This window comes from Deltaproteobacteria bacterium (assembly GCA_016709225.1).
GTDB lineage: Bacteria > Myxococcota_A > Polyangia > Nannocystales > Nannocystaceae > Xiheibacterium > Xiheibacterium phototrophicum.
This window is the reverse complement of record JADJEE010000002.1, coordinates 1,496,737-1,727,422: the sequence shown is the minus strand read 5'-3', so window position 1 is coordinate 1,727,422 and position 230,686 is coordinate 1,496,737. Positions and strand designations below refer to the sequence as shown.

Sequence of the window (230,686 nt, the reverse complement as noted above, 5' to 3'; positions counted from 1 at the left end):
ATGACAACTCCCGGCAGATCTTCATACTCGTCGAAGTCGAGGGCCATACCGTCGCGGAAGCGGCGAGCGCGGTGGGGGTAAACGCCAATACAGCGTACGCTCGAATGCGCGCCATGCGAGCGCAGTTCGCCCGGCAACTCGAAGTGCGTACCGATCTCGAGGGAGGCTCGCCGTGACTGATTCATCCAACGGCTCCCGTGCGCAGCAGGTGCTCGCAGCCTTCCGCCGCGAGATCGACCTCGAGCCGGCGGTGTCTTCGCGTGTGCTCGCTCGCGTACTCGACACCGACCCACGAGCGAAAGTCGATGCGCATGCGCAAGTTCCGGCCGGCCGGTGGTTGGGCTTGGCGGCGGCGCTGGTATTGGTTGCCGGGGGGACTGCGGTCGTGGCACGCAGGGTGGCGACGCACGAGGCAAATCAGCCGTCGCGCGCTCTCTCCGTGGATCGAGCACGCAGCGGCGCCTCACATGCCGCAGCTTCGACGAACGGATCGAAGCGCGGCTCCGATGCGGCGACATTACCGACTGCGTTTTCACCAACGGCGACGTACGCCGTGCCGACGGCCTCCCCCGAAGGGGATTCGTCGCCGCGTCGCGAGCAGAGCGCGCGACCTCGAAACCACGCGTTGGGAGCGGCTGCGCCCGACGCGAGCGATCCTGTCGCGAGCCAAAACCTGGATCACCGCACGCCGCGCGGAGCCGAGGCCGAGCAGCTTGCGCGTGCGTGGTCACTGCTCTCCAGTGGCCAGCCGCAAGGGGCGTTGGCGGCGATTCCTTCGGACCTCGCTGACGGTGACATTCTCGCCGAAGAATGGGCAGCGCTCCGCGTGCTGGCGACCTGTGCGGACGGCGATCGGCAACAGGCGAGGGCGCTAGCAGTCGTATTCCTGCGGCAGTTCTCCGATTCGCCCCTGGGGGCGCGCGTGAGTGCGTCCTGTCGCTGATACAGTTTCTCCCCTCGGCGGAATACATCGGTTCGATGATCGACAATCGCATTCGCTACACACTGTTCGTCATGGGCGCGACGCTCGCGCTCTCCGGCTGCGATCCAGCGCTCGACGTGGGCGACGAGCCCGCAGCGACGACGACGTCGTCGACGGGTGTGTCGGGTTCGAGTTCGGGCGGTGACGTCGCCTCGGAGTCCGGATCTCCTGATGTCGGCGGGACGACCTCGGGCTCCGGCTCCCCCGATCCCAGCGGGACCAGCGCGGTCACTGGCGCGGGGACTGGGGAGACCAGCGCCGGCGAAGGCAGTACCACGGCCGATATCCCCATGCCCACCGGGGAGCCCGCGTGTTGTGTGCACACCGGTGAGGTGAGCGACGTGACGGGGCCCCCCGGATGTGCTGCGGATCCTGCCCTCGAGGCGTGCGTGTGTGCGGCGGATCCCAACTGTTGTGCGTCCGGCTGGAACGACAGCTGCATCGAGCTCGGCGAAATCCAGTGCGGTGGATCGTGCTTCAACGATGCCGGCTGCGGCTGCAGCCCGCTCGATCCGGCAAGCTGTGAGGCCGGGGCCGTGTGTGTGCAATCGACGACGCCGTTTCTCGTTTGTGCCATCGCAGGCGAGCCCGTGGCCGCGCCGGGCGAGGGCTGCGACTCGAACTACGCCTGCGAGTTCGGCTCGATGTGCGCGCCGGTCACGGCGGTGCCGGGCTGCGACCCCGGGCCCTTGGGGCAGAGCTGTTGCACCTCGCACTGCGAAGTCGACGGGCCCGACACCTGTCTGCCCGGGCAAGTCTGCCTGCCGATGTTCCCCGACTACCCCGGATGTGCGGGTGACAATCTCGGGGTCTGCACCACGCCGGGCCATGAGTTCTGGGATCAGATCGAGCTGTGATCGCAACATCGTCCTCCTCGATCGCGAGGATGGCCGGCCGTCGAGCGCTGCGTTCGCCCTCGCGGCCCTCGGTCGAGCTGCGCTCCCGACGGTCGTCCCTCGCGAGCCCGACGTCCTCGCGCCCCAGCAGCTCGATGGCCGCTTCGCCGCTGCCGGGAAGCGCGGCCGACGGATGTGAGCGAGCGCGCGTGGTGGCCTGCGTCCTTCGGCGATCGAGTCCGTCTTGGGGGACGGAGCGAATGAACCCCATGGACGAACGAAGTGAAGACGAGGTGCGTGCGGCGGTGCGTGAACGCTACGGATCGGTGGCGCGGGCCACCGCCAGCCCCAGCTGCGCGCCCGGCTGTTGCGGACCCGCGCCCGAGCTCAGCCTCGCGCTCGGCTACTCCGCGGACGACCTCGCGGCCGTGCCCGAGGGCGCCAACATGGGCCTCGGCTGCGGCAACCCCCAGGCGATCGCGGCGCTGCGGCCCGGCGAGGTCGTGCTCGATCTCGGTGCCGGTGGAGGCTTCGATTGCTTCCTCGCCGCCCGCCAGGTGGGACCACAGGGCCGGGTGATCGGCGTCGACATGACGCCCGACATGGTCAGCAAGGCCCGCGCCAACGCGGCCAAGCTCGGCACGGTGAACGTCGACTTCCGCCTGGGGGAGATCGAGCACCTGCCGGTGGCGGACGCCAGCGTCGACGTGATTCTCTCGAACTGCGTGATCAACCTGAGCCCCGACAAGCCGGCGGTGTTCCGCGAGGCGTTCCGCGTGCTCGCGCCCGGCGGACGCCTTGCGATCTCCGACGTGGTGAAGCTGCGGTCGCTGCCGCCGGCGCTGGCCCACGATCTCGACGCGCTGACCGGATGCGTGGCCGGAGCGGCCGACGTCGAGCAGACCCGCGCGTGGCTCGAGGCCGCGGGGTTCACCGCGATCGCCGTCGACGTCGATCCGGCCAGCCGAGCGTACATCCGCGAGTGGCTGCCGGGCAGCGGCGTGGAGGACTACGTCGCGTCGGCACGGATCACCGCCGAGCGTCCGGGTCCGAGCCGCAGCTGCTGTGGGCCGACGTGCTGCCCGCCGGAGAGCAAGGCGTGATCGAAGGACGCGTGGGTTGGCGTGAGCTGGCTGAGCAGCTGCGCCCGTTCGTCGCCCGCCGGCTCGACGCGTCCGCCGACGTCGACGACGTGCTGCAGGAGGTGTTCCTCCGCCTGCAGCGCGGCGCCGACGGGCTGCGCGACGACCAGCGGTTCGGGCCGTGGGTGTATCGGATCACCCGCAACGCCATCGTCGATCACCAGCGCGCGAGGGCGCGGCATCCGGTCGTCGACGCGGCGGTCGCCGACGATGCGCCACTCGATTCGGACGACGACGACGATGCGGCCGAGCAGGGGCTGGCGAGCTGCATCGCGCCGTTCGTGGCGATGCTGCCGTCGCCCTACCGCGAGGCGCTCACGCTCACCGAGCTCGAGGGCCTGACCCAGCGCGAGGCGGCCGAGATGCTCGGGATCTCGCTGTCGGGCATGAAGTCGCGGGTGCAGCGGGGCCGCGCGCAGCTGCGACGCGCGCTCGAGGTTTGCTGCGACATCGACGTCGACGTCCGCGGCCGCGTGATCGGCTACACCCCGCGGCCCGATGGCACCCTGCCCGGCGGCGCGCAGACCCGACAGTTCCTGCCGCGCGATCGCCTCGACGGGCGCTGCTCGGGCGCCGCGCCGGCTCGGCTCGCGCCGACGCGCGCGTGCTGGCGGGCCGAGGACGTCGCCGATCCGCGCACGTGGACGTACGAGCTCGATGCCGAGGCGCGTGCGGCCCTCGGTGACCTGGTCGCGTCGGTCGCCGATCGACCGCTCGCGGCGATCGATCGCGCGACGTTGCCGACCGACGGCCCGCTGGTCCACGCGACCCGGCCGTGGCGCGCCGCGCTGCGCGACGGCCTCGGGTTCGTCCGCGTCCGCGGCCTCGACGTCGACGCGATGACCGAGGACGAACTCGTGCGCGCCTACCTGCTGCTCGGGCTGCACCTGGGCACGCCAGTGCCGCAGAACCTCCACGGCGAGCTGCTCACCCACGTGCGCGATACTGGGGCCGATCCGCGGCTTGCGAGCACGCGGCTGTACACCACCCGGGCCGAGCAGGACTTCCACACCGACGGCGCCGACATCATCGGCCTGCTGTGTCGCCGGTCGGCGCACAGCGGCGGCACCAGTCAGCTCGCCAGCTCGGCGGCGATCGTCGCCGAACTCCAGCGCACCCGTCCCCAGCTCTACGCGGCGCTGTTCACCGAGTTCCCCTGGCGCTACGAAGAGTCCGGCATCGCGCCGATCGTGCTGAGCCGACCGATCTGCTCGACGCCCTCGGTGGGCGAGGACGGTGCGCGCGTCAACACGTTCTTCATCCCGTGGTACATCCGCGGTGCACAGGCGCTGCCCGACGCACCGCGGCTCACGGCGGACCAGCTCGCGGCGATCGAAGCGATCGAGCAGCTCGCCCACGACCCGCGCTTCCACGTCGACATGACACTGGTGCCGGGCGATCTGCAGTGGGTGAAGAACGCCGCGATCCTGCACCGCCGCACCGCCTACGAGGACCACGACGCGCCCGATCGCAAGCGCCACCTGTTGCGTCTGTGGCTGAGCGCGCCCGATTTCGACGACGGCGACACCCGGCTGCGCGCCGGCATCACGGCGGAGAACGTCCGATGAGCACCGCGCTGTGGATCCTGCTGGTGCTTGCGCCGCTCGGGGCGATCGACGTGGTCTACTACCACCTGTACCGGTTCGCGCTGTACGCCCGGCCGGCCAGCGTCGCCGAGCAGATCACCCATCTCGTGCGGCAGGCGTGCTTCCTCGCGGTGGTGGCCCTGCTGGCCATGGGGACGCCGGGGCCGATTGCCCGGGTCGCGCTCGTGGTCCTGCTGGCCGTCGATCTCGTCGATTCGGCGGTCGACGTGCTGCTCGAGCCGCGCTCACGCGCTGCGCTCGGCGGGCTGCCGCCGTTCGAGTACTTCCTGCACTTCGTCGGCACGTTCGGCTCGGGGCTGGCGAGCGCGGCGTATCTGCTCGAGTACGGGAAGCCGTTCGCGGCGGCGCCGGTGTGGATGGTCGCGCCCACACTGATCCTCGGCGCGGCGCTGCTCGGACTCGAGTCGGCGTTGTTCGTGCGCGCGCGGCTCGGCTGCTGCGCGTCCGAGTGCCGCGGGCTGGCGTAGCGTCAGTGGCCGAGTGCGAGCACGCGGCGGTGGAACGCGAGCGCAGGCAAGCGGTGAAGCTCTCCCGTCGATGCGATCGGGTTTGTCATCGGGAGGCGTCCTCGCGCACGAGCGCGGCATCGATTGCCGGCGACAGACAGAAGCGCAGCACGCCACCTTCGCCGGTGCGCACGCGACGATAGGGCGCGAGCGATTCGGGGCAGCGGTCGAGGCGCGCGAACGCCAGCATCAAGACATCGGACGCCGCGGCGTCGGCCGGGAGATCGCCGGCTTCGATCGCGCGCCGCACTGCGGCGGCCTGGAGCGCGCGATGGCGACGCGGCAGTTCGGTGGGGCCGAAACCGGTGAGCAGCCGACGCCCGAGCTCGAGCGAGAATAGGTTCTTGAACCAGAGGTTGCCGTACAGGCTCGCGATCGGATCGCGGGACCACAGCGCGCCGATGCGGTGGTAGTAGACGCCGAACGGCTTGCTCGAGCTGCCGAGCACCACGGCCACGGCGGGCACGTCGAGATCGAGGTCGAGCGGGCGATCGACGCAGCCGACGTAGGTGAGATCGACGACGACGCGCAGCTCGGGCAGTGACTCGCTGACCCACCGCAACAGCGCACCGAGGCCGCTCCACACGTTGCCGTCGACGGCCGACGGCGCGGACACGAAGAAGACATCACCGTCGACGACGCTGGCGCGCAGGCTGTCGCGCAGCGCGTCGTCGCCGTGTGGGTGAACGACGGTCGCCATGCCGACGGCCGCCGCGACATGGGCGTAGCCCTCGTACTCGCCGTCGAGCACGTGGATCTTCGGCGCGTGCACAGGTCGCATCGCGCCGAGCTGTCCCGTCGCGAGCGCGGCCATCACCGCGAAGATGCCCTCGCTCGCGCCCGCGGTGGGAACCACGTGGCCTGGCCCGCTCGGCATGCGCACGCCACCGGTCGTCACGAACGATTGCCAAGCGGCGAGGAAGGGCTCGTGCATCGCGTCCTGCCCGCGCTCGTAGTTGCGCTCGTACATCGCGTGCGGGCGCTCGGCCCACAGCGCGTCGACGACGGCGCGCGTCTCCGGCAGGTAGAGGCTGTAGACCGTCTTGGTGACGAGCACGGGGGGCATCGTAGCGCACATGCCGACGCGACCCTGCGACTTGCGCGAACTCGATCGGGCCCGGTCGGACGATCGAGCGGCTCGTCGACCAGCTTCAGTGCCACGCGAGCGATGGGAGCATCGCGAGGAACCCGAGCGCGCTGACGACGACGACGCCCATGAATCCGCCGAACAGTGCGCCCGCTTCGGAGGTCGCCACCAGCACGCCGCGCGCCGAGCTCGGCGGCGATGGGCAGCTCCTGCCGCGCACCGCCGCGCGCGTCGAGGCGCCACGCTGCTGTTGCACCCGCGGGTCGGCGGATGACGAGGGTTGGCCTGCGCCTCGGACGTCCGCGCGTGCCGCTGGTCGGCGATACTTGTCGCGGGGGGCGACAAAAGTGTCGCGGCGCTTCGCGCCGAGCCGACGAGAATCGCTTGATCGAGACAGTGGCACGCGCATTGCTCCTGGCCGCGCCATGGTTGGACATCGGTGGGTTGGTTGGTGCGTGGTGTTGGCGGTCGGTTGTGGCAGCAAGCCGCCGGGCGGCGCTGACAGTGGTGAGAGCAGCGGCGAGCCCGAGACGGGCTCGAGCGAGGGCTCGAGCGAGAGCGGCACGACGGGCCCGCAAGCCGCGTGCGAGGTCGTCGAGGTGCCCGATGCCGCGCTTGCGGCCGCACTGCGCATCGAGCTCGAGCTCGACGCGGATGCGCCGATCCCCGGCGATCTTTTGGCCGCGAAAGACCTGCTGTTCATGCCCGGGGCCGGCATTGCCGATCTGAGCGGGCTCGAGTGCGCGACCGGGCTCGAGCAGCTGTTCGTGTCCGACAACCAGATCGTCGACATCTCTGTGCTCGCCGGTCTGCCCGCGCTGCAGAACGTCGCGCTCGACGGCAATCTCATCGCGGACATCTCGCCGTTTGCGGGGCATGCCCAGCTGCACACGCTCGGGGTCTCGCGCAATCAGATCGCATCGACGGCCGCGCTGAGCGACCTGCCACAGCTCGCGAATCTCGACCTCTCCGACAACCCGCTGACCGTCGTCGAAGGTCTCGACGATGTGCCCGCGCTGGTCTCGTTCCGCTTCCAGCGCACCGGCGTCACCGAGCTCGGCTTCCTCGCGAAACTGGCTAGCGTCGACAACGTGTGGGGCGACGGTGCAGCCGTCACGTCGCTGGCCACGCTGCCCGACCTTCCCGCGCTCACGCATCTCTCGCTCTCCGACAATGCGATTGCCGACGCGACGACGGCCGCGAGCCTGCCGTTGCTCGAGTACCTCGATCTCGCCGGTAATCAACTCGCCGATGTCGAAGGGCTCGCGCAGGCCGAGCTGCCGGCGCTGACCGGGCTCTCGCTCGATCGCAACCCGCTGGTCGGTCTCGACAGCGTCGCTGCGATCGCGACGCTCGAGCGCCTCTCGATCAACGATGTCGGTGTCGTCGATCTCGCGCCGCTCGCCGCATTCGAGCCGGCGCTCGGGTGGCTGGCGGCGCGCGGCAACGGCATCGTCGACATCGCGCCCGTCGCGGACGTGCACGCGCTCGATCTCGCCGACAACGCGATCGTCGACATCTCGGCGCTCGCCGGTGCGACGGATGTGCAGGCGCTCGACCTGTCGAACAATGCGATCACAGACTTCGCGGCCCTGCTCGACGTGGCATTCGCGTCCTGCGCGATCGTCACGCTCACGGGTAACCCCGGCGACCCCGCGACGGTGACCTCGTCCATGTGCACCGATGCGGTGGTCGTCACCGGCGTGTGCATGCCCGAGGCATGCGACCCGTGTCCTGGTGACGACGACTGCGGCTAGCACGTTGCTCGGGTCACGGCGCGCAGCGATCGATCCTTCAGGGCGATGCCCGCGGATGCCCGCGGGCGATCGCGCGCGAGTCGAGCAGCATCGGGCGATAGCGGGTCGTCGTCCACCTTCAGTGCCACGCGAGCGATGGGAGCATCGCGAGGAACCCGAGCGCGCTGACGACGACGACGGCCATGAATCCGACCAGTGCCGGCACCATCGGTGCGCCGCGTCGTTTGGCCACCACAGCCACGCTGCCGACCGCGCCGATGACCACGAGCGGTAGCAGCGAAAACAGCACGGCGCGCGCGGGCGCCTCGTCACGCTGTCCGCCGACGAGCGCGATCGTGCCGTCGTCGTCGACACGCATGCGGAAGCCGTAGCGGCCTCCGGGCACCGGCGGCAGCTCGCTCCACCCGGTGCCGTCGAATCGGGCGATGCGTTCGCCGTATCCGCCGAACAGTGCGCCCGCTTCGGAGGTCGCCACCAGCATGCCGCGCGCCGAGCCGGGCGGCGGTGGCAGCTCCTGCCAAGCGCCGCCGCGCGCGTCGAGGCGCCACGCCGCCGTTGTACCTGCGCGCTGGCCGATGACGAGAACCTCACCACTCGACAGGCGCGCCATCGTGTCGATCGACACGCAGTCGCTCGGCAACGTCGGTGCCGGCCGGTGCTCGGGCTCGATCGAGATCTGGCACGGCGCCGCATCGAACGGCACCCCGAGCGCCTGGTGCTCCGTCAGCGGCAGCCACAGCCGCATCGGCCGTCGAGGATCGCGGGGATCGGCGAGGCCGCGCGGCTCGGGGAACACGGCCTCGCGCTCGACGGGCACCCACGATGTTGCACCCGGGTGCAGCCCTTCGTCGGCGAGGTCGCGCTCGACCGTGGTCATCAGCAGGGGTCGCAGCAGGCTGAACCCCAGGGCGCCGACGACGAGCACGCCGGCCGCCACGCCGCAGAGCACCGCAACCAAGGCTCGCACGCGAGTGTTCGACCGTGGCGAGCGGGGTTCGATCACTGTGGGGCCATTGTAGGTCGGACCGCATGCGTCGACGCGCTGCTCGATCCCGCCCAGTCAGTCCCGCGCGCAGGCGACCCTGGCCGGCCAGTGCCGCGAGGGTGCCGACACCACACGAGTCGGGCGAGGGCTGGTAGACGCGATACATGCTTCGTGCGCGACCGTTCCACCTCGGCCTCTTGCTCGCGATCGCTTGTGCGCCGAAGACCACGATCCCGATCGGCACCCACCCCCACCCGGCCAGCTCGCCCGCCGCCGCGTCGCGCACGCTGCTCGTGCTGCTCCCCGGCCGCGGTGATCTCGGCGAGGACTATGCCCGCCACGCCTTCGTCGCGCGCGCCCACGCCGAAGCCGGCGTCGACGTCATCACCGTCGACGCGCACTTCGGCTACTACGCCGATCGCACGCTCCGCGAGCGCCTCCACGAAGACGTGCTCGCGCCCTCGCGTGGCCGCTACGAGCACATCTGGTTGCTCGGCATCTCCATGGGCGGCATCGGTGCGCTGCTCACCGCCGAGAAGTACCCCGACGACGTCGATGGCCTCCTCCTCATCGCGCCCTACCTCGGGCGTCGCCGCACCATCGAGGCGGTCATGCGCGCCGGTGGCCTTGCGAAATGGCAGCCGCCGGCCGATCTCGCGTGGGACGAGCGGCTGTGGGCCTGGATGAAGTCCACCGACACACCCATCTACCTCGCGTACGGCACCGAGGACTTCGGTGCACGGGCCCACGTGGTGCTCGCCGCCGCGCTGCCGAAGGACCGCGTGCTCACGGCCCCCGGTGAGCACGCCTGGACCACATGGACGCCGCTGTTCGATCGACTGCTCGACGAGGTCGACGAGCTCACGCCGCCCGAATGACGGGTCGTCGGGGCCGGCGAGGTAACGGCGGCGTAACGGCGCGAGGGGATGTGCGCCCGCGCCAGATCGAATCGCCGGGCGCTGCGTCCACGCGCACGATGGTTCGCCCCCGACGAAATTCTCGCGCCGTGCACCTCATCGCCCTTGGCCTCGTGGCGGCCACGACCGCGGTCTTCAGCCACCGCGACCGCACGCCCGAAGACCCGGAGCTCGTGAGCCTCGTCGCGACCGCGGATCGCGAGGCCGTCGTCGCCGGCCACGCCACGACCACGGTGGTGCGACTCGAGGTCGCCGCGGCGACGCGGACCGATGATGGCGAGCTCGGCGTCAACCTCGGACTCCTGCTCGACACGTCGGGATCGATGGCCGGGGAGCCGATCGAGCAGGCTCGCGCGGCGGTGCACGCCTTGGTGGACGAGCTGCGGCCGCAGGATCGCCTGACCGTCGTCACCTTCGATTCGCGCGCGCAGCTCGTCCAGGCCTCCGCGACGATCGACGACGTCGATCTTCGGTCGCTGCACGCACGCATCGACGAGATCCGGGCGGAGGGCACCACCGACCTCGCGGCGGGCCTGGGCACACTGCTGGCCCAGCTGAACGCGAGTCCGACCGTCGGCGACCTCGACCGCATCGTGATCGTCGGGGATGGCGTGCCCAATGACGCTCGCCCGATCGCGGGGCAGGTCGAGGCTGCGCGGCAGGCCGGCTATGCGATCACGACCCTCGGCGTGGGCCTCGACTACGACGAGGTGCTGCTCGGCGAGATGGCGCGGAACTCCGGCGGTCGATTCCACCACTTGGAGTGCGGCGCGGATCTGGCCGGCAGCTTCGCCGCCGAATTGTTCGGCGCCCAGCGCCAGATCGCAGCCAACGTGTCACTGCAGCTGTCGACCGGGCCCGGCGTGACGATCGAGCGGGTCGTCGGCCACGGCGCGACGATGAGCGGCGTGCACCAGCACGCCGTGGTGCTCGGCGAACTCGCCGAGGGCGAGTCGCAGGAGCTGTTCGTCGAGCTCGCGGTCGACGCGGCCGAGCACGGCACCACGCTGGAGCTGCTCGACGCGGTGGTTACCTACGACGACCGCGTCGGCGGTGCCGGCCGGCTCGAGCGCCGCGCGTTCTCGTCGATGCCGGTCAGCGCGGACCTCGCTGTACTCGCGCTCCGCGATGCGGACGTCGAGCGTGGCGTGGTGGCGGCCCGCGCCGCCGCGGCGACGATCGATGCGATCGCGATGGCGCAGCGCGGGGACCTCGACGGTGCAGATTCTCTGCTGCATGCGAACGAGCAGGAGCTGAGTCGAAGCGTGGCGGGCAAGGGTGGCGAGGACATGCACGAGGGCGCGCTCGTCCGGCAGCGCGACGAGCTGATTCGGCTGCGCGGCGAGGTCCGTAACGTTGCCGCGCCCAAGGCCGCGTCGCCCGAGCCGAGCGCCGGATACCGCCGCGTCGCCAAGGAGGCGAACGCAACGGCGGTGGAGTTGCTGCAGGCGCACCGATGAGCCCGTGCTCGACCGCCCCTTCGGGCCGACCCATCGCTCGACGCGTGCGATGTGCTCGATCAGCTACACTGCGGGGGCCGAAGGAGCCGCGCGACGATGCCTTGGATCATGGTCGACATCGAGGCCGATGGCCCGATCCCCGGCGACTACTCGATGATCGTCATGGGTGCCGTCGTGGTCGAGCCCGGGCTCGGTCGCAGCTTCCGCGGTGAGCTGCGGCCGATCTCGGAGCGATGGATCCCCGAGGCGTTGGCGGTCTCGGGCTTCAGCAGGGCGCAGACCCTCGGGTTCGACGACGCCGCCGCCACGATGCAGGCGTTCGTGGCGTGGTTGTCGGGCCTGGGCGGCGACGCGCCGCGTTTCGTGTCGGACAACAACGGCTTCGACTGGCAATTCGTGAACTGGTACCTGCACCACTTCGTGGGTCGCAACCCGTTCGGCCACAGCTCGACGAATCTCGGCTCGCTGTACAAGGGCCTCGTGAAGGACATGCGGCAGAACTTCAAGCACCTGCGTCGCACCGCGCACACCCATGATCCGGTCGACGACGCGCGCGGCAACGCCGAGGCGATGCTGGCGCTTTCGGGCATGGGCCTGCGGATTCGCTTCTGATCGATCGCGTGCGACCCAGCTCGCCGCGCCGCGCGAGGATGTGAGCAAACGCGAGCGAGGCCGCTGCCACACTTCGGCCCGCGGCGGCATCCCACCTGCGCAGCCCGATGACGCGCACCCCAACACCGCTCGACCCGACGCTGGCGTTCGCGGCCGAGCTCCCGTTCCTGCGGGGGCTCGCGCGACGCTTGGCGCACGGCTCGGCCGATGCCGAGCCCGACGACCTCGTGCACGACGCCTGGCTCGACGTGATGCACGCCGAGCCGGAGGTCCGCAGCCACTGGCGGGGATTCCTGGCCAAGGTGCTGCGTCATCGCGCGGCGATGAATGCCCGCGCGGCGACCCGACGGGAGCGAAGGGAGCAGCTGGCCGCGTCGACCGCGAGCGCGCCGCAGGTCTCGATCGAGTCGGCGGTCCACCTCTCGGGGGTCCTGCGCGCGCTCGCCGATGCGCTCGACGAGCTCGGGCCCGACGATCGGGCACTGCTCGAGGGTCGCTTCGTCGAGGGGCTGGCGATCGACGTGCTGGCCGAGCGCCACGCTTCGACCGCGGTCGCGGTGCGCAGTCGCGTGCATCGCATCCTCGCGCGGCTGCGTGCGGCGCTCGACGAGCGCCACGGCGGACGCGAGCGCTGGGCGTTGGCGTTGATGCCCGCGGTCGGGCTGACGAGGCCGGCGTTGCCGGCGATGGGGGTGACGACGATGGTGAGCGCAAAGGTGATGACCGCAGGTGCGGTGGCGGTGGCGGCGATCTCGACCGCATGGTGGCTGCAAGCCCGCACGCCGACGGCGGCCGCGGTGGCGTCGGTTCCGATCACCGCGAGTGCACCCGTCGCACCACTGCCGCCGTCGGCGACCCCGTCGGTGTCGTCGCCGTCATCGCCGAAGCACGACGCGCAGCGCAGCACGTGGTCCCGCAAACGCGACGAGATCCATGCCCGACGCCTCGCCCGTGCCGCCGCTGCGCCGACCGTCGAAGCGCCTGCGCCCACGCCCGAGCCCGATACCGCGGTGCCGGTCGAGGCCGTGAGCGCCGGTGACGTTCCGGCGCCGTTGCGGCCGCTGTTCGGCTCGCTGGTCGAGCAGCTGCAAGAGGCCTTCAAGGACTGCGTCGAGCTGCTGCCGGCGGGCGCCAAGGGCCGCATCTCGATGAAGGCCGCGGTCATCAGCGACCCCGACGTCGGCGCGGTCGTCGAGAACGTCGATGTCGTCGAGGACTCGGTCGGCGCCAAGGTCATGCAGGAGTGCGTGCGCGAGTCGATCTATGCCTTCGACCTCGCCAACCCCGCCGAGTCGTTGACCCGCACGTTCGACTTCACCGTCGATCTCGACGAGCGCACCATGAGCGCTGGCACGGACGTCACACTCGAGCAGCTCGAGCAGATGATCGCCGACGACCCGAAGCTGCTCGAGGAGCACCCCGAGATCGCCGAGGCGCTCGCGCAAGCTCGCGCGCAGGAGGCCGCTGCGGCCGCCACCGGCGCGCCGCCGCCCACGTAGGCCGCCGGCGCACGCGCGGCGGGCGTTCATCCCCGCGCCGTTGACCGGCCGCCCGTGGCCATCGCAGCATGCGGCCATGCGCTTGGTCCCTGCACTCGTGGTCGCGCTCACCCTCGGAGGTTGCACCGGTCGGCTCGTCGGAGACGATGCGCCCGCGGTCGGTGGCGAGGGTGGTGCCGACGGCAGCGATGACGGGCAGGGCGACGGCGCCGAGGCCAGCGACGGTGCCGATGACAGCGAGGGCCTCGACAGCAGCGGCGCGGCGCCGGTGGTCGTGCACCACGTGACGTTGCAAGATGGCTTCGAGGTGCCCGCGACGGGGGTCGATCTCGCGACCGGAGAGGTCATCGAGCTGTCGCCGAGCACCAGCCAGGGGCGCGAGCACGGGAGCTTCGATCTCGGCGTGGTGATCGCGTACGAGCTCTCGCTCGGCTCGCTGCGTGGCGAGGACGATGCGCCGACCATGCTGTGCCAGCGAGGCGCCTTCGACAGCGTCACTGATGTGCCCGCCGACGAGGAAGGCTGCGAGTGGACCCAGCGGATCTACTTCGGCGGCAACACCGGCGACGAAGCGTTCCTCGACGCGTTGATCGGCACCGCGATCCTCGCCCGCGACGAACAGGACGGTGCGCGCTACCGCCTGTGGATCGTCGACGGCAGCGTGGATGGCAACACCTTCACGCTCAGCTTCGACCTCGCCGGCTTCGAGTGACATGGGCGCTCGCTCGAGCGACGAGTCCTGCGGTCAGGGCCGAGCTAGTGCAGTTGCCGCATCGCCGTAGGTCGTGGGACGGACATGCGCGGCTCGCCGGGGATCCGCGAGGGAAACTCGCTCGGGCGGGGGGAGGGCAGGGGCACGGGTGGGGACGGGCACGGCAACGGCATGGCCGTGGACGTCGCGATGCGGTCGGTCGAACGGTGAAGCGCGGTGACGACCGCGTTGACGCTGGCCAGGCCGAGAGGCACGCTGACGGTGTCTTGGTGAGCGCACGGCGAAGAAGCGGAACGAGGCCGCGCCTGCGTGTTGCGGCTGCCGGGCTGGCTGCGCTGATCGACCTCGCAGGGTGCCGCGAACGTCTGGGGACGAGCGGGCCTGGGACGCGCGCGAGCGCGGAGCAGGAGCGGAGCGAACCCGCGGGCTCGGTGACCCGCGACGCCGGGATGACGGTTCCACCACTCGAGCGCGACCGGTTCGGGCCCCTACCATGCGGCCCCGATGCCGAAGCATGCACGCCCGCGCAGCGAGCGATCATCGAAGGATTCGCGCGCGCGGCCGTGGCCGACGATTGTGATGCCGACGATCGCTCGATCCTGAGCGCTTGGCTCGAGGACCTGCCGATCGACCCACGTTCGAGCTGCAAGACCGCGTCGACGGCAGGTGGCTCCGTGGTTCGCCTCGAGCTCGCCGGCAGCATGCTGGGCTACGTCCAGGACATCGTCGCGCGCCGGTCGACGGTGCCATTCACGGAGCGCGAACTCCGACAACTACGGGGCGAGTGCAGTGGCGATGGCGTTCCCGTCGACACCTCGTGCTCTCGCACCGACGAACGCCTGCGCGTGCATGCCGTGCCCCCCGAATTGGTCGATTCGGTCGTGGTCGTGGTCGTCGAGCTCGAGTTTCTGGGCGGTGCGGCGGGCGTGGCCGTTCCACCGCGGTGACGCCCCTACGCCTGCATGTCGACCTGGATCGGCGCGATCATCGACGGAGCCCCGCCCGCGGAGCTGAGGGCTGCCGCTGCGCGCCATCGGATCGTGCTCGACGTCGAGGACCAGCCCCGGCTACTGGTGCAGGCGGAGGTTCGACTCGGCGCCCTGGGCCTGCCGCCGTTCGCCAAGGCCATCTCGGAGGAGCTCGGGTGCACCGTCCTCGCGTTCGCCGTGCAGACCGCCGCCAGCGTCGAGGAGATCGAGCAGTGGGAGTCGGGAAGGCTGGTGCGCAAGCTGCAGTACGCCGCGGATCAGGGCGGCTGGATCACGCGAGAAGGGGAACCTCAGCCCTGGGAGTCGACGTACTTCTTCGCGGACGAGGAGGGCACCGAGGAAGGCAAGTCCTGGCCCGGCAACCTCGGCGACGAGATCACCGACGAGGACCTCGCGCGCTACGACCGTGCCCGCGCCGCGAGAGATGCATCGGGCATCATGGACCTGCTCTCGGGCGGCTCGGCGGGGTCCATCGATCGGCTCTGTCGCGACTTCGGCGTGGACCCACGACGACCGGGCGGGATCTATCGGCCGCCGACGAACTGGAAGCCCCGCATCGTCATCGCTGCCATCGTGCTCGCCTTGGTCGGCGCGTTCATCCTGGGGGTCGTGATCAAGCCGTAGGCGAGACGCCAGCGGCCACGACTCGACGGCAGGACGCCCGCCCCGACGGCGCATCGCAGCGATGTCCGTGAGAGCCTCGCGGAGTCACGTCGCTACTGCGCTTCGGCGACCGGCACCAAGATCACCGCCGACATCGGCGCGACCGTGACGTCGAGGCTGCCGTCGCTGGCGACCACGAAGCGTTCGCCGTCCTTGGCCAACACGTCGACCAGCTCGGTGCCCGCGGGTGCGGCGACCGTCATCGCGCGATCGGGCGTGCGGGTGGTGCTCGCCTGGCCGTGGTGGCTGTTGAACACGACCACCGCGTAGGATCCACCGCCGTCGCCGCCCAGCCGCTCGAACGCAAAGATGCCGGCATCGGGCTCGTCGCCCACGGCGGTGGTCGACCACAGCACCTGCATGCCACCGCGACGCAGCGACTTGTAGCGCCCGCGGAGCTGCGCCAGACGTTGCACCCACGTGAACGTCGGGTTGGTGATGTCGAAGCCGGTGTCCCACAGACGCTCGCGGTTGGCGGGGTCATTGCCGCCGTCGAAGCCTTGCTCGGTGCCGTAGTACACGCATGGGATCCCCGGCGCCGTGAAGGTGAACGCGATCGCGTTGTGCAGCAGCGCCTGCGCGACCTCGGGGTCCTGGTCGCGGACGTTGTAGAGGAAGCGCGGGACGTCGTGGTTGTCGAGGAAGTTGATCGGCATGTCCCGCGGCGCGACGCCGATGCCGTCCTCGTTCGGCGTGTCGCCCCAGTTGGTCTGTCGCGCGGTCCACAGCGCCTCGATGCGATCGGTCGACTGCGCCTGCTGGAACACGTCGCGGATGGCCTGGAAGTGCTGCGAGAAGTAGAACACGCTGTCGAGCTGGTCGCCGCGCAACGGCACGCCATCGGGCACGCACGCGGCCTCGGCCGCGAGCTGGTCCTCGTCGCTGGGGTCGGGTGCCGCCGGCTTGCCGAGGAAGCCGGCGAGGTCGGCCGGCCCGAGCACGTCGTGGCGCGTGAAGCTGCCCAGCAGGTCGTCGCGCCCGTCGAAGACCTCGCCGAACATGAGGAAGTCGTGCTTTCCCTTTGCGGCCAGTCGCGCGCGCAGGCGCTGGGTGAAGAAACGCCAGAACTCGTACTCGACGTGCTTGACCGTGTCGATGCGGAAGCCGTCGATGTCGGTCTGCTCGACCCAGGTCGCGAACACGTCGACCATCATCTGCTTCACGTCGCAGCGGCTGGTGTCGATGTCCTTCAGGCCGCCGGGGAAGTCGCCGTGCAGCAGCTGGTCGGGGTCGTCGAAGTCGAAGGTGCGACCCTTGCGGTTGTAGGCCGCGGGATCCTGCAGCAGCACCGGTGAGGGCGGCAGGTGCCCAGTCGCGGGGTCGTACTGGAAGACGATCGGCGCTGGTCCGGCCTCACCCAGCGAGGTGAACGCCTGCACGCCGCGCGGGTCGAAGTCGGGGTCGTACTCCGTGTAGTGCCGCGTGGGGTTGTTGCCCGAGCCGTTGCCCTGGAAGTTGATGTCGGGCACGCCGTTCAGGTTGAGGTCGTAATAGAAGGCCTGGCCGACGTGGTTGGTGACGATGTCGACCACGATCTTCATGTCGCGCGCGTGGGCGTCGTCGACCAATGCGCGTAGCTCGGTGATGTCGCCGAAGTGCGGGTTCAGGGCTGCGAGGTCCTGCGCCCAGTAGCCGTGGTAGCCGTCGACGTTCGCGTCGGTCTCGACGTTGCGGATGATCGGCGAGATCCACAGCGTCGTGACGCCGAGCTGCTCGAGGTAGTCGAGGTTGTCCCGCAGGCCGCGCCAGTCGCCGCCCTGGTAGCGCGCGAGGTCGTCGAAGCGGACCCCGTAGTCGTTGCTGACGTCGCCGTTGGCGAAACGATCGACCAGCACCTGATAGATGATCTCGTCGCGCCAGTCGTCGACGTGGCTGGCCAGCGTGATCGGCTGCTCGACGTCGCCGAAGTCCATGCAACCGGTCGAGGCGGCCGCGAGCGCGAAGAGGAGGGCGTGGCGCGTCATGGCTAGTCCCGGAAGTAGCTGGTCGAGCCGAACCACCACTCGGCGCCGAGCCCGATGAAGTGGTCGACCTTGCGGATCGCGTAGATGTCGTCGGCGGGGTAGAGCCGGCGCGCGCCGGCGTCGCGCAGCGTCAGCAGATAGATCACGCGGATGTGCGGGCGAGCATAGTTGCCGCGCCCGGCCGGCGTGAGGAACGGGACCAGGCCGATGCGTCCCATCTGGCCCAGCTGCGGCGCGAGGCCGCCGCCGGGCTTGGGCACCAGCACGCCGCGACGCTGGGCTTGGTACGAACCCTCGAGCGACAGGCCGGCGATCTTGCCGAACCACACCGTCGGGCGTGCGAGCACGATGCCCTCGTCGACGTCGTCGACGTCGAGGCCCGGGCTCGCGTTGCGGAACGATCGGAAGTACGAGCCCAGCAACACGCCGAACGGGCCGACCTCGTAGTTGCCCGACAGCGCGATCACCATCTCTCGCGCGCCCTTGCTGGTGCGCGCGGGTGACAGTCGCGAGGGCGCGTTCAGCTCGCCGTAGGCCGCGAGCCCGCCGGCGTAGCGGAACACCAGGTTCAGGTGGGTGCTGCGCTGGCCGGTGAAGAGGCCCAGCTGCGCGCCCACGAGGTAGCCGATGTCGTCGGGCAGGCTCTCGTACTGCTGGGTCTCGCGCTCGCGCTGGGCCTTGGGCGTGTAGTGGACCTCGCCGTAGACCACGGGCTTGATGCCGCCGCCGTGCGTGCCGACGCCGAAGATGTGGCTGAGCTTGATGCTCGAGATCGACTTCTGCCGGTCGGCGATGCGGACGTTCTGCGCACCGACCTGGCCGAGCGGGCGCGGGCGCGACACGTCCTGACCAAAGAACGCGTTGTCGGGCTGGTTCACGCCGGTGTGCAGCTTGAGCACGAGGTTGGGGATGAACTCGTAGCTGAGCCCGCCGCCCAGTGTGTTGAGATTGTCGAGCGGCCAGAAGTTGAGCACGTAGATGTCGTCGCCGCGGTACATCCGCGAGCCCGCCCACACCTTGAGGTGCTTCAGGCCCAGGCCCGACTCCTCGATATAGAGGTTGCGCATCGCGAGCTTGGCCGCGAACACCCCGTTGTAGTGGAACATCGGGTTGGCGACCGCCGCGGTCGCGACGATGCGCGTGTAGCTGTCGGTCTGCTCCCAGTAGTCCTCGCGACGCAGCTCGAGCTCGGCGTAGTTCGACTCGTCGAGGCGCGAACCGAACGCGACGATGTCGCCGTCGCGACCCGCCCGCCCGCGGTGATCGCCGCCCGCGATGACTCGACCGTACGAGCCGAAGTGGAAGCCCTCGGCGTAGTCGGGCGTGCGGTTGTCCTTCGAGTCGCCCGCGCTCGCGCCATGATCGTCCTTGGGCGACGCCGGTAGGGCGGCGGACTTCGTGTCGGTGGATCGGGGTGCGGGCTCGATCGGCTTCGTCGCGCGCTTGGCCTCGGCCTCGCGCAGCGCGGCGAGCTCGCGCTCGAGCGCTTCGACCCTTCGCTCGAGCTCGGCGTCGTGCCCATCGGCGTCGCCTGAATCTGCGCGCGGCGGGTCGACCGGCCCGGACGGCTCGGAGGTTTCCGGCTCCGCAGCACCCGGTTCGGCGGCTCGGGCGTGACTCACCTGGGAGGCGAGGGCAGCCGCGGCCGCGAGCGGTCGGGCGAGCCTCAGGAGCCGGGATGATCGGGGAAGGCGACGCACGGGTTTGTCGTGCGCACTCTACCCGAAAAGCCCGGACGGCCGATGGGGGCCCGCGATCGGCCGCTGCAACGCGGTTGGCGGCCTGCCAACCGCGCCGGAGCCGACGGGTGACGGCAACACGGTTGGCGAGTCGTCCGCGTCGCGGTGCGGGCGGAGGTTCGGGAACCCGTCGTAGTGGCATGGCGTGTGAACCGACGGAAGCGAGACGCGCGAAGGACCAACGTCGCGTCTCGAGGGGGAAGCACAGATGAAGTCGTTGCACCGCATCGGTGCAGCCGCGGGCCTTTGCTTGGGCGCCTGCGTCGCTGCATGTCTCGATCATCCACTCAAGCCCGTGAACTACGACACCGAGGGCGTCGGATCCGGCGAAACCGCGATCACCGTCGTGCGTGATGTCGACATCCTGTTCGTCATCGACAACTCGGGGTCGATGGCGGAGGAGCAAGCCACGCTCGCGCGGAACTTCGAGCGCTTCGTCGCTGCCCTCGAGGAAACCGAGGTCGACGCCAACTACCGCATCGGTATCACCACCACCGACGCTGGCCACGGCGTGTACTGTGGCACCACCGGCCCCGAGAAGGGTCGACTGCAGGCCAGCAGCTGCCTCGATCGCAGGGCGGAGTTCGTGTTTCCCGACGAGGCCGGCACCATCGACAGCTTCGATGACGCGTGCGGAGCGATCTGCCGCTTCCCGGGCCTCGCGACGCTACCGACCGCGACCCTGAACGATCCCGCGGCCAGCTCGCGCCCGTGGATCGAGCGCATCGCGGGTGTCACCAACCTCCCCGAGGGGGTCTCGCCGAGTGACGCGTTCGAGTGCTTCGGTCCGCAGGGCATCGCCGGCTGCGGCTTCGAGGCACCGCTCGAGGCCATGCGGCAGTCACTGACGCGGACGTTCGCCGAGTCCGAACCCGGCTACGGCTTCGTACGCCCCGGTGCGATCCTCTCGGTGGTGTTCGTGACCGACGAGGAGGACTGCTCGGCGCGACAGGACGATGCGTTCGACACCGTGTGGCGCCCCGACGGCAACCACGTGTTCTGGAGCGAGCAGAACGCCGACGCCACCGCGCCGACCTCGGAGGTGTGCTGGTTCGCGGGCGTCGAGTGCAGCGGTGGCCCCGGGCAGTACGACGACTGCCAGCCGGCGAACTTCGGCGTCGATGGTGCGCCAGCCGATCCCGACCACGGCGTGCTCTACGACGTGCAGCAGTACGTCGAATTCCTGCAGGACCTCGAGGACGACAAGCGCCGCATCAACCCGACCGCCCAGGTGCTGGTGGCGGTGCTCGGTGGGGTGCCCTCCGGCTACGACGAGGGCATGGCCGAGATCACCTACGCCGACGCGGGGGCCGCCGACGCGGACTTCCAGCGCAAGCATGGCATCGGGCCCGGCTGCTCCAGCGCGGCCGGTCGAGCGGTGCCGCCGGTGCGGCTGCGGGCATTCGCCGATGCGTTCGCGCTCAGCGGCGACGTCCGCGATCGAAACCTCTACTCGGTGTGTGCCGATGACTACGCGCCGGCGCTGCAGCAGATCGCCGACGCGATCACGCAGCAGATCGCGCCCGCGTGCATGCCCGTCTGCGTGGCGGATACCGACATCACCACCGCCGAGCTCGATCCGCAGTGCACGATGACGGAGCTGTGGCGCGACCTCGACGCGGTCGAGCACGAGGACGACGTCCCGCCCTGCGGCGGGAGCTCGGGGGCACCCGAGTTCCCCGCGGGCGCCGCGGTTTGCTACCGCCTGAAGACCGATCGCAACGCAGGGGACGACGACGAGACGGCGGACGATCTCGATCCGGACTGCATCGCGCAGGGCTACAACGTCGAGTTCGAGGTGTTGCGCACCGGTGAGGGCGAGCGACCCGCGGGCTCGTCGATCCAAGCCAACTGCATCGTGTCGCAGCTGCCCGAGCGTGACTGCCCCAGCCCGGACGGCGTCGGCTCGGACTCCAACTAGTACCTCGACACAGCGATAGTGATGGGTCAGAACGCCGTCATGGCCGCGACTCCGCAAGGCGCCGTGCCGCCGGAATACCGGGCGTATTTCAAGGTGCGGCAACGCAGCGAGGCGCGGTCAGGGCGGTGTTATGGCCCGTCACTATCGCTGTGTCGAGGTACTAGCCAACCGAGCGGCCGCCGGGCTCGGCGCGGCTGCGGCCCTGCAGGTCGTCGGGCGCCGCGAACGGCGGCGGTTGATCGCGCAGTCCGTAGTCGACGTAGGCCCGCCACATCCGCTCGCCCGATCGCACCGCCCACGCGCGCGTGCGGCGGTGATGGCCGATGCGGTCCCATGCCGCGCACAGCGGCCGTGCGAGCCGCAGCAGGTGACGGGTCGGCGTCGGTGGGATCTGCAGCGCCGCGACCAGCTCGGGCGCGAGCACGAGGTGCGCACCGCCGACCAACGCGCTCCGCAGCGCCACGCCCAGCAATCGCTCGGGCACCGAGGCCGCGTCGTGGACGGGCGCGTGCAGCAGCGCGTGGGTGAGCGCCCGCGAGTCGTCGTCGGGGGGCGGTCGGTGGGCGCGGATCGATGCGGTCGTCCGGCGCGCGTGATCGAGGTCGATCGGCAGGACGGTGTCGTCGATGCCGAGCACGTGACCGACGTAGCGGAACAGCCGGTAGTAGCGCTCGGCCTCGAGGGGCTCGACGGCCACACCGAGGCGCTCGAGCCCCTCGAGCATGAACACCGTGAACATCATCAGCGTGCCGACCGTGTCGTGCATGTTCGCGGGCTCGCCCCACGCGCTCGACCAGCGCCCGGACGCCCGCAGCAGGTTGCGCACGCGGCCGTGGACGAGGCGCACGCGCACGCACGCGCGCCAGCCGGCGCCGTGGCCGGCTCGCATGCCGCCCGGTGCACAGACCAACAGCAGGAAGCGCGCGGTCTCCTGCAGACGACGGTAGGCCCGACGCTCGAGCTGGCCCGTCATCGCCAGCGGCTTGTTGCCGCGGGGATCGGCGTAGCCCTCGAGCAGCGAGCCCGATGCCAAGGCGACCAGCGCCAGCGGCCCGGTGCGGTGCAGCAGCTCGCCGCCGCGCCGCAGCGTGTCGTCGTCGAGCCAAGCGGGCGCGGGGTCGATCGAGGCCAGCATCTGCGCCAGCGGCGAGCCGGGCTCGGGCGCGTGCTCGAGCACGGCGAATGCCCTCGGTTGCTGCGCGGCCGCGTCGGCCAGCGGATCGCCGCGTTCGCGCGCTGCCTCGAGCAGCGCGAACGCGTGGGTGGGGAGCAGCGCGGTCACGCGTCGGTAGGATCGCGCAGCCGTGCGGCGGGCGCCAGCGGGCGCAACGGGGGCGCAGCGCTCGACGTGTTCGCGTGCCGCTTGCTAGTCTGCTGCGCACCCCGACGTGCCCGACTCGCCAGAATCCTGGATCGCACGACTGCGGTGCCCGCGTTGCGGTGGCGGCATCGCCGACGCCGAGACGCTGCGCTGCGACACCTGCGGCATCGGTCATCCGCGCGTGGGTGGCATCCCGGTCATGCTGCCCGACGCGCGCGCACGGCTCGATGAGTGGCGCTTCGCGCTGGCCGAGTTCCGCGCCACCATGAACGACACCCGCGCGCGCATCGTGGTCGACCTCGCGACCAAGCCCGTGCAGGACGCGAGCCGCCCGCGGCTCGAACGGCTCGCCGGCGCGCTCGAACGCCACCGCGACCTGGTGACCGGTCTGTTCGAGGCCGCAGGCATCACGCCGGCCAAACGCAGCACGCCCGCACCCGCGGCGGTGCCGGGCGAGGGCTCGGTGACCTCGTACTTCCACCAGGTCCACCGCGACTGGGGCTGGGACGCCGATGGCTCGCAGGAGAACCAACGGGCGGCGGAGGTGCTGACCAGCATGGTCGACGCGCCGCTCGGTCGCACGCTCGTCATCGGTGCGGGCGCGGGCCGGCTCGCGCGTGATCTCCACGCCGGCGCCGACGGCCGCGACACCTTCGCGATCGACATCAACCCGCTGCCGCTGCTCGTGGCTGCGCGCGTGCTGACGGGCGAGCGGGTGCGCCTGCTCGAGCTACCGATCGCGCCGCCGGATCTGGCCCATGTCTGCGTCGAGCGCGAGCTGGCGGCGCCGGGTCCGACCCCGCCTGGCTTCGTGCTGCTCTTCGCTGACGCCTTTGCGCCGCCGTTTGCCGATGGCAGCTTCGACACCGTGGTGACGCCGTGGTTCATCGACGAGGTGCCGCGCGACATGACGACGTTCCTGCCGACCATCCACCGCCTGCTGGCGCCCGACGGGCGATGGATCAACCACGGCCCGCTGATCTACCACCCCAACCACACGGAGCTGCCCGCACGCTACCCCAACGACGAGGTACTCGCGTTGACGGTGGCGGCCGGCTTCGAGGTGGTGCGCCAGCGCTGCGATCGCATGGTCTACATGCAGTCACCGGCGTGCACACGCGGGCGGGTCGAGACCGTGTTCACCACGCTCGCGCGCCGTGGTCCGCTGCCGGTGTCGACCGCCGCGGCGGAGCTCGCCACACCCGATTGGCAGCGCGACACCACGCGGCCTGTGCCGCGCTTCGATGGCCTCGACGCCTACGTGCCGCCTCACCCGTTCTTCGCCGCCGTGATCGCGCTGGTCGACGGCCAACGCAGCGTCGAAGCCATCGCGCACCAGCTGGTCAGCACGCGCGGCCTGCCCGCGCACGCGGCTGCGCCGGGGGTGCTGGCGTGTCTGCGCGAGGTCTGGTCGGCGACCCTGCGTCGCGCGCCGGCCTGACTCGAGGCCCGCCCGAAGCGACCGCGTCAGCAGCGTCGCAGCGCGGTGAAGAGCTTCGCGCCGGCGACCGCGAGCGCGTCGACGCTCGGGAGACCGGCGAACCCACGCGGCCCGAACATCGCCGGCAGGTGAGACGCGGCCGCGGGATCGATGGCGAGCGCAAAGGTCTGCAGGCCCAGGCGCTGACCCTCGCGCAGCGCCTGACGCACGTCGCCGATCCCGTGGCGACCCTCGTAGTGGTCGGTGTCGGTTGGTTTCGCATCGGTCACCAGCACGATCATCCGACGCGGCGCGCGAGCCCGCAGCAAGACCTCGAAGCCGTGCCGCAGCGCCGGGCCGATGCGGGTGTAGCCGGCCGGCCGCAGCCCCGCCAGGCGCGCGAGCCCGGTGGCGGCGTCTTCGTCGAACCCTTCGAGTGCGATGAAGCGACAGTCCTCGTGGGTGTAGCTGCAGAAGCCGGCCATCGCGACCTCGGTCACGTGGTGCTCGAGCACGAGTCGGAGCAAGGTCACGCCGTCGCGCGCCGTGTCGAGCACGCGTCGGTTGGCGACCCATGCGTCGGTCGACAGGCTCGCATCGATCAACATCAACACCGCCACGTCGTGGCCGCGTCGTCGCCGTCGTGCGTAGAGCCGCTCGCCACCATCATGACCTGCGCGGAGACCGGCGAGGCGGTCGACGGTGGCGTCGATGTCGACCTCGGGACCGTCGGGCTGCCGGAAGGACCACCTGAGCGCGGTCTCGACCCGCCGCAACTCGTCCCGAAGGCGCCACAGCGCGCGCCGATGCTGGTGCTGCACGCGGCTGCGCAGGGTCGCGCCGGCCAAGGCGTCGCCCACCGGCTGCTCGATGTGCACGCGGCAGTGGTGAGCGAGATAGCGGCCGCGCGCCGCGTCCCACTCGTCGTAGCAGATGCCGGTAGTCGCGGCATCGCCCGGGGTCGCGCCCGCGAGCAGGGTGAGATCTGCGCGGTAGATCGACGAGGTCCGCTCGTTCGAGAGCACCACCTCGTCGAGCTCGAGCTCGTCGAGCGCGTCACCGTGTTCGTCGAGCTCATCGGAGCCATCGGCGTGCTTGTTGCCGCCGCTGTGCTCCTCCGCGGTGTGGACCTTCTCGAACGAGTGCGTCAGTGGGTTCTCGGGCGCGACTGGCTCGTCGAGCTTGCGCCGCCGCTGGACCGTGCGCGGCCGCGAGGTATGCTGCGTGGTCACGGCCGATGGTGGTGACGAGGCGTCCGTGACGGGGTTCCCGTGCAGCGCGACCTCGCTGGCGGCGGCGATGCGGCCCCACCACGGCACGCCCGCGAGCGCGTCGATCGCATCACTGCCGAGGACGTCGACGTCGAGCGCTTCGTCGCCATCGTCGGCCAGGCACGCACGTCGCACGGACTCGACATCGAGGTTGCGCTGGCCCGAGAGCTCGGCGAGCGTGCGGCCCAGTCGATGCTGGATGACGGCCTCGAGCAGCGCCGATGTGCCGGTCATGCTGGTCAGTGCGGGGCGCGTGGCCAGCAGTGCGGGCGCGAGCTCGCCGCGCTGCGCTGCCCACCCCGGCAGCTCGTCGGCGAGCGCGCGCTCGAGCGCCAAGGCGCTCACATACCAGGCGCGGCGGCCCTCGAGCAGGGGTTGCGCCGCGAGGTCGCGACGCACGGCTGCCGCCGCGAAGGTCGTGGTCAGCACGGTGAGGCGATCGTTCTCGGCGCGCGTCGGCAGCAGCCCCTGCCGCCGCGGCAGCCACAGCCGCTCGCGTGCGATCACCAGTGGGCCCTCGTGGAAGCACAGCTCGATTTCTCGCAACGCGACCGCATTCGCGAGGATCCGCAGGCGGGGGCCGAGCGCCACGACGTCGGTCGCCCGGCCTTCGTCTGCGACGCTCCGGCTCGCCCCGCGGGTCCGTCCGGTGAGTCGTCGCCAGCGCCGTGCGAAGAACTGGTAGATGGTCTCGTCGAGTGGCACGACCGCTCCCCGCAGCATCAGGTCGTCACAGCGACAATTGGACGAGCTCTCGGAGCGCCGCAGCGGTCTCGTCGTCGTCGGTGAGGGGCCCCACGATGCCAGCCTCCCCGGCGGTGCGCGGCGGCAACCCGGCGATGACCAAGCGCGCGGTCATCACCAGCAAGCGGGTCGAAACCGTCTCGCGCAGTGCGAGCTCGTCCAGGGCTCGAATCTTGCGCGCCAGCGCCACCAGCCGCCGTGCGAGCGCGGCATCGCAGGGCGCTTCGTTGGCGACGATCTCCTGTTCGACCGTCGCGGGCGGATAATCGAGGCCGATCGTCACGAATCGCTGTCGCGTCGAGGGCTTGAGATCCTTGGCACCTTGGCGGTAACCCGGGTTGAAGCTCACGACCAGCCGGAACTCGGGCGGCGCGACCAGGTGCTCGTCGTGGCGGTCGAGGAAGAGCTCCCGTCGATGGTCGGCGAGCGGATGCAGCACCACGATCACGTCTTCGCGCGCTTCGGCAATCTCATCGAGATAGAGCACAGCTCCGCTGCGCACCGCGCGGGTCACGGGGCCATCCTGCCAGACCGTATCGCCGCCCTGGACCAGCCAGCGCCCCAGCAAGTCCGCTGCGCCGGTGTCGTCGTTGCAGGCGACCGTGACGAGCGGCCGGTCGAGTTCGTGTGCCATCGCCTCCACGAGTCGCGACTTGCCGCAGCCGGTGGGGCCCTTGAGCAGGACCGGGAGCGATGCAGCCGCGGCCGCACGAAAGCAGCTCAGCTCATCGCCGACTTCGCGGTACCAACATCCGTGCGCGGGCGAACTCGACGGAGGGGGCCGGAGCTCACTCGCCATACCCGTCCTCGCCCTCCTGCTGCGACTGCAGCGTCCGTCCAACCGGCCACCCCGAGCGAATGAAAACCCACAGGTAAGCGAGAATTCCGGCGGTGAAGAGGGATGCCGCGAGAATCAAGCCCCAGAAGTGGACCTCGATCTCCTTCTGCACGGTGATGAAGTCCATGCCGACGCGGCGTTCGAGGACGACTTGGGTGACGCCGGCGACGGCGAATGCCAGCGTCATTGCAATCATGCCGATGTTGCTGGTCCAGAATGCGAACGTCGAGGCCGGTGACGCGTGCAGATGGCGCCCGGTGAGCAGTGGTACCGCGTATGTGGTCATGGCTAGCACCAGCATCGCGTAGGCACCCCAGAATGCCATGTGTCCGTGCATGGCCGTCACCAGTGTGCCGTGCGTGTACATGTTGACCTGCGGCAGCGTATGGGCAAAGCCGAGGAACCCCCCGCCGACAAATGACATCACGGCGCACCCCACCGTCCAGGCCAGCGCGACGCGATTCGGATGGTTACGGCCGCCGCGCTTGGCCATGCTGATGGCATAGATTGCCATGCCCAGGAATGCCACCGGCTCCAGCGCCGAAAACAATCCGCCGATGAGGAGCCAGTAGCGTGGCGTCCCAATGTAGTAATAGTGGTGACCAGTGCCGAGGATGCCCGAGAGGAACGTGAAGCCGACGATGATGTAGAGCCACTTCTCGACGACCTCGCGGTCGACCCCTGTGAGCTTGATCAGCAGGAATGCCATGATCGCGCCCATGATCAGCTCCCAGACCCCTTCCACCCACAGGTGGACCACCCACCAGCGCCAATAGGAATCGATGGTCTGGTTGTCGGTCGGTAGCATGCCGGGCAAGTACAGCAGTGCGGCCATGAGCAGCCCGAAGAACAAGACCATCGACGTCGTGGTCATGCGCTTGCCCTTCCACACCGTCATGCCGATGTTGGCGATGAAGGCGAGCACGTCGATCACGACGAGGTAGTCCAGCGGTCGGGGGATTTCGAGGAATTTTCGCCCCTCCCACCAGCCGAAGTGGAAGCCAATGATCGCGGTCACCCCGACCACGACCAGGCCCACGAGCTGCAGCTTGGCCAGCCACGGCCAATAGATCTCGCGGTCAGCCTCGTCGGGAATGATGAAGTACGCGGCGCCCATGAACCCGCACAACAGCCACATCACCAGGAGATTGGTGTGGGTCGCGCGCGCAACATGGAAGGGGATGACCTCGTGCAGGGCATCGTGGCCAGCGTGGGCAAAGCCCATGATGAAGCCGTAGACGAGCTGGAGGGTGAATAGAAGCATGCAGGTGGCGAAGAACCACCACGCGACTCTCTGAGATTCGAAACGCATGGCGACTAGTCCTTCTGTTGGCTGAGGAATGCGACCATCTCGTCGATCTGAGGGTCGGTGAGGGGGAGCTTGGGCATGCGTGAGTCGGCCTTCACGGCGAGCGGGTTCTCGAGCCACTTCCTCAGATACGCGGCGTCGCGGCGAGCGCCGACGCCATCGAGTGCAGGACCGATTTGGCCGCCCTGTCCGCCCATCGCGTGACAGGCCACGCACATCGAGTTGAACAGCTGCGGTCTATTGCCGGCTGCGATCCCTCCCGCGGTGGCGATGGGCATGAGATTGGGTTCCGCGGGGAATCCGTTGAGGTCTACGGTTCCTGCCCACCGCAGGAACGCAAGCAGCGCGTCCTGGTCTTCGAGCGAGAAGTCATACCGTTGCATGCGACGCTCGCCGGGATACATCGATGCGGGGTCGACGAGCATTGCGCGGATGAAGTACTCGCCGCGGCGCTCGTACACCTTCGTGAGCTCCGGCGCATAGTAGGCACCCTCGCCGAACAGGGTATGGCAGCCCATGCAATTGCTGGACTCCCACAGGGCCTTGCCACGCGCGACCGCGGGCGTGATCTCTTCGGCGTGCGTGCGTTCGGGTAGCTGCCCGAAGGTGTCGATCGTGAGACCGACGAATGCGATGGCGCACGCGGCGGTCCCGAGCAGGAAGAACCCACGTGCTTGCGACTTGCTGAGCATGACGTCCCCGGTGCGCGCCGGAATGGCTGCGCGTTCTCTGCTTTAACGCGATGCCCGCCAGCGTTGCAATGAGGGACGCCCTTGCGGGCTCGTCCCGACTGATCCAGATCAGGACTGGGCGGCCGCTTGGCCGAGTAGCCACTCGCGATCGCGGATCACGAAACCGTCGGCTTCGGTGCGCAGCCAACCGCCGCGTTCCCAGCGTGTGAGCACGCGGATCACCGTTTCGCTGCGAACTCCGACCAGTCGGCCGAGCACGGTTCGCGAGAGGGCCACGGGGATGCGCAACTCTCCATGCGCGAAGACGTCGCCGAAACGATCGACGAGGTGCAAGAACAGCGTTGCCAACCGCTGCGGCACCTCTCCGGCCGTGAGCACGTCGATCTTTGCCAGTAGCATCTGCGTGGCCTGGATCAGGGCTTCCCGGGCGGCGTCGGCGAGCTGCGGCTCCTGCTGCAGCTCGACGCGAAACTGCGCCGCGTCGACGTGCAGCAACTCCACGCGATCGCTGATCGCGACGGCGTCAGCGGGATAGCGGTGGGAGCCCATCACCGCGACCAGCCCGACGCACTCGTGAGGGCCGAACAGTCCGAGCGTGGCCGCCGGGCCTGCGGCGGCGGGCTTGATGATCTGCACGAGTCCGCGCCGAATGCAGGTCAGCTCCGCGGCCGCCGTTCCGGCCTGCCACAGCAGCTCGCCCTCGAGATGCTGGGTCTCGCGGGCGAGTCGGGACAGGCGGTCGCAGGCGGCCGGCGAGGCATGCCGGAGCAGGCCGGTCGCGAGGAGCACGGAGGGCGAGACGCTCACGGGCATCTCGCATATCAGGTTGCGACCCGTCGGTCGACGGCACCTGCGGCCGCGGCCGCGCTACGCGAGCACGGCCGTCAGCGGCGTGTTCGACTGCGGTGCACCGCCGCCGATCGAGCTCGCCTCGGGGTCGAAGGCCTGCAGACACGTGAGCAGCACGTCGCTGGTGTTGCCGGCGGCGTTGGGGTTGGGATGGCTGCCGTTCCACGGCGTCGCCTGATAGTGGATGCCGGGGTACGCGAGGTAGTTGCGGCCGTGACCGGCGAGGATGATCGGCTGGCGATTGATCGAGTGGGTGTTCCCCGTCGAACAGTCGGTGCTGGCGTAGACGATCGTCGAGTCGAGGAGGTTGTCGCCGTTGACCTCCTCGGTGTTGCGCAGCACCTGGAGCGTCTGCGCCAGGCGCTCCATGATGTACACGATGCCGTTGCGATAGTTGATGTCCTCCGGGCCGTTGTGGCTGGCGGAGTGGTGCATGTTGGTGGCGTTGATCTCATCGAAGATCGTCGACGACACGAACTTCTTGAAGAGGAACGACGCAACACGGGTGACGTCACAGGCGAACGCGTAGGCGATGAGCTGGGCGTGGGCTTCGACCACCGAGGTGATCTGCTCCTCGCCGCCGACGTCGGCGTTGGTCTCGGTCGGAGCACCGGGCAGCACGCACGACGGCGGCATCGCGTTGATCTTGGTCTGCAGCTCGTTGACGCTGGTCAGGTGTGCGTCGAGTCGCTGCTTGTCGACGGTGCCGAGCCGCATCTTGAGGCGGGCGACGTCTTCCTTCACGGCGTCGAGCACGTAGGTGCGCTCGCTGTGGTCGTCGACCTCGGGCATGAAGTTGCCGAACAGGTAGTTGAACACCTCGACCGGATTGGCCTGGGGGATCTGCGGCGTCAGGTTGCCGGGGCTGCCGCGGTGCGAGATGGCCGTGACCGTGGTGCCGCCGTCGCCGTCGGTGCTCTCGCGCTTGGAGACGCGCACCTGCACCGAGCGCACCGGGGTCTGGTCGCCGATGGCGTCGGCGATGACCTGGTCGATGGTCGGACCGCCCGCGTCGGTGCTCAGACCGCCCTGGTAGACGAAGGAGTAGCCGTTGAACACGGTCATGCCCTCGTGGTGGGTGATCTGATCGGCGCAGTGATTCTGCAGGCCCGTGCAGAGGTTGATGTAGTCCTTGACCGGCTCGAGCGGGGCCATCTGCTCCGACAGCGACCAGGTCGCGCCGGTCTGCGTGGGCTCGAAGCGCTCGATGTTCACGCCATCGGCCCAGTAGTACATGAGGAACCGCAGCGGCAACGCGCCGCCACCGGCGAGCGCGGTGCCGCTCTCGTTGAGCATCGCCTCGAGCAGCGGCAGACCCACGGCCACGGAGGCACCGCCGGCCATGCCACGAAGCATCATTCGTCGACTGAGCGAAAACCTGTTCATGGGGGCTCCTACTTGGGCTCGTCGACCAGCTGGAAGAGGGGGGAGGTGGGGAACTCCACCAACAGGGTCTGCACGCTGTAGCCCGCGTCGGCGAAGGTCTGATCGAGCGCCGCGATGGCATCGGCCTCGCCGTCGGTCTCGCGATGGCCGAGCTCGCCGCGGATGAGGTTCTTGACGAAGCACGAGGACGTGCGGGGATCGGCTGCGAGGATGTCCGCGAGCTCCTGCGCGTTGTTCCAGTTGCCGAGGTCTTCGATCTCGCCCTGCGCACTGAGTGCGCGGCCATTGGGCTCGGTCGTGCGGTAGGCCCCGATCGCGTCGTAGAACTCGAAGGCGAAGCCGAGCGGGTCGGTGCGACCGTGGCAGCCGTTGCAGGAGTCCTCGGTCATGTGCATGAGCAGCTGCTCGCGCACGGTCGAGTCTGCCGGCAGCGGCGGCAGCGTCGGGTTCACGCCCGGCGGGGGCGGCGGGATGTCCTCGCACAGCACCGATTGTTGGATGAAGCGGCCGCGCTTGGTCGGCGAGGTCCGCAGCGAGCTGGCCTGGTGCGTCAGGAAGCTCGCCTGCGAGAGGTAGCCGGCGCGCTGCTGCGAGGCGGGCCAGTTCACGCGGGCGTAGATCTCACCCTGGCCCGGCGGCGTGATGCCGTACAGCCCCGCGAGCCGGTCGTTGACGAAGGTGTAATCGGCGGTGAAGAGCTCGCGATAGTCGCCGTCCTGCTCCCACACGATGTCGTGCACGAGCAGCTGGCTCTCCTGCCGCATCGCCCGCGCGAGGTCGCCGTCGAACAGCGGGTAGAGGTCGGCGTTCTTGGAGTCGTCGGGCAGGTTGCGCAGGCGCAGGTACTCGTCGAAGAAGCCACCGAGTGCGTCGCGAGCCCGCGCCGACGCGACCATCGTGGCGGCCTCGTTGCGGATCGCCTCCTCGCCATCGAGCTGACCGCCGCCGGCGCGATCGAGCAGACCCTTGTCGGGCCCGCGGCCCAGCAGGAAGATCGACATGCGGCTCGCGAGCTCGTAGGGGTTCAGCTTGCGGAAGCCACTGTCGGGGTCGGGCTCGCCGACCTCGACCAGGTAGAGGAAGCTGGGCATCTGCAGGATCGCCGCGAGCTGATACTTGAGGCCGGCCTCGAAGTCGCCCTCGCCCCAGTCCATGCCGTGCTCGGCGACCGCGACGAGCAGGTCGATTTCGGCCTGCTCGAGTGGGCGCCGATAGGCGAGGCGACCGAAGGCGGTGGCAACGTCGACGTAGCAGTTGGCGTCGGCGCTGCTGACCACGCACGGTGCGACCGCACCGAGGGTCTCCGGGTGCGCGACGGCTGCGTCCGCGACCGCCCGGGCGGAGGTCTCGTAGCCCTCGACGGCGACGCTGTCGAGCGCGACCAACGACGCGCCCACGGCGTCGAAGCCCTCCTGCGAGATGTCGGCCGGCGGCACCGCAGCGGCGGCCGCCTCGGGCCCGAGCAGCAGCTCGATGGTCGCGACGTACTCGCGGCCGACCAGGCGACGCAGACCGCCGGGCGCGGGCTCGATCATCGTCTCGCCGGTGTCACCGCCGGTGGTCGGACCGTCGGTCGAGTCGGCGGTGCCATCGGTGGCGTCGGCGGTGGTGCCATCGGTGCTGCCGGTGTCGTTGCCGGTGCCGTCACCGGAGGCATGCGCGTCGTCGCGGTGGCACCCGGCGAGCTGCAGCGATGCCGCGGCGGCGAGCCCGACCAACAGGGGCGGCACGCGCCGTGGTGAGGACGATCGTAGAGGTCTGCGGGTCACGGGAACGACTCCGGGCAGGGGCGAGGCAGCGAACGCGATGCGCGTCGCGGGGGGACGACGTGCGCGCATCGATGGCAAGTTAGGGGAGCATCCTTCGTTTGCGGGGCGAAGGGAAGCAAAACGAAGTGCTGGTCACGGGTGTGCGAGCAACCACCGAAGTCGTTACCGCCGAAGCGGCGATGGTTTCAGCGCTCGTGTACGGCGCGCGTGAGCTGTCGCCAGAACGCGATCGCGCAGCGCCATTCATGGAAGCGCCGTGTCGCATGCGTCGCCCGAGCCGTGCGCGTGCGGCGTGCGCCACCTTGGTGGACCGTGATCGCGTCGACCATGGGACGGCGAGCGCGCAGAGCGATCCGCCGCCCCAGAGAGGCCCGTCTGCGGCCGCGTGAAACCCCCCTTGACGTTCAATCTACTCACGGGTAGATAAGAGCGATGCGCGTGGCCGGGTACTTCCTCGTGTTCGCGATTCCGTTGCTCGTGATCGCAGGCGCTCGCGCGGGCGCCTGGTACAGCGGCGCTGCGATCCTCTTCGTGTTCGGCGTGGTGCCGCTGCTCGACGCGTGGGTCGGTCGAGATGCGCGCAACCCCGAGGCGTCGCCGAGTGCGTCGCGCTGGCACTTCGACGTGCCGCTGGTGACGTGGGTCATCGTGCAGCTGTTGGTCGAGGTGTGGCTCGTGGCACGCACGAGCCACGCGATCTCGATCGCGTCACGGCTCGACGTCTCGAGCGTGCTGGCGATCGTCTCGCTGGGCCTCATGACCGGCGGCATCGGCATCACCATCGCGCACGAGCTCATGCATCGGCCGCAGCGATGGGCGCGGGCGTTGGCGGAGCTGCTGATGAGCTCGGTCGCCTACGCCCACTTCTGCGTCGAGCACGTGCACGGTCATCACCGCAACGTCGCGACCCCGGAGGATCCCGCGAGCTCTCGGCTCGGCGAGAGCCTGTGGGCGTTCCTGCCGCGCACGGTCGTCGGCGGCTTCGCGAGCGCGTGGGGCATCGAGGCCGAGCGCATGCGTCGTGCAGGCCGTCCGGCGCTGCACCCGAGCAACCGAATGCTGCGCTACGCGGCGGTACAGGCCGTCGTGATCGGGCTGCTCGCAGCCACGCTCGGGGCGGTCGGCGTGGCGGTCTACCTGGCTCAGGCCGCGGTCGCGATCGCGATGCTCGAGATCGTGAACTACGTCGAGCACTACGGCCTGGTACGCGCGCGCGGTGCCGAGGGGCGTTACGAGCGGGTGGCACCGCGCCACTCGTGGAACGCCAACCACCGCGTCAGCAACTGGCTGCTGTTCAACCTCCAGCGCCACTCCGATCACCACTACCTCGCGAGTCGACCCTATGACGCGCTGCGCCACCACGACGACGTGCCGCAGCTCCCCGCGGGCTACGCCACGATGGTGCTGCTCGCGCTCGTGCCGCCGCTGTGGCGACGCGTGATGGACCCGCGCGTGGCCGCGGCGCGGGCCGAGTTCTTCGCGCCGCCGGCGGCTGCGGCCTCCAGGTCGTAGCCGATCCGCACCGCCGCCCGGATCGGTGGCGGTGCTCGTCGACGACGCGTGGGGCTGGCTACCATGGGCGGTGCCCCGCATGCCGACGATCGCACAGCGCCCCGTGCGGGCCGCCGTCTTCGGTGTCGCGGCGCTGCTGTCGTCGTGGGGCTGTGGCGAGTCGACGCCCGCGGACGCGCGCGCGGGCACGTGCGAGGCGGTGATCTGGGCGCGGCCGCGACGTGCGGGCACCGAGGTGTCGGTGCAGGGCGAGTGGGACGGGTGGAACTCGACGATCGCGCTGCAGCGCCACGGGGAGCCGCCGTGGCAGTACGTGCGCCTGCGTCTGCCGCCGGGCGAGTACGGCTACCTGCTTGTGGAGGCCGGCACCGCCCACGTCGATCCCCTGGTCGGGCTCGGCGGCTTCCGCAGCGGTGACGAGCTCGAGGTGTCGTGGCTGGTGGTCGACGACTGCGAGCAGCCGCGCGTGCGCCCGCGACGGGACGACGACGGTCGCTGGCGTGCGGAGCTGTCGGCCGCGCAGGGCGGCGCGCCGATCGAACGCCTCGAGCTACGCATCGACGGCACCGTGCGTGACGAGCTCGCCGTCGTCGAGGCCGAGCCGACCATCCCGCTGCCGCCGCTCGATCGTGGTCGCCACACGCTCGAGCTGGTGGCGATCGATGCCGATGGCGCGCGCGGACCCGCGGCGCCGGCGGTCCACTGGCAGGACCCGGTCGCCGCGCAGCTCGACGACGCCATCATCTACCAGGTGCTGATCGATCGCTTTCGTGGCGACGACGGTGCCGCGCTGGCGCCCCCGGTCGACCCTGGTGCGCGCGCAGGCGGCACGCTCGACGGCGTACGGGCGATGATCGAGCAGGGCTACTTCGAGCGCTTCGGTGTCAGCACGCTGTGGCTGTCACCCGTGGTGGTGAATCCCGTCGACGCCCGCGTCGGCCGCGACGATGATCATCTCTACACCGGCTACCACGGCTACTGGCCGGTCGACACCCGCACGGTCGAACCACGCATCGGCGGCGAGGCGGCGCTGACCGCCGTGGTCGAGCTCGCCCACGAGCATGGGCTGCGCGTGCTGCTCGACCTGGTGCCCAACCACTATGACGAGACCAACCCGCGCGTCGCGGCGCACGAAGCCGAGGGTTGGTTCAACACGCGGGAGCCGCCGTGCATCTGCGGCGCCCCGGACTGCCCGTGGTCGAGCGACATCGAGACCTGCTGGTTCACGCCGTATCTGCCCGACGTGCGGCTGCAACAGCGCGACGCGCTCGCGTTCGCGATCGACGACGCGCGGCAGTGGGTCGACCGGTTCGGGGTCGACGGCTTTCGTGTCGACGCGGTGCCGATGATGCCGCGGGCGGCGACCCGTCGCATCTACGACGGCGTGCGGCGTGCGGTCGGCCCGCGCGAAGGCACCAGCTTCGTCGGCGAGGTCTTCACCGGCGCGGGCGCGGGAGGCATCGCGGCGCTGCGCTATCACCTCGGGCCCGACGGCCTCGACAGCGCGTTCGACTTCCCGACCATGTGGGCGCTGCGCGACGTGCTGCGGGGCGACGCTGGCTTCGAGCAGTTGGTCACGACCATGGCAGCTCAGGATGAGGCGTTGATCGGATCGGGCAGTGTGCTCGCGCGCATGCTCGGCAACCACGACACAACGCGCTTCGTGACCGCGCTCGCGGGCGACGAGGACGCCGATGCTTGGACCGCGCCAGCGCCCGAGGTGCTCGCGCCCGAGGTGCTCGCGCGGGTGCGACTCGGCTTCGTGCTGCTGTTCACGCTGCCGGGCATGCCGGTGCTCTACTACGGCGACGAGCTCGCGTTGGCCGGCGCCGCCGATCCCGACAACCGCCGCGTCATGCCCGACGACGCCGACGTCGCGCCCGAGCCGATGGCGCTGCGCGAGGTCGTCGCGGCACTGGGGCGATTGCGACGCTGCGCGATCACACTGCGCCGTGGGGGCTGGCGCTCGCTCGGCGCCACCGCCGACCAGCTCGCCTTCGTCCGCGAGTTGGCGGGCCAGGACGACGTCCTCGTGGTGGTCTCCCGCGCCGATGCGGCCAGCGCCCTGTCGGTGCCCGCGGCGGTCGAGCCCGGGTGGTATAAGGACGCGATGTCGGGCGAGCGCTTCGAGGTCGGCGCGGGCGGTGTGACGCTCGAGCTGCCACCGTTCGGTGCCCGCGTGTTGCTGCCGGAGAGCCATGCCTGTCTCTGATCGATTGCGCCGCTTCATCGTCCCCGCTGCGATCTCGACCGCTTCGCTCGCCGCGGGCGCGTGCGGCAAGGACGAGCTGCAGTCGGCGACCACGCTCGAGCCGCCGGACACCGACGGTTTCGATCCCACCGACGGGGTCGGCTCGGCCGGCAGCTACAGCTCGAGCGTGGGCTCGGCCAGCGGCGCCGATTCGGGCGACGAGACAACCGGTGGGCCGACCGAGTGCGACGACGCCAACAAGCGCTGCGCCCACGAGTTCGCGCTCGCCGACGCCGGCTACGGCACCGTGGTGGTGCACGGCGATTTCGCGAGCGATGGCTGGGAGGTCGGGGTCGCCATGTCCAAGGCCGGCGACACGTGGCGCGCGAGCGTGCCGCTGCCGTTCGAGACCGAGGTCCAGTACAAGTTCCGCGTCGACGACACCGACTGGGTGCCCGATCCCGAGAACCCCAGCACGGTGCCCGACGGCAACGGCGGCGAGAACTCGGTGCTGCAGCCGCAGACCTGCGAGGACTACACCTGCGAGCCCGACGTCATCGGCACCTTCGACTGGCGCGACTCGATCATCTACTTCGTGTTCGTCGATCGCTTCGAGAACGGCGACCCCAGCAATGACGGCGGCGTCGGCGTGCCGATGGCGGCGGACTGGCAAGGCGGCGACTGGGCCGGGGTCACGGCGCGCATCGAGGCCGGCTACTTCGAGGATCTCGGCGTCAACACGCTGTGGCTCAGCGTCCCGCTCGACAACACGAACGCCACCGGGCTCGGCTCCGATGGCCACCAGTACTCCGCCTACCACGGCTACTGGCCGGCCGACGTCGACCAGACCGAGGAGCACTTCGGCACCCTCGCCGAGCTGCAGCAGCTGGTCGACACCGCCCACACCCACGGGCTCAAGGTGCTGTTCGACTATGCGATGAACCACGTCCACGTCAGCTCGCCGGTCTACACCGATCACCCCGATTGGTTCTGGCCCAACGACAACGGCGCAGGCGGCGACTGCGTGTGCGGCTCGGGCTGCAGCTGGGACGGTGACCAGGCCCGCCGCTGCTGGTTCACGTCGTACCTGCCCGACTACGACTTCACCAACGCGGCTGCGCGCCAGTTCTCGGTCGACAACGCGCTACAGTGGATCGCCGACACCGGCGTCGACGGCTACCGGCTCGATGCGGTCAAGCACATCGAGGACGCGTGGCTGCTCGACCTGCGCGCGCGTGTGACCGACGAGGTCGAGCCCGAGACCGCCGAGCACTTCTACATGGTCGGCGAGACCTTCACCGGCGAGCAGGCGACCATTGCCCACTACGTCGGCGCCGACATGCTCGACGGGCAGTTCGACTTCCCGCTGCGCATGCAGCTGGCCTACAACGTGCTGATGCGCGGCGGATCGATGTCCGATCTGGCCTCGTTCATGGACGCGAACGACGACTACTACGGCGCGGCGATCATGAGTACGTTCATCGGCAATCACGACATCCCGCGGGCGATCCACCTCGCGCAGGACACCCCCGTCTGGGACAACCAGTGGGCGGACGGCAAGGATCGCGCGTGGTCGAACCAACCCGGGCTGCCGGCTGGGACCGCGGCCTTCGAGCGGCTCGCGAACGCCTTCGCGATCCTCCTGACCACCAAGGGCGCGCCGCTCATCTACTACGGGGACGAGTACGGCATGGCCGGCGGTGGCGACCCCGACAACCGCCGCCCGATGCAGTGGCAGGGCTATGGCGCCGGGCAGATGCTCCTGCACGACCGCGTGCAGCGGCTGCTGACGATCCGTGCGGAGCACGAGGCCACGCGTCGGGGCACGCGCGAGACGATCTCGGCCGACGCCGACACGTTCGCCTATCGGGTCGCGCACGGCGGGGACGAGCTGTGGGTGCTGGTGAACCGGGGCGACGCGAGCCATGCGATCGGCGGCGTCCCGAGCGAAAACTTGGTGGACTTGCTCACGGACGAGGCCGTCATGGGTCCGTCGGTGGATGTCCCGGCCCGTAGCACCCGGGTGCTTGCGCGGCCCTAACCCCGCCGTGGGGAACAATACCCCGCGTCGCGTCCGGGATTTCCCGGTAGTGTCCGCCGTCGCTCGGCGCGGTCTCGTCCGCGCGCGTCGACAACGGAGCAATCGCCATGGGCTTGATGCAAGAGTTCAAAGAGTTCGCCGTAAAGGGCAACGTGGTCGACATGGCCGTCGGTGTCATCATCGGCGGTGCCTTCGGCAAGATCGTCGCATCGGCGGTCGAGGACGTCGTGATGCCGCCGCTGGGGCTCTTGCTCGGCGGCGTGGACTTCAGCGATCTCGCGGTCCAGCTGAAGGCCGCGGTCGGTGACAAGCCGGCGGTGATGCTGCGGTGGGGCAAGTTCGTGCAGATGTGCATCGACTTCACCATCATGGCGTTCGCGGTGTTCATGATGGTCCGCGCCATGAACCGCCTGAAGAAGCCAGTCGCCGCGCCGCCGCCGGCCGGTCCCACCAAGGACCAAGAGCTGCTGATGGAGATCCGCGATCTACTGAAGAAGCCGTGAGGCCCGCGCACTCCGGCGCGTTGCCGTCGCGCACGGGCAGCGCGCCGGCTGGCGCGCGTGGGAGAAAGTTGCGTCGCGCTGTAATCGGCCGCGCCGCCGGGTGACCCACCGCCCACGTGGAGCGGCTCGACATGCGCATCGGCGCGGGCCTGCGCGCGGTGACGGCCGGCGCGGGCGTGCGCGCGCTCGCGCCATGGCTCGCCGCGACCGCGTTGCTCGGCGCCGCCACGACCGCGCAGGCCGGCAACTTCCCACCGGTGGCCAAGGCCGCCGCGACCCCGTACGAGGCGTTGTTGGGCGAGGTGGTGCTGTTCGACAGCGCCGGGACCTTCGATCCCGACGACGGCCCGCAGCCGCTCACGTTGGACTGGGACCTCGGCGACGGCACCGTCGCCAGCGGGCCGCAGACCAGCCACGCCTACGACACGCTGGGGCTGCACACGGCGGTGCTGACCGCCAGTGACGGCGTCTCCACCACGCTGGCGTTCATCGACGTGGTGGTCGTGTTGCCGCCGACTGCGACCGCGCCGCGTCACTCGGCCGCGCTGGTGCTGTCCCCCGACCAGACCGAGCTCGCGGTCGCCAACACCGACAGCGACTCGGTGTCGATCGTATCGGTCGATCGCCGCAGTGTCGTCGAGCTCGAGGTCGGCGACGCGCCGCTGTCGCTCGCGTACGCCGACGACGGCAGCGCGCTCGTGGTCGCGTGCGGTGGCGATCGGGGGTTGTGGCACGTGGACCCTGTGGCCGGTACCGCCGCCCGGAGTACCGAGCTGCCGTCGACGCCCGGCGAGCTGGTCGCGCTCGCCGACGGTCGTGTGCTCGTGACCCTGCCCAGCCTCGCCGCGGTCGCCATCGTCGACGATGGCGAGGTGTCGTTGATCGCGACCGCAGCGTCGCCACGCGCGATCGCAGTCGATGCGGGCGGCACGACCGCGTGGGTCACCCACTTCCTGACCACCGGCGACCACGGTCTCGTGAGCCGCGTCGATCTACAGACGGGGGAGCTCGTCGGCGAGATCACCCTCGCCGAGGATCTCGGCCCCGACACCACCGCGTCGGGGCGCGGCTTCCCGAACCTGCTCGGGACCGCGGTGCTGACCCCCGCCGGCGATGCGCTGTGGGTCGGTGGCCTCAAGTCCAACACCGGCCGCGGCGCGTTCGTCGACGGCAACGACCTCACGCCGCACAACCGGGTGCGCGGGGCCATGTTCGCGATCGATGCCGTCGGCGGTGAGCTCGAACTCACCACGCGCCGGCTCGACACCAACGACGCCGACAGCGTGGCCGCGATCGCGTTCTCGCCCCGCGGCCGCTATGCCTACCTGCTGCATCGCGGCGCCGGCATGCTGTCGGTCTACGACCTGCCCAAGGCCGCGCTGGTCGACGCCAGCGACGGCAGCGTCGCGTCGTTCGAGACCCGCATCGATCTCGGTCACGTGCCCGACGCGATCGCCATCACCGACGATGGCACGCGCGCGTGGGTGCGCAACGAGCTGACGCGCGACGTGATGGAGCTCGACCTCACCGAGCCCACGGCGGCCGCCGTGGTCGCGACGATCGCGGTGACCGACGAGCCACTCTCGCCGCAGCTGTTGCTCGGCAAGCAGATGTTCAACCGCTCGCGCGGTCCCGAGCACTCCGAGCAGAATTACATCGCGTGCGCGTCATGCCACCCGAGTGGCGGTCACGACGGGCGCACCTGGGATTTCACGCAGACCGGCGAGGGACTGCGCAACACCATCGACCTGCGTGGTCACGCCGGCATGGGTCACGGTCCGGTGCACTGGAGCGCCAACTTCGACGAGATCCAGGATTTCGAGAACGACATCGTCGACGGCTTCGGCGGCAGCGGCCTGGCCCACGACGGCATGCCGCCGTTCGCCCCGCTCGAGGGCCCGCCCAACGCCGGGCGCAGCGCCGAGCTCGACGCGCTGGCCGCCTACGTGACCTCGCTCGACGCAGCGCCGGGCTCGCCGTGGCGCACCGAGCTCGGCGGCCTCGATGCGGCGGCCCAGCGCGGCAAAGCGCTCTTCTACGACGAGGTGATCGCGTGCGCGAGCTGTCACGCGCCGCCGCGCTTCACCGACAGCACGCTGGCGGCCGACGCGTTCGTGCTCCACGACGTCGGCACGCTCCTGCCGTCGTCGGGCGGCCGACTCGGTGGGCCGCTGGTGGGGCTCGACACCCCGAGCGTGCTGGGGGTGTGGGCTACGCCGCCGTACCTGCACGACGGTCGCGCGGCCGATCTGCTCGAGGTCCTGACGCTGCACAACCCCGATGATCAGCACGGTCACACCTCGCAGCTGAGCGACGCCGAGCTCGATGACCTGATCGCGTTCCTGCTCGCGCTCGACGGCAGCGCCGACGAGCTCCCACCCGACGACGGTGGCGACGACTCGAGCGGCGGCGACGACGGCAGAGGTTCGAGCTCCGGCGAGGACGCCGACGGCGGTGGGGACACCACCGGCACCACCGAAGGCGAAGACGCCACCACCACCGCAGGCGCCACCGCCGAGGCCGACCACGGCGGCTGTGCCTGCCGCACGCGCGCCGGCTCCTCGCCCGCGTTCGCGCTCATGACCATCACCGCGCTGGCGCTGCGTCGCCGTCGCAAGGAAGCCACGCCATGAACCGCCACGCCCTTCGTCGCCGCCTGCTCACGACCTGTGCCCTGTGGGGCGCTGCGCCTGCCGTCGCCGCCGCGGCGCCGTGGCCGGGCCTCGAGGATCGCAGCGACGACCTCGCGACCGACAGCTTCGCATTCACCGGGACCCACCCGGACATGATCAACTCCAACGAGAACTACTACGACGGCGACATCGCCGACTTCGATCTCGATGGCTGGCCTGATCGCGCGCTCGGTGCTCGCTACGGCCTGTTACTCAACACCGGCGAGGGCCTGATGACGGCGCTACCGGGGTACACCGGGTTCTTGCTGCGCGGTATGCCGGGCGCGTCCGGCTGGGGCGAAGACGGCTTCCAGTGGGCCGACCTCGACAACGATCTCGATCCCGACTGCATCTCGGGTGGCAACGGCGAGCCGCTGGTGCTGCAGAGCAACCGCGGCGGGCGCTTCTCGACCACGTGGCAGATCTCGCGCAGCGCGCTCAACATCGTCAACACCGACGTCGAGGGCGACGGTGACGTCGACCTCGCGATCGCCCACGCGTTCTGCTCCAACGCGTCGTGCGGCGGCCCGGTGCAGTTCAGCCTGCTCGTCAACGACGGCAGCGGGACCATGAGCCAGGAGGCGGCGATGCGCGGCTTCCCCTTCGGCAACACCGACTTCATCGTGGGCGTCGCGTCGGCCGACGTCGACGGCGACGGCGACTACGACCTCATGATCCAGCACGGCACCGACCAGGGGGCCGAGGGGGCCAGCGGTGGCACGCAGCTGGCGCGCAACGACGGCACCGGTCACTACACCCTCGAGGATGTGCCGCTGCCGACGACGTGCTCGGGCTTCGGCAGCGCGATGACGTTGGGCGACATCGATGGCGATCTCGATCTCGATCTCGTGCTGGGTCGCTGTGGCGCGTCGTTCGCCGGCGGTGACGCGCTCGTGCGGCACGGTGTCGCCGTGAACGACGGCAGCGGCAACTTCACCAACGAGTCGGACGCGCGCTTCGATGGCGCCGACTGGGGCGGTGCGGCACTGACGGCCGGCAACGCGACGCTGGGCGACATCGACTACGACGGTGATCTCGACTTCATCGCGCTCGAGACCGCCAACATGGGCGGCATGCACCACCTGCAGCTGTACCTCAACGACGGTAGCGGCAGCTTCACGTATTCGAGCGCGCACTCGCAGCTGTTCCTCTCGGGCGGCGCAGCGCTCGGCGCCGACGTCGAGTTCGCCGATCTCGATCGCGACGGCGCAATCGACGTTTGGGTTGGCATTGGTGGCGACCGGGTGCACGAGTTCTTCAATCTGCACGCAGCCGACGACGGCCTGCCCGCCGACAGCCCGCGGGGGCTCACCGTCGCCGACGCAGTCAGCGATGCCGTCACGCTGATTTGGGACCTGCCCCAGCACGCAATCACGAGCGGTCACTACCGCGTGTACCGCTCGTCCTCGCCCGGCCTCGACACCCGCGACCGCGAGCTGGTCGCGGTCATCGGTGAGCACCACGGCGACGAGGGGCTCTCGGTGCCGATCACCACCTCGAGCGGCGCGGCCGTGCTCGGCCATGCGGACGCCAGCATCGTCGGCGGACAGCTGCAGTTCATCGATCGCGGCGTCTTGGCCGGCGAGATCTACCAGTACGCCGTGGGCTTCACCGGCACCGCGAACACCGAGGCGCCGCTCTCGCCCGAGGTCACCGCGGTGGTGCCCGCGGTGATGGGTGCCGATACCGAGCCGCCGCGCATCGCGGTCATCTCACCGACCGAGCAGGACTGGTATCCGCATCCTCGCGTGGTCGTGCAGCTCGCCGACGGTGGCAGCGGGGTCGATCCCGACTCGGTTCGCGTGCGCTTCGACCAGCCGCTGGGCGACCCCGGCAATGGTGGTCGCGCGGCGGGGGCGGATCTCAGCGATCTCGCGTACCGTCTCGACAACGGCGTGCTCGTGGCCGCGTTCGACGAGACGCTCGCGCTGCCCGATGCCGCGTTCGTGACGATGTCGGTGACCGCCGCGGACATGGATGGCAACGAGGTCACCGTGCAGCAGCAGTTCCTCGCCACCAACGGCGGGGGCCAGGCTCCGACCGCCGTGCTGGGTAGCTCGGCGACCGCCGGTGCGGCGCCGTTCCCGGTCGAATTCGACGCGACCGGCAGCGACGACGGCGACGGCAAGCTGGTGCGATACGAGTGGTACTTCGGCGATGGCACCACCGCGCTCGGGCGCAAGGCCACGCACGAGTACCTCGCTGGCGGCAGCTACACCGCGACCTTGCTCGTGCGGGACAACGACGGTCGCATCGCGATCGCGACCACGCAGGTCGAAGTCGAAGGTGAGCCACCGCCGTGCACGACGGGTGACGAGCAGGCCTGCTACTCCGGTCCCGCCGGCACCGAAGGCGTCGCGATGTGCGTCGGTGGGACCCAGCAGTGCGGCCCGGCCGGCTGGGGCGAGTGTGTCGGCGAGGTCACGCCGCAGACCGAGGTCTGCGACGACGGCATCGACAACGATTGCGACGGTGACGGCGACGGTCTCGACACCGACTGTGGCGGCGCCGGTGATGGCAGCGGCGGCGATGCCAGCGGCGGTGGCTCGGCCGAGGGTGGCGATGCCGGCGGCACCGACGGTGCGACCGGCGGCGCCGATGGCAGCGGCTCCGACGGTGCCGGTGCCACCGGTGACGGCGACGCGGCCGGCTGCGGCTGCCAGCAGTCCGAGCCCGCCACCCGCCCGTGGTGGTTGCTCGCGCTTGCGGCTGCGTGGCCGCGTCGGCGTCGGCGCGCGGCCTGATCCGCGACGCTCACATGCGCCGTCAGTCGACGTGACGGCGCGAGAACATCGCGAGCGCGGTGGTGTAGCCGTGCATGAACGTCCGTCCGCGGTGGTGCCCGAGCGGGCCGATCTCGCCGTTGCCGAAGAACCCGCCGATCGGGAGCTCGCCGAAGGTGTCGCGGATGGCCTCGAGGTCGAAGTCGGGGCGGCCGTAGAGACCTTGGCCGCGACCGAGGCAGCTGAACATGAGCGCGCCGTTGGGCCGCACGCCCTCGCCGCGCGCGGCGGTCAGCTGCCGCGCGAGGTCGTTGGCCGAGGTCTCGGCGTCGCGGACGTGGAACTGCACCACCATGCCGCGAAGCAGCGCCGACGTCACGGCGAGGCCGCCGGTGCGGGCGTCGAGACCCACGATGTTGCGCACGAGGAAATCGCCGGTGCGGTAGCGCTCGTGTCCGGCCTCCATCACCACGCCGAGGAACAGCGCGCTGCGCATGCGCTGGCGGTCCGGCGGCGAGCTGCGCTCGTACAGCTCCTGCAGCACCTTCGCCGATACCCGTCCATCGAGCTCGTAGGCCATGCCGGCCTCGGCGCGGGTGACGAACATCGGCTCCCCGATCGGCCGACAACCCTGCGCCAGCAGGGTGTCGACGCGCAGGTTGCCGCCCATCGCCAGCGCGATCATCCCGCTTCGGTGGCACAGCCCGTCGGCGAACAAGGCCACCTCACCGGCGTTCTGTCCGCCCGATGCGACGCCGCCGACGATGGCGGACGTCGGCAGCGCGAGGTCGAGCTGGCGCAGCAGCGGCGCCGGTTCGCAGCTGAACGGATCGAGCATCGTGATGAGCGCCTCGACGTCGTCGGGGCCCATGCCGAGGCGTGCATGCCAGTCGTCGCGCGCACCGTCGCGGTCGCCGAGCTCCTCCGGGCTGCAGTGCACCGCTCGCAGCTGCACGCCGGGGAGGATGGCCGCGACCAACGACAGCGCCGGCTTGCGCTCGACCTCGCGCTCGCCACCGATCACGCCGCCGCCGGAGCAACCGAACACGACCGGCGCACCGCAGGCGTCGGCGATCGTCTCGGCCAACACGTCGAAGTGCTCACGGTGGTGGGGCGACGCGAACGCGAACACGACGTCGGGTGCGACCACACCGAGCTTGCGCCGGACGCCGGTGGCCGCCTCCGCCAACGCATCGACGAAGCTCGGCGCGATCGAGACCTCAGAGCACCACTGCATCGCGTTCTCGCGGGCAGTATGGCGCCAAGGCCCCCGCAGGTCGAGCCACGCCCGCGCCCGGCGTGGTCAAGTGGGCCACGTCGCGGTTACCCACATGGTCGCAGTCGCCCTGGTCGACCACGAACGCGCTGCCCGCCTGCAGCTCGGCCAGGCGCCAGTCGCCGCCCTCCATCTCGACCGCGACGATGGCCGTATGATGTGCCCACGTTTCGCTCCGTGCGCTCGCCGATGGACGATCTCGATTCCGCCGATCCCACGCTGATGGGCACCCAGAGCATGGGCACGACGCCCGGTGCCGCGGCGGCGGAGCCCGTGCCCGGGCGCGGCGCGGTGATCGGACGCTACCTCGTGCTCGACCCGCTGGGCCGAGGTGCCAACGGGACCGTGCTCGGGGCCTACGACGCAGACCTCGATCGCCGCGTCGCGCTCAAGCTGCTGGCGAAGCCACTCGACGCCGACGAGACCCGCCGTCAGCTGCTGCTCACCGAGGCGCAGGCGATGGCGAAGATCCACCATCGCAACGTCGCCGCGGTCTACGACGTGGGTGTTTGGCACGACCGTCTCTACGTCGCGATGGAGTACGTCGCCGGCCCGACGCTCGCGCGATGGCTGTCGCTGCGGCCGCGCACGCCGGCGGAGATCCTCGCGATCCATCTCGACGCCGCCGCCGGCCTCGAGGCCGCGCACGAAGCCGGTGTGGTCCATCGCGACTTCAAGCCCGCGAATGTCCTGGTGGCGCCGGGCGAGCGGGCCGTCGTGGTCGACTTCGGGCTCGCGATGCCGCAGCCGGGGGCCGACGCGCGGGCCGACGACACCGCCGGCTTCGCGGTGGCGGGAACGCCGGCCTACATGGCGCCCGAGCAGTTCGCGGGCGCCGTGATCGACGGTCGCAGCGATCAGTTCGCCTTCTGTGTCAGCTTGTTCGAGGCGCTGGCCGGGGCGCGGCCGTTCGCAGGCAACTCGCTGGCGATGTTGGCCGCCAACGTCTCGCGCGCGGTGGTCGATCCGACCGCTGCCGCGCGCTTGCCCCCGCGGCTACGGCCCGTGATCCTGCGAGGGCTCGCGCGGGAGCCCGAGCGGCGCTACCCGTCGATGATGGCGTTGGTGCAGGCGCTGCGGGCCGCCGGCCGATCGACGTGGACGCGCCGGGTGTGGGTCGCCGCCGGGCTGGGGCTCGCGGCCGCGGGCATCTGGGGCGCGACGCGATCGCCCGCGCCGGGTGTCGCGTGCGAGGCGGGCGAGGCCATCGTCGCCGGGTTCTGGGGTGACGATGCACGTGCGGCGGTCCGCGTGGTGGCACCGGGCGCGTCGAGCTCGTGGCTGTCGTCGCGTCGAGCGACGTTGACCCGGGCGGTGGATGCCTACCTCGGTGCGTGGGCGCTCGCCCACGACGAGGCCTGCGCCGCGATGACGACCGACGAGCCCGCGCGCGCGCGCGCGCGCGGACTGTGCCTCGACAACCGGCTCGCCGCCGGTCGAGGCATGGCCGAGTTCGTGGCCTCGCGGGAGATCGCGTCGACCACCGTCGACAACCTCGTGGTCGCGCTGCCCAGCGTCGAAGAGTGTCGGCAGCAGGACCTGCGTCGCTGGACCTTCGCCCCCACCGATCCAGAGCTCGCCGCTGGGGTCGTGGAGCTGCGGGCGCGGCTCGACGCGATCGAACTCGATCGCGTCGCCGCCGGCCGAGCCGCCGATCTCGGCCCCTACGACGCGCTCCGCGAAGAAGCGCGGGCACTGGGCTTCCGCCCGCTGGTGGCCGAGGTCGCGCTCGGCCACGCCAATGCGCTGCGCTCGTTCGATCGCTGGGCCGAGGCCCAGGACGAGCTCGACGATGTGATCTCGCTCGCGATCGAGTACGACGACCTCGGGCTCGCGGCGACCGCGGTCTCGCGCCGCCTGCTGTTCCTGCAGGATCTCGCGGCGCCGCGCCGCGACGAGGCCGCGCGGTGGTTCCGCCTGGCGGCCGCCATGCACGCGCGCAGCGGCGCGGCGGTGAGCGAACGCGCCGTGCTCGCGAACAACTACTGCGTGGTGCTGCGACAGGCGGGCGCGGCCGCCGAGGCACTGGAGCAGTGCCTCGCCGCCGAGGCACTCTACGCCGAAGCCGACGCCGAAGCCGACGCCGGTCGCGGCTACCGACGCGAAATCCTCGCCGCGCGACTGAACCGGGCCGGCTGCTACATCGAGCTCGGACGCTACGCCGAGGCCGAGGCGCTCTCGCAGGAGATGGTCGCCGCGTACGACCTCGAGTTCGGACGCGCCCATCCCCGGTCCATCGTGGCGGTGACCCACCTCGCGGCGGTCTCCTTGCAGAGCGGTCGGCGTCACGAGGCGATCGCGCGGCTGGACGACGCCATCGCGCGATACGGCGAGGCCGGCATGCTGCGCCGCGCAACCGCGGGTGATCAGCTGCTGAACCTCGCGGTCGTGAAGGCCTCGGTCGGCGATCTCGTGGGCGCGCGCGCGACCTACGAGCAAACCATCGAGATCGAAGGCATCGCGCCGTGGATGCGCATCGGCGCCCAGGCGGCGATCGCCGTCAACACCGGCGACGACGCGGCCGCGCTCGCGGCCTCGAACACAGCGCTGATGGAGCTGGAGTCGGACGCACCCCTTGCGAGCAGCATCCACATGCAGCGTGTGGCGCTGCTGCTCGCGCGCGGCGACGATGCCGAAGCGCAGCGTGAGCTCGACAGCTTCTGTCGCACCGTCGAGCCCAGCGCCTACGCGACGTTCTGTCGAGCCCAGGCGGTGATGGTCGCGGCCTTCCGGCGCGACGCGGTGGCGACCGCGACGTGGCTGGCGTGGTTGGATTCGCGACTCGACGCCGACGACGAGGAGCGCGTCATGCGAGCGATGGCCCACGCGGCGGTGCTGGGCTGCGTCGAGCCGTCGTTGCGGGTGGCGCTGGAGCTGCGACGGCCGCAGCTGGTCGCGGAGTCCCATCCGCTGCATCCCACGGTGCGGATGCTCGATCGCACGCTGAGGGTCCTGTCCCCCACGTCCGGGTACTGCGACGTCGGGCCGCCGACGAAATGACCGTCCTGCTCACGCTCGCGGCGCAAAGGTCGGCCCCGCCATCGCAGGCAAGAGCGCAGTGGCGTCGATGCCGTCGCGATCGCGGCTTGTGGTCGGTCCGCGCTGCGCCGTATGGTGGTGCCATGGGCCGAGCATCACGGTTGCGCGTCGGGTTCTTCTGCCTGGCCACGGGTTGCTACCAAGGCATCGACACCGGTGCGATCGACACCGATGGCAGCACTGGCGGCAGCGGCGATGCAGGCGATGCCACCGCAGCCAGCGGTTCCAACTCGTCGACCGGCGCCTCGAGCTCCGCCGGCACCACCGCGGGTAGCACGGCGGGCACCACCGCATCGTCGACGAGCGCGGCCGATACCACGGGCGCGAGTGCGTCCGAGTCCGCGACCGATGCGAGCGCGGGCTCCGAGTCGACCGGTGGCGACGCCGCGTCGCAGGTGTGCGAGCGCTGGTCGGCCGATCGCGCGGACATGTCCGAGGGGGCGTGGAGCGGCAGCGTCGGCGCGTGCACACCCGGTGACATCGCCGACCAGGGCCGCGTCAACGCGCTGCGCGTGCTCAACCTCTACCGCTGGCTCGCCGGTCTCCCGGCCATCACGCTGGACGAGAACCGCAATCAGCTGGGCCAGGCGTGCGCGTTGATGATGGATGCCAACGACGACCTCTCACACACGCCGCCGACGAGCTGGACCTGCTATTCCGGCGACGGTGCGATGGCGGCGGGCAACAGCAACATCGCCACCACGCCCGCGGTCGCGAGCATCGATCTCTACATGGTCGATCCCGGCAACCCCGACACGTTGGGGCATCGTCGCTGGATCCTCTCGAACAGCATCGGCCCCACCGGCATCGGCTCGACCGACGGCTACTCGTGCCTGTGGACGCTCGGCGGCAGCGGCAACGCCGGCGCAGCGTGGACCGCCTATCCCTCGCCGGGGCCGTATCCGTTCGAGGCCTCGACGCTGGGGTGGACCTCGCTCGACGAGACCGGATGGTCGATCCAGAGCGACAGCATCGAGCTCGGCGGCGCGCAGGTGACCATCACGCAGGACGGCGAGGACCGGCCGGTCACGGTGCACGCGCTCGGCTCGGGCTATGGCAGCAGCTCGGCGATCTCGATGATCCCGATCGGCTGGCAGCTGACCGCCGGGGCGAGCTACCACGTCAGCGTCGCCAACGTCGGCACGCCGATCGAGTACGACGTCGACGTGGTCGACTGCGGTTGACGAGCCTCGAGGCCCCACGCGCGGACGCCCCCGTCGTCGACCTCGCGGCCACGACGGGGCGCCGGTTCGCGGGCCGGGGCCGCGGGCTCACATCTTGAGGGTGGCGATCTGCGTGAACGCGTCGGTCAGGGCGCGCTGCGCATCGTTGATGGCGACGCCAACGCCGATGCGGCCGTCGTCGAGCACCTTGCCGGTCTTGCCGCGCAGCTCGGCGAGGTCCTTCTTGGCCTCCGCCAGCGAGTTCTTGGCGTCGGCGAGGGCCTTGTTCAGCTTCTCGTCGGTGGCCTTGCTGGCCTTGGCGGTGGCGGTTGCGAGGTCCGCGTCGAGGCGGGCGAGCGCAGCGTCGGCTCGGGTCGCAAACGCGGGCTCGCCCTCGTTCTCGACGATGTCGAAGCGCTCGTAGCGGGCGTCGTTGAGCTCCTTCGCGGCGGCCTTGTCGGCGTCGCCGATCTCCTTGCCGGCCTCCTTCACCTCGTCGGCGATCTTCCCCTGTGCGTCCGCGACCTTCTCGCCGTACTTCTCTTGCGCCTTCGCGAGGTCTTGCTTGGCGTCGGCGATGTCCTTGTTGGCGCTCTTGGTCGCATCGGCGATCTCTTTGCCGGCTTCCTTGCGCTCGTCGACCTGCTTCTCGCCGGCGTTCTGGCAGCCGACGGCGAGGGCGAGGATGGAGGCGGTGATGATGGTCTTGCCGTTGATCATGGTTCGATCCTTTTCTTCGCGAGCGCACTGCAACGGCGCATCGGTGGCCACAAGGTGGCACGCAGTGCTCGACCTGCAAGCGGCTCGCCTCGACGACGATGACGGTCGCGCGCGTGGCGTAGATCGCTCGTGGCGTGCCGTCACGACGAGCCTGTGCGCACGTTGGCGGCGTGGATGGAAGCGTCGTGAAGGCGATGACGCGGTGTCGGCATGACGATCGTCGGGCCGCGGGCGCAGCGCTTGCACGGCTCGCCGATCGAGAGGCGAATCATCCATGAATCTGTCCGCGAATCTCACGGCCAAGCTCCTTCCCACTGGCTTGTTGCTGTCCGGCGCCTGCGCGCTGGCCCTGCTCACGCCGTCCACCGCCCATGCCGGCCTGGACGCGTGCGGCAACATCGATGTCTCCGCCGAGGCCCACTGCGAGCTGGTGACCGGCGGTGGCTGCGTCGCCATGTGCGAGCCCGTGATGCTCGAGGCTGCATGCGCCGGCCAGCTCTACGCGCAGTGCGAGGGCCAGTGCAACGCCGAGATCTCCGCTGATTGCCGCGTGGGCTGCGAGGCCGATTGCAGCGGCCAGTGCGAGGTCGACCCGGGCTCGTTCGACTGTCGGGCCAGCTGCGAGGCCGACTGCGAGGGGGAGTGCAGCGGCCGCTGCTCGACCGGCGACTCGGAGTGCGCGGCCTCGTGTCGTGGCACCTGCGCGGCCTCGTGTGACGCCCACTGCGAGGGCACTCCGCCGTCGGCGACGTGCGAGGGCAAGTGCGAGGCCAGCTGCGAGGGCCGCTGCGAGGCCGAGGCCAACCTCGACTGCCAGATCGAGTGCCAGGCCGGCGGCTTCGTCGACTGCGAGGCCGAGCTGAAGGGCGGCTGCGAGGTCGCGTGCAGCAAGCCCGAGGGCGCGCTGTTCTGCGACGGAAGCTACGTCGACTACGGCAACAACCTCGAGGAGTGCGTCGCTGCGTTGGAGGCGGCGTACGACATCGACGTCGAAGGCTACGCCGAGGGCATGTGCAGCAACGGCGTCTGCACCGGAGAGGCCGGTGGCACCGTGTCGTGTGCGGTCGAGCCCGACGGGCACGCCCGTACCGCGGGCTGGCTCGCGTTCAGTGGCTTGCTGCTGTTCGGCGCGGTCCGCCGTCGTCGTCGCAGCTAGAAGTTCTCGCGTGCTGCTCCGATGCGCCCGCGCGACCGTTCGGTCGCGCGGGCGTCGTAGCGAATGTCAGGCGAACGCGGTCATACCCACCGGGCTGCTCTCGACCGCGGCGCGGAGCTTGCCGAGGGCCCGGTTCTGCAGCTGGCGGATGCGCTCACGCGAGAGGTGGTGGCGCTGTCCGAGCGTCTGCAGCGTCAGCGCCTCGCCCTCGTCGAGCCCGAGTCGAGACTCGACGATCTCGCGTTCCAGCGGCTCGAGCGATGCGAACGCCTCCTGCGCCACGGCGAGGTTGCGGCGGGCGTCGATCGCGAGCTCTGCGTCCTGGTTGGGCAGATAGGTCAGCTCGAGGCTCGGCGTGCTGCGCTCGTCACCGTCGGGGAGCTCGAGCGGCACCACGCGTGCGTCCATGGCTTCGCGCGCGTCGACGATCTTCTCGATGGTGACGCCGGCGGCGGCGGCCACCTCGGCGAGGGTCGGCTCGCGACCGAGCTCGGTGCGCAGCGCTCGCTCGGTGCGACCGGCCTTGCTGAAGATCGCGTGGAGGTGGGCCGGGATGCGCACGCTGCGGCCGCGATTGATGAGCGCTCGGGTGATCGCGAAGCGGATCCACGACGCCGCGTAGGTGGAAAAGCGGAAGCCGCGCTCGGGATCGAAGCGATTGATCGCCATCAGCAGGCCGAGGTTCCCCTCCTGCACGCGGTCGGCGAGCGCCATGCGGGCGTTGGCATTGCGCGCCGCGAGCCGCACGACCAGGCGGAGGTTGCGGCATGCGAAGCGGTTGCGGGCGCTTCGCATCGCGGTGCCGGTGCGGCGGACCTGCTCGCGCGCAGGTCCGGGGGCGGCGGTGCACTCCACGACCGCCTGCAGGCGATCGGCGACCGCGGTATCGAGGTCGAGACCATCGAGGGTCTCGACCATCGCGGCCGGCAGCGCGCCCGGATATCGCGCGAAGGCAGCCCGCAGGCTGGTGACGACCTGCGTCGGGGCGAGCGCGTCAGCCTCCTCGGTCGCGAGGAAGGCTTGGACCACCGCGGCAGCCTCGGGCTCGCACACCAACGCGTGCCAGCGGGCGCGTCGCAGCGCCACGAGCTCGCACAGCATTGCGTGCTCCTGCTCCGGCGTCAGGCGCTCATAGGCACCCGCGGCGTCGAGGTAGATGTCCATGCTCGAGCGGACGTCGCTGGGGCGGCGGGTCGATCGCGAGGCGTTCGTCGTCGCGGAGGTGGTCGACATGCCGCGCCTCGGCTGCAAGCACGGGGCCGCATCCAAAGAGCGTTGGAATCACACACCCGCCGAACTCGGCGCGACGCGAACGCTCAGATGCGCAGGCGCACGGCGTGTCGCAGGCGCTCACCCATGGCGCTCCACACCGAGAACCAGGATCGACGGCGCCGGCGCATCGACCCGAAGCGGTGGGTCGACACGCCGGCGCGTGCTCGAGTTGGTGGCGTGGATACGGCCGACTCACATCCTCGCGCCGGCCACCAGTGCCTGGCGGGCCGCGGTCAGCTGGTGCTGGGCACGGTTGATCGCAATGCCGACGCCCAGGCGCCCGTCGTCGAGGATGGCGGCATCGCCGTAGCGAACCTCATCGAGGTCCTTGCGGGCCTCCGCCAGCGACGTGGTCGCCTTGCTCAGCTGCGTGCGCGCGTCGGTCGACGACGAGCCCACGGCCTGCGCGTTCAGACCCCCGAGGTCGGCCTCCAGCGCGACGATGCGTTGCTCGGCGCGGCTGCAGAATGCCGCCAGGCTCTCGCCCTCGTCGCGCTCGAACGGCGCGAACGCGACCGCGCCGGCGATCGCCGCGGCGGCGTCGTGGTCGGCTTCGGCGAGCTTCTCGGCCTGCTTGCTGACCGACGCAGCGAGCTCCTCGTGGGCATCGACGACGGTGGCGTCGTGGCGATCGATGGCGGCCGCGATCTCCTTGGGGCCCTTGGCTTCGCGCAGCTCGGCGGCGAGCTTGCGGTTGGCCTGATCGAGCTCCGCCTGGGTCTTGGAGGTCGCGTCGCGCAGCTCCTGCTCGGCGTCGCGATGGGCCTCGACCTGATCCTGCGCCGGTGTCGAGCACGCGCCGAGCGCGGCGAGCAGGGGCGCAAGCACGGCGAAACGATGGGGTGGGGTGATCATGGTGAGGCTCCGTGGGGTGGGGGTCCGAACGACGAGAGACCGATGACGGGATCTACGCGGCAGCCGCGGGCGCCGACGCACCCACGACCTCGAGCTCGTTCTCGCAGTGGCGCACGCCCTCGAGCGACCACGCCAGGTCTTCGATGAGCAGCCGCTGCAGCACGTCCGCCACGGACCCCGCGAGCAACACGCAGCCGCCGCCGACATCGACCAGCACCAGCTTGGGATCGACGCCATGCTCCTCGAGCCGCTCGAACATCTGCTCGCGCAGCTGCTCGTCCTGGGCGAGGAGGCGCTCGAGTTCGTCGAGCTCCGTCGGCATCAGCAGGTCACTGAGGTTGACGAGTGCGTCGTTCACGGCGGAGCAGGAGAGCAACCGCCGTGCCGATCACCCGAGCTCGCGTCTTCATGGGTGTGGCTGCGCCCGGGGCTGTGACGCGACCGCACGGTCGTGCGCCCCGATCCCGCGCGGACACCACCCTCGGGGCCGCACGTGCGATCAGGCGCCGATCTCCGCCAACATCGCCTTGGTGGTCGAGACCACGAACGCGGCATCGTCGTCACCCAGCTCGCCGCGCTCCTGCGCCGCGAAGGCCGAGCTCATCGCCGGCATCAGCACTGCGTCCATCGTGTAGAGGTCGCCACGCTCTGCGCGGATCTCCACCACGATTGCACGCGCGGCCTCGGGCTCGTGGGAGAGCAGGCGCTGGTAGTAGCGCACCGCCGGCGTGAGCGCCGGAGTGTCACCCAGCAAGATGCCCAGGAACTCGAGACGGGGGAGGTGACGACCCAAAACCACGATGCAGGCGGTCAGCGGCGTCGCGATCGCGAGCCCGAGGGGCCCCCAGATCCAGGTCCAGAACGCCACCGAGACCAGCAGCGCCAGCGACGACACGCCGACGCGTTGACCGATCACGACCGGCTCGACGAAGTACGCGAAGACGATGTCGAGCCCGAGGAACACCGCGACGGTGCCCAGCGTCGTGACCCAACCCGGTGAGGTCGCGAACGCGAGCAGGGCGGGCAGCGCGAGCGCGACCATCGAGCCGACGTACGGCACGAAGCGCAGCACGAAGGTCAGCGTGCCCCACAGCGGTGCGTAGGGCACTCCCAGCGCCCACATGCCCAGCGCCACCAGCGAGCCCACCAGTGCATTGATCAGCGTCTGCGCGAGCAGGTAGCGGCTGACACCGACGAACACCTCGTCGATCAGGCGGGTGGTGAGCGCGACGCGGCGCGGTCCCATCAGCCGGATCACGCGGTCGCGGACGTCCTCGCGCTTCGCCAGCATGAAGCTCACCAACACCAGCACCAGCAACGAGCTCGCGACCGGGGCGAGCAACGGCTGGATGACCTCGCGCATGCGCGACAGGCTCGACATGCGGTCGGGCACCACCCGCACCGGCGGCGCGGTCTCGACCTCGGCAACGCTGTCGTCGAGCTCGGCACTCACGCTCGCGACCGTCTGCTCGATCTTGTCGAGCGTGCCGCCTTCGTGATGACGAAGGTGCTCGATCTTGTCGTGGATCGAGCTGGCGTAGCTCGCCGACTCCGCCGCGAGGTCGCCCAGCTGTCGCGCCAGCACCCACGCGAAGCCGCCCACCAGCCCGATCGACGCCGCCATGGTCAGCGCAACCGCAAGCCCACGGGGGAACCGCACCCGCTCGAAGCCCCGCACCACCGGGGCTAGCAGGAACGCGAGCACCATGCCGAACGCCAGGGGCATCAACACCTCGCGCGCGAAGTACAGCGTCGCCACCAGCAGCACGCCAGTGCCGAACCTCGCCATGTTCGCGACCTGCGGCGAGGAGCTGAGTCGCGGGGCTGGTGGTGGTGGGGCCATCCGCGACCAGGCTGCGTCACCAACGCTCGGCGTCAATTGCCACGTGCGCCGCGTCGACGCGACTTGCGAGCGCGCACACCCCGTGCATACCGGGCTCATCACCATGTCCACCGCACGCACACTGCCGCTCTGCCTCCTCGCTGGCGCGACCCTCGTCATGGCCACCGCTGCTGCCTGTCAGCGGCAGGCCACACACACGCCTTCGGCGATGAGCGAGTCCGCAGCGGAGGCTCGTGCGACCACGGTCGATGTCGACCTCTCGTCGGCGGGCATCGCCGCGACCATCCGCGGCCCCGAGCAAGCCCGCGCCAAGGCGAAAGACGACTTCGTCGAGGTCGAGGCCGGCGATGACTTCCACATGGAGATCCACCGCGGCGCGCCGGACATGCTCGAGCGCAAGGCCGAGATCGTGCGCCGTTGGGGCCCCCGATTCCGCGGGTTCGTGCGCGACGACACCGATACCGTCATCTACGAGACCGGTCGCGACGGGAGCCCGCGGTTCCACTTCCTGACCCGCGGCCGCGTCGAAGGTCTCGACTACTTCTGCAACACCGCCGATGACGGCGTGGGTTCGTTGGTCGCGATCGACGTGATGATGAACGACTGTCACTCGATCACCGCGCACCCCCACGCGACCCTGGCGAGCACCGCGACCCCGTGAGGCAGGGCGTCACGGGTGGGCGCCTGCGCGCGGGGGGCATCGGCACGCGCCAGCACGACGCGCCGCCGTCGCGGTGATTCGGGCGGGTGATTCAGGTGGGTGATTCGGATTGGTACGGCGGTTGCTCCTCCTGGGCCTCGCGTCCATGAGCACCACCACCACGCTGCGCGAGATCACCACGATGGCACCACGAATGACGCTGCAACCGAGCTCCGGTGAACCACGCGCCCTCGCAGCGGTGGACGACCGCAGCGCGGCGCTCGTCGCCACCGCCACTGCCACCGATCAGCTGCGTTCGCTCGTGAGTGACGGCGCAGACATCGTCTCGAGCGAGATCCAGCTGGCGCTCCTCGACATGCGCGCGGGGCTGCTACGGCGCGTGCGCGAGGGCGTTGGCCTCGGCATCTCCGGCGTCATCGGGGCGACCGGCGCGGGGCTGCTGGTCGCCGCTGCGGTGGGTGGGCTCGCCGAGCTGCTCCCGATCTGGGCGGCGCTCGCCATCGTGGGTGCCACGCTGGTGCTGACCGCCGTGATCGTCATGTCCGTGCTCGGCCGCCGCAGCTCCTCCACCGACGCGGCGCAGGCAGCGAAGTGAGTCCCACCATGTCCGAACGCGTGCCCAACACCCTCGCCACACTCGAGTCCCCCCGTCGCTGCGCCCGACGAGTCGCCCGCGCGCGCGCGCGCGCGGCTGAAGGCGCGCATCCGAGAGCGCCGGGCCCATATCCGCCACACGCTGAGCAACCTCGAGGATCGCATCGAGCGTCGGCTCGAAGTCGCCGCCGAGATTCCCCGCAAGGTCGCGCACGCTGGCCGCGTCGGCGCGACTGCAGTCGCGGTGGGCACCACCGTGCTCGCCCTGGCGTTCTTCGTGCGCGCGATGGTGAAGCGCTTCGTGGCGGTGGGCACCGGCAACCGATCTCGATCGGGTTGGTAGCGCCCGGCGGGCTGCGGCGCACGTGCGCTGCGACGCACGGCCGGTGTGAGGCCTCCGAACTTCAAGCACTCGACGACGGCGCTTCGCTTGCACGAGCAGACTCTCACCATGACCATGAAGTCGCATCTCTCGCTTGCCCTCGTCTCCACTGGCTTCGCGACGATCACGGCCGCCGGCTGCCAGCACCGCGCCCAAGCCCATGCCAGCGGGGAGCCCGACCGGGCCCACGCCGAGGCGCGCGTCGACGCCCAGGCCGGGAAAGACGACCACGCGAGCGCCCGCGCCGGCGTCAGCACCGACTATCGCGTCGACCAGCTCGCGCGCACCGGCGTGCAGATCAGCCGCGACATCGCGACCCAGTGTGCGGTCGACGGCGCCGAGACCTTCTTCGCCTTCGACTCGGCGCAGGTCAATGATCGCAGCCACGCGGTGCTCGACCAGGTCGCGCGCTGCGTGACCGACGGGCCGCTGGCCGGCCGCGAGCTCGTGCTCGTCGGCTTCACCGACCCGCGCGGGACCGATGCGTACAACAAGGAGCTGGGCCGGACCCGCGCCGAGTCGATTGCACAGTGCCTGCGTGAGCACGGCGTCGCGCCGACCCAGATCGAGATCAACTCGATGGGCGAGAAGCAGGCCTCCGAGGACGCCTCGGACTGGCCGCTCGATCGTCGCGTCGAGATCAACCTGGATCCCAAGACCACGGCGTCGCGCTGAGCCGCGCCGCTCCCAGCAACCACAACCCACAAGAAGGAACATCCCATGTCCTGGCTCATGCTCGTCATCGTTCTACTCCTCGCGCTCGCCGTCGTACCCGCGTGGCCCTACAGCCGCAGCTGGGGCTACGGGCCCAGTGGTGCGCTCGGCCTCGTGCTCGCGGTGCTGTTGGTGCTGCTCCTGATGGGACGCATCTAGAGTCGTGGAGGGCCGTACGTCGTGATGCTACGTCGCCTCGCCGAGTGGATCGTTCGCCACGCAAAGTGGCTGGTCATCGTGACCCTCGTGCTCGGCGCGGTGGCGGGCATCTACGGCGCTGGCGTCGTGAAAGCACTCTCACCCGGCGGCTTCGAGGTCGCCGGCGGCGAGTCGCAACGCGTCACGCAAGTGGTCGAGGATCGCTTCGGCCAGGGCGGGGCCGACGTCATCGCGCTGATCGATGATCCAGTAGGCGACGTGGCAACCTCGGACGCGACCCGCGAAGCCTTGGCCGCGATGGTGGCGAGGGTGATCGCGATGCCGAGCGTCGCGAGCGTCGAGAGCCCGCTGGGTCCCCATGGCGACAGCCTCGTCTCTGCCGACCGGCGCACCGGCATGGTCGTGGTCTCGCTCCGGGGCGATGCCGCGGAAAAGGAGGCCGCCTTCCCCGAGGTCGCGGCGGCGCTGCGCGGCGAGGACACCGGTGCGCTCGTGCGCATCGGTGGCCCGATCGCGGTCGCAGAGGTGGGGCAGCAGACCGCCGAGCACGACCTGCGTCGCGCCGAGCTGGTCGCGTTCCCGTTGGTTGCGTTGCTGCTGTTGTTCTTCTTCGGTGGTCGCGTCGCAGCCGTGCTGCCGCTGGTGGTCGGCGGGCTCGCGATCGCGTTCGCGACCGCCTCGCTGCGGGCGCTGGCGCAGGTGGGCGACATCTCGGTGTTCGCGCTGAACATCGTCACATTGCTCGGACTCGGACTCGCGATCGACTACTCGCTGTTCGTGGTGCAGCGCTTTCGCGAGGAGCTGGCGTTCGCAGAGGTCGGCGAGGCGGTCGTGCGGACCATCGCGAGCGCAGGCAAGACCATGCTGTTCTCCGGCGTGGCGGTGGCCGTGAGCCTGCTGGCGCTGTTGGTGTTCCCGATCGCGTTGCTGCACAGCATCGCCATCGCCGGCGCCTTGATCGTCGTGCTCACGGTGCTCGCGGCGCTGGTGTTCTTGCCGGCGCTGTTGGTGTTGCTGGGCCGACGCATCGAGTGGCCGCGCCGGCGCGACGCATCCGCCGTGGCCGCGCCCCAAGGGCGACGATGGGCCGCGGTTGCCAACTGGGTGATGCGACGCCCGGGCGTGATGGCGCTGGGAACCGCGGCGTTGCTGGTGGTGGTGGGCTGGCCGGCGCTGCGGCTGCACACCGAGATCTCCGACGCTCGGATCTTCCCGCGAGAGTTCGAGGTGCGGCAGGTGCAGGAGCGCATCGAGGCCGCCGACGGCTTCGCGGCCGCGGGCACGGTGCAGTACATGCTCGTGCTCGAGGGCGAGCAGCCGATGTGGCAGGCCGAGGCGCTGGATCGCCTCTGGCGCACCCACGAAGCCCTCGCCGCGGTACCGCAGGTGCGGCGCGTCGACGATTTCGTGGGCGGTCTGGGGCAGGACTCGCGCGAGCGCTTCGTGGCGGCCGCGACCGGGCTCGCGCAGGCGCCGGAGCTGCCGGCCGCGCTCGCCGGTGTCATCGATGGCAACGCGACCCTGGTGCGCGTGACTGCGGCAGCGCCGGGCAACGAGCACGAGCGCGCGACGCAGGTCGCCGCGCTGCGCGAGGCCGCCGCGCCGGCGTTCGCGGTGTCGATCGGTGGCATGCCGAAGGTGGCGCAGGAGGTCGACGAGGCCCTGCGTGCGGGGGCCGTGCCCGCGGCCGCGATCGTCGTGTCGGTGACCCTGGTGGTGCTGACGCTGGCGTTCGGCGCGATCGTGGTCGCAGTCAAGGCTGTGATCATGAACGTGCTGTCGCTGATGGCGAGCTTCGGCGCGTTGGTGTGGATATTCCAGGACGGTCGGCTGCAGGGTCTGCTGGGTTATCACGCGACCGGCAGCATCGATCCGCTGATCCTCCTGGTGATGTTCGCCATCGTGTTCGGCCTGTCGATGGACTACGAGCTGTTCCTGCTGAGCCGCATCCGCGAGGACTACGGCGAGTCCGGCGACGCCAAGCAGAGCGTGGCGCGCGGCCTGGCCGCGACCGGGCGCCTCATCACGATGGCTGGCGCGATGCTCATCGTCGTGCTGCTCGGCTTCGGCACCGCCAACATCCTGTTCGTGAAGGAGCTCGGCATCGGCATGGCGATCGCCGTGGCGATCGACGCCACCATCGTTCGTGGCTTGCTGGTGCCCTCGACCATGCGCCTGCTCGGCCGCTGGAACTGGTGGAGTGCGGCGTGGTTCGACCGCTGGTGGAAGCGCTGGGACATCGGCGTGCGCGAGCTGCCGGCGGGTACCGAGGCGCGCCACGAGCCCGCGCGCTGACGGGGGGGCACCGGGCCCGGCGGATGCGAGCGCGGCAGCTCCGAATTCGTCGTCGCTGCACGGCCTGCCTTCGCTGCGGGGCTTGCCTTCGCTGCGGGTCGCCTGCGCAGCTCAGAAGCGCAGCTCGAACACGACGCGGGTCAACGTCACGCGTGCGCGCAGATCGAGACCGCGGCGTGCGCCGCGACGTGCGCCCACGCGGATGCCGGATGACATGCCCGCGACCGTGGTCCCGACGAAGTGCTGCGCCGGCGAGATCGAGCGATCGAGCCACAGCTGGGACGACGACGCGCGGGCCTGATCTCGTCGCCAGTCACCGTCCAGGACCGGCGAGGGTGTGGCCTGATCCTGCGGAGACGACACGGGAAACGTCGTCAGCAGTGCGAACAGGGCCTGCAGCGTGGGTTCCACGTCGCACGAAGCGGTGCACACGGCACGCCATGACGAGCGCGAGCGCGGGCTCGGCCCGATGGTTGCAGTGGTGGTTGGCATGCGCTCCGCGACTGCCAATCTCGCCGCCAATGGTGCTCCGGCGCTCCCCCACGAGGCGGAGTTCGCGATCGATCTCGACGACATGGATGACGGCGCGCAGGAGCTCGAGCCCGGCGCGATGGTGCCGAACACTCGCCTGCGGGTGCTCGAGCGATTGGGCGATGGCGGCGGCGGCGTGGTGTTCCGCGGTGAGCACGTCGACCTGCTGCGCCCGGTGGCGATCAAGGTCATGCGCGGCGTCGCGATGGCCCGTACCAACGCCCGCGCATCGTTCCTGGCCGAAGCCCGCACCACCAGCCGCATCGAGTCGCCATGGGTGGTCAAGGTGGTGGACTTCGGCGAGCTGCCGTCGGGCGGGGTCTGGTACGCGATGGAGCTGCTCGGCGGCGCTCCGCTCGATCGGCTCATCGACACCGACGAGCCGCTGCCGCTGGCGCGCGTGATCGGGCTGCTGCGCATGGCCTGCAAGGGCCTCGCGGCCGTGCATGCATCCGGCGTCGTGCACCGCGACGTCAAGCCGCAGAACATGATCGTCGTCCAGCGTGACGGTCGGGATCACCTCTCGCTGGTGGATCTCGGCATCGCCCACCCGTCCGGAAGCAAGCCGGCACTGGTGACGGGAACGCCCGAGTACATGGCGCGCGAGCAGATCCTCCGCGAGGTCCTCGACCCACGCACCGATGTCTACGCGCTCGGTTGCTGCGCCTACGAGCTGCTCACGCGCCGCTCGCTGCTCGGAGCGTGCACGGTGCAGCGGGCCCTGCTCGCGCACACCGAGGGCGTCGTGCCGGAGTTCCGCGACGACGACGGCGTGCCGCCGGCGCTCGTCGAGCTGGTGAAGCGATGCCTCGCGGTCGAGCCCGAGCAACGCTTCGCCGATACCATCGAGCTCGAGGCCGCGCTGTGCGAGGCCCAGATCGCCGCGCGCATCGCCGGCGTGCGCGACGACCTGCCGCTGCCGGCGGTCGATGATCTCCGCCGTCGACGGATCGCCGACGGCTTCGCAGCGCTCGAGCGCGGTCGCACCCCTTCGCGCTCGCGCTGGGCGTGGCTGGGTTCCGGTGCGCTGGCCGTGGCGGTTGCGCTCGCAGTGGGGCTCCCCGCCGATCAAGCCGCGGGCAGCTACCCGGTCGAGGTGGTGCCCGCCCGCGACGTGCCCGCGCGCGTCGTCGCCGACGTCGTCGCGCCCAGCCCCACCGCGCAGGCCGACGGCGCGCGCTGGCCGGTGTCGAGCGATGGCATGCGCGACCGCGAGCTGCCCGAGGAGCCGAGCTACGTCGCACGTGAAGCCGTGATGCTCTCGCCGCTGGGTCCGGCCGCCGCACCGCCCACGCCGGCCGCCGTCAAGTCCGGTGACGCGCGGCACCAGGCCAGCGTGGGACGTCGAGCGCTGCGTCGTGGCAACACCGACGAGGCCGAGCGATCGTTCCACCGCGCGCTGGCGATCGACGCCCGCGCGAGCGCGGCGATGGCTGGCCTGGCGGACGTGTACGCCGAGCGTGGGATGCGGCTCAAGGCGCTGCGCTACGCACGGATGGCCGCCGATGCCGATCCTGGGTCGCCGACCCACCTGGTGCGGGTCGGCGACGCGCTGGCCTCGCTCGGTCGCCGGGGCGCGGCCCGCCGTGAGTACGAGCGGGCGATGGCCATGGGCTCGACCACGGCGCGTGGTCGCGTCGCCAAGCTCGATCGCGGGGAGCGGCCATGAATCGGGCGCATGCGCACGGTGTGTCGCGAGCGCTCGTGACGTCTGCGCTCGACCTCCGCGGTGGTGCGCTCGACGGCGCGGGATTGCAGCGTCATACCGATCCGGCCGAGGCTGGATCGCCCGTTGCAGTCGCTGCGGGCATGTCCGCGACCGCCGTCCTCCAGCCCACCCACCGCGCGAACCCGATGGGTATCGACGCCGCGTTGGGCGAGCGGATCGCGGCCGCGTTGCTGGCCCGGGACGCACTCGAAGACGCCATCTTGCTCGGTGCCTACCGCGTCGACCGCCGCATCGCCGGCACCGACCGCCTCGATCGCTTCGATGGCACCACGCTCGCCGACGGCCGGCCGGTGACCATCGAGGTCGTGCGCAGCGAGGCCATGAACGACGAGCGCTTCGTCCAACGCTTCCTGCGCTCTGCCCAGGGGCAGTGCGAGCTGCGTCACCGCCACATCGTGCGAGCGCTCGCCAGCGGACTCACGGCCGACGGGCGCCCCGTGCTCGTACGTGAGTCGCTGTCGAGCGAGCCGCTGGTGCAGCTGCTCGCCCGCAACGGCTGGCTGTCGTGGAAGCGCGTCCGGACCATCGCACTGCAGCTGTGTAGCGCGCTGACGACCGCGCGTGGCCACGGCTGGACCGCGCACGACCTCTCGATCGCCGGCTGCGTCCGCGTCCGCAGCGATCGCGCCGTCGACGATGTGCGCATCGATGGTCTCGTCAGCCTCGACGAGCTCGATGCCGGCGAGGCCGACGAGCGCAACGACGTGTTCGCGCTGGGGCGCCTGGTGGCGGCGCTGGTGCAGCCGTCGCGGCTGGGCGGAGCGTTGCTGCCCCCCGAGGCCGAAGTCCCCGCCGAGCTCGCCGAGGTCGTCGCGACCGCAACCGCGCCGCTGCCGAGCTCGCGCTACGCGAACCTCACGCAGCTCGGCCGCGCACTCTCGGCGGTGGGCCGCAGCGCGCCGCGGGCACGTGAGCGCGCCGGCGTTGCTCCGCTCGCCGGCACCATCCACGTCGACGAGGCCGCGTCGACGACGGCCGAGCCGGCCATCGTCGACACCCAGCACCACGCGATCGCGATGCCCCGTCGGCGCGCGCGATGGTTGGTGCCAGTCGCCATGCTCCTCGGCGTCGCCGCGGTGGGTAGCGCCTACGCCCGCGATCCCGCGTGGATCGGCAACGGCGCCCAGATGGCGCGATCGCTGTTCCGCGAGGCGTCGTCGCCGGGCGCTGCCGACGAGGTCATCCCGATGGCCTCGATCGTCAGCCCGAGCCTCGAGCCCGCCGCAGTCCCGAGCTCGAGCACGCGCAGCGCACCACCACCACCACCACCACCTCCTCCTCCGGCACCGCCCCAGGTGCTGCCCGCCGATCGCGAGCCTGCGACCGCGGCCGGGCACGTCGAGGCGGGGCGCGCCAGCACGACACCGACGCGGCGGCGAGCGACGCGGGTCCATCGGTCCCGACCCACCCCGCCGTCATCCGCTGCTGCCACGCCGGCCGCCGTGAACCCCGAGCTCATGCCCGAGCCGATGCCGCCCGTCACCGACGCACCCAATGTCGAGCCGCCCGAGTCTGGCCCCGAATCTGGCCCCGAATCTGGCCCCGAGTCTGGCCCCGAGTCTGGACAAGCCGCGCTCGCCACCCACGCGCCCACGCAACTGTCGACGGCCTCGACCGAGCTCCCCGACGTGCGCTGACCGCTGTCGCGCCACGTGCGTGTGTAGCTAGCCCCGTTGCTCCCTCCGCCCCAGCGAATCCGCCCACCATGTCGAACGCACCCCAGCTCGCCGCGCGCGAACCAAAGCCAGACGCCCGCGGAGTTTTCCCCCGCGGGCGCCGGCTCGATCCGTCGCACGACACGCTGCCGTGCGTTCACCTCACCTCGAGGTCACTCGGGGCTCTCGGCCTTCGCCTCGGCCTCGGCGTTCTCACCCGAGACGGAGGCCGCCGCGGCACCCTGATCGTCCGCAGCGTGGGCGGCCGCGGAATCGTCCTCGGAGACCGCTCCGGCCATGGCGTCATCGCCTTCGGCGGTGGCCTCGGCTTCGCCGGGGTGCGCGGTGGCGGTGGTCTGGTCCTTGTTGCAGGCGCTGAGGGTCAGCGCAGTGACAGCGGTCGCGATGATGAGCTTGTACATGCTTCGAGGTCTCCTCGTAGCCACGGGATGCACCACCCGGCGGCGGCCGCAACTCGCAAACCGCGTCGTCGCGTCGATCGCAAACCGTCGACGGCCGCCTGCGATCGCGACTTCGGTGGCGCCGCGGCACTTGCCGCGGCTGCGCGCGATCGCAGGCTGGACCCGCTCTCTTCCACCAACCAACAACCGTCGACCCCGTCATGGGGACGACAGGAGCAACAACCATGAAGTCGATGAACCTCACCCGTGATGACGTCCTGGCCACGATTGGCCTCCAGACCCGCCGCAGCGCGTCGGACTACATCTTCCCCGCGCTGGGCCTGTTCGGGCTCGGCTTGCTGACCGGCGGCGGGCTGGGCCTACTGTTCGCGCCCAAGCGCGGCGACGAGACCCGCGAGCTGGTCGGCAGCTCGGTGCGTGGCGCCAGCAAGAAGCTCATGAGCAAGCTGCGTCGTCGCGCCCAGGACGCGGTGCACGCCACCGAGGATGCGCTCGAAGAGGCGGTCGATGCCGTCGACGCCGCCGCGGTCGATCGCACCGTTCGCAGCCCCTTCTCGGCCAACGCGTGAAGCCGATGAAGGACGCCACCAACCCCGTGATCATCGAGCGCGAGGTCGAGGCATTTGCCGCGGCGTGGCGTGAGCGATTGGAGGACGCCAGCCTGCGTACGCGCGAGCTGGTGGTCCGCCACCCGCTCGCGGCGGTCGGCTCGGCACTCGGGCTCGGCTTCCTGCTCGCTCGACTCTTCCGTCGCTAGCCGCAACTCGTCCAAGGAATGTGAATCCCATGCCGCGTGCCGAATCCCGCGAATCTCCCCGATCCACGCCCGAACCCGAGGCTGAACTCGGTGCCGAGGCCGACGTGGAAATCGTCGACGACGACGATGTGCCTTCCATGGGCGACATCGCGGCCGCCGCGATCACCCGTGTCGAGCACGAGGCACGCAAGCATCCCCTGCGCACGGTCGGCATCGCGATCGGCGTGGGTGCCGTGCTCGGCGGCGGCCTGCCGCGCTTCGCGACCCGCATGGGCGTCGTGCTGGGGGCGCGCGTGTTGTTCGATGCATTCCTCCGCCGCGGGCTGGCCGAGCTCGCGACGCTGGGCGACGACGACGGCACGTCGTCGCGCGACGCTGGGCCCCGCCGTCGCGCGAATGGCCAATTCAAGGGCACTCGTACACGGGCACGACAGCCCGATTGATGCCGGGCGACCGGCCCGCGCACGCAAGCACCCTCGGGCCGCCGGCGGCCCGTCGCGATACCAACGAGGAGGCAACGTGACCGATACCCAGCTCCACGGCATTCACCCCGAGCCCTGGCCCAAAGATCCCGGCGAGGCGCTGCCGGACGTGTCGCTGCCCAAGCAGTGGCCGAACGACGAGCCGCCGGCGCCGGAGCCGGAGCCCGAGCCGGAGCCTGACCATGCTTCGGCGAGGACCTCCGTACCCGCCGTGACGACGGCATGAGCAGCGTCTCCATCCCTGCGATGGAATCGTCGCCTCCGTTCGACCCGCCGAAGGTCGAGCGGGCGGCGATATTGATCGTGGACGACGACGCGAGGAACATCCTCGCGCTGGAGGCGATGCTCGCCGACCTCGGGCTCGAGATCGTCTCGGCAGTCGCAGTCGATGATGCGTTGCGACAGCTGCTGCTCCACGACTTCGCGTTGATCCTGCTCGACATCCAGATGCCCGGCATGAATGGCGTCGAGCTGGCGAGGATCATCCGCTCGCGCGAGCGGACGCGGCGGGTGCCGATCATGTTCCTCACCGCGTTCGACCACGGCGACGAGTACGTCGCGAAGGGCTACGCGGTCGGAGCGGTGGACTTTCTCTTCAAGCCGCCGGTGCCCGAGATCCTGCGCTCCAAGGTCATGGGCTTGGTCGAGCTCTATCGCAAGACCAAGGAGATCGAGCTGCAGGCGGCGCAGCTGCGGGCCGCAGAGCGAGAGGCGCACGAGCGGCGCCTCGCCGAGTTCCGCGCGAGCATGGAGGCCGCGACGCTTCGCTCCGAGATGGCGGCGAGCCGCCGGATGAACGAGCGCCTGCAGCTGCTGGCCGACGTCGCGACCGAGCTGCTGAGCTGCGTCGACCCCATCGACGCGGTTCATGGGCTCGCCCCGAAGTTCAACGAGCACCTCGGCTTCGACGTGTTCGCCGCCTACCAGCAGCTGGGTGCCGCGGGCGAGCTGCGACGTATCGGTAGCGCCGGTGGCGACGAGACCGTGCCCGCGGTGATCGAGATCGACGACGCCCACCCGTCGGTGCGGCATGTGATCGACGATCGGGCGCGTTGGATCACCGAAGATGCCACCGGCGAGGAGGGCACGCCGCCGTGGCTGGTGGCGACCGGCGTCCGTTCGGCGGTGGTGCTGCCGGTGGTCGCCCGCGGGCGCGCGGTCGGTCTGGTGGCGTGCGGTCGCCGGAGCCCCGGGGCGATCGCGCCGGAGGACATCTCGGCGGTGCAGGTCGTCTGCGAGCAGATCGCGATGGCGCTCGATCGCGATCACCTGATGCGTTCGCTTCGCGAACACGCCGATGCCCTCAGCGACGCCCATCGCCGCAAGGACGAGTTCCTCGCGATGCTCGCGCACGAGCTACGCAATCCGCTGGCGCCGATGTGCTACGCGCTCGACATGTTGCAGCAGCGCGAGAGCGACGACGAGACCGAGCGCCTGCAGGCGGTCATGGGACGGCAGCTCTCGCATCTGAACCGCATGGTCGACGACCTGCTCGACGTGTCCCGCATCACCAGCGGCAAGATCGAGCTCGTGCTCGGCCCGGTGTCGCTCAACGAGATCCTCCGCTCCGCGCTGGAGACCAGCCGGCCGCTCATCGAGCGCAATCGCCATCGGGTCGAGCTGGCGCCGTTCGAACCCGACGTGACGCTGGTCGCCGATGCCACGCGGCTCACCCAGGTGGTCGCCAATCTCGTCAACAACGCCGCGCGCTACACCGACCCCGGCGGTGAGATCCGCGTGCTCACCGAGAGTGGCGCCGGCCAGGTCCGCATCCGCGTCGAAGACAACGGACGTGGCATCCCCAGCGAGGTGTTGCCGCGGGTCTTCGATCTGTTCGTGCAGGCGGCGCGCACGAGTGACCGATCCCAAGGCGGGCTGGGACTCGGGCTCACGCTGGTGCGGCGTCTGATCGAAATGCACGGCGGCACGGTGTCGGCGGTCAGCCCCGGCCCCGACCTCGGCAGCACGTTCGTGGTGACGCTTCCGCTCGGGGACGAGCAGCCGGCGCTCCCGGCGACGGTGCAGGCGTCGCCCGCACGCGCGATCGATCACGGCCGCGGCCTCGCAGTGCTGGTCGTCGAGGACAACGAGGACAGCCGCGAGATGCTGCAGCTGCTGCTCGAGGCCCGTGGCCACCGCGTGGTGGTTGCCGCCGACGGCCATGCCGGACTCGCAGAGATCCTGACCGCGCGCCACGACGTGGCGTTGCTCGACATCGGTCTGCCCGGTCTCGATGGCTACGAGGTCGCGCAGCGAGTGCGGTCCCAGTGCCCCAACATCACCACCAGACTCATCGCGATCACCGGCTACGGCCAAGGTGAGGATCGCGAACGCGCGCTGACGGCCGGCTTCGACGAGCACCTCGTCAAGCCCGTCAGCGTCACCGACCTCGAACGCGTGCTCCAACCGCCCTCGTGAGGGCCCTCGGTTCGGTCCTGCCATGCTCAATTCGGCTGACTCGCTCGACTCCAAGCAACTGCTCTCCGTCCTGACCGCGCTGCGCAACGGTGACTTCCGCGCGCGGATGCCGTTGTCGGATGGCGGCGGCGTCAACGGCAAGATCAACGATGTCGTGAACGGAATCGCCGAGCAGCTCGGCGACCTGCTCGGCGAGCTGCAGCGGATCAATCGCGTGGTCGCGCAGGAGGGGAAGATCGAGCAGCGCGCTCGGCCACTGGGCAAGGGGGGCTGGGCCGAGGCCATCGAGACGGTGAACGAGATGGTCGGCGACATCGTGCAGCCGAGCGCCGAGGTCGCGCGCGTGATCGGGGCCGTCGCACGCGGTGACCTCTCGCAGACCATGGCGCTCGACCTCGACGGACGCCCGCTCAAGGGCGCATTCCTGCGCAAGGCCAAGGTGATCAACACCATGGTCGCCCAGCTCGACACCTTCGCGGTCGAGGTCATGCGCGTCGCCCGTGAGGTCGGCATCGAGGGCAAGCTGGGCGGTCAAGCCGGCGTGAAGGGCCTGAACGGCACCTGGAAGGACCTCACCGCCAACGTCAACCTGATGGCGTCGAACCTCACCAGTCAGGTGCGCAGCATCGCCGAGGTCACGACCGCGGTCGCGAAGGGCGACCTCTCGAAGAAGATCACCGTCGACGTCAAGGGCGAGATCCTCGAGCTGCGCGACACCATCAACACGATGGTCGATCAGCTGAGCTCGTTTGCAGCCGAGGTGACACGAGTTGCACGGGAGGTCGGCACCGAGGGCAAACTGGGTGGCCAGGCGCAGGTGCGTGGCGTCTCGGGCACCTGGAAGGACCTCACCGACAACGTCAACCTGATGGCCTCGAACCTCACCGGCCAGGTGCGCAACATCGCCGAGGTCACGACCGCAGTCGCCAACGGTGACCTCTCGAAGCAGATCACCGTCGACGTGCGCGGTGAGATCCTCGAGCTGAAGAACACCATCAACACCATGGTCGGGCAGCTCGGCGCGTTCGCGTCGGAGGTCACTCGCGTCGCGCGCGAGGTCGGCACCGACGGCAAGCTCGGCGGTCAAGCCGAGGTGCTGGGGGTCTCGGGCACCTGGAAGGACCTCACCGAGAGCGTCAATCGCATGGCCTCGAACCTCACGGGGCAGGTGCGCAACATCGCCGAGGTCACGACCGCGGTCGCGACCGGCGACCTCTCGAAGAAGATCACGGTCGACGTGCGCGGCGAGATCCTCGAGCTGAAGAACACCATCAACACGATGGTCGATCAGCTGGGGTCGTTCGCGTCCGAGGTCACCCGCGTCGCGCGCGAGGTCGGCACCGAGGGCAAGCTCGGCGGGCAGGCGGTGGTGCGCGGCATCTCGGGCACGTGGAAGGACCTGACCGACAGCGTGAACGGCATGGCGTCGAACCTCACGGGTCAGGTTCGCAACATCGCCGAGGTCACGACCGCGGTCGCCAATGGCGACCTCGGCAAGAAGATCACGGTCGACGTCAAGGGTGAGATCCTCGAGCTGAAGAACACCATCAACACGATGGTCGATCAGCTCGGCGCGTTCGCGGCCGAGGTCACGCGAGTCGCCCGCGAGGTCGGCACCGAGGGCAAGCTGGGCGGCCAGGCCGACGTGAAGGGCGTCGCCGGCACCTGGAAGGACCTCACCGACAGCGTGAACGGCATGGCGTCGAACCTGACGGGTCAGGTCCGCAACATCGCCGCCGTCACGACCGCGGTCGCCAACGGCGATCTCTCGAAGAAGATCACCGTCGACGTGAAGGGTGAGCTGCTCGAGCTCAAGAACACCGTCAACACGATGGTCGATCAGCTCGGTGCGTTCGCGGCCGAGGTGACACGCGTCGCGCGCGAGGTCGGTACCGACGGCAACCTCGGTGGCCAGGCGATGGTCGAGGGCGTGTCGGGCACGTGGAAGGACCTGACGGACAACGTCAACCTGCTCGCCGCGAACCTGACCACACAGGTCCGCGCCATCGCCGAGGTCGCAACCGCGGTCGCCGAGGGCGACCTGACGCGATCGATCGCCGTCGAGGCGCGCGGAGAGGTCGAGGCGCTCAAGGCCAACATCAACCAGATGATCGCCAAGCTGCGCGACACCACGCAGAAGAACACCGAGCAGGACTGGCTCAAGACCAACCTCACACGCTTCACGCGAATGCTGCAGGGGCATCGCGAGCTCTCGGCGGTCGCAGAGCTGATCCTGCGCGAGCTCGCACCGCTGGTGAACTTCCAGCACGCCGCGTTCTACGTGCTCGACGAACACGAGGAGCAACACGAGCTGCGCTTGATTGCGAGCTGGGCGTTCCGCGAGCGCAAGCAGCTGGCGAACCGCTTCCGCCCCGGGGAGGGGCTGCTGGGCCAGTGTGTGCTCGAGAAGCAGCGCATCCTGCTGACCGAGGTTCCGCGCGACTACGTGAAGATCGGCTCCGGGTTGGGCGAGACCGACGCACTGACCGTGGTCGTGATCCCGGTGCTGTTCGAAGGCAACGTCAAGGCCGTGATCGAGCTGGCGTCGCTGTATCGCTTCAGCGAGATCCACGTCGCGTTCCTCGATCAGCTCACCGAGTCGATCGGCATCGTGCTCAACACCATCGCCGCGACCATGCGCACGGAGGACCTGCTCGAGCAGTCGCAGTCGCTCGCCCGCGAACTCGGGGTCCAGCAGGCCGAGCTGACTGCGACCAACCGTCGCCTCGAGGAGCAGGCGCGAACCCTGCAGGCCTCGGAGGAGCGCCTCAAGTTCCAACAGGAGGAGCTGCAGCAGACCAACGAGGAACTCGAGGAGCGATCGGAACTGCTGCAGATGCAGAACGCGGAGGTCGAGCGGAAGAACCGGGAGATCGAGCTCGCGAAGATGACGCTGGAGGAGCGCGCGCAGCAGCTGGCGCTGTCGTCGAAGTACAAGTCCGAGTTCCTCGCCAACATGTCCCACGAGCTGCGCACACCGCTCAACAGCCTTTTGTTGCTGGCGCGCATGCTGGGCGACAACCCCGAAGGCAACCTCACCGCGAAGCAGGTCGAGTTCTCGCGGACCATCCACGCCGCCGGCGTCGACCTATTGTCGTTGATCAACGACATCCTGGATCTCTCGAAGATCGAGTCGGGGGCGATGCAGCTGGAGGTCGAACCCGTGCAGCTCGATCAGGTCGAGGGCTTCTGCAGCCGTACGTTCGGGCCGCTGGCACAGGCCAAGGCGCTCGGGTTCGAGGTCGTGCGAACTGCAGATGCCCCCCGGGGCATCAGCACCGACGTGCGTCGCCTGCAGCAGGTGCTGAAGAACCTGCTCTCCAACGCAGTCAAGTTCACCGAGCGCGGATCGGTCACCCTCACCATCGCACGCGACGAGCGGCCCGATGTGCCCGCCGAAGGCGTCGCGTTCATCGTCGAGGACACCGGCATCGGCATCCCCTCCGACAAGCACGCGCTCATCTTCGAGGCGTTCCAGCAGGCCGACGGCACCACCAGTCGCCGCTTTGGCGGCACCGGTCTCGGGCTGTCGATCAGCCGCGAGATCGCCACGATGCTCGGCGGCTCGATCGTGGTCCGCAGCACCGTCGGCCGTGGCAGCGTGTTCACGCTGTACCTGCCGCGCGAGTTCGCCGGCTCGCCCAACGCCCGCCGCAGGCGCACCACCGGCGCGTCGCTGCCGGCGATCGAGCCCATCGACGCCGAGGAGCAACCCGCGAACGACAGCGCCGGTACCAGCCTGCCCGACGACCGCAACGATCTGATGGTCGGTGACCGCACGCTGCTCATCGTCGAGGACGACGCCGAGTTCGCGAAGCTCCTGCTCGACATGGCGCGCGAGCGCGGCTTCAAGGGTGTGGTTGCCTCGAGCGGCGAGGATGCTCTGTCGCTCGCGCGCAGCCTGCGACCCGACGGGATCACGCTCGACATCGGCTTGCCGGGGATGGACGGCTGGGCGGTGCTCGATCGTCTGAAGCACGAGCCGGCGACGCGCCATATCCCGGTGCACCTCATCAGCGGACGCGACGAGGGGGGACCGCGGGCACTCGCGCAGGGCGCGATCGCATTCCTGACCAAGCCGCTGGAGGCCGACTCGCTACGCGAGACGCTGACCTCGCTGCACACCTTCCTCGACCGGAAGCAGCGCCGCATGCTGCTCGTCGAGGACGACGAGCTGCAGCGTCAGGCGATCCGCGAGGCGATCGGCAACGGCGACGTCACGATCGTCGAGTGCGGTACCGGCGATGGCGCGCTTGATCACCTGCGCGAGGGCGGCTTCGACTGCATGGTGGTGGACCTGGGCCTGCCGGACATGACCGGCTTCCAGCTGCTCGAGACCATCACCGCTGATCCATCGATCCCGCGACCGCCCATCGTGGTCTACACCGCGCGCGATCTGACGGCCGACGAGGACTCGCGGCTTTCGCGGATGGCGGACTCCATCATCGTGAAGAGCACGCGGTCGCTCGATCACCTGCTCGACGAGACGGCGCTGTTCCTCCATCGCGTGGAGAGCCAGCTGCCGGCGGCACGGCAGCGTTCCGTGAAGCAGGTGCACGACGGCAGCTTCTCGGGGAAGCACGTGCTGCTCGTCGACGACGACATGCGCAACATCTTTGCGCTCACCAGCGTGCTCGAGCAGGAGGGCCTACGGGTCTCGTTCGCCGAGAATGGTCGTCAGGCGCTCGACAAGCTGGCCGAGCTCCCCGATGTCGACCTGGTGCTGCTCGACGTGATGATGCCGGAGATGGACGGGTTCGAGACCATGGGGCGGATCCGGGAGCAGCGGCAGTGGCAGCGGCTGCCGATCATCGCGCTGACGGCCAAGGCCATGAAGGGCGACCGCGACCGCTGCATTGCCGCGGGCGCGTCCGACTACATCACGAAGCCGGTCGACGTCGATCAACTGCTGACGCTGATGCGCCTGTGGCTGTACCGAGAGTCATGAGCCGTGTGTGCTGCGCCCACGTCCGACTTCGACATCGAGCTCTCGCTGCTGCTCGACGAGCTGCTCGCGCGCTATGGGTTCGACTTCCGCGACTACGCCCGCTCGTCCCTGCGCCGCCGGGCCATGAACGCGATGCGTGCCGAACGGCTCGAGACGCTCGGCGAGCTGCGGGACCTCATCGTTCGCGACGAGGCAGCGGTGGAGCGTCTACTGCTCGCGCTCACGGTGAACGTCACCTCGATGTTCCGTGACCCCGAGGTGTATCGCGGCATCGGCGAGTCCCTGGTACCGACGCTGCGCGCCTACCCGTTCACGCGCATCTGGCATGCGGGCTGCTCGTCGGGCGAGGAGGTCTACTCGATGGCCATCCTGCTGCACGAGGCCGGCCTCTACGACCGCTGTCGCATCTACGCGACCGACCTCAACGAGGCGGTGCTCCGACGCGCGCGCGAGGCGGTCTACCCCCTCGACGAGGTCATGGCGCGCAGCGAGGACTACCAGCTGGCCGGCGGCACGGCGAAGCTGTCGGACTACCACACCAGCAGCTACGGCTACGCGATCATGCACCGGTGGCTGCGCAAGAACATCGTCTTCGCGCACCACAACCTGGTGACCGACGGCAGCTTCAACGAGTTCCACGTGATCTTCTGCCGCAATGTCATGATCTACTTCAACCGCCGGCTGCAGGACCGCGTGCATCGCCTGCTGTTCGACAGCCTGCGGCGGTTCGGTACGTTGATCGTTGGGTTGAAGGAATCGCTCGTGTACACGCCGCATGAACACGAGTACGAGGCGATCGACGCGCGGCTCAAGCTGTTTCGGAGGCGCTCATGACCGGTGTCGTCGCGATTGGATGTTCTCTCGGCGGGTTCCGTGCGCTCGGTAGGCTCCTCGGAGCGCTTCCCAGCAGCTTCACGACCCCCATCGCAGTGGTTCAACATCGCGCCTCCCACGGTACCGAGGAGTACTGCGCCGCGCTGCAGCGCAGCTGCACGCTGCGGGTGTGCGAGGCCGAGGACAAGCAGCCGCTGACACCGGGCACCGTCCACGTCGCGCCGGCGGGCTACCACATGTTGCTCGACGAAGGGGCCATCGCGCTGTCGGTCGATCAGCCGGTCAACTTCGCACGACCCTCGATCGACGTGTTGTTCGAGAGTGCCGCCGACGCGTTCGGCCCCGGCGCCGTGGCCGTGGTGCTCTCGGGTGCGAGCGCCGACGGCACGCGCGGAGCACGGGCGGTGCTCGCCAAGGGCGGCCGAGTGGTCGTGCAGGATCCCAGCGATGCCGAGTGCCGCGTGATGCCGGCGACCATGCTGGCCGACTCGCCGGCTGCCGCTGTGATGCCGCTCGACGGCATCGCTGGCTGGCTCGAGCGCAACGCTCAGGCAGCCGCCGCGAGCGGCTGAACGAGCTCGGCGTCGGGCTCCGGCGTGATCTCGCCGTGCTGCGCACGGACCCACTCGCGCGTGAAGCGAGCGCCGAACAGCATCACGTGCGACACGAGATTGATCCACAGCAACAACACCAAGACCCCACCCGCGGCGCCGCCGGGTGAGGCCGCGGCTGCCGACGAGAAGTAGCTCCCCATCGCCCATGCGCCGATGGTGGTGATGACCGCTGCCAGCAGCGCCCCGCGCCACACGTCGCGGAACCGCAGCTCGACGTCGGGCAACACGCGGTAGACCGGTAGCAGCATCAAGGTGATCGCGAGGATGGACGCGCTCACACGCACCACGCGCGAGCTCCATGCGCCATGGGGCAGGTTCTGCGCGGCAGCGAGCACGACGCTGATCACCGACTCGGCGACCATCGAGGCGAACAGCAGCGCGCCGACGGCCATGACCAGCAGGAACGACAAGGCCCGCTTGCGCAGGAGGCGGCGCAGCCAGATCCGCCAGCCACCCTCCTTGGTCGGTCGCACGCCCCACACCGCATTGAGGGCGTCCTGCACGCGCGCGAAGATGCGGGTCGACCCCCACACCGTCACGATCACGCCGAACGCGACCCGCCACCAGCGGTCCTCGTCCTGCACCGCGTGCTGCACGATCTGATCGATCGCCCCGGCCGCCTGCGGGCCGATGGCGGTGCTGAGGTCGGCGAACAGGCGCAGGCGCGTGGCGTCGGACCCGAACACGGTGCCGACGACGGCGATCGCCAGCACCAACAGCGGCGCGATCGAGAGCACGGTGAAGAACGCCAGCGACGCCGCGAGCATGTCGCTGGTGCCGGCGACATGGCCGCGAATTGCCGCGGCGAAGGGGCGAAACCAGCGGCGCAGGGTGGCATTGCGACGGATCGAGGTGATGGGGTTGCGCATGCTCATTCGCTCCTGTGCGCGGTCGTGGGACGGTGGGCCGTGGGGCGTGGCTGGGGCTCCTCGGCGATGGCGCGGCGGCGCGTGGTGGCGGGCGGACGCGGCTTGCCGAAGCGCCGTCGCCACCACACCTCCACCGCACCCTTGGCGGCGTCGCCGATGAAGGTCTCGAGGCTCCACGACGGCGACTTGATCGAGTACTCCAGGTGAATCTCGGCGTGGTTCTCGTTGATGGGCGCGTTGTGGTGGTAGCGGGTCTCGAGATACACGCGCTTCGAGACCCGCTTTCCGACCGCGACGATCGGCTGATCGATGCTGTCGCCGAAGGCCAGGCCGACGCGATCGATGCCCAGACGGTCCTGCAGCGCGCGTTGCAGCACCGGGTTCTCGAACGCCGCCAGCAGCGAGGCGGCCTTGGCCTCGACGCTCCCGCCTTCACCGTCGGCTTGCTCGCCGCTCTTGCCGGTGACCAGCAGCGCGAACACGGCCGACTCGGGCAGCGGCGGATCGGAGCTGAGGCGCAGCACCGGCCGACTCACGCGGCCGTGCACGTCTGCGGTCACGGTGCCCTCGTCGGTCTGCGTGATCGCCGTGAGCTGGATGTACGGATCGAGCTCGCCGCGCTCGGGCATCGTGATGCGAGCCGAGTCGATCACGAAGTCGTGGCCGAGCAGGTTGACGCGCCCGCGATCGGCCACGAACGCCCCCTGTGCGCGGACCTCCTCGTCGGCGCCGCGGGTCAGCTCGATGCCACCGCGCCAGGTCATGTTGGCCTGCGGGCCGCGCACGAACACCGGGTCGGCGAGTCGCACGCGCAGGTGCAGGTCGCTCGGCACCATCGGCTCCTGGGCGTCGGCGCGGTTCTCACGGGTCGTGCGGCCGGCCACGCGGTCGACGAAGGTCACGTGCGAGGACTCCGGGATCGCGTCGGGTGCGGTCGCCGAGGCGGTGAAGACGTCCAGCGTGGTCTTGCGCGCCACGACGTCGACCTCGGTGCGTTCGCCGGTGGCGTCGAGCGTCGCGTCGGCCCGCGTGGTCAGCTTCATCAGCGGCAGCCCGGGCCGCACGATGGGTTGGCCGTCGAGCGCAAGCGACAGCTTGGCGGTGGTGTTGCCCCGCTGCAGGTGCAGCTGACCCTTCGCACTGGCGCGCCCGGCCGCACTGCGTGCCCTTGCCCGGTCCAGCACGATGTCGGCGCCGTCGAACGAGCTCGCGATCTCGATGCTGTCGAAGCGCTGGCGCAGCGGGATGATCGTGATCGCACCGCCGCGCAGGGCCGCGCTTCCGGCCAGCGCGGGCACACCGAGGGTGCCGTCCGCACGCGCGTGCAGGTCGAGACGGCCATCGGGTCGCGACAGCGACGAGGGCATCAACGAGCCCAGCGCCGCGATCGGGAAGTGCGTGGCATCGAGTGACGCGACGATGGGGATCGCGGCGACATCGGGGGCCTCGCCGGCGATCCAGCGGTCGATCGGCACCTGCACCCGTGCGGCGGCGGTGAGCGCCTTGTCCTCGAACGGCCCGATCACGAGCTCCAGCTCCTGCTCGGCGCCTGTGGCCGCGAAGTGGGCAGCCACCGGGGTGTCGGGGGCGCCGCCGCGATCGAGGTCGGCGCGCAGGCGCCCGTTTGCGCGGAAGTCCGCGGGGGTGCCGTGCAGGTCGAGCCCGAGGTTGGCGGTGAAGCCGATGCCGGCCGGCAGCGCGACGAAGGCGGCGAGCAGCTCGTCGTCGACCGCGACGGCGTCGACGCGGAGATCGTGGCGCTCGTTGCGTTGCCATTGCGCAGCACCGGCGACGAGATCGACGGTGAGCGGTACGTCGGCATCGACTTGCACGCGCTCGCGGCCTCGTTGCTGCCGGAGGCGTGCGACGAGCTGCGCGTCGGCGTGGCGGACGTCGATATCGACGCGGCCGAGGTCGTGTCGAGCCCACACCAAGCCGCTCGTGTGCAGACCCGCCTGGAGCTGTGGCACGCGCGGCGTGCCGTCGACGCTCAGCTCGCCGTCGATCCGACCCGCAACACCGGTGATGCCGGCCAGGCCCGCGAGCGCGGCGACGTCGGCCTGTCGCAGCTCGAGCGACGCAGCCAGGGGCTGGGTCGGCAGCCACGCGACGGAGCCATCGTGGGGATCGATGCGCAGCGGCAGGTCGACGTCGAGCTCGAGGAGGCGCGCGGCGGCGCCGCTGGCCTGCAGGGCGGCCGTCATCCGATCGGCGTCGAGCGTCGCGTCGAGCGTCGCGCTCGCGATGCGGTGCCCGCGGTGCTCGAGCCCCCGCACGAGCAGACCAGTGCGTAGCTCGGGCGCGCCGTCGTGGAGGCGCACGGTCGCCGAGCCATCGACGCCACCGCGCAGCTGAAGGCCGGGGGCGATGGTCTCCAGGCCAGCGAGCTCGAGGTGGTCGAGCACGACGTCGACGGCTGCGTCCGCGTCGGCATCGAACACGACCCAGGGTGCGGCGCCGGTGATGCGCAGCGGCACGCTCGCGCCAACGTGGAGCGCCTCGAGCCACGGCGCCGCGATCTCGACGCGGCCATCGACGCGACCGTCGCGGTGCTCGACGTGGGTGACGATGCTCCTCAGCTCGAGTTGGTCGTAGCGGAGCGCGCGTCCGTCGGCGTCGAGCACGATACGCGGCGCCGCAGCGGTGCCGTCCACGTGCAACGTCAGGTCGAGCTCGCCGCCGAGCGGTCGCTTCGCCCATCGCTGCGCCCGCGCCAGCGTCAGGTCGCGGGTCACCAGCGTGAGCGACAGCGGCTGGTCGGCCCGTAGGCTTGGTCGCGGCGAGTTGCCGACCGCCGCGCTGGCCCGCAGCTCGAGCTGCTCGCCGCCGCCGGGCTGCCACATCACGTGGGCCTGCGCGCGGCCGTGTGCGAGCGAGGCCTCGATCCCGACGCGGCCCAGAGGTTCGTCGTCGACGGCGAGGGAGCCCGCGTCGGCGATGAGCGCGAGCCCGGGGCGCGCGAGCGAGCCCTCGAGCCACGCGCGGGCCTCGAGACGGCCGCGCAGCGCAACCGGCAGGCGCAGGGGCTCGAGCGCCGCGAGATCGACCTGCTCGATGGCCAAGCTGGCGCGACTGTGCTCGCCGAGCGTGCCCTCGAAGGCGACGACCCCGCGCGCGACCGCCACGCGCGTCGGCGCAATCGCGACCCCACCGGTGGACAGCCGCACGTGTGTGGGCGCGAGCAGGGCCAAGTTCAGCCGCTGTAGACGCGCGACCAGCTGCTGGACCGCGATGATCGTCCGCTCGGGGCTCGTGCGATCGATGACCGCCGCCGCGCTCGCACGGTCGCGGCCCGCCACCGCCTGCGCGCGCACCCGCAGGCGTGCGAGCGAGCCGGTGGCATCGGCGTCGAGGCGATCGATTCGCTGCGATCCGACCCGCGCGCGCACAGCGGACACCGACGCGTTCCCGTGTGGCGTCTCGTCGATCGTCACACTGGCGCGGGCGTGGGCACGGCCGACGCGCAGCGACGCCACCGCGAGGTCTTCGAGGGTGGCGTCGAGCTGACACGGCAACGCGTCGCGGGCCCCGCTGCACGCCAGGTGGGCGCGGGCGCTGCCATCGATCGCGGGCAGCTCCAGCCAGTGCGACAGCGCGGCCAGCACGCGACGCGCCGCCGGCACATCGACCCGTGCGTCGACGCGGGTGTGCAAGCCAACGCTCGCGAGCTCGGCGTGGACCGAGGCGTCGGCGACGAAGGCGTCCGCCTCGAGCGAGTTGCGATCGCGCTCCGGATCGGCATCCAGCTCGACACTGGCACCCGCCGCGGCGCCGCAGTCGATGCAGCGTGCCACCGCGCGCGCGTGCCAACCCTGGGGGTCGTGATGCGCGGCGGCGGCGAGCAAGAGTGACAGCCCGTCGGCGTCCGGCCCGGCGTAGGCGGGGGGCAGCCGTGCGCCGGCGTGTCCGACCGCGGCGAGCTGCAGCTCGGGTTGCAGCGCGCCGCCGACGAGCAGCCGGGCCGCGACGCGATCGTCCTGGGCGAGATCGATGGCGGCCCAGGTCTGCGTGAGCGTGCCGCCCGCGGTCACGCGCAGCGGCAACGGCTGCAGCAACGGCGGTGCGGCCTCGATGCCCAGCTGCAACGCCAGCGCGATGGGGTCGATCACCGTCGCCAGTGCGGCGTCGCCGGCCTCGCGGTCGAGGTCGACCGCGAGGCGTGCGTGCTCGACGAAGCCGCGGTCGGTCAGGGCACCGAAGTCGTCGAGCTGCACCCGCGGATCGGACCACGTGACGCGCCCGTGCGCGTTGGCAACGGTCAGCCGCGCGACGTCGACGACGCCAGAGAGTGCATCGATGCGCAGCAGCGCCTCACGGCCCTGCGAGCGGAGGTACGCGTGCACGACCGCGCCGTGCAGGAGCGGCGCGACATCACCGGTCTCGGCGTGCTGCCACAGCGTGAACCCGTCGACACCGACGGGGCCGTCGAAGCCGATGGGTAGATCGGGCCCCACCAGCCCCGGCGTCGGCGGGGGCGGCTCCTCGCGCGGCGGTGCGAGGTCGAGGAACTCGGCCTGTCCGCCGCCGACGTGCAGCTCGACCGCAGTTGCGTCGAAGTGATCGAAGGCCACCACGCGGCCCACGAGCGCGCCGAGCCGGAGCCGCGTCTCGACGTGGCCGATGGCGACGAGCGGATGCTCGGCAGCGTCGCGCAGGACCAGGCCGTCGAGCGTGAGCGTGCCGCCGATGGTGCCGCCGACACGCTGCAGCTCGACGCTGCCGGGGATCGCGGCGTCGTAGCGCTCGAGCGCGAAGTGCAGGGCGGTGCGCGTGCCCCACGGTGTCCACAGCACCACCGACACCGCCGCGACGATGACCACCACCAGCGCCGCCGTGGTCCATGCCAGCGTGCGCAGCAGCACCCGCAGCACGCGGCGCAAACCCCCTCGGCGTGCCCGTGCCATCAGAACGCCTCACCCAGCCCGAAGTGCACGGCGCCGATCGGCTGATCGCGGCCGTAGCCGGTGGTGTTGAGTCGGAAGCCGGCGTCCAACCGGAACACGCCGATCTTGCTGTGGTAGCGCAGGCCCGGCCCCATCGTGTAGTTCCACTGCGACGGCGTGAAGCGGGTCACGGCCGCCCGCACGTCGCCCATGTCGCCGAAGCCGACCAGCCACAGGTCTCGCCACAGTCGCACGCGGACCTCCGCGCTGGCGTTGACCATGCTCTGTCCACCGATCGGGATCACGCGACAGCTGCCGCTGCGACACGAGTCGATGCGCGGAGAGATCGTGCGGTAGCCGAACCCGCGCACGGTGTTCGAGCCGCCGAGGTAGTACGCGAGGTCGAACGGCGCCCCGGGCTCGTCGCCGAAGGGGAGGATCATCCCGACCTCGGCACGGCCGGCGAACTGCAGGCGGTTGCGCAGCGGTGTCCAGTAGGCGCGTAGCTCCGGTGTCACGCGGTTGTAGTCGTAGTTGCCGCCGAAGATGCCGCCAGCGAGGCCCCAGGTGGCGCCGACGACCACGCCGTGCTGTGGATCGAGCAGCCGATCGGTCAGGTGGGCGGTCGCCCGCAGCTCGATGAAGCTGAGGATGTACGGGTCGCGGAAGTCGAGCCCGAGGATGGAGCCGCGGGTGTCGAGCCCCGGGTCGACGTCGAAGAAGTCGACGAAGCGGAAGTTGTGGCTGAGGTCGAGCTCGAAGAATCGCGTGAAGAAGCGCGACACGCCGACCCGAGTCTTGGGCGCATAGAACTGGTAGCCGTTCTGGATCCCGAGCTCGATCGACGGCGATGCCGTCCACACCAGCTTGCGCTCGAGGAAGCCCTTGCGTCGGATCGTCGGGGCCAGCTCCGCGACCGGCCCATGTTGCTGCGGGTCCCACAGCGCCGGCAGCTCGGCGTAGCCCACCTGCAGCCGCAGATCGAAGCGTGCGAGCTTGCGATCGATGTTGGTGTGGCTGTACTTCATGACGCCGTACTGCTGCCAGCGGGTTGGATCGAAGCCGAGTCCCACGCCCAGCCGCACGGACTGCGGCGCGCTCTCGCTGACGTCGATGGTCAGGCCGACGGTGCCGTTCACTGGCGTCTCGTCGGGCACCACCGTGACGGTCGAGAAGACGTCGAGGCCGTAGACCGCTTGCTCGAGCTGGTCGAGCCGCGATGGCGCGAACGGCTTGCCTTCGAAGCCCTCGATCTCGACGCGAACCGCGGATTCCGGGACCGCACGAAGGCCCGTGATGCGGATCTCGCCCAGCCGCACGAACGGCCCCGGACGAAGCTCGTAGCGCACGTCGGCGGTGCGAGCGGCGCGATCGACCTCGGCATGGCCGATGACCTCGGCGAACGCGTAGCCGCGCTGCATGAGCGCCGCCCGCATGGTGGACTCCGACGCGGTCAGCTCGCCGACGTCGAAGGGCTCGTCGCGTCCCAGCGCACAGTGGGTCTGGATCGCGTCTTTGCTGGCGTGGCGATCGGGCGGGCCCGCGGGCTCGCCGTCGGGCCATGCGAACTCGATCGATCGCACGCGCGTGGGGTCGTTCTCCACCACCTCGACGTGGAGATCGACGACCTTGCCCTTGCGATGGGTCTCGTGGGTGAACGAGACCACATGGGCGTCGTGGAATCCTCGCGAGGCGTAGTACTCCTCGATGCGTGCGCGGTCGACCGGGATCAAGCCCTCGAGGAACCACTCGCGCTTGGGCCGCGGGAACCACTTCGACTCCTGCAGGTTCATGTGGGACTCGATGTCGCCGTCCTTCACCGAGTCGTTGCCGTCGACCGTCACGTGGCGGATGCGAGCCGTGGCGCCGGCGACGGTCTCGAGGGTCGTGCGCCGGTGTGCACATGCCGTCGCCAGCACGAGCAGCAGCGCGGTGCAGACCTGACGCAGCGCGTGGCGCAGCCGAGCTGCTGCGCGGGGGGACACCGAACCGTGTGGACTCATCGCGCGACCGGGCGGGGCTCTTCTCGGGCTGGGCCGCTCGTTGCGCGACGCATCGTCGTCGCAGGGCTGCTTCGCCGCATTGCGGATGCCGATCCAAAGCAAGGCCGGTGCCGCACGGGGGTGCGGGGCAACTGTGCGACGTGCCGTCACGCGTCGAGTGAGCGCCGATGTCGCATCGCGCCCTTTCGCCCCATCGTGCGCGAGCGCCCGCCCGCCACCGACCGCGGTCGCGGCTTGACGCGCCTTTGGGGTGGTTCATCCCGCGGCTGCACCGATGCTCTGCGAGCACCAAGCCACCGTTGCCGGCGTCGATCCCTGGCGGGGATGGAGCGCGTGGTGGATCCACGCCGACTGCCCCGACGAGGGCGAGCGCGCCCGCCTCCGACAGCTCGGCGTGCCCGCGCAGCTGCTGGGCGACGCCCTCGATCCCGACGAGCTGCCGCGAAGCTGCGAGTCCGGGGACACGCGCTTCGTCTCGTTGCGCGTGCTCTCCGATGGACGTCGGGGCGGCAGCCGCCGCGCGACCACGACCTTCGCGTTCTTGCTACGTGCCGACGCACTGCTGACCGTCGCGACGCGCCCCACCCATGTGCTCGATCGGCTGGCCGGGTCGCCCGCGGGGGCCCCCGAGGGCGCCGGCCGGGTCGTGGTGGCGGTGATCCAGGCGGTGGCAGGCGAATACCTGCGGGAAATCGTGCGCATCGACGACGACATCGAGCGACTCGAGCGGCAGCTGCGTCGCTCGCAGCGCAACTGCGAGGTCATCGGGTTGCTCGACCTGCAGCGGCGGCTCGTCCGCCTGGTTCATGCGCTCGAGGGCAACCGCGACGTCGTGCGCGGCTTGGTCGACGACGCCGTGCCCGAGCTGGGCGCGGTCGGAGACGCGTTGTCGCGCGCTGCGGTGGAGATCGAGCAGGCGCTGGAGATGGCGCGCGTCACCGAGCAGATGCTCGATCAGACCATGGATGCCTTCACCTCGGTCATCTCGAACAACCTCAACGTGGTGATGAAGTTCCTTGCGGCGCTCACCATCGTGCTGACGATCCCGACCATCGTCGGTGGCATGTGGGGGATGAACGTGCCGGTGCCGTGGGCCGACCAGCGGTGGGCGTTCGCGGCACTGAATGCCGGCACGATCGCGGTCTGCGTCGCGATCGCGCTGTGGTTCCGAGGTCGCGGCTGGTGGTGAAGCGATGCCGCGAGTTCACGCCTGCGGGGTCGGGGTCAGCTCGACCGCACGCAGGGTCGCGCCGCGAGGGGGCAGCGATCGCAGCCGCGACATCTCGGCGTCCTTCGCGGCCTCGACCTCGGGGTCGAGCTCGAAGGCGCCGGCCACCTGGGCCTGCGCCTGGCCCTCCGACGCGATCATGCCCCGCGGGCGATCGATGGCGACCAGCGCGCGCGCGAACTCCTGCGCGTCGGCGTAGCCGATCGTTCCGAGTGCGCGCATCAACACGTTGTCGAGGCCCGGCGGGACCGTGCCGCAGTCCTGGTCCAGCAGGGCGTGCAGGATGCGCGCGAGGTCGCGGGCGTCCTCGTCGGTTGCGCGCAGCTCGGCGCGCACGAACGGCCCCTGCAGCTTCACGTCGACGTGATCGCGGCTGAAGCGGGGCCGCAAGCAGGTCTCGAGCGAGAGTCGACGCGGGGCCACGCCGGCCTCACGCGCCTGGGCGATGGCGGCGACCAGGCGCAGCATCATGCCCTTGCACAGCGACCACGGCAGCGCGCCGTGACGTGCGAGCACCGCGGCGAGGTCGTCGACCTGCCTTCCGTGCCCTTCGCGGTTGGGTGGCGTGGCGATGCGGGCCGAGCTCGTTTCACGTCGTGGCATGTGCGGACTCCATCCGAAGACGGGTCGGCGTCACTGCAGCAAGCGTTCCACCTGGTCGCCGGTCGTATCCCTGCGGGGCGTGAAGAGGGTGCTGGCCGCGCGGCCGGGGCACAGCCGCTCGCCCGGGCGCGCTGGGCTCGGGCGCCCGCGAGCCCGAGCGCCGCCCACCGATCGCGGGCCGCTTTGGGATGTCGCCCGAAATCGCGGGGTGCACCGGTGCTTGCAGAGTCGCCGTCGCGCCATGACGACGACGACGAAGAAACTCGCTCCGTTCCTGTTGGCCCTCGCGACGGCGGCTGCGTGCCAGCACTCGTCCGACACCGACGCCTCGACCGAGGCGCCTGGCACCCGACGCGTGTTGGTGGTGCCCGCCCAGGATGTGCTGCAGGTGGCGGCCGACGAGGACGCGGCGCGCCGCGAGCGTGAGGCGCAGACGCCGGTGGAGACCACCACCGAGCCCGCTCCAGAGCCCATCGCACCGCTGGTGACCGAGGCCGATCGCGCCTTCTTGCGCGACGCGATGCTCGATGCACAGATCGAGATCGCGCTCGGCGAGACCGCACTACAGTACGCCGAGCGCGACGACGTCAAGGCGTTCGCGCGGATGATGGTCGATGATCACACGGCCGCGTCGATGCAGCTGGCCCAGCTCGCCGGTGAGCTGAACGTGACGCTGCCGGCGGACTCCAACGATCGCCTCGCGCGTCGCCGGGCCGATCTCGCGCAGTGGCACGGTCGGCGCTTCGACCGGGTGTACGCCGAGCGCATGGTCGCGGCCCACGTCGAGGCGGTGGAGGCGGTCCGCCTGGTCGCGAACTCCGGCACGCAGCCGGAGCTCCGCGGCTGGGCCGAGAAGACCCTGCCGACGCTGGAGGAGCACCTGCAGCACGCGCAGAAGCTCCTGCGCGACATCCCGACCGAGCCGGTGGCCCGGCGCTGACGAGATGTCGCTACGCGGGCTCGTCGGGGCTCTGCATGCGGGCCCGCGGCAGCTCGACGATGAAGCAGCAGCCCACGCCCGGCGAGTTGTCGATGCGAACGGTGCCGCCGTGCGCGTCGACGGCCTGCTTGACGATCATCAGCCCCAGTCCGAAGCCGCTGCGATCGCTGCCTTCTTGCGCGTAGGGCTGGAACAGGCGGCCGGGCAGGTCCTCGGGCATGCCGCCGCACGCGTCGATGACCTCGAATCGCACGCGGTCGTCGACGCTGGTCACTCGCACGGTCACCGCGTGGCCGATGTGGGAGAACTTGATGGCGTTGGCGACGAGGTTCACCAGCACCGAGGTCAGCAGCCGTCGATCGGCTTCGATGCGATCGTGGCCGAGCTCGCTCACCAGCTCGAGGCGACGACGATCGGCGGCGAGTCGACAGGCGTCGATGACGTCGCCCACGACCGCGGCGAGCTCGATGTCCTCGTAGCGCGGCTGCGGGCTCACGCGGATGCGGGCGCTCACCAGCGAGTCGTCGACGATGCCCGCCACCGCATCGAGCGCACGACCGACCCGCTCGAGGTGCGCGCGCGGATCGCCGATGTCGTGCTCGAGCAGTGCGGTCGCGAGCCGGGCGTTGTGCAACGGCGTGCGCAGCTCGTGGGCGACGAACGAGTAGTGGCGCGCGGCCTGCTCCGAAATCTCGCGGTCGCGCAGTGCGGCGTACTCGGTGACCGACTGCTCGGTGCCCTGGGCAATCGTCCGCAGCAGCACCTCGAGCTCGCGGTCGGCCACCTCGTGGCCATGGCGGCGGGTGAGGTCGAGTACTGCGATGGCGATCAGTGAGAACTCGATCGCGAGGCCGCCGATGTCGAGCCCGATGTGTTTGCGCTGGCGCCCATGGGCGCGGGCGCTGCCGCGATGGTTGCCCTGCTCGGTGCCCTCGCGCAGGCACACGATCAGCTCGTCGATGAAGGCCGGCAGGTCGTTGAGGAGCTTGGGTTGGTCCTCGGCGGCGAGCGACAGCGCCTCGATCGCGCGCGTCTGCCACGCGGCCATGATCTCGCGCTTGTGGGCCTCGATGAAGCTGGCGAGGTCGTTCATGTGGTCCGCGGGTCCGTGGGCGAGCGTCGTGCCGATGACCCGGCCTGTCAACGTCCGCGCCCGCCTGCGGCCGTGAATTCGCGATGGATCGTGACCGCTGCCATGGCGCGGCCTCACGTGCGCCGCGCATGCGCACACTGCTTGCACGGCGGTGCGTCTGCATGGCACGTCGATGCGTCCTCTCGCGCGTTCTCCTCTCGCTCGTCGCGGCGACCTCGGTCGCGGGCGCGGCCTCGGTCGCGAACGCGGCCGACAAGATCGGCGGCGCCGGTGGGCCGGTCGGGATCGGCGCGACCATCGGCAATCCCACCGGCTTCTCGTTCAAGGCGTACTTCGCCCGCCGCCACGCGATCCAGCTCGAAGCTGGGTGGGCGCCGCTGCACCACGGTGACGGGCGCGTGCACGCCGACTACCTCTTCCACGGGCTGTTCACCTCGAACAACGCGATGGATCTGCTGGGCTACGTGGGCGCGGGGGCGGGCATCGCCTTCTGGGCCTACGGTCCGGTGCCGTTCGACTACGGCCCGCGGCCGAGCGACCTCGGCCGCGGTGCTGCGATGTTCGTGCGGGTGCCGCTGGGCCTGTCGTTCAACTGGAAGGGCGCGCCGTTGGACACGGCGATCGAGATGGCGTGGGCACCCTACGTCGTGCCGTGGGACCCGGCCCGTGGCGACCTCTCGGTGAAGCTTCGCTACTACTTCTAGACGCGGGTCGGCCGGACCGTGCCGTGGCGCGCGATCGTGCGGCTGCGTACCGCGTCCGCGGGCGCTCACGTGGGGTCATGCGCGTGCGGACGGCCCAACCCGGTGCGGCACGGGGCCTGCACACATGCCGTGCGTCATGCGAACGCCCCGATGGATCCTGCCCCGTGTCTGTGCCTTCTCGCTGCTCGGCGTGGCCTGCCCGCGCGACGATGCGGCGACGCCGGAGCGCAGCCCTTCGCAACGCGTCGAGGATGCGACCGCAAAAGCCAAGGACTCGATCGATCGCGGCGCGCGCTCGGCCGAGCAGGAGCTCACGCAGGCGCAGCGCGACGCGAAGCTCCGTGCAGCGCAGGCCCAGCAGAAGCTCGACGCCGCCGGTGAACGTACCGGTGCCAAGCTCGAGCAGGCCGGTGATCGCGTCGAGCAGAAGCTCGACGCCGCGGCGAAGAAGACCGCCGATGGGCTCGAGCGCGCGGGCGATCGGATCGATGCTGCGTCGGCGCGCGCTGCCGCGGATCTGCGGGACGAAGACGCCCGGTGACCCGCCCCGCCGACCGTGCGCAATGGTAACGACCGAGCGGATATGTCACAGTGCATTCGTGCCACAGACCCCGCGGAGCACTCCAAACAACCGGAATCTGAAGCACCGCACGCTGGCGACCTTCTTGTAAGGCACTCCGGCGAGCCAACGGGAGCCCCCATGCAGTTCGACCTACCCTCCGACTCCGACACGGCCCGCCGGGACGACCCGCAACACGACGAGCCCGCGCACGAGACCGCCGAGACCGGTGCACCGGCGCGGCCCAGCCCCCTGCGAGCCGCGGCGGCAGCCGCCACGAGCGACAAGCCCGCGCCGCACCCCTCGAGCGAGTCCAAGCCGCACCGCGTGGCCACCGGTGGTGATCGATTGCTCGTGGTCGACGACGACGAGCCGACGTGCGAGTTCCTCGCCACGGTGCTGGGGGCCGACGGCTTCCAGGTCGAGTGGGAGACCTCCGCGGACGCGGCGATGGAGCGCCTGCGCGAGACTGCCTTCGACGCGGTGCTGACCGACCTGCACATGGCGGGGATGGACGGCCTCGAGCTGTGCCGTGCCGCCGGCGAGGTGCAACCGGGCCTGCCCGTCATCGTGGTGACCGGCAACACCGAGCTCGAGGCTGCGATCGCTGCGATGCGTTCGGGCGCCTACGACTTCATCACGAAGCCGGTCGATACCAAGCTGCTCGCGCACCAAGTCCGACGCGCCGTCGGTGTCCGTGAGCTGCGCACGCGCGTGAACTGGCTCGAGCGCGAGCTGGCCAAGGTCACGGGCACCGGCAAGCTCATCGGTCAGAGCCGTGCGATGCGCGACGTGTTCGAGATGGTGGCGCGGATCGCCGACGCCGACGCCAGCGTGCTCATCACCGGCGAGAGCGGCACCGGCAAGGAGCTGGTCGCGCGAGCGATCCACGACGCCGGACCCCGCGCCAAGCGTCCCTTCGTGGCGGTGAACTGCGCCGCGGTGCCGGCGAGCCTGCTGGAGAGCGAGCTCTTCGGGCACGTCAAGGGCGCCTTCACCGATGCCCGCCGCGATCGCGAGGGCCTGTTCGTGCAGGCCACTGGTGGCACGCTCTTCCTCGACGAGATCGGCGAGCTGCCGCTCGAGATGCAGCCCAAACTGCTGCGCGCGCTGCAGGAGCGCCGTGTGCGGCCGGTCGGCGGCGACGACGAAGTACCGTTCGACGTCCGCATCATCACGGCGACCAACCGCGATCTCGAGGCCGAGGTGGCCGGCGATCGCTTCCGTGAGGACCTGCTCTACCGCATCGACGTGGTCCGGCTCGAGCTGCCGCCGCTGCGGACCCGAGGCCACGACGTGCTGCTGCTCGCACAGCACTTCCTCGACAAGTACGCCGGCCCTGGCGTACGCAAGGTCGAGCGCTTCAGCGAGTCGGCGGCCGAGAAGCTGCTCGCGTACGACTGGCCGGGCAACGTCCGCGAACTCGAGAACTCGATCGAGCGCGCCGTCGCGCTGGCCCGCTTCGACGCCATCGCCGTCGAAGACCTGCCGCGCAAGATCACCGAGCACAAGTCGAAGGACGTCTCCCTCGATGCCGAGGACACCAGCGAGCTGCTCTCGTTGGAGCAGCTCGAGGCTCGTTACGTCCGCAAGGTGCTCGCCATGACCGGCGGCAACAAGACCCGTGCGGCGCAGATCCTCGGCATCGACCGACGCAGCCTGTACCGTCGTCTGGGCAGGACCACGCAATGACGAAGCCGCACGACCCGGCGACGCCGCCGGTCGCCGCGCTGGCGCGTCGCATCGCACACGACATTCGTTCTCCGCTAGGGGTCATCACCGGCGCGCTCGAGGATCTCGCGCGCAACTCGACCGGTGGTACGACCTCCCCGATGCTGGCGCTCGCGTCGCGCTCGACGCGACGGCTCGACTGGCTCGCACGTCGCATGCACTGGCTCGCGCAAGCCACCAATGGCGCCGCCGAAGCCACGCCCGACGACCGACAGCAGCTGTCGCAGATCGTCGCGCAGGCGGTGGAGTCGGCGCAGGCGGTGGGCGGACGCCGCGGCATCCTCATCGAGATCTCGAGCGACGGTGCGGACCGGGAGTGGCGCGGTGCCAAGCCCATGGGCCACGTGTGCGAGGAGCTCTTGCACAACGCCCTGCGGCACGCCAAGACCAACGTGCGGGTCGTGCACGGGGGTGGTCGCGTTCTGATCGAAGACGACGGCGTCGGCGTGCCCGAGGCCCGTCGCGCGTCGTTGATGGAGCCGCTCGCAACCACGAGCTCGGGCTTCGGGCTGTGGTTGTGCACACAGCTTCTGATGCAGTGCGACGCCCGACTGCGTTTCGATCCCGCCCATCAGGGCGGCGCGCGTTTCATGGTGGAGTCGACGACAGGATCTTTGTGAGCGAGCTGCGACAGCCTTCCCCCGAGCACCATGGATCGACTCCGCCGCTGGGCGAGATCGTCGAGCACATGTGCGAGGGCGTGGCGGTGCTGTCGGGCGAGGACCTTCGCATCGGCTACGCCAACCCGGCACTGCTGGAGCTGCTCGGTGGCAGCAAGGACCAGATCCTCGGCCGCGACCTGCGTGACTTCGTGGCAGGCGACGACGCCAAGCGCATCGGAGAACCGCTACAACAGGGCGAGTGTCGCCACCTCGACGTGGTGCTGTCGAACGCTGGCGGCGAGGATCGACTCGTGAGCCTGACGGTCGCCCAGCGGCCGATGGCGCAGGGGCCGGCCATCGTGGTGACGGCCTTCGATCTCGGCGATCGCCACGCGCGCATGCACCGGGATCGCGAACGGCTTCGCACGGCGGGCCGTCGCAAGGACGAGTTCATCGCCATGCTCGGGCACGAGCTGCGCAACCCGCTCGCGCCGCTTCGACACGCGGCCGAGCTGCTGGAGAACGCCGAGCGCGAGGGCACCACTGCCGATTCGCTGCCCGCGATCACGCAGCTCATCCGGCGACAGGTCGATCACATGGCGCGACTGATCGCCGATCTGCTCGACATCGGGCGCACCACCAGCGGGCGGCTGCGACTGCGACGCGAGCCGACCCGGCTCGCCGACGTGCTCGACACCGCGATCGAGAGCACCGCCCGGCTCGCGAGTCGCCGCCACAACCAGTTCGTTCGCACCTGCCCCGACGGCGGCGACGTGGTGCTCGACGCGGACCCCGTGCGGCTCACGCAGGTGGTGACCAACCTGCTGAGCAACGCGATCAAGTACTCTGGCGACGGCGGATCCATCACGCTGGCCTGCGCGGTAGAGGGCGAGTGGCTCCGCCTCGAGATCAGCGACGACGGCTGCGGCATCGCCAGCGACGAGCTCGAGGCGATCTTCGAGCCGTTCTATCAAACCGATGCCAGCCTCGATCGCACCGCCGGCGGACTGGGCGTCGGGCTCGCGTTGGTGCGTCGCATCGTCGAGCTCCACGGCGGTACCGTGGTCGCGCACAGCGATGGGCTCGGTCGTGGCGCGCGCTTCGTGGTGCGGCTGCCCGGCGTCCGACACGAGCCGCCGCCGCGCTCGCCCACGCCGGTGCCCATCGATCCACCGCCGCCCGGGCTGCGCGTGCTCGTCGTCGACGACAACGAAGACGCCGCCGTGATGCTTGCGTTGCTGCTGACGCGCCGGGGCTGCACCGTCGACACCGCGGTGCTGGGACAACAGGGCCTCGCGCTGATGTTGTCGAAGCCCTATGACCTCGCGATCGTCGACATCGGTCTGCCCGACATCGACGGCTATGCGGTCGCGCAGAGCGTGGTCGCGACCGGACACTGTCCCGCGCGGCTGGTCGCGCTGACGGGCTACGGACAGGCGGACGACCGGGCGCGCGCCTTGGCAGCGGGCTTCCACGAGCACGTGGTCAAGCCGCTCACGCCGCGTCAGCTCGATCTGATCCTCGGCCAGGCCGCGCGCGCGTAGCGTCCCTCGGGCGTGCGGTGCCAGTGGTGCGGTGCATCGTGCTGGGCGCGCGCGGCTGAGCGGACGGGCACGCGCGGCAGCTGCAGCGTCCGAGCTTCGGACCCCGCACGCGCAGGTGATCGTCGCTGGCATCGCGTGTGCACAACTCGGTCACGCAACACCGGCGCTGCGACCTGCTCGCATCGCCTCGAACGAGCCCCCCAAACCGACGAGACCCCCAATGAAGACCCGCAATGGATTTGGCTTCCTGATGTTCGGCATCCTCGGCTTCGCGATGTCGCAGATCGGCGCGTGCGAGCGCGACGGCACCGGCGACCTCCGCGTTCACCAGTCCTGCAAGGCGTACTGCCAGCAGGCCGCGTCCTGCGACGATGACGTCGACGAAGATGACTGCATCTCGCGCTGCGAGAACACCGTCGACGACTGCATGGCCGACGAACAGGAGCAGGCGCTCGACGATCTCGACGTGTGCAGCGACGAGACCTGCGACGAGGTCGCGAGCTGCACCATCGGCGCCGGCCTGCAGTGCGCCTTCGGTCTGTGAGGCCAGTTCGTGGGTGGCGCGACGCGTCAAGCGCGTCCCGAGCGTCGTCGCCACCCACGATCGGGCGTGTGGGCCGCGTGGGGTTAGGGCCCGCGCCGCGGCAGACGAGCGTGTAGCGTGGTGCCCTCGGCGGCCTCGCTGTGGGCGCTCACGGTGCCGCCGTGCGCGAGCGCGATCTGCTGCACGATGTAGAGCCCGAGGCCGAGTCCCTCGCCCCCCGCGTTGCGCTCGCGCGCAAAGGGCTGGAACAGTCGCGCACGCCGGCCCGGTGGGATCTGACCACGGTTGTGCACACGGATGTCGATGGTGTCGCGTGCCTCGGCGTCGATCGTGACCGTGATCGGGGCCTCGCTCGCGCCGTGGCGCAGCGCGTTGCTGACGAGGTTGGCCAGCAGTCGCGAGACCAATCCGCGATCCCACTGCGCGTGGCCGTCACCGCGGCTCTCCATGACCACGGTATGGTTCGGATGCGAGGTCGCGGCCTCGTCGACGATGGCCCGCGCGATCTCGTGGGCATCCACCGCGCCGCGCTGCACCGGCATTCCACCCGACAAACGAGCGCGTGCGAGGTCGGTGAGTGCCTCGAGCATCGAGGCCATGCGGGTCGTGCTGGCGCGGACCATGGCGATCGCCTTGGCCGCGTTCGCGTCCTGGACGAACTCACTGAGCACCTCGGTGCCCATCGAGATGGTGTGCAGCGGCGCCCGCAGGTCGTGGGTCACGGCCGCGACGAAGGTCTCGTGGAACTGCAGCGTCTGTTGTAGCTCGTCGGCGAGCAGCTGCAGCTGCTGGCGTTGGCGGGCCAGCTCGAAGAACGTGTTCGCTTTGTTGCGCAGGATGTTGGGTGCGACCGGCTTGACGAGGAAAGCCACCGCGCCGGCGTCGTAGCCGCGGAACTCCCGGATCGGATCGGACGCCGCACCGGTGACGAAGATGATCGGAATCGTCCGGGTCCTCGCGGTCGCGCGCATCAGCTCCGCGAGCTCGAAGCCGCCGATCTCCGGCATCTGCACGTCGAGCAACGCGAGCGCGTAGTCGTGCACGAGCATCAGCTCGAGCGCTTCGCGGGCCGAGGTCGCGGTGTGGAGCTCGAGACCATCGCGCTGGAGCAGCGCTGCCATCGCCTCGAGGTTGCTCGGGACGTCGTCGACCAGGAGGAACTTGATCGGGGCGACGGGAGTCATGGCGACACTGCGGAAGCCGGGATTCTGCCGTGGTGGAGCCGCACGTGCCAGGCCTGCGTCGGCTCGAGTCTCGCGAAGCCGTGGGCGCGTCGCGTGAGTTGCAGCGACTCGCTGACCCCGACCCCGAGGAAGCCGCGAAGCGACAGCGACTCCGCGAACAGTCCGAGCGCCCGGGCCTGCAGCGTGCGGTCGAAGTAGATGAGGACGTTGCGGCACGACACCAGCTGGACCTCGGCGAACGAGGCGTCCGTCGCGATGCAGTGGTCGGCGAACAGCACCGCCCGCCGCAGGCGGTCGTCCACCTGCAGACCATCGGCGCCCACGCGCAGGTGGTCCGTGATCCGTCCGGCCCCGCCGGCGGCGGCATAGTTCGACTCCCAGCGCGCGAGCGCATCGAGCGGATATCGCGCGGCCTCGGCGGTCTGCAGCGCGGTGCGGCTGATGTCCGTCGCGTAGATCTGAGTGCGCGTGAGCAACCCCGCCTCGGCGAGGAGGATCGCCAACGACCACGCCTCCTCGCCGGTGCTGCAGCCGGCGACCCAGATGCGGCGGGAGGGGTAGGTCGCCAGCCGCGGGATCACGTGGGCGCGGAAATCGGCGAAGTGCCACGGGTCGCGAAACGGCGCCGTCACCCGGATGGTCAGGTCGTCGAGCACACTGTCGAACACCTGCGGCTGCGCACGCAGGCGTTCGTGCAGCTCGGACAGCCCGTTGCAGCCGAGTCGGCTCGCGGCGCGCCGCATCCGTCGCTCGACGCTGGCGCGGGCGTAGGACGCAAAGTCGTAGTGGTGTCGCCGCCGCATGTGCTCGATGATGTCGTCGAGCACGTGGCCGTCGGTGGTGGGACGACCGGTGTTCATCGTGGCAGCCACACCCGGAGCAGCGCGAGCAGCTTGTCGACCTGCACCGGCTTGGCGAGGTAGTCGTTGGCGCCGGCGTCGAGGCAGCGGTCGCGGTCGTCGCCCATGGCCTTGGCGGTCAGCACCACGATGGGCAGCCTCGCGAAGCGGGCGTCCCGGCGGATCTCGCGGATCGCCGAGATGCCGTCGAGCTCCGGCATCATGACGTCCATCAAGACCAGGTCGACGGTCGGGTTGGCGTTCAGTTGATCGATGGCCTCGCGACCGTTGCGGGCGATCGTCAGCTTCGCGCCGCGTTGCTCGAGCACGGCGGTCAGTGCGAAGACGTTGCGCACGTCGTCCTCGGCCAGCAGGATGCGTCGACCCTCGAAGACGCGCTCGCGGTCCCGTACCGCCCGCAGCATCTCGCGTTGCAGCGCCGGCAGCTGGTCCTCGACGCGGTGGAGGAACAGCGTGACCTCCTCGAGCAGGCGCTCGCCCGAGTGCGGGCCCTTGAGGATGATCGCACTCGAGCCCCGTCGCAGGCGCGCCTCCTGATGGGCCGGCAGGTCGCGGGCGGTGTACACCACCACCGGGGTCTTCTTCGGCGAGGGCGCGTCCGCGAGCTGCTCGAGGAGCTCGACGCCGTCGCCATCGGGCAGCCCGAGGTCGAGCACGACGCAGTCGAACCCGCCGCCGTCGAGCAACGCCCGCGCGTCGGCGACCGAGCCCGCGCCGACGATCTCGACGCCATCGGAGCGCAGGAGCTCGGCGATGCCGTTGCGCTGGGTGGCGTCGTCCTCGACCACCAGCACGCGTCGCGGGCCCACGCGGCCCCGCGCATCGAGGGCGTCGAACGCGGCCACGATGCCCTCGGCGCCGACCGGCTTGCGCGAGAAGCCAATCGCACCCAGGGCCAGCGCCCGCTCACCGTCGTCGTAGGCCGACAGCACGTGCACCGGGATGTGCCGCGTCGTCGGGTTGCGCTTGAGCTCCTCCAACACCGCAAGCCCCGACCCGTCGGGCAGCCGCACGTCGAGCACCACACCGCCGATCACCCGTGTCTGCAACAGCGTGGTCGCCTCGGCCGCAGTCTTCGCGAGCAACGGTACCAGGCCCCGCTCGCGCGCGAGCAGGCTCACCGCGGTCCCGAACGCGCCGTCGTCCTCGACGATCAACAGGCAGTGCTCGTCGCGGCCCTGCACGGCGAGCGGCTCGGGCGTGACCGTGGGCGGCGGTGGGCTCGGCGGGGCCGGTGGCAGCGTCGACGCGGTCTCCTCGAGCGCGGGCACGCCGGCGCCCGTGGGGGTCACGCCCGCCACGGGCGCACCGACCGGCAGCCACAGCAGGAACGTGCTGCCGCTGTGCTCGCGGCTGGTGACCTCGATGCGACCGCCCAGCAGCGTCGCCAGCTGGCGCGAGATCGACAGCCCGAGCCCGGTGCCACCGAAGCGGCGGCTGATCGAGCCGTCTGCCTGCTGGAAGTGGTCGAAGATGCTCTCGAGCCGATCGGCCGCGATGCCGATGCCGGTGTCCTGGACCGAGAACATGCAGCCGCCCTCGTGGCCATAGACGCGCAGCGTCACGCTGCCGCGCTCGGTGAACTTGAAGGCGTTGGCGAGCAGGTTCTTGAGGATCTGCGACAGCCGCGTGGCGTCGCTCTCGATCTCCCGCGGCGCGGTGGGATCGACGTCGATGACGAACGCGAGCCCCTTCGAGCTCGCGAGGTGGCCGAACATCTGTCGCAGGCTGTCGACCGCGCTGGCGATGGTGACGGTCCCGACGCGGAGGTCGATCTTGCCGGCCTCGATGCGCGAGAGGTCGAGCATGTCGTTGATGAGCACCAGCAGGTCGTTGCCGGCCGACTGGATCGATTGCGCGTACTTGATCTGCTCGGGCGTGAGGTTGCCGAGGCGGTTCTCGGCGAGCAGCTGCGCCATGATGAGCGCGCTGTTGAGCGGCGTGCGCAGCTCGTGTGACATGTTCGTGAGGAACTCGGACTTGTACCGATTCATCGTGGTCAGCTCGACCGCGCGCTGCCGCAGCAGCTCGCGGGCCTCCAGCGCGGTGCTGCGCTGGCCCTCGAGATCCGCGTTGGTCGCCTGCAGCCGTGCCTGTCGCCGCTCGAGTTCGCCCTGGGCCTCGAGCAGCTCACGGGTCTGCCGCTCGAGCTCCTCGTTGGTGACACGCAGCTCCTCCTGCTGGACCTGCAGCTCGTTGGCCTGGTCCTGGGTCTGCTCGAGCAGCTTCTGCAGGCGCTCGCGATACTCCGCGGAGCGGATCGCGATCGCGAGCGGCTCGTCGAGGTGGGACAGTAGCTCGCCGATCACGGGGGAGGGCGCGACGAAGAAGCCGAGCTCGATCACTCCGAGCACCGCTTCGTCGACCATCACCGGCATCACGACGACGTGCACGGGCGCCCCGCGTCCGGTGCCGCTGCGGACCTCGAGGTACTCGGGCGGCGCGTGACCGATCACGACGGTGCGACGCTGCGCTGCGGCCTCGCCGACCGGACCCTCGCCGATGGCGAGTGCCTGCGCCGGCGCGGGGTTGGTGAGGGCGTAACCCGCCGCGCGCATCAGCTCGCCCGGGCGCACGAAGGTGTAGGCCGCGCCGACCACCGCCCCCGTGCACCGCGCCAACACCCGCAGCGCGGTCTCGCAGGTCTGGGCCACCGATAGCTCACCGTGGAGTGCGTCGACGAGCTTCGTCTGCGAACTCTGCAGCCACGCGGTGCGGTGGAGCGCCAGTCGCTGTGCTGCGTATGCGCGTCCCAGCAGCGCGAGGATCCAATAGACCGCGATGCCGAAGACGCGGTTGGTGAGGGCGTTGGCGGCATCGGTACCGATCGAAATCACCGTCGGTACCGGAGACTGCGCGTAGCCAAGCACGCTCAGTGCAGTGGCGATCGCGGCCGCGACCAGCGGTACGCTCGGCGCCCGGAACAGCATCGAGACCGCGACGGGGACGACGTAGAAGATCCAGTCGGCCACCCCCAGCGGCGTCATCGAGTCGACGACGAACAGCACGCCGAAGCTGGTGAAGAGCAGAGTGAGCGCGAACCTGTTGTCGAGGCCGAGCGGGCCGTCGCGCCCTGCTTCCGAGTACTGCTGGGGCATGTGGTGCGGGCGCCACGATATCCAGGCGGATCGCCGCACGCCAGCCGCCCGCCGCGCTCGACGGGGCCGCGCGCGTGGACACGCGCTGCGCCCGTGCGCACTGGCCCCGTGAGCGCTCCTGCCACGCACGTCTGGGCCGCCTTTCGCCACTTACGTCGCCAGCTCGGGGGGATGTCGCCTGGCACGGAAGGTGAAGTAGGGGCGCGGCAGGAGACGCGAACCGATGACCTTTCACCCGCGATTGATTGCCCTGGCGACGACGTCCGCCGTGCTCATGCCCGCCTGCGCCACCACGGTGCTGCCGCAGCAGCAGCTTGCCGATACGCAGGCGGCGATCGCTTCCACCGAGACGCTTGGTGGGGAATCCGATCCCGACGCAAAGCTGCACCTGCAGTATGCGCGCGAGCAGATGGCTCGCGCCAAGCAAATGATGGCCGAGGGCGACGACGATGAGGCGCTGCGCATGCTCGACCGCGCCAGCGCGGACGCCGAGCTGGCGCTGGCGCTGGCGAAGACCGAGCAGATGCGCAAGCGCAGCGAGGAAGCCAAGGCCGAGCTCGACAAGCTCAAGAGCGAGGGCCAGGCGCGCAACGACGTCAGGAACGAAGCCGATGGCGGCTCGGGTGGCGCCGCCGCCCGCCCCAACGCCGTGCAGTGACCTCCAAACCCATCTCGACCACAGGATTCCAAGCCATGAACCGCACGATCATCTTCACTTTGGGCACCACCATGGCGCTGGCCATCGGCTGCGCGCACTCACCCACCCACGAGCTCGTCGCTGCGCGCTCGACCTACGCCGAGGCCAAGCAGGGTCCGGCCGGCGAGATCGCCAAGGCCGAGGTCTACGACGCCAAGAAGGCGCTCGACGACGCCGAGCGAGCGCATCGCGAGAAGCCGGAGTCCGACAAGGAGCGTGACCTCGCCTACGTCGCGCTGCGCAAGGCCGACTACGCGAATGTACATGCGCAGCTGCTGCAGTACCGCAGCCAGAACGCCGATGCGCACGCGAAGTACGTCGCGACCCTCGAGCAGCTGAAGAGCAGCGCCGAGACGCAGCTCGACAGCACCAGCCAGGAGCTCGCGGCCAAGGAGAAGGATCTCGCGCGCGAGCGTGAGGTTCGCGAGCACCTCCAGCAGCAGCTCGGCGCGGCGATGGCGAGCATCGCCGACATGGCGAAGCTCGAGCAGAAGGACCAGCGCATGGTGATCACGCTCAACGGCGCCGTGCTGTTCAAGAGCGACGATACCAAGCTGCTGCCGATCGCGCAGCAGAAGCTGGGCCAGGTCGCCGAGGTGCTGAAGCAGTACGGCGACGACTACACCATCACGGTCGCCGGCCACACCGACTCGCGCGGCAGCGACGCCCACAACATGACGCTATCGCAGGGTCGCGCCGACTCGGTGCGCGCCTACCTCGTCGGCAAGGGCGTCGGTGGCAACTCCATCACCGCCATCGGCAAGGGTGAGGGCGAGCCGGTCGCGTCCAACGACACCGCCGAGGGTCGTGCCGACAACCGTCGCGTCGAGATCATCGTCGACCGCAACGCGACGCCCGCCGAGGCGAAGTAATCCAACCCCGATTCCGCGCCCGCGAGGGCAAGAAAGCAGACAAGGACATGAACTGGGACATCATCGAAGGCAAGTGGGACCAACTGAAGGCGAAGCTCCGCGAGAAGTGGGGCAAGCTGACCGACGATGACCTCGAGTCCGTCAAGGGCAAGCGCGATCTGCTGATCGGCAAGATCCACGAGCACTACGGCGAGGCAAAGGATCGCGTGGGTAAGTCGGTCGACGAGATGATCGCCGCGCTGTAGTCGCGGCATCTGCTCCCTTGGCTTCCATTCTCGAGCGACAACTGAAGACCCCAAGGCCCCGTCGCGCTCGCGACGGGGCGTCCCTTTTTTGGCGGACGCGCGCGCCCCCGGTCAGTCCTTCATCTCGGCGCGGTGCTTTGCGCCGGCCTTGAACTCGTCCTTGGTGACGGAGCCGTCGGCGTCGGCGTCGATCTTCGCGAAGATTCGCTTGGCGCGCTCGGCCTTCTCGCCCTCGCGTGCCGCCACGAACTCTTCGAGGCTCAGGCTGCCGCTGGCGTCGACGTCGAGCCGCGCGAAGGCATCCTTGGCCTTCTCCTTCTTGGCGCCGCCTTCGGCATGGGCGTCGCCGCCGAGGGTGACGAGGGTAACGAGGGTGACGATGCCGGTGATGACGTTGATCATTTGGTTCGCTCCGACCACCCCTTGTCGGCGGGCAGAACAAACCTGACGCCGGGCTGTCTCCGCGCGTCGGCAGCTGCCAACGCCGGCTTCCACCACCGCATGGCGCGAGTCGTCCACGTTCGGGCCCGCCGAGGTAGACTCCGGCCGCCATGAATCTGCGTTGGACGCTGCCCCTGGTGCTGGTCGCCGCCTGTGACAACTCCGCTCGAAACGAACAGATCGCCAGCGTCGACAAGAAGGTCGATGACGGCGCCGAGGCGCGCGCGGCCGAGCTCAAGCGCAAGCGGGCCGAGGAGGCGCAGGCGAAAGCCGACGAGGACGATCGCATCCACCAAGCGATCGTGAAGATCGCGGTCGCCCCCGAGAGTCCGCCCAAGGCGCTCGCCGAGGCCTGTCAGGCGGTCGCCGACGCTCAGGATCGTTTCGTCGAACGTCTCGGCGACGCCGGGGCCAAGTCGAAGTGGACGGCCTCGCGGGAGAGCGATCTGCCGATGTCGATCATCGCGTGTACGAGCAACGAGAGCGTGGTGGTGGCCGGCTGCCAGGCCAATGCGCTCGATCAGGCCGACGCCACCATGAAGGACCGCATGCAAGAGATCCTCGACGTGTGCGTGTCGAAGTTCGCCAAGCCGCGCGCCGGCGGCGTGCAGGCGGCGGGCATGGCGATCCCCAAGCGACCCCAGTGATCAGTCGCTGTGGGCGGCCGAGCCGGCGCCGCTGCCACGGGCCGCGCGCTCCCAGTGGAACGCCGGCCGCTTTCGGCTGCCGGGCGCGAGTTCGTCCATGGTCGCAGCATCGAACACGCGGCCACCGATCACGGTCCAGCGCACGTGCTCGCTGCGACGGATGTCGGCGAGGACATCGCCATCGATGATCGCGAGGTCGGCGAGCTTGCCGACCTCGATCGATCCGAGGTCGCGATCGAGGCCGAGGTAGTGTGCGCCGGCCAGCGTCGCGGCGCGCAGCGCCTGGTGGGTGCTCATGCCGCCCTGCACGAAGCTCCATAGCTCCCAGTGCGCGGCCAGACCCTCGCGCTGGCCGTGGGCGCCGAGCTGGATCTCGACGCCGGCGTCGAGCAGCTGCTTGCACAGCCGCGCGATGTCGATGTGGTTCCAGTCGCCGCGGCTGGCGAGCGGGCGGCGACGGGCGCGGGCATCGAGCGCGCGCGGCGAGACGAACCGACGCAGGCGCTCGTGGGCGAAGACATTGCCGTGGGCGTACCAGTAGTTCTCGCCCCACAGGCCGCCGTACCCGACCACCAGCGTCGGCGTGTAGCCGACCTCGGTCCCGCCCCACAGCTGCTTCATGTCGCGATAGCCCTTGGCCAGCGGGGTCGCGTGCTCGACCCCGGTGTGGCCGTCGACGACCATCGTCATGTTGTGCATGAACAGTGAGCCGCCCTCGGGCACGACCATCATGCCCAGCTCGCGTGCGGCCGCCACGATCTGCTGGCGCTGGTTGCGACGGGGTTGGTTGTAGCTCTTCACGCTGATGGCACCGACCGCCTTCATGCGGCGCAGGTGTGCGCGCGCATCGTCGAGGCTGTCGACCTGGGCCTTGTAGGTGCCCTTGGCGCCGTAGAGGATCGTGCCGGTCGAGAAGATTCGCGGGGCGGTGACGAGGCCCGCGCGCTGCAGCTCGGCGGCGGCGAAGATCTCACCGGTGTCGTTCGAGGGGTCGTGCACGGTGGTGACGCCGAACGCGAGCTCGGCGTAGTGCAGCCAGTTGTCCTGCGGCGTGATGCCGTGCTCGCCCTGGGGGCCGTGGGCGTGCACGTCGACCAAGCCGGGGATGATGGTCGCGCCCTTGGCGTCGAAGCTTCGCGCGCCGGCGGGGATCGTGACCTCGCCGCGTCGCCCGACCGCGGTGATGCGATCGCCCTCGACCACCACGACGCCGTCGTCGATGACCTCGTCGCCCTTCATCGTGACGATCTTGGCGCCGACGAACGCGAGCTTGCCCTTCGGCAGCGCGGCATCGACATCGAAGCCGATGTCGACGCCGTTGCTGGCGGGCTCGGCCAGCGGCGTGGTCGCGCCGGCGACGAACGCGAAGGCCTGATCGAGCCGGCGCGTGAACAGCTCGGGGCCCAACGACCAGTGCAGTTGCTTGCTGTCGCCGGACCACTGCAGGTACTCGCCGGAGTCCTTGCTCACGCGGGCCACCGGTAGCGACTCGGCCTTGGGTCCGACTGCGATCGGCTTGGCGCCGGTGGGCGGCAACGGCATCAGGTGGGCGTTGAAGCCCTCGCGGAACGCCAGCCAGCGGCCATCGGGGGACACCCGGAACTCGGTGGCGGCCTCGCTGGTGACGTGGGTGCGGGGCTCGGCCCGCGTCAGCGCGATCGATCGCAGGGTGTAGGTCGCGCCGTCCTTGCCGTAGTCGACGTCGCGATAGAACACGCGGTCGAGGTCTGCGCCGAAGTGCGGCGCGCCGCCGGACTTGGTGACCAGGCGCGGCTCGTCGCGACCGTCGGTGGCGAGCGCGTAGATGCCGGTGTCGTGGGAGTAGCGCTCCGAGATCACACCGCCGCCGCCGTCGCGCCGGGCGACGATGGTCTTGCCGTCAGGGGAGAACACCGGCTCGAGCCAGTGCGCAGGCGTGCGCGTGATGCTGCGCGCGCGGCCGCCGGCGCGCGGCACCACCCGCAGCGTGCCGAGGTTCGCGTCGCTCCACGCGACGAACACGATGCTGCGGCCGTCGCGCGAGAACGACGGCTGGAACTCGAACACGTCGTCGTCGCGGGTCAGCCGTCGGGGCTTTCCGCTCGGCAGCTCGCGCAGCCACAGGTGGCCGAGTGCCTGGTAGACCACGGCCTTGCCGTCGGGCGCGACCGCGACGTCGCGCAGCATCTTGGTGTGGAAGCGCTTGGGCTGCACCTCGACCGGGAAGCGCAGCGCCTCGCGCACCGTGCGGGTGGTCGCGACGTGGAACGGGATCTCGCTGCGCTTGGCGCTCGCGAGCTCGACGCGGCGCAGCTTGCCGCCGGCCCAGTACACGATCGCTGCGTCGTCGGGTGTCCACGCGAACGCGGGATAGACCCCGTGGATCGCCCAGGTCTCCTGCATGTCGCGATCGAGGTCGTAGTCGAGCACGCGCTCGGCACCGCTGCGCACGTCGTGCACCGCGAGCACCGTGTGCAGGCCCTCGCGTCGCACGTACGCCAGCTGCTTGCCGTCGTGCGACGGCGTCGGGCGCACCGCACCGCCGGGGCCGCCGATGAAGCCCTCGACCTCGCCACGCTCGCGATCGAGTCGCTTGATGGCATAGATGCCGGCGTAGGGATCCTTGTTGTACTCGAACACCGGCCCGGGGGTGTCGTCCTGGCTGAAGTAGACGTAGCGGCCGTCGGGGGAAAACGCGGGCTCGCCGACGTCCTTCTGGTCGTTCGGCTTCTCGGTCAGCTGCACACCCTTGCCGCCGCTGGCGTGGAACAGCCACAGCTCGCCGCTGCCGAGGCTGCGCTCGGCGGTGAAGTGCTTGCGCGCCACGATGAACTCGCCGTCGGGGCTCCACGCCGGGCTGTTGAGCAATCGGAAGTCCTCTTGGGTGACCTGCACGAACTTGCTCGGTTCGGGCTTGGGCGAGACCGGCATGATCCAGATGTTGTCGCCGCCGTCGCGATCGCTGGTGAACGCGATGAAGCGCCCGTCGGGCGAGAAGCGCGGCTGCATGTCCCACGCGATGCCTTCGGTCAAGGCCGTGGCCTCGCCGCCGCCGATCGGCACGCGATACAGATCGCCCAACAGGTCGAACACGATGGTCTTGCCGTCGGGGCTGACGTCGAGGCTCATCCACGTGCCTTCGTCGGTATCGATCGTCACCGACTTGCTGGGCCCACCCGGCTGCTCGACATCCCACTTCGGCGGCTCGTCCTTCGCGCCGGCGGGCCCCGCGGGCCTCGGCGCGGGCGCGAGCTGCAGACCCTCGCGGTGTGCCGAGGTGTCGGTGTCGGCGTCGGCGATCTGCGTGCCAGGGCCGACCCGGCGACAACCACCATCGATGCCGAGCGCCATCGTGAGCGCAATCGCGATCGGCCAGGTGGACAGCGAGCGCCGCGTAGCATTGCGCGGCGAGGGGCGAGACGAGGCGACGGAATCGGGCGCGACGGCGGGCATGGCGGGCGACCGGCGGTGTACCACGCGCCGGTTTCGTGCTGTGATGCGTCCTGGCGCCCGCGCGAATTCCCTCGCGGGTCTGAAGGTTGCGCGTCGGCGCGACCATCCCCTTCGAGCCGACGGGCAACGCGAAACATGGTCGAGCTCCGGACCCACCTCCTCGCGGCATCCCTCACGCCCGTGCTCGGCGCGCTCGCGTGTCACGGTGGTGGGGCGGCGCATGCCGACGGCACCGATGACGGCGGGAGTTCGAGCGGGCAGCCTGCCGTCAGCGATACCGGTGTGGCCACGAGCAGCGGCAGCACCGGGACGGCCGATGACACCGGCACCACCGGTGAGTCGCCGCCGGCGATCGACCCCGCGCCCGCGGGCTTGCGGCGCCTGGTCGCGCACCAGTACGTCGACAGCATCGAGCTGCTGCTCGGCCCCGAAGCAGCTGCAGCCGCCGCCGCACCGTCGGATCCGTCGCTCGGAGGCTTCGACGCGATCGCGGCCGCCGAGGCCACGCCCGCGCCGGCCGACGTCGAGCAGTACGAGCGCTCCGCCAACCAGATCGCACTCGCGGCGATCCAGCACCCCGACACGCTCACCGCCCAGGTGCCGTGCCTGGTCTCGGTGGTGCCGGAGGATGCCTGCTACCGCTCGCTGGCACGGGATTTCGGTCGCCTCGCGTGGCGACGCCCGCTGTCCGACGAGGAGATCGACATCTTCGCGAATCTCGGCACCGAGGCGCGGGCGTGGGACGACGGCGAGTTCTGGACCGGCGTGCAGTACGTGCTGGTCGCGCTGCTGCAGTCGCCGCGGTTCCTCTACATCGTCGAGCTCGGCCACGACGCCGACGATGGTGGCGCCCGCCAGCTCGACGGCTTCGAGATGGCGACGCGGCTGTCGTTCTTCCTGCACGATCGCACCCCCGACGCACTGCTGCTCGAACGCGCTGCGGCCGGCGAGCTCGACGACGCCGACGGCGTGCGCGCGGTCGCGACCGAGCTCCTCGCCAGCGAGCGTGCGCGCCCGACCGTGCGGCGGTTCTGGGGCGAGCTGCTGATGACGCGCGGCCTGCCCAGCAAGGGCAAGGACCCGGCCCTGTTCCCGCAGTTCGATGCCGAGCTCGCGGCGTCGATGCAGGAGGAGACCTTTCGGCTGGTCGACGATCTGGTGTTCGAGCAGGAGGGCGACGTGCTCGACCTGTTCGACGCCGACTACACCTGGGTCGACGCGCGACTCGCCGATCTCTACGGTGTGGCCGCGCCGCCGCCCGGGCAGTGGCTCGAGGCCGAGCTGCCGGCCTCCCAGGGGCGTGCGGGTCTCATGACCCACGCCGGTGTGATGGCGATGCTCTCCCACGGCACGCTCAACTCGCCGACGCGTCGCGGGCTGTTCGTGCAGGAGCAGCTGCTGTGCAACGACATCCCGCCGGTGCCGCCGACGGTCAACCCGGTGCTGCCCGACGTCACCGACCCGATGTCGTTGCGCGACCGTCTCGAGCAGCTGCACACCTCGCAGAACGGCTGCGGTGACTGCCACAAACAGATGGACCCGCTCGGCTTCGCGTTCGAGCACTTCGATCCGATCGGCGCCTGGCGGGCGCAGGACAACGGCTTCCCCATCGACGCCTCGGGCACCGTCGATGGCGTCGGCAGCTTCGGCGACGCGCGCGAGCTGATGGCGCTCGTGCGCGACGACCCGCGCCTGCCGCGGTGCTTGGTGGATCAGGTCTACACCGAGGCGCTGGGCTTCCCGCCGACCGACGCCCAGATCGAGGCGCTCGACGCCGTCGACCTCTCCTTCGAGCAGGACGACCACCGCCTGCAGCGACTGATGGTGGAGCTCGCCGCCAGCGACGTCTTCCGTCGCGTGGGGGAGCCCAAGTGATGCCGCGGATCGACAGGAGCCCACGATGATCCCGTTGCGCAATCGCAAGCTCGGCCGACGCACGATGCTCCGCGGCATGCTGGGTGGTGGCGCGGTCGCCATCGGCCTGCCGCCGCTCGAGGCCATGCTCGGTCGCCACGGCGACGCCTACGCCGACGGCAGCGAGCTGCCGGTGCGGTTCATGTCGATCATGTTCGGCTGCGGGGTCCAGCTCGCGCGCTGGGAGCCGACCACCTCTGGCAGCGACTACGCGCTGTCCGAGCAGCTGCAGCCGTTCGCCGGCGTGAAGGACTACCTCTCGGTGTGCACGGGCCTGCACAACCACTTCGGTGGCTCGCCCATCACGCACCACGAGGGCATGTGCGTGTTCAGCGGGCACGACTTCGTGCTGCGGCCGGACCTGCCCGGGTTCGCGTCCGACTGGGGCGGGCCGACCATCGACCAGCTGGTCGCCGACGCCCTCGAGGCCGGCGGCGCGCAGACGCCGGTGCGATCGGTGCAGCTGGGCTGGACCAAGTTCGACAGCCCTGCGGACTCGGGTAGCACCGCCAAGTGCATCTCGGCGCGCGGTGAACCTGGCAGCCTCACGATGCTCTACCCCGAGACCAACCCGCAGGCGGTGTGGCAGTCGCTGTTCGGGGAGTTCGGCATGCCGCTCGACACCCGTGAGGTGCGGCTGTCGATCCTCGACATCGTGCGCGACGACACCGCGCGGCTGCGCATGCAGCTCGGCGTGAAGGACAAGCAGCGCCTCGACGCGCACCTGCAGGGCGTGTCGGAGCTCGAGGCGAAGATCTCGGCGATGCCACCGGTGTGTCAGCTCCCGCGTGCGCCGCGGTTCCTCAACGACGAGGCCAACGGCGCCGAGCAGCTCACCGAGGTGAACACACTGATGGCGCAGCTGGTGGCCTACGCCTTCACCTGCGACATCACACGCGTGGCCTCCTATCACATGCTGAGCGTGGCCAGCGAGGTGCAGTTCGGCGAGATCGGACAGTTCTCCACGCAGCACGGCAACAGCCACGCCGGCGACGAGAACTACAACCAGGGGATCATCTTCATCATGGGGCGCATCGCCGACATGATGGGCACCTTCGCGCAGACCGAGGACATCGACGGCGGCAATCTGCTCGACTCGATGCTGCTGTTCGCCAGCTCGGAGGTCTCGCAGGGCTTCACCCACAGCTGGCAGCGGCAGCCGATCCTCGTCGGTGGTCACGGGCGCGGCTACCTCACGCACCCGGGCATCCACTACCAGGCGATCGCGCCGTCCTCCCCGGGTGACGATCAGACCTCGGCGGGCAACACCACCGACGTGCTGCTCACGCTGCTGCGCGCGTTCGACCCCGAGGCGCCGAGCGTCGGCGCCGGTGCGCCGATGTCGACCACGCCGCTCGACGCGCTGCTCGCGTGAGCCGGCGCGCAGGGCCGCCGTGAACCAAGCCTGGCGGTGCGCCACTTCTCTCCACGAGGGGCGCACCCGGTGGAATTCCACCGGCCGGCTTGACCATGAACCACCGTCGTCTTCGGCTCCTGGGCCTCGCGGCCGCGTCGCTGCTCACTTCGGCGTGCGCCAAGGGCGGCGAGGGCAACCCCGGCACCACCGCGCAGTTCACGAGCTCGGCCTCGGCGACCGACGGTGACTCGGAGAGCGCGTCCGACACGCTCGCGACCGACTCCGCCAGCAGCGGTGGCATCGACAGCGACAGCGAGGGTGACAGCACCGGCGGCGTGCCCAGCTGCGGCGTCGACGAGTTCCAGTGCGCGGACGGTCAGTGCATCGCGGGCGAGCGAGCGTGCAACGGCGTGCCCGATTGCGATGACAAGTCCGACGAGGCGCCGATTGCCGAGTGCGACCCCGCGTCGTGCAACCTCGTCACCGAGTTCACGTGCAAGGACTGGACGTGCATCCCGATGGTGCGGCGTTGCGATGGCAACGCCGATTGCCCCGACGGCAGCGACGAGCCGCCGCTCAACCCGCTGTGCGATGCGATGGGCTGCGGCCCGACCGAGTTCAAGTGCACCGACGGCGCCTGCATCCCGAGCGTGCGCGCGTGCAATGGCAACCCGGATTGCGGCGACGGCTCCGACGAGGACGCACAGCTGTGCGCCAACGGCCCCCACGGCAACGGCAACGGCGGCGACGCGTGCGTGCCGGTGCTGACCTTCGAGTGCACCGATCACACCTGCATCCCTGCGTGGTGGGAATGCGACGGCGAGGACGACTGCGACGGTGGCAACGACGAGGCCCACTGTGGCGGCAACGCCAGCTGCGACATGGGCGAGTTCGCCTGCGATAGCGGCCAGTGCGTGCCCAGCGAGTGGTTCTGCGACGGCATCGAGGACTGCAACGACGCCTCCGACGAGCCGGCCGATCAGAACTGTTCGGTCGCGGCCTGCGGCAGCGACGAGTTCACGTGCGACGACGGCCAGTGCATCCAGTCGGCGTGGAACTGCGATGGCATCGTCGACTGTGCGGATGGCTCGGACGAGCCCGATGCCACCTGCATGGCGCAGTCGTGCGACGCCGGGCAGTGGCAGTGCGACAGCGGCCAGTGCATCCCCGACGAGTGGTTCTGCGACGCCGTGACGGACTGTGCCGACGGCTCCGACGAGCTCGACGACAGCTGCGGCGCCGGCCAGGACTGCGCCTTCGGTGAGTGGGCGTGCGAGTCGGGCGAGTGCATCCCGGGCGCGTACTACTGCGACGACATCGTCGACTGCGGCGATGGCAGCGACGAGGCCGAGGCCACCTGCGGCGGCGGCAGCGGAGCCTGCACCGCCAACGAGTGGGCATGCGACTCGGGCGAGTGCATCCCGGGCGCGTACTACTGCGACGACATCGTCGACTGCGGCGACGGCACCGACGAGTCCGATCCCTCCTGCCAGCCCAGCGGTTGCGCGGCCGACGAGTGGACCTGCGACTCGGGGCAGTGCATCCCGGGCGACTACTACTGCGACGACATCGTCGACTGCAGCGACGGCACCGACGAGTCGGATCCATCGTGCGTGCCCGCGGGCTGCGACGCCGGCGAGTGGGCGTGCGACGACGGTCAGTGCATCCCCGACTACTACTTCTGCGACGGCTACGTCGACTGTGGCGACGGCTCCGACGAGCCCGATGCGAGCTGCGGTCAGCCGCAGGGCTGTGCGGCCGACGAGTGGACCTGCGACAACGGCGACTGCATCCCCGCGGGCTACTACTGCGACGACTACTACGACTGCAGCGACGCCTCCGACGAGACCGACCCCAGCTGCACCGCCTCGCAGAGCTGCGGCTTCGACGAGTGGACCTGTGACTCGGGCGAGTGCATCCCGGGCGGCTACTACTGCGACGGCTACTACGACTGCAGCGACGGCTCCGACGAGCTCTGCTGACCGAGATCGCGCCTGCCTTGCGCGGCGGTGCCCCCGCTGCTAGCCTCATCCGCGTTCGGTTGGATGTTGGATGGGTGGTGGGCGATGCGAAGTGCAGCTGCAATTGCGTGTGTGTGTCTCTCGGTCGCGGCGGCGGTCAGCTGCGATGATCCGACGATCACCGAGGTGCCGCGTACGGACGCGCTCGACGAGCTGACGCGGGCGTTCTGCGAGCGTCACCTGCGGTGCGAGTGCGAGGACTATCGCGTCTACGAGTCCACGATGGAATGCGTCGGTGACCTCGAAGAGGGGCTCGCCGAGCTCGACGCGCAGCTGCAGGTCGTCGGCGTGGTCTACGACGCCGACTGCGTCGGCGCGTATGTCCGAGCGCTCGACGAGCGCGGGTGCGGTGGCTGGGAGGCGCCCTCCGAGACGTGCGAGCGGCCCTGCAAGTTCGCCCACGGCCAAGCACGCATCGGCGAGACCTGCGAGCAGGACTTCCACTGCGCGCAGGGCCTGGTATGCGCCTACGACGATACCTACGCCGACTATCGAACCATCTGCATCGACCCCTGCGTCGCCACGAGCGGCCCCTCCTGCGTCAACGCACCCTGCGCCGTCGGGCAGGTGTGCGACTGGGACAATGCTCGCTGCGTGGCGCCGCCCGGCGCCGGCGAGACCTGTGTGGCGGGCGAGTGCGCGCAAGGCCTGTTCTGTCGCTTCGACCCGATGGCACAGACGGCGATCTGCTTCGCGCCGGCGCCCATCGGCGAGGCGTGCATGGGGCACGGCGAGTGCGACAGCGGCTACTGTCCGGCGGGCTTCTGCGCGACGAGGCCCGGTCGCGGCGAGACCTGCGAGGCCGGCGTCTGTACCGACGAGCTGTGGTGCAACCCCGAGAACACCCGCTGCGAGACCGCACCGCCGCCGCGGCCGGCGATCTGCGACGAAGCCGTCCAGCCGTGAGCACCGCCAGCAGGGTTCACGGCGCCCACTCGCGCACGATGCAGCCCGGCTCGGGCGCGAAGGGCTCGCCGATGGCCTGGATGATCGGCGCGCTGCACATCACCGCGACCACGTTCGGGCCCGTGCGCCGTGGCACCGGCACGCGTACGGCCTCGCTGACGAGCCGCGAGCGCAGCAGCGTCCCGACCACGCGCTGCTCCGCGTCGCCGTCGGTGTCGCCGCCTGCTTGGGCGTCGTCGAGCACGAACACTGCGACGTGGCCCTCGGCGCGCGGTGTGAGCACGAGCGCGTGCTCGCGATGCTCGAGCTCGAGCTCGAGCCCGACACCGTCGGTGTCGTCGTAGTCCTGCGCGACGCTGGTGTACGCGCTGGCCATGTGCCCCGGCTCCGACACGCTCTGCTGCGCGGTGTGGGGGCTGGGCCACATCGCCGAGCCCACGCCGAGCACGAGGCCCGCCGCGACCGCGACCGCGGCCACCGCGGCGATGTAGGCCACCGTCGCGCTGCCCGAGCTGCGGTGGGCATCCACCAGCGGCGGTGGCAGCACCACCGCGGGTGCGGAGAGTGCCTGCATGCGCGCGCGGCAACGGCCGCAGCCCTCGACGTGGCCTTCGAGCCCACGACGCTCACCGGCCGAGAGCTCACCCGCCTCGTAGCGGTCGAGGGACAGCAACGTCACGTGGCCATCACGTGCGAACAGATCGACCCATGCTTGGCTCATGTTGGTCCTCCCGCAGCGTCGTTCGCGAGCTTGCGAAGGCGCTCGATGCGATTGCCGACCGTCCGCTCCGAGCACCCGACGATGCGGGCGATCTCGGCGTGGGTCATGCCATCGACGAAGTAGTAGAAGCCCGCCTCGACCAGCTCGTCGTCGAGGCCCTGCCACAGCTGGGCGAGCGCGGCGACGGTTTCCTGATCGGCGGGGGTGATGCTGGCGTCCCACAGCGTACCGCCGTGCCGCTGCCACAGCTCGGCCCGTCGCCCGCGGTCGCGCAGGCGGTTGAGGCAGTAGTTGGTGGTGACCCGGTACAGCCACGTCGTGGGGCTCGACTCGGCCCGGAAATCGCCGAAGCGCTCGATGACCCGCACGAAGATCTCGTGCACGACCTCCTGAGCCTCGGCGCCGGGTTCGAAGCGCTGCACCCAACGATGTACCCGCGCGGCGTGGTCGGCGTAGAGCCGGGCCACCTCGCTCTGCGGGATCGGCATCGGGGGCTTGGACACGTGGACGAACGCCTTCCGCAGGGGCTACGACGCGAAATCGCAGGCGGGTGCGCCGCCTGCCCGAGGGTGGTCAGCGTGCCGCGCAGGCGTCGGGCGGGGCGCACTCGAGCGCGAGGCCGGTATAGCCCTTGCCATCGTGGCCGGCCCGGAGCCCGATCGCGAGCTGCCCGGCCGGGCACGTCACTGCGTCGTGCCAGCGCCCGGCGGTGCACGATGCCGGCGCGATGCTGGCGTCCGCGAGTGCCTCCGGGTCGTCGCTGGGCTTGCCGAGCTTGCCGTCGACGAGGCTCGCGCCACGCAGGCGCAGGCCCTGCAGCTGGCCGGTCTTCGCGTCGGTGCACGCCTGCACGCCCACCACGACCTCGCCGCTGTCGACGCTCGCGGTGCGGTGGGTGCCGCTGCCACAGCCCGGCAGCTGCAGCGTCGCGTTCGCCCACTCCTTCAGGTCGGTGCTCGCCGGCAGCGGCATGAAGGACGCGGTGATGCGGCAAGCCCGCGCGCCGACGAACTCGACCGCGAGCTCGTGCAGTGCGTGGGCGGCGGGATCCCGCGTCAGCGCGGCGCCGCCCTTGCGGCTCTTCGCGCGGCTGTGCTGCTGCTTCGCACCGCCGCCGGACATCGCCGTGAACGCGAACGGTCCACCGCACGGCGCGGCGGCGGCGAGGGTCGGCGGCGCGAGGGCGAGCAAGGCACACACCACCGCGCCCGCCCTGGTGGGCCGCTGTTCCATCCCCGCTTTGCTGCGCCGCATCCACGCGAGGCTATCACGACCGCCCGTTCGAACGCCGTCCACCCCGAGCGCGGCTGCCGTCTGCGACAGCCTGCGCAATTGCCTTTGCCGGGCAGCTGTAACATCGTTCCACGCCCTGGCCGTTCCTGGGCAGCCGGCAGCCTCCATGTTCGTCGTCCAGCTCCGTTTCGCGCGCGCGCTGCTGCTCGCGCTTCCGCTTCTCGTGCCGCTCGCGTGCAACCGCAGCGAGGCCGGCGAGCAGGTCGTGGTCGAGCAGGAGCCGACCCGATCGTTGCCGACCACCGCGGTGATCGAGCGCGACATGCCGCGCGAGTTGGTGCTCACCGGCACGCTGCTCGCCGATCGACAGTCCGATCTCGCAGCCAACGCCAGCGGTCGCGTGCTGTCGACCCACGTCGAGCGCGGACAGACGGTCGCCGCTGGCGACGTGCTCGCGCGGCTCGACGCCCGCCTCGCCAAGTTCTCGGCCAAGGCCGCCGCGGCGCAGACCAAGGTCGCCAAGGCCCAGCTCGATCTCGCCGCACTCGAGTGCGATCGCGCCGGCAGGCTGCTCGACTCGGGCACCATCTCGAAGGCCGAGTACGACCGCACGATGTCGACCTGCGCGACCTCGCAGTCGTCCGTCTCGGCGGCCCAGTCCAACGCGGCGTTGGCCTCGGTGCAGGCCGGTGACTCGGTCGTCAAGGCGCCGTTTCGCGGCATCGTCGGCGAGCGCTTCGTCGAGGTCGGCGAGTATGTGCAGCCGGCGACGCGCGTGGTCTCGCTGTACGCGATCGATCCCATTCGGGTGTCGATCGCGGTGCCCGAGCTCGACGTCGCGCGGGTCGCCATGGGCCAGCGGGTGTCGTTCACCACCCACGCGGTCGAGGGCCGCAGCTTCGACGCCGAGGTGCGCTACATGAGCCCGGCGCTGCGCGAGACCACCCGCGATCTCGTGGTCGAGGCGGTCGCGCCCAACCCCGAGGGTGCGCTGCGCCCCGGCATGTTCGCGACCGTGCACATCGGCGTGGGCGACGAGCCGCGCCTGGTGGTACCCGAGTCCGCCATCGTGCAGCGGCAGAGCCGCTCGCTCGTGTTCGCCCTGCGCGGCGGACGGGCGATCGAACAGGTCGTGCGCCTCGGCACCCGCCGCGACGGTGTGGTCGCGGTGCTGTCCGGCCTCACCGCCGAGGACTCCGTCGTCACCGAGCCGCCGGCGGATCTCGCCGACGGCACCAAGCTCGAGTAGGGGGCGTCATGCAGTGGCTCGCCGATGTCTGCATCCGTCGCCCGATCTTCGCGACGGTCCTCATCCTCTTGATCTGCGTGGTCGGAGGTGTGGCCTACGGCCGCCTCGGCGTCGACCGCTTCCCCAAGATCGACTTCCCGACCGTGGTCGTGACCACGCGCCTGCCCGGTGCGGCGCCCGAGGACGTCGAGAGCGAGATCACCGACCGCATCGAACGCGCGGTGAACACCGCCAGCGGCATCGAAGAGCTGCGCTCCGCCTCTGCCGAGGGCGTGTCGCAGGTCTTCATCATGTTCAAGCTCGAGAAGGGCGTGGACATCGCGGCCCAGGAGGTCCGCGACCGCGTCAACACCGTGATGGCCGAGCTGCCGACCGGCATCGAGCCGCCGGTGGTGACCAAGGTCGATCCCGACGCGATGCCCATCATCTACCTCTCGGTGTCGGGCGAGGGCCGTTCGATGCGAGAGGTCACCGCCTACGCCGATCAGCGCGTGCGGCGTGACCTCGAGAGCATCTCGGGCGTAGGGCAGGTGCGCGTCATCGGTGGTCAGGAGCGCCAGGTCAACATCTGGCTCGATCCGGTGCGCATGCGGGCGTACGGCATCACCGCGCCCGAGGTCGCGCGGGTGGTCGGCAACGAGAACCTGACCATGCCCGGCGGCCGCATCGACACCGGCCCCGACTTCCTCACGCTGCGCATCCACGGCCGCGTCACTGCGCCCGAGCAGCTCGAGGGCGTCGTCATCCGCCAGGGCGACGGCAAGACCGTGCGACTGCACGACATCGGGCGCGTCGAGGACGGCGTCGAAGAGGTCGAGACCGCCGCGACCTGGAACGGCAACCCTGCGGTGTTGCTGGCGATCCGCAAGCAGTCCGGTGAGAACACCGTGGCGGTGGTCGACGCGCTCAAGGCCGCGGTCGAGGAGATGCGCGCCGACCTCCCGCCTGGCTACGTCGTCGACGTGCTGCGCGACGAGTCGGAGACCATCCGCACCAGCACCCACGCCGTCAACGAGCACCTCGTGGTCGGTGCCGGCCTGGCGGCGCTGGTCGTGCTGGTGTTCCTCGGCAACGTCCGCAGCACCATCATCGCCGCGGTTGCGATCCCGACCTCGGTCATCGGCACGTTCGCGCTGATGTGGCTGCAGGGCTTCACGCTCAACACCATGACGCTGCTGGCGCTCGCGCTGTCGGTCGGCATCGTGATCGACGACGCCATCGTCGTGCTCGAGAACATCTTCAAGCACGTCGAAGAGCGCGGAACCCCGCCCATGCAGGCGGCAGTCGACGGCACCAAGGAGATCGGCCTCGCGGTGCTCGCGACCACGCTGTCGCTCATTGCGGTGTTCCTACCGGTCGCGTTCGTGGCCGGCATCCCAGGGCGCTTCCTGGCCAGCTTCGGCATGACGATGGTCTCTGCCATCGCGGTCTCGCTGGTGGTCAGCTTCTCGCTGACACCGATGATGGCCTCGCGGTGGCTCAAGGCGGTGCCGCGCGGCACCCACAGGCGCAAGAGCTGGCTCGAGCGCCTGGTCGACGTGTTCTATCGCCCGCTCGAGCGCGGCTACATGGTCGTGCTGCGCTTCTGCATGCGGCAGCGCTGGGTGGTGGTGCTGGCCTCGCTGGCGTCGCTGTACGCGATGGGGCCGCTGGCGCAGCAGGCCAAGAAGGGCTTCATCCCCATCAACGACGAGGCCCGCTTCGAGGTGCTGGTGCGCGCGCCCGAAGGCAGCAGCCTCATGGCCACGCAGATGATCGGCGATCGCGTCGCCACCCGCATCCGCGGACTGTCGTGGGTCGAGGGCACGCTCGTCACGATCGGCGACGACGAGCAGCGCACGCCCAACGTCGCGCGCATCTACGTGCGCCTGGTCGACCCCAAGCAGCGCGAGCTGACCCAGGAGGACATCAAGGACGTCGTGCGTCGCGAGATCCTCGCCGACCTGCCCACCGACCTGCGGGTGAGCGTGGCCGATGTCGCAGCCATCTCGGGCGGCGGCTTCGCGTCCGCACGGGTGCAGTACGCGGTGTTCGGGCCCGACCTCGCGGTGCTGGCCACGGTCAACGAGCGGGTGCTCGCGCGCATGCGCGAGGTCCCCGGTGCGGTCGACGTCGATTCGTCCTTCGTGGTCGGCAAGCCCGAGATCGGCGTGTACGTCGATCGCGATCTCGCGGCCGACCTCGGCGTGCGCGTCGCCGACGTCGCGTCGGTACTGCAGATGCTGGTCGGCGGGCAGAAGGTCTCGACCTACCCCGAGCAGGGCGAGCAGTACGAAGTCCGTATCCGCGCCGAGGAGCAGTATCGCGTCGACGAGGACGGCGTGCGCCTGATGAGCGTGCCGTCGAGCTTGCTCGGGTCGGTGCCGCTGGCCGAGGTGGTGCAGCTGCACGACGGCCGCGGCCCCTCGGTCATCAATCACTTCTCGCGCCGGCGCCAGATCACCTTCTACGCCAACCCTGCGCCCGGTTTCAGCGAGGGTGCGATCGGCGACGAGATGCGCCGCATCATCGAAGAGGAGCTGCCCAAGGCCGGCTACTCGATTCGCCCGGTCGGTGGCGCCAAGCTGATGAAGGAGACCGCCGAGAGCTTCGTGTTCGGTCTCGGGCTCGCGTTCGTGTTCATGTACCTGGTGCTGGCGGCGCAGTTCGAGTCGTGGCTGCACCCGGTCACCATCCTGCTCTCACTGCCGCTGACGCTGCCGTTCGCGATCGCGTCGGTGGTGCTGTTCGAGCAGGCGCTCGACCTCTTCAGCGCGCTCGGCATCTTCGTGCTGTTCGGCGTGGTCAAGAAGAACGCCATCTTGCAGGTCGATCACACCAACGCGCTGCGGCGCGAGGGTAAGCCACGGCTCGAAGCGATCCTGCAGGCCAACAAGGACCGCCTGCGGCCGATCCTCATGACGACCTTCGCGTTCGTGGCCGGCATGATCCCGCTGGTCACCAGCCGCGGCATCGGGGCCGGCTTCTCCAACGCGACCGCCGGCGTGGTCGTGGGCGGCCAGACCATGTCGCTGCTGCTCACGCTGGTCGCGGTGCCGGTGGCGTACTCGTTCTTCGACGACTGCGCGCAGTTCTTCGGCCGGATCACCGGGTGGATCTCCCGCAAGCTGTCGGGTGCACCCGACGTGGTGCCGATGTCGCCCAGCGAGCCCATCGAGCCCCCGGCATCGCCGCCTCCGCCGGCGGAGTGACGGCTGTAACGCTGCGCCGAGATCGGGCACGGGGGCCGGGAGGGCCCCACCATGCTCCAGCTCGCGCGCGCAGCGTTCTTCGTCTCCACGGCCTCGCTCGCGCTCGCGTGCGCGGGCACCGACGCATCCGGAGGTGCCGAGGGCGCTTCGAGCTCGGGCGGCATCGACTCGCTCGGCACCACGCCCGGCGGATCGGCCAGCACCGCCAGTGCGGGTGACTCGAGCGGCGGCGGTGCATGTGCCGCGGCCGGCTCGGTGTGCACGGCGGGTAGCGACTGTTGCGGCGGGGTCTGCAACGCGCTGGGGCTGTGCGGCCCCGACGACGGCACGTGCCTCGAGCTCGGCATCGCGTGCACCGAGGACATCGCGTGCTGCTCGGGACGCTGCGACGGTGGTTTCTGCCTCGAGCCCGGGGCGTGCGAGCCCCCCGGCACCGCATGCGACGACTCTACGCCGTGTTGCTCGGGCAAGTGCGAGCCAGAGCTGGGCGGTGAGCAGGTGGTGTGCACCAACTACTGCGTCGCCGACGGCGTCGGCTGCGAGAAGGCGCTCGACTGCTGCTCGCTGGCCTGCCACGACGGTCTCTGCGGCGGGGAGCTGTGCCTGGTCGAGGGCGAAGACTGTCAGACGAACGCCGACTGCTGCTCCGACATCTGCGGCAACGATGGTCGCTGTGAGGTGGATCTGTCGCCGGGCTGTCGACCCACGGGTGAGAGCTGCACCAGCGGCGGTCCAACCGAGTGCTGCTCGATGAACTGCAACGAGGAGACCGGCCGGTGTGATTTCGGCGAGGACACCTGCAAGACCCAAGGGGGCAGCTGCACCACCGACGCCGACTGCTGCAGTGGCGCGTGCGACCCCGGCACCATGGCTTGCGTGCCCGCCTGCGCCCCCGATGGCCAGGCCTGTGTCGGCAACGCCGATTGCTGCAGCAATGCCTGCGTCGGGGACGCATGCGAGCCGCCGGGGGGCGACTGCACGCCCTCGGGGATGGCCTGCATCACCGGTGCGGACTGCTGCAGCGTGTTCTGCTTCGGCGGCTTCTGCACGCCGCCGCCCGACATCCCTTGAGCTGCGACGCCGACGGCGGGTGGCGGTTGCATCGAACCGACGAATTCCCGCCGTGAGCATGACCAGTCTCGCGCCCCGAGAACCGCCGGGGCGATCGCGTCACTACGTGGTCATGTACGTTCGCTGCTTGGGGCTCGTCGCCGTCGCCGGCGTGATCGGTGGCGGGGGCTGCTTCGGGAACGCACCGGTGGTCGAGGGCGAGACCGCCGCCGCCAGCGGCGACAGCTCGGGGCCCGGCACCGGCGGCACGACCTCGTCGACGGGCGGCACGACCACCGCGTCGGCCGGCCCCGACGACGCCGGCGACGGCACGACGACGCAAGATCCCTCGTCGAGCGGGGCTACGGCCCACGCCGACTCGGGCGGTGACACCGACGCGTCCGCCAGCGATGGGACGGGCCACGGCGGCACGAGTGGCGACGCCACGACCGGCGACAGCAGCAGCGGTGGCGGCTTCGACTTCGGGTGCATCGATGAAGACCTCGGCATGGCGATTGGTCTCGGCGTCACCGACGGCAACACCAACGGCGCCGACGACAGCTACGCGCCGACCTGCGTGGCCGGGGACGCGCCCGATCGCGTGCTGCTGTGGACCGCTCCCGCCGACGGCACCTACTCGTTCTCGACCATCGGCTCCGGCTACGATACCGGGCTCGCGGTGCTCTCGGGCGACTGCAGCGGCATCGAGATCGCGTGCAACGATGATTCGTCGCCCACGATCGTACAGTCGGATGTGAGCATCGCGTTGGAGGAAGGCCAGACGATTGCCATCGTCGTCGATGGCTACGAGGGCGCCAGCGGTGCCTTCACCCTGACGATCGCTTCGCGCTGAGCCGGGCGCTCGCTGGCGTTGGAGCGGTGCCGGTTCGCGGGCATCCGTGGCATGCTCCCGCCCGCCCATGGAAACCGCGCGACGTCGTGCCCGTGTCCGTGCCCTTCGAGCGCCGCGATCTCGGCGCACGCCCGCGGCCGCGGGGCGCGGACGTCTCGCTGCGCTCGCGTTGGTCGGGGTCTGTGGCTGCGCGAGCGGCTCGATCGGCCGCGAGACCCACCCCGATGGACTCGCGCGGATCCTCATCGGCGAAGAGTCCCGCATCGCGCGGACGTGCGCCCAGCTCGAGTCCGGCGTCGCCGGGGGCGGCGGCGTGTCTCCGATCGCGGCGCGGGCGATGGCCGCCGAGACCGAGCGCGACGCATGTCGACTGGCGAGCGTGCTCGATCCCAAGCTCCGCGCGCAGTGCGACCTCGCGACCGCACAGGTGACGATCGACGGCGCGCTCGCGAAGGACCCACCGCCGTGGCTGACGCTGGTGCTCAAGTCATCGGGCGCCCAGGTGCAGGGGCACTTCGACGCGCCGGCCTTCGCCGCGCGCTTCGACTTCTCGCGGGTGCTCGCGCGCAAGCTCGCCGAGGTCGGCGATCGGGCGGCGAGCTTCTCCGCGCAGCTCAGCCAGAGCTTCGGCCGCTTCGCCGGCGCGGTGCAGCTCGGCATCGATCTGTTGATCGCCGAGGCGACCGCGAGCTCGCTCGAGCGCTTGCTCGATCAGCCGGCCGTGCGCGCGCTCGCGGAGCCGACCGAGATCGCCCGCGTGGCCTGCCGCCAGCTCGACGACGGCCAGTCGCGGCCGCTGGTCACGCGGCGGATCTTGAAGCGCGCGATCCTGCGGCTCGATCCGCCCACCGACGTGCACAGCCCCGGGCAGCTGTGCGCGGCCAAGGTGCGGCCGGCGACCTGCGATCGTCTGGTCGGCAGCGCGAGCGGCCCGGAGGCGGTGCGGCGTACCGACGAGCTGTGTCGCACGGTGAAGCACCGCTCGACCTGCGACTATCTGTGGTTCCTGGTCGCGAGCCAGCAGGCGCGGCCGCTGGCCGAGCTGTGCAAGCAGGACGAGCACCCCGCGGCCTGCGAGGCGCTGGCGAAGGCGCGCCGGTCCTCGCAGAGCGAGGACGACGTCTGCCGCGACGCCTCGCTGCCGCACGAGCGCACGCGCTGCCGCAGCGCGGTGCGTTGGTTCGCGGCCCGCAATCTCTGGCACGACAACGCCGCCGAGAACGTCTGCTGGTCGAACCCCGATCGCTGCGCGCGCATCAAGCACCACGTGATGCCCGATCTACCGGTCGCGCAGCCGGTCACGCCACACCTCGATGCGGTGGTCGAGGCCGCGCCCACGGCGACACCCGACCTCGCGGCGTGCCTGGCCGCGGCGTCGCAGGTCTGCGGCGATCGTTGTCCCGAAGGCGCCAGCACCTGCGACGACGCGATGGCGTGCATCGACGCCGCCTGCGAGACCGTCGCGATGCAGCCGGACGCGATCCCCGAGGATCCGGTGGCTGCGGTCGCGCATCTGCGCAGCGCAGTGGCGGCGGAGCTGAGCACCGGTGTGGCGCGCCGCGCCGACCTGGTGCCGCTGGCCCGCGGCGTCGACGAGGTCGCACGTGCGCAGTCGCAGATCGCCAGCGGCGTGGGCCGCCTGCCGGCCGATCTCGGCAACGCGCTCAAGGCCATCGTGCCCGAGCTCGCCCGCGGTGCCGACGGTGGCACCATGCGCAGGCTCGAGGGGCTGCTCGACCAGATCGAGGCCAAGCAGGCCCGGCTGGACGAGGCCAAGGCGCGCCAGCGCAAGCTCGCCGAGCGGCTCGAGCTGGTCGCGCGGGTGGCCGGATTCACCGTGCGCGCGACCGCCACCGGCGTGTCGGTCGTGCTGAGCAACGTGCTGTTCGAGGACGCCGCCTCGGACCTCACGGTCGACGCCCGCACGCAGGTCTGCAAGGTCGCCGACGCGCTGGCGAGCCCCGACGTCGGCGCGATGCTGGGGCCCGACTATCGGCTCGAGATCGTCGGCTACTCGTCACCCAGTGCGATCGTCTCGTCGCGCCGCAAGGACGACAGCAACATGCTGTTGTCGATCGATCGCGCGTACGCGGCCTACGACTGGCTCACGGAGAACCCCGACAAGGCCGAGAGCAAGTGCGCCGGCCACCGCTGCCGCGACACCCGCTCGTGCAGCTCGACGGTGCCGCAGCACCGCGTGCAGGTCATCGGTCGCGGCTACAACGACGACGCGATCGGCGGCGCCGAGGTGCTGCGGCGTGTGGAGATCCACGTGGAGATCCCCGAGCTCGCAACCGGGGAGTGAGGCGCGTCGGCGGCTGTCAGCGCCCCGGCTCGCGTCAGGGCGCAGGCACGAACGCGGCCACCCACGCATCCGTGTTGCCACCCGCTTGCGTCTGGGCCGCGTCGAGCAGCGGCAGATCGCTCGAGTGGGTCTCGCCACCGATCCACAGACGCCCCTCATCATCGACGGTGGCACCGCGTCCGTACTCCTCCATGCCGCCACCGAGGAAGCTCGCGTAGAGCAACGAGTCGAACTCGGGAGCGACCCGCACGACCACCGCATCGCGCACGACGAGCGCGCCTTGGTAGGCGTCGGCGGTCACGGGGAAGTCGGTCGAGGTCGTCGTCCCGGTGAAGTACACGCTCCCGTCGGCGCCTACGGCGACGCCCTCGGGCCGGTCGCTGCCGTTGCCGCCGATGAACGTCGAGCCGAGCAGGGTGGTGCCATCGGCCGAGATCTTGGCTGCGAACGCATCATTGTTGCCGCCGCCGAAGCTCGTGTCGAATGCGCCGACGGTGGTCGGGAAGTCCATCGATGAGGTGGCCGCCGCCACGTAGCAGTTGCCGGCCGCATCGACGGCGAACTCGTGGGTCTCGGTGGACTCATTGCCCGAAGCACCGAGGTACGTCGCCCAGCGGAGCCCGCCATCGCTCGGCGCTGCGGCGACGACATAGAGGTCCCCGTTGCCGCCGTAGCTGCTGTCGTGGGCGCCAGGGGACGTCTGCGCGTCGCCCGAGGTGGTGGTGAGCAAGATGTAGGGATTGTCGTTGGCGTCGACCCGCACGGAGTTCTGATTCGAATCGTCGGCCGAGCCGCCGAGGTATCGCGCCCACAGCACCGTGCTGCCGTCGCTGGAGAGCTTCGCGAGCACGGCGTCGTTGCCCCCGAGCGGCGCGTTGACGAAGGCATCGGCGATCGCGGTGGGATAGCTGCCGGTGCTGCGCCCCGACGCGAGGTACACCGCACCGGTGGAGTCGACCGCGATGTCACGGACGATCGAGGGGTCACTGGTGCCGAAGTAGGTGCACCAGACGATCGCCGTGGCGTCGAGCGAGAGCTTGCAGACGAAGCCGTCTTGCTCGCCGTAGAACGGCGCCTCCTGCCCCCCTGCGAAGCTGGTCTGGGCGGCGCCGGCGGTCACGGGGAAGCCCGCGCCGGCACGACCCGCGACGTAGACACCGGTGGCGTCGACCTCGACGGCGTACGCGCGGTCGTACTGCGGGCCGCCGAGATAGGTACCCCAGGCGATGCCGCCGGCCTCGTCATACGCGAACACGAACGCATCGAAGGGATCGACCCCCGGCGCGGGCGGCCCAGGATCTCGATTCGGCTGCAACACACCCGCTGTGGTCGCGAGGTCGGTGGACGCACCGCCACCGGTCACGAGCACTCGCCCGGCGCCGTCATGCGCGAGGTCGCGGGCGTGCTCGAATTGGCTGCCGCCCAGGTACGTGATCCAGCTGGCGGCGAGGCCGTCGGGGAGCTCACCGCCGTCGGTCGTGGAGCCCGAGTCGGCCGAGCTGCCGCCGCCAGAGCTGCTGTCGGCGCCCGACGTGCTGGCATCGGAGGTGACCGGCGAGCTCGTGCCGGTCTCGGTCGAGGTGGATAGGCTGGTCGTGGACGCGCTCGCGGCCGACGTCGCGCTCGCGTCGCTGCTGCCGCTGTCGTCGCTCGACTCACCGTTGCCATCGCCGTTCGATCCACAGCCGGTCACGACGATGAGTGCCCCACGCAGCAGCCTTCGCATCCCCGTGGGTCGCGCGAGCGCGCCGGCGATTACAGGCCAACTCGCGCACCCACTTCAGGGGCCCAGATCCCCCGCGTAGGACTTCAGGAACACCGCCTCGACCTCGGCCGCGTTGGCCGGGCGCGGGTTGCCGGACATGCTCGGGTCCGCCAGCGCCTGCGGCACCAGCGAGCGCAGCAGGTCCGGCGTGATGCCGGGCTGGCCCTGCAGTGTGTGCGGCAGCCCCAGCTCGGCACGCAGCGACAACATCCACTGCATCACGCCGTCGAAGCCATCGCCGCCCGGCGGGCGCGGCAGCGCGAGCAGGCGCGCGAGTCGTTCCATGCGCTGCTCGATCTGGTTGCGATTGAAGACCATCACGTAGGGCAGGAAGATCGCGTTGGCGGTGCCGTGGTGCAGGCCGGTCGCGCCCCCCAGCGGGTGCGAGAGCGCGTGCACGAGGCCGAGTCCCTTCTGGAACGCGGTCGCGCCCATCGCCGAGGCCGCCAGCATGTGGGTGCGCGCGACCGCGTCGTGGCCGTTCTGGAATGCGGGGATGAGGTTCTCGTGGATGAGGCGCATGCCCTCGAGCGCGACGCCGTCGGCGAAGGGGTGATAGCCCGGCGCGCAGTAGGCCTCGAAGCAGTGCGCGAGCGCATCCATGCCGGTCGCCGCGGTCAGCCCCGGTGGCAGGCCGAAGGTGAGCTCGGGGTCGGCGATCACCAGCGCGGGCTGCATGCGCGCATGGAAGATGATCTTCTTGCCGTGATCACGCGGGTCGACGATCACCGACGCGCGGCCGACCTCGGAGCCGGTGCCCGCGGTGGTCGGAACGGCGATCGTGCGCACGATCTTGTCGGGGTCGGCGCGCTTCCAGTTGTCGCCGATGTCTTCGTAGTCGAACACGCCGCCCTCGTTGTGGGCGAGCAGCGCGATGCACTTGCCGGCGTCCATCGCCGAGCCACCGCCGACCAACACGATGCCGTCGTGGCCGCCGCTGCGGTACGCCGCCACGCCGGCGTCGACGTTGGCCTGCGTGGGGTTGGGATCGACGTCGTGCCACACCGTCGGCGATAGGCCCTGCTCCCTCAACCGCTTCAACAGATCGTCGAACCACGCCAGCTTCACGATCCCGGGATCGGTGACGACCATCGGCGAGCGCCAACCCCACTCGGAGCAGGCCGCGGGCAGCTCGCTGATGCGGCCGCAGCCGATGCGATAGGCGGTGGGGTAGTTCGAGTTGCCGCGGGGCGAGGCGAGGGTCTTCATGCGCTTGCGTCGGAGTATCGCCGAACTGCCGCGCGCCGACCTGCGCCAGCCGTGAACCGGGCCACCGGTATGGCTCGTGCCCGGAGCCGTGCCCGGAACCTCGGAGGGGACCGTGAGGAGATCCGCGAGGCCGAGGCCGTCCCCGCCGCCCGAGGCACCCACGCACCGTGACACCCCCGGCCACGGTGCGATACCTTTGGCTGCCGCTTTGCCGTCCAACGGAGTGATCATGAACAAGCCCCTCGTCGCCGCCGCCCTGTTCCTCGTGCCCGGATGTGGCCGCACCCTCGAAGCGGGAGGCACCGAGACCGACTCCGACGGTGGCACCGGCTCCAGCACCGGTGACGCGTCGGTGACGATCACGACGACGATGACGAGCACCAGCGCGTCCACCACCGACGCCACCAGCGACAGCACCACGCTCTCGACCACCGACGCGACCACCGACATGACCACCGGGGTCGACAGCTCGGGCACCACGACCGGTGGCGGTGGTGGCGGCTGCTGCGAGGTCCACGACACGCCGAGCTGCGACGAAGAAGAGGCCGCGGCGTGCGTGTGCGCGGCGTCCCCGGAGTGCTGCGTGTTCGGGTGGGATCAAGCGTGCGTCGATCTCGCGACCGGCGAGTGCGCGGCGATCTGCATGGGCGGCGGCAGCTCGAGCTCCACCGGTGGTGCGGTCGCATGTGACAGCACCGTGGAGATCGAGCTCGGTGCCACCGACGCCGTGCTCGACGGTACGTGGGCGATCCAGATGTCGCAGCAGGGCGAAGGCATGATTGCCGCGATCCCGATGGGCGAGATGGGTAGCGGCACGGTCACGTGGAGCATCGACGTGCCGTGCGACGACGACTGGCACATCTGGGTCCGTGCGGTCGACTTCGGCGCCAACGACAGCTTCTTCGCGCGGCAGGACGGCGGCCCCGACCCGGCGCCGATCTTCGAGCTCGCGTGCGACGGCTTCGGCCAGGGCTACGTGTGGCGCGAGCTGAATCAGCGCGATCCGGAGAACGGTGCGCCGTGCGAGTACGTCGAGGATCCATGGATCGCCAGCTGGGCCACCGGCACCCACGAGTTCCAGCTCGAGTTCCGCGAGTCGATCGCGGTCGCACGCATCGTCGTGACCAACGACGACACCTACGTGCCGATGTGACCGCGTCGCGGCGGTTCGCCCGAGAATGACGACGATACCGACGAAGGCACTGCTCACTTCGATCCCAGCGCCGCGTCGAGGCGCCCGGCCAGCGCCTCGCGGGTGGTCGCACCGGCGCCACGCCAGGTCTCCTTGCCCTGGGCGTAGAGCACGAACACCGGCACGCCCTCGATGTTCTCGCGCTCGGCGATCGCCTCGCTGCGATCGATGTCGATCCGCATCACCTTCGCGCGCCCCTCGTACGTGGTCGCGAGCTCGTCGACGATCGGCGCCATGGTCTTGCACGGGGTGCACCATGGGGTCTGGAAGTCGACGAGCACGACCGGCTGGCCGGCGATCTCGGCGTCGAACGCCTCGGGCGTGAGACCAGGCGCCTGCGGCGGGGGATCGGCCGGCAGATCCACGGGCAGGCCGGCGCCCTTCCACGCGTTCATGCCCCCGGCGAGATCGTAGACGCGGGCGAAGCCGAGCTGGGCCAGCCGATCCGATGCGTCGCGACTGCGGCTGCCCGCGGCGCAGTACACGAACATCGGCCGCTGGCGATCGAGCAGCTTCACCTTCTGCTCGAAGCTCGCGTCGTGAATGTCGACGTTGCTGGCCCCCGGGATCAGCCCGCGCGCGACCTCGTCGGGCGTGCGCACGTCGAGGTACAGCCCCTGCTGCTGCTCGGCCGCGGCCTTGAACTCCGCCGGGCCCAGTCGCTGGACCGCACCGGCCGACGCCGCAGACGACGCGGTATCGCGCCCGTGACAGGCGAGCGGGGCGAGCAGCGCGAGGACGAGGGCCCAGGGACGCAGATGCATCATCGTAGGTGAGAGCCACAGACGAGCACGAGGGTTCGCTGTCCGCGCAGAGTCCGTCGTGAGCTTCCTTCACGAGCGCCTCGACCAGCGCGCCGAGCGTCCACCTCGAGCGCCGAAGCGAGGTCGGAGGTGGCGAGCACGCGAGCTTGGGCCCATGCATCCCCGACGAACCTCGGGCACGCCGTACTAGAGAAGCGAACCGCTAAAGTCACGCGGCAAGTGCGGCCTGCAGCTCGATGAGGTTGGCGACGGCGGCGTGGCGCCGGAGGTCGAGCGTGTTCTTGCGGGCGCCCTTGTATCGCGCGCGGTCGCTCTGGAGGCCGCCGATGCGTGCGAGCCTGTGCTCGACGACGACTCGAGCGCGAAGATGCTGTCGTCCGTGCTCAGTCGCTCTGCGAGCCTCGAGTTTGCGATGCAGGCTCTCATGGGGGTGGATTCGGATCGCGCGACCAGCCTTGGCATCAGTGCATCGCGCTCGTAGGCGACAGCGATCGCAGGTCTCGGCACCGAAGTACGCGGTGGGAGTGTTGGCGGAGTACTCGGCCTGTTTGCCAGACGGACAAGTCACGAGTCGTCGGCGAAGGTCGATCTTGAAGGCGCTCTTGCCGAAGCGTCCATGCTTGTTCTGCTCGCGCCAGGGACGACAACGGACTTGCACACCGTCTCGATCGAGCGCGGCGATCTCGGGATGTGCAAGAAAGCCGCGGTCGATGAAGAGCTCGTCGAGCTCGCCGTAGGGCGCTACTTGGTCAACGAGTGAGGGTACAGCCTCGCGTTCGGGTTGGTTGGCGGGTCGCGCTTCGGCTGCGAGCACGAGCGGCGCGTCGATCGAAGTCGCGATGTAGCGCTTGTAGCCGTTGAAGGCCTGTGAGCGGGTTTTTCGGCCGTGGCGCATCTCCGGGTCGCCGACGGAGCAGACGCGGTCTTCAGCGACGCCCTTGCGGATCCGTACTCGTCTCGGTCGCTCGGGATCGGGCTCGGTATCTTGGTGGAGGACGCGCTCGAGCAGAACCGCGGCCTGCTCGACCTCACGCTCCTTCATCGCGTCGGGAGCCCGGGCGCGTGCCCAGTCCAGCAGCGCTTGTGCTTCACCGACGAGTCGTTGCAGCGCTTCACTACGCTGGTCATGATCATCCCAGTCGATGTCCAGTGCAGCCTTGATGCTGCTGCCCTGCAGCAGCGTGAGCCTGGCTTCGGCGATGATCGTGTCCTCCTCGACCGCAGCGATCTTCGCAAGTGCACTGACGAGCTTACCCATCGCCTGTCCGATCAAGTTCCAGGTGTCAGCGACGCGGCCGCGACCTCGCAGCGGCGATGAGTCGAACGCGGCCTTGAGCTTCTGCCAACCGAAGCCGCCAGTCCTCTTCGCGAGCTCGACGGTGCGCTCGAGCAATCTGCGGTCGAGGTCGTGCGCGGCCATCCGCTCGCGGAAGCGCGGCAGACTACCCTGCCCGAACGGAGCCTTCTCTTCGCCAAGTAGCCCCAGCACGAGCTGCCAGCGCGGATTCATCTCGGCTTCTTCGACCGCAGCGGCGTCGCTCGTCTGGGTGTACGCCTGCAACAGCACGACCATCGCCAGCAGCGCCGGCGGTACGGGCTCTTGACCGCGCGGCTCGTAAGCCCGAGCGAGCTCCTCTTGGAACTCCGGCGTGAACAGCTCGGCTCGGATCTCTCGCAGGAACACGAAGAAGCGGCTCGGCTTGCGCATGCGCGCCACCAGCCGCTGCTCCTCGGCGCTCAGCTTCGTAGGGACCTTCCACAGCATCGTGAGTGACCTCGCTCGCCAAACGAGATCACAGCGACACACCCTTGTCGATCCCCCTCGACCTTAGCGGATCGCCTCTCTAGTACCTCGACACAGCGATAGTGATGGGTCAGAACGCCGTCATGGCCTCGACTCCGCAAGGCGCCGTGCCGCCGGAATACCGTGCGTATTTCAAGGTGCGGCAACGCAGCGAGGCGCGGTCAGGGCGGTGTTATGGCCCGTCACTATCGCTGTGTCGAGGTACTAGTCGAGCCACAGCTCCCAGCGAGGATCGCGTCGTTGCAGCGTGCGATCCTCGCGGGCGTACTCCTGCTGTGCGCCGCCCGGCTCCTCGATCAAGAACGCTTCGATGGGGCCGAACACGCGGTCGAGCTCATCGGGGGTGCAGGTCGGCAGATAGCGCCGCATCACGCGGGGGTCGTAGAAGCGGAACAGCACCGTGCGACCGTCGGGTAGCCGTGCGCGTGTGAGGCTGGCGAGGTGCGTCGCGATGGTCTCGGCCGGGGCGTGGCTGGCGAGCAGCATGCCCCACGCGCGCCCGCGACCCTGCGAGGCGAACAGCTGACCGAAGCGCGAATTGCCCGACAGCCACACGAGATGGGGCGCGACCGCAACCAAGGTGCCCGGCAGATCGACGCCGTACAGACAGATCGATCGTTGCCCCGGCGACGCCAGCTCGGCGGCGATGCGATCGTCGCGGGCCGGATCGACCAGCGCGTAGACCCGCGCCGGCGGAGCCGAGCTGCGTGCATCGGCGAGCGCGCGACGGATGATGCCGTTGATGGTGCGCTTGTTCTGCGACAACTTGCGTGGCCTTAGCGTAGCGACGCCGATCGGAGTTTGCTAGTCTGGCAGCGCGATGCCGTGGTGGTTGCACGATGGCCAGACGATCGTGGAGCTCTCCGTCGATGGTCGACCCAGCGATCCCGACACCACCGAGCTCTCCGATCGTGAGCTCGAGCAGGTGGTGGCGCGGGCGGCCGCCGACGTGTGGGGCATCGCGACGCTGCGGCGCACCTACGCCGAGGCGTTCGCCCGCGGCGCGGGTGGCAGCCTGCACGACGACTTCGTCATCGCCGAGCTCGCCGCTGCGATCGTGGGTGGTCGGCTGCGCGGATGGGCATCCGCGCCGACGGCCCGCGCCGCGCCCAACCCGGCCGCAGTCGCCACCGCGCTGGCCGACACCGAGCTCACCGAACTCGCATCGCTCGCGAGCGAGCCCCCGGCGAGCCCCGCCCCGGTCGATCCTTCGGTCGCGCACCAGGTTGAGATCCTGCGTGCCGCCTCCGCGGCCGGCACCAGCTTCTGCGAAGAGTGCGAGTGCACCGAGTAGTCGGGCGCCCCCGCGGTCACCCACGCCCATGCCGTTCGCGATCGTCGACGTCGACTACCACGAGGCCGCGCGGCGTCCGGGATCGGCCGCGACCGCGGCGTGCCTGGTGGTCGAGCGCTGGACCGATGCCGCGCCGTTCCTCACCCACGTCGTCGAGATTCCCGAGGTGCTGCCGTACGCTCCGGGCCGCTTCTTCGAGCGCGAGCTGCCGTGCATCCTGGCGGTGCTGGCGAAGGTCCGCGAGCGCATCGACACCGTCGTGATCGACGGCTACGTGCAGCTCGACACCGACGGCACCGCGGGCCTGGGCGCGCACCTGCACGCCCACGAGCACGGCCGCTTCGCGGTGGTCGGTGTGGCGAAGAACGCCTACGGCGACGGTAGCTTCGCGCGTGCGGTGCTGCGCGGTGGCAGCAAGAAGCCGCTGTACGTGACGGCGATGGGGGTCGATGTCGAGCTCGCGGCGCGGCGCATCGAAGCAATGCACGGGCGACACCGCATCCCCACGCTGCTCGGGTGGGTCGACCGCCTCGCAGCGGGTGATCCCCCGGCCTGGCCCGCGTAGCCGGGGCGAGATCGGGCGCGAAGCGAGCGAAAGATCCGGCCGCGGTGCGCGTTGCTGCGGCATGCGTCCAAGGAAGGGGCGAGTCGGGGCGGTGTTGCTGCTCGCGCTCACCGGCTGCGGTGACTGTCAGCTGTTCTTGCTAGGTGGCGGGCCCGGTGTGTCGATCGACGTCGACCAGGCTCGGATGCGACCGTTCCGCGACCAGTGGCGGATCGAGCACGAGGGACCGTTCCGTCTGCTCGACGACGCCGGCGATCCCTTCATCCGCTCGCTTCGAATCGGTCGAGCCCACGGATTCAACGACAACTTCGACAATCGTGGCGACGTGATCGTGAGGTTCGACGGCCCGCCCGACACGATCCGCGTCGAGCTGCGACGCTTCGGCTTCGCGCCCGATGATGAACGTGTCGACGAGCAGATGTCGAGGTTGCTGCTGTGGGCGCGCGACGCGGATATCGACGCGCCACAGCCGGGGCGGCACCTCGACGACACCAGCCGTTGCGACGGTGTCGACGCGGACGGCGCTCCACGGCCGTGGCGCGATGGCTGTGCGATCTACGTCGAGTACGACGACCTCTAGCAGCTGAGCCGCGTGGGCGCCGACATTCGCGTCACGTTGCCGCCCGACTATCGTGAGTCGTTGTCGATCGCGACGCGGGACAACGACGAAGAGGCCGCATATCCCAATCGAGGTGACGTCTGCGTGGTCGAGTCCCAGGCCGATCTCGACGTGCAGCTCGGCAGCGGCCGCGCGTTCGTTCGCATGGCCCTCGGTGCGCTCGGGGCCGATCCGGCGGCGCCACCGAATCCGATGCCGGCATGCCCGGATCGCGCGGTGAAGGCCTGCAACGAGTTCATCGATCCGGTCACCGGCGAGCCCGCACCGTGGGCACCGCAGTGTCCGTGCCTCGCGCAGGGCTACACTGCCGCGGGCGTCCGCGTGATCGCCGAGGCGCCCGCGGCGAGCGACGTCGTCGTCGACGTGCCGACCGGCACGTGGGCCAACTTCCAGCTCGAGAACCTCGGTGCCTTCGCAACGCAGGACCAGGCCTGCGCGGCGCAGCTGAGCGGGTTCCCCAACGGATCGGTGCATCTCGACGATCGCACCTTCGAGACCGCCGCGCGCACGGTCGGCAGCGTGAACGGAATCGAGGGGGCGTTGGCGGGTGGTCTCGAGGTCGAGCTGGTATCGGGTGCGTGTGCATCGGTCGCCGCGGTCGAGTCGCCCGAGGCCTTCGAGGCCCTACGCGAGGACGGCGAGGACCCGCCGACGGAGTTCCGCGGCAACCTGCAGCTGTGTGCCGACTGCCTCGCGCTGCGATCGTGTGACGAGCTGCTGAGCGATGCGCCTTGACGGGCGCGTGTGGTGCACGTGGTGGCTTCGTGCGAACGAGATCGTGTCGCCGATGGCGACGAACGCAGCGATGGGATGAACCCGACAGGTGCTCGGCATCGACGTCGAGGCCAGCCGCGTGGCAGCGGTTCATCGCTGATCGAATCGCCAAGTCGCCCGTCTATCGCGGTCGTGACGCATCGTCTCTTCGCGCTCGTCGCGTGCGCGCTCACCTTCGCGTGTGACGCGGATCGCCCGACCACGCCGCTGCGGTCGCCCACGGTGGCGAAGGCGGAGGCGCCGGAGCTGCGGGCAGCGCCCACGACGACCGCTGGACCAAGTCGTGCGCTCGAGGCGCCGACTCCGGCCACGACGCCGAAGGACGTGATCGCCGAGCTCGCGGCGACGCCCCATCCGTCGCTGGTCGGACCATTCGCTGCGCTCACGCTGACGCAGACCACGACGGTCCGTGACGCTCGCTCGCAAGCGCCTCAGCTGTTCGCGAACAGGCGCGAGGGCGCGTTGACGGGGCCCTATGCGTTCACCGCGAAGGAGTGGCCCGACCAGCTGTTCGAGGTCGCGCCGCTGGGCCAGATCGACAGTGACCTCGATCAGTGGCTCGTCGGATCGTTGCGTGTCATTCGTCGCGCGGAGGGGGCCGAGCAAGCGCTCGCCGCGGCGTGGGGCGACCCCAAGACCGACGGTAGCGCGAAGGTGTGGCTCGCACCCGAGCTCGGGTTGCGCGCGGACCTGCATCGCCCGCACGGCGTCGACGCATCGAGGATCGCGATCACCCTCCGGGGCTACACGCCGCTCGCGACGCTCATCGGCACCGATGCCGCGCTCTTCGGATTCGAAGAAGGCGCGCCGATCCTCGGCGCAAAGGGCTCCGATCTCGTGCGTCGTTTCGGGCGTCGCATCATGGACTACGACAAGATCCGCCTGTGGCCGATCGAGAACGGTGGCCCCATTGATCTGTGGTTCGCCGCGCCGTTCGAGCTCGACGAAGCCTCGCTGCCCGATCACCTCGTCACCGGTTTCGCGCTCGAGCTCGGCAACGACCAGGCCGTCTCCGCGCTCCTCGAGAAGAAACTCGGCAAGCCGACCATCGATCGCGACGACGATAGGATCCGCGTGTACCGCAAGTCGCCGCGGGTGACCTTCGACGGCAACGAGCTCGTGGTCGGCGAGAAGCTCGACGGCTACAGCGCTACTGCGCCGTGATGACGATCTCCACGCGTGCGCCGGGAAGGACGGGGCTGACCGATCCCAGTGACCGGCTGGTCATCGACGGGCCGAGCGCCGCCGGACCTCGCCGACCAGCGCGCGGCACCACGGCCAGCGCATGCACGGTTCCTTGCCGAGAAGCGCCGACCAAGCTTCGCGCTCTTGCCGGGTCAGCCCCGCCTCGTGGAGCGCCCGTGCCAGGCCTAGCGCCTCGAGCTGTGCGGGGTCGTGCGTGGGTGAGGGCTCGTGGTCGGGCGACCACTCGCTCGGTGGATGGCGGCGCGAGACCTTGGGCTGTTCGTCGGCGAGGTGACGCCACAACCGCGGCGGCAGCGATACGTTCTTGAACGCCGACGGCGCGAACTCGCGGGTCCACTCGGCGTGCTGATGCCATCGCACGGTGTTGGGGCTCGTCTTCGTCCGCCGGGTCAGCCCCACGAAGCGGAGACGATCGTGGAGCTTACGAACATCCGCACCCTCGTCGCGCGACCACTGCAGCAGCAGGCTGGCGATCGCTTCCATCGTGCCGCCGGAGGCCACCACGTCGATGAACGCGGTCGCGTGGGGGCGCTCGATGATCGCCGCCGGGGCGAGGCCGACCGCGCGTGCGTGGTCGCGAAAACCATCGATCTGCTCAGCGGACAGATCGGCGACGGTGGTCGACCAGAGCGAGATCGACAAGAGCCGAGGACGCTCGGACCACGAGGTGCCCGCGAGCACGGCGCCGAGATAGTCGAACACGTTCTCGAGCGAGCGGCCCACGAACACCAGCTCGGCATCGCCGGCCCGCGCCACGATGCGGGCGGACGCGAGCCGGAGCTCGTCCATGTGGTCGGGCAGACGGCTCGGGCTCGGGAGCAGCGTCCCGAGCTGCTCGCGGTGGCGGACATCCCAACGAAACGGGCGTGACATCCGATCCACACGATAGCAGCGCGATGGAGCCCAACTCGCAGCAGCAGCAGCACTACCCCGCCTACCCGCCGCAGGGGTACCCGCAGGCCGATCCACCGCAGGCCTAGCCACCGCAGACCTATCCACCGCAGGCCTATCCGCCGCAGGCCTATCCGCCGCAAGCCGGACGTGGTGTGCCGTGATCGACGCGACCGTGCGCGCGTGTGCCCCGGAGACCGGATCGGCCGAGTCGTGCGCGGTGCCGGAGTTCCATCGAGGCCTCTCGGAGGCGGCCGCCGACCCGAAGAACGGCAAGTTCATCGGCTTCGTCCCCAGCACCCGCGAGGTCCGCTGCATCAACGGTATCACGCGCACGCACGACGTCCGCGAACGTCTGCTGCACGAGGTCGCGCCGTGGTCGTACGACGGCGTCGAACCGGCGCCGACTTGCTACGCGAGCTGTACGTGACGCGGTACGTCGGTGCTCAGCGTCCGCTGATCACGGACGCGAGCTTCACGACCGCGAACTTGCGCCACTCGGCGTAGGCGGGCAGTTCGGAGTAGGTCACGCCCAACGTCGTGTGGCGCTCGCCGCGGTTGATGCCGATGACGAAGGGAACGCCGGTCTCGCGGCCGTAGGCGCTCGACTCGAGCTGCACGGTGAGCTCGCGGGTCTTGCCGTCCGGGCCGTACAGGATCGCGGTCCAGTGGGAGTAGAGATCGCCTTCCGGTGCGAGCGTTTCGGTGATCATCACCGACTTTCCTTCGACGACGAGCTGCTCGATGACGAGTTCGTTCTGCCGCTTCACCTCGGGGCGGGTCGACGCGGCGAAGATCCGCTTCGCGTCCTGCTTGGCGAGCTCTGCCTCCTCGTAGCGGCCGAGCGCGTTGTAGGCCTGCACGATCTTCTTGACCGCGTCGAAGTCGTCGGGGTTCGCAGCCGCGGCGATCTTCCACATCGCGAGCGCATCCTCGTTGCGGCCGTGGTTCTGCAGGTACTGGCCGGCGTTGTAGGCCGAGCCGGGGTCCGGTGGCGTGGCGTGGGCCGCCGCGGTCCAGTGCTCGAGTGCGAGCTCTTCGCGGCCCAGGTCGGCGGCGAGCAGGCCCGCGAGCGCATGCGCGCCGGTGTGCGCCGAGTCGAGCGCAAGCGTGGCGACTGCGGCTGCGAGCGCATCCTCGCGCCGCTGCAGGCGATCGAGCAGCTGGGCGCGCAGGAACTGATCGTCCGCGGAGGCCGTCGCCGCGAGGCGGACGTCGAGCTTTGCGATCACGGCCTCGATACGCCCGCGATCGTCACCGGCAGCTTTGGCCTCGGCGAGCAGCGCCTCGGAGCTCGGCAGCGGGGGCGTCGGGGGCGTCGGGGGCGTCGGGGGCGTGGTCGTGGTGGTCGTCGGGGGCGCGCTCGCAGACGTCGACGAGGTCGGGGGTGCCTCGGGTGTGGGTGTAGCGGTCGGGCTCGACGCGTGGGCTGGCGTGGGGTCGCTCGACTCGAGACCGAGCACGTCGCATGCGGGCAGGGTGAGCGTGACGCACGCGGCGAACGAGGCCTGGAGGAGAGGGGAGCGGAGGCGGGGAATTCCGCGCGGACTTGGCATGCACGAGCGAAGACTGGCGCGGTGGCGATCTGATCACGCGTGCGGAGGGCGATTGCGTGGACCTTTCCCGCCGAGCCACCATGCGATCGAGGAGTGTCGAGGACCTCGATCCACGCCCGCGGACGATTTGCACCGCTGCTCGGATCCCGGGTACGGTCGAGGCGGATGCCGAGCGAGCAGCAGCATCGTGTGTACGAACTCGTGGCGCAGGAGCTGGAACGACACGCGCGCACGACGGACGATTGGTGTTGGGCGTGGCCGAGCGGGGTGTCGTTTGCCTCCGGAGCCAACGGCTCCGCGTTCGAGGCGTGCCTCTTCGTGGATCGCGATCGCGCGGACCCAACCCGCGCGCGAGACCTCGTGGAGGCCGTCGTCGCCATGCTGCGCCGGGACCATCCCGAGATCCCCGAGCCGCTTCGCCTCTCCGTGGTGCCGACGACGCGGCTCGAGTGGGCCATCCATGTCGTCACGCACGCATGCGAGGTCGCGGCGATCGTCGACCGCGAGCGCGTGGGTTCGTGGGTGACGCTCGGCACGATCGAGCGTCGATTCGGCTGGTCGGGGGTCGACGATCGGATCGAGGTGCAGATGTACGCCGAGTCGTCGGCCGACGAGGAGCGTGCGAGGCAACTGGGTGAGACATGGCTCGCCGAGCTGTGTGGCCGGCATCCGCAGCTCGCCGCGATGGTCTACGTCGTGGGCGAAAGCCACTGATCCGCACGGCGAGCCCCTCGAGTGCGGGGGGCAGGTCGTATCCGTGGCCTTGATTCGTCGGCGTCCACCGGTTCATCGGCATGCCGTTGGGCGTGAAGCAGGCCGGGAACCGCCGCTCCACGCGCCCACTCACACCGTCGTCGGCGGCGGGATGTCCTGCTTCTCGTAGAACGCCAGCTCCCCCTCGTTCCTGAAGAACTCGGTGATGGTGATGCCGGTGGGTACCGCCGGTGTCTTGGTCGGCGTCAAGGCGGTCAGCAGCGACGCGCCCGAGTCCTTGGAGGCTCGGTGCTGGCTTGCATCGACGTTGAACACCAGGTTCGTGACGCATGCCGCCGCCACGATGCTCATGCCGCACGAGGGGATCAGCTGGATCTGCGGCTTGCGCTCGCCACCAGGCGCCTGAGCATTGTCGTAGTAGCCCCTCAGCTTCTTCTGGCCGTGATCGAGGCAGACCTCGAGCCCGAAGGTGATGTCGTCCATCGTGAAGATCGACCCACCGCCGAGACCGCTCTTCGTGCTTTCGGTCGTCTGTTGGGCCTGCGCGACACCTTTGCCGTCGTCGCGCGCCGTACCCGGCGTGTTCGGGTGGACGGACAGCACGTCACGCGACCCCGGCGTCGGAAACAACCGAACCGACCCGACGCCGTCCAGCTCCGCCTGGTGGCGTTGCGCGCTGTAGAAGTCGTCCGTGCCGTGGTCGATCCCCGCGAAATCGACCGACGAGACGTTCTCCTTGTACACCAGCAGCTCCTTGAGCGCGCGACTCCCATCCGCGTTCATCGGCACACCGGGCCCGCCTCGCTGCACCTGTGCGATGTTGATCGTCTCGGCGTCACCGGGCTCGAACAGCTGGACCGTGAGCGCGTCGGTCGCGAGTGGCCCGAGCTTCAGATCGACCTCGAGCATGTAGTCGTCGCCGACGATCTTCGTGGCCTTCTTGACCAGGCCGAGCACATTCGGCTGTTCGAACGTCCAACCGACGGCGGGCACGAAGCCGACGCAAGTCACCCGCATCGTCGCGAGCCGTCTCGCAGCCGAGATGCCGACCTCCATGTCCTTCCCGCCGGTATCGACGACGAAGGCGCGCGATCGGCCGGCACCGTACACGGGTGGGCGATCGAACTCGAGCCTTAGCTTCTTCTCGCCCGGATCGGCGGGGAGCGAGGTCACCGAGACGACGTTCACCGTGTCGGTGACGGCCAGGTCGGAGACCGCCTCGAATGTCCAGCCCGCGGCGACCCCTGCTTCAGGAGATCCGTCTTCGCACTCGACGTCGAGCGTCTTGGAAATCGACGAGATCGTCAGGCTGGCGCCGTCGTGGCGCACGCGGTCCTTCGTCGAGATGAACCCGATCGCGCTCCCGAACACGAACAGCCAGTGCTGGTACTTCGCCTGCGCGGTTTCCTTGCGCATCTCGTCGAGGATCATCGAGATCGTCTCGTACGGGTACGCGCCGAGCTTGCCGCGGAAGTAGAACTCGGGCGCCATGAACAGCTTCAACGTGGAGGGAGCAGCGTCGAGTGGCCCGGTGTGAGCGCGGGCATCCTTCACCGCCTGGGCCATGATCTTGCAGCGCTGCAAGATGTCGTGCTTCGACGCCGCCTCGATGTCGCCGCCGAAGTTCGCCTTGACGTCCTCGCCACGGTACTCGCCAGTCCGCACGCGGTAGGCGATGAACTGCACGTGGGTGTAGACGGGCTTGGGCGCGAGCTCGTACTCGAGCTTGGTTTCTGCGATCGACTTCAGCTGCACCGCGGCCTCGAGATCGCCGCCCGCCTCGGTGGGTGCGGGCGTCGGCGTGCCGCGCAGGATCTGGAGCGGCAGCTCCCCGCCCGGCAACGCCAGCGAGACGAGGTAGGCGCCGGGCGGTGCTTCGATGCGGACCTTGCCGGTGAGGGCGTCGACCTGGCCCGCCGCGATCGCGAGGCCGGTTTGCTTCGTGCGCAGCTCGACCGGGATCGCGCCGCTCAACGGCGCATTGTCCCTTCGCTTCACGGTGATCTCGAAGAACGTCGGGACCACGGTGAACGACGCGTGGTCACACTCGACATCGACGTCGTCGATGTCGATCTGCAGCTTCACCTTGCCGACCAAGGTCTGCGCCCCTTCGGCCCAGAACGTCATGCCGTCGGCCGGCGCGGTGATGTCCCCGGGAAGGATGGGGCACGGCATCGCCACCGGCGTCTCGGCGTCGGCATGCTCCTCGCCCGAGCGCATCACGCCGCCGACGTCGGTCTCTTTCGGCAACAACCGCACCTCGTCACCCGAGCGGACCAGTCGCAGGGTGCACGGCGCATCGTGGGGCAACTTCAGCACGCGCACCCGCGCACGCGGGCTCATGAACTGCTCACCCTGCACGTAGAGTTCGCGCCCCGGGTCGCGCTTGGCGTCGTCGCCGAGTCGCGGAGGTGGGCCTGGGTCTGGCCACGGCACCGTCGGCGCCGGCCGTGGACCGGGATCCGGTCGCACGTCACCGACCTCGAGCTTCACCTCGACCACCGTACACGCGACCTCGCTGCACAGCACGCCATCCAGCGCCAGCTCGAGTCCGCAGTCGCCGACCGCATCGCTGACCTTGTCGCCCTGAACCCACAGCTCGACGGGTGGTTTGGTCGCGGGCAACACCACCGGTGCGTCGCCCGTGTCCGCGGTGTGTAGCCCGAGCTTGTCCCCGCGCGCCGAGAGCACGATGCGATCGGCGAGCTCGACCGGCTCGCACTTCACCACGAGCTTCGCCCGCGCACGCGCCTTCGCGACGTCTTGCACGTGCACGACGCGGCCACGCGTGCGGTCCTTCGCGACGTCCGCCGCGATCTCGGCCCCCCCCTTGTCGTGGATCACCAGCTGAACCACCGCAGCGGTCAGCTTGCCCTTGACCGACGGCGCGCACGGCCGGGAGCCGCCCTCCAGCGCCCACTCGATCCCGATGCCTTCGAAGGCGCTCGCCGAAACCGCCTCGAGCTCGAGCTCCACACCGGTACCCGGCACCGCGTCGATCTCGTAGACACCGCCACCCTTGTCGACGGCGCCGTACACGTTCACGGCCGCAGGCGACCCGGTGAGCGTCAGCGTGCCCTTGCCGTCGTGGGCCACGTGCGTGTTCAGCTTCAGCTTCGCTCGAGCTCCGCCGACGATCGCGATCGCGACCGGCAGCGCCATCGTCGGCCGCACGCGCTCGACCAACACGATGCCAGCTCTGGCGTCGGCGTCGTAGACGAGCCGCGCCTCGGGGGCGGTGGCCGGAGGTGCATAGGCATCGGCGTGGGTCGGCGCGACCTTGGCTCGGATCGTGTAGTCGCCCGGCTTGAGTGCCGAGAAGCTCGCACGCGCGGTGCAGCCCTCCTTGGTGTCGACGGTGCCTCCGTCGCACTCCAGCTCCACGTCGACGGGCACGTCGTCCGGCGTCACCGACACGGCGAGGTCCGGTCGCCTGCGCAGCGTGAACGACACCGACGCGATCTTCCCCGGGCGCACCGGGATGTCGCGAATGGACAGTGCCTCGGGCGGATCGAAGGATGTCGCGTGCTCGCCCAGATCGCCGAGCGTGGCGGTGTACTTTGGCTCGGCCAGCGGCTCGAAGTGCGCCAGACCGGCCACGTCGGTCGGCTGCGGCGCGCCACCGATGTCCACGAGGACGCCGCGCTTGTCGGTGCCGGCGCCTTTCACCGTCACCCACAACGCGCCGTGCTTCACCGGGCACTTGCCCACCGCGCTGAGCTCGAACACGCAGCCTTCGGGACACACCAACGTCTGGTCACACTTCGGACACTTGGCCATCCTGACTCCGATCGAAGACGTCAACCCGCGAACGGTACGACCACCCGGCCACCCGTCCGCTCCCACAACACCTGCTCGGTCAGCTCGATCTTCAGCTCTGGGGGCAGGGTCGGGTGCCGCAGCCGCGCCCACGCGCGGGCGTGATCGGGCGAGCGCTCCAGCTGCTCGCCGAGCTGGATCATCAACGCGAGCAGACGCGCGAGCCCATCCTCGGTGTCGAGGCCGCAGCCGAGCCCCGTCGTGATTCCACGACGAATGAGCGCGCGGGTCTCGTCGGCCCCGAGCGCGGCGATCTCCTCCGGATGCTCGCCCTCGAGCGCATCGAACAATCGCCGTTCCAGGCCCGCAGAATCTTCGACGGCCAACGCGTGGAGTTGTCGACTACGGATGACGAGCATCGGCGAGTCCGCGCCGCAGCGTAGCGTACTCGCGCGCAGGCCGTCGACACGACGAGAACGCGGCCGTTCGATCGTTGGCACTCCGGCGTCGCCGCGATGCGACGGCCCGGGGCTCGGCCGGACTTTCTCCACGGGCGGCGCTACAGGGCCCACCCACGACGTGTCCTCGAGGATGGAGGCGAGGCATGAACGGTCGAACTCGAGCTTGGATGTGGATGGTGTCGGTCGTCGCATCGGCCTGCGGTGACGTGGACGGCGGCGGCGGGACCGAATCGGTGTCGGTCGGGGACGGCTCGGGCTCGAGCGATGGCAGCTCCGGCGCGGGCTCGGGCTCGAGCAGCGGCGCCGACGATGGCGCTTCGCTGTCGACCTCGGTGTCGGCATCGACGTCCTTCACGACCTCCAGCGCCACCACGGGCGATGATGATGGCAGCAGCACGGCGTCCACCGCCGCCGACGCGAGCGACGGCGGCACCGAGGCCTCGACCGGCGGTGCCGCGGGCTGCGAGGGCCTCGGCCCCGCAGGCCTGCTGCTGTGGACGACCCTGGACGATGCGGGCTCGGTCGCCGCGCCCGTCGTGGGCGCGGGCAGCGGGACGAGCACCACCGCACCGATCGACGACTTCGTGGCGGCGCTCGACGACGGCGGCATCCGCCTCGACGCGCTCGCCGAGTCGGTCACCTATCCGCAGCAGGTGGGCGGGGTCGGCAACATCGATTTCGAGCGCGGCACGATCGACTTCTGCTACCAGCCGAACTTCGACTCCTTCGACAGCCTCGACCACCAGATCTTCGGGGCCAACGGTCCGAACGGTTCGTTCCTCCGCATGCGCAAGGCCGGAGGCAACAACGCCAACGCGCTCAACATCATCGTGCGCGATCCGGCCATGACACTGGCCGAGTTCCAGGCGCCCTCGACGAGCTACAGCATGTCGTCCGGGCAGTGGTACCGCGTGACCGCGAGCTGGGACTTCACCGTCGGTGATGCCGAGCAGAACATCCGCATCTACCTCGACGGCGTCGAGTTGGTGCCGTCGAACGTCCCCACGGGGCCGCTGCAGATGCCGCCGCCGGACGGCGCTGCGACGATGTCGATCGGCGCGTTCGGCAACGGCTCGGCCGATGCGGTGTTCGACGACTTCAAGCTCTACGACAGCGCGCTCTCGCCCTGAGCGATACCGCCACCAGCTCGCGCGGCTCCACGTGGACGCACCTTCGAAGGATGGACACGCGCGACCGACCCAGCGTTGCATGCCTGCGACCGAAACACCGCGAGGGGTTCCGGCCCCGCTTGCGTGGGTCGGTCCGCGTCGGTAGCGTGCGACGGTGCGCCGCTGTGGCACCCTCGCCGGTCTCGTCGCGCTGAGCGCGGCCTGCGTGCAGCCGAATCCGCGGTTCGTGGTCGGCACCGACACGACCGCGGTCGTCGACGACAGCAGCGGCAGCGGTGGCAGCAGCAGCAGCGGTGAACCCGGCTGCGCCCCCGATGAGATCTGTCTGTCGCCGGAGCGCTCGATCTTCGTGGCGCGCGGACAAGTCGCCTTCGCGGTCGGGGACGTCGACGGCGACGGCCGCGAGGACGTGGTGGCGATGGTCGAGGGCAGCGCGTGGGTGATGGACGGTGCGGGCGCGATGGTGCAGGCGGCGCAGGGCGGCTTCCAGATGGACGTGGCGCACCTGGTCGATCTCGACACCGACGGCGATCTCGACATCGTCGCGGCCGCCAACGGCAGCCGCATTGGACGCTTCGTCAGCGTCGGCGCCGGCGGCTTCGAGGAGCCCGAGTTCTGGCCGGTGGCGGCCCAGGCCACGGGCGTGGCGGGGCTCGATCTCGACGGGGACGGGCGCCGCGATCTCGCCGCGACGACGGGCGACGTCCTGTCGCTCGCCTTCGCGGACGCCGGTGGTGGCTTCCCGTCGTGGTCGACGCGACCGGCGATGGGCGCCGGCGATCTGGTCGGATTCGACGGCCACCCGCAGATGCAGGGCACCCTCGCCGCGACCACGGCGTCGGGCGTGACGGTGTTCGGCTACGACGGCGCCGCGTGGACGCAGGTGGACGCCCAGGCGGGCACGGGACCGGTCGCGCTGGCGCTCGGTGACGTCGACGGGGACGGCAACATGGACATCGTGGTCGCGGGGACGTCGCCGCCGTCGATCACCGTGCTGCGCGGGGTCGAGGGCGAGTGGGCCTTCTCGCCGATGGCCGCGCTCGAGCTCGACGCAGCACCGACCGACGTCGCGGTCGGCGATCTCGACGGTGATGACGTCCTCGATCTCGTGGTGACCCGTGGCGACGCGGCGCTCACCGTGCAGCGGGGGCTCGGGGGCGGCAGCTTCGATGCCATGTCGGTCGGGCTCGACGGCGCCGCCGTGGGTGTGGCCGTCGGCGACCTCGACGGCAACGGCCGCGCCGACGTCGTACTGGTGCGCGGCAACGACGAGCTCACGGTGATGTCCTCGACATGATGATCGCCGGACTCCTGTCGTTGGTGCTCGCCCGCGCGGAGCCGACCTCGCCCGCCGCCGGCCCCACGACGCCCGTGGTGCTGACGCCGATCGAGTACGAAGGCGAGCTGGTGGAGGCGTTCCGTGACCGCATCGAAGCCCAGATGCGGGCGGGACTCGAGCGCTCGGAGTACACGGTCCTCGATGCCGAGGCTGCCGCTGGTGTGCCTGCGTATCGCGTGCACGCGCGTCTCGGTGTCGACGATCGCAACTATCGGCTGCAGCTCTCGGTCGAGGACGCCCACGGCGTGAGCGTCGCGCAGATCGATCGCACCTGCGAGCTGTGCGGAATCCAGGACGTCGCCGAGATGGTCGCGAACGAGGCCGCCGCCCTGGCCGGAGATCTCGGCGCCCGCGTGCGCGCGTTGCCGCTGCTCACGATCGAGAGCCAGCCCAGCGGGGCGACGATCGAGCTCGACGGCCGCGCTGCGGGCCAGACTCCGGCGTCGCTCCGCGTCCCTGTCGGTCGTCACCGCGCTCGGGCCCAGCTGTCGGGCCACTTCGATCAGGAGGTCGAGATCGACGCGTTCGCCGGCCTGAACCAGACCATCGCGTTGCGACTGGTGCCGCGCCCTGTGCCACCGACCCCCGAGCAGCGGCGTCGCGCGGCGATGGGGCCGGTCGGCGCGGTCGTACTCGTGCTCGGGGGCGGCGCGTTGGCGAGCGGCGCCGTGTTGCTGGCGCTCGACGAACGCCCGCTGCGGAGCCAGTGCAGTGGCGCGGACATCGACGCCTTCGGCAATTGCCGCCAGCTCTACGACACCCTCGCGGGCGGCGTCGCGCTGACGGTCACCGGCGCGATCTCGGCCGCGGTCGGCTCGGCGCTGCTCGGCCTCGCCTACGGCAAGCGGCACCCGCGGCGCAGGGGGGCGCGCCGGTGATGCGATGAGCCCTGCGCTGCAAGCCTGCCCCGACGAGAACGACATCGTCGCGTTCGCCGAGGGCCTGGTCCCGGAGTCGCGGCGCGAGGCGATCGCACAGCACGTCGATCGCTGCACGACGTGTCGGGCGCTCATCGTCGAAGCCTTCGAGCCCGAGCCTGACAGCGTGCCCGCGGCACCGCGGACGCCTCGGCGCGGCGATGCGCTCGGGCGCTACCTCGTGATCGAGCCCATCGGTGCCGGTGGGCTCGGCGAGGTGTTCCTGGCCTACGATCCGGAGCTCGATCGCCGCGTCGCGGTCAAGCGACTGCGTCGCAACGTCGACGGCGCGGGCGCCGACACGGAGCGCGAACGCCTGGGTCGCGAGGCGCGGCTGATGGCCCAGCTCGCCGATCCCAACGTCGTGCACGTGTACGACGCCGGCGTTCAGGACGGGCACGTGTTCATCGCGATGGAGTACGTCGAGGGGCAGACGCTGCAGGGGTGGCTGCGCGAGCAGGCGCGCAGCTGGCAAGAGCTGGTGGCGGTGTTCGTGCAGACGGCCCGCGGGCTGATCGCGGCCCACGAGCTCGGCATCGTGCACCGCGACTTCAAGCCGGCCAACGTGTTGCTGGGGCGCGACGGGCGTGCGCGCGTGGCCGACTTCGGGCTGGCGCACGGCGTCATCGCGACGGCGGGGCTCGGCGAGGGCGTGGCCGGTGTCCGGGGTGCGCGGGCCGACATCACCGCGTCGGGCACGATCCTCGGCACGCCGGCGTACATGGCCCCCGAGCAACACGCGGGCGCGCGGGTCGACGCGCGCGCCGATCAGTTTGCGTTCTGCGCCGCGCTGTTCGAGGCGGTGTATGGCTGCAAGCCCTTCGCGGGGGACAGCATCGAGGCGCTCGGTCGCGCCAAGCAGGCCGGATGCATCGTTGCCGTCGAGCCCGCGATCGCGCCGCCGGCATGGTTGCACCGGGCGATCGTCCGTGGGCTCGCCCCGCGACCCGACGATCGCTTCGCTTCGATGGTCGCGTTGGTCGAGGCGCTGACCTCCCAGGAGCGGCGGCGCACGAAGCGTGCGCAGCTGCGGAACCTCCTCGCCCTCGGGCTCGCGACCGCAGGCATCGCCTCGTTCGCCCTGTGGCGCAGCGCGCCGCCGCTGGGCATCGGCGTGCAGGTGCAGGTGCTGCAACAGCGCGCCGAGCGTCACGCGGACGCGGGCGTCTACGTGTTCCCGCCCTTGGCGAAGCCGACGGCGGAGACCGCGTACACGGCCGTGCGTGGCCTCGAACAGCTCGACGATCCCAGTGGAGGGGCGCAGGACGCCGCCGTTCGATTGCGACGCCGCTTCGCCGACGAGCTGGTCGCGCGCGCGGATGCATCGTTCGACCGCACCGACGCGCGCGTGCTCGCGCTCGAGCTCTACACCGCCGCGTTGGTGTTCGATCCCCGCCAACCTCGGGCGCTCGAGCGCGCGCGGGTGCCAGCGTGGCTCGTCGCAGATCTCGGTCAGCGTGCGGAGAGTGGGATGCTGCGCGACGAAGAGCTGGCGCTGGCGGAGCTGGTGCGCATCGACGGCACCGGGCCCGCATCCGGGCAGCGCGACGCAGCCCCGGCGACGGCGCGACTGCGTGCGCAGGTCGCCTCGCTCCCGGCCTCGCTGCGACTGCAGCTCGCCGGCCCGCTGTCGCGGCTGCGCGACGATCCCTCGCCGGCCCCTGTGGCTGCGAAGACCCCCGACGCGGCGTCGCCCGTGGTGATCGGGGCCGACGCGGCGCCTGCCGGCGCGGCCCCGGCGGTACGCGACGCCGATCCGGCACGCAGACCGCGTGCGACGAGCGCTGCCGCGCGCCCGACCAACGACGGCGCCGCTGCGCCCGCGACTGCCGATCCGGCCGAGGCCCAGCGGCGCGCGGATGCGGCCTTGGCCCTGCTGCGCGCCGGTGACATCCGCGGCGCGGAGGCGGGACTGCATCGCGCGCTCGAGGCGGATCCGCGCAATGCCGATGCGTGGGGCGGCCTGGCCGAGCTGCTGTTCGAGGCCAGCCGCTACCACGAGGCCGAGCGCTACGCGAAGCTGTACGTCGCCGCGCGGCCGCGCAGCGGCACGCAGCGCATTCTCTTGGGCGACATTCAGTTCAAGCTGCAGAAGTACAAGGACGCGCGCGCGCAGTACGACAAGGCCATGCAGCTCGGTGATGCGCGAGCGGCCAAGCGGATCGAGCAACTCGACCAACGACTCGGGCGCGAATAAACTCCACGGTGGTGGACGACGCCGAAGCTCCGCTGCGCTCGATCCTGCTCGAGGTGATCGCGGGGCCGCAGGCGAGTGCAGCGGCTGCCATCGCGCAGCTCGACTCGCAGCTGCAGGCGCTGTTCGACGCCGCGGTCGTCGACAACGGCGACGACTTCGGCGTCGACGTCGCGGCGTTCGTGCTCTACCTCGCCGAACGCCTGCCCGACGACGTACCCTGCGAACAGGCGCTGTCGCGGGTGTGCGGCGGCGATCTGCTGCTCGCGATGGCCTGCGCGATGGGCCACGCCAAAGCCCTCGGGCAGCTCGAGCGACGCCATGGGCCTGCGGTCGCGCGCACGCTCGAGGGCATGCGCAGCCGCACCATCTCGCCCGACGATCTGCTGCAGATCGTGCGACAGAAACTGTTCGTGAGCGCCAGCGGTCCACCGCTGGTGACCCGTTACGCGGGGCAGGGTCGCCTGTCCGCGTGGCTGCGCGTGACGGCCAAGCGCCTCGGGCTCAACGCGCTCCGCGACGGTCGCGAGCGGCTCGACGTCGAGCCCGACGACGACGCGAGCGAGGTCGCCGACGAGCTCGCGGACGTCGAGCTCGCGGTGCTCAAGCGCGACTATCATGCGCAGTTCCGTGAGGCGTTCGCGGCCGCGACGGCGCGCCTGCCCGAACGCGGGCGCACGCTGCTGCGGCTCTCGGTGGTCGAGGGCGTGTCGGTGCGTCGGCTCGGCGTGCTGTACGGCACCCACGCGACGACCGCAGCGCGGTGGCTCGCTGCGGCACGCCGAGCGCTGATCGAGCTCACCATCGAGGAGCTCGGGCGACGGGTCGAGATCTCCTCCGACGACCTCGCCGCGGCGATCAAGTTCATCCGCTCGCAGCTGGATCTGAGCATCACGCGTCTGCTCGAGTAGGTCTGCTCACTCGGGCTCGCCGCGTCGGCGGCGAAACGCCGCGCTCTGGGCCACGCCGATGAGCAGCTCGGGCACGTGCGCGTCGGCGGCCTCGGAGATCTCGAGCAACGCGTCGAGCCAAGGGTCATCGCTCGAGCCGAGCTCGCGACCGACCGCGTACGTCAACATCTGCTGGGCCGCGCACCGCTGGTACGGCGCGCTGTCGGCGACCAGGCCGGCCAGAAGGGCGATCGCATCGGGATACGCGACACCGCCGACCTCGGTCGAGGGATCGATGTCGACGCCGTTCTCCTGATCGCGCCATGCACCGGTGGCATCGTAGCTCTCGAACGGCAGCCCGATGGGGTCGATGACCGCATGGCAGCCGGCACAGTTGGCGTTCTCGCGCAGCTGTTCGAGCACGTCGCGGGTGGTCTGACCCGGCCCCGGCTGCGGGAGGTTGTTGTCGACGTTGGCCGGTGGCGACGGCGGCGGACTGCAGAGGATCTTGTCGAGGATCCACTTGCCCCGTCGAGTGGGGGAGCTCCGCCCCTGGTTCGACAGCAGCGCCATCATGCTCGCCTGCGTGAACAGCCCGCGCCGTGGCACGTCCGCGAACGACACCGGCACGAGCGCGTCGGTGCCGGGCTCCGGCAGGCCGTACAGACGTGCGAGGCGATCGTTGACCATGCCCTGGTCAGAGGTCAGCAGGTCGACCAGCGAACTCTCGCCGGTGAACAGCCGCACGATGCTGGCCTCGGTCTCGGCGCGCATGGCTGCGGCCAGCTCGGCGTCGATTCCGGGGTGCTCGGCCGCATCGTCGAGCTCGGCGAGGCCGCGTACGCCAAGCCACTGGCCGGCAAAGTTGTCGAGCAACGCGAGCGCCCGGGGATCCGCGAGCATGCGCCGCACCTGGGCCTCGATCTCCGCCGAGCTGTGCAGCTCGCCGGCGTCGGCCGCGGCCATCAGCGCAGCATCCGGCATCGAGCTCCAGATGAAGTACGAGAGGCGCGTGGCCAGCTCGTGATCCGAGAGATCGTGGGCCTCGCTCGCGACCGGGTCGGCGTCGAGCTCGACGCGGAACACGAAGTGGGGCGACATCAGCACGTGCTGCAGCGCGAGCATCAAGCCCTCGTCGCGCGTGCCGCCGGCCTGGGTGGTCGCTCCGACGCGCTCGGACACGGCGGCCAGCTCGTCCTCGGCGATCGGGCGTCGCCACGCGCGGCGCATGAACGCCGAGAGCACGTCGTGCACGCAGGCGTCGCTCGCCGGGTCGCAGGGGATGATCTGCGCGCGGATGTCGGCGTGGGCGGGGTCGATCAGGGCGGCGGTCAACACCTCGTCCGTCGCGCGCTCGTAGAGGTCGAACAGCAACGGGGTCACGCTCATCACGTCGCCGATGTTGTCGTAGCCGAGGGCGGAGTCGTCGTCGGGGAAGTCGACGGCGACCCCCAAGTCGAGGCCGAAGAACAGATCGCGCAGGGTGTTGCCGTACTCGACGCGGTTGAGGCGGCGCAGGGTCACGCGGCCGGGATCGAGGTCCTCGCTGGGATCATCGACGTCATCTCCGCCCGAATCTTGGGCGCCGGTGTCGGGGTCATCGCCCGTGTCGCTGCCACCGACGGCGGTGTCGGCGGTGGCAGCGGCACTCGTTGCGCACGCCGTCAGCCAACACAGGCAGGCGCTGGCGCACACGACTCGAGCGATCGTCGATGGGAGCATGGGAACAGCCTCTTGGTTCTCGGTTCGAGGGCGATCGCGCGTCGAAGCCGACGCGATCAGAGCTGGGAGAGCGCAGCGGTCCCGTGGGCGCCGAAGCTGGGCACGTCGACGCCGAGCGCCCCGAGCACGCCGATGAAGAGATCGGCTATCGGCGGTTGGTTGCCATAGACCACGTGCCGGCCGGGTGAGAGCCCGAGCGCAGCACCACCGGCGAGCAGCACTGGGAGGTTGACGTGGGAGTGCACATAGCCCTCGGAGATCTCGTTGCCGAAGTAGGCGATGGTGCTGTCGAGCACCGAGTCGTCACCCTCGGGGATCGCGGCGAGTCGCTGCAATAGCTCGACGAACATCCGGACCTCCCAGCGCGCGATCTCGAGGTAGTCGGCGGCGTTCGCCGTCACGCCCAGGGCGTGCGAGAGCGTGTGATGGCCGGTGGAGATACCCAGATGCGAGAAGTCGAGCGAGTTGAGCCCCTCACCGCACATGAAGGTCACCGATCGCGTGCGATCGCACTTGAACGCCAGCGCGATGACGTCGAGGGTCGCGAGCACCTTGGACTCGATGTTGGTCGGGACAGCCGGAGCCTGGGCCATGCACGCCTGTACGCCGCCGAGTTCCTCGGACTCCACACGCTGCTCGAGATCGCGGACCGCGGTCAGGTACTCGTCGAGTTTCTGGCGATCGGTCGCACCCATCTTCGATCGTAGCGCCTCGGCTTCTCCCCGGACGCCGTCGAGGAGGCTCAGTCGCTTGGCCCGGCGAATCGCGAGTTGCTGCGACGAGGCATCGCTGTCGTAGCCCGCGAACAGCAGATCGAACGCGGCCTGGGGGTGGTCAGCTTCGGGATCGGCGTCGATCCATTCCACGAGATGTTGCGGATGTACGCGCAGCCATAGTTGCTGGCGTCGCACTGGGTCGCGCCGTTGTCCGCCAGCAGACCCAGTGCCAGGGAGTTGATCGCGCTCTGGCCGGCGATGAACTGCGCGTAGACCTGGTCCACGCTCGAGGTGTTGGAGAGGTCGGTCTGGCTGTCGGCCACCGGCGTGCCGGTCAAGAAGCCCGCGGTCGACGGCGCGTGACCGGCCGAGCCGTTCACGGCCGAGTTCTGCAGACCCGTCAGCACCGACACCTGATCCTGGATGTCGGCGAGCCCCTCGAGTGCGGGGGGCAGGTCGTAACCGGCGCCTTGGCTCGTCGGCGTCCACCGGTTCATCGGCATGCCGTTGGGCGTGAAGAAGGCCAGGAACCGCCGCGGATCCCCTCCGCCTCCCGCTCTGGCCTGCCGCGGCGCCATGGCCTCGAGCAGCGGCAGGCCGATCGCCAGCGCCGAGCCGCCGCCCAACACCGCCCGTCTCGAGATGTGTGCCCGTGCCATCGCTCGCCCTCTCATCCATGGACACGGCGTTGTCGGCGCGCGTAGCAGGCGGCTCGCAACTTTTTCCTCCGTGGCCGCAGCGCGCGTGTGGTGAAGGAACCTCGGCACGAGACCATGGACCCGCCATGACTTTGGTGAATGGACAGACACTCTCGTTGCTCGTGCTCACCGCGGCGATCGCTTGCTCGGCCGATGATGCCGGCGACGACCTCGGAGCTTCGTCGAGCACCGCGACATCCGACTCGGCATCCGACACGACATCCGGCACGAGCACCGCGGAGGGATCGAGCTCCACCTCCGCGTCGAGCGAGTCCGGCACGGCCACCTCCACCACCGCGGATACCAGCAGTGGAGGAAGCGGCGACTCGACCACCGAAGGCAGCACTGGCGTCGCCGCCTGCGGCGAAGCCCATGAGCTCGCAGAGTGGCCGAGCTCGGGCTTCGTCGCCGCGTTCACGGCCGCAGGCGAGCACGGCCACGTGTGGATCGACAACGAGGCGGCGAACGCCTACGTCGTCAGCTGGTTGCTCGAGCCCGACGTCCCGTTCGGCATCCCCGGCGGTCCGATCGAGCTCGACGGCACCTACAACCCTGGCTACTCCTACCGTCTCGACCCGGCCCAGGTCAGCATCGCGGAGGTCTGGACCGAGGTCTGCGACGCGGCGCCGTGCTACGTCGAGGCCGACCCCGAGGCGTGGTTCGCCAACCCGGGTGACTGGTGCCCGTGGGGGTTCACGGTCGAGACCATCTACGACTGTCACGGGGGCGACGGGCAGAGCTGCCCGGTGGTGTATCCGTAGCGGCAGCTGACGGTGTCGACGCCCACGTTCGAGTCGTTCTCGCCGACGCGAATCTCGAGCACGGATCGACGGCCGGGCGGGAACTATAGGGTCGATGCGCGCGCTCATCGTCTTCGTCGTGGCCGCACTCGCGTGGGCCGGATCGCCCGCACTGGCCCGCGCCGACGAGGCCGCGCAGGCGCCCGGGACCGGCATCTGGGTGGGCCTACGCGGCGGGCCGCCGAAGCTCCGCACCGCCCTCGCGGCCGCGCTGCAGACCCAGGCGAAGATCCGCGGAATCACCGATCGCGCCGCGGTCGATCTCGTGTCGTTGCAGGCCTGTCGCTGGAGCGACCTCGCGTGCTTCGTCGAGCTCGGCACGCGCCACGGCAGCCGCGTGATCCTGGTGGGCGAGCTGCTGCGAGCCGGCAAGGCCTACGAGCTGCGCGTCACTCGCATCAACGCCGAGCGCCAGCAGATCGTCGCCGAGTTCCGCATGCCCGTGGACCCCGAGGTCGCCGCGATCGACACCGCGAACCACGTGCTCGCGGGGCTCACCGGGGAGGTCGCCGCCACGACGCCCACGGCGATCGCCCCGCTCGCCGCGGAGTCGAGCACGGAGCCGACATCAGGTGGCGCCGCGGGTCGTGCGGTCGCCGACCAGCGGCGTGACCTGGCTCGCAAACCGCTGCGGATCCAGCATTTGCGCGGTGGGGTGCCGCGCCGGGTCCGATCGCATCCGTCGTCGAAAAAAACTCCATCGGGTGTCGGAACCAGGCATCGTGGATCGCTCGGGTGAGCAGAGGCGCCGACGCGCCGCCAACGACCCATGACCAAGAAATTCCTCCTCCTCTACCGCGGCCCCCTCCAGACCGAGCAGACCCCGCCCTCCGCGGAGCAGATGCAGCAGGTGCTCGCCGCATGGCACGCCTGGAAAGAGACCTTCCCATCGATCCTCGACATGGGCGACGGCCTCCTGCCCACCGGACGCGGGATCAAGGGCGGCGTCGTCACGGACGGCCCGACGGTCGAGTCGAAGGAGCTCATCTCCGGCTACTCGATCGTGGCGGCGGCCGACTATGACGCCGCGCTCGTCGTCGCCAAGGCGTGTCCCATCCTGGCGGCGCCCGGGATGAGCATCGAGGTCCGCGAGCTCGCCGGCTACTGAGATCGGAACGCCCGGGACTTGTCCACGCGCGACCACGGGCCGCTCGAACTCGTGCTCCGGCACGAGCACGGGCGGATCGTGGCGTCGTTGATGCGTGAGTTCGGTGCGCACCGCCTCGCGATCGTGGAGGACGCGATCGGGCAGGCACTCCTGGAGGGCACGACCGCGTGGCGAACCCGCGGCGTGCCCCCGCACGCGCGCGCGTGGATCCATCGCGCCGCCCGCCACCGCGTGATCGACGAACTGCGTCGCCGTCACCGCGAAGAAGGGCTCGACGGCGCGCCCGAGCCCGCGGTCGCGGCCGACGATGGCGAGGCCGCGCTCGCGGGTGACGTCCACGACGACGAGCTGCGCGCCCTGTTCGCCTGCGCGGAGCCGTCGATCCCGCTCGCCTCCCAGATCGTGTTCGCCCTGCGCGGGCTGTGCGGTTTCTCGACCCGCGAGATCGCGATGCGACTGGTCACCTCCGAGGCAAACGTCCAGAAGCGCTTCGAACGGGCGCGCGACCGCCTGCGCGAGGTGGACCTGCAACGGGTGCCGGACGCCAGCGAGTGGCCCGATCGCGCCGACGCAGTGCTGCGCATGATCTACGTGCTGTTCACCGAAGGCTACTTCGCCTCGAGCGGTGACCGCGTGCTCCGGCTCGAGCTGTGTCGCGAGGCCCTACGGCTGGCCGAGCTGGTCGTCGCGCATCCACGGGCGAGCTCGAGCAACGCGCTCGCACTGCTCGCGCTGATGCGGCTGCACCACGCACGGCGAGACGCCCGTGTCGATGCCGAGGGCGAGCCTGTCGCGATCGAGGAGCAGGATCGCCGGCGCTACCATCGGCGCGAGCTCGTCGAGGCGCTCGATGTACTGCAGACCGCGACCCGCGGTGGTCTCGCGTCGAAGTATCACATCGAGGCCGCGATCGCGGCCGAGCACGCCTTCGCGCCGAACTTCGAGGCCACGCGCTGGGCGACGATCCACGGGCTCTACCAGCGCCTCGTGCAGCTCGAACCCTCGCCGTTGCACGAGCTCCACGCTGCGATCGCGCTCTCGTATGCCGAAGGGCCCGGGGCCGGACTCGCGCACCTGGAGAAGACGCGACCGCCGACCTGGCTCAGGGAGTCGCACCTGTGGCTCGCGACCTACGCCGACCTCCATCGGCGCCTCGGCGATCTCGACCGCGCGCGGGAGTACTACGATCGCGCGCTCGCCATCGCACCGGAGAACGAGCGACGGATGTTGTCGCGGCGCCGCGCGGCGCTGGCCTGATCGGGCGCTGCGGGAACATCAGGTGGCGCCGCGGGTCGTGCGGTCGCCGACCAGCCGCGTGGCCTTGCTCGCAAACCACTGCGGATCCAGCACCTGCGCGGTGAGGTGCCGCGCCGGGTCCGATCGCATCAGTCGCGCGAACGCTGCGCCAGCCCAGAACTTCGGTAGCATGCGCGCGATCATCTTCGTGCGCAGCAGTGCCCGCTGCACCCGCGAGAAGCCGTGCGTCGCGTCGAAGTGCTCGGCGATGAACTCGGCCGCCACCATGCCGCTCTCGAGCGCGAACGAGATGCCCTCGACGGTGCCCGGCGACACCAGCCGCGCCGCTTCGCCGATCCACATGGCGTGCGATTGCGCGAGCTCGCCGATGCGCGTGGTCACGGTGGCGGGATGGCCCATCCACTTGCCGTGCGGCTCGGCCGAGGCCAACGCGGCCCCGAAGTGCTCGTCGAGCAGCTCCTGGAACAGCTGCTTGAGCGCGTCGGCAGCCGCGGCGTGCTCGGGGATCGTCAGGCCGATGTTCATGCGGCCGCGGGGCTCCGGGAACGCCCACGCGTAGTAGCCCTCGAGCCGTCGGTCCCAGATCATCACCGCCTCGTCGCTGCGCAGCGCGGTGTCGGACCACCAGCCCATGATGGTGCGGATCCCCGTCGCGGGGCTCGCGTCGGTCGAGAAGCGCGAGGGCGAGCCGTTGGCACACACCACGAGATCCGCTTCGATCGTGCCGTCATCGGTGCGGACGCCGGTGACTTCGCCGGCGTCGTCGCGCAACAGCTCGACCACCTTGGCACCCTCGCGGAACACGGCGCCGCTGCGCACCGCCTCGCCGATCACGGCCGCGTCGAGGTCGACGCGCGGCACCACCCACGCGCCCTCGCGCCCGGCGAGACGCACCTCCTCGCCCTCGGGGCCGCGCGCCAGCAGACGCGGCATGCCGACGTGGCTGCTGGCGAAGCGCTGCCGCAGGCCGAGCAGGTCGAGCATCTCGAGCGCATGGGGGGACAAGCCGCTGCCGCAGACCTTGATCCGCGGATACGTGGCCTTGTCGAGCACGAGCACCTCGGCGATGCCGAGTCGCGCGAGCACCAGGGCACATGCGCCGCCGGCCGGGCCAGCTCCGATGATGACGATCTTCGGGGTCTTCATGGCATCCGTCCCGGCCTGCGGCCGCAACCGTGCCACCAGCATGGCCGCACCCGCAGCGGGGGGCGCCGGCACGATTTGCGTCGCTGGTCGTCCCTCGCCATGCGCTCCAGCTCGCCGTTCCCCGGCGGCTCGGAGAGATCGGGGACCAGCCTTCGATCGCGATGCGCCCGTGCTTCGCGCGGCCATCCTCGGAGACGCTCGCCCGCGCGCAGTTGCTCGGGCCGCAATGACCTTCGCGGCCATTCTCGGGCGATCGGGCCGGCGCGCGCCCGCCGACCAAGGGCCCTGTGCGAGCCCGCCATACCGCCGCCAGGCGGCGCCATCGCGACGATGCGGGCACTTCGCGGCTGGCGTGCGTTCGCGCGTTCGACTCCGGCACCGACGCTGTCGCAGGCTCCCGCGCGTGAACCCGGCCGAAGCGCACGAGCGCCCCATCGATACTGATCCCACCGTGCCCGCGGGCGTGCGTGCCGCCCTCGTCCGCCGTGGCTTCGCCGCGTTGACCTCGGTGCAGCGTGCCGTGCTCGCCGACCAGGCGCAGGGCCGCAACCTTCGCATCTCGTCGCAGACGGGCTCGGGCAAGACCGTCGCGCTCGGCTTCGTGCTGGCGCGCGCGCTGGAGGAGCCCTGCAACGATCCCAAGGCGATCCGGGGCCTGGTGGTGGTGCCGACCCGCGAGCTCGCGGTGCAGGTGCAGCAAGAGCTGCGCTGGCTGTTCGCCGATCTCGACGACGTCCGCGTCGAGGTCGTCACCGGTGGCACCGACATGATGCGCGAGCGCCAGGCGCTGCGGCGCCCGCCGACGATCCTCGTGGCGACCCCGGGCCGCCTGCTCGATCACGTGCGGCGCGGCAGCGTGCGCTGCGATGGTGTGCAGCAGCTCGTGCTCGACGAGGCCGACCGCATGCTCGACATGGGCTTTCGCGAGGACCTCGAGGCCATCGTCGACGCGCTGCCGGCCGAGCGTCACTCCCACCTGGTCTCGGCGACGTTTCCGCCGCAGGTCCGCCGTCTCGCCGAGCGCGTGCAGTCCGACCCGCTCGTGCTGCAGGGCACCGACCTCGGGGTCGCCAACGCCGACATCGAGCACGTCGCGTGCTTGGTCGACCGCCACGACACCTACGCGGCGATCGTCAACGCCCTGCTGCTCGCCCGCGGCGAGCGGGTGCTGGTGTTCGTCGAGCGCCGCGCCGACGCCAGCGAGCTCGCCGATCGTCTGACCACCGACGGCTTCGCGGTGCAGTCGCTGAGCGGTGAGCTGAGCCAGGCCCAGCGCACGCGCTCGCTCGAGGCGTTCCGCCGTGGCGTCATCGACGTGCTGGTGTGCACCGACGTCGCCGCGCGCGGCATCGACGTGCCCGAGATCTCGCTGGTGATCCAGGCCGACCTGCCGCGCGACCCCGATGGCTACACCCATCGCGCCGGTCGCACCGGCCGTGCCGGCTGCAAGGGACGCAGCCTGTTGTTGGTGCCGCCGCGAGGTCAGCAGCAGGCGCTGCACGTGCTGCGCGTCGCCAACGTGCAGGCGACCTGGCGCCCGCTGCCGCGACCCGATGAGATCCACGACGCGATCGCCTCGCGGGCGCGCGAGGATCTGCGCGCTAGCCTCGAGCATGGTGCGGTCGGTGACCCTCGCGAGCTGGCCCACGCGTCGGCGTTGCTGCGCGAGCACGACCCCGCACAGCTGGTCGCGATGCTGTTGCGCGCGGCCATGCCATCGCTGCCGTGCGCACCGATGCCGACCCGCGCGATCGATCCCCACGCGAATGCGCGGGCGCCCTCGCGGCACAAGGGGCCGCATCCCGGCCACGGCAAGCACCCCCGCGGCGCGGCCAAGGGCGCCCGCGGCCCACGCCCGGACCTTCGGGTCTCGCGGCAGCGCGACGCTTCGTAGTCACGAACGCGTCGCGGGCACCGGCGAGTCAGATGATCTCGAAGTAGCGCGCGAGGTCCCAGTCCGCGACGTGCTTGCGGAACTGACGGTCCTCCCACAGCCGCGTGGCGGCGAAGTGCTCGACGAACGCGTCGCCGAACATCTCGCGCGCCGCGGTGCTGCGCTCGAACGCCACCGCGGCATCGCGCAGTGTGGTCGGCAGCGGCAGGCTATGCGGACCGTGGGCGTCGTAGGCGTTGCCGCGCACGATCTCGGGCAGCTCGAGGCGTTCCTCGATGCCGCGGAGACCGCTGGCGAGCGCCGCCGCGAGCGCGAGGTACGGGTTCGCGTCGGCGGGCCCGAGGCGGTACTCGCTGCGCTGGGCCTTGGGCCCGCCCGGGATGACGCGCACCGCGGTGGTGCGGTTCTCGACGCCCCAGTTGGCCGAGGTCGGCGCCCACACGCCGGGCACCATGCGGCGGTAGGCATTGATCGTTGCGCACACCATCGGTAGCACCTCGGGCAGGTACTTGACCTGCCCGGCCACGAACTGCCGCATGACCTCGCTCATGCCATGCTCGGCGTCGGCGTCGTGGAAGCGGTTCTCGCCGCTGGTCGCGTCGCATAGCGAGATGTGGATGTGGCCGCTCTGGCCCGGCACCTCGGAGCTCCACTTGGCCATGAACGTGGCCATGAGCCCGCGTTGCTGGGCGAGCACCTTGGTGAAGGTCTTGAAGATGGCGCCCTTGTCGGCCGCGCGCACGGCCTCGTCGACGCCGATCGCGGCCTCGAGCACGCCGGGGCCGGTCTCGGTGTGGAGAGCCTCGATGTCGCAGTCCATCGCGGACATGGTGTCGAGCAGCTCGTGATAGATGTCCGCGTGAACCGTCGAGCGCAGCACCGAGTAGCCGAACATGCCCGGCGTGAACGGCTTGAGGTTGCGATAGCCCTTCTCGCGCACCGAGTCGGGCGTCTCGTCGAACAGGAAGAACTCGTACTCGAGCGCGGCCTTGGGCACCAAGCCCATGGCGTTCGCGCGGGCGACCACGCGCTGCAGCAGCGTGCGGGGGCAGACCCCGGCGTAGTCCCCCGCGAAGTTGCCGATCACCAGCGCGGTGTCTTCCTCGCACGCGAGCACGCGCAGCGTCGAGAGATCGAGCACCGCCGGCGCGTCGCGATAGCCGGTGTGCCAGCCGGAGACCTTGACGTTGTCGTAGAGCGCGTCGGCGCTGTCCCAGCCCAGCACGACGTCGCAGAAGCCGAAGCCGCCGTCGACCACCGACAGGAACTTCGCGCGGTCGACATACTTGCCGCGCAGCACCCCGTCGATGTCGAACACGCCGATCTTGTGGCGCTTGATGCCGGCGTGGTCGAGCCAGCTCTCGAGGGTCTTGCGATCGTGGACGCCGTGCATGCGCGAATGCTCCCTCACCAGCTGACGCGCAGGTGGAAATTCTTCGGTCGCGTGACCTGGTCGAAGCCCAGCGTCGACAACGAGACGCCGTGGCCAGAGTCCTTCACGCCGGTCCATGCCATCGCCGGGTCGAGGTAGTCGCAGCGGTTGAGGAACACGGTGCCGGCCTCGACCTGGGTCGCCAGCGCGGCGCCGCGTTCGGCGTCGCGGGTCCAGATCGACGCCGTGAGGCCGTAGTGGGAGTCGTTCATCAGGCGCACGCCTTCGGCTTCGTCGCGGATGCGCATGATGCCGATGCTGGGTCCGAAGGTCTCCTCGCGCATGAGCGCCATCGAGTGATCGACGTGGTCGAACACCTGCGGTGCGAGGTAGCACGGCGACAGCTCGGGCACCGCGAAGTGGCCGTCAGCGACGAGCGCCCGCGCGCCGCGGGTCACCGCGTCGCGGTTCTGTGCGCGCACGTGCTCGGCCGCCGCCGCGTTGACCATGGGCCCCAGACCGACGCCGTCGCGCATCGGGTCGCCGAGCACGTACTTCTTCGTGAGCTCGACGTAGGCCTCGACGAAGCGGTCGTGCAGATCCTCGTGCACATAGATGCGCTCGATGCCGCAGCACGACTGTCCGCTGTTGTAGAAGGCGCCATCGACGAGGTTGTCGACCGTGAAATCGAAGTCGCAGTCGGGTAGCACCAGCGCGGGGTCCTTGCCGCCGAGCTCGAGCCCGACGCCGATGAAGTTGTCTTGCGCGACCGCGCGGTAGACTTCGTGGCCGCCGCGCACCGAGCCGGTGAACGCGACGTAGCCGAAGCGGCGCGTGCCCATCAGCTGCGCGGCGGTGGCGTGGTCGACCGGCAGCGCCTGCACCAGCCCGGCCGGCGCGCCGGCGGCGAGGAAGGCCTGCTCGAACTGATCGGCGACCAGCGCGGTCTGGTGGGCGTGCTTGAGGAGCACCGCGTTGCCCGCGAGCACGGCCGGCACGACGACGTTCACCGCGATGAGCAGCGGGTAGTTCCAGGCCGCGATGTCGAGCACCACGCCCACGGGCTCGCGGCGGATGAAGCGGCGCAGGCCGGCTTTCTCCGGCAGCACATCGTCGGCGAGCGCGGCCTCGGCGATGCTGCAGAGGTGGTTCACGCGCTCGCACATCGAGCGCTCGAACTCGCCGCGGGCCTGTCCGACCGGCTTGCCCATCATGCGGGTGATCTGCTCGCTGTACTCGGGCAGCCGCGCGCGATAGCTCTCGAGCATGCGCTGACAAAGCGCGATGCGCTGGGGCAGGGGCGTCTGCGCCCAGCTGCGTTGCACGGTCTCGGCCTGCTCGATCTTGGCGAGCGCGGCCTCGAAGGACAGCTCGGCGTAGCCGTAGGCGACACGACCATCGATGGGGCTGAGGATGTCGGGCATGCCGGCCGAAGGTACCGCGAAACCCCGTCGGCGATGGTCGCACCCGTTCGTGGCGGCCTGCGGCCGCCGCGTCACTCGTGGCGCAGCGCGACGATCGGGTCGAGCCGTGCGGCCTTGAGCGCTGGCAGGTAGCCGAACAGCACGCCGACCACCGCCGAGACGCCGAATGCCGCGGCGACCATCTCCATCGACACCACGAATGGCATGCCCAGCTGCGTCACGATGAGCCATGTGCCGCCGACCCCGAGCGCGATGCCGACGACGCCGCCGAACACCGACAGCACCATCGCCTCGACGAGGAACTGCAGCAGCACCTCGCGGGTGCGGGCGCCGACGGCGAGGCGCAGGCCGATCTCGCGGGTGCGCTCGGTGACCGAGACCAGCATGATGTTCATGATGCCGATGCCGCCGACGACGAGGCTCACCGCCGCGATCGCGCCCAGCAGCGCGGTCATGGTCGCGCTGGTGCTCTCGAGGGTGCTGGCGATCTCGGCCATGTCACGCACGTCGAAGTCGTCGGCCTCACCCTCGCGCAGGTGACGGCGCTCGCGGAGCAGCGCCTGCAGGTCGCTGCGGACCCGCGCGCTGGTGCCGTCCTCGACCGCCGACACGTAGATGGTCGCAATGTCGGTCCTGCCGGTCAGGCGCCGACCGACGGCACGGAACGGCATCAGCACCACGTCGTCTTGGTCCTGACCCATGTTGCTGCCCTTGGGCGCGAGCACGCCGATGACGCTGCAGCTGGTCGCGCCGATCCGTAGTGTGCTGCCGAGCGGCTCCGCGCTGGCGTAGACGTTGGTCACGACCGTCGGCCCGAGGATGCAGACCGCCGCGCCACTGTCGAGCTCGCGGGTCTCGAACATGCGCCCCGCCGCGATCTGCAGGTTGCGGACCTCGAAGTACGCGTTGGTGGTGCCGGTGATCGAGGTGGTCGCGTTGAGGTTGCCGTACGCGATGGTCGCGCTCGCGCTCGCGCCCGGCGCGACCACGACCCCGTCGATGTCGCGCTCGATCGCCGCGACGTCTTCGGGTGTGAACGGCACCGCCTCGGCACGCGTGCCGCCGCTGGCGGCGCGCGTGAAGCTGGGCCGCACGAACAGCAAGTTGGGGCCCATCGCCTGGATGTTGGAGGTGACCTGCTGGCCGGCGGCGCGGCCGAGGTTCACCATTGCGATCACGCTGCCGACGCCGATGACGACGCCGAGCGCGGTGAGCAGCGAGCGGCCCGCGTTGCGCCGGATGGCGCCCAACGCCAGCACGAAGGTGGTCCAGAGGATCACGACGCGGCCGCCTTTCGTTCGTCGGTCAGCACGCGACCGTCACGGAACGTGATCACGCGCGATGCGTATGCGATGAGCTCGGGCTCGTGCGTGACCATGACGATGGTGATGCCGAGCTTGCGGTTGAGCTCGCCCAGCAGGCGCATGACGTCATGGGTGGTCTCGGTGTCGAGGTTGCCGGTGGGCTCGTCGGCGAACAGCACCACCGGCTCGGTGACGATCGCCCGCGCGATCGCGACGCGCTGCTGCTGACCGCCCGAGAGCTCGGCGGGGGTGTGCTCGGCGCGGGTTGCCAGGCCCACGCGCTCGAGCGCACCGAGGGCTGCTGCGCGGCGCTTGCGGGCTCCGACGCCGCGGTACACCAGCGGCAGCTCGACCTGCTCGACCGCCGACGTGCGCGGCAGCAGGTTGAAGCTCTGGAACACGAAGCCGAGATAGTGGCGCCGCAACAGCGCCAGCGCGTCACGATCGAGCCCGCCGATGTCGACCCCCGCGAAGCGGTAGCTGCCGCCGGTGGGCTTGTCGAGGCAGCCCAGCAGGTTCATGCAGGTCGACTTGCCCGAGCCACTCGAGCCCATGACCATCACGAACTCGCCTTGGTCGATCTCGAGGTCGACGCCGTCGAGTGCACGCACCTCGGACTCGCCCTCGCCGTAGATCCGCCGCACGTCGACCAGCTGCAGCAGCGCCGGCGGGTCACCGACCAGACTCACCACCGGTTGCGCGCTCATCGGCCGCCTCCGCCGCTGCTCTGACCGACCACGATCGGGTCGTCGTCGACCAGCTCGCCGCCTTCGACCTCGGTGTACTCGCCATCGCTCGCGCCCAAGGTCACGCGCACGCGCACCGGCGCGCCGTCACGCAGCACCCAGACGCCGGGGGCCTGCGGCTTGTCTCCACCACCGCCCATGCCGCGCATGCGCGGAGGCGCCAGCGGGTTGAAGCCCTTGTTCTGCGTCGGAAGCTGCGGCGTGTAGCGCAGCGCGCCGTTGGGCACGCGCAGCACCGCCTTGCGCGTGTCCGACACGATGGTCGCGCTCGCGGTCATGCCCGGACGCAGCGCGAGGTCGGCGTTGTCGACGTCGAGGATCGCGTTGTAGGTGACGACGTTGTTGGTGACCAGCGGTGCGAACGAGACCTCCCGGACACTCGCGGTGAAGGTGCGGTCCGGCCACGCGTCGACCTCGAACGTCGCCTGCTGGCCCGCCCGCACCCGCGCGACGTCGGCCTCGTTGATCGGCAGCGCGAGCTCCATCTTCGACAGGTCCTCGGCGATGGTGAACAGCTCGGGGGCCGCCAACGATGCCGACAGCGCGTTGCCGGGCTCGACCGCGCGCGACATCACGATGCCGTCGATGGGCGAGAGGATGACCAGCTTGGAGAGGTCGGTCTTGGCCTGATCGACGCGGATCTTCGCCAGGCTCGCCTGCGCGGTGGCACGCGAGACGTCGCTCTTCGCCAGGGTCGCCGCGCTGCGCTGGGCGTCGTTCTCTTCGACCGAGACCAGGCCTTGCTTGGCCAGTGCGTCGGCGCGGCGCTCGAGGCTCTCCGATTCCTTCAGCGCCGCCTTGCTGCGGCTCAAGTCAGCGCTCGCCGACTTGAGCGAGGCCTGGGCCTCGGCCAGCGCATTGGCGGCCGTGATGGGGTCCAGCCGCACGAGCACTTGACCCTTGGTGACGCGATCGTTGACGTCGACCTCGACGCTCGCGACGCGACCCGAGATCTCGGCGCCGACCGACACGGTGCTGCGCGCCTGCAGCGAGCCGGTCGCGACCACGTGCATCTCGATGTCACCGCGGTCGGCCGCGACCGTCTCCCACTGGATCGGCACCTGCTTCGCGTTGCGTAGGCGCCACCACGTGAAGCCGCCGCCACCGATGACGAGCAGCACCACCAACCACACCACCGCGCGTCGGCGACGGCGCCCCTTGCCGGCACCGATGCGATCGAGCACCTCCTGCGGACTCGGTCGTGGAGCAGGGCTGACGGCGGTGGAGTCGGAGAGTGCGGAGGCGCCCACGTCCACAGCATGCCGCCCGGTCGGGCCGCCGTCGGTCGACGGCGCGTAATCCCAGCGTGAAGCGGTTGCGCGGACGTGGCCGCGATGCGCGGGTCGTGCCCCGGCCAAACCCGCGGTGGAGCGCGCAGAAGCCCCTCACGCAGCGACGTCGGTGCGGGCCAGCACGCGCCCCGCGGCCCACACGCATGCGATCGCGCACGGGACCGCCATCGCGAGCGCGCACGGGCCCAGCCACGCCAGCTGCGCTCCGTGCCAGACCAGGCTCGATACGGTGATGGCGTCGGCGAGCCACGGGCGCGGGTCGAGCAGGTCGGGTCGGTAGAGCAGCACCGCCGAGGGCATCACGGTCGCGAGCCAGACCGCCGAGCCGGCGAGCAGCGCGAAGAAGCTCTCGCGCATGCGGACCAACAGCGACTCGAGCGCGGCCAGCTGGACCAGCGCGATCGCGGTGACGAACAGGCCCGCCCCGAGCGCGCCGAGGATCGAGATCTCGGCACCGTCGCCGAAGTGGCCCGCGAGCGCGACCAACATCGCGAGCGTGACCGCGACGCCGACGAGCACACTGGTGAGCAGCACGGTGCCCGTACGCGCGGCGAGGAAGCCCTGCGGCGTCACCGGCTTGGCCAGCAAGAGCTCGAGTCGATGCTGCTCGCGCGCGACCACCAGGCCCTCGACGAGGCCCGCGAGCCCGACGTAGAACGCCGCGAAGTAGATCGCGACGACGTCGTTGAAGAGCATCACGCCGCCGAGGGTGCGCAGGCGGAAGCCCTGTTGCAGCAGGCCGATGGCGGCGTCGGGGAAGTGTGGAATCACCGCGTGCGACAGCGCGAGCCCGCCCACCGCCGCCAGCGTGACGCCGATTGCCGCACGGCGAGGCGTGGCCGCGGCCTCGGCCCGCACGTAAGTCCACGCGGGGCCGGCACTCACGACAGCACCGCCAGTCGTCGAGCGCCGATCGAACCAATCCACAACATCGCCGCGGTCGCGAGCACGAGCGTGCCCGCCGGCACCAGCGTACCGAGTACATCGAGGTGATCGAGCCGCCCGAGTGCCGAGGCTCCGACCGCGATGGGGTTGAGGTTCGCCCATGCGCGCCAGGCCGGCTGGTAGTAGCCGACCAACGCCATGCCCACCAACGTGGTGGTGATGCCGAGCGCGACCAGGGCCGCAGCCACGCGCCGACGCACCCACGCGGCGCAGGCGGCCGCGAGTGCGGTCGCGAAGGTGGCCGCGAACAGGTTGGGCACCATCGCCAGCAGGAACGGGCGCGCGTGGAAGCCCGCCACCTGCACGCTGAACCACAGCGCGCCGAGCAGCTGGGTCGCGATATAGAGGATCGCCATCGCGAGGCACGCCGACATCGCGCGCAGCACGAAGTAGCGCGACATGCCGATGGGCTTCGACGCCACCAGCACCAGCGAGCCCAGATCGCGCTCGCGCAGCACCACACCGCTGGCCATCACGACCGGCAAGAACGCGATGGCCTTGTTCATCACGAGATCGATCCAGAGGTACATGAACAGCGCGAATGGGTCGTCGCTGGCGAACCATGCCTGGACGGCGGCGAGCACGTGCGGCGGGGGGCGCTCGAACAGCACCGGGATCGAGACCACCGCGTACAGCAACATCGCGGCCGCGAGCCAGGTCTTGCGCTCGCGCAGCGTTGCGCGCAGATCGAGCCACTGTAGCCGTGTCATGCTGCGGCGCTCCGCACCAGCGAGAGGTAGAGGTCGTCCATGCCGGCGACGCCGTGCTCGGCCTTGAGCGTGGCGACGGTGTCGCACGCGATGAGCTTGCCGTGGTGGAGCGCCGCGACGCGCTGGCACACCGCCTCGACGTCCGAGAGGATGTGCGACGAGAACAGCACCGTCACGCCGCGGTCGCGGGCGAGCTCGCGCAGCAGCTCGAGCAGCTCGTGACGGCCGAGCGGGTCGAGCCCCGAGGTCGGCTCGTCGAGCAGCAGCACGCGCGGCTCGTTCACCAAGGCCTGCGCGAGCCCGACCTTCTGCGCCATGCCGGTGGAGAAGCCGCGCAGCCGGCGATCGGCGGCGTCCTGCAGACCGAAGCGTGCGAGCAGGGCCTCGGTGCGCTGACGCGCGACCGCGACCGGCAGCTCGAACATCGCGGCGATGTAGTGCAGGAACCCGCGCGCAGTCATGTCGGGCGGCAGCGTGTAGCTGGCCGGCAAGAAGCCGGTCACGCGGCGCACCTCGAGCGCGGCGTGGGTGCAGTCGTGGCCGAGCACGCGCGCCGCACCGGTGCTCGGGGTGGTGAGGCCGAGCAGCATGCGCAACGTCGTGGTCTTGCCGGCGCCGTTGTGGCCCATGAAGCCGAAGATCTCGCCGGCGCCGACCGTGAACGAGAGCGCCTCCACGGCGGTGACGGTGCCGAAGCGCTTGCCGAGGTTGTCGATCTCGATCGCGGCGGTGCTGGTCATCGGGTCCTCGTGCGGGTGCGGGTGGTCTTGCGGGTGGGCTTGGCGGAGCGCGGGCTCACGGCTGCGCCAGCGGCGGTGCCGTGTCGCGGCGTGTCGTGCCCCGGCCGCGCCGCGAGACCGCGTTCGAACAGCTCGACGATGGTCGCGAGCGTGCGCTCGCCCGAGAACAGACCCAGCTCGGTGATGAGGCCGAGGTGCTGCGGCGAGAAGCGCAGCACACCGAGTACGTACGGGATGGCGTCGCGGTCGACGTCGGGGCGGATCTCGCCGCGGGCGATGCCTTCATCGACCCAGCCCGCGATCTGATCGATCTCGACCTTCGCCGCCGCCGCGGCCTGCACCGGGTCCGTCACCAGCAGCTCCCGCAGCTCGGGATCCTCGCGCATGAGCTTGGCGAACAGCGGCTCGCGGAGCATCTCGCGGAATGCGAACGCCAGGGTCCCCACGATGCGCTGCAGCGGCGAGCCGCGCGACACCACCTCCTGTTCGTAGCGCGCGCGGATGCCCGCAAACACCTCGAGCACGAGCTCGCGCAGCAGCGTGCGCTTGTCCGGGAACTCGAGGTAGAGCGCACCCTTGGCGCAGCCCGCCGCCTGTGCGATCGCGTCGAGGTTGGTGCCCTTGAAGCCACTGCGCGTGAACTCGGCTTTCGCGGCGTCGAGGATTCGACGCCGCCGCGAAGGGTCGCGGGGGCCGCGGGCGGGCGTGCTCACAGAACTGATATGACTCATTTGTTCAAATTAGTCAAACCGATGGGAGGTGCCTCCTCGGGCCCGTGGGCGCCGGTTGCGGTCGGCGCCGACCAGCACGCACGCACGCCCGTCGGCGCACCCCCATCGTCGGCCAAGCAGGTATGCTGACGCCGCGACGATGCCGAAGTGGAGCCCCTCCGATCTCGCGCTCTCGCGACCGGTCACCGTCGGCATGGCGCTCGTGGCGGTGGTGTTGCTGGGCCTCATCGGGTTGTCGCGCATGCCGCTGTCGTTCCTGCCGCGCGAGCAGGCCGCGCGCGCGTACGTGCGCGTCGACATCGCGCGCACCAGCCCCGAGGTGCTCGAGCGCGAGCTCATTCGTCCGCTCGAGGAGGCGGTCGCGGGCCTGCGTGGGGTCGCGCGCACGCAGGTCGGGTCGGGTGGCTGGGGTGTGCGGATGAACCTCGAGTTCCAGCCCGGCGAGGACGCCGACGCGCGCAAGCTCGAGCTGCGCGACCGCATCGATCGGGTGCGCGGCGAGCTGCCGGAGTTCGTCACCAACATCGAGATCGGCAGCTACACCAACGCCGACGATCCGATCATGGAGGTGCGACTGTCGTCCGGCACCGACCTGTCGCAGGACTACTATCTGATCGAGGAGCGCATCGTGCGGGCGCTCGAGCGCATCGACGGCGTTGCGCGCATCGAGCTCGACGGCGTGTCGCCCCACGAGCTGGAGATCGCGGTCGATCTCGAGGCGGTGCACCGCACCGGGGTGTCGCTGGCGGAGCTCGGCGCTGCGGTTCGCGACGCGCGACAGGGCCACAGCATGGGCGTGGTGCGGCAGACCACGCGCGACGCCGGCGTGCGCAGCCCGTCGGCGCCGGCCGAGCCGGGGCGCTTCGCGGCGCTGCCGCTGCGACGGGGCGCCGACGCGGCGCAGGCGATGGCCGTCGCCGCGACCGAAGCTGCGGCCGAAGCGGCGGCCACCGAGGGCGGCATCCCCGGCGCGGTCACGACCGCGGGCGCGACCGTGGTCGACACCGAGACCGGCGATGACGCTCGCTTCGCCGCGCTCGGCGAGGTCGCGAGGGTCCGCGTGCACCCCGAGGAGAACCGCAACGCCAAGCGGCTCAACGGGCGCCGTGCGGTGAACCTCGAGGTCTTCGCGGCCGCCGGCGCCAGCGTGGTCGAGGTTTCGCGCGCCGTGGCGCGCGTGATCGACGAGCTGCACGCCGACCCTGCGCTCGATGGCATCGAGGTGCTCGTCGTTCGCGATCAGGGGCAGATCATCCTCAAGACCCTGGCGGACCTGCGCGACAGCGGCATCTACGGCGGTCTGCTGGCGATGGCGGTGCTGTTCCTGTTCCTCCACCGCTTGCGCACCACCGTCGCGGCGGCGGTCTCGGTGCCGTTGTCGGTGCTGGCCGCCGGCGCCGTGCTGTTCATGCGCGGTGAGGAGCTCAACTGCGTGGTGCTGCTCGGGCTGGTGCTCGGGGTCGGGATGCTGATCGACAACGCGGTCGTCATCGTCGAGGCCATCGCGGCCCAGGCCCGTACCGGGTTGTCGCAGCTCGAGGCCGCTCGACGCGGCGCCCGCGAGGTCGGCTTCGCGACCATGGCATCGACGCTGTCGACCGTGATCGTGTTCGTGCCGCTCATCGTCAACGACCCGGCCGACGAGCTCAGCACCTATCTGCGACCGCTCGGCACCACGCTGGCGATCGGTCTGGTCGCGAGCCTGTTCGTGAGCCAGACCTCGGTGCCGCTGCTGCTCGGCCGCCTGGTGCGGCCCTCGACCAGGCCCACGCATCACCCGGTCCTGGGGCTCTTCACCCGTGGCTACGCGTGGCTCATCGCTCGCACGCTGCGCTGGCCCAAGCTGACGCTGCTGCTCGGCGTGGTGCTGGCGGCCTCGGCGGCATACCCGGCGAGCAAGCTCGAGCTCAAGCTCGGCCGTGCCGACATCAAGCCCGACCACCTGCCGATCCGGCTCGAGTTCAGCGGCAGCCGCAACTTCGAGAAGATCGAGCACCACGTCGTCGTGCTCGAGGAGGCGTTGCTGGCGGCCCGCGACACGCTCGGCGTCGAGTCGGTCTCGTGCTCCTACGGCGATCACCGCAGCTCGTGCCGCGTGTACCCGCGTGACGCGTTCGAGAGCGAGCTGGAGATGGCCGAGTTCGAAACCCGCGTGCGGCAGGCGCTACCCGAGCAGGTCGGCGTCCGCTATCGGGTGAACGAGTCCGAGTTCAGCTGGCGCGACAACACCGATCGCAACGTCGTCGAGTTCGCGATCAAGGGCGACAACATGGCGACGCTGATGACGCTGTCGCAGCAGGTCTCCGCACACCTCGAGCGCACGCTCGCCAAGGGCGACGCCAACGCGCCCGACGCCGGCGGTTTCGACCTCGTGACCACGCCGTACACCGACGGCGCGCGCGAGCTCCACGTCGTGCTCGACGGCGATCACCTTCGCGCACTGGGATTGTCGGCCGACGACGTGGCGTCGCGGGTGTCGCTGGCGTTCCAGGGCATGCCGCTCGGACGCGTCCGGGGCGAGCGCGGCGAGCTGCGCCTGCGGATGTCGGCGGCGGGCGAGGGCGAGAAGGGCCCGGGCATCGAAGACGTCCGCGACCTGCGACTGCCGTTGCCGGCCGGCGGGGAGATCCCGCTGGGCGCGGTCAGTGAGATCGAGTTCGAGCGACGGCCATGGTGGATCCAGCGCGTCGATCGACAGACCGAGGTGCGCCTGCAGGTGCGCTTCTTCAACGCCGATCCGAAGGCCAACTTCGAGCTCGTCAGCGCCGCGATGGCCGACTTCGTGTTCCCACCCGGCTACGGCTGGGGCCGCGGCACCCAGTGGCGAGGCCAACGCGAGGCCAACAACGACATGCTCGTGAACCTCGGGCTGTGCCTCTTGCTGGTGTACGCGGTGATGGCCTCGTTGTTCGAGAGCTACCTGCAACCGGCGGGCATCCTCGTGACGTGCCTGCTGGGCGCGTTCGGGGCTCCGTGGGCGCTATGGCTCACGCAGACGACCGTCGACGCCACCGCGATCGTCGGGCTCTTCATCCTCGTGGGCGTGGTGGTGAACAACGGCATCATGCTGATCGATCGCGCAACCTCGCTGCGCGCCGGCGGGATCGCGCGCGCCGAGGCGCTGCAGGCCGCGGGGCGCGATCGCCTGCGACCGATCCTCATGACCGTGACGACGACGATCCTCGGCCTGGTGCCGATGCTCATCCACCACCCGACCCTCGCTGGCGTCTACTACCATGCGATCGCGATCGTCATCACCGGCGGGTTGCTGACCAGCACGCTCATCACGCTGGTGTTCCTGCCCGCGGCGTACGCGACCATCGAAGACAGTGCGCTCGGCGTGCGTCGCGGCTGGCGCCGGTTCGCGGGGGCGCGGCGTCGATGAATGCGCCGACGATGGCGGAGGTGCGGCTCGACAAGTGGCTGTGGGCCGCGCGTTGCTTCAAGACCCGGTCGATCGCCGCGGAGGCCTGCGACGCCGGCCACGTGAAGCTCAACGGCAACTCGGCGAAGCCGGCCAAGAGCGTGAGGGTGGGCGATCGGGTCGAAGCGAAGACCGAGGGCGGGCTGCGGGTGTTCGAGGTCGTCGCGTTGTCGGACCGACGCGGCCCCGCAGAGCAGGCTCGCACGCTCTACGTCGACCACTCGCCACCGCCACCGCCACGCGAGGAGCCGGTGGTGACGCGCGAGCGCGGCGTCGGCCGACCCAGCAAGCGCGACCTGCGACAGATCCAGAAGCTGCGCGGCCACTAGCGTTGCTGGCAACGGCACCGCGTCGGAGTCGACGCCGCTGACCCGTCCGATCTCGGGCCAGCGGGCGTAGCGGACGAGGTGCCCGCGCGCCCGCGTCGCCGCGATCGCCGCGAGGCTCGTCGTGCATCACTTGTGTCCCATCGATCACGATCGACGCGACGGCACTCGATTGCCGTAGGCGCTGCGGGGCATCGCGTCCCAATCGCCGCGGTGATCGGGCTGCTGCGTCACGCACGATCTGCCGGAGCGTGCGTACGACATGTGCCGCCGCGTGGGCCAAAGCCCTTCGCGTGGGCGCCTCGGGGGGCGGGTCGCGCTAGGCAACGCGGCGTTACGCTGGCAGGCTGTTACATCTGGGGTGCCGACGCATCTCGGCACCACGCATGGCCAGTCACTCGCGAGCACCGGACGACGACGCGCAGCGGACGATCCTGCACATCGGCCCGGCGCCTGTGCCTCGCCCCGAGACCCGGCGCACGCCACCGCCGCCGCCCCGCATGGGTGCGCGACCGGCTGCACACGCGGAGGTCCCCGATACGGCCGAGGCCGGCGTGCCGATGCCGATCGACGTCGGTGAGCCGACCGCGACCCAGCCCATCGATCTGCTCGCAGTCACCATCGGCGGCGTGCTCACCGGCACGCGCTATCGCATCCTGCGTGCGCTCGGCGACGGCGGCATGGGCACGGTCTACGAGGCCGAGCACGTCGACATCGAGCGCCGCGTCGCGCTCAAGATCCTGCGGCCCGAGTACACCCGCACACGCGCGATCGCGGAGCAGTTCCGTCAGGAGGCCCGCGCTGCCAGCAAGGTGGGCTCCGAGCACATCGTGCAGGTCTACGACTTCGCGGAGCTGCCCGGTCGCTTCGTGATGTTCACGATGGAGCTGGTCGATGGGCCGACCCTGCGCCACGAGCTGCGTGCCGGACCGATGTCGGCGTCGCGCGCCATCGGCCTGCTGCGGCAGATCTGCAAGGGGCTCGACGCCGCACACAAGGCCGGCGTCGTGCATCGCGACGTCAAGCCCGAGAACATCGTGATCGAGCGTCGTCGCGGCCGCGCCGACGCCGTCAAGCTGCTCGACTTCGGCATCGCGGCGATGCTCGGTGAGGATCTGCGGCCGATGTCCGCCGGCACGCCGCACTACCTGGCGCCCGAGCTGGTGGCGGGCGCGAAGTTCGATCAACGCGCCGACATCTACGCGGTCGGCTGCACCGCCTACGAGATGCTCACGGGGCAGCCGCCGTTCGCAAGCGACAGCACCGACCTCGACGAGGTGCTCGGTAGCCATCTCTCGGACACCGCCGAGCCGCCGAGCAAGCTGCGCCCCGAGCTCGGTATCCCGCCTGCGCTCGATCGCGTGATCCTGCGCTGCCTCGCGAAGCTGCCCTCGAATCGCTTCCGCACCATGGGCGAGCTCGAGGCCGCGTTGTGTGCCGCGCAGATCGACGCCTCGTTGCAGACCAGCTGGGACGACCTGCCGCTGCCCGACGAGGTCGACCCCGAGCTCCGCGAGCGGCTGCTGCGTGAGATGCCCGATCTGAACGGACCCGCGCCGCGCCGCCGGCGTGCGTGGGTTTCGCCGCTCATCGTCGGTCTCTCGCTGGCACTGGTCGGGGTCGCTGCGTACGCGTGGGTCGCACGGGGTGACTCGGCTGCCGCGGTGCCGGTCGGGCCCACCGAGGTCGAGCGGCTGGTCGACGAGGCGCGGGCCGCCGGCGCGCTCAGTGCCTACGTCTACCCCACGCCCGAGGATCCGAGTGGCGCGACCGCGTTCTCGAAGATCCGCGAGCTCGAGTCGATCGGTGACGAGTCCGCCGTCGGCGCTGCGTCGGCGCTGCGCGAGGAGTTTGCCGCCACCTTGTCGCGCCTGGGCGACTCGTACTGGGACCGCGAGGGCGGGCACGTGTTCGCGGTCGAGTACTATCGGCAGGCGCTGGTGTTCGACCGGACGCTCGCGCACGCCCGCGAGCGCGCCGAGCTCGACGACGATGCCGCGATCGATCAGCTGTCGCGCAAGGCCGAGAGCATCGAGTTCACCGAGCAAGAGATCGCGGCCGCACGTCTGCCCGCCAGCGATCGCGGCCGCGATCCACGACGCCCGAGCCCGTCCGGCCCCGCTGGGCGCGACGCCGAGCCGGTGGTCGCCGAGGTGGCGGTGGCCGCGACAGGGGCCGAGCCGTCGACCCCGAGCGAGCCGCTGCCGCCGCGCCCGACCCAGGCGGCCGCGGACGAGCGCGCCGGCGCGGCCGATCTCAGCAAGAGCGCCGCGAAGCTGTTGTCGTCGGGCCTGCGCAAGGATGCCGAGGAGATGTTCAAGCGCGCGCTCACGTACGACCCCAACAACGCGCAGGCGTTGGCGGCGATGTACGGCATCGAGGCTGCGCGCGGCAACCACGACGAGGCACTCGAGTACGCCGAGCGCCTGGTCGCCAACGCACCGCAACGCGCGGAGCACCACATCCGCGTCGGCGATGCGTCGATGAAGCTGGCCGAGTACGCCGATGCCCGTCGGGCGTATCAGCGTGCCGCAGCGCTGGGCTCGAAGCAGGCCGCGAAGCGGATCGAGAAGCTCGACGAGGTCTCGCCACCGCCGGCGCCCGAGCCCCGCGCGGAGCCGGACGAGGACGCCAAGGTCGACGCCGACGACGAAGCCACCGAGCCGCCAAAGGTACCGACCAAGTCTGCCGAATCCGACGTGTCGCCCGACGACGCCGCGGGCTAGTACCTCGACACAGCGATAGTGATGGGTCAGAACGCCGTCATGGCCGCGACTCCGCAAGGCGCCGTGCCGCCGGAATACCGGGCGTATTTCAAGGTGCGGCAACGCAGCGAGGCGCGGTCAGGGCGGTGTTATGGCCCGTCACTATCGCTGTGTCGAGGTACTAGTGGAAGCCCGCTCGCGCTGCATCGAAACCAGTGCCCCGCGAGCGGCTTGAGCTGTGGCCGTCGTCACTGTCGCATCGGCCCCACAGCGCGCTAAGCTCCAGGCATGATGCTTAGAACGCGTGTCGACGGCGAAGGAGGTCGGGCGAGCAGGCGCCCGCCCTGGCGATGGCGGGCGTGTGCGCTCGCTCTCGCGATGACGGCCTGCAGCGGCTCGGTCAGCAGCAGCAAGCTCGGGGAGCTCGGCAACGGCACCTTCGAGTACCGCTGCGTGGGCCTCAACGACCCCGCCTGCGGGCTCGACGAGCTGACGCCCACGTTCCCCGACTGCATGCTGGTCGGCGGGCGCTTCGACCTCGGCTTCACGCTGCGCGACTTCGACGAGGTCTCCGATCTCGGGTCCGACTTCGTGTTCGTGCGCGCCGCGAGCGAGTCGTTCTTCGGCAGCGGGGCCGCGTTCACGACCCTGCGCACCGGCAACGCCGCGTTCGCGGCCTTCGCCGACGATCACGTCGTCGACGTGCTTCACCTCGATCTCGTTGCCCCCAGCGGCACGGAGATCCTGCAGGTTGGCGGTGGCGTCGTCGGTGACACGCTGAGCCTGGCCCGCGGCGAGACGCTCGAGCTGCTCCCACGCGGCACGGCGCTGGCGTCCGGATGCGTGGCCGCCGGCGGTGCGGTGCCGTTCACGGCGACCGCCGAGGATCCCGCCATCGTGCAGCCGAGCGTCGCGCAGACGTTGTCGGTGACCGGTGTCGCGCTCGGCACCACCACCCTCACGGTGGAGCTCGGCGACACGACGCGGAGCATCACGGTGACGGTCGAGGGCGAGCAGACCACGGGTGAAACCGCCACCGACTCGGGCAGCAGCGGCAGCGACGGCAGCAGCGACAGCAGCGGCAGCGGCAGCGACAGCGGCGGCAGCGACAGTGGCAGCGGCGGCTCGAGCGGTGGCAGCACCGGCGGCAGCTCTGGCAGCACGGGGGGGATCTGACCATGGCACGACTCACCCGCTGGCTCCCCTTCGCGCTGTTGCTCGGTGCGGCCGCTTGCAAGCCCCACTATGACGGCCTCGAGCTGCGCTACATCGTCGGACAGGGCGACCTCTCGGCCGACGGCCTCGCGATCACCGAGGGCGACGTGGTGATCGTCCAGGTGCAGCCGCTGTCCGACAACCCCTACGAGGACTACGAGAGCTTCGACCTCGTCACGCTCGAAGCCTTCGACGAGTCGATCATGCAGGCGGCGCCCTCGACCGACGTCGACAAGTTTGCCTTGCTGGGCGGCAAGGTCGGTAAGACCTCCGTACGCGTGAAGATCAACGGCGACGAGGTCGACATCATCGATGCCGAGGTGCTCGCGCAGCCCGAGGTGGGGCCATGAGCACCATCGCGATCGCGTGCATCACCGCGTTGTCACTGATCTCCGGGGCGGGTGCGCCAGCGCTCGGCGAGGCCCCGACGGCGGCGCCCACCGAGCCAACGACGGGCATGGCCACAGACACGGCCACACCCGAGCCCGCCGCGTCGGCGCCGAGCACGACGACGACGACGACGACCACCACCACGCCGGGCAGCTGGGACGCCGTGCAGGTCGAGGTCCAGGTCTCTCCGCCGCCGCCGCAGGTGGTGCCCGCCCCGGTTCCCCCACCACCGCCGCGGCGCGCTCCGACGCCCGGTGCGACCGCTGCGATTGCCTTGGGCGCGACCTCGCTGGGACTCGGCGTGTTCTCGATCGTGCTCATCGCGGGTCCGTCGGCGCTGGTGAAGCGCGCGGCAAAGGACCGCGCCGAGCGCGATCCGATCATCGGCGTGAGCGATCAGGCGACGCGCTACCGGCGGGCACGCAACGCCGACGACACCATGGAGGCGTCGTTCTGGACCGGCGTGGCGCTCATCGGTGTCGGAGCGATCGCGCTGGCGGTCGGCATCGCGTTCAAGAAGCGCGCAAACGCGGCGCGACGCCAAGCTCGGCTCGCACCGGCGAGCGCGGGCCTGGGATTTCGCTTCTGAGCCTCGACGAGCTCGCGCGGTGGGCTCACCGCGCGGGGCCGAGCGCCTTGCGCTTCTCGCGGTTGGCGGCAACCAGGCGCTTGCGCGCGGCCTTGCGTCGCTTGCGGGCCTCGGATCGGGTCTCACCCGGCAGTTGCTCGCGCACGCTGACCGAGCCGAAGTAGATCGAGCCGGTCACCAGCACGCGGACGTGCGCGTGCTGTGGGACCGGCTCGATCGGTTCGATCGGCTCGTCGTGATCGACTTCGCCGAAGAACGCGCTGCACTCCAGGTCGATGCGCAGACCCGGCGGCACGATGATCTCGATCTCACCGGCGACCACCTTCACCACGAACGCCGTGGTGCCCTCCGCCAGCCGGGCCTCGCGGAGATCGAGCCGCACCGAGGCGAGCACTGCGGTGACCGCGTTCTCGCGCGCGGGCGTCCACGGTCCGGTGCGCTTGGTCTCCGAGAACCATGCGCCGATGGTCTGCGTCGGGGCCAGCTCGTGGGGCTGCGCCGCGACCCGCACCAGCTGCGTCGGCTCGACTACCGTGGGTGCGACCAGGTCGCGCGCGAGCAGCTCGATCTCGGTGGCAGTCGCGGCCCGCTCGAGCAGCTCGAGGCGCCGGTCCAGCTCGTCGGCGTCGATGAGGTCACGCGCATAACCTTCGCCGATGCGCTCGCGCGCGAGCGTCCGCGCGCGCTCCAACGCGACCAGGTTGTTGGGCTCGTCGGCCATCCGCCGCCAGTGTGCCGCAACTTGCCCGCGTGGTAGCGTCCGCCGCATGCAAGTGTTCGTCACCGGCGCCACGGGCTTCATCGGCGGACGTCTGGCGCGGGCTCTGGTCGCAGGCGGCCATCGCGTGCGTGCCCTGGTCCGCGACCCCGCCGCGGCCGCGCAGCTGCGCGCCGCCGGCATCGAGACCCACGAGGGCGACGTGCGGGATCGCGGCAGCGTGCGCGAGGCGATGCGTGGCGCAGAGCGTCTGTTCCACGTCGCGGCCTGGTACCACATCGGCAGCGACGACGCGGCCCAGGCCCACGACGTCAACGTCGTCGGCACTCGCAACGTGCTCGAGGTGATGCGCGAGCTCGGGGTCGCGCGTGGGGTGTACACCAGCAGCATTGCGATCTATGGCGACACCCGCGGCCGCACGGTCGACGAGGACTCGCCGTGCAACGGCCCCTTCAACAGCGTGTACGAGGAGACCAAGTCGCTCGCGCACCGCGAGGTCGCGTTGCCGATGATGGCCGAGGGGTTGCCGCTGCGCGTGGTGCTGCCGGGGGTCGTGTATGGCCCCGGCGATCACAGCCCGATTCGCGACTCGTTGGTGATGCTGTTGCAGCGCAAGCTGCCGGTTGCTCCGCGGCGCACGACCTATTGCTGGGGGCACGTCGACGACACCGTCGACGCGCACCTACGTGCGATGGAGCGGGGGCGCGACGGCGAGTGCTACATCGTGGCGGGTTCGGTGTGCGAGCTCTCGCGGGTGTTCGAGATCGCGGCTGCGCGCGCAGGCGTACCGGCCCCGCGCCTGCAGCTCGACGGCAAGACGCTGCGCACGCTGGCGCGTGCCTCGGACGCGCTGCAGCGCTTCTTGCCGCGGCTGCCCTCCGCCTACCGCGGCGAGTCGCTGCGCAGCGTGGCCGAGACCACCTCGATCGCCAGCAGCGCGAAGGCCGAGCGCGAGCTCGGCTGGCAGTCGCGCGGCCTCGACGTCGGCCTGGCCGAGTGGGTCGACCACGAGCGCTCGCTGCTCACGCGCTCGGGCGGCGCAGCGACGCGCCAAGGCGCGGCGGATTAGCTGCCGTCGCCGTCGCTCTCGCGGGCGGCGGCTTCGAAGATGCCCTGGGCCATGAGGCTCGTGCTGGCATCCGCGCGCGCGCGGTAGATCTCGCCACGCACGCGCCGGATGCCGAGGTCGGCGGGCGCCGCGAGGGCGGCGAACTCGACCAGGTGGCAGGCGAGGGCGAGCTCGCCGGCGTCGAGCAATGCGCGCGCGCGCTCGCACAGGCGGGTCGCACCGCCGGCCAGTGTCGCCAGCTCGCTCGCGAGCACGTGCTCGCGTGCGGGCTTGAGATGGGCGGGGTTGCCGTCGTACCAGCCGCCGTAGAGCCGCCACAGGTTGCGCACGATGAACTCCGGCTCGTCGTACACGGCGCGGAGATACGGCCGCTGCAGCAGCCGCTCCGGCACGACCACACTCGCGACGACCTCGTCGAGCCGTGCGCCCGTGTTCATCGCCGCGACCGTCTGCTCGTGGAGGGTCTCGAGCAGCGTCGCGGCGTCGCCGAGCGCCTGCGCGACCCGATCGGCCCCCAGGATCGGTGGCCCGTGACCGGGGCACAGTACGCTCGCGCCCAGGGCCGCCATCTGTCGCAGCGCCCGCGCCCACTCGATGGGGTAGCGCTGGACCTTCTGTGGGTTGCCGCAGTTCGGTGCGGCCCAGATGAAGAGGTCGCCGGTCGCGAGCACGCCGCGGCTCGGCATCCATGCCCACGCGTGATCGTCGGTTTCGCCGCGCGCGTGGTGGAGCTCGATGCGTTCGCCGCCGAGCTCGAGCACGTGGGTGTCGACGAAGGTGCGATCCGGGTAGCGGAAGTCCTCGGGGAACAGCGGCGCGGGCAGCCGGAACTGCCGCATGTTGATGTGGCCGTTGTAGCCGGCGGTCATGCGGTAGCGATCGAATCGTTGCGCGACCGCGGCATGGGCCAGCACGTACGGCGTCGCCGCCGTGGGCGCCCGCGGTTCGTCCTCGTAGGCACCGAACCCGAACACGTGGTCGACGTGCCCGTGGGTGTACACGGCGGCGTGCAGCGGCCGCGAGGTCCAGCTGCGTACCGCCTGCCGCACCCGCGCGGCCAGCAGCGGGCTGCCGACGTCGATCAGCACGAGTCCCTCGTCGGTGTCGATGGCGGTGACGTTGGCGAAGCTGCCGACGAAGGCGACGCCGCGGGCGACCTCGTCGATGCCCACGAAGCCGCCCACGAGCGCGTGGGCAGAGCGCATGACGTGGTCAGCAGGCGCGACCCCCTGCCACATCGATTCCGCGAGATCGAGCACTGCTCCCATGGTGATCCGCCTGGTCGGTTCAAACACTACGGCAGCGCCGCGAACACATCGCTGCAGCCCGCGCCGTCCGGCAACCGTACCAGCTCGAACGCGCCGCCGTCGATGATGAACTCTGGCAGGTTGTTGTCGAGCGTGGTGGTCTGCCCGTCGGAGCAGCTCCCACCGCCGACCGTCGCGCAGCCGACATTGTGGTTCTCCATCGTGACGCTCGCGTCGCCCGAGGCGGCATCGCAGGTGTCGATCGTGCCGTCGAACTCGAGAATCGTGCGCGAGACGAGGTACAGCGATTGCGCGCGTGCGTTGCTGTCGAGCACTTCGATGCGCGGGTAGGCGTAGTTGCCCCCGGTCTTCGCGGTGGCGGTCACGCCTGGCGCACCATCGCCGTCGTGGTCCACGCTGGAGAGCGCGTGCCAGTCGCTCGGCCACGCGTCGTCGAGCGGATTCGCCATCGTGCCTCCGAGCACGACCGCGCCGCGCTCGAGGTGCAGCGCGGCGCCTGGATCCGCGCTCGCGATGGTCGCGACCGCATCGACGGTCGGCATCGTCGGGCTGCTCCAGATCGCGTCGGGGAACATGGTGCCGTAGGTCTCGTTCCCCGCCAGCAGGCCGGTCTCGAAGTCGGGCAGCTCAATGCGACAGACCCGGCCGGTGACCGCCACGTCGCCGCCGCCGGGGGCGAGGTCGGCCAACAGCCAGATGTCGATGGCGCCGGCGCCCGCCAGCACCGCGAGGCCGCCGCCCCAGCTGACGTCGACGCTGAGCTGGATCGCCGCGGTCATGTCGAAGTCGCAGGTGCCCCCTTCGCCGGTGGGATCGCCGGTGGGATCGCCGGTGGTCGCGGTGGTCGGCGAGGTCGAGCTGGCGGTGCTGCTCGCCGTCGCACTGTCGCCGGTGTCGTCGTCATCGGTGTCGCTGGCTTCGGTTGCGCCCGCGTCGGTGGGCGAGCTGCCGTTGCCGATCGTGAACGCGGTTGCGTCGCCCTGTGCACCGTCGTCGGGGGCACACGCAGCGGCGATGGAGGCCAGGAGGATCGCGATGGAGTCGGCACGCCCTGGATTGCGCATGGTGGCTCGCAACAGCAGTCTGCGTGCCAAGCGATGCGGAGGTGGCGACGTCGAAGGGTTCGGCGCAGCTGTCGACTGCGAGCGCACACGGCGATGTAGCGCGTGGCCTGAGCAATCTGCACAGCGTTGAGCAAGCCGCTCAATCGTCGGCGTTCACCGGCGATGCCGGCGGATTCGCCTCGACAACTCCGACGCGTGGACACCATGATGGAGCAGCGTGGTGTCGATGAAACGATCGAGCTGGAGATGGTTGGCGTGGGCGTGCGCGGCGTCGATGGGGTGCAGCGCCGACGATCCGATGGTGCGTCCGCGGCTCGAGATCATCATCGATGACCTCGGTGTTCCCCATGTCTTCGCGGCCACCGACGCCGACGCGTTCTACGGCGCGGGCTACCAGATGGCCAGCGACCGGCTGTTCCACATGGAGATGACCCGACGGCGTGCGCTCGGCCGACAGGCCGAGGTGCTGGGCCAGGCCGCCGTCGAGGACGACGAGCTGGCGCGCATCTTCGACTGGCCCGGCTGGGCCGCGAAGCACACCGAGCTGATGCGCACCGACAACCCCGAGACCTACGCGGTGCTGGAGGCGTGGACCCGTGGCGTCAACGCACGCATCGACGAGATCGAGGCCGGCGAGGCCCCGCGTCCGCACGGCCTCGGTCCCGATCTCTACGACTTCGTGCCCGAGCCGTGGACGCCGCATGACGTGATGAGCATCGCGACCATGACCGGCTTCGGCAACGACCTCTCGTTCGATCGCGAGGTCTTCGCCACCATCGCGTACGAGCTCGCGCCGCAGGCGATGGCGGCGATCGAGCTGCTGCGACCGATTCGCAACGTCTTCACCACCGGCGGCGTCGCGGGTATCGCTCGACCGACGTCGCCGTCGCGCGCCCGGACGGTCACGACGCCTGCGATCGACGATCCGCTCGAGCTGGCGCGACGGCTCGAGCGCAGCATGCAAGGCCTTGCGCGCCTGCGACGGCTCCGGGGGCTCGGTAGCAACAACTGGGTCGTTGCCGGCGAACACACCGCCAATGGCCGGCCGATGCTGTGCGGCGACCCCCACCTCGGCTTCGATCCGCCAGGCGTCTTCTATGCCCAGCACATCAACAGCAAGGAGCAGGGCGGCACCATCGACGCGGCCGGCTTCTCGTTCGTCGGCACACCGGGCATCTCGGTCGGTCACACCGAGCGCATCGCGTGGGCACCGACCACTGCGTTCGCCGACGTGATGGACGTCTGGACGGTCGCGCTGCCCGACGACGACCACGTCGCGATCGGCGGCCAGGTGGTGCCGGTCGTCCACCGCGAGGAGGTCATCGTGGTGCGCGGGCCCGGCAAGCCGGTCGGCGAGGGCAGCTCGCGCTCGCTGGCGCTGGTCGACGTGCCCGGCTACGGCGTGTTGCTGCCCACCGATCTGGTGCCCTTGCCGCTGGGAGAGCCCGGCGATCGCCTGCTGATGAACTGGACCGGCTTCCAGGCCAACGCGTTCAAGGGGTTGCTCGACTTCAACGTGGCGGAGTCGATCGACGAGTTCGATCGGGCGGTCGATCGCTGGAACGGCAACTTCAATTTCGTCGCGGTCGATGCCGGCGGCATCACCTACCGCGTCGGCACCAAGGTGCCGGTCCGCGACCTCTCGGGCGGCCGCACGCCGCACCTCGTGCAAGACGGCGACGACGCCGGGTCGCTGTGGACCGCCGCTCGGCTGCCGCCGGCGCAGCTGCCCCACGGACGCGGTGAGGCCCGCGGCTTCATCGCGACCGCCAACAACGACCCATTCGGCTTCGCCGCCGACGGCCGCATCGACAACGACCCGTGGTACTTCGGCGCGTACTTCGACCCGGGCTGGCGTGCCGATCGCATCGAGTCGCAGCTGCAGGCGATGACCGATTCCGGCGGTGTCACGCTCGAGCAGCTGACGACGCTGCAGCGCGATGCCCACAGCGGACTCGCCGACGATCTGCTGCCGCTGCTCTTCGAGGCCCACGGCCGCATCGACAGCGACGCGGCGCTCGCCGAGTTCGCCGCACGCGATGAGCTCGAGACCTTGGTGGCGCTGCTGTCCGGCTGGGACCGCCAGGCTCGGCGGGACTCGGCGGCCGCGCTCGTGATGCACGCCTACACCTACTTCGTCGCGCGGCGCACCCTCGAGGACGACATGCCGCTGTTGTTCCTGCAGGCGCTGGAGCTGCAGCCGTCGTTCATCATGAAGCTCGCGGCCATGGCCCTGCGCGGCGACTACCCCAGCGGCGATGCAGTGCTGCAGGAGGGGCGCGACGTGATCCTCTTGAGCGCCTTGGCCGACGTCGCGGCGCTGCTGCAGGCGCGCTACGGTACCGTCGAACCCGCGGCCTATCGCCTCGCGGACGCCCGCTTCGCCGACCTGGACGGCGCGACCGGAACCGGCATCGATCGCGGGCGCTGGGCCACCGACGGTGCCGAGAGCTCGATCAACGTCGCTGCCGACAGCACGTTCTTCGATGCCAGCGGCGAGGTGCTCGACGAGTGGCGAACGCCGCACGGTCCCATCTTCCGCATCGCGGTGGAGTTCGAGCACGGCGACACCCCGCGGCTGCACTTCTCGACGCCGTTGGGCAACGTCGCGGAGCCCGACAGCCCGCACTGGCAGGACATGATGCCCGCGTGGCTCGACGGCCCCCCACACACGATGCTGTTCGAACGCGCCGAGATCGAGGCCGCGAGCGAGCGCCGCTACACGCTGCTCGACGACGAGTAGCGCGGGCCATCGCTCGGTTGCCGCTGCCGCGGTGCCGGTGCGCCCGTCCAGACGGCGCTCGACATGCTCGCGAGCTGGCGGCCATACTGGTGGCGGCGATGATGCATGCCCCCCCTCGACGCCGCGCTGACGCGACGCGGGCCCACGCCGGCAACCGCTGGGTGACGCCGGGCATCCTCGCGCTGGCGCTGGCGTGCGGTCGCGAACACGGCGGCGACGCCGGGGCCGAGGGCAGTGCGAGCGCGGGCGCGACGATGGTCACGGCCGCTGGCGACTCCGCGGACACTGCGGTCGACTTCATCCTGCAACCCGACGGCGGGCCGGTGCTCGAGTGCGACACCTTCGCGCACGACTGCCCCGCCGGCTCGAAATGCATGCCGTGGGCCGCCGATGGTGGCGACTCGTGGAACGCGACCCACTGCGTCACGGTGCCCGAGGGTGCGGCGGCGCCCGGCGAACCCTGCATGGTCGAAGGCTCGCCGGTCAGTGGCATCGACGACTGCGACGAGACCTCGATGTGCTACTTCGTCGGCACCAGCGACGGCCTCGGCATCTGCGTGCCGTTTTGCGGCGGCACCCTCGAAGACCCGACGTGTGCCGCAGCAACGGTGTGCTCGGCTGCCAATGGCGGCGTGCTGAACATCTGCCGTTCGCTGTGCGATCCGCTGGTCCAGGACTGTCCGCTGACCGCGTCGTGCCTGCCGACCCCGTCGCGCGATCAATTCGTGTGCGTGCTGGATGGCTCCGATGGCGGCGGCAAGGCCGGTGCGGCCTGCGAGTTCGCGAACGCCTGCGCGCCCGGGCTGTTCTGTGCCGCCCCCGCTACGGTGCCAGGATGCGACTCGAGCGTGGGCTGCTGCTCGCACCTGTGTGATCTGACGGCACCGGATGCCGACGAGCAGTGCACCATCGGCGGCGGCCAGGAGTGCGTGCCGTGGTTCGACCCAGGCACCGCTCCGGCCGCATACGCGAACGTCGGCGCCTGCGCCTTGCCGCAGTGAGCCATCCGAAGGACCATGCGGCTACCCACCCGAGGGTCCGAAGCGATGGCGTGGTTCAAACCCAAGCGACGAGACGAGCCCCAGCCGCAGGCAGCGCTGCCGCCCGCGAGCGAAACCCCGACCGACGCGGTCGCGATCGACGTGTCGTTCGACTCCGACGATGCGCTCGCGCGCGCGGTCGCCCACGACCAGGCGGCGCTCGCCGAGCCCGCTGTGCCGGCCGGGCCGAGCGTCAGGAGCTCGACGCCGAGTGGGTCGGCGATCCGCGACGACGGCACACGTCTGTCGGAGGACACGACGATCATCGGGTCGATCGCGACCGCCTCCGACCTCTACATCGCCGGGCGCATCGAAGGCGACGTCGAGTCGGGCGCGGCGATCCACATCGGTCCGGAGGCGGCGGTGGTCGGCGACATCTCGGCGCTGCGCGTCGCCGTCGACGAAGGCGGCGCGATCGAGGGCGCCGTGGTCGCCACCGATGCGGTGATCGGCGGGCTCGTGCGCGGCCGCGTGACCACGAGCGGTCGGCTCGCGATCCGCAGCAGCGGCCGCGTCTTTGGTGACGTCAGCGCAGTCGCCGTGCAGGTCGATGAGGGCGCCACGCTGCAGGGGCGCTGCACGATGACGCGGCGTTAGGCGCCGCGTCGCTCAGCAGGCGGCGTTGCAGCACAACACCGAGCGCATGATGTTCGCGCACGGCAAGGACATCGCGTCGGTGTGACTCGAATCGAGCCCGTCGTAGAAGGTGTCGGCATCGAGGTGATACACCACGCCCTGGGCGGTGAACTCGAGCCACTCGCCATCGGCGAACATGCCGGTGCCGTCGGTCCAGTCGACACAGCGACCGCCGGGGCCAGGCGCCGACGGCACCGCCTCGACATCCTCGATGGTCTCGCGATGGACCCACGCGAAGGTGTTCACGAGGCCGGCGAACTCGTCCGCCGCCTCGGCCGCGCGGACCTCCTGGTACTCGCAAACGTGGTCGGCCCCGAGGCTGGCGCATGCGGCGTTGCCGGCCGCCAGGCCCATCTCGCCCTGGAACCCCCACGGCACCGGCATGCCGTCGAACTTGCCCGCGTAGATCGTCGCCGAGCAGTCGCCGCTCTCGGAGCTGCTCGATGCACCGGAGTCGGCGCAGCCGTCGGTGGCGCAGCCACTACCTCCGCTCGACCCGCTGCCGCTGCTCGATGCACCGCTGCCATCGGTCGCCGCCCCGCAGGTGCACGGACCCACGACGCCGCCGGCCTGGCAGATTGCGGTGCCGAGCGCACCGTCGAGGCACGAGCACGACACCGGCGCGCCCGGGGTGCATGCGGTGCCCTGGGGGCCGTCGTCACCCGCCTGCACCGAGCACGCGGCCGCGCCGAGCAAGCATCCCAGGATCGCGGTCACGCGCTCGAGCATCGAGCGACGAGGATACCACGGTGTGCATGGGCAGCCGCCTTGGGCCCCAAGGCCCGTGGTGCTCACGGCATGCCGTCGGCGTTCCAGCCGCTCAGGATCCCGTGGTCCTGCAGCGCGGTCGAGCGGTAGATCGACACATGCGTCCAGGTGTCGTGGCCCGAGCCGGTGTACGGCACGCCCTCCTGCGACCAGCCGCTGTCGTCGGACCAGTAGCGCACGTCGACGCCATCGTAGGAGCCGATGACCTCGGCGATGCCGACGAGTTGATCGGTGCGGATGCCTTCGATGAGCCACGCCAACCACTCGCGCGAGGCCGGCCAGTCCATGCCGATGTCGATCGCAGCTGCGTGCCACTCGCAGACCGGTACGTTCGCCGCGCCCTCGAGCGAGTAGTCGCTCGCGGGCAGGTTCGCGGCCGGCACGTGGTAGCCGTAGGTGTGGTTGGCGTCGCCGCAGATGCCGAGGAAGCTGCCACCGATCGCCGCGAGGCGGTTCTTCTCCAGCACGAGCGCGGGCGCCTGCGTGCACGCGGGTTCGCACACGACCGTGGCCGGGTCGACGCAGCTACCCGCGACGCAGAGTAGATCGTCGCAGCAGTCCTCACCGTTGGCGGTCGTGCACGGCGCATCGATGTCGCCGCAGCACACGGTGCCGAGGCTGGTGCTGCCGCAACGACCGTCGCAGCACTCGGCATCGGCGCTGCGCGGATCGGTCGGCATCAGGCACACGCCGCCGTCGCCACTGGAGCTGGCGTCTGGCCCATCGTCGCCGGCCGAGCTGCTCTCGCCACCGCCACGGGTCTCGCCCACGCCGCCGCCGTCGCTGCTGCCGCCGGCCGCCGTGGCGCTGGTGGTCGCGCCGGTCGTGATCGCACCGCCGCTGCTGTCGTCGGGCATCCACGCGGCACTGGTGCCGTCACCGTCGTTGGCGCAGCCGAAGGCGGCTGCGAGTGCGAGTGCCGCAACCCTGCGTGATGTCGTCTGCATGTCTTGCCGCTCCACCACGACAGCTTCGGTCCGATCCGCGCGGGCGGGGGACGCTCGCGTCGCGCGCTACACCGCTGCGCGTACGCAAATCACGAAGGCGGTGGCCGATGGTCGTGGCGACACTCGAACGACTGGGGCGCGTGCACGTGGACGCGCCTGCCGAGTCGGTGAGGTGCGACGCATTCTCAAGCGTGCGAGGGCGGTCGTGCCGACGCCTCGTCATGGTCGCGGCCCGCGGCCGTCCGCAGGTACGCCGCGTGCGCTGCGAGCCAACGCGCCTCCTGCTCGTCGGTCACGTCGTCGAGCGCGAGGTTCAGCACCGTCACCGCCGCGGATGCGATGAGACTCGTGAGCAGTGGCTCGGCGTCGGTCGCCAGCGCGCGTCCGACCAACGGGTGCCGCGCGTCGATGCACGCGCGCGCGTCGTGCCAGCGGACCACGCGACGTCCGTCGAGCGCACGCACCTCGATGAGCTCGAGGTGCACGTCGGCGGGGCCGGGATGATCGCCGCTGCGCAGCATCCGGAGCTCCTGCACGACGGCCGCCAGCAGCCGTTGATCGGGGCTCGGCGGGCGCGGCTCGGGGGCGACCGGGGGCGCGTGCACGGCTTCGGTCGCGGTCGCGGCGGTCGGCATCGAGGCGGTCGACGGCGCCACCACCGGTGCGGGCTCGACCGGCACTGGGTTCGGATTCGCCGCTGCCGCCGGGCTCGGCTCGACGTCCTCGACGCTGGCCTCTTCGACGTCCGCGACCGCTGCGTCGCCCTCGCGCCACAGGCCCAGCGACGCGAGCTCCTGCGGGCGTTCCCGTTGCGCGGTGGTCCACGCGATCGCGTGCCCGTTGGCGAGTGGCAGCAAGGGAAGATCACGCAGCTCGCGGAAGAGCCGTCGCGCGACGTGGCTGGGCCAGCTCCGACCCGCGCGGGGGAACTCGCCGAGCCGCAGCAACAGCGCGCGCAGCACCTCGGTCCGGCGATCGTCGATCGACAACGGTGCGCGCCGCAGGTCCTCGACGAGCTCGACATACAACCCCGCCGCTCGACCCTTCACGTACTCGGCACGCGTGCGCGACAGCTCGCAGCCACTCCAGTCGGCGGCGGTCTCGATGCCTTCGCCCTCCAGGGCACCCGCGCACGGAAACAGCGTCGAACCGCGCCAGGTCGACAACGCCTTGCCGCCGCGGCCGAGCACGATGCCCTTTGCCCCGTCGGGCTCGGCGGTCAACCACAGACTCCCGCTCAGGTCGCGGCCGTCGATCGTGGCGATCACGAGCGCGTCGCCGGGTGGACGCGGCAGCGGCGGGCCGCTGCGCTCGAGTCGCTCCAGCTCGAGCCGCGCCAGTACCAGCGGCTGCGAGTCCTCGACGCGACGGAACAGGCCCGCGAGCGCGCGGTACTCCGCGTCATCGCGCGCCATCGGCAGCCAGCTGTCCGCGCGCAGACCAGGCAGTCGCACCAGCGGCAGGACCCCGCCCGGGCGCAAGCGCGTGCGCAGGTCGGCCAGCGTGCGCGGTGTCAGGTCGGCGTCGACGAAGAACGCGACGCTGGCCAGCTCGCGCAGGCCGGCGTTGGCGAGCGCGCGATCGCTGACGTCGCCCTCGGGCAGCAGCTCGGTCATCAGCTGCAGCGCCCACGCCCGCAGCATGGCGGCGTCGCGGCCCGCGGGGTTCCACGCAGCAGCGATGGCGCGCGCGAGCCGGGCACGATGGGCCCGACAGATGGACGTCACGCGCACGCGCTCGATCGACGTCAGCCGCGTGTAGTCGCTCTCCGAACCGAAGTCGCGCGTGTCGATGACGCCGATCCATGGCGTGCCCGGCACGGGCTGTACGGAGGTGACGGGGCGACCCCGCGTGCAGATCGTGACCATCGCACGCTCGACCGTGACGCCGGGCAGCACCGGCGGTAGCCCGAGCTCGCCGCGGAACTCGGGATCCTCGATCACCGCCGACACCAGCGCGATGCCAGGCGGAATCGCGAGGTCTTCGAGTACGGGCGCGCTCTCGAAGGCCCGCCGACGGGCCGCACGCTGCAGCTCCGGCGCGGCGTCGACCAGGCGCGAGCCGAGCAGCGCGCTGAGCGGGGCGAGCATGGACTCGTCCACGATGCCGGCCTCGTCGAAGTCGACCGGGACGTCGGCCGCGTCCGCGCTGGCGACGTAGCGCCAGCGTCGCTCGGCGATCGCGGCTGCCGCGACCTCGGCGAAGGTGAGGCTGCGACCGCGTGTGGTCGAGATCACCGGCAGCTCCATCATGCGCTCGAGGTGGTCGGCGCAGCCGAGCGCGGCCGTGGTGACGCGGTCGGGGGACGCAGGGCGACGCGGCAGTCCGTGCGCCACCGTGGCGGGCAGCGGCGCGACGCCGTTGGCCACCGTGCGCGCGAGCGACTGGTACACGCGCGCTGGATCGTGGTGCTCGACCAGCCTCAGCAGCTCGGCGTAGGTCTGGGCGCGCGCGGTCGGCCCGGGATCGGTGCCGAACGCGACCCAGGCGTCGACGTGCTCGGGACGCGGCATTGCGTGCGATAGCGCGGCCAACACGGCGTGGGCCAGCTGCGGCGCGAGGGCGTCGCCGGCGGCAACCAGGGCCTCGCACACCGCCGTGAGCGCGAGCGCGACGCAGCGGCGCACGGCGTCGCGTCGGCCCGGCTGCACGCCGTCCCAGGTCGGCAGCACCCAGGCGTCCGGGATCTCGACGGCGACGCGCATGTTGCCGATGCGAAACGGAAGGCGATCATGCGTGAGCACGCGACCGTCGACCCGGAGCTCGAGCTCGGTGTCGGCCGCTGCGGCCGCGACGGCTACGATCGCGACCTCGCCGGTGACGGTGTCGTCGCCGAAACGCAGCGGCCCCAGCGTGCAGTTCGTGGGCCACGGCGTGGGCACGGCGGCGGAAGCGAAGAACTCGTCGCGCGCGATCCAGTGCTCGAACTCGCGACCGACGCGCTTCACGGCGTCGTCGCCGAAGAGCGCCTGCAACAGCGCCAGGCCGCGCTCGCTCGCACGCACGACCAACGTCGGTGCGTGCGCGAGCCTGGGGCGCTGGCGGCTGATCACCCGGACCTGACCATCGCGCGCGAAGGACTCGGCGATCGCTCGCAGGTCGACGGCGTTCCCGGCGGCATCCTGGAACAGCGGCAGCGTCGCGAGCGGGTGGGGGGACGTGGCGGACGCGCTCGCGACGTCGAAGCGCCACGGCGCGGCACGATCGTCGAGCAAGGCTTGGAGTTGCGGCGCGCGCATGCCCACCGAAGCGAGCACGCGTCGGAGTCCCGCCGGCGTGTTGGTGGCGTGGGCGTGCTCGAACAGCATCTCGAGGTCGACGACACCGCCGTCCCCGTGTCGCTGCGCGAGCAACCGCGCGATCCGGTGGTACGCCGCCAGCACCACGCGCATGCACGCTGCGAACGCGTCATCGCGAACGACGTCGTCATAGGTCTCGTTCGGGGTCAGCGTGCCGGTCACGACCACGTGATGGGGCGCGTCGGGAAGGTCGATCGAGAGCTGCACCAACATGCAGCCGTCCACGACGATGCGCAGCCACGATCGATCCTGCACGGGGTCGCGGACCTGACCGATCTCACCGGTGAAGCCGCCCTCGTCGAAGCGCTCGAGCAATGCGTAGGCGTCGGGCTCGAGTCGTGGCTCGAGGGGGCGCGCGCGCCAGGCACGGAGGTTGCCCTCGCGGATCGCTGCCCGCCGCAGCAGCGGCCCCAGGTTGACCGCCTGATCACCGAACACCGCCGTGAAGGCTGCGCGATCCGAGTCGCCGAGCTGCGGCACGTGGGCAAAGCTCGACATCGTCGCGCGCTCCGCCGGCGACGGCTGCTCGAAGATGCGGCTGGGCACGAAGCCGAATGGAAGCTGCTGTGCGATCTCGGCGGTGCTGCGCCGGCGACCGTCGAGGCAGGGCCACAGGCGCAGCGCCATGCCGGCTTGCGCGAGCGGAGCCTGGGGATCGCCGCCAGCGGCCAGGTGTTGCCCCAGCCGCAGGCACAGCAGATCCCGCAGCGGCGTCGGCACGGCGTCGGGTGGCGCCGCGGCGAGCTCGCTCGCCATCGCCGACAGTGCACCGTCGCGCGCGGCGGCGATCGCCGCGAGTAGCTCCTGGTAGTGCTCGTCCTGCACGACGTCCGCCATCGACGCGTCCGTGCGCAGGTGCGAGGCATCGAGGGCACCGCGGATGCACGCGAGCTCGGGCGCCTCGAAGCGGTGGGTCGCGAGCCACACGTGATGGCGGACGATCTCGATCTCGCCGGGACCGCCCGTGGCCGCGAGCGCGATGCGGCCGATCGCCCGCCCACCGAGGGTGACGTCGTGCGCCCAGGCGCACTCGGGCGGGAATTGCCACGGCGGCACCGCCACGCCGTTGATGTGCACGCCGATGCCTGCGTGGGCACAGCGCGTGGCGAGCAGGACCTGCTCGCGCACGACGTTGCTGCCGAGCGCGAAGAACCGCAATACCAGGCCCGGGCGAAATCTCTCGCGTACGACCAGCCGAACGCCAGGGGTGATTCCGGTGGCGCGCTCGATCACGTCGTCGCGACCGACACGCTGCTCGAGGCGCACGCCGCTGGCATCCGCGGCGCCGCACTCGAGCACCGCGCTGCGGGGGTTCAGCGCCATCGCGGCGTTGAGCGCCAGCGCCAGCTCGCGCAGCCCGGGCGGAGGTGCGCGCTCGCTGAATAGCAGCGGATACAGCTCGCTCAGCTCCTCGAACGAGAACGGCTGCGCGTCGCTCTCGAGCGTGAGCGAGCTGGTATCGATGCGCGCGTGCACGGTGGTGGCACCACGCACCGCGAGTGCCTGGACCATCAGCAGCACGTAGCGGTGCGGGTCCGCGAGCTGGAACTGTCGCAGCTTCTCGCGCGCGCGCTCGGCATCGAGGGTGAACCCACCCGTCGCGGCGGCGCGACCCTCGGCGCGTAGGCGCTGTGCTATGGCGTCGAGCTCGGCCATCGTCGCTCCATCACGTGTTCGAGCATGCGGGTGTCGACCGCCTCGTCGAGGCTGCGTCCCACTCGCAGCGCCTTGGCGAGGAGGTAGGCAGCGAGCTCGGGCTCGCCCGACGCGAGCGCGAGGAACTCGCGCACCGCTGGGTGGCGGAGGTGGACCACGAGCGCGTGTCGCCTGCTCCACACCCCCGTCGCGAGCGTGTGCAGCTCGTCGAGGCCGACGATGGCGCCGGGCTCCGGCTGGGTGATCGCGACGCGCTCGACGATGGCGGAGTCGGGGTAGTCGAAGTCACCCGGCACGATGCCGGCGAGCTTGGCCCCGGCGGCACGCAGCAGTGCCGCCAGCGCGTCGCGCAGCTGCGGCCACGCGCGCGGGCAGTCTTCCTCCCGCAGCAGCTGCGGCCGACACCAGCGGGTCTCGATCTCGTGGTGGTCTGCCCGCGGTACCAATGCCTCGGCGAGCTGCTCGAGCACCGTCTCGCGCGAGCCGTGCAGCACCACGAAGCCGGCCTGCTCGAGCGCGTCGGTCAGCGTGCTGCGCTGCCGCGCATAGCCGATGCCGCGGTCCTTCGCGCGGCGACGCAGCTCGGAGATCGACAACCCGACCCCTGACGGCGTGTGCACCACGGCATGGCCGGCGGCGATCGCCGGCGCGAGCGTGTCGGCAGCCACGTGCCACAGCGCGACGCGCTGCAACGCCGCGCGCCGGCTCGGCTCGGCCTCACGCGCCAGCGCTGCGAACACGGCGGCGGCGAGCTCCGTGCGCGCGCCGGCCAGCACCCGCGCGAGCGCGCGGTGGAAGCCCTCGTCCTCGATCACCGCATCGCGGGTGAGCGTGTGCTCGAGCTGCGGCGACGACACCTTGAACGCCAGCCCATCGAGCGCGGCGGTGGCACCGCGGGCGACGGTGGTCTCGAACAGCGTGAGGCCCGAGTTGTAGAATGCGTGGAAGCTCGAGAGGTCGGCGTGGTGTCCGACGACGATCTTCGCGAACGGGTCGTCGAGCTCGATGCTCACCACCGCGTGCGGCAGCGCGAACGGCTCCCGCACCGAAGCGCCCGCAAAGCGCACGTCGGCGGCAACGTGACGGCACCAGTGTCGGAGCGCCGCCTCGCAACCGCGGGCGATCTCGGCGTGGCGCCGGGCGTCACCGGGCAGCAGCAGCGTGATCTTGGTGCCGTCGACCGGTTGGTCGAGCGCGATGAGCTCGTAGGTGCGATCGCGCCGGAACAGAACTCGCCAGCTCTCGCCCTCGCGCGCGGTGTCGATGCACACGAACTCGGGGTCGAGTGCGAACACCGACACGAAGCCGATGCCGAACTTGCCGATCTTGGTGTGATCGCCCTCCTTCGAGGACGAGAACAGCCGCGTGAGGCGCTTCTCGATGATCTCGCGCGTCATGCCGTCGCCGAAGTCGTCCACGTGGATCGACACGACGCCGGTACCGTGCTCGCCGGCCTGCCAGCGCACGTCGACATCGATCTCGTCGCTGCCGGCGTCGATCGCGTTCTGGACCAGCTCGCGCACGAACGCGAAGCGATCGGTGAATTGGTGCACCAGCTCGTCGAGCGCGGCGTGCACGGTCGGGGTCGCGGTGCTGGCCACGGTCGCGCACGAGCTTAACACCCGCGTCGTACAGAGGATCGCCGGCGGCGCCGGGGCCTGCGAGCCCACGGCCACGACGTGCCCCGAGCCGCCAAGCCCCCGGAATCGCGCGGTGCAGCGGTCGATGAAATGCCGTCCCGCACGACCTGGTACGGTCGGCCATGTCGAAATCCAGCAACAAGTGGGTGGCCGTCGGGCTGCTCGGGGTCGCCGGCGTCGGGGCGTGGATGCTCGGCCAGCGGATGTTCGGGGGCGACGATGCGGTGGCCGAGTCTGCCAAGCACGCCGTGAACCAGGTGTGGATCGAGCGCTTGCCGACCGATCAGCGCGACATGGTCCATCACCTCGTGCTCGTGCGACACGCCCGCGGCCGCATCGGCGCGGTCGGCCGGTCCTCGCAGTGGCGTCACTTCGTCGAGCTGTTCCAGTGGGGGCTCGAGGGTGAGAAGCTGAGCGTGTTCCTGCCGCAGGAGCAGCAGAAGGCCAGCCTCCGCGTGCGCACGTGGGAGTGCGCCGACGAGGCGCCCGAGCCGTTCGAGCTGTGTCTCGAGCTCGGCTCTGGCAAGCGCACGCAGACGCTCTACAGCCGCAAGGACTGGATCATCGAGCCGAACGACGTGGACGGCTCGATCGCCGAGCTCACCGCGGAGCAGCCCGAGCTCGCGGCGGTGCTCGCGGGTCTCGAGCCTTCGGACGCGGCCGAGCCCGATGCCGACGCGGTCGAGCACGCCGAGCAGATCGATCTGCTCAATCGCTAGCACCGGCGGTTGGCGGGCGCGCGGAGCTGCGTGCGACGGGGCAGGGGGCGCCTATCGGCCAGCGGTGGCGGGGCGTCTCTGCCGCGGTCGAGGGTGTGCTTGCACCCATCGGCACCCGCGGCGCAGGCTACGGGCACCCGCGGAGGGCCGAGGTCACGATGGAGATATTGTTCGCGCTGTTGTTCATGGCTGGCGTGGTGATGCTCACCGGGGTGCGCGTGCTGCGGGAGTACGAGCGCGCGGTGGTGTTCCGACTGGGTCGGGCGCGCAAGCAGCTGTCGGGTCCGGGCATGGTGCTGATGCTGCCGCTCGGCATCGATCGCGCGCGCACCGTCGACACCCGCACCAAGGTGGTCCAGATCCCGCCGCAGGAGGTCATCACGCAGGACAACATCTCGGTGATGGTCGACGCGGTCGTGTACATCACCGTCGAGTCGCCGATGCACGCGGTGCTCGAGGTCGAGCAGTACATGCCGGCGACGCTGCAGTTGGCGGCGACGACCATGCGCGCGGTGATCGGCCGCATGGACCTCGACGAGATCCTCGCCCATCGCGATCGCGTCAACGACGAAGTCCGCACGATCCTCGACACCCGCACCGAGCAGTGGGGTGTCGAGATCTCGGCGGTCGAGCTCAAGGACATCGTGCTGCCGCAGGAGATGAAGCGCGCGTTGGCGCGGCAGGCCGAGGCGGAGCGCGAGCGTCGGGCGAAGATCATCGCTGCCGAGGGTGAGCTACAGGCGGCGGCCAAGCTCTCGGAGGCCGCCGACGTCATGTCGCGCAACCCCGCGGCAATGCAGCTGCGGCTCTACCAGACCATGGTGGAGATCTCGGGCGAGCCGGCGTCGAAGATCGTGCTGCCGATCCCGATCGAGATCATGAGCGGCATGGGTTCTCGCGGCGCGAACGTCGAGCAGATCACCGCGGTGGTGAAGCAGGTGCTGGGCAGCGCGACGGCGGTCGCCGCTGCGCCGACCGCCCCGGCGATCGCCGCCGCCAAGGGCAGCGACGCCGGCGTGCCTGCGCCGGTGCGCGTGCGCCAGGGCGAGCCACCGTCACCCGCCGCGCATCGCCCGGTGGGCGACGACGGCTAGTACCGCACCTTGATACGCCCGGTATTCCGGCGGCACGGCGCCTTGCGGAGTCGCGGCCATGACGGCGTTCTGACCCATCACAATCCCTGTGTCGAGGTACTAGCAGCGCCCACCGTGCTACCGTCGTCGTGACGATGACGCGGTCGTACCTGGCACTTTCGATGGCTCTGGCGACCCTCTCGGGGGGCTGCGGTGAGCCCAAGCCGCTGGCGCCGGAGCTGGTCGGTCACCGCACCCTGCAGCCCATCGCCGAGACCGGCACGCTCGTGGTGCAGCGCACCGAGTACGTGCCGCTGTACTCGAGCCTCTACATCTCGGACCACACGCAGCCGATCGACATCAGTGCGACCTTGAGCCTGCGCAACGTCAGCCAGCGGGTGCCGGTGGTGGTGACCGCGGTCGACTACTACGACAGCGATGGTCAGCTGATTCGGCACTTCCTCGAGCAGCCAGCCGAGCTCGGCCCGCTCGAGACCGCGGAGTACTTCGTCGCGCGGGCCGATCGCACCGGCGGCAGCGGGGCCAACTTCCTGGTCCGCTGGGGCCTTCGAGAGCCCGGCCCGGACTTGTTGGTGCAGGCGTTGATGCACGGCCGCGACGGCAACGCGGGCGTCTCGTTCCTCACCGAGGGGCGCGTCATCGACGACGCGCCCCCCGCAGCGAAGCCCTAGCGGCTCACTTCGCGTCGGCGGCCGGCTTCGCGTCGGCGGCGGGCTTGGCATCGCCTGCGGGCTTGGCATCGCCTTCGGGCTTGGCATCGCCTGCGGGCTTGGCATCGCCTGCGGGCTTGGCATCGCCTGCGGGCTTGGCATCGCCTTCGGGCTTGGCATCGCCTTCGGGCTTGGCATCGCCTTCCGGCTTGGCATCGCCCTCCGGCTTGGCATCGCCCTCCGGCTTCGCCGGGCCCTCGGGCTTCGCGGCGGTCTTGGTCGCGCCCTTGTCGGCCTCCTTCGCCTTGGTTTCGGTCTTGCCGTCGGTCTTGCCCTCGGGTTGGCAGGCGATGGCGGGCAGGCAGGTGACGATGGCGGCGATGATGAACTTGCGCATGGGGGACAGCACTCCTCGAAGAAGAGTCTGTCGTCGTCGCCGCTGCCACGCCGTCATCGCGCCGCGGCCGCTCGGTCATCGATCGTCGATGCGACCTAGCCGATGGTCATCGAACGGTCAGCTGGCGCCGCTGCGCAACAGCACCGCCGGCAGCGTGCGGAAGAGGATCTTGAGATCGAGCCACAGCGACCAGCTGTCGATGTAGTCGAGGTCGAGCTTCATCCACTGCGCGAAGTCGATGCCGTTGCGGCCCGAGACCTGCCACATGCCGGTGATGCCGGGGCGCACCGACAGCCGACGGCGCTGCCACGCCTCGTACTTTGCGACCTCCGACGGCAGCGGCGGGCGCGGGCCGACCAGGCTCATGTCGCCGAAGAGCACGTTGAAGAACTGCGGCAGCTCGTCGAGGCTGGTCTTGCGGATGAAGCGGCCCACGCGGGTGATGCGGGGGTCGTGCTTGATCTTGAAGACCGGGCCGTCCATCTCGTTGAGGTGCTGCAGGGCGTCGAGCTTGGCCTCGGCGTCGGTGCACATCGAGCGGAACTTGAGCATCACGAACTTGCGGCCGTTGCGACCCGAGCGCACCTGCTTGAACAGCACCGGCCCCTTGGACTCGATGCGGATCGCGATCGCGACCGCGAGCATGACGGGCGCCGCGAAGAGGATCGCGATGGTCGAGCCGACGATGTCGAGCACGCGCTTGGTCAGGAGGCGGCCCTGGCTGGTCGGTACCCGCGAGAGGCCGATCATCGGCATGTCGAAGCCGGTGACGCTGGCGATCTCGACCTTGCCCGACGACGGCACCATGCCCTGCATCGTGACGAGCACGTCGACGCCGCGGAGATCACAGGCCTGCAGCGCCGCCTCGAAGGTGTCGAGGTTGCGACCCGGCACTGCGAAGACGACCTCGTCGATGACCTCCGCGTCGAGCAGCCGCTCGAGCTCGTGCAGCTCGCCGCGCTTGGGCTCCGCGGCGGCGTCGCATGGCTCGCCCGGCACGCACAGGTGTCCGACGAAGCGGTTGTTCCACGAGCCGCGGTCGCGCAGCGAGCGGGCGAACGCGACCGCCGCCTCGCCGCAGCCGATCACCAGCACGCGGTGATCGTCGACCCGCTTGGTGCGGCGCAGGATCCACATCAACCCCACCCGGCCGAGGCTCAACACCGCCATCTGCGTGAGCCCGAGCAGCAGCACGAAGCTGCGCGACAGGAACCCCCACTTGAAGAGGAAGGAGGCGACCACCAGGGCCGCGAGCGAGAGCCCCACCGCGCGTGCGTGTCGCCACGCCACGACCGCGGGGCTGACCCGGAAGTCGGAGGTGCGGCAAGTCCACAGCGTGAACGTCCACACGGAGACCATCACGAGCAGGACCCGCGAGTAGGGGTCGTCGCCGCCGTGCAGGCCGAGATCCGCGAAGAACTCCGGCAGCCCCAGCGCCGCGGCCTTGGTGCGCAGCCACACCGCCGCGAGGAACGCGATCGCGGAGAGGCCCACGTCCGCGATGAGCAGGAGCTGGCGAAACAGCGCGGTCTGGTGGCGGGTCACGGTCAGTCCAATCCTCGGCGCGGGGGGCACTTCACGGGCTGTGCCACGGGGAAACGCTGCGATTGCAGCCCGTGGCGCGGCTTTGTCGTGGCCAGATGGGTAGCCATGGCTACCGAAGCAGCACCAGGTGGACGGGACACCCGGCGCATGTGACCACGCCGTGGAGGGGCTACGAGGCGCGCACGCAGATCGGACGGGTGGAGTCGTCGTCGATTGCGGCCGGGTGGGCGGAACGGGCCACGATCGCGTCGCGGCCCGCCGACTTGGCCGCGTAGAGCGCGGCGTCGGCGGCCGCCATCAACGCGGCCCGGCCGGTCGGGCCGACGCTGGGGTGCGCGAGCGAGGAGAGATCGGCGACCCCAAAGGACAGCGACGGGGTCCGCGAGCCCAGCGGGGCATGGCGCTGCAGATTCCTGCGGATGCGCTCGCAGACCAGCCGTGCGCCCTCGGCATCGGAGCCGGCCAGCAACACCGCGAACTCGTCGCCGCCCAGCCGCACCGCGACATCGCTGGGGCGGATGGCGCCCTGTAGCGCCGAAGCGACGCCCTGCAGCGCGCGATCACCCGCCTCGTGGCCGAGCTCGTCGTTGATCGGCTTGAAGCGATCGACGTCGATCGCCAGCACCGCGATCGCCTCGCCGGTACGGGCGGCCCGGGCCAGCGCCTGGTCGAGCAGCGGCTCGAAGCCGCGACGATTCCACAGCCCCGTCAACGGATCGGTGGTGGCCTCGGCGCGCAGCCGCTCGACGCCGAGCTCGCGCTCGTACATGCGCGACACCAGCGAGAGCACGTGCTCGACCATCGCGGCGGCGCTGTCGTCGGCCTCGAACTCGAGGCCGACCGACAGGACGTGCGGCCGGGAGCCCGAGGCCGGCAGGGCGACCGACAGATCGCCCGGTGCGTCACCGTCGAGCTCCACCCACGCGACCTCGGCCAGCAACCCGAGCCCGGCGACCGCCCGATGCAGCAGCGTGTCGGGACCGTCGGCCTCGGTGAGGAACTGCAGCAGGCGCACCAGCGCGAACCCCTCGGCGAGTCGGTCGCGTGGCTTGCCGCCGGCCCCGGCGAGCTCGCGCAGCGGCGCGTGGTCCTCGAGGTCGAGCATGTCGTCGTCGAAGGAGGGGGCCAGATCGAGTGCGGTCGCCAGAGCCATGTCGCTGCACACCACGTAGCAACTGCGATGCCACCCGTCGGGCCAGCCCCTCGCCGAGCCCCGTCGATGCGCCGAAACCCTGCGCCAGGGCGCTCTGGCGGCGACGACGTTGTGCCTGCGGCCCGTTTTGGTAACGTCCGTCCCGCATGCCACGGCTCACCCCGCGTACGATGGGTTCGTTGACGATCCTGCTCGGGACCGTCTGCGGACTGTCAGTCTCCGCCTGCAACAAGGGCGGTCGCGACAAGTCGACCGCATCGCAGTGGATCGACCACCCCTCCTCCGGCAGCAAGGCCGGCTCGACCATCACCTTCGCGCCGCTGGGCGTGAAGTTCGAGATCCCCGAGACGCTGTACGTCTACCGCAACTGCGGCGAGGCCTCGCACAGCCCCGAGGGTGATCATGGTTGGGTGCCGGTGATCACCTGCCGCTCGACCAACGCCGACGCGTTCGGTGGCGGTGAGGGCGAGGACGAAGATCCGTTCGCGGCCGAGGATGCCGAGGAGGCCTCGGGCGTAGAGGAGATCGCGCTGACCTTCTACGTCACCCACAAGACCCGCCCGCTCGACGAGCGCTCGGTGACCTGGTTCGAGAGCCAGTTCAAGCAGGCCGGCATCGGCGTCGACGAGATCAGCTACCAGCACGACTTCCAGAAGAAGTCCGGCATCTACGCCAAGCTGCATGTGTCCGAGAACGGCGAGCCCACGCCGCACACCGAGATCGTGCAGTTCATGTTCCCGCACAACGACGTCGTCTTCATCGCTCGCATGGAGTACCCGTTCGGCGAGAAGCGCAGCGTGGAGCAGGACTGGAAGTACATCCTCTGGAACTTCGACTACCTGTAGTCGCCAACCGCGATGGGCGCGGTCGGGCTCGTGGTCGCGGACCCCTGATCGCGAGCCATCCGTGCGCATCGCCCTCAAGATCACCCTCGCGCTGACGCTGTGGACCATCGGGGTCCTGCTCGTCACCTCCGAGCGCGAGCTCGACCACGAGTTCGAGCTGATCGATCGCGACCTCGCGGACGGCTTGGTGCTGATGGGTCGTGCGCTGCGGCCGTTGGTCGAGGACGCGTGGGAGCGGGGCGGCGAGGCCCAGGTCGAGCCCGTCATCGAGGCCGCGTACGCCGACGAGCGCGCGGTCCAGCTGCGCTGGTACGGCCCGCGCAGCGCCGGCGGTCGCGTCCCCGAGGATCCCGAGCTACGTCGCGGACTCGATCGGATGCTCGCGACCGATCAGGAACAAGTGCTGCGCTGGCCGCCCGGCGACGAGCCCGACTACATCGTCGCGTTCCTGCCCATCCACCACGCCGATGGGCGGCTGGCGGCGATCGAGCTGCGTCGCTCGCTCGACGTGCGGCGCGGGTTTGCCGAGCGGAGCCGCCGCGGCCTGTGGATTGCCACCATCGTCATCAGCAGCTGTGCGGCGTTGATGGCGATCGTGCTCGGCTGGCTGCTGGTCGGGCAGCGGGTCGGGCGAATGATCGGGTTGTTGCGCGCGGTCGGCCGCGGCGAGAAGGCGCGCCCGCTCCCGACCAAGGCCCGCGACGAGCTCACCGAGCTCACCCATGCGATGAACGACATGGTCGACGATCTCGAGCGCGCGCGCGAGCGAGGCGAGCGGGAGTCGGCCGAGCGCGAGCGACTGACGCAGGAGCTGCGACACACCGATCGACTCGCGACGATCGGCGCGCTCATGTCGCGACTCGCCCACGAGCTGGGGACGCCGCTCAACGTCATCGCGGCGCGTACCAAGCTGATCGCGCGCGAGCAGGTCTCCGGCACCGCGGTGGTCGACAACGCCCGCATCGCCGCCGAGCAGACCGATCGCATCACCGCAATCGTGCGCAGCTTCCTCGACTTCTCCCGGCAGTCCCGCGAGTCGAAGCGCACGTTCGTGTCGCCGGCGATCGTCGAACACATCGAGACATTGCTCGGCGGCCTCGCGCGCGAGCGTCATGTCGAGCTGGTGGTCGGGCATCGCACCGAGGCGATGGTCTGCGGCGACCTGCTGCTGCTGCAGCAGGCCGTCACGAACCTGGTCGTGAACGCGCTCGACGTCGCCCCCGAGGGCACACGGGTGACGGTCGACGTGAACAACGTGAAGGTGGATCCACCGGCCGGACGCGGTCGGGGCCTCGGCGAGTACGTCTGCGTGACGGTCGGCGATCGCGGCAAGGGCATCGACCCGCAGGTGCTTCCCCACCTGTTCGAGCCGTTCTTCACCACCAAGCCGCGCGGCGAGGGCACCGGACTCGGCCTGTCGATCGCTTCGGGCATCTCGCACGAACACGGCGGATGGATCAGCGTCAACTCGAGCGACGGCCAGGGTACGCAGTTCATGCTACACCTGCCGATCGATGGCGACGCGCGACCAAGCACCGATCCGGGTCCTGGCAGTCGATGACGATCCGCGCTTCTGCGAGCTGGTCGCAGACACGCTGACGGGCTGCTCGGTCGCGACCGTCGCGAACGAGTCGGACGCGCTGGCGCGGGTCCAGACCTTCGATTTCGACGTCGTGTTGACCGACGTCAACCTCGGCGGCGCGGGGGGTATCGCGCTGTGCCAGCGCATCTCCGAGCTCGACCCCGACCTGCCGGTCGTCGTCATCACCGGCTTCGGCAGCATCGACACCGCGGTCGCTGCGATGCGCGCCGGGGCCTACGACTTCGTCACCAAACCGGTCGAGATGGACCAGCTGCGCTTCACGCTGCAGCGCGCAGCGGGGGTCCGGGCCCTGCGTCGCGAGGTCAACGTGCTGCGCGAGCGCGTGAGCGCCCAGCAGCCGTCGGGTTTGCTCGGCGAGAGCCTGCCCATGCGTCGCCTGCTCGAGCGGGTCGCCAAGGTCGCGGCCTCCGACGCAACCGTGCTGCTGCGCGGCGAGAGTGGCACCGGCAAGCAGCTGGTCGCGCGCGCGATCCATGGCCAGTCCAAGCGCAGCGACGAGCCGTGGGTCGCCGTCCACCTCGCGACGCTGCCGAGTGCCTCCGTCGAGGCCGAGCTGTTCGGATCGGCCGAGGGCGGCGAACCGCGTCCAGGTGCCTTTGCGCGGGCGGGCGGCGGTACCGTGCTCGTCGGCGAGATCGGCGACCTGCCGCTCGAGCTGCAGCCGAAGCTGTTGCGCGTGCTCGAGGAGGGGCTCGTGCGCCCCGTGGGTGGTGACGCCGACGTGCGTGTCCATGCGCGCGTCATCGCGGCGACCAACCGCGACCTCGAGGCCGCGGTCGAGGCCGGTCGCTTCCGCGAGGACCTCGTGTTCCGGCTCGGGGTGCTCGACCTCGAGGTCCCGCCGCTGCGCGCCCGCGGGCGCGACATCCTGCTGTTGGCGCAGCACTTCCTGCAGGGCTTCGCCGCCGAGAGCGGCAAAGATGTGCGCGCGATCGGACCGGACGTCGCCCAGCGGCTGCTCGACTATCCTTGGCCGGGCAACATCCGCGAGCTCCGCAACGCGATGGAGCGCGCGGTCACGCTCGCGCATGGGCAGCGCATCGAGCTGCCCGACGTGCCCGAGCGGATCCGCAGCTACACGCGCAGCGACGTGCTGGTGGTCGCGCACAACCCCAGCGAGCTGGTGCCGATGGACGTCGTCGAGCAGCGCTACATCCTGCGTGTGCTCGAGGCCGTGGGCGACAACAAGACCCTCGCGGCCAAGGTCCTCGGCCTGGGGCGCAAGACGCTCTACCGCAAGCTCGAGCGCTACGGCGCGATGGAACGGGGCGAGCGCCGGCCGATCTCGGTCGAGGGTCACGACGACACAGAGTCCGACGACGCCGACGAGTCACACTGACACAGGCGGCTCGAGCTGGGCCGCGAGCAACCGTGGACGCTCGGACGCCGGCTCGCGAGAATTCCTGCCGAGCACGCGAGCCGGCCCGTGGGCACCACGGGCAGACATCGCGGCCGCTGCGAGCGATCCTCGACCATGGCAACGCCGACGCCACCGGCCTTGATACCCTGCATGCTGCGGCGGCCGGCGAGGCCCGCGGGCGGGGGCGGTACGTGAGCACAGGTGCATCGCAGGGTGCGGCGAGTCGCGCCGCCCGCCTGGAGTCGGCCCCCAAGGAGCCACCATCGACCGCTTCGCACGCGCCCGAGCGGCTGCGTGCGGCCATCGAACACGGCGCGCACTACCTCCCGACCCAGGGCCCGCTCGAGCTCTTCATCCACCACAACACGCTGCACGCGTTCGAGTCGTTGCCCTTCCACCGTGCGATCACCACCGCCGCGAAGCTGGTGGGCGGTAGGGGGTACCTGTCCGAGGCACGCTTCCGCGAGGCCTATGCGGCCGGTCGCATCGACGACCGCGATCTCGAGCTCGCGATCGCCTACCGCCGCGCGCTCCCCGACGCGGCCGCGCGATCGCCCCACGCGTTGGCGAGCCCTGCTGCGGTGCTGCGCGCGGCCATGCTGCACGACCTCGACGTCGAGCCCGCGGCGCGGGTGCGGTGGCGGCTTCGCGAGGACTTCGCGTTGACCGAGCCCGGCGACGAGCTGCGCTGGTCGGTCTGTCTCGATGCGGTGCGACGCATCGGTCGCTCGCGTCGCCCGGATCTGCGCGCCGACGCAGCCGCCGTGCTGGACCGGCTCGGCGAGCTGTCACATCGCGATCTCGTGCGCATGTTCGCCGACATCGACGTGTCCGAGTACGTCGACCGCTGGCTGATCCGCGCCTGTGCGGCCCACCTCGACGAGGGCCTCGCCGCCGATCGCGATGACGATCGCCGCCTCGGGCTCTACGCGCACTGGCGTCGGTTCCAGCGTCCCGGACGACGCTACCTGCGGGGGCTGCCGGCGGCGCTGCGGCTGCCGGAGGATCCGCTCGATGCGGTCGCGGTGTCGCTCGCCGGTCTCGGCGTTGGGGCCGATCGAGTCGACGCGTACATCACCCGCGTGCTGCAGCATCTGCCAGGGTGGGGCGGGCTGATCCACTGGCGTGAGCACAACCGTGACCATCGCCCCCAGCTGCCGCCGGTGGCACTCGTCGACTACCTCGCGATGCGTCTGCTCGGCGAGTGGTCGGAGCTCGAGCGGGTGTGTCGCGACACGTGGGGCTGCGCAATCGCGGCGCTGGTCGAGCACCTGCGCCAGCGTCCCGACGAGGCCGCGGTTCGCCTCGCGCTGCACGAGGGCCACGTCTCCGACGTGTTGGCGCGCAAGAGTCGTCGCGCGATGGACCGCGGTGGCGCGACCTCGGAGGCGACCTGCGCCGCGCTCGTCGAAGAGATCGAGCACGACACCGAAGGCGCGGATCTCGAGCGCGCGTGGCAGCTGCACCGCCTCACGCGTGCGCTACACCTGTACGGCACCGAGCTGCAGGCGACGCCGATCGAGCGCATCGCCGAGCTGTCGTCGCTGCTGGATGGTTTCGCCGCCGCCGTGCGGCTGCCGATCTGGCAGGAGGCCTACGAGATCCACTACCGCGACCAGGTGCTCGAGGCCCTGCACGACGGCCGCGAGCATCGCCACGTGGCGACCGGGCGCGGGCAGCTCCAGGTCGTGACCTGCATCGACGATCGCGAGGAGGGCATCCGGCGGCACATCGAGGAGACCGAGCCGCGGGCCGAGACCTTCGGGACCGGCGGCTTCTTCGGCATCCCGATCAGTTTTCGCGGGCGCAACGACGAGGAGTTCAGCGCCCTGTGCCCGCTCGGGGTCACGCCGGCGCATCGCGTGCTGGAGGTCCCGTGCGACGACGAGCACCGCGGTGCGCGGCGCTATGACAGCAGTCGCGCCGCCGTGCGGCGCTGGCGAGGGCACTGGCGCAGCATCCTCGGCCACGGCTGGGCCTCGCTCCTGGGCGCCTACGCGGTGGGCTTCTTTGCGTGGCTGTGGCTGCTCGGACAGCTGGTGTTTCCGCGGCGGTTCGATCGTGCGCGCCGGCTCGTCACGCGCGCGCTGATGCCCGAGCATCCCACCGTGCTCACGACCGACGAGTCGTGCCGCGAGCCGCAGCATGCGATCGCCGGCTTCACGCTGCGCGAGCAGGTCGAGCGGGTCGGCGCCACGCTGACCAATATCGGGCTGGTGCGGAACTTCGCGCGCGTGATCGCGATCGTCGCCCACGGCTCCACCAGCACCAACAACCCGCACTACGCCGCGTACGACTGCGGCGCCTGCGGTGGACGTCATGGCGGCCCCAACGCGCGCCTCTTCACGCTCATGGCCAACTCGCCGGCGGTCCGTGCGGGGCTGCGCGGCAACGGCATCGACATCCCCGATGACGCCCATTTCGTCGGCGGCGAGCACAACACCACCAACGAGGGCTTCACGTGGTGGGACCTCGACCGCTTGCCCGACTCGCATCGCGACGACTTCCGTCACCTCGAGCAGGTGGTCGCCGAGGCGGCGCGACGTTCGGCGCAGGAGCGCTGCCGCAAGTTCGACCACGCGCCCCGGCACGGCGGACCCGAGGACGTGCTGCGCCACGTGCAGGAGCGGGCACTCGATCCGAGCCAGGCCCGACCCGAGCTGAATCACGCCACCAACGCGCTCGCGGTGTTCGGTCGTCGTCGGCTGACCCGCGGTGCGTTCCTCGATCGGCGCGCGTTCCTGGTGTCGTACGACCCCGAGTCCGACGCAGGTGGCGAGGTGCTCGAACGGCTGCTCATGGCGTTGGTTCCGGTCATCGCCGGCATCAACCTCGAGTACTACTTCTCGACCTGCGACCCCCAGGTCTACGGCGCCGGCACCAAGCTGCCCCACAACGTCGTGGGCCTGGTGGGGGTCATGGACGGCGGCAGCAGTGACCTGCGCACGGGGTTGCCCACGCAGATGACCGAGGTCCACGAGCCGGTGCGCGTGTTGTTGGTGCTCGAGCAGACGCCGGCGGTCATCGCCGCGATCATGGCGCGCCAGCCGGCGATCCGCAGGCTGTTCGAGAACGGCTGGGTGCTGGTGGCGTGCATTGGTCCCGAAGACGGCGCCACACGGGTGTGGGTGCCGGATGACGGCTTCGTGCCGTGGCAGCCCCGGGGGCTCACGCTGCCGGTGGTCCACAACTCCGCGGCGTGGTTCACCGGGCACGACGAGCTGCTCTCGCCGGCACGCATCGTCGCGCCGCGGCGGATCGCGGGTGCGACATGATCGGTGCGCCGCAGCTGGCGACCGCCGTGGCAGCTGCGGCCGACGACGGCTTCGATGTCATCGGCCTCCTCGTCATGGCGTTGCCCTCGCTGCCGCTGTTGCTGGCGGCGTGGTTCGGGCTGGCGGCGGCGGTCGGCATCCGCCTGCGTGAGCGCACGATCGTGCGCGCGACGCTCGGCGGTGCTGCGACCGCGGCGGTCGCCTCGCTGGTGGTGCTGGTCCACGCGCTGCAGCAGGCGCAGCCGCTCCGCGTGGTGATGGTGCACTGGCTGTGGGTGCCGAAGCACGGCATCGACGTCGCGTTCTGGCTCGACCCGCTGTCGGCGGTCATGGCCGCGATGACCTGCACGCTCGGCTTCGTGGTGGCATGGTTCTCGGTCGCGTATCTCCACCGCGAGGCCGGCTTCCAGCGCTACTTCATGCTGGTCAATCTGTTCCTCGCCGGCATGCAGGTGCTCGCGCTCGGCGACGGCTTCATGCTGCTGTTCCTCGGCTGGGAGTGGGTCGGGCTGTGTTCGGCGCTGCTGATCGGCTTCTTTCACGAGCGTGCGGCGCCGGTCCGCGCGGGCGCGCGGGCATTCATCACCAACCGCTTTGGCGACTTCGGCCTGCTCACCGCGTCGCTGTTCGCGGCGCACGAGTTCGGTGGCGACGGCTGGGCGGCGATGAACGCCGGCGCCGTCCACCTGTCGCCGACGACCGCGACGGTGATCGGGCTGGCGCTGTGGCTGGCGGCGATGTCGAAGTCGGCGCAGCTGCCGTTCTCGAGCTGGATGGCCCACGCGGTCGAGGGGCCGACGACTTCGACGGGGTTGTTCTACGGCGCGGTCATGGCCCACGCCGGGGTCTATTTGATGATGCGCACCGGCCCCATCGTGCAGCACTCGACGATCACGCTGGCGGCGATGGTCGTCGTCGGTGGGCTCACGCTGGTGTACGCCGCCGCAGTCGGTGCGGCGCAGCCGGACGCGAAGGGATCGATCGTCTACTCCACGATCGCGCAGCTGGGCGGCATGTTCGCGGCCTGCGGGCTCGGTGCCTGGCACCTCGTGGTCATCCTGATGGTGCTGCACGCGGGCCTGCGCGCGGTGCAGTTCCTGTTCGCACCGTCGGTGATCCGGCAGGTCCGCGCCGCGCAGCACGCGGCCGCACTCGACGCGATGCCGACCCAGGGGCGGATGGTCCACAGCGGCCTGGTCGGGCTGGCGCTGGTGGTCGCGGCCTGGGGTGCGTTCGGCCTGTCGAATCGCAGGTGGTGGTACGGACCCACCGGCAGCGTCGGCCTGCTCGGCGCCGACGGTGACCTGGCGCTGATGATCGCCGCGCTGGCGTCGTTGTTGGCGGTGGCGTACGTCGGCACACGTCGGCCCGAGCGTCGGCGCCCGCAGGGGTTGGCTGCGCGGCTGCACGAGCGTGCCCTGCATCGCTTCGATCTCGATGCGTTCCAGGAGGCCGTCGCAGTGCGCCCGCTGCTGGCGCTGGGCGGCGCGCTCAAGCGACTCGATGACCGGTGGCGTGACCGTGCGCGTGCGCTGGCGGTGGCGGGGCTCGTGGTCGCTGCGTTCATGAGCTTCGATCCGGTCGACGTCGAGGCCGGGCATGTGGTGGTGGCCGAGTTCGGCGGCACCGCATTCGGTGGCACGCCGTGGCTGTCGATGATCTGGCTGCTGCCGCTGGTCACCGCGGTGTTGGTGTGGCGGATCCACGACGACGAGTGGGCGCGGGTGTTCGCCCGCGGCGGCGCAGCATTCACGCTCGCGCTCGCGATCGCCGTGGTCCGACGCTTCGAGCCCGGTGACGACGGCATGCAGTTCGTGGAGCGTCTGCCCCACGAGCTGCTCGGGCTGGGCTATCACCTCGGCGTCGACGGCATCAGCGTGGTGTTGGTGCTGCTGCAGGCGCTGCTCGTGATGCTGTTGCTGGTCGCGCTGGGGCGTCGGACTCGACGTGGCGCGCTGGTGTCGCTGCTGTGCCTGCACGCGGCGTCGCTGCTGTCGTTGGTGTCGATCAACCTGCTGGTGCTCGCGCTGCTGTGGGTCGTGATGATTGCGCCATCGTGGTCGCTCGTGCAGTACGCCGGGCCCGATGCGGGCACACGCCGCCGCCTGGGCTGGTTGGTGGGCCCGATGACGGTGTCGGCGCTGTTGCTCGTCGGCATCGTGATCGTGCTGGGCACGCGGCTGCCGACGACCTCCTTCGATCTCGACGCCATCACGGCCTGGGGTATCGGCGGTCGCACGCAGGCGCTGCTGTTCGTGCCGTTCATGGTCGCGCTGGCAATCCGCCTGCCGTTGGTGCCGTTCCACGGCTGGATGGTGCGGCTGCTCGAGGGCTCGCCGGCGGTCGCTGCCGTACCGATCGCGCTCACGCCCCTGGGTCACTACCTGTTCCTGCGCCTGGGCCTCGAGCTGTTCGGTGACATCATCGGTCGACACGCGGTCACGCCCGCCGTGATCGCCGTGTTCGGCATGGTCTTCTGCGTGTTCGTGGGGCTTGCCCAGGGCAGCCTGCGCTCGGCGCTCGCCTACTTCCAGCTGGCGGTCAGCGGCAGCCTGCTGGTCGGGGTCGCCTCGACCGATCCGATGGGGCCGACCGCGGGGCTCGCGAGCGCTTGCAACCTCGCGATCGCCGGCACCGGTCTCCTGCTCGCCGCCGACATGGTCCACGCGCGCGCCGGCACCACCGACTTCGCTGCGCTCGGCGGCCTGGTCCGCACGGCGCCGCGGCTCACCGGCCTCTTCCTCGTGATCTCGTTGGCATACGCCGGCTTCCCCGGTGCGCTCGGCTTCATCGCCGAGCACCTCGCCAGCCACGGCGCATTCGAGGCCCACGGCACCCTCGCGATCGCGATGGTCGCGGCGGTCAACCTCGCCTCGGTGCTGCTGTGGTGGAGCTTCACGCGGGCATTCCTCGGCCCCTGGCGCACGCCGCAGCTATCGAACTTCCCACGGCTGCTGCCGCGCGAGCACGTCGCACTGCTGGCGGTGGTGCTGCTCGTGATCATCGCAGGGTGGTGGCTCGAGCCGTGGGTCGCGATGATCGAGCCGACGATCGCGGCGCACATGCCCCGGCTGTAGCGGGTCGGCCTGCGGTCACGCGATCCGAGCGAACGCGAACAGGCGTGCGAGCCGGTGAACTCGCCGATCCGCTGCGCGCCCAAGGGGATCGATCGCGCTCACCAGCCGTCGACGCCGACGTGCCACAGCAGACCGTCGGCCACGCCGTAGGTCCCGCAGGCGACCCACTCGAGTCGTTCGATGTCGTGCTCCTGGTACGATGGCGAAGGGACGTAGAGGGCCGACGGCGCGTCGAAGCCCGGCCCGAGGTCGGGGATCGCGAGGCTCTCGGCTCCCGCCCAGTCGATCGCGTCGTCGGCCGCTTCGCGCGCGCGCAGCACCGTGATGCCGCCGTCGCTCGCACCGCCGCGCACGAGCGCGAGTGGCTGGCCGGCGACCGCCACGAAGCGCCCGCGGAAGCTGTCCGGGATGCTCGCAACCATCGTGCGGTGCTGGTCCCAGCTGGCACCGCCGGGCTTGAAGAAGTACGCCAGCGTATTGGCATCGGTCTCGGTCAGCACATGCGTGGCGCCGCTATCGGGATCGACATGGACATCGGCCGCGCTGCGGACGTCGACCTCGTCGCCGTCGGCCAGGCTCACGAAGCTCGGTGTCTGACCGAGCACGAGCTCGACGACGACCGCATCGTAGGTGCCGGCGGGATAGCTCCCGGTGAACTGCTGACCACTGCTGACCCGCCAGCACGACCTCGCCCGGGCCGCGGAATGACGCGAACACGTAGCTCAGGTCGTTGTAGCCCGCCAGCACCGTGCTGATCGGGCCGTTGAAGCCGCCACCGTAGTCGTAGGTATAGATGAACTGGCCCGGACCACCCGCTCCGCCGACGACCGTGAACCACACCAGCTGCACGGGGTCGGGGCCGCGCGCCGCACCGACGTAGTTTGCGCTCGCGGGCGTTGTATAGGTGCCACCGATGTCCACGAACGCGCAGCCGAGCGGCGTGACATCCTCGATCGCGAACTCGCAGTGCTCCATGTGATGGCCGACGATGTCGATCGCGAAGCTGCGGATGACCGCACCGTCCATCACGCTGGCTGCATTCTGCTGGACATCGGGCAGGTGGTTCTGACTGCCGACCTGCGCCCAGCCGTCGCCATCGCCGCGGAAGTAGAGGATCGCGCTGTTCACGTCGACGCTGGGGCCGGCGTCGGCGACGAACCACGGCACGCCGTCCGCGGTGCGCATCACCCCGCGCAGCTGCGGACCCCAGCCGCCCGTCATCTCGGGATGATGGCGGTTCTGATCGGTCACCAATGCCGTGGTGACGACGGGCGCGCGCCCGCCTGTGCTCGACCCGGTGTCGTCGAGGGCGCCCGTGCTCGCAACCGCAGTGGTCGAGCTGCTCGATCCAGAGCTGGTGGAATCCGTGGCTGCGCTCCGTGCCGAGTCGGTCGCGGTCGTGGCCGCCGTGGTCGTGGTGTCATCGGCACTGCCACCTGCGCGTCCGGGAGGGTGATCCGCACAGGCCACCAGCGGGACTGTGAGGATGGGCGCGCAACGCATCATGGCTCGATGGTACCGCGTGGTGCTGCGGGTGCTGCGGATCGTCGCCGGCCCCCCCACTACGCGATCCGATCGAACCCGAACAACCGCCCGAGCGGATGCTCGCGACCCTCGATGCGCGCACGCAGGAGGCCGCCGCCGAGCATGCTGTAGGTGATGCCGTTGCCGCCGTAGGCCATCGCGAAGTGCACGCGCGGGCCGTGCTCGGCGTGGGGGCCGAAGAAGGGCAGGCCGTCTTCGGTCTCTGCGAAGGTGCCTGCCCACGCGAAGCAGGGGCGCACCGCGATGTCGGGCAGCAGACGCTGGGCCTTCTTGTTCAAGCTCCGCGCCTTGGTCTCGACCCGGCGATCGCGGCGCGCCGGAAGATCGATCGCGTCGTCGTCACCGCCGACGAGCAGGCGGCCGTCGCCGGTGCTTCGCAGGTAGAGATAGGGGCGCGCAGACTCCCACACCATCGTGCTCGCGAACGGGCCGAGGGTGTCGGCGTCGATCGGGTCGGTGATGAATGCGTAGCTGCTGCGGGTGCGGGCGACTCGCTGCCCGAGCACCCGCTGGCCGGCGTAGCCCGCCGCGAGCACGACATGGCCCGCATGCACGCACGCGCCCCGCGGGGTGTGCAGGGTGACGCCGCGCTCGGTCGCCTCGAAGCGATCCATCGTGGTGCGGTCGAAGACGTGGCCGCCGCGCCGGGCGAGGCGGGTCAACAGGCGACAGGCCATCCGGTACGGATCGACGCGCGCGGCGACCGTGCTGAGGATCGCGCAGGGCGCAGCGATGCTGAATCGCTCGCGTACCGCCGCGGCCTCGAGGAACTCGACCGGCAAGCCGTGGGCCCGGCGCATCGCGAACTCCTCGCGCAGGTCCTTCGCGTGCCCGCGCTTGCTGGCGTAGTACAGGCTGTCGGTGGTCGCGAAGTCGACGTCGCCGAGCTCGGTCGCGACGGCCTGGAGCTGGGGGATCGCGTCGAGGCACGCACGATACGCGAGCACCGCGTCGGCCTCGCCGTAGCGCTGCGCGAGCGCGGTCATGTGGGTGTCGATCTCGTACTGCAGGAGTGCGGTGCTGGCCGCGGAGCTGCCCCAGCCGACGTCGCGCTGCTCGAGCACGACCACCGCGTGTCCGTGCTGCGAGAACTCGTCGGCGATGAGCGCCCCCGTGATGCCGCCGCCAACGATCGCAACGTCGCAGCGTACGTCGTCCGTCAGCGGCGGAAACGCGGTCATCAGGCCGTTCTTGATCGCCCAGAAGGGGTACCCGCTCTTGAGATCCATCGGATGCTGGCCGCCGCGGTGCAAGAACGGAGCCCGACACCGCGCGTGGCCAAGCCTAGCGAGGGCACCCTGCTCGATGCACGCCGCCGCGAGCCCACGCGCCCGGCGGGCGCCGCCGCGCGTGGTCGACCGGCCGCGGGTTGCGATGCGGCTGGTAGCATCGCCGCATGTCGATGCCGATCTACCTCGATCACAACGCGACCACGCCGGTGCATCCTGCGGTGCGCGAGGCGATGTTGCCGTGGCTGGGCGGGCAGTTCGGCAATCCCTCGTCGAGTCATGCGTACGGCCGTGAGGCCGCAGCCGCGCTGGCGCAGGCGCGCGAGGCGGTCGCGCAGCTGGTCGGTGCGTCGCAGGACGAGGTCGTGTTCGTCAGCGGTGGCACCGAGGCCGACAACCTCGCGATCCTCGGCGCGGTGCTGCCCCGCGACCGCATCGTGATGTCGGCGGTCGAGCACCCCGCGGTCGAGGCGGCGGTGCTCGCCCGCGGCGTCGAGGTCGAGCGGTTGCAGGTCGATCGCAACGCGCGGGTCGAGCTCGTCGCAGCGCGAGGCCGGCTGCAGCGGCCCGCCGGCATGCTGACGGTGATGCTCGCGCAGAACGAGACCGGCACGCTGCAGCCGGTCGCGGAGCTGTCCGCGCTGGCGCGCGCCGCAGCGCCCGACGTGGTGGTGCACTGCGATGCCGCGCAGGCGGTCGGCAAGGTCCCGGTCGACATGCGGGCGCTCGGGGTCGACCTGCTCACGATCGTCGGCCACAAGTTCTACGCGCCGGTCGGCATCGGTGCGCTGGTGGTGCGCCGCGGCGTCGCGCTCCACCCGATCTCCCACGGCGGCGGGCAGCAGCGCGGGCTGCGATCGGGCACCGAGCCGGTCGCGCTCGCGGTCGCACTCGGGGCCGCGTGCTCGCTGGCGGCCGCCGACCTCGTGCGCGAGTCGGCGCGGCAGCTCGAGCTGCGCGAGCTGCTGTGGCAGCGACTTCGGCAGGGCGCGCCGACGCTGGTGCGCTCCGGTGCCGACGTGCCGACGTTGCCGAACACGCTGCACGTGCGCGTGCCCGACCGCAGCGGCGCGGCGATCCTCGCGGCCGCCCCAGAGGTCGCTGCATCGACCGGCTCGGCGTGTCACGCGGTGCTCGACCACGGACCCGGCGACATGGTCGCCGTGGGTGGCGTGCTCGGTGCGATGGGCGTGGACCCACGGGAGGCGGCCGGCGCCCTGCGGCTGTCACTCGGTCGCAGCACCACGCGCGACGACATCGAGCGCGCCGCACAGGCACTCCTGCGCGGCATGTAGCGCGCCGCGGTTTGTGGCACGATGGCGTGGGTCCGCATGCCGAAGTCCGCGGTCACGATCGAGCGACGCTACGACGCACCCGCCGAGCTCGTGTGGGCGTTGCTGACCGACACCAATCGCTTCGATCGCGCGCTCGGCCTCGGCTTCGCCTCGTATCGCTGGGAGACCATCGACGGCCGGCGTGTGCACGTGGCCCGCGCGCGCCAGAACGGCGTCGAGATGGAGTGGATCGAGCCGCCGTATGAGTGGATCGAGGGCCGCATGCTCGAGGGCGCGCGGCAGTTCCTCGCTGGGCCCGCGAAGACCGGCGGCATGCGCATGGAGGTCGAGCCCGACGGCGACGGTGCCCGTGCACGCGTGACGGTCTCGGGTAGCTCGACGCAGTGGTACATGCGGCTGCTCAATCCGCTGGTGCGCGCGCACCTGGCAGGACGGACGCGCGCCTACCTCGAGGCCATCGCCGAGCTGCTGCGTGGCCCTGCGCTCGCGCGCGTGACGGCCGAAACGCCCGGCGTGAGACCGCCCGCCGAGCGCGTCGCGGCGCTGCTCGACGACGGATCGAAGCCGGCGCTGAGCGGCGGGCACACCCCGGTCGATCACGCCGAGCTCGAGCGCCGGGCCGAGCGCCTGCGTAGCTACGAGCTCCCGGGTGCCGCGAGCGAGCGCCTGATCGCGTGGCTGCGCGAGCGCCCCGACGAGGATGTCGCGCAGATGCAGCCGTTCGCACGCGCGCGCGGCTGGGGTCTCGATCGCCGCGAGGTGCTGCGGACCTTCTTACACGCCACGCGGGCGGGGCTCGTCGACCTGAACTGGCAGATCAACTGCCCGGTGTGTCGAGTCTCGGCGGCGGTCGAGGACTCGCTCGAGAAGCTCGGTCGGCAGGTGCACTGCGAGGCCTGCAACATCCGCTACGACGTCGACTTCGGCCGCAGCGTCGAGGCGGTGTTCCGCTGCAACGCGGCGGTGCGACCGGTGACGCCGGGGGTGTTCTGCGCGGCCAGCCCGGCGCTGCGCCCCCACGTCATCGCGCAGCTGCGGGTCGAGCCGGGCGCGGTGCGGGATGCGGTGCTGCCGCTCGCCGACGGGCACCTGCTGCTGCGGACGCTGGGCGCACAGCGACCCGCCGTGCTCGAGGCCGCGGTCGCGCCGGCATCGCTTTCGGTGGTGCTGCGTCCCGGCGAGGTCGAGTGCACCGCGACGGGGGCGTCGAGCGACGGCACCACCGCGCTGCGCGTCACGTCGGCGCTCGACGAGCCCGCGTACGTCTCGATCGAGCGCGGCGCCTGGTCCTGCGACGCCGTGCTCGGCAGCGTGATCGCGACGCTGCCCGAGTTCGTCGAGCTGTTCGCCACCGAGGCCCCCGCGGCGGGGCTCGAGCTCAGCGTCGGGCGGCTCGTGTTGCTGTTCAGCGACCTCACCGGTTCCACGGCGCTGTACGAGCGGGTCGGCGACGCCCGTGCGTTCGCGATCGTGCAGGCCCACTTCCGCTCGATGGAGCGCTGCGCAACTGCCCACGACGGCACCGTGGTCAAGACCATGGGCGACGCCGTGATGGTCTCGTTCTCGCGGATCGAGGATGCCGTCGCCGCCGGCATCGCGATGGTCGCGGCCACCAACGACGAGCACGGCGGTGAGGGCATCAGCGTGAAGATTGGCATCCACGAAGGACCGTGCCTCGCGGTGCGCGCCAACGATCGCTTGGACTTCTTCGGCACCACGGTCAATGTCGCGGCGCGCCTGCAGGCGCAGGCGGGTCCGTCGGAGCTGGTGCTCGCGCGCGAGACGGCGGCGCATTCCGCCTCCGCGCAGCTACTGCGCAGCTTCGGCGTGCGTCGGTTCCGTGCGTCGTTGAAAGGCATCGCAGCGGAGCAGGAGCTGCTGGGGTTCGATCTGCGTGCCCCGGTGGCGGCGGCGATGGAACGTGCGAGCGGTGACGAGACCTGATAGGCTCGTGGACGTCGCTCGCATGCCTCCGCTCGACGAAACCCGTTTGCAACGCGTGCTCGGGCGCTTCCCATGGAAGCGTCGCAAGCCGCGGGGCGGTGCGCTCGGTGTGCCGCCGGTCTCGCTGCGCACCCGTGACGGCGAGCAGCTGTGGGCCGACCCGCTCGAGCTGGCCGAGTTCTCGGACCCCGGGCCGGCGCTGCTGTGCGTGGCGCTCTCGGGTGATCAGACCTCGCGTGCGCTGGTTCGCAGCCTGGTCGAGCACCACGCACGTAGCCGCGGCGTCGACCTGCCCGAGTTCGTGCCCGAGATCACCCGCGCCGGCGTGATCGTGCTCGACGAGTTGTTCGGCCAGAGCGGTCTCGACCCCGCCGCCGAGATCGGTTCGCACGGCCTGCGCGAGCTGGTCACCGCGACCTGGGCGATCGCGGCCGCCGAAGACCGCCACGCGGCGTAGCGCCGCGCGTCGCGGCGCTGCACCACCGGCTGCCGGCGTCCTGCGTCAGCCCTGCGCGGGCGCCAACAGGCTCGGCAGGTACTCCGCTGGCGCCTGCAGGCCCATCAGCTCCAGGCAGGTCGCGGCGATCCAGCCGAGGTTGGCCGCGTCTGCAGCGGCATCGCGACGGACCTCGATTGGCTCGCCCGCGCCGACGATGACGAACGGCACCGGGTTGAGGCTGTGGCTGGTGCGGACCTGCTCGCGGCCCTTGGCGTCGAGATCGATCATCTGGTCGGCGTTGCCGTGGTCGGCGGTGACGACGACCACGCCCCCCAGCTTCTGCACGCATGCGATCACGCGAGCGAGGCACAGGTCGACCACCTCGACCGCCATGCGCGCGGCGTCCAAGACCCCGGTGTGGCCGACCATGTCGCCGTTGGCGTAGTTGACCCGCACGAAGTCGTAGTGGCGGCGCTGCAGCGCGGCGACCAACGCGTCGGTGACCTCGGCGGCCTTCATCCACGGCCGCTGCTCGAACGGCAGCGTGTCGGAGGGGATCTCGATGTAGTCCTCCGTCGCGCCGTCGAACTTGCCGGAGCGATTGCCGTTCCAGAAGTAGGTCACGTGGCCGTACTTCTGCGTCTCGGCGATCGCCAGCTGCGACTTGCCGACTGCCGCCAGCAACTCGCCCATGGTGTCGTCGATCGCCGGCGGTGCGACGAGGTAGCGCCGTGGCACCTGCTCGTCGCCGTCGTACTGCATCATGCCGCAGTAGAAGACCCGCGGTCGTCGTCCGCGATCGAAGGCCGTGAAGTCGTCGCGCTCGAAGGCCTTGCTGATCTCGATGGCTCGATCGCCGCGGAAGTTGAAGAACACCACCGCGGCGCCGTCGTCGATGGTGCCGACAGGCCCGTCGCCCTCGTCGATCACGAAGGCCTCGAGGTTCTGGTCGTCGACGCCGAGCTCCGCGTACATGGCCTCGATCGCGCTGCTGGTCGAGGCGAAGCGTCGGCCGTGGCCGTGGACGTGGCAGGCCCAGCCCCGCGCGACCATCGACCAGTCGGCCTCGTAGCGATCCATGGTGACGCGCATGCGCCCGCCGCCGCTGGCGATGCGGGCGTCGCAGCCGCGCGCGCGCAGCTCGGCAAGCGCCTGCTCGAGGGTTGCGACGTAGCCGAGCGCGCTGCGGGCGGGCACGTCGCGGCCGTCGAGCAGCGCGTGCACCCGCAGGCGCGTCACGCCGGCATCGGCGGCCCGGCGCAGCATCGCCAGCAAGTGAGCGATGTGGCTGTGGACGTTGCCGTCGGACAGCAACCCCATGAAGTGCAGCGCCGCGCCGCTGTCGCGCACATGGGCGACGGCGTCGCGCCAGCACTGGCCCTCGAACATCGCGCCGCTGTCGATCGCGGCCGCGACGAGCTTGGCGCCCTGATCGAAGATGCGGCCGGCCCCGATCGCGTTGTGCCCGACCTCCGAGTTGCCCATGTCGGCGTCCGAGGGCATGCCGACCGCGCGCCCGTGGGCGAGCAGGGTGCGGTAGCTCGGCAGCGACCGGAGTCGCGCCAGCGTCGGTGTGTGAGCGTTCGCGACGGCGTCGCCGCGGTCACCCCGGCCGACGCCGACGCCGTCCATCACGACGCACACGACCGGGCCTGGGGGTGCGACGCGCGTGGGGTGGGGCTGCAGCCGGATCGTCATGGGGCAGGGAACATCTAGAACATGAAGTGATAGCCCACCACGATCTCCAGCATGAGATCGAAGGGGTTGGTGTCGGGCGGCGCGTCGGGCAGATCGGGGCTCGGGCGAGCGACCACCTGCTTGCGCGAGAAGTACTTGTGGATCGTCGCGCCGATCGTGATCGAGGAGTTGTTGCGGATCGGCACCCCGATGTGACCGCCGCCGCGGATCATCGCGGTGGTGTCGCTGACGTCTTCTTCGTCGATGATGAACGGGCCGAACGGGCGCACCAGGGTCGATACGCCGAGACCCACGGCGACGCCGACCTCGGCGAAGATCGGGCCCATCACCAGCTGGAACGACGGGCCCAGCGCAAAGTCGGTGTGGCCGAGCGCCGAGAAGCGCCGCGCGCTGCTGCCCGACGGGGTCGGCACCGAGTTGCGCTGCAAGAACCGCGTGTGACCCAGCTGCACCTCGCCACCGAGTCGCAGCGGCCCCAGGTGCAGCGCGTGCACGCGGAACTGCAAGCCGGCCCCGAAGCCGACCGGCTGGATGACCTCGGCCCCGCCGGCGAACAACACGCCCAACCGTGGCGCCGCCATCACGCTGAACACCGGGCCGCGTGCGCGCAGGATGGCGTCGTTGCCCCGCCGCGCGAGGCTCCGCTGCGATCGCGTCGCTCGGCTCGGCGCCGGCGATGCGGCCTCGGTGGCCGGCGCCAGCGCGAGCGCCAGCGCGAGCGTGCCTGCGAGCGCCATGGACACGCGACGGACCATAGCAGGCCCCTCGTCGACCGTCGTGCGGGGTTTTGCGATGCTTGCCGCCGATGACGTCACGCGTGCGCGACCCCAGACCTTCGCTCGAGGACTCGCCCTGCGGCGGCACCGCCTTCGTGCCGGCCTGCGCGCTCAGTCGGCGGCGCTTCGTGGGGGCCTCGGCGGGCGTGCTGCTGGTCGGCTGCGGCGCCTCGGGGATGAAGCCGAAGTCGGTGCCGGCCGCCAAGGACGGCGTGGTCGAGATCGACGTCGGCAAGATTCCCGAGCTCGCCACGCCGGGCGGGATGATCGCCGCGCAGCCGCAGGGCAGTCGCAAGCCGCTCATCGTCATGCGCCTCGAGGGCGAGCGCTTTCGTGTGTTGTCGTCGCGGTGTCCGCACCTGGGCTGCACCGTGCGCTGGGACAACGAGGCGCAGCAGCTGCGCTGCCCCTGCCACAACTCGCGCTTCGGCGACGACGGCAAGGTGTTGAAGGGGCCCGCGAAGGAGCCGCTGCGCGAGTATCCCAACCAGTTCGCGGGTACGCACCTGCAGATCGCAGTGCGTGACGATCGATGAGCATCGCGGGTCGTCACAGCATGATCGAGCTCTACGGCTGCCCGCGGGCGCTGCTCGATGACCTGCCGCGGGTGCGCGCTGCGATGCTCGAGGCCGTCACGGTCTCCCGCGGGCAGCTCGTCGGCGAGTGCAGCCATCGTTTCTCGCCGCACGGCGTCACGATGGTGGGCTTGCTGGCCGAGTCGCACATCAGCATCCACACCTGGCCGGAGCATGGCTACGCCGCGGCCGATGTCTTCACCTGCGGCGAGCACGGTGAACCGGAGCTGGCGTGTCGCCGACTCGCGCAGCTGCTGGCGGCCGAGCGCTTCGAGCTCCGCACCGTCGACCGCGGCCGGCCCGGTGGCCTCGAGCAGCCGCTCTCGAGCCCGGCTTGACGCCGCCGCGCCCACGGCCTATTGCGTGGCCGGCATGAGCGGTGACGGCACGCGGGTGCGCGTCGAGGTGCGGCGCGACGCCGGTCGCATCGGGCCGGCGACAGGCCCGTGGTTGCGGCGCAATCAGATCTCGCGCTTCCTCGGCGTGCCCGACCCGCACGCGCTCGCGCAGGTGGTCGATCGCCACGGCGCGACGCTGGGCTGGGGCCTGGTGTCGGCGGTCTCGCAGATCACGGTGCGCATGATCTCGTTCGAGACCGACGAGCCGGCGCACGACTGGCTCGAGCAGCGGCTCACGACCGCCTTCGCTGCGCGCGTGCGGGCCGACCTCGACGGCCAGGGCACCAGCGGCTATCGACTGGTGAATAGCGAAGGCGACGGGTTGCCTGGCCTGGTGATCGATCGCTACCGCGAGGCGCTGGTCGTGCAGCTCGGCACCGCTCCGATGGCCGCACGCGAGGCCGACGTGATGGCGTGGCTCGGCCAGCACTGGTCGGGCCCGGTGCACGTGGTGGTGTCGGAGTCGAGCGCCAAGCTCGAGGGCATGACTGCGGGGGTCCGGCCCGAGCCCGGCGGCGTGCTCGGCTTCGACGAGTGCGGGCTCGCGTTCGAGGTGCCGGCTCCGCCGGCGCAGAAGACCGGCGCGTACTTCGACCAGCGGGACAACCGACGCGAGGTCGCTGCGCTCGCGGCCCGCGATGGTCGGCCCCTGCTCGACGTCGGCTGCCACGTCGGCGGCTTCGCGCTGCACGCCCGCAGGGCCGGGGTCGAGGTGGTCGCGCTCGATCGATCGCGCAGTGCTCTGCAGCACGCGCGGGAGAACGCGGCGCGCAACGACCTGCGGGACATCACGTTCGTCGAGGCCGACATGTTCGAGCCCCTGCGCGACGAACGGCTCGCGGGACCGTTCGGCACCATCGTGTTCGATCCACCCAAGCTCGCGGCGCGTCGCAGCGATGTCGATCAGGCACTCGGGGCCGCCACACGCGTGATCGAGCAGCTGGTGCGACGGCTGGCGCCGGCAGGTCACCTGGTGGTGTGCAGCTGCAGCCACCACCTCGCGCGCGAGCACCTCGATCGTGCGGTACTCGCCGCCGGCGACGGCTGGACCCGCGTCGCCGCGTGGGGGGCCGGCCTCGATCATCCGGTCGCGCCGTGCCACCGCGAGGGTGAGTACCTGCGCGTGAACGTCTACCGCCGCACGTGAGGCGAGCGCTCGCCGACGAGCCAGCTCAGGCGGTCGCGGCCGCGAAGTGCTCCTCGCGGATCGAGATGCGATAGACGCTGTTCTCGGTCTCGACGTAGAGCACGTTCGACTCGGAGGTCGCCAACACGCGTCGCACTGCGGTGGTCACCATGCGGCGCCCGTTGGGGTCGCGGAAGATGACCATGCCGCGACCGACGACCGGCTCCGACAGCAGGTAGCCCTCGTAGATCCGACCGACCGTCGAGGTCAGGCCCGACTGGTCCCGCGACGTCCGAATCTTCGTGGCGACGACCGAGAGCACCCTGATGCCTAGCTTATCCCCGGCGCTGCAGCTGCGCCACAATGGACGCGCCGCCCGCCCCGCCGCTCGCAGGGGTCGGCAATTGGCGGTGGCACGATCGAGCGACGGGCCGCGGTTCGTCGAACCACTGTCACGGCGCCGCGTTTGCATCGGCGGGGCCGGCCGTCGCGCGTTGCTACGGAAACCTCAGGGCTTGCGCGCGGAAGGGCCCTCGAACTCGGCGACCTCGGCGTCCGGCACCCAACCCTCGATGCCCCCCGTCATCCGCACCAAGGCCCACCCTGGGGTGCGATCCACGATGCGCACTTCACTGCCGCCTTGGATCGCGAACTCGACGGCGCGGTGATTGCCTGGGCCCTCGCGAGCCTCGGCGCGGTTGGAGAGCACCACCGCCGGCGGTGTCGTGCGATCTGCGCGAAGCGAGAGGATGTGCAGCGTGGCGAGCACGAGCCACAGGCTTCCCGTGGTCCAGACGAGGGCGCGGCGGAGCCCCGCGGTGCGGGCGGATGCGCCCAGACGGCCACGCACGAACACCGCCAGCGCCGCGAAACCGCTCAGCATCGAGAGCCAGGCGACGCCGGGGCCACGCAGGGTCTCGACCACGAGATCCCACCAGGTCTCGGGCGCATCGATGATCGCGTTGGTGGTCGCCGCGGCGAGCTCCGCACGTCGACGTACCACCGCGAGATTGCTGCGCGCCGCCTCGGCGATCTCGGTGGTCGGGTTGCCCCGGAAGTCGAGCGCTTGGCGTAGATGGAAGGTCGCGCGCCCGAGCTCGCCGGCGTTCGCGTAGGCCGTGCCCAGGTCGTACGACAGCAGACTGCTCGGCTGGCCCAGCAGCGCCCGCGCCTCTTCGTAGTGGCGGGCGGCCGCTGGCCAATTGGCCGCCTTCGCCTCGCTGTTGCCCGCCAAGAACGCATCGTCGACGGCGTCGGCGTGAACCGATCCCGGGGTCGACGCCACTGCAAGGAAGAGCGCGCCGAGGCCGGCGCGGACGAGGCGTGCACTCATGCGGGACCCCGCGCCAGCGATGAGCGCTCGGTGAGGGCAATCGCGTCGTCGAGCAGCGCGCGTCGGTCGTCGACGGTGCCCAGCTGCGCGGCGAAGCGGGCCGCATCGCAGCGCTCGAGCAAGTGTTCGAGCGTGCGGAGATCTGCCGCGGCGACGCCGCGCCGCGACAACAGCCGCACGAGCTCGGGGCGTGGCAGACCCGTGGCCTCCGCGCCGGCGTGGGAGACCGCGAGGTCGTGGGCGATCGCAGCGATCGCGGCGTGGAATCCCGCACCGCTGTCGAGGGCCGCCGTCGCGGTGTCGATGCGCTCGCGCTGCAGCCGCCGACTCGCACTGCGGCGACGCGCGTCCTCGTCGGGACCCCAGCGACGCCACGCGGCCGTGCCGCCCCACACGGCGATCGCCACGCTCGGCACCGCGGCGGTGGCCCACGCCCAGCGAGCCGTCGTCAGCACGCGGGTCGGCGAGGCCTCGCGCGGCAACGCGTCGGCCACGATGATCGGGGCGAAGCTCTCGGTCGTCGGCTCGCCGGTGACGACCGGTGCATCGGGCTCGGGCACGCTCGGCGCCGCGTTGCCCTCGACCTCGACGACCAGCGCCTCGCTGCTGGCCACGTCGTAGCGACCTTCGAGCGGATCGAAGTAGTCGAGTCGCACCGGTGGGAGCTCGAGCTTGCCGCCCTGCTCGGGAATCACGAGGAACGCGTAGGTCCGGCGCCCGCGCACCCGATCGACCGCCTGCATCTGCGAGTCGACCTTGGGGTCGTAGCGCCGCGCGCCTTGCAGCTGCGGCCACTCGCCCGGATCGACCAGCGCGACGTTGCCCTCGCCGGCGATCTCCACCGTCCATGTGAAGGGCTGGCCGGCCTGCACCTTGGTGCGGTCGACCTTTGCGGTCACGGTGAAGCGCCCGACGTTGTTGGGGGAGAACTTTGCCGGCTGGCCCGCCGCCGGCAGCGGCTTGACCTCGATCGAGACGGCGGCGCCGCGATCACGACGACGACGACCGATGGTGATCTCGGGGGCACCGATCACCAGCGTGCCGGCCTTCTGCGGGAACAGGGCCCGTCGCATGCCCGGTCGCACGCGGTACGGCACGCCCGCGACCTCTTCGACCGCGCCGTCGCCCTCGGGCAGATCGTAGCTGTAGAAGTCGGCGAAGTTGGGCGGTGTACGCAGGGCCACGCTCGACAGCAGCGAGCGCTCGTAGACGTCGAGCCGATACTCGATCTGCTCGCCGATCCACGCCTGCGTCTTGTCGGTCGCAGCCCACACGAACACGTCGCCGCGGGCGCGGTCGGGCTTGCCGGTGCTCGGTCGCGCGGCCTCGAGCGAGGCCTCCGGGGTGCCCTCGACCACGATCTCCACGATGTTGGAGCGCACCGCATCGCCGGCGTCGTCGACGTCGAACGACAGCTTGTAGGTGCCGGGCTTGAGCGCGATCGCGGTGATCGACATCGAGCTGTGCATGGTGCGGCTGTTGCGGCCGCCGCCGATGCGGATCTCGAACCCGCTGCCCGAGGAGTACTGCGAGACCACCTCGAAGCCATCGGCCAGACCGCTCGGTAGCTCCGGATCGGGCACCGCCCCGCTCCCTTCGCGGCGGACCTCGAGCGACAGCTCGACCTCCTCACCCACGCGCAGGGTGGTCGTGCTCGCGGTCAGCTCGGCGACGACGCCGGCCGCACGGGCGCGCGCCGGCAGGGCGAAGGTCAGCGCCATCGCACCGAGCACGAAGCTGCGACGATTGCGATCCATGGCTACCAGTCCTTGATGGGGCCGTTGATGCGGCCGCGCGGGCGATCGAGCAAGTAGCCGTCCTGCTCGTCGAGCTGGTCGAGCGCACGCTGGAGATCGGCACGCTCGACCGGCGTCGGCGCGGCGGGCTGCTCCTGCTTCTGGTCGGCTTGCTTCTGGTCGTCTTGCTTCTGGTCGTCTTGCTTCTGGTCGTCTTGCTTCTGGTCGTCTTGCTTCTGGTCGTCTTGCTTCTGGTCGTCTTGCTTCTGGTCGTCTTGCTGCTGGCCCGAGTCACCGCCGCTCGAGTCGGAACCCCCGGAGTCACCGCCGCCGCCCGAGTCGGAGCCGCCGGAGTCGTCGGAGCCGCCCGAGTCGGAGCCGGCGGAGTCGTCGGAGCTGCCCGAGTCGGAGCCGCCCGAGTCGTCGGAGCCGTCGTTCTCCTCGTCCTGCTTCTCTTCGTCCTTCTTCTCCTCGTCCTGCTTCTCTTCGTCCTTGCGCTTGCGCTGCAGCGCGATCTCGAGGTTCCACTTGGCGTTCTCGTGGTCCGGCCGCGCCTGGAGGCAGTCGATGTAGCGCGCGATCGCGTCGTCGTACGCCTCGGCGTTCAGCGCGAGGTTGCCGAGCTCGTAGAAGGCACTGGCGCGCACGTCGACCGACTCGGCCTCGCTGGCGCGCTCGAACGCGGTCTTGGCTGCGTCGGTGTCGCCCTTGGCGAGCAGTGCCAGGCCGCGATCGAACGAGAGCTCGGGGCGCTCGCCCAGCCGCGCGACCGCGCGGTCGAAGGCCGCGAGCGCTTCGTCGTGTTGCCCGGCCTCGTACGCGTCGATGCCCGCTTCGACGTCGGCGTCGTGGCGCGCGAGCCGGTCGGCCAGCCAGCCCGCGAGCAGCACGGCGGTGATGGTGCGTCCGATCATCGTGGGTCGGCCCTCCGGCGGCGCTGGGGCAGCGCCAGCGCCAGCGTCAGCAGCAACACGGCGGGGATCACGAAGAAGCTGTAGCCCTCGTCGCGCAGGATCTCGATCGTGACCTCGCGTCGCGACCTCGACAGCCCCTCGAGCTGCTGCCGCACCGCATCGAGCCCGAAGTGCTCGGGATCGACATGCACGAAGCGACCGCCGGTGGTCTTGGCGATCTCCTCGAGCAGCTCGGCGTCGATGCGGGTCATCACGTAGTTGCCCTGCTCGTCGGTGATGTACCCGTCGGGGTTGCCCTCGTCGTCGAACTTCTGCACCGGTTCGCCGGACTTCGAGCCGATGCCGACGGTGTAGACCCGCACCCCGAGTCGCGCCGCCTCCTTCGCGACCTCCATCGGTCGGCTCTCGGTGTCCTCACCGTCGGTGAGCAGCACGATGGCTTGGTCGTTCTCGGCCGGTGGGATGGTCTTGTCGTCGAGCTTGGTCTCGTCCGTGCCGTCGGCGGCGATGAGGTCGTCGGCGTCGCCGCGGCGGGCATCGACGAGGAATGTGAGCGCGAGCGTGAGCGCGCGGCCGATCGCAGTGCCGCCGGGCTTCTCGCGCCGGGGATCGGCGGCCTGCAGGTAGGTCTTGAGCAGGCGGATGTCGGCGGTGACCGGGAAGCCGCGCGCAGCCCCGGCGAACACCACGACGCCGATGCGATCGCCGCGTCGCGCCGCGTCGTCGAGGAACCGCGCCAGCTCGGCCTCGAGCCGCTCGCTGCGCGACGGGTAGACGTCGGCCGCGAGCATCGACTTGCTGTAGTCGACCGCGATCACGATGTCGAGACCGCTCGCCGGCACCACGTTGGCCTTGCCGCCGTACTGCGGCCGCAGCAGCGCCACCGCCACGCACGAAAGGCCCGCGATCGCGAACACCGATTGCAGCACGCGGTTGCCGGTGTGCACCGACGACAGCAGCTTGGTGACCAGCGCGGACTGGCCCAGCGCCGCGCGTGCGCGTGCGCGCTGCCTCGCACCCCACAGCACGGCACCGATCGCGAGCGGCACCGCCAACGCAGCCCACCACCAGTCGAGCCGACCCCAGTCGATCGCATCGAGCGTGCGGACCGTGAGATCGGCGGGCGGCTCGGCCCAACGCCATGCGCTCGCGATGCTCACGGGAACCTCCGCAGTCTCGTGTTGCGCAGCACCAGCTCGAGCACGAGCAGCGCCAGCGCCGGCCACAACAGCCACGCGAACAGCTCCGGCAGCACCGACTCGCCGGCGATCTCGGAGCGCTCGAGCTTGTCGAGCAGGTCCTGGAAGCTGCCCGAGAGCGCGTTCTCGTCGGCCGCGGTGTAGGCATAGCCGCCGGTCGTGGCCGCGACGCGCTCGAGGCGTGCGGGGTCGACGTTGCCCTGATCGCGGCCGTGTTGGCCCATCAACACCGTGTAGATCTGCACGCCGCGGGTCGCGGCCTCGCGCGCGATGGCGTCGGGATCGAGGCCGTCGGCGTTGTGGACGCCATCGGTGAGCAGCACGATGACGCGGCTGGCGGCCTCGGAGTCGCCCAGTCGGTTGAGCGCCATGCCGAGTCCCGCACCGATCGCGGTGGTGCTGCCGTCCATGGTGCGCAGCTGCAGGCGTCGAACCATCGAGCGCAGGACCCCGTGATCGATCGTCAGCGGCGACACCGTCGACGCGCTCGAGCCGAACGCGACCAGGCCGATGCGGTCGCGTGGGCGTCGCACGATGAAGGCGTCGATGACCCGCTGCGCGGCGCCCAGGCGGTTGGGCGCGAGGTCGGGCGTTTCCATCGATTCCGAGAGGTCGAGCGCGATGACGATGTCGATGCCCTCGTGCTCGATGCGGTCGGCACCGTGGGTCGACTGCGGCCGCGCGAGCGCGAAGCACAGCAGCATCGCGGCGGCCAGGCGCATGCCGTCGGGCAGGTCGACGAAGTGCACCGCCCAGCCCCGTGCGACCCGACGCAGGCTGTTCGAGCGGGAGAATCGCATGGTCGCCGGACGCGGCCGCAGCAGCGCGCGCACGACCAGGGCCATCACCGGGACGATCGCGGCGGTCGCCCACCATGGCTCGGCGAACACGATCCACCGCACGCCCTCGCGCAGCAGCGCCAGCAGCACCAGCGCGACCGCCAACAGCGATGCGAGTGCCCACCCGAGGGTCGACGCGATGCTCGACCATGGCTTCATGGCGCGGCCTCCGGCGCGGCGGGGTCCGGGGAGATTGCTTCGCCGGCGGGGTTGCGATCGCTGCGCGAGCGCTCCACGGCGTCGCGCACCCATGACAGGTCATCGCCGGCGGCGCTGCCATCCGGGCGCATGCGCGCGAACTTGACGAGGTCGCTGCGCTGGAGGAACGCAATGACCTCGTCGGCGGACAGCGGCGCGACCGCATTCGGATCGCGCAGCAGTGCGCGGCGGATCTCGTCGGTGGTGCGATCGAGCGCCTCCACGCCGAAGCGCCGCTCGAGGTAGCCCTTGCCGATCTCGGTGAGCTCCACGTAGTAGTCCTGCACGCGGCCATCGCCGAGCAACGAGCCGCGCTCGAGCTCGGCCAGCGCCTCGAGGGCGAGCTCGTGGGCCGGAATCGCCGGTGCCAGCACGAGCGGCCGACGACGGCGACGCAGTCGCGCGATCACCCACCAGGCCACGAGCGCGGCCACCAGCGTGGCCGCGACCGAGTACACCACCGTCTCGGCGAGCGTGTTGGGGTACTCGATCGAGATCGGCGGGTCATCGCCGCGCGGTTGCGGATCGGCCTCGTTGGCGAGCAACGCGTCGACCGTGAAGGCGACCGCGGGAACGGCGGTGGTCTGGATCGCGCCCTGCTCGTCGACGTAGGTGAGCGTCACCGTGGGCACCGTCGCGGGCCCGGGCGCGAAGTGCTGCAGCGTCACGGTGAAGGTCTTGCGCAGGCCCTCGCCGGTGGTCTCGGGCTCACCCTCGGTGAGCTCGACCATGTGGAGCGGCTCGAAGCTCACGCCGATCGGGAGGTTGACGCTGTAGCCGCGGGGGTACGCGGCGGTGATCTCGAGCGTCAGCAGGTCGCCCACGTGGGACGGATCGGGCCCGAGGCGCGCGGTCACGGCGACCGGCGACTCGGCCGGCACGTCCGGCGCGGCGACGGCCGGCGCGGCGACGGGCCCGTCGACCGGCGCAGTCGCTGGCGCGGCCGCCAGTGCCGCCGCCACCCACGTGGCCCGTGCGAACTCGAACGCCGCGATCAATGTCGCATCCTCCGGTTGCGCCGCGCGAAGTAGGCGACCAGCGGTCCCTGCCAGTCGGCGCCGCAGCGCACGTTCACGGTCGCGAGCGACAGCTTGCGCATCAGTCGTTCGAACGCGTCGCGTTCGCGCTCGACCTGGGCCTTGAAGCGCGCCGCAGCGCGCGGGCTGAGATCGACGAAGCCGTCGTCGCCGAGCTCCAGCAGCTCGAGGTCCTCCAGCGCGACCAGGCCCAGCGGTGGCAGCTCGAGCTCGATGGGGTCCTCGACGCGGATGGGGATCACGTCGTGGCGACGGGCGGCGACCTTGAGTGCGTGCTCGAAGCGCGGGTCCCAGCTCGTGCCCTTCTCGTCGACCGCGTCGACGAAGTCCGACACCAGCACCGCGACGGTGTGGCCCTTGGCCACGCGCGCGAGGTACTCGAGCGCTGCGCTCGGCCGCGTGCGGCGGCTCTGGGGCTCGTGGGTGAGCACCCGCTGGACGACCGCCAGCACGTGCTTGCGACCGCTGCGCGGCGGCACGAACACCTCCACGCGATCGGTGAAGCCGACCAGTCCGACGCGGTCGTTGTTGGAGATCGCCGAGAACGCGAAGGTCGCGGCCAGTCGCGCGACCAGCTGCCGCTTGTCGTAGTCGCGGCTGCCGAGGTCGAGGCTGGCCGACATGTCGACCATCAGCATCACGGTGAGCTCGCGCTCCTCGGTGAAGAGCTTCACGTGCGGCATGCCCGTGCGCGCGGTGACGTTCCAGTCGATCGTGCGCACGTCGTCGCCGGGCTCGTAGGCGCGGACCTCGGAGAATGCGATGCCCTGACCCTTGAACACCGACTGGTACGAGCCGGCGATGTGCTGCTCGACCAGGCGGGAGGTCTGGATCTCGATGCGTCGGATCTCGCGCAGCAGCTCGGTGGTGCGCGCGCGGGCTTCGTCGCTGGTGAGCGGTGCGCCGGCCATGTCGGAACTCGTCAGGGCACCTGCACGTGCTCGAGGATCTGCCGCACGATCTGTTCGACCGTCTTGCCCTCGGCCTCGGCCTCGTACGACAGGATGATGCGGTGGCGCAGCACGTCGGGCGCGACCGCCTTGATGTCCTCTGGGCTGACGTAGCCGCGCCGGCGCAGGAACGCGTGCGCGCGCGCGGCCTGGTACAGCGCGATCGAGGCCCGCGGCGAGGCGCCGAAGTCGATGAACGCCTGCAGGTCGGCGAGGCCAGCCGCGCCGGGGCGACGGGTCGCGCCGACCACGTCGACGATGTACCGCTGGACCGGCTCCTCGACGATGATGTCGTCGATGGTGCGGCGCACCCGCGCGATCTCGTCGGGGCCGATCACCGGCTCGGCCTTGGCCTGCGAGGACTCGGTGCCGGAGCCCATGCGCTTCATGATCTTGAGCTCGTCGTCGGCGCCGGGGTAGTCGACCTTGATCTTGAACATGAAGCGATCGAGCTGCGCCTCGGGCAGGTTGTAGGTGCCCTCCTGCTCGATCGGGTTCTGCGTGGCCAGCACCAGGAACGGCGTCGGCAAGGGATAGGTGGTGTCGCCGACCGTGACGTGGCGCTCCGCCATCGCCTCGAGCAGCGCGCTCTGCACCTTGGCGGGCGCGCGGTTGATCTCGTCGGCCAGCAGCAGGTTGGTGAAGATCGGGCCCTGCTTGTTGGTGAAGGTGCCGCTCTGGTGGTTGTAGATGACGGTGCCGATGACGTCCGACGGCAGCAGGTCTGGCGTGAACTGCACGCGCTTGAACTGCAGCTGCAGCGTCTGTGCGAGGGTGTTCACCGTGAGGGTCTTCGCCAGGCCCGGCGCGCCCTCGAGCAACACGTGCCCGCCGCACAGCAGGCCGATGAAGAGGCGCTCGATCATGTCGTTCTGACCGACCACCACCTTGTGGATCTCGGTGAAGAGCCGATCGACGAACGCGGACTCGCGCTCGACCAGCTCGCTCACCATGCGGATGTCATAGGCGCCAAGGGTCATGGCTGATGGGTTCCGTGGGCTTCGTGGGGAGCTCTCGCGGGGCGCGGACGGCGGCCCTCGAGAACTCCGGAGGGGGCGCGCTTCGTGGGTGCAGCCCTTGGTGGCCGGCGTCGCGAGCGTCCTCGGACCCGCACGTGTCGTGCGGCGGTGGGACCGGAGGCAGCCCGCGGGTGCCCGCGGACTGCGAGCGCGGCGGCATTATTCCCGAGCGGCCTGGGCCCGCGCAAGTGTGCGCGTCGCCCCGCGGTTTGACCGCACCCCGGGGGTGATCTACAAGCACAGCCGCACATGAGTACCCCAAAGAACGAGCGCATGTTCGACCTCCGGGTCGTCCACCGGTACATCGGGTCCGGTCGCGTGACCAAGGAAGAGTACGACGCGCACCTCGCGGGGCTCGTGGATGTCGCGGAGAACGTGCGGCCGCGTGAAGAAGGTGGCGACGAGGACGGCTACGATCGTCCGATTGCCGCCAACGAGCCGCGGCGTCCGGCGCCGCTGCCGATCCGTCGCGTCGTCACCGACGAGTCCGACATGGACGACGACGACGACGACGATGACGATCTCGACGACGACGACGGCGACGACGACGACGACGGGGACGCGGCGCAGGCCGACGAGCCCGCGACCGATGCTCCCGCCGATGACGACACGGGCGGCTGAGCGCGCGCGCACCGGCTGGTCGGCGTGGTTGTTGCTCGCGTCGGTGCTGCTACCGACGGCGGCCGCGTGCCGTCGCGTGACCGAAGACGCAGCACCGTTGCCGAGCGCCGTGGTCACCAATGGCGGCGGCGAGTCGTCGCTGCCGCGGGGACCGACCGAGATCTCGACCATCGTCGTGCCCGACTTCGCCCGCGTCGCCAAGCGCGTGGGCCCGTCGGTCGTCACGGTCATCACCCAGGTCACCGCCGCCGACGACCGCAAGGGCGCCCGCGTCGTCCGTGGGGTCGGCAGCGGGATGGTGGTCAGCGCCAACGGTCAGATCCTCACGAACGAACATGTGGTCGCCGGCTCGAAGGGCGTCGAGGTCGAGTTCGCCAGCGGTGAGCGTGTGGTCGCTCGGGTGGTGTTCGCCGACGACCTGCTCGATCTGGCCCTGCTCGATCTCGAGGGCTCGACCCCGACGCTGGTGCCGGTCGAGCTGAGCGCACGCGAGCCGACCCCGGGCGAGTGGGTGATGGCGGTGGGGCAGCCGTTCGGCCTCGGGCACACCGTGACGGTCGGCGTGATCGGGGGCCTCGGCCGCGATCACGACGATCTCGGGCGGCCCGAGGGGCTGCGGCCCGACGGGGTGTGGAACTTCATGCAGACCGATGCGTCGATCAACATCGGCAACTCCGGCGGCCCTCTGGTCGACGCCGACGGCAGCGTCGTGGGCATCACGACCGCGGTGCGCAGCGACGGGCAAGGCCTGGCGTTCGCAGTGCCGGCGGCGATCGTCCGGCGCTTCCTCGACGACGTGTGGACCTTCGGTCGGGTCCGCCACGCGCGGCTCGGCATGAAGGCCGAGAACGCCGAGGCGGGGGTGATTCCGGGTCGCGGCGGCGTGGTACGGATCACCGGCGTCGACGAGAGTGGGCCCGCGGGTCGGGCCGGCCTCGCGGTGGGCGACGTCATCCTCGCGATCGATGGCACCCCGGTGCGCCGGGTCTCGGACGTCGCGTACCGCACCTTGCTGCGCGGGGTCGGAGCGAAGCTGACGATGACCATCAAGCGCGACGGACACGTGCCGGACGACGTCATGGTCGTCGCGGCCGAGGCCCGCGCGGGTTCGTGATCGAGCGGGCCTGACGACGCGCGAATCCGAGATTCGATCTCCGCGGCGGTGTCGTGGCGCAAATCTCATGGCGGTTGCAAGGCCGGCTTTGGGGCTGGCGTTCACGGCCACATCCGACGAATCTTTCCGAGACCGAGGTCGCGTGAGCGCCCCAGGCATGCACCGGTCGCGCACCCAAGGAGTACCCCATGAACATCAATGTCGATCGCTTCCTCGCCCTGACCGCACTGCTCGCCGCGCCGCTCGTCAGCGCATCGGCGTGCATCATCACCTCCGACGATGGCGACACGGGCGGCGGTAGCGACGGCTCGGCCTCGGCCTCGGCGTCGACGACCAACTCGACCTCGAACGGCACCACCGATGGCTCGACGACGGCGTCGAACGCCGACGGCAGCACCGGCAGCGTCGACGGCAGCGGCTCCGACAGTGGCGGCGTCGACTCCGGCAGCGGCTCCGACTCGACCACCGGCGGCGACGTCGGCAACTGCTGCGAGGCCAACGGCGGCCCCGGCTGCACGATCCCGGAGATCCAGGACTGCGTGTGCGCCCAGGATGCGCTGTGCTGCGACGAGGTGTGGGACGACATCTGCGTGGGCGAGGTGGTCTCGCTCGGCTGTGGCACGTGTGATCTGCCGCCGCTCAACTTCGACTGTTACTGCACCGCGGATTGCGACGGCACCGCGGTCGACACCCCCTTCGAGGTCTGTGCCACCGATCCCGGCGCCGCGGCGCCCGCGGGACAGTCGGCATGCGAGGCAGCCCTCGGTGCGATGTGCACGACCTCGAGCTGCGAGGCGTGCGAGTGCTTCACGTCGGAGCTGCCGATGATCATCTGCGAGTAGTGCATCGCTGGCCACGTAGTGCATCGCTGGCCACGCGGGCGGATCCGGCACGCCGATCCGTCCGCGGCCGCCCCTGGCGCACGCGCGGCGCAGCGCTCGCGCGCGCCGGGCTCACGTGGCGATGTCGGCCTCGGCTGGGGTGCGGCCGCGCGTTCTCATGCGCGCGCGGCCACGCGTGCGGCTGCTCGCCTTGACGAACGAGCGGCGCCCGGCTAGGTGGGCAGGCCATGATCACGACGCTAGCCCAGCGACTGACGGTGATGCTGCTCGACACAGCGGTCGAACGCGGCGCGCAATCTCGGTTCGTCGGCGTGCGTCTCGCGGCCGGTGCCCTCGATCGCGCACGCGGCTGGATCGGGCTCGATCGCGTGCGCCGTGCTTCGCCGCTGCCCGACTGGCAGCCGACCGCGCCCGATCGACCGATGTGGGAGACCGATCGCAAGAAGCTGCGCAAGTGGCAGCTCGATCGCGGCATCTTGAAGGACGAGACCGCCGGCGCCGAGGCGCAGACGCCGGCCGTACCGGCCGATGCGATCAAGGTCTACTACAAGCGCGGCTGCCCCTACGCGCGCGCGGCCATCGAGCTGCTGCGCGAGCGCGAGCTGCCGTTCGTCGAGCAGGACGTCAAGGGCGATCCGCAGACGCTCGAGTGGTTGACCATCGTGACCGGTCGCAAGACCACGCCGCAGGTGTTCGTGCTGGGCCGTCCGGTCGGCGGCTACGACGAGCTCCGCGCGCTCGATCAGAGCGGTGAGCTGGCGAAGATGCTCGGCGTCGACGGCCCGACGCAGGGCGACACCGACACCGACGCGCTGGTCGACGACGAGGTCAGCGTCGACGACGTCCGCGTCCGACTCGAGGACGGCGCGACCGTGCTCGCGCTCGACGTGCGCTCGCACGCCGAGGCCGACGACACCGGCATGCTCGCCCATGCCGTGTTGATCCCGCTGCACGAGCTCGAGGCGCGCGCGACCGAGCTCGATCGCGCGGGCGTTTGGGTGGTCTACTGCAAGAGCGGCTCGCGCTCGCGCACCGCAGTTTCGTTGCTGCGCGGCCTGGGCTTCGCGCAGGTGGTGAGCCTCGCCGGTGGCATCGAGGCCTGGCGCGCTGCCGGGGCGCCGGTGGTCCGACTCGGCGCCACCGCCCCGCGCACGACGGCGCCGCGCCGACTGCCGGTCGTGCACCCAGAGCGCTCTCCCTTCGAGGCCGCGCTCGATCTCGGTGACGCCATCACCGACGTACTCGAGGGTGACGCGCTGGTCGAGCGCGTGCGCGAGGTGCTGGCCGAGTGTCGTCCGCTGATCCAAGCCGACGGTGGCGATGTCGAGTTGCTCGACATCCAGGCCGACATCGTGCACGTCGCGCTGTCGGGCAACTGCATCGGCTGCCCGAGCTCACAGGCGACGCTGCGGCAGGGCATCGAGCGGCGCTTGAAGCAGCGCATCCCGCAGATCAAGGGCATCGCCTCGCCGCAGCTGGCGTAGCCCGCGTTCGCAGCCGTCCCGCGCTACCGCGTCGCGACCCGGCCCTCGAGCGTGCGGGCACAGTCGCGCACGCGCTCGGCGAGCTCGCTGCGCTCGCCAGAGATCAACACGTCGGCGATCTCGCGCAACGCGGCCGCGATGGCGAACTCGGACCCCGAGCGGCCGCGCAGGCCGAGGCGAGCGAGCACACGGGCGAGCGCGAGCCGTTCGGTGATGGTGGCAGGGGACGCTTCGTCGGTCGGGTCCATCATCATCACGGCCATGCGCGTGGTTGCCGGTGCGGCAGCTCAGGTTCCCGGGGGCATCGAGCGCTCGCTGTAGCGGGGCGCGGCCGAGCGCACCGTTGCGCGGGCGAATTCGGCGTCCCCGACGGTCATCCGGGCCCGTTCCTCGACGTTTGGTGCGAGTGCAGACCGTTCACGTGAGACATCGGGAACCTCCTGATGGTCCGAGCGCACCTCGAAATCAGGGGCGAAACGATGGCGACGAAGAACTCGCGATTCCAATTGATCATGGTGTTGTGCGCCGCGCTGGGGCTCGGCGCGTGCCAGACCGACGGCGACGCGAGGACCGGCGACGGTGCCGGCATCGTCACCCGGGTCACCGCGTCCGACGAGACCCACCAGGCGACAGGCATCGCCGCGTGGAGCGTCATGGGGCTCGACGAGCAGACCACGATCGTCAGTGGTCTCGACGACGCCGCATCGCAAGTGGCGTCGTTCACGATGCGCGTCACGCCGACCACGTTCACGTTCGAGGTCTACGGTGCGACCGAAGGCGTCATCTCGGTGACGC

The 230,686-nt window shown here is 70.6% G+C and carries 189 protein-coding genes (2 of these 189 running past the window's edge); 109 read left to right on the top strand and 80 right to left on the bottom strand.

Annotated elements, in window-relative coordinates:
* From IPH07_21375 to IPH07_21350, 6 genes are all read left to right on the top strand, one after another.
* Positions 1-176, top strand: partial view of a sigma-70 family RNA polymerase sigma factor gene (locus tag IPH07_21375; protein ID MBK6919963.1) — the 3' portion only. The gene continues 397 nt to the left of window position 1, outside the view; only the last 176 of its 573 coding nucleotides appear in the window; the start codon falls outside the window, past its left edge; it ends in the stop codon at positions 174-176.
* Positions 173-943, top strand: a complete 771-nt coding sequence (locus IPH07_21370) for a hypothetical protein (GenBank protein MBK6919962.1) — start codon at positions 173-175, stop codon at positions 941-943. The genes IPH07_21375 and IPH07_21370 overlap by 4 nt, the downstream gene beginning before the upstream one ends.
* 35 nt (positions 944-978) lie before the next feature.
* On the top strand, positions 979-1,839 hold the full coding sequence (locus IPH07_21365) for a hypothetical protein (GenBank protein MBK6919961.1): 861 nt from the start codon (positions 979-981) through the stop codon (positions 1,837-1,839).
* Between the two features lie 248 nt (positions 1,840-2,087).
* The gene (locus tag IPH07_21360; GenBank protein MBK6919960.1) at positions 2,088-2,921 is read left to right on the top strand and encodes an arsenite methyltransferase; all 834 of its coding nucleotides are present in this window, start codon (positions 2,088-2,090) and stop codon (positions 2,919-2,921) included.
* Complete coding sequence (gene sigZ, locus IPH07_21355; GenBank protein ID MBK6919959.1) at positions 2,918-4,528, top strand: RNA polymerase sigma factor SigZ; 1,611 nt, start codon at positions 2,918-2,920, stop codon at positions 4,526-4,528. Before IPH07_21360 ends, sigZ begins: the two co-directional genes overlap by 4 nt.
* Positions 4,525-5,034: a hypothetical protein gene (locus IPH07_21350; protein ID MBK6919958.1), complete on the top strand. Its 510-nt coding sequence runs from the start codon at positions 4,525-4,527 to the stop codon at positions 5,032-5,034. Before sigZ ends, IPH07_21350 begins: the two co-directional genes overlap by 4 nt.
* A gap of 85 nt (positions 5,035-5,119) precedes the next feature.
* Here IPH07_21350 and IPH07_21345 read toward each other — a convergent pair whose 3' ends face one another.
* Positions 5,120-6,130, bottom strand: coding sequence for a hypothetical protein (locus IPH07_21345; GenBank protein MBK6919957.1), 1,011 nt, complete (start codon positions 6,128-6,130; stop codon positions 5,120-5,122).
* Between the two features lie 455 nt (positions 6,131-6,585).
* On the opposite strand from IPH07_21345, the gene IPH07_21340 reads away from it, so the two are divergent.
* Positions 6,586-7,917 carry a leucine-rich repeat domain-containing protein gene (locus tag IPH07_21340; protein MBK6919956.1) on the top strand — a complete coding sequence of 444 codons (1,332 nt, stop codon included), beginning with the start codon at positions 6,586-6,588 and terminating at the stop codon, positions 7,915-7,917.
* A 118-nt stretch (positions 7,918-8,035) separates the two neighbouring features.
* Here the strand turns inward: IPH07_21340 and IPH07_21335 are convergent, their stop codons facing one another.
* Positions 8,036-8,884: a hypothetical protein gene (locus IPH07_21335; protein MBK6919955.1), complete on the bottom strand. Its 849-nt coding sequence runs from the start codon at positions 8,882-8,884 to the stop codon at positions 8,036-8,038.
* A 182-nt stretch (positions 8,885-9,066) separates the two neighbouring features.
* Here IPH07_21335 and IPH07_21330 point away from each other — a divergent pair, with 182 nt between their 5' ends.
* The 7 genes from IPH07_21330 to IPH07_21300 all read left to right on the top strand — a co-directional run bounded on the left by IPH07_21330 (position 9,067) and on the right by IPH07_21300 (position 15,715).
* A complete protein-coding gene (locus IPH07_21330; GenBank protein ID MBK6919954.1) occupies positions 9,067-9,780 on the top strand; it encodes an alpha/beta hydrolase in 714 nt (237 codons plus the stop codon).
* Positions 9,781-9,908: 128 nt separating this feature from the next.
* Complete coding sequence (locus IPH07_21325; GenBank protein ID MBK6919953.1) at positions 9,909-11,279, top strand: VWA domain-containing protein; 1,371 nt, start codon at positions 9,909-9,911, stop codon at positions 11,277-11,279.
* Between the two features lie 96 nt (positions 11,280-11,375).
* The gene (locus tag IPH07_21320; protein MBK6919952.1) at positions 11,376-11,891 is read left to right on the top strand and encodes an exonuclease; all 516 of its coding nucleotides are present in this window, start codon (positions 11,376-11,378) and stop codon (positions 11,889-11,891) included.
* Between the two features lie 107 nt (positions 11,892-11,998).
* Complete coding sequence (locus IPH07_21315) at positions 11,999-13,390, top strand: sigma-70 family RNA polymerase sigma factor (GenBank protein ID MBK6919951.1); 1,392 nt, start codon at positions 11,999-12,001, stop codon at positions 13,388-13,390.
* 76 nt (positions 13,391-13,466) lie between these two features.
* The gene (locus IPH07_21310) at positions 13,467-14,102 is read left to right on the top strand and encodes a hypothetical protein (protein ID MBK6919950.1); all 636 of its coding nucleotides are present in this window, start codon (positions 13,467-13,469) and stop codon (positions 14,100-14,102) included.
* A 206-nt stretch (positions 14,103-14,308) separates the two neighbouring features.
* Complete coding sequence (locus tag IPH07_21305) at positions 14,309-15,049, top strand: hypothetical protein (protein MBK6919949.1); 741 nt, start codon at positions 14,309-14,311, stop codon at positions 15,047-15,049.
* A 15-nt stretch (positions 15,050-15,064) separates the two neighbouring features.
* Complete coding sequence (locus IPH07_21300) at positions 15,065-15,715, top strand: hypothetical protein (protein ID MBK6919948.1); 651 nt, start codon at positions 15,065-15,067, stop codon at positions 15,713-15,715.
* A gap of 92 nt (positions 15,716-15,807) precedes the next feature.
* On the opposite strand, the gene IPH07_21295 is transcribed toward IPH07_21300, so the two are convergent.
* Positions 15,808-17,718, bottom strand: a complete 1,911-nt coding sequence (locus IPH07_21295; GenBank protein MBK6919947.1) for an alpha-amylase — start codon at positions 17,716-17,718, stop codon at positions 15,808-15,810.
* 2 nt (positions 17,719-17,720) lie between these two features.
* Positions 17,721-19,340 carry a carbohydrate porin gene (locus tag IPH07_21290; GenBank protein ID MBK6919946.1) on the bottom strand — a complete coding sequence of 540 codons (1,620 nt, stop codon included), beginning with the start codon at positions 19,338-19,340 and terminating at the stop codon, positions 17,721-17,723.
* A 325-nt stretch (positions 19,341-19,665) separates the two neighbouring features.
* On the opposite strand from IPH07_21290, the gene IPH07_21285 reads away from it, so the two are divergent.
* On the top strand, positions 19,666-21,378 hold the full coding sequence (locus IPH07_21285; GenBank protein ID MBK6919945.1) for a VWA domain-containing protein: 1,713 nt from the start codon (positions 19,666-19,668) through the stop codon (positions 21,376-21,378).
* Between the two features lie 160 nt (positions 21,379-21,538).
* Here IPH07_21285 and IPH07_21280 read toward each other — a convergent pair whose 3' ends face one another.
* Positions 21,539-22,660, bottom strand: a complete 1,122-nt coding sequence (locus tag IPH07_21280; protein MBK6919944.1) for a DUF2236 domain-containing protein — start codon at positions 22,658-22,660, stop codon at positions 21,539-21,541.
* A 106-nt stretch (positions 22,661-22,766) separates the two neighbouring features.
* On the opposite strand from IPH07_21280, the gene IPH07_21275 reads away from it, so the two are divergent.
* A complete protein-coding gene (locus IPH07_21275) occupies positions 22,767-24,140 on the top strand; it encodes a methyltransferase domain-containing protein (GenBank protein ID MBK6919943.1) in 1,374 nt (457 codons plus the stop codon).
* Between the two features lie 26 nt (positions 24,141-24,166).
* Here the strand turns inward: IPH07_21275 and IPH07_21270 are convergent, their stop codons facing one another.
* From IPH07_21270 to IPH07_21240, 7 genes are all read right to left on the bottom strand, one after another.
* Positions 24,167-26,095, bottom strand: coding sequence for a hypothetical protein (locus IPH07_21270; GenBank protein MBK6919942.1), 1,929 nt, complete (start codon positions 26,093-26,095; stop codon positions 24,167-24,169).
* A 25-nt stretch (positions 26,096-26,120) separates the two neighbouring features.
* On the bottom strand, positions 26,121-26,933 hold the full coding sequence (locus tag IPH07_21265) for a CbbQ/NirQ/NorQ/GpvN family protein (GenBank protein ID MBK6919941.1): 813 nt from the start codon (positions 26,931-26,933) through the stop codon (positions 26,121-26,123).
* On the bottom strand, positions 26,923-28,284 hold the full coding sequence (locus IPH07_21260) for a cbb3-type cytochrome c oxidase subunit I (protein MBK6919940.1): 1,362 nt from the start codon (positions 28,282-28,284) through the stop codon (positions 26,923-26,925). The genes IPH07_21265 and IPH07_21260 overlap by 11 nt, the downstream gene beginning before the upstream one ends.
* A 5-nt stretch (positions 28,285-28,289) precedes the next feature.
* A complete protein-coding gene (locus IPH07_21255; protein ID MBK6919939.1) occupies positions 28,290-28,973 on the bottom strand; it encodes a c-type cytochrome in 684 nt (227 codons plus the stop codon).
* Positions 28,974-29,081: 108 nt separating this feature from the next.
* Positions 29,082-29,780 (bottom strand): Crp/Fnr family transcriptional regulator, encoded by a 699-nt coding sequence (locus tag IPH07_21250; GenBank protein MBK6919938.1) that lies wholly within the window; start codon positions 29,778-29,780, stop codon positions 29,082-29,084.
* A gap of 60 nt (positions 29,781-29,840) precedes the next feature.
* Positions 29,841-31,166, bottom strand: coding sequence for a DUF1552 domain-containing protein (locus IPH07_21245; protein MBK6919937.1), 1,326 nt, complete (start codon positions 31,164-31,166; stop codon positions 29,841-29,843).
* A 50-nt stretch (positions 31,167-31,216) separates the two neighbouring features.
* Positions 31,217-32,938, bottom strand: a complete 1,722-nt coding sequence (locus IPH07_21240; protein MBK6919936.1) for a DUF1592 domain-containing protein — start codon at positions 32,936-32,938, stop codon at positions 31,217-31,219.
* Positions 32,939-33,409: 471 nt separating this feature from the next.
* On the opposite strand from IPH07_21240, the gene IPH07_21235 reads away from it, so the two are divergent.
* From IPH07_21235 to IPH07_21210, 6 genes are all read left to right on the top strand, one after another.
* Positions 33,410-34,489, top strand: coding sequence for an alkane 1-monooxygenase (locus IPH07_21235; protein MBK6919935.1), 1,080 nt, complete (start codon positions 33,410-33,412; stop codon positions 34,487-34,489).
* A 79-nt stretch (positions 34,490-34,568) separates the two neighbouring features.
* Positions 34,569-36,701: an alpha-glucosidase C-terminal domain-containing protein gene (locus IPH07_21230; protein ID MBK6919934.1), complete on the top strand. Its 2,133-nt coding sequence runs from the start codon at positions 34,569-34,571 to the stop codon at positions 36,699-36,701.
* Positions 36,688-38,721, top strand: a complete 2,034-nt coding sequence (locus IPH07_21225) for a hypothetical protein (GenBank protein MBK6919933.1) — start codon at positions 36,688-36,690, stop codon at positions 38,719-38,721. Before IPH07_21230 ends, IPH07_21225 begins: the two co-directional genes overlap by 14 nt.
* A 107-nt stretch (positions 38,722-38,828) precedes the next feature.
* Complete coding sequence (gene mscL, locus IPH07_21220) at positions 38,829-39,224, top strand: large-conductance mechanosensitive channel protein MscL (protein MBK6919932.1); 396 nt, start codon at positions 38,829-38,831, stop codon at positions 39,222-39,224.
* Between the two features lie 131 nt (positions 39,225-39,355).
* Positions 39,356-41,857, top strand: coding sequence for a PKD domain-containing protein (locus tag IPH07_21215; GenBank protein MBK6919931.1), 2,502 nt, complete (start codon positions 39,356-39,358; stop codon positions 41,855-41,857).
* Positions 41,854-44,640: a VCBS repeat-containing protein gene (locus tag IPH07_21210; protein MBK6919930.1), complete on the top strand. Its 2,787-nt coding sequence runs from the start codon at positions 41,854-41,856 to the stop codon at positions 44,638-44,640. Before IPH07_21215 ends, IPH07_21210 begins: the two co-directional genes overlap by 4 nt.
* A 22-nt stretch (positions 44,641-44,662) precedes the next feature.
* Here the strand turns inward: IPH07_21210 and IPH07_21205 are convergent, their stop codons facing one another.
* Entirely contained in the window at positions 44,663-45,856 is a 1,194-nt protein-coding gene (locus IPH07_21205) for an FIST C-terminal domain-containing protein (GenBank protein ID MBK6919929.1), read from the bottom strand.
* Between the two features lie 228 nt (positions 45,857-46,084).
* On the opposite strand from IPH07_21205, the gene IPH07_21200 reads away from it, so the two are divergent.
* On the top strand, positions 46,085-48,895 hold the full coding sequence (locus IPH07_21200; protein ID MBK6919928.1) for a serine/threonine protein kinase: 2,811 nt from the start codon (positions 46,085-46,087) through the stop codon (positions 48,893-48,895).
* A gap of 122 nt (positions 48,896-49,017) precedes the next feature.
* Positions 49,018-50,118 (top strand): CAP domain-containing protein, encoded by a 1,101-nt coding sequence (locus tag IPH07_21195; protein ID MBK6919927.1) that lies wholly within the window; start codon positions 49,018-49,020, stop codon positions 50,116-50,118.
* Positions 50,119-50,205: 87 nt separating this feature from the next.
* Here IPH07_21195 and IPH07_21190 read toward each other — a convergent pair whose 3' ends face one another.
* Entirely contained in the window at positions 50,206-50,817 is a 612-nt protein-coding gene (locus IPH07_21190) for a hypothetical protein (protein ID MBK6919926.1), read from the bottom strand.
* A 349-nt stretch (positions 50,818-51,166) separates the two neighbouring features.
* On the opposite strand from IPH07_21190, the gene IPH07_21185 reads away from it, so the two are divergent.
* Entirely contained in the window at positions 51,167-51,973 is an 807-nt protein-coding gene (locus tag IPH07_21185) for an MYXO-CTERM sorting domain-containing protein (protein MBK6919925.1), read from the top strand.
* 66 nt (positions 51,974-52,039) lie between these two features.
* Here IPH07_21185 and IPH07_21180 read toward each other — a convergent pair whose 3' ends face one another.
* From IPH07_21180 to IPH07_21165, 4 genes are all read right to left on the bottom strand, one after another.
* Entirely contained in the window at positions 52,040-53,206 is a 1,167-nt protein-coding gene (locus tag IPH07_21180; protein ID MBK6919924.1) for a sigma-70 family RNA polymerase sigma factor, read from the bottom strand.
* Between the two features lie 231 nt (positions 53,207-53,437).
* Positions 53,438-54,100, bottom strand: a complete 663-nt coding sequence (locus IPH07_21175; GenBank protein ID MBK6919923.1) for a hypothetical protein — start codon at positions 54,098-54,100, stop codon at positions 53,438-53,440.
* Between the two features lie 52 nt (positions 54,101-54,152).
* Positions 54,153-54,458, bottom strand: a complete 306-nt coding sequence (locus tag IPH07_21170) for a BON domain-containing protein (protein ID MBK6919922.1) — start codon at positions 54,456-54,458, stop codon at positions 54,153-54,155.
* Between the two features lie 141 nt (positions 54,459-54,599).
* A complete protein-coding gene (locus IPH07_21165; GenBank protein ID MBK6919921.1) occupies positions 54,600-55,889 on the bottom strand; it encodes an AI-2E family transporter in 1,290 nt (429 codons plus the stop codon).
* Between the two features lie 157 nt (positions 55,890-56,046).
* Between IPH07_21165 and IPH07_21160 the strand changes: the two genes are divergently transcribed.
* From IPH07_21160 to IPH07_21140, 5 genes are all read left to right on the top strand, one after another.
* The gene (locus IPH07_21160) at positions 56,047-56,604 is read left to right on the top strand and encodes a hypothetical protein (GenBank protein MBK6919920.1); all 558 of its coding nucleotides are present in this window, start codon (positions 56,047-56,049) and stop codon (positions 56,602-56,604) included.
* A gap of 145 nt (positions 56,605-56,749) precedes the next feature.
* Positions 56,750-57,199: a phage holin family protein gene (locus tag IPH07_21155; protein MBK6919919.1), complete on the top strand. Its 450-nt coding sequence runs from the start codon at positions 56,750-56,752 to the stop codon at positions 57,197-57,199.
* Between the two features lie 450 nt (positions 57,200-57,649).
* Positions 57,650-58,255: an OmpA family protein gene (locus tag IPH07_21150; protein MBK6919918.1), complete on the top strand. Its 606-nt coding sequence runs from the start codon at positions 57,650-57,652 to the stop codon at positions 58,253-58,255.
* A gap of 45 nt (positions 58,256-58,300) precedes the next feature.
* Positions 58,301-58,453: a DUF3309 domain-containing protein gene (locus tag IPH07_21145; GenBank protein MBK6919917.1), complete on the top strand. Its 153-nt coding sequence runs from the start codon at positions 58,301-58,303 to the stop codon at positions 58,451-58,453.
* Between the two features lie 21 nt (positions 58,454-58,474).
* Positions 58,475-60,748: an MMPL family transporter gene (locus IPH07_21140; protein MBK6919916.1), complete on the top strand. Its 2,274-nt coding sequence runs from the start codon at positions 58,475-58,477 to the stop codon at positions 60,746-60,748.
* Positions 60,749-60,859: 111 nt separating this feature from the next.
* On the opposite strand, the gene IPH07_21135 is transcribed toward IPH07_21140, so the two are convergent.
* Positions 60,860-61,159: a hypothetical protein gene (locus IPH07_21135; GenBank protein ID MBK6919915.1), complete on the bottom strand. Its 300-nt coding sequence runs from the start codon at positions 61,157-61,159 to the stop codon at positions 60,860-60,862.
* A 79-nt stretch (positions 61,160-61,238) separates the two neighbouring features.
* On the opposite strand from IPH07_21135, the gene IPH07_21130 reads away from it, so the two are divergent.
* Positions 61,239-62,948 (top strand): protein kinase, encoded by a 1,710-nt coding sequence (locus tag IPH07_21130; protein ID MBK6919914.1) that lies wholly within the window; start codon positions 61,239-61,241, stop codon positions 62,946-62,948.
* 140 nt (positions 62,949-63,088) lie between these two features.
* The gene (locus tag IPH07_21125) at positions 63,089-64,645 is read left to right on the top strand and encodes a hypothetical protein (GenBank protein ID MBK6919913.1); all 1,557 of its coding nucleotides are present in this window, start codon (positions 63,089-63,091) and stop codon (positions 64,643-64,645) included.
* A gap of 191 nt (positions 64,646-64,836) precedes the next feature.
* Here the strand turns inward: IPH07_21125 and IPH07_21120 are convergent, their stop codons facing one another.
* A complete protein-coding gene (locus IPH07_21120) occupies positions 64,837-65,085 on the bottom strand; it encodes a hypothetical protein (GenBank protein MBK6919912.1) in 249 nt (82 codons plus the stop codon).
* Positions 65,086-65,309: 224 nt separating this feature from the next.
* Here IPH07_21120 and IPH07_21115 point away from each other — a divergent pair, with 224 nt between their 5' ends.
* The 8 genes from IPH07_21115 (at position 65,310) to IPH07_21080 (ending at position 75,096) form a co-directional block, all read left to right on the top strand.
* On the top strand, positions 65,310-65,654 hold the full coding sequence (locus IPH07_21115) for a YtxH domain-containing protein (protein MBK6919911.1): 345 nt from the start codon (positions 65,310-65,312) through the stop codon (positions 65,652-65,654).
* 5 nt (positions 65,655-65,659) lie between these two features.
* Positions 65,660-65,842: a hypothetical protein gene (locus tag IPH07_21110; GenBank protein ID MBK6919910.1), complete on the top strand. Its 183-nt coding sequence runs from the start codon at positions 65,660-65,662 to the stop codon at positions 65,840-65,842.
* A gap of 137 nt (positions 65,843-65,979) precedes the next feature.
* Positions 65,980-66,285, top strand: a complete 306-nt coding sequence (locus IPH07_21105; GenBank protein MBK6919909.1) for a hypothetical protein — start codon at positions 65,980-65,982, stop codon at positions 66,283-66,285.
* A gap of 76 nt (positions 66,286-66,361) precedes the next feature.
* A complete protein-coding gene (locus IPH07_21100) occupies positions 66,362-66,550 on the top strand; it encodes a hypothetical protein (protein MBK6919908.1) in 189 nt (62 codons plus the stop codon).
* Positions 66,547-68,742, top strand: a complete 2,196-nt coding sequence (locus IPH07_21095) for a response regulator (protein MBK6919907.1) — start codon at positions 66,547-66,549, stop codon at positions 68,740-68,742. The genes IPH07_21100 and IPH07_21095 overlap by 4 nt, the downstream gene beginning before the upstream one ends.
* 22 nt (positions 68,743-68,764) lie before the next feature.
* Positions 68,765-73,690, top strand: a complete 4,926-nt coding sequence (locus tag IPH07_21090) for a response regulator (GenBank protein MBK6919906.1) — start codon at positions 68,765-68,767, stop codon at positions 73,688-73,690.
* 3 nt (positions 73,691-73,693) lie between these two features.
* The gene (locus tag IPH07_21085) at positions 73,694-74,524 is read left to right on the top strand and encodes a protein-glutamate O-methyltransferase CheR (protein MBK6919905.1); all 831 of its coding nucleotides are present in this window, start codon (positions 73,694-73,696) and stop codon (positions 74,522-74,524) included.
* On the top strand, positions 74,521-75,096 hold the full coding sequence (locus IPH07_21080; protein MBK6919904.1) for a chemotaxis protein CheB: 576 nt from the start codon (positions 74,521-74,523) through the stop codon (positions 75,094-75,096). The genes IPH07_21085 and IPH07_21080 overlap by 4 nt, the downstream gene beginning before the upstream one ends.
* Here IPH07_21080 and IPH07_21075 read toward each other — a convergent pair.
* The 3 genes from IPH07_21075 to IPH07_21065 are packed head-to-tail and all read right to left on the bottom strand — an operon-like array spanning position 75,072 to position 82,875.
* Positions 75,072-76,007, bottom strand: a complete 936-nt coding sequence (locus tag IPH07_21075) for a YihY/virulence factor BrkB family protein (GenBank protein ID MBK6919903.1) — start codon at positions 76,005-76,007, stop codon at positions 75,072-75,074. The genes IPH07_21080 and IPH07_21075 overlap by 25 nt on opposite strands.
* Before the next feature lie 2 nt (positions 76,008-76,009).
* A complete protein-coding gene (locus tag IPH07_21070) occupies positions 76,010-80,911 on the bottom strand; it encodes a translocation/assembly module TamB domain-containing protein (GenBank protein ID MBK6919902.1) in 4,902 nt (1,633 codons plus the stop codon).
* Positions 80,911-82,875, bottom strand: a complete 1,965-nt coding sequence (locus tag IPH07_21065) for a BamA/TamA family outer membrane protein (protein ID MBK6919901.1) — start codon at positions 82,873-82,875, stop codon at positions 80,911-80,913. Before IPH07_21065 ends, IPH07_21070 begins: the two co-directional genes overlap by 1 nt.
* A 292-nt stretch (positions 82,876-83,167) precedes the next feature.
* Here IPH07_21065 and IPH07_21060 point away from each other — a divergent pair, with 292 nt between their 5' ends.
* Positions 83,168-84,082 (top strand): magnesium transporter CorA family protein, encoded by a 915-nt coding sequence (locus IPH07_21060; protein ID MBK6919900.1) that lies wholly within the window; start codon positions 83,168-83,170, stop codon positions 84,080-84,082.
* 15 nt (positions 84,083-84,097) lie between these two features.
* Here IPH07_21060 and IPH07_21055 read toward each other — a convergent pair whose 3' ends face one another.
* The gene (locus IPH07_21055; protein ID MBK6919899.1) at positions 84,098-84,724 is read right to left on the bottom strand and encodes a hypothetical protein; all 627 of its coding nucleotides are present in this window, start codon (positions 84,722-84,724) and stop codon (positions 84,098-84,100) included.
* Positions 84,725-84,965: 241 nt separating this feature from the next.
* On the opposite strand from IPH07_21055, the gene IPH07_21050 reads away from it, so the two are divergent.
* The gene (locus IPH07_21050; GenBank protein MBK6919898.1) at positions 84,966-85,664 is read left to right on the top strand and encodes a DUF4142 domain-containing protein; all 699 of its coding nucleotides are present in this window, start codon (positions 84,966-84,968) and stop codon (positions 85,662-85,664) included.
* 10 nt (positions 85,665-85,674) lie between these two features.
* Here the strand turns inward: IPH07_21050 and IPH07_21045 are convergent, their stop codons facing one another.
* A complete protein-coding gene (locus IPH07_21045) occupies positions 85,675-86,757 on the bottom strand; it encodes a HAMP domain-containing histidine kinase (protein MBK6919897.1) in 1,083 nt (360 codons plus the stop codon).
* A 161-nt stretch (positions 86,758-86,918) separates the two neighbouring features.
* Here IPH07_21045 and IPH07_21040 point away from each other — a divergent pair, with 161 nt between their 5' ends.
* The 6 genes from IPH07_21040 to IPH07_21015 all read left to right on the top strand — a co-directional run bounded on the left by IPH07_21040 (position 86,919) and on the right by IPH07_21015 (position 92,441).
* Positions 86,919-87,461, top strand: a complete 543-nt coding sequence (locus tag IPH07_21040) for a hypothetical protein (GenBank protein ID MBK6919896.1) — start codon at positions 86,919-86,921, stop codon at positions 87,459-87,461.
* Positions 87,462-87,597: 136 nt separating this feature from the next.
* Complete coding sequence (locus IPH07_21035) at positions 87,598-88,002, top strand: hypothetical protein (GenBank protein ID MBK6919895.1); 405 nt, start codon at positions 87,598-87,600, stop codon at positions 88,000-88,002.
* Between the two features lie 345 nt (positions 88,003-88,347).
* Positions 88,348-89,712: a sigma-54-dependent Fis family transcriptional regulator gene (locus IPH07_21030; GenBank protein ID MBK6919894.1), complete on the top strand. Its 1,365-nt coding sequence runs from the start codon at positions 88,348-88,350 to the stop codon at positions 89,710-89,712.
* A complete protein-coding gene (locus IPH07_21025; protein ID MBK6919893.1) occupies positions 89,709-90,371 on the top strand; it encodes a HAMP domain-containing histidine kinase in 663 nt (220 codons plus the stop codon). Before IPH07_21030 ends, IPH07_21025 begins: the two co-directional genes overlap by 4 nt.
* On the top strand, positions 90,368-91,897 hold the full coding sequence (locus IPH07_21020) for a response regulator (GenBank protein ID MBK6919892.1): 1,530 nt from the start codon (positions 90,368-90,370) through the stop codon (positions 91,895-91,897). Before IPH07_21025 ends, IPH07_21020 begins: the two co-directional genes overlap by 4 nt.
* Before the next feature lie 220 nt (positions 91,898-92,117).
* Positions 92,118-92,441 (top strand): hypothetical protein, encoded by a 324-nt coding sequence (locus IPH07_21015; GenBank protein MBK6919891.1) that lies wholly within the window; start codon positions 92,118-92,120, stop codon positions 92,439-92,441.
* 83 nt (positions 92,442-92,524) lie between these two features.
* On the opposite strand, the gene IPH07_21010 is transcribed toward IPH07_21015, so the two are convergent.
* The 3 genes from IPH07_21010 to IPH07_21000 are packed head-to-tail and all read right to left on the bottom strand — an operon-like array spanning position 92,525 to position 97,583.
* A complete protein-coding gene (locus IPH07_21010) occupies positions 92,525-93,625 on the bottom strand; it encodes a hybrid sensor histidine kinase/response regulator (GenBank protein ID MBK6919890.1) in 1,101 nt (366 codons plus the stop codon).
* Positions 93,622-94,485, bottom strand: a complete 864-nt coding sequence (locus tag IPH07_21005) for a protein-glutamate O-methyltransferase CheR (protein ID MBK6919889.1) — start codon at positions 94,483-94,485, stop codon at positions 93,622-93,624. Before IPH07_21005 ends, IPH07_21010 begins: the two co-directional genes overlap by 4 nt.
* The gene (locus IPH07_21000) at positions 94,482-97,583 is read right to left on the bottom strand and encodes a response regulator (GenBank protein MBK6919888.1); all 3,102 of its coding nucleotides are present in this window, start codon (positions 97,581-97,583) and stop codon (positions 94,482-94,484) included. The genes IPH07_21005 and IPH07_21000 overlap by 4 nt, the downstream gene beginning before the upstream one ends.
* Positions 97,584-97,806: 223 nt before the next feature.
* Here IPH07_21000 and IPH07_20995 point away from each other — a divergent pair, with 223 nt between their 5' ends.
* From IPH07_20995 to IPH07_20985, 3 genes are read left to right on the top strand one after another with little or no spacing between them, the layout of a single operon-like run.
* Positions 97,807-98,241, top strand: coding sequence for a DUF4398 domain-containing protein (locus IPH07_20995; protein MBK6919887.1), 435 nt, complete (start codon positions 97,807-97,809; stop codon positions 98,239-98,241).
* Between the two features lie 35 nt (positions 98,242-98,276).
* Positions 98,277-99,152 (top strand): OmpA family protein, encoded by an 876-nt coding sequence (locus tag IPH07_20990; GenBank protein ID MBK6919886.1) that lies wholly within the window; start codon positions 98,277-98,279, stop codon positions 99,150-99,152.
* Positions 99,153-99,199: 47 nt separating this feature from the next.
* A complete protein-coding gene (locus IPH07_20985) occupies positions 99,200-99,397 on the top strand; it encodes a CsbD family protein (GenBank protein MBK6919885.1) in 198 nt (65 codons plus the stop codon).
* Between the two features lie 111 nt (positions 99,398-99,508).
* Here IPH07_20985 and IPH07_20980 read toward each other — a convergent pair whose 3' ends face one another.
* Positions 99,509-99,916 carry an EF-hand domain-containing protein gene (locus IPH07_20980; GenBank protein MBK6919884.1) on the bottom strand — a complete coding sequence of 136 codons (408 nt, stop codon included), beginning with the start codon at positions 99,914-99,916 and terminating at the stop codon, positions 99,509-99,511.
* A 32-nt stretch (positions 99,917-99,948) separates the two neighbouring features.
* Here IPH07_20980 and IPH07_20975 point away from each other — a divergent pair, with 32 nt between their 5' ends.
* On the top strand, positions 99,949-100,485 hold the full coding sequence (locus tag IPH07_20975) for a hypothetical protein (protein MBK6919883.1): 537 nt from the start codon (positions 99,949-99,951) through the stop codon (positions 100,483-100,485).
* Here IPH07_20975 and IPH07_20970 read toward each other — a convergent pair whose 3' ends face one another.
* A complete protein-coding gene (locus tag IPH07_20970; protein ID MBK6919882.1) occupies positions 100,486-103,815 on the bottom strand; it encodes a PD40 domain-containing protein in 3,330 nt (1,109 codons plus the stop codon).
* A 237-nt stretch (positions 103,816-104,052) separates the two neighbouring features.
* On the opposite strand from IPH07_20970, the gene IPH07_20965 reads away from it, so the two are divergent.
* The 4 genes from IPH07_20965 (at position 104,053) to IPH07_20950 (ending at position 110,115) form a co-directional block, all read left to right on the top strand.
* A complete protein-coding gene (locus IPH07_20965) occupies positions 104,053-105,792 on the top strand; it encodes a DUF1592 domain-containing protein (GenBank protein MBK6919881.1) in 1,740 nt (579 codons plus the stop codon).
* A gap of 25 nt (positions 105,793-105,817) precedes the next feature.
* On the top strand, positions 105,818-107,206 hold the full coding sequence (locus IPH07_20960; GenBank protein ID MBK6919880.1) for a DUF1552 domain-containing protein: 1,389 nt from the start codon (positions 105,818-105,820) through the stop codon (positions 107,204-107,206).
* 95 nt (positions 107,207-107,301) lie between these two features.
* Entirely contained in the window at positions 107,302-109,170 is a 1,869-nt protein-coding gene (locus IPH07_20955) for a hypothetical protein (GenBank protein MBK6919879.1), read from the top strand.
* A gap of 84 nt (positions 109,171-109,254) precedes the next feature.
* The gene (locus IPH07_20950) at positions 109,255-110,115 is read left to right on the top strand and encodes a hypothetical protein (protein MBK6919878.1); all 861 of its coding nucleotides are present in this window, start codon (positions 109,255-109,257) and stop codon (positions 110,113-110,115) included.
* Positions 110,116-110,131: 16 nt separating this feature from the next.
* Here the strand turns inward: IPH07_20950 and IPH07_20945 are convergent, their stop codons facing one another.
* The 3 genes from IPH07_20945 to IPH07_20935 all read right to left on the bottom strand — a co-directional run bounded on the left by IPH07_20945 (position 110,132) and on the right by IPH07_20935 (position 112,069).
* The gene (locus tag IPH07_20945) at positions 110,132-110,836 is read right to left on the bottom strand and encodes a zf-HC2 domain-containing protein (GenBank protein ID MBK6919877.1); all 705 of its coding nucleotides are present in this window, start codon (positions 110,834-110,836) and stop codon (positions 110,132-110,134) included.
* Positions 110,833-111,339, bottom strand: a complete 507-nt coding sequence (locus IPH07_20940; protein MBK6919876.1) for an RNA polymerase sigma factor — start codon at positions 111,337-111,339, stop codon at positions 110,833-110,835. Before IPH07_20940 ends, IPH07_20945 begins: the two co-directional genes overlap by 4 nt.
* 70 nt (positions 111,340-111,409) lie before the next feature.
* The gene (locus IPH07_20935) at positions 111,410-112,069 is read right to left on the bottom strand and encodes a hypothetical protein (protein MBK6919875.1); all 660 of its coding nucleotides are present in this window, start codon (positions 112,067-112,069) and stop codon (positions 111,410-111,412) included.
* Positions 112,070-112,076: 7 nt separating this feature from the next.
* On the opposite strand from IPH07_20935, the gene IPH07_20930 reads away from it, so the two are divergent.
* The 5 genes from IPH07_20930 to IPH07_20910 all read left to right on the top strand — a co-directional run bounded on the left by IPH07_20930 (position 112,077) and on the right by IPH07_20910 (position 120,717).
* A complete protein-coding gene (locus tag IPH07_20930) occupies positions 112,077-113,318 on the top strand; it encodes an efflux RND transporter periplasmic adaptor subunit (protein ID MBK6919874.1) in 1,242 nt (413 codons plus the stop codon).
* 8 nt (positions 113,319-113,326) lie between these two features.
* Positions 113,327-116,509, top strand: coding sequence for an efflux RND transporter permease subunit (locus IPH07_20925; protein MBK6919873.1), 3,183 nt, complete (start codon positions 113,327-113,329; stop codon positions 116,507-116,509).
* A gap of 51 nt (positions 116,510-116,560) precedes the next feature.
* Entirely contained in the window at positions 116,561-117,580 is a 1,020-nt protein-coding gene (locus IPH07_20920) for a hypothetical protein (GenBank protein ID MBK6919872.1), read from the top strand.
* Positions 117,581-117,632: 52 nt separating this feature from the next.
* A complete protein-coding gene (locus IPH07_20915) occupies positions 117,633-118,412 on the top strand; it encodes a hypothetical protein (GenBank protein ID MBK6919871.1) in 780 nt (259 codons plus the stop codon).
* 67 nt (positions 118,413-118,479) lie between these two features.
* Entirely contained in the window at positions 118,480-120,717 is a 2,238-nt protein-coding gene (locus tag IPH07_20910; GenBank protein ID MBK6919870.1) for a hypothetical protein, read from the top strand.
* A gap of 34 nt (positions 120,718-120,751) precedes the next feature.
* Here the strand turns inward: IPH07_20910 and IPH07_20905 are convergent, their stop codons facing one another.
* Positions 120,752-122,443, bottom strand: a complete 1,692-nt coding sequence (locus IPH07_20905; protein ID MBK6919869.1) for an S-layer protein — start codon at positions 122,441-122,443, stop codon at positions 120,752-120,754.
* Positions 122,444-122,497: 54 nt separating this feature from the next.
* Positions 122,498-123,691 carry an iron-containing alcohol dehydrogenase gene (locus IPH07_20900; GenBank protein MBK6919868.1) on the bottom strand — a complete coding sequence of 398 codons (1,194 nt, stop codon included), beginning with the start codon at positions 123,689-123,691 and terminating at the stop codon, positions 122,498-122,500.
* A 229-nt stretch (positions 123,692-123,920) separates the two neighbouring features.
* Between IPH07_20900 and IPH07_20895 the strand changes: the two genes are divergently transcribed.
* On the top strand, positions 123,921-124,844 hold the full coding sequence (locus IPH07_20895) for a hypothetical protein (GenBank protein MBK6919867.1): 924 nt from the start codon (positions 123,921-123,923) through the stop codon (positions 124,842-124,844).
* 53 nt (positions 124,845-124,897) lie between these two features.
* On the opposite strand, the gene IPH07_20890 is transcribed toward IPH07_20895, so the two are convergent.
* From IPH07_20890 to IPH07_20880, 3 genes are all read right to left on the bottom strand, one after another.
* On the bottom strand, positions 124,898-125,650 hold the full coding sequence (locus tag IPH07_20890) for a hypothetical protein (protein MBK6919866.1): 753 nt from the start codon (positions 125,648-125,650) through the stop codon (positions 124,898-124,900).
* Between the two features lie 205 nt (positions 125,651-125,855).
* The gene (locus IPH07_20885) at positions 125,856-127,412 is read right to left on the bottom strand and encodes an IS1182 family transposase (protein ID MBK6919865.1); all 1,557 of its coding nucleotides are present in this window, start codon (positions 127,410-127,412) and stop codon (positions 125,856-125,858) included.
* A 243-nt stretch (positions 127,413-127,655) separates the two neighbouring features.
* Complete coding sequence (locus IPH07_20880) at positions 127,656-128,216, bottom strand: DUF4123 domain-containing protein (protein MBK6919864.1); 561 nt, start codon at positions 128,214-128,216, stop codon at positions 127,656-127,658.
* A gap of 55 nt (positions 128,217-128,271) precedes the next feature.
* On the opposite strand from IPH07_20880, the gene IPH07_20875 reads away from it, so the two are divergent.
* From IPH07_20875 to IPH07_20855, 5 genes are all read left to right on the top strand, one after another.
* Positions 128,272-128,745, top strand: coding sequence for a hypothetical protein (locus tag IPH07_20875; GenBank protein MBK6919863.1), 474 nt, complete (start codon positions 128,272-128,274; stop codon positions 128,743-128,745).
* Between the two features lie 28 nt (positions 128,746-128,773).
* Positions 128,774-129,310: an endonuclease V gene (locus IPH07_20870; protein ID MBK6919862.1), complete on the top strand. Its 537-nt coding sequence runs from the start codon at positions 128,774-128,776 to the stop codon at positions 129,308-129,310.
* A 91-nt stretch (positions 129,311-129,401) separates the two neighbouring features.
* Entirely contained in the window at positions 129,402-129,890 is a 489-nt protein-coding gene (locus IPH07_20865) for a hypothetical protein (GenBank protein ID MBK6919861.1), read from the top strand.
* 12 nt (positions 129,891-129,902) lie between these two features.
* On the top strand, positions 129,903-130,664 hold the full coding sequence (locus IPH07_20860) for a hypothetical protein (GenBank protein ID MBK6919860.1): 762 nt from the start codon (positions 129,903-129,905) through the stop codon (positions 130,662-130,664).
* Between the two features lie 171 nt (positions 130,665-130,835).
* Entirely contained in the window at positions 130,836-131,867 is a 1,032-nt protein-coding gene (locus IPH07_20855; GenBank protein MBK6919859.1) for a hypothetical protein, read from the top strand.
* A 60-nt stretch (positions 131,868-131,927) separates the two neighbouring features.
* Here the strand turns inward: IPH07_20855 and IPH07_20850 are convergent, their stop codons facing one another.
* Complete coding sequence (locus tag IPH07_20850) at positions 131,928-132,782, bottom strand: hypothetical protein (protein MBK6919858.1); 855 nt, start codon at positions 132,780-132,782, stop codon at positions 131,928-131,930.
* 178 nt (positions 132,783-132,960) lie between these two features.
* On the opposite strand from IPH07_20850, the gene IPH07_20845 reads away from it, so the two are divergent.
* The gene (locus IPH07_20845) at positions 132,961-133,230 is read left to right on the top strand and encodes a hypothetical protein (GenBank protein MBK6919857.1); all 270 of its coding nucleotides are present in this window, start codon (positions 132,961-132,963) and stop codon (positions 133,228-133,230) included.
* Positions 133,231-133,246: 16 nt separating this feature from the next.
* On the opposite strand, the gene IPH07_20840 is transcribed toward IPH07_20845, so the two are convergent.
* Positions 133,247-134,356, bottom strand: a complete 1,110-nt coding sequence (locus IPH07_20840; GenBank protein ID MBK6919856.1) for a tetratricopeptide repeat protein — start codon at positions 134,354-134,356, stop codon at positions 133,247-133,249.
* A 378-nt stretch (positions 134,357-134,734) separates the two neighbouring features.
* Between IPH07_20840 and IPH07_20835 the strand changes: the two genes are divergently transcribed.
* Complete coding sequence (locus IPH07_20835) at positions 134,735-135,070, top strand: hypothetical protein (GenBank protein ID MBK6919855.1); 336 nt, start codon at positions 134,735-134,737, stop codon at positions 135,068-135,070.
* Between the two features lie 129 nt (positions 135,071-135,199).
* On the opposite strand, the gene IPH07_20830 is transcribed toward IPH07_20835, so the two are convergent.
* Entirely contained in the window at positions 135,200-138,850 is a 3,651-nt protein-coding gene (locus IPH07_20830) for a hypothetical protein (GenBank protein ID MBK6919854.1), read from the bottom strand.
* 20 nt (positions 138,851-138,870) lie between these two features.
* Complete coding sequence (locus IPH07_20825; protein MBK6919853.1) at positions 138,871-139,248, bottom strand: hypothetical protein; 378 nt, start codon at positions 139,246-139,248, stop codon at positions 138,871-138,873.
* A 185-nt stretch (positions 139,249-139,433) separates the two neighbouring features.
* Here IPH07_20825 and IPH07_20820 point away from each other — a divergent pair, with 185 nt between their 5' ends.
* From IPH07_20820 to IPH07_20800, 5 genes are all read left to right on the top strand, one after another.
* On the top strand, positions 139,434-140,420 hold the full coding sequence (locus IPH07_20820) for a hypothetical protein (protein MBK6919852.1): 987 nt from the start codon (positions 139,434-139,436) through the stop codon (positions 140,418-140,420).
* Positions 140,421-140,574: 154 nt separating this feature from the next.
* On the top strand, positions 140,575-141,717 hold the full coding sequence (locus IPH07_20815) for a VCBS repeat-containing protein (GenBank protein ID MBK6919851.1): 1,143 nt from the start codon (positions 140,575-140,577) through the stop codon (positions 141,715-141,717).
* Entirely contained in the window at positions 141,714-142,637 is a 924-nt protein-coding gene (locus tag IPH07_20810; GenBank protein ID MBK6919850.1) for a PEGA domain-containing protein, read from the top strand. The genes IPH07_20815 and IPH07_20810 overlap by 4 nt, the downstream gene beginning before the upstream one ends.
* 4 nt (positions 142,638-142,641) lie before the next feature.
* Positions 142,642-144,873, top strand: a complete 2,232-nt coding sequence (locus tag IPH07_20805; GenBank protein ID MBK6919849.1) for a protein kinase — start codon at positions 142,642-142,644, stop codon at positions 144,871-144,873.
* An 11-nt stretch (positions 144,874-144,884) separates the two neighbouring features.
* Complete coding sequence (locus IPH07_20800) at positions 144,885-145,781, top strand: sigma-70 family RNA polymerase sigma factor (GenBank protein MBK6919848.1); 897 nt, start codon at positions 144,885-144,887, stop codon at positions 145,779-145,781.
* 6 nt (positions 145,782-145,787) lie between these two features.
* On the opposite strand, the gene IPH07_20795 is transcribed toward IPH07_20800, so the two are convergent.
* From IPH07_20795 to IPH07_20785, 3 genes are read right to left on the bottom strand one after another with little or no spacing between them, the layout of a single operon-like run.
* Entirely contained in the window at positions 145,788-147,482 is a 1,695-nt protein-coding gene (locus tag IPH07_20795) for a DUF1592 domain-containing protein (protein MBK6919847.1), read from the bottom strand.
* A 56-nt stretch (positions 147,483-147,538) separates the two neighbouring features.
* Positions 147,539-148,177 (bottom strand): DUF1552 domain-containing protein, encoded by a 639-nt coding sequence (locus IPH07_20790; GenBank protein ID MBK6919846.1) that lies wholly within the window; start codon positions 148,175-148,177, stop codon positions 147,539-147,541.
* Positions 148,178-148,224: 47 nt separating this feature from the next.
* Positions 148,225-148,827: a DUF1552 domain-containing protein gene (locus IPH07_20785; GenBank protein MBK6919845.1), complete on the bottom strand. Its 603-nt coding sequence runs from the start codon at positions 148,825-148,827 to the stop codon at positions 148,225-148,227.
* A gap of 155 nt (positions 148,828-148,982) precedes the next feature.
* On the opposite strand from IPH07_20785, the gene IPH07_20780 reads away from it, so the two are divergent.
* The 4 genes from IPH07_20780 to IPH07_20765 all read left to right on the top strand — a co-directional run bounded on the left by IPH07_20780 (position 148,983) and on the right by IPH07_20765 (position 152,061).
* Positions 148,983-149,657 (top strand): hypothetical protein, encoded by a 675-nt coding sequence (locus IPH07_20780; GenBank protein ID MBK6919844.1) that lies wholly within the window; start codon positions 148,983-148,985, stop codon positions 149,655-149,657.
* A 94-nt stretch (positions 149,658-149,751) separates the two neighbouring features.
* The gene (locus tag IPH07_20775; GenBank protein MBK6919843.1) at positions 149,752-150,435 is read left to right on the top strand and encodes a hypothetical protein; all 684 of its coding nucleotides are present in this window, start codon (positions 149,752-149,754) and stop codon (positions 150,433-150,435) included.
* A gap of 30 nt (positions 150,436-150,465) precedes the next feature.
* Positions 150,466-150,804, top strand: coding sequence for a hypothetical protein (locus tag IPH07_20770; GenBank protein MBK6919842.1), 339 nt, complete (start codon positions 150,466-150,468; stop codon positions 150,802-150,804).
* An 18-nt stretch (positions 150,805-150,822) separates the two neighbouring features.
* A complete protein-coding gene (locus IPH07_20765) occupies positions 150,823-152,061 on the top strand; it encodes a tetratricopeptide repeat protein (GenBank protein MBK6919841.1) in 1,239 nt (412 codons plus the stop codon).
* An 18-nt stretch (positions 152,062-152,079) separates the two neighbouring features.
* On the opposite strand, the gene IPH07_20760 is transcribed toward IPH07_20765, so the two are convergent.
* Positions 152,080-153,207: an NAD(P)/FAD-dependent oxidoreductase gene (locus tag IPH07_20760; GenBank protein MBK6919840.1), complete on the bottom strand. Its 1,128-nt coding sequence runs from the start codon at positions 153,205-153,207 to the stop codon at positions 152,080-152,082.
* Positions 153,208-153,610: 403 nt separating this feature from the next.
* On the opposite strand from IPH07_20760, the gene IPH07_20755 reads away from it, so the two are divergent.
* Positions 153,611-155,101 carry a DEAD/DEAH box helicase gene (locus IPH07_20755; GenBank protein MBK6919839.1) on the top strand — a complete coding sequence of 497 codons (1,491 nt, stop codon included), beginning with the start codon at positions 153,611-153,613 and terminating at the stop codon, positions 155,099-155,101.
* Positions 155,102-155,129: 28 nt separating this feature from the next.
* Here the strand turns inward: IPH07_20755 and IPH07_20750 are convergent, their stop codons facing one another.
* The 9 genes from IPH07_20750 to IPH07_20710 all read right to left on the bottom strand — a co-directional run bounded on the left by IPH07_20750 (position 155,130) and on the right by IPH07_20710 (position 164,365).
* Positions 155,130-156,494 (bottom strand): glutamine synthetase, encoded by a 1,365-nt coding sequence (locus tag IPH07_20750; GenBank protein MBK6919838.1) that lies wholly within the window; start codon positions 156,492-156,494, stop codon positions 155,130-155,132.
* Positions 156,495-156,508: 14 nt separating this feature from the next.
* Positions 156,509-157,897: an aldehyde dehydrogenase family protein gene (locus tag IPH07_20745; protein ID MBK6919837.1), complete on the bottom strand. Its 1,389-nt coding sequence runs from the start codon at positions 157,895-157,897 to the stop codon at positions 156,509-156,511.
* 71 nt (positions 157,898-157,968) lie between these two features.
* Positions 157,969-159,174: an ABC transporter permease gene (locus IPH07_20740; protein ID MBK6919836.1), complete on the bottom strand. Its 1,206-nt coding sequence runs from the start codon at positions 159,172-159,174 to the stop codon at positions 157,969-157,971.
* On the bottom strand, positions 159,174-159,863 hold the full coding sequence (locus IPH07_20735) for an ABC transporter ATP-binding protein (protein ID MBK6919835.1): 690 nt from the start codon (positions 159,861-159,863) through the stop codon (positions 159,174-159,176). Before IPH07_20735 ends, IPH07_20740 begins: the two co-directional genes overlap by 1 nt.
* Before the next feature lie 41 nt (positions 159,864-159,904).
* Positions 159,905-161,197, bottom strand: a complete 1,293-nt coding sequence (locus IPH07_20730; protein MBK6919834.1) for an efflux RND transporter periplasmic adaptor subunit — start codon at positions 161,195-161,197, stop codon at positions 159,905-159,907.
* A 135-nt stretch (positions 161,198-161,332) separates the two neighbouring features.
* A complete protein-coding gene (locus tag IPH07_20725; GenBank protein MBK6919833.1) occupies positions 161,333-162,124 on the bottom strand; it encodes a hypothetical protein in 792 nt (263 codons plus the stop codon).
* Entirely contained in the window at positions 162,121-162,894 is a 774-nt protein-coding gene (locus tag IPH07_20720; protein ID MBK6919832.1) for a hypothetical protein, read from the bottom strand. Before IPH07_20720 ends, IPH07_20725 begins: the two co-directional genes overlap by 4 nt.
* Positions 162,891-163,634: an ABC transporter ATP-binding protein gene (locus tag IPH07_20715; GenBank protein MBK6919831.1), complete on the bottom strand. Its 744-nt coding sequence runs from the start codon at positions 163,632-163,634 to the stop codon at positions 162,891-162,893. Before IPH07_20715 ends, IPH07_20720 begins: the two co-directional genes overlap by 4 nt.
* A complete protein-coding gene (locus tag IPH07_20710; protein MBK6919830.1) occupies positions 163,631-164,365 on the bottom strand; it encodes a TetR/AcrR family transcriptional regulator in 735 nt (244 codons plus the stop codon). The genes IPH07_20715 and IPH07_20710 overlap by 4 nt, the downstream gene beginning before the upstream one ends.
* Positions 164,366-164,504: 139 nt before the next feature.
* Between IPH07_20710 and IPH07_20705 the strand changes: the two genes are divergently transcribed.
* From IPH07_20705 to IPH07_20680, 6 genes are all read left to right on the top strand, one after another.
* Complete coding sequence (locus tag IPH07_20705) at positions 164,505-167,750, top strand: efflux RND transporter permease subunit (protein MBK6919829.1); 3,246 nt, start codon at positions 164,505-164,507, stop codon at positions 167,748-167,750.
* Positions 167,747-168,118, top strand: a complete 372-nt coding sequence (locus IPH07_20700) for an RNA-binding S4 domain-containing protein (protein MBK6919828.1) — start codon at positions 167,747-167,749, stop codon at positions 168,116-168,118. The genes IPH07_20705 and IPH07_20700 overlap by 4 nt, the downstream gene beginning before the upstream one ends.
* A gap of 383 nt (positions 168,119-168,501) precedes the next feature.
* On the top strand, positions 168,502-170,841 hold the full coding sequence (locus IPH07_20695) for a protein kinase (protein ID MBK6919827.1): 2,340 nt from the start codon (positions 168,502-168,504) through the stop codon (positions 170,839-170,841).
* A 357-nt stretch (positions 170,842-171,198) separates the two neighbouring features.
* Positions 171,199-171,996, top strand: a complete 798-nt coding sequence (locus tag IPH07_20690) for a hypothetical protein (GenBank protein MBK6919826.1) — start codon at positions 171,199-171,201, stop codon at positions 171,994-171,996.
* A gap of 2 nt (positions 171,997-171,998) precedes the next feature.
* Entirely contained in the window at positions 171,999-172,385 is a 387-nt protein-coding gene (locus tag IPH07_20685; GenBank protein ID MBK6919825.1) for a hypothetical protein, read from the top strand.
* On the top strand, positions 172,382-173,014 hold the full coding sequence (locus tag IPH07_20680; protein ID MBK6919824.1) for a hypothetical protein: 633 nt from the start codon (positions 172,382-172,384) through the stop codon (positions 173,012-173,014). The genes IPH07_20685 and IPH07_20680 overlap by 4 nt, the downstream gene beginning before the upstream one ends.
* Positions 173,015-173,039: 25 nt before the next feature.
* Here the strand turns inward: IPH07_20680 and IPH07_20675 are convergent, their stop codons facing one another.
* On the bottom strand, positions 173,040-173,735 hold the full coding sequence (locus IPH07_20675; protein MBK6919823.1) for a hypothetical protein: 696 nt from the start codon (positions 173,733-173,735) through the stop codon (positions 173,040-173,042).
* Positions 173,736-173,781: 46 nt separating this feature from the next.
* On the opposite strand from IPH07_20675, the gene IPH07_20670 reads away from it, so the two are divergent.
* Positions 173,782-174,801 (top strand): NAD-dependent epimerase/dehydratase family protein, encoded by a 1,020-nt coding sequence (locus IPH07_20670; protein MBK6919822.1) that lies wholly within the window; start codon positions 173,782-173,784, stop codon positions 174,799-174,801.
* On the opposite strand, the gene IPH07_20665 is transcribed toward IPH07_20670, so the two are convergent.
* Together IPH07_20665 and IPH07_20660 are read right to left on the bottom strand one after the other, a co-directional pair.
* Positions 174,798-176,006 (bottom strand): MBL fold metallo-hydrolase, encoded by a 1,209-nt coding sequence (locus IPH07_20665; GenBank protein ID MBK6919821.1) that lies wholly within the window; start codon positions 176,004-176,006, stop codon positions 174,798-174,800. The genes IPH07_20670 and IPH07_20665 overlap by 4 nt on opposite strands.
* An 89-nt stretch (positions 176,007-176,095) precedes the next feature.
* Entirely contained in the window at positions 176,096-177,133 is a 1,038-nt protein-coding gene (locus IPH07_20660) for a hypothetical protein (protein MBK6919820.1), read from the bottom strand.
* Positions 177,134-177,359: 226 nt separating this feature from the next.
* Here IPH07_20660 and IPH07_20655 point away from each other — a divergent pair, with 226 nt between their 5' ends.
* The 3 genes from IPH07_20655 (at position 177,360) to IPH07_20645 (ending at position 181,513) form a co-directional block, all read left to right on the top strand.
* Positions 177,360-179,876, top strand: coding sequence for a penicillin acylase family protein (locus IPH07_20655; protein MBK6919819.1), 2,517 nt, complete (start codon positions 177,360-177,362; stop codon positions 179,874-179,876).
* 98 nt (positions 179,877-179,974) lie between these two features.
* Positions 179,975-180,877 carry a hypothetical protein gene (locus IPH07_20650; GenBank protein ID MBK6919818.1) on the top strand — a complete coding sequence of 301 codons (903 nt, stop codon included), beginning with the start codon at positions 179,975-179,977 and terminating at the stop codon, positions 180,875-180,877.
* Positions 180,878-180,922: 45 nt separating this feature from the next.
* Entirely contained in the window at positions 180,923-181,513 is a 591-nt protein-coding gene (locus IPH07_20645) for a polymer-forming cytoskeletal protein (protein MBK6919817.1), read from the top strand.
* 12 nt (positions 181,514-181,525) lie between these two features.
* Here IPH07_20645 and IPH07_20640 read toward each other — a convergent pair whose 3' ends face one another.
* The 4 genes from IPH07_20640 to IPH07_20625 all read right to left on the bottom strand — a co-directional run bounded on the left by IPH07_20640 (position 181,526) and on the right by IPH07_20625 (position 189,892).
* Positions 181,526-182,281, bottom strand: coding sequence for a hypothetical protein (locus IPH07_20640; protein MBK6919816.1), 756 nt, complete (start codon positions 182,279-182,281; stop codon positions 181,526-181,528).
* 62 nt (positions 182,282-182,343) lie between these two features.
* Positions 182,344-183,267 (bottom strand): hypothetical protein, encoded by a 924-nt coding sequence (locus tag IPH07_20635; GenBank protein ID MBK6919815.1) that lies wholly within the window; start codon positions 183,265-183,267, stop codon positions 182,344-182,346.
* A gap of 185 nt (positions 183,268-183,452) precedes the next feature.
* Positions 183,453-188,222 carry a hypothetical protein gene (locus IPH07_20630; protein ID MBK6919814.1) on the bottom strand — a complete coding sequence of 1,590 codons (4,770 nt, stop codon included), beginning with the start codon at positions 188,220-188,222 and terminating at the stop codon, positions 183,453-183,455.
* Positions 188,201-189,892: an ATP-binding protein gene (locus IPH07_20625; protein ID MBK6919813.1), complete on the bottom strand. Its 1,692-nt coding sequence runs from the start codon at positions 189,890-189,892 to the stop codon at positions 188,201-188,203. The genes IPH07_20630 and IPH07_20625 overlap by 22 nt, the downstream gene beginning before the upstream one ends.
* A 92-nt stretch (positions 189,893-189,984) precedes the next feature.
* Between IPH07_20625 and IPH07_20620 the strand changes: the two genes are divergently transcribed.
* From IPH07_20620 to IPH07_20610, 3 genes are all read left to right on the top strand, one after another.
* The gene (locus IPH07_20620) at positions 189,985-190,581 is read left to right on the top strand and encodes a hypothetical protein (protein MBK6919812.1); all 597 of its coding nucleotides are present in this window, start codon (positions 189,985-189,987) and stop codon (positions 190,579-190,581) included.
* A gap of 158 nt (positions 190,582-190,739) precedes the next feature.
* Positions 190,740-191,675 carry a slipin family protein gene (locus IPH07_20615; GenBank protein ID MBK6919811.1) on the top strand — a complete coding sequence of 312 codons (936 nt, stop codon included), beginning with the start codon at positions 190,740-190,742 and terminating at the stop codon, positions 191,673-191,675.
* Positions 191,676-191,836: 161 nt separating this feature from the next.
* Entirely contained in the window at positions 191,837-192,346 is a 510-nt protein-coding gene (locus IPH07_20610; GenBank protein MBK6919810.1) for a DUF3124 domain-containing protein, read from the top strand.
* A gap of 4 nt (positions 192,347-192,350) precedes the next feature.
* On the opposite strand, the gene IPH07_20605 is transcribed toward IPH07_20610, so the two are convergent.
* From IPH07_20605 to IPH07_20595, 3 genes are all read right to left on the bottom strand, one after another.
* Positions 192,351-192,722, bottom strand: a complete 372-nt coding sequence (locus IPH07_20605; protein ID MBK6919809.1) for a hypothetical protein — start codon at positions 192,720-192,722, stop codon at positions 192,351-192,353.
* Positions 192,723-192,839: 117 nt separating this feature from the next.
* Positions 192,840-194,267 carry a sugar transferase gene (locus IPH07_20600; GenBank protein MBK6919808.1) on the bottom strand — a complete coding sequence of 476 codons (1,428 nt, stop codon included), beginning with the start codon at positions 194,265-194,267 and terminating at the stop codon, positions 192,840-192,842.
* A 169-nt stretch (positions 194,268-194,436) separates the two neighbouring features.
* A complete protein-coding gene (locus IPH07_20595) occupies positions 194,437-195,420 on the bottom strand; it encodes a GGDEF domain-containing protein (GenBank protein MBK6919807.1) in 984 nt (327 codons plus the stop codon).
* A 179-nt stretch (positions 195,421-195,599) separates the two neighbouring features.
* Here IPH07_20595 and IPH07_20590 point away from each other — a divergent pair, with 179 nt between their 5' ends.
* The 5 genes from IPH07_20590 to IPH07_20570 all read left to right on the top strand — a co-directional run bounded on the left by IPH07_20590 (position 195,600) and on the right by IPH07_20570 (position 205,580).
* Entirely contained in the window at positions 195,600-196,265 is a 666-nt protein-coding gene (locus IPH07_20590; GenBank protein ID MBK6919806.1) for a hypothetical protein, read from the top strand.
* Between the two features lie 61 nt (positions 196,266-196,326).
* Positions 196,327-197,826, top strand: a complete 1,500-nt coding sequence (locus IPH07_20585) for a HAMP domain-containing histidine kinase (GenBank protein MBK6919805.1) — start codon at positions 196,327-196,329, stop codon at positions 197,824-197,826.
* Positions 197,780-199,207 (top strand): sigma-54-dependent Fis family transcriptional regulator, encoded by a 1,428-nt coding sequence (locus IPH07_20580; GenBank protein ID MBK6919804.1) that lies wholly within the window; start codon positions 197,780-197,782, stop codon positions 199,205-199,207. The genes IPH07_20585 and IPH07_20580 overlap by 47 nt, the downstream gene beginning before the upstream one ends.
* 32 nt (positions 199,208-199,239) lie before the next feature.
* On the top strand, positions 199,240-202,503 hold the full coding sequence (locus IPH07_20575; protein MBK6919803.1) for a DUF2309 domain-containing protein: 3,264 nt from the start codon (positions 199,240-199,242) through the stop codon (positions 202,501-202,503).
* The gene (locus tag IPH07_20570) at positions 202,500-205,580 is read left to right on the top strand and encodes a hypothetical protein (GenBank protein ID MBK6919802.1); all 3,081 of its coding nucleotides are present in this window, start codon (positions 202,500-202,502) and stop codon (positions 205,578-205,580) included. Before IPH07_20575 ends, IPH07_20570 begins: the two co-directional genes overlap by 4 nt.
* Before the next feature lie 98 nt (positions 205,581-205,678).
* Here the strand turns inward: IPH07_20570 and IPH07_20565 are convergent, their stop codons facing one another.
* Complete coding sequence (locus IPH07_20565; GenBank protein ID MBK6919801.1) at positions 205,679-206,161, bottom strand: hypothetical protein; 483 nt, start codon at positions 206,159-206,161, stop codon at positions 205,679-205,681.
* Positions 206,094-206,831 carry a hypothetical protein gene (locus tag IPH07_20560; GenBank protein ID MBK6919800.1) on the bottom strand — a complete coding sequence of 246 codons (738 nt, stop codon included), beginning with the start codon at positions 206,829-206,831 and terminating at the stop codon, positions 206,094-206,096. Before IPH07_20560 ends, IPH07_20565 begins: the two co-directional genes overlap by 68 nt.
* A gap of 64 nt (positions 206,832-206,895) precedes the next feature.
* On the opposite strand from IPH07_20560, the gene IPH07_20555 reads away from it, so the two are divergent.
* Positions 206,896-207,036, top strand: a complete 141-nt coding sequence (locus tag IPH07_20555) for a hypothetical protein (protein ID MBK6919799.1) — start codon at positions 206,896-206,898, stop codon at positions 207,034-207,036.
* A gap of 106 nt (positions 207,037-207,142) precedes the next feature.
* On the opposite strand, the gene IPH07_20550 is transcribed toward IPH07_20555, so the two are convergent.
* Complete coding sequence (locus IPH07_20550; GenBank protein ID MBK6919798.1) at positions 207,143-208,354, bottom strand: FAD-binding oxidoreductase; 1,212 nt, start codon at positions 208,352-208,354, stop codon at positions 207,143-207,145.
* A gap of 167 nt (positions 208,355-208,521) precedes the next feature.
* Here IPH07_20550 and IPH07_20545 point away from each other — a divergent pair, with 167 nt between their 5' ends.
* Genes IPH07_20545 through IPH07_20535 form a run of 3 tightly spaced genes read left to right on the top strand, consistent with a single transcriptional unit; the run spans position 208,522 to position 212,050 of the window.
* A complete protein-coding gene (locus IPH07_20545; GenBank protein ID MBK6919797.1) occupies positions 208,522-209,649 on the top strand; it encodes a cysteine desulfurase in 1,128 nt (375 codons plus the stop codon).
* Between the two features lie 36 nt (positions 209,650-209,685).
* Positions 209,686-211,593, top strand: coding sequence for an SRPBCC family protein (locus IPH07_20540; protein MBK6919796.1), 1,908 nt, complete (start codon positions 209,686-209,688; stop codon positions 211,591-211,593).
* Between the two features lie 46 nt (positions 211,594-211,639).
* Complete coding sequence (locus IPH07_20535; GenBank protein ID MBK6919795.1) at positions 211,640-212,050, top strand: hypothetical protein; 411 nt, start codon at positions 211,640-211,642, stop codon at positions 212,048-212,050.
* 45 nt (positions 212,051-212,095) lie between these two features.
* Here IPH07_20535 and IPH07_20530 read toward each other — a convergent pair whose 3' ends face one another.
* Both IPH07_20530 and IPH07_20525 read right to left on the bottom strand, forming a co-directional pair.
* Complete coding sequence (locus IPH07_20530) at positions 212,096-213,730, bottom strand: 2,3-bisphosphoglycerate-independent phosphoglycerate mutase (protein ID MBK6919794.1); 1,635 nt, start codon at positions 213,728-213,730, stop codon at positions 212,096-212,098.
* Positions 213,731-213,744: 14 nt separating this feature from the next.
* Positions 213,745-214,473, bottom strand: a complete 729-nt coding sequence (locus tag IPH07_20525; protein MBK6919793.1) for a hypothetical protein — start codon at positions 214,471-214,473, stop codon at positions 213,745-213,747.
* A gap of 62 nt (positions 214,474-214,535) precedes the next feature.
* Between IPH07_20525 and IPH07_20520 the strand changes: the two genes are divergently transcribed.
* From IPH07_20520 to IPH07_20510, 3 genes are read left to right on the top strand one after another with little or no spacing between them, the layout of a single operon-like run.
* Positions 214,536-215,042 (top strand): Rieske (2Fe-2S) protein, encoded by a 507-nt coding sequence (locus IPH07_20520; GenBank protein ID MBK6919792.1) that lies wholly within the window; start codon positions 214,536-214,538, stop codon positions 215,040-215,042.
* Positions 215,039-215,419 (top strand): adenosylmethionine decarboxylase, encoded by a 381-nt coding sequence (speD, locus tag IPH07_20515; protein ID MBK6919791.1) that lies wholly within the window; start codon positions 215,039-215,041, stop codon positions 215,417-215,419. Before IPH07_20520 ends, speD begins: the two co-directional genes overlap by 4 nt.
* 34 nt (positions 215,420-215,453) lie before the next feature.
* Positions 215,454-216,626 (top strand): class I SAM-dependent rRNA methyltransferase, encoded by a 1,173-nt coding sequence (locus IPH07_20510; GenBank protein MBK6919790.1) that lies wholly within the window; start codon positions 215,454-215,456, stop codon positions 216,624-216,626.
* Positions 216,627-216,651: 25 nt separating this feature from the next.
* Here the strand turns inward: IPH07_20510 and IPH07_20505 are convergent, their stop codons facing one another.
* The 9 genes from IPH07_20505 to IPH07_20465 form a co-directional block, all read right to left on the bottom strand.
* On the bottom strand, positions 216,652-216,927 hold the full coding sequence (locus tag IPH07_20505; GenBank protein ID MBK6919789.1) for a hypothetical protein: 276 nt from the start codon (positions 216,925-216,927) through the stop codon (positions 216,652-216,654).
* A 186-nt stretch (positions 216,928-217,113) separates the two neighbouring features.
* Positions 217,114-217,938: a hypothetical protein gene (locus IPH07_20500; protein ID MBK6919788.1), complete on the bottom strand. Its 825-nt coding sequence runs from the start codon at positions 217,936-217,938 to the stop codon at positions 217,114-217,116.
* A complete protein-coding gene (locus IPH07_20495; protein ID MBK6919787.1) occupies positions 217,935-219,695 on the bottom strand; it encodes a protein BatD in 1,761 nt (586 codons plus the stop codon). Before IPH07_20495 ends, IPH07_20500 begins: the two co-directional genes overlap by 4 nt.
* Before the next feature lie 2 nt (positions 219,696-219,697).
* The gene (locus tag IPH07_20490; protein ID MBK6919786.1) at positions 219,698-220,588 is read right to left on the bottom strand and encodes a tetratricopeptide repeat protein; all 891 of its coding nucleotides are present in this window, start codon (positions 220,586-220,588) and stop codon (positions 219,698-219,700) included.
* On the bottom strand, positions 220,585-221,748 hold the full coding sequence (locus IPH07_20485; GenBank protein ID MBK6919785.1) for a VWA domain-containing protein: 1,164 nt from the start codon (positions 221,746-221,748) through the stop codon (positions 220,585-220,587). The genes IPH07_20490 and IPH07_20485 overlap by 4 nt, the downstream gene beginning before the upstream one ends.
* Positions 221,745-222,785: a VWA domain-containing protein gene (locus IPH07_20480; GenBank protein MBK6919784.1), complete on the bottom strand. Its 1,041-nt coding sequence runs from the start codon at positions 222,783-222,785 to the stop codon at positions 221,745-221,747. Before IPH07_20480 ends, IPH07_20485 begins: the two co-directional genes overlap by 4 nt.
* A complete protein-coding gene (locus tag IPH07_20475) occupies positions 222,782-223,822 on the bottom strand; it encodes a hypothetical protein (GenBank protein MBK6919783.1) in 1,041 nt (346 codons plus the stop codon). The genes IPH07_20480 and IPH07_20475 overlap by 4 nt, the downstream gene beginning before the upstream one ends.
* Complete coding sequence (locus tag IPH07_20470) at positions 223,819-224,772, bottom strand: DUF58 domain-containing protein (GenBank protein MBK6919782.1); 954 nt, start codon at positions 224,770-224,772, stop codon at positions 223,819-223,821. Before IPH07_20470 ends, IPH07_20475 begins: the two co-directional genes overlap by 4 nt.
* 11 nt (positions 224,773-224,783) lie before the next feature.
* A complete protein-coding gene (locus IPH07_20465; protein MBK6919781.1) occupies positions 224,784-225,764 on the bottom strand; it encodes a MoxR family ATPase in 981 nt (326 codons plus the stop codon).
* 315 nt (positions 225,765-226,079) lie between these two features.
* Here IPH07_20465 and IPH07_20460 point away from each other — a divergent pair, with 315 nt between their 5' ends.
* From IPH07_20460 to IPH07_20445, 4 genes are all read left to right on the top strand, one after another.
* Positions 226,080-226,451 carry a hypothetical protein gene (locus IPH07_20460; protein ID MBK6919780.1) on the top strand — a complete coding sequence of 124 codons (372 nt, stop codon included), beginning with the start codon at positions 226,080-226,082 and terminating at the stop codon, positions 226,449-226,451.
* Positions 226,432-227,565, top strand: coding sequence for a trypsin-like peptidase domain-containing protein (locus tag IPH07_20455; protein ID MBK6919779.1), 1,134 nt, complete (start codon positions 226,432-226,434; stop codon positions 227,563-227,565). The genes IPH07_20460 and IPH07_20455 overlap by 20 nt, the downstream gene beginning before the upstream one ends.
* A 188-nt stretch (positions 227,566-227,753) precedes the next feature.
* Positions 227,754-228,407: a hypothetical protein gene (locus tag IPH07_20450; GenBank protein ID MBK6919778.1), complete on the top strand. Its 654-nt coding sequence runs from the start codon at positions 227,754-227,756 to the stop codon at positions 228,405-228,407.
* A 227-nt stretch (positions 228,408-228,634) separates the two neighbouring features.
* Entirely contained in the window at positions 228,635-229,891 is a 1,257-nt protein-coding gene (locus IPH07_20445) for a NifU family protein (GenBank protein MBK6919777.1), read from the top strand.
* Between the two features lie 23 nt (positions 229,892-229,914).
* Here IPH07_20445 and IPH07_20440 read toward each other — a convergent pair whose 3' ends face one another.
* Entirely contained in the window at positions 229,915-230,154 is a 240-nt protein-coding gene (locus IPH07_20440) for a hypothetical protein (protein ID MBK6919776.1), read from the bottom strand.
* A gap of 216 nt (positions 230,155-230,370) precedes the next feature.
* Here IPH07_20440 and IPH07_20435 point away from each other — a divergent pair, with 216 nt between their 5' ends.
* Positions 230,371-230,686: the beginning of a hypothetical protein gene (locus IPH07_20435; protein ID MBK6919775.1), read on the top strand. Its footprint extends 707 nt past the window's final position; 316 of the gene's 1,023 nt are visible here — the first part of the coding sequence; it begins with the start codon at positions 230,371-230,373; the stop codon falls past the right edge of the window.

What these genes read in the sequence shown, in the direction of transcription:
- IPH07_20665 (MBK6919821.1), bottom strand. Translation starts at nt 176,006, where the DNA reads ATGCGCTCTGCCCACGCGCTCGTGGGCGGCTTCGTGGGCATCGACGAG.
- IPH07_20695 (MBK6919827.1), top strand. Translation starts at nt 168,502, where the DNA reads ATGGCCAGTCACTCGCGAGCACCGGACGACGACGCGCAGCGGACGATC.
- IPH07_20885 (MBK6919865.1), bottom strand. Translation starts at nt 127,412, where the DNA reads ATGCTGTGGAAGGTCCCTACGAAGCTGAGCGCCGAGGAGCAGCGGCTG.
- IPH07_20540 (MBK6919796.1), top strand. Translation starts at nt 209,686, where the DNA reads ATGCCGAAGTCCGCGGTCACGATCGAGCGACGCTACGACGCACCCGCC.
- IPH07_21320 (MBK6919952.1), top strand. Translation starts at nt 11,376, where the DNA reads ATGCCTTGGATCATGGTCGACATCGAGGCCGATGGCCCGATCCCCGGC.
- IPH07_21210 (MBK6919930.1), top strand. Translation starts at nt 41,854, where the DNA reads ATGAACCGCCACGCCCTTCGTCGCCGCCTGCTCACGACCTGTGCCCTG.
- IPH07_20840 (MBK6919856.1), bottom strand. Translation starts at nt 134,356, where the DNA reads ATGCCAAGTCCGCGCGGAATTCCCCGCCTCCGCTCCCCTCTCCTCCAG.
- IPH07_21175 (MBK6919923.1), bottom strand. Translation starts at nt 54,100, where the DNA reads ATGATCACCCCACCCCATCGTTTCGCCGTGCTTGCGCCCCTGCTCGCC.
- IPH07_20895 (MBK6919867.1), top strand. Translation starts at nt 123,921, where the DNA reads ATGAACAAGCCCCTCGTCGCCGCCGCCCTGTTCCTCGTGCCCGGATGT.
- IPH07_20455 (MBK6919779.1), top strand. Translation starts at nt 226,432, where the DNA reads ATGACGACACGGGCGGCTGAGCGCGCGCGCACCGGCTGGTCGGCGTGG.
- IPH07_21190 (MBK6919926.1), bottom strand. Translation starts at nt 50,817, where the DNA reads ATGATCAACGGCAAGACCATCATCACCGCCTCCATCCTCGCCCTCGCC.
- IPH07_21125 (MBK6919913.1), top strand. Translation starts at nt 63,089, where the DNA reads ATGTCCGCGACCGCCGTCCTCCAGCCCACCCACCGCGCGAACCCGATG.
- IPH07_21055 (MBK6919899.1), bottom strand. Translation starts at nt 84,724, where the DNA reads ATGCCACGACGTGAAACGAGCTCGGCCCGCATCGCCACGCCACCCAAC.
- IPH07_21300 (MBK6919948.1), top strand. Translation starts at nt 15,065, where the DNA reads ATGTCGACCTGGATCGGCGCGATCATCGACGGAGCCCCGCCCGCGGAG.
- IPH07_21350 (MBK6919958.1), top strand. Translation starts at nt 4,525, where the DNA reads ATGAGCACCGCGCTGTGGATCCTGCTGGTGCTTGCGCCGCTCGGGGCG.
- IPH07_20690 (MBK6919826.1), top strand. Translation starts at nt 171,199, where the DNA reads ATGACGGCCTGCAGCGGCTCGGTCAGCAGCAGCAAGCTCGGGGAGCTC.
- IPH07_20715 (MBK6919831.1), bottom strand. Translation starts at nt 163,634, where the DNA reads ATGACCAGCACCGCCGCGATCGAGATCGACAACCTCGGCAAGCGCTTC.
- IPH07_20970 (MBK6919882.1), bottom strand. Translation starts at nt 103,815, where the DNA reads ATGGCGCTCGGCATCGATGGTGGTTGTCGCCGGGTCGGCCCTGGCACG.
- IPH07_20530 (MBK6919794.1), bottom strand. Translation starts at nt 213,730, where the DNA reads ATGACGATCCGGCTGCAGCCCCACCCCACGCGCGTCGCACCCCCAGGC.
- IPH07_20720 (MBK6919832.1), bottom strand. Translation starts at nt 162,894, where the DNA reads ATGACACGGCTACAGTGGCTCGATCTGCGCGCAACGCTGCGCGAGCGC.
- IPH07_20770 (MBK6919842.1), top strand. Translation starts at nt 150,466, where the DNA reads ATGACCAAGAAATTCCTCCTCCTCTACCGCGGCCCCCTCCAGACCGAG.
- IPH07_20490 (MBK6919786.1), bottom strand. Translation starts at nt 220,588, where the DNA reads ATGATCGGACGCACCATCACCGCCGTGCTGCTCGCGGGCTGGCTGGCC.
- IPH07_21215 (MBK6919931.1), top strand. Translation starts at nt 39,356, where the DNA reads ATGCGCATCGGCGCGGGCCTGCGCGCGGTGACGGCCGGCGCGGGCGTG.
- IPH07_21095 (MBK6919907.1), top strand. Translation starts at nt 66,547, where the DNA reads ATGAGCAGCGTCTCCATCCCTGCGATGGAATCGTCGCCTCCGTTCGAC.
- IPH07_20990 (MBK6919886.1), top strand. Translation starts at nt 98,277, where the DNA reads ATGAACCGCACGATCATCTTCACTTTGGGCACCACCATGGCGCTGGCC.
- IPH07_21340 (MBK6919956.1), top strand. Translation starts at nt 6,586, where the DNA reads ATGGTTGGACATCGGTGGGTTGGTTGGTGCGTGGTGTTGGCGGTCGGT.
- IPH07_20620 (MBK6919812.1), top strand. Translation starts at nt 189,985, where the DNA reads ATGTCGAAATCCAGCAACAAGTGGGTGGCCGTCGGGCTGCTCGGGGTC.
- IPH07_20925 (MBK6919873.1), top strand. Translation starts at nt 113,327, where the DNA reads ATGCAGTGGCTCGCCGATGTCTGCATCCGTCGCCCGATCTTCGCGACG.
- IPH07_20520 (MBK6919792.1), top strand. Translation starts at nt 214,536, where the DNA reads ATGACGTCACGCGTGCGCGACCCCAGACCTTCGCTCGAGGACTCGCCC.
- IPH07_20670 (MBK6919822.1), top strand. Translation starts at nt 173,782, where the DNA reads ATGCAAGTGTTCGTCACCGGCGCCACGGGCTTCATCGGCGGACGTCTG.
- IPH07_20700 (MBK6919828.1), top strand. Translation starts at nt 167,747, where the DNA reads ATGAATGCGCCGACGATGGCGGAGGTGCGGCTCGACAAGTGGCTGTGG.
- IPH07_21160 (MBK6919920.1), top strand. Translation starts at nt 56,047, where the DNA reads ATGTCCACCGCACGCACACTGCCGCTCTGCCTCCTCGCTGGCGCGACC.
- IPH07_21040 (MBK6919896.1), top strand. Translation starts at nt 86,919, where the DNA reads ATGGCACGTCGATGCGTCCTCTCGCGCGTTCTCCTCTCGCTCGTCGCG.
- IPH07_20950 (MBK6919878.1), top strand. Translation starts at nt 109,255, where the DNA reads ATGCGAAGTGCAGCTGCAATTGCGTGTGTGTGTCTCTCGGTCGCGGCG.
- IPH07_21180 (MBK6919924.1), bottom strand. Translation starts at nt 53,206, where the DNA reads ATGTCGACCACCTCCGCGACGACGAACGCCTCGCGATCGACCCGCCGC.
- IPH07_20955 (MBK6919879.1), top strand. Translation starts at nt 107,302, where the DNA reads ATGAACCACCGTCGTCTTCGGCTCCTGGGCCTCGCGGCCGCGTCGCTG.
- IPH07_20780 (MBK6919844.1), top strand. Translation starts at nt 148,983, where the DNA reads ATGACTTTGGTGAATGGACAGACACTCTCGTTGCTCGTGCTCACCGCG.
- IPH07_20710 (MBK6919830.1), bottom strand. Translation starts at nt 164,365, where the DNA reads ATGAGTCATATCAGTTCTGTGAGCACGCCCGCCCGCGGCCCCCGCGAC.
- IPH07_20965 (MBK6919881.1), top strand. Translation starts at nt 104,053, where the DNA reads ATGGTCGAGCTCCGGACCCACCTCCTCGCGGCATCCCTCACGCCCGTG.
- IPH07_21260 (MBK6919940.1), bottom strand. Translation starts at nt 28,284, where the DNA reads ATGCGTTTCGAATCTCAGAGAGTCGCGTGGTGGTTCTTCGCCACCTGC.
- IPH07_21130 (MBK6919914.1), top strand. Translation starts at nt 61,239, where the DNA reads ATGCGCTCCGCGACTGCCAATCTCGCCGCCAATGGTGCTCCGGCGCTC.
- IPH07_21000 (MBK6919888.1), bottom strand. Translation starts at nt 97,583, where the DNA reads ATGCCCCAGCAGTACTCGGAAGCAGGGCGCGACGGCCCGCTCGGCCTC.
- IPH07_21165 (MBK6919921.1), bottom strand. Translation starts at nt 55,889, where the DNA reads ATGGCGAGGTTCGGCACTGGCGTGCTGCTGGTGGCGACGCTGTACTTC.
- IPH07_21035 (MBK6919895.1), top strand. Translation starts at nt 87,598, where the DNA reads ATGCGAACGCCCCGATGGATCCTGCCCCGTGTCTGTGCCTTCTCGCTG.
- IPH07_21235 (MBK6919935.1), top strand. Translation starts at nt 33,410, where the DNA reads ATGCGCGTGGCCGGGTACTTCCTCGTGTTCGCGATTCCGTTGCTCGTG.
- IPH07_20630 (MBK6919814.1), bottom strand. Translation starts at nt 188,222, where the DNA reads ATGGCCGAGCTCGACGCCATAGCACAGCGCCTACGCGCCGAGGGTCGC.
- IPH07_20680 (MBK6919824.1), top strand. Translation starts at nt 172,382, where the DNA reads ATGAGCACCATCGCGATCGCGTGCATCACCGCGTTGTCACTGATCTCC.
- IPH07_21205 (MBK6919929.1), bottom strand. Translation starts at nt 45,856, where the DNA reads ATGCAGTGGTGCTCTGAGGTCTCGATCGCGCCGAGCTTCGTCGATGCG.
- IPH07_20835 (MBK6919855.1), top strand. Translation starts at nt 134,735, where the DNA reads ATGCTGCGCCGGGACCATCCCGAGATCCCCGAGCCGCTTCGCCTCTCC.
- IPH07_21080 (MBK6919904.1), top strand. Translation starts at nt 74,521, where the DNA reads ATGACCGGTGTCGTCGCGATTGGATGTTCTCTCGGCGGGTTCCGTGCG.
- IPH07_20790 (MBK6919846.1), bottom strand. Translation starts at nt 148,177, where the DNA reads ATGGGTGCGACCGATCGCCAGAAACTCGACGAGTACCTGACCGCGGTC.
- IPH07_21070 (MBK6919902.1), bottom strand. Translation starts at nt 80,911, where the DNA reads ATGGCACGGGCACGCCGAGGGGGTTTGCGCCGCGTGCTGCGGGTGCTG.
- IPH07_21285 (MBK6919945.1), top strand. Translation starts at nt 19,666, where the DNA reads ATGAAGTCGTTGCACCGCATCGGTGCAGCCGCGGGCCTTTGCTTGGGC.
- IPH07_20510 (MBK6919790.1), top strand. Translation starts at nt 215,454, where the DNA reads ATGAGCGGTGACGGCACGCGGGTGCGCGTCGAGGTGCGGCGCGACGCC.
- IPH07_20450 (MBK6919778.1), top strand. Translation starts at nt 227,754, where the DNA reads ATGAACATCAATGTCGATCGCTTCCTCGCCCTGACCGCACTGCTCGCC.
- IPH07_20820 (MBK6919852.1), top strand. Translation starts at nt 139,434, where the DNA reads ATGAACGGTCGAACTCGAGCTTGGATGTGGATGGTGTCGGTCGTCGCA.
- IPH07_20610 (MBK6919810.1), top strand. Translation starts at nt 191,837, where the DNA reads ATGGCTCTGGCGACCCTCTCGGGGGGCTGCGGTGAGCCCAAGCCGCTG.
- IPH07_20920 (MBK6919872.1), top strand. Translation starts at nt 116,561, where the DNA reads ATGCTCCAGCTCGCGCGCGCAGCGTTCTTCGTCTCCACGGCCTCGCTC.
- IPH07_21230 (MBK6919934.1), top strand. Translation starts at nt 34,569, where the DNA reads ATGCCGACGATCGCACAGCGCCCCGTGCGGGCCGCCGTCTTCGGTGTC.
- IPH07_21075 (MBK6919903.1), bottom strand. Translation starts at nt 76,007, where the DNA reads ATGCGCAACCCCATCACCTCGATCCGTCGCAATGCCACCCTGCGCCGC.
- IPH07_20905 (MBK6919869.1), bottom strand. Translation starts at nt 122,443, where the DNA reads ATGCGAAGGCTGCTGCGTGGGGCACTCATCGTCGTGACCGGCTGTGGA.
- IPH07_20545 (MBK6919797.1), top strand. Translation starts at nt 208,522, where the DNA reads ATGTCGATGCCGATCTACCTCGATCACAACGCGACCACGCCGGTGCAT.
- IPH07_21120 (MBK6919912.1), bottom strand. Translation starts at nt 65,085, where the DNA reads ATGTACAAGCTCATCATCGCGACCGCTGTCACTGCGCTGACCCTCAGC.
- IPH07_20830 (MBK6919854.1), bottom strand. Translation starts at nt 138,850, where the DNA reads ATGGCCAAGTGTCCGAAGTGTGACCAGACGTTGGTGTGTCCCGAAGGC.
- IPH07_20550 (MBK6919798.1), bottom strand. Translation starts at nt 208,354, where the DNA reads ATGGATCTCAAGAGCGGGTACCCCTTCTGGGCGATCAAGAACGGCCTG.
- IPH07_20705 (MBK6919829.1), top strand. Translation starts at nt 164,505, where the DNA reads ATGCCGAAGTGGAGCCCCTCCGATCTCGCGCTCTCGCGACCGGTCACC.
- IPH07_20945 (MBK6919877.1), bottom strand. Translation starts at nt 110,836, where the DNA reads ATGAGCCAAGCATGGGTCGATCTGTTCGCACGTGATGGCCACGTGACG.
- IPH07_21090 (MBK6919906.1), top strand. Translation starts at nt 68,765, where the DNA reads ATGCTCAATTCGGCTGACTCGCTCGACTCCAAGCAACTGCTCTCCGTC.
- IPH07_20825 (MBK6919853.1), bottom strand. Translation starts at nt 139,248, where the DNA reads ATGCTCGTCATCCGTAGTCGACAACTCCACGCGTTGGCCGTCGAAGAT.
- IPH07_20935 (MBK6919875.1), bottom strand. Translation starts at nt 112,069, where the DNA reads ATGGAACAGCGGCCCACCAGGGCGGGCGCGGTGGTGTGTGCCTTGCTC.
- IPH07_20595 (MBK6919807.1), bottom strand. Translation starts at nt 195,420, where the DNA reads ATGGCTCTGGCGACCGCACTCGATCTGGCCCCCTCCTTCGACGACGAC.
- IPH07_20960 (MBK6919880.1), top strand. Translation starts at nt 105,818, where the DNA reads ATGATCCCGTTGCGCAATCGCAAGCTCGGCCGACGCACGATGCTCCGC.
- IPH07_20775 (MBK6919843.1), top strand. Translation starts at nt 149,752, where the DNA reads ATGCGCGCGCTCATCGTCTTCGTCGTGGCCGCACTCGCGTGGGCCGGA.
- IPH07_20500 (MBK6919788.1), bottom strand. Translation starts at nt 217,938, where the DNA reads ATGAGTGCACGCCTCGTCCGCGCCGGCCTCGGCGCGCTCTTCCTTGCA.
- IPH07_20805 (MBK6919849.1), top strand. Translation starts at nt 142,642, where the DNA reads ATGAGCCCTGCGCTGCAAGCCTGCCCCGACGAGAACGACATCGTCGCG.
- IPH07_20875 (MBK6919863.1), top strand. Translation starts at nt 128,272, where the DNA reads ATGCCGTGGTGGTTGCACGATGGCCAGACGATCGTGGAGCTCTCCGTC.
- IPH07_21195 (MBK6919927.1), top strand. Translation starts at nt 49,018, where the DNA reads ATGGGCCGAGCATCACGGTTGCGCGTCGGGTTCTTCTGCCTGGCCACG.
- IPH07_20795 (MBK6919847.1), bottom strand. Translation starts at nt 147,482, where the DNA reads ATGCTCCCATCGACGATCGCTCGAGTCGTGTGCGCCAGCGCCTGCCTG.
- IPH07_20605 (MBK6919809.1), bottom strand. Translation starts at nt 192,722, where the DNA reads ATGCGCAAGTTCATCATCGCCGCCATCGTCACCTGCCTGCCCGCCATC.
- IPH07_21330 (MBK6919954.1), top strand. Translation starts at nt 9,067, where the DNA reads ATGCTTCGTGCGCGACCGTTCCACCTCGGCCTCTTGCTCGCGATCGCT.
- IPH07_20685 (MBK6919825.1), top strand. Translation starts at nt 171,999, where the DNA reads ATGGCACGACTCACCCGCTGGCTCCCCTTCGCGCTGTTGCTCGGTGCG.
- IPH07_20580 (MBK6919804.1), top strand. Translation starts at nt 197,780, where the DNA reads ATGGCGACGCGCGACCAAGCACCGATCCGGGTCCTGGCAGTCGATGAC.
- speD (MBK6919791.1), top strand. Translation starts at nt 215,039, where the DNA reads ATGAGCATCGCGGGTCGTCACAGCATGATCGAGCTCTACGGCTGCCCG.
- IPH07_21145 (MBK6919917.1), top strand. Translation starts at nt 58,301, where the DNA reads ATGTCCTGGCTCATGCTCGTCATCGTTCTACTCCTCGCGCTCGCCGTC.
- IPH07_21060 (MBK6919900.1), top strand. Translation starts at nt 83,168, where the DNA reads ATGCTCTGCGAGCACCAAGCCACCGTTGCCGGCGTCGATCCCTGGCGG.
- IPH07_21315 (MBK6919951.1), top strand. Translation starts at nt 11,999, where the DNA reads ATGACGCGCACCCCAACACCGCTCGACCCGACGCTGGCGTTCGCGGCC.
- IPH07_21310 (MBK6919950.1), top strand. Translation starts at nt 13,467, where the DNA reads ATGCGCTTGGTCCCTGCACTCGTGGTCGCGCTCACCCTCGGAGGTTGC.
- IPH07_20890 (MBK6919866.1), bottom strand. Translation starts at nt 125,650, where the DNA reads ATGATGCATCTGCGTCCCTGGGCCCTCGTCCTCGCGCTGCTCGCCCCG.
- IPH07_20850 (MBK6919858.1), bottom strand. Translation starts at nt 132,782, where the DNA reads ATGTCACGCCCGTTTCGTTGGGATGTCCGCCACCGCGAGCAGCTCGGG.
- IPH07_21200 (MBK6919928.1), top strand. Translation starts at nt 46,085, where the DNA reads ATGGACGATCTCGATTCCGCCGATCCCACGCTGATGGGCACCCAGAGC.
- IPH07_21015 (MBK6919891.1), top strand. Translation starts at nt 92,118, where the DNA reads ATGAAGACCCGCAATGGATTTGGCTTCCTGATGTTCGGCATCCTCGGC.
- IPH07_20480 (MBK6919784.1), bottom strand. Translation starts at nt 222,785, where the DNA reads ATGAAGCCATGGTCGAGCATCGCGTCGACCCTCGGGTGGGCACTCGCA.
- IPH07_20445 (MBK6919777.1), top strand. Translation starts at nt 228,635, where the DNA reads ATGATCACGACGCTAGCCCAGCGACTGACGGTGATGCTGCTCGACACA.
- mscL (MBK6919932.1), top strand. Translation starts at nt 38,829, where the DNA reads ATGGGCTTGATGCAAGAGTTCAAAGAGTTCGCCGTAAAGGGCAACGTG.
- IPH07_21365 (MBK6919961.1), top strand. Translation starts at nt 979, where the DNA reads ATGATCGACAATCGCATTCGCTACACACTGTTCGTCATGGGCGCGACG.
- IPH07_20870 (MBK6919862.1), top strand. Translation starts at nt 128,774, where the DNA reads ATGCCGTTCGCGATCGTCGACGTCGACTACCACGAGGCCGCGCGGCGT.
- IPH07_20745 (MBK6919837.1), bottom strand. Translation starts at nt 157,897, where the DNA reads ATGCCCGACATCCTCAGCCCCATCGATGGTCGTGTCGCCTACGGCTAC.
- IPH07_21155 (MBK6919919.1), top strand. Translation starts at nt 56,750, where the DNA reads ATGAGCACCACCACCACGCTGCGCGAGATCACCACGATGGCACCACGA.
- IPH07_21245 (MBK6919937.1), bottom strand. Translation starts at nt 31,166, where the DNA reads ATGGCCGGCGGTGCCTCCGTGGCCGTGGGTCTGCCGCTGCTCGAGGCG.
- IPH07_20570 (MBK6919802.1), top strand. Translation starts at nt 202,500, where the DNA reads ATGATCGGTGCGCCGCAGCTGGCGACCGCCGTGGCAGCTGCGGCCGAC.
- IPH07_20675 (MBK6919823.1), bottom strand. Translation starts at nt 173,735, where the DNA reads ATGGCCGACGAGCCCAACAACCTGGTCGCGTTGGAGCGCGCGCGGACG.
- IPH07_21225 (MBK6919933.1), top strand. Translation starts at nt 36,688, where the DNA reads ATGCCTGTCTCTGATCGATTGCGCCGCTTCATCGTCCCCGCTGCGATC.
- IPH07_21115 (MBK6919911.1), top strand. Translation starts at nt 65,310, where the DNA reads ATGAAGTCGATGAACCTCACCCGTGATGACGTCCTGGCCACGATTGGC.
- IPH07_20460 (MBK6919780.1), top strand. Translation starts at nt 226,080, where the DNA reads ATGAGTACCCCAAAGAACGAGCGCATGTTCGACCTCCGGGTCGTCCAC.
- IPH07_21360 (MBK6919960.1), top strand. Translation starts at nt 2,088, where the DNA reads ATGGACGAACGAAGTGAAGACGAGGTGCGTGCGGCGGTGCGTGAACGC.
- IPH07_20645 (MBK6919817.1), top strand. Translation starts at nt 180,923, where the DNA reads ATGGCGTGGTTCAAACCCAAGCGACGAGACGAGCCCCAGCCGCAGGCA.
- IPH07_20910 (MBK6919870.1), top strand. Translation starts at nt 118,480, where the DNA reads ATGGAAACCGCGCGACGTCGTGCCCGTGTCCGTGCCCTTCGAGCGCCG.
- IPH07_20615 (MBK6919811.1), top strand. Translation starts at nt 190,740, where the DNA reads ATGGAGATATTGTTCGCGCTGTTGTTCATGGCTGGCGTGGTGATGCTC.
- IPH07_20640 (MBK6919816.1), bottom strand. Translation starts at nt 182,281, where the DNA reads ATGCTCGAGCGCGTGACCGCGATCCTGGGATGCTTGCTCGGCGCGGCC.
- IPH07_21295 (MBK6919947.1), bottom strand. Translation starts at nt 17,718, where the DNA reads ATGACGCGCCACGCCCTCCTCTTCGCGCTCGCGGCCGCCTCGACCGGT.
- IPH07_20985 (MBK6919885.1), top strand. Translation starts at nt 99,200, where the DNA reads ATGAACTGGGACATCATCGAAGGCAAGTGGGACCAACTGAAGGCGAAG.
- IPH07_20495 (MBK6919787.1), bottom strand. Translation starts at nt 219,695, where the DNA reads ATGGATCGCAATCGTCGCAGCTTCGTGCTCGGTGCGATGGCGCTGACC.
- IPH07_20975 (MBK6919883.1), top strand. Translation starts at nt 99,949, where the DNA reads ATGAATCTGCGTTGGACGCTGCCCCTGGTGCTGGTCGCCGCCTGTGAC.
- IPH07_20760 (MBK6919840.1), bottom strand. Translation starts at nt 153,207, where the DNA reads ATGAAGACCCCGAAGATCGTCATCATCGGAGCTGGCCCGGCCGGCGGC.
- IPH07_20655 (MBK6919819.1), top strand. Translation starts at nt 177,360, where the DNA reads ATGAAACGATCGAGCTGGAGATGGTTGGCGTGGGCGTGCGCGGCGTCG.
- IPH07_21150 (MBK6919918.1), top strand. Translation starts at nt 57,650, where the DNA reads ATGACCATGAAGTCGCATCTCTCGCTTGCCCTCGTCTCCACTGGCTTC.
- IPH07_21045 (MBK6919897.1), bottom strand. Translation starts at nt 86,757, where the DNA reads ATGAACGACCTCGCCAGCTTCATCGAGGCCCACAAGCGCGAGATCATG.
- IPH07_20650 (MBK6919818.1), top strand. Translation starts at nt 179,975, where the DNA reads ATGATGCATGCCCCCCCTCGACGCCGCGCTGACGCGACGCGGGCCCAC.
- IPH07_21010 (MBK6919890.1), bottom strand. Translation starts at nt 93,625, where the DNA reads ATGACTCCCGTCGCCCCGATCAAGTTCCTCCTGGTCGACGACGTCCCG.
- IPH07_20900 (MBK6919868.1), bottom strand. Translation starts at nt 123,691, where the DNA reads ATGAAGACCCTCGCCTCGCCCCGCGGCAACTCGAACTACCCCACCGCC.
- IPH07_21110 (MBK6919910.1), top strand. Translation starts at nt 65,660, where the DNA reads ATGAAGGACGCCACCAACCCCGTGATCATCGAGCGCGAGGTCGAGGCA.
- IPH07_20635 (MBK6919815.1), bottom strand. Translation starts at nt 183,267, where the DNA reads ATGCAGACGACATCACGCAGGGTTGCGGCACTCGCACTCGCAGCCGCC.
- IPH07_20810 (MBK6919850.1), top strand. Translation starts at nt 141,714, where the DNA reads ATGATGATCGCCGGACTCCTGTCGTTGGTGCTCGCCCGCGCGGAGCCG.
- IPH07_21050 (MBK6919898.1), top strand. Translation starts at nt 84,966, where the DNA reads ATGACGACGACGACGAAGAAACTCGCTCCGTTCCTGTTGGCCCTCGCG.
- IPH07_21005 (MBK6919889.1), bottom strand. Translation starts at nt 94,485, where the DNA reads ATGAACACCGGTCGTCCCACCACCGACGGCCACGTGCTCGACGACATC.
- IPH07_20995 (MBK6919887.1), top strand. Translation starts at nt 97,807, where the DNA reads ATGACCTTTCACCCGCGATTGATTGCCCTGGCGACGACGTCCGCCGTG.
- IPH07_20750 (MBK6919838.1), bottom strand. Translation starts at nt 156,494, where the DNA reads ATGCACGGCGTCCACGATCGCAAGACCCTCGAGAGCTGGCTCGACCAC.
- IPH07_21265 (MBK6919941.1), bottom strand. Translation starts at nt 26,933, where the DNA reads ATGGCGAGTGAGCTCCGGCCCCCTCCGTCGAGTTCGCCCGCGCACGGA.
- IPH07_21105 (MBK6919909.1), top strand. Translation starts at nt 65,980, where the DNA reads ATGGGCGACATCGCGGCCGCCGCGATCACCCGTGTCGAGCACGAGGCA.
- IPH07_20470 (MBK6919782.1), bottom strand. Translation starts at nt 224,772, where the DNA reads ATGGCCGGCGCACCGCTCACCAGCGACGAAGCCCGCGCGCGCACCACC.
- IPH07_21255 (MBK6919939.1), bottom strand. Translation starts at nt 28,973, where the DNA reads ATGCTCAGCAAGTCGCAAGCACGTGGGTTCTTCCTGCTCGGGACCGCC.
- IPH07_20440 (MBK6919776.1), bottom strand. Translation starts at nt 230,154, where the DNA reads ATGGCCGTGATGATGATGGACCCGACCGACGAAGCGTCCCCTGCCACC.
- IPH07_20465 (MBK6919781.1), bottom strand. Translation starts at nt 225,764, where the DNA reads ATGGTGAGCGAGCTGGTCGAGCGCGAGTCCGCGTTCGTCGATCGGCTC.
- IPH07_21025 (MBK6919893.1), top strand. Translation starts at nt 89,709, where the DNA reads ATGACGAAGCCGCACGACCCGGCGACGCCGCCGGTCGCCGCGCTGGCG.
- IPH07_20660 (MBK6919820.1), bottom strand. Translation starts at nt 177,133, where the DNA reads ATGCGCAATCCAGGGCGTGCCGACTCCATCGCGATCCTCCTGGCCTCC.